Genomic DNA, 227,520 nt, shown 5'->3' on the forward strand with positions numbered 1-227,520 from the left:
TTCCTGATAGATCGAATGCGACCGGATGCGGAGTTTCTGACGGTAATCGGTGGCAACCTTGGCTTCCTTGCGGTCGTCGATAACGGCACCGTTGGAAACGCCGTTCAGGTTTGCCAGCGTGGTGTTTTCCTTGATGTTGTTCTGCAGGACCAGGCCGAGATGCTTGCGGTCTTCCGTCACATAAGCGAGGCCGGCATCAATCGCCTTCGGGATTGTCGAGACATCCACGGGCTTGCCATGCATCAGCACGTCGCCAGTGATCTTGTGGCCCCAGGACTTGCCGAAGAGGCTCATGGCGGTTTCGGTGCGACCGGCACCCATAAGACCGGCGATACCGACGACTTCACCTGCGCGCACGTTGAAGGCCACATCGTGAAGGAACTGCCGGTCGCGATGGTTCTGGTGGAAGACGTTCCAGTTCTTCACTTCCAGGAGCACGTCGCCGATCTTCGGGTCGCGGGGCGGATAGCGGTCTTCCATGTCACGGCCGACCATGCCTTTGATGATCCGGTCTTCCGTGATTTCCTGAGTATGACAGTCGAGCGTCTCAACGGTGCCGCCATCGCGCAGAATGGTGATCTGATCGGCGACCTTGCGGATTTCGTTGAGCTTGTGGGAGATGATGATCGAGGTCATCCCCTGCTTGCGGAATTCCATCAGCAGGGTGAGCAGGGCGTCGGAATCCGTCTCGTTGAGCGAAGCGGTCGGTTCGTCCAGGATCAGCAGACGAACCTTCTTCGACAGAGCCTTGGCGATTTCGACCAGCTGCTGCTTGCCGACGCCAATATCGGTGATGCGGGTCGAGGGGCTGTCCTTCAGACCAACCTTCGCCAGCAGCTCTTTCGTCCGCGCAAAGGTCTGTGGCCACTGAATGACGCCGCTATTGGCGATTTCGTTGCCGAGGAAAATGTTCTCGGCGATCGACAGGAGTGGCACGAGGGCCAATTCCTGGTGGATGATGATAATGCCGAGCTCTTCGCTGTTCGAAATGGTGCTGAAGCGGCGGACTTCGCCATCATAGAAGATGTCGCCGTCATAGGTTCCGGCAGGATAGACGCCGCTGAGCACCTTCATCAGGGTCGACTTGCCGGCGCCGTTCTCGCCGACGAGCGCGTGGATTTCGCCCTCGCGCACCTTGAAGCTGACATTGTCCAGCGCTTTCACGCCCGGAAATGTCTTTGTGATGCCGCGCATCTCGAGAATGATGTTGTCCATGGGCAGAATTCCGGCAATCTTCGGCGACACAGTCAAGCCAAAGACGCGAGCTCCTTCAATGCGTATAGAAAATGGGTCCGCGATGACTCGCGGACCCGAGAGCGATCCTGAGGATCAGTTGTCGATCTGGTCGGCCGTGTAGTAGCCGGCGCCAACGAGAACGTCCTTGGCATTGGCCTTGTCGACAGCAACCGGCTTCAGCAGGAACGACGGAACGACCTTCACACCGTTGTTGTAGGTCTTTTCGTCGTTGATCTCGGGGGTCTTGCCACCCATGATCGCGTCAACCATCGAAACGGCAACCTTCGCCAGTTCGCGGGTGTCCTTGAAGACAGTCGAGTACTGTTCGTCAGCCAGGATCGACTTGACGGACGGCAGTTCAGCGTCCTGACCGGTGACAACCGGCATGGTCATGTCGCCAGAACCGTAACCAACGCCCTTCAGAGCCGACAGGATGCCGATGGACAGGCCGTCATACGGGGACAGAGCGCCGTGCAGCTTGTCTTCGGTGTAGGTCGAGGAGAGCAGGTTTTCCATGCGAGCCTGGGCAACAGTGCCGTCCCAACGCAGCGTACCGACCTGGTCCATGCCCATCTGGCCGGACTTGATGACGATGTCGCCGCTGTCGATCAGGGGCTGCAGGACCGACATTGCGCCGTCATAGAAGAAGAAGGCGTTGTTGTCGTCCGGCGAACCGCCGAAGAGTTCGACGTTCCACGGCTTAGTGTCCGGGAACTTGGCCTTGAGGCCGTCTACGAGGCTGGTTGCCTGGAGCACGCCAACCTGGAAGTTGTCGAAGGTGGCGTAGTAGTCGACATTGCCCGAATCGCGGATCAGGCGGTCGTATGCGATGACCTTGACGCCAGCATCGGCGGCCTTCTGCAGGATGTCGGAGAGGGTCGTGCCGTCGATGGCGCCGATGACGAGAACCTTGGCACCCTTGGTGACCATGTTTTCGATCTGGGCGAGCTGGTTCGGAATATCGTCGTCAGCGAACTGAAGGTCCGGCGTATAGCCAGCTTCCTTGAACAGCTTTTCCATGGTCTCGCCGTCGGAGATCCAGCGGGTCGAGGTCTTGGTCGGCATGGAAATGCCAACGACGCCCTTGTCCTGTGCGTAGGCGAAGGGTGTAAAGGATGCGATACCGATTGCAAAAGATGCAATCAGGGCTCCAAGTTTCTTCATGGTAACCTCCCTGGTCATACCGTGCGAGGCCAAGCTCCTCCTGGCACTCGCTGAAAAACAAGAACGAGCGGCTGACACAGCAGCCCCAGCTCCGTTGGGACTCTTATCGCGCCCCATATACCGATCAAATGATTATTTTGACTTTCTGCATACCGTAGTTGATATATCGTTGATGGCAGAGAACCACATTTACAGACTGCAGCCCAAACATTTCAGCCTCGTCAACTCGATTGCCGAGCTTGGCCAATTAAGTCTTGCCGCTCAATCACTTGCACTCACACAGCCTGCAGCTTCCCGCATGTTGGGCGAGATAGAGCGCTATGTCGGCTCTCCGATCTTCGTGCGGACACCGAAGGGCATGGAGCCGACGGCGGTGGGCAGCGCCTTGATCCGGCGGGCTCAAAACGTGCTGGAGGAAATCCGCGAAGCGGCACGCGAGGTCGATGCGATTCGCCGAGGCCTGACGGGCAAAGTGCGCGTTGGGGCCGTGACCGGCGGTGCGGTCGGATATGTGGTGCCAGCCATCAAGGCCCTGAAGGCGGAAGCAGCCACGGTCGACATTCACGTCGATGTCGCCTCAAGCAGCGAAATGATCCGCGACCTCTTGTCTGGCCAATACGATTTCGTCTTGGGGCGTGTCCCGCCGGGCATCGATGCGCGACAGTTCCATGTGGAGGGCGCGACGATGGAGGAGGTCGAGATCGTCGTCCACCGCACGCATCCTCTTGCCAATGTCGATCGTCTCAATGTCTCCGACATGGCCCATTTCCCCTGGGTCATGCAGGCGCCGGGAACGCCACTGCGTCACGCGGTGGAGAGCGTCTTCATTGAGGAAGGCGCGCCGATCCCGCGCAACATCGTCAATACGACCTCTTTGCTGGTGATGATCGCCATGCTCGCGTCTTCCAACGCGATTGCGCCGATGTCGCGTGAGGTGTCGGATCTTCTCTGTCGACAAACGCCGGTCGGTGACCTGTGTACGTTGAAGCTCGACACGCCCATCGTCGTCACGCCCTACCACCTCATCACCGTCAACGGCAAAAGGCTGTCGCCGATTGCCGCCCGGTTGCGAGATCTTCTGCTGAGCCGCTTCCTCAACCGCGCTCGCTGACCAAAAGACGATGTTCGTGCGCGGCTCGTAAGCTTGCTATTTCGGCCATGTCAGGCACACTGTCATGTGTCCGTCATGAATGAATGTTCGAGGAGCATTGATGACCGAGCAGACTGAAGGGCAGCGCCATGAAGCTGATGGTGCCGACAAGAGCTCAACAAGCGTGGTCGACCTGGGTATCTATCGGCAGTCTCTCGATCCCCTCCCGGTCACCTTCCATCGTCGTGAACTCGATGCCATCCTCTGGGTGTATGGTCGCATGGTTGGTGAAGGCGATTGGCGGGACTACGCGATCGACCACCTCAAGGACAAAGCGGTTTTCTCCGTCTTCAAGCGTGCGGGCGACTATCCGCTCTATCGCATCGAAAAGAACCCCAAGCTCGCAGCAAAGCAGGGGGCTTTTTCGGTTGTGGCGACCGACGGTCGAACCCTCAAGCGTGGCCATGATCTGAAGCAGGTTTTGAAGGTCTTCGACAAGGCCCTCAAGGCGATCGAATGAGTCAGCCAAGCGTTCCGGGATAGTTCGACAGGTCGGGCTTGGTGGTCTGTGCTTCGCCCAGCGGCCGCTGCATAAAGATCGTGTCGAGCCAGATGCCATGCTTGAAGCCCGTTCCGTCGAGTCGGCCTGCGAGTGAGAAGCCGCAGGAACGGTGGACCGCGACCGAGGCTTCGCTTGCGCCACCAACCACGGCGACCATCTGACGAAAGCCAAGCGCCTCGCAGCGTGAGACAAGCGCAGCCAGCAGGCTCTTGCCGACCCCCAGGCCACGCGCGGTCTTGGCAACGTAGATCGAGTCCTCCACCAACCACCGGTAAGCTGGCCTGGTGCGGAACGCGGAGGCATAGGCGTAACCGAGGAGCGAACCGGTCTCGTCGATCGCCGCGATATAGGGATAACCCTTGCCCGTTATCGCCGTGTAACGGGCCGTCATCTCATCGAGACCGGGTGGATCGAGTTCGTAGCTTGCCGTCCCTGTCAAAACGGCGTCTGCATAGATTGCGGTGGCCGCTGGCAGATCATCGGTGGTGAGGTCGCGAATGGCAGGCGGCATGCAGAACTCCGGTGAAGACCGCGTCTTGTTCCACGGGTGCGTTGCCTCGGCAAGCCTGGAACATGTCATTGCGACACATCCGGGGCGGCAATTGGCCACTGGCCGATGCACTGTCGGCGCGTTTTCGTCTTTCCCGCCATGGGCGCGGCTTGACTCGCGCACAAAACCTTGTAATCCCTCGCCGCGAAGAGGAATTCGGTTCATGCACGCTTTCGGGCAGTCCTTCGAGGTCTCAAACCACCTGCAGCAGCCTGCTGCCGGTGGCGCATGCATTTCTCTCGTATCCACGACCACGGCCAAAACGACGACGAAAACCGTCTGACGTCTTCGGCCACCGCTCTCTCCCCGGCACGGCCGGGGACAAGGAAGATTGCGCACCCGTCGCAGGCTTCCTCCTCACCATCCGCGGAGAGACAGAAAGAGAGCATTGACATGGGTTTCAAGATTGCAGTCGTAGGCGCTACCGGCAATGTCGGCCGCGAAATGCTGAACATCCTCTCCGAACGCGGCTTTCCGGCTTCGGAAGTTGTCGCACTGGCGTCCGCCCGTTCGCAGGGCACCGAAGTCTCCTTCGGCGACAAGGTTCTCAAGGTTCAGAACCTGGAGCACTATGATTTCTCGACGACCGACATTTGCCTGATGTCCGCCGGCGGCACTATCTCGCAGAAGTGGTCGCCGAAGATCGGCGCCCAGGGTTGCGTCGTGATCGACAATTCGTCGGCCTGGCGCTACGACGCCGACGTGCCGCTGATCGTTCCGGAAGTCAATCCGGACGCCGTGGTCGACTTCAAGAAGCGTAACATCATCGCGAACCCGAATTGCTCGACCGCTCAGCTCGTTGTGGCGCTGAAGCCCCTGCATGACTTTGCCAAGATCAAGCGTGTCGTCGTCTCGACCTACCAGTCGGTGTCCGGTGCCGGCAAGGAAGGCATGGACGAACTCTTCACCCAGACGCGCGCCGTCTTCGTCGCCGATCCGGTGGAAGCCAAGAAGTTCACCAAGCGCATCGCTTTCAACGTCATTCCGCACATCGATAGCTTCATGGAAGACGGCTATACGAAGGAAGAGTGGAAGGTTCTCGCCGAGACCAAGAAGATGCTCGATCCGAAGATCAAGGTGACCTGCACCGCTGTGCGCGTTCCGGTCTTCATCGGCCATTCGGAATCGGTCAACATCGAGTTCGAGAACGAAATCACGGCCGATCAGGCCCGCGACATCCTGCGCGATGCACCGGGCTGCCTCGTCATCGACAAGCAGGAAAACGGCGGCTACATCACCCCGGTCGAATGCGCCGGTGAAGATGCGACTTACATCTCGCGCATCCGCGAAGACGCCACGGTCGAGAACGGTCTCAACATGTGGGTCGTCTCGGACAACCTGCGCAAGGGTGCCGCTCTCAATGCCATCCAGATTGCGGAATTGCTTCTGAACCGCGGGCTGATTACACCGCGCAACGCCGCCAACTGATCACATCCGCTTGCCGCCCGGCGATCAGCCGGGCGGGAGTTCCCTGTCTCATAGGAATGTGATCCATTTTGAAGCTCGGGTGCGGCTTCATTAGGGGTTGATTGATGACAGGATCATGTTTCGCTGCCATGGTGCGCCCCAAAGAAACAGTCAATGACGAGGCCTGAATGCGTCTGAACTTTACATTGTCCGCAGCACTGATTTCAGTGGTGTCCGTATTCGCCGGAACGGGTTCGGCGTTGGCTGCCGCCTGCAGCAACACATCCGCCGGGTTCGAGCAGTGGGCCGCAGCTTTCAAGGAGCAGGCTGTAGGTTCCGGGCTCAGCCCCAGGACGTTGGACAAGGTGTTCAGCTCCATCAATTACAGCCGCAGCACCATCAGTGCCGACCGTGGTCAGAAGAGCTTCAAGCTGTCTTTCGACCAGTTCATGCAGAAGCGTGGCGGACAGACGATCATCAATCGCGGCAAGGGCATGAAGAAGAGCAATGCCGCGCTATTCGCCAAGATCGAGCGTCAGTATGGGGTCCCCGCCGGCCCGCTGATCGCGATCTGGGGCATGGAAACCGGCTTCGGTTCCTTCCTCGGCAAAGAGCACACGCTTTCGGCCGTTGCGACGCTGGCTTTCGATTGCCGCCGCAGCGAGTTCTTCACCGACCAGTTCTATGCCGCTCTTGAACTCGTGCAGGCTGGCAATCTCGACATCAACGCCAAGGGCGCCGCTCACGGTGAAATCGGCCAGACGCAATTCCTGCCGCGCAACGTCGTGCGTTATGGCGTCGATGGTGACGGTGATGGTCATATCGATCTGGTTCGTTCGAGAGCCGATGCTCTGGCCTCGACGGCCAATTTCCTCAAGGGCCATGGCTGGCAGGCGGGTGCAGGCTATCAGCAGGGCGAACCGAATTTCGCGGCGATTCAGGGTTGGAACGCTGCGACCGTCTATCAGCAGGCTATCGCCTATATCGGTGCGCGCATCGACGCGGAATGACTTGACGCTGGCGCGGCAAACATCTGTCGCGCCGGCCTTTTTCCGAGTTATCTTCCGAGCGTGTTTGCAAAGGCTGGCGGACCGGAGCCGGTTGGTACTTCAGGCCGTTTCTTGCCCGTCCAGACGAATGAAGTCCCGGGTCTGCGGATCCATCAGCCAGAGTTCGCCGTTGCTGATGTCGAACCAGGCGCCGTGAATGCGCAGCTTGCCGCGTTCTTCAAGGATCTTCACGCAGGGGAAGGTCCGCAAGTTGCTGATCGAATTGCGGATCGATATCCGCTCCAGCGCTGTCTGACGCTCAACGGCCGTCATGACCGAATTACCCTGAATTTGCTCGGCGGCCGGGGCGACGAGGTTCATCCATTTGCCGATGAAGTCACCCGGCGAAAGCGGTTCGGCGTTCGGATCCAGCGCCGCGCTGATACCCCCGCAACGCCCGTGCCCCATGACAATGATGTCTTTCACACGAAGCGCCTGCACGGCAAACTCCAGGGCAGCCGACGTGGAATGATACTGACCATCCGGCTCATAGGGCGGCACCATGTTGGCCACGTTGCGTACGACGAACAGTTCACCCGGGTCGGCGTCGAAGATCATCTCGGGTGCCGCGCGTGAATCGCAACAGGCAACGACCAGCGTGTGCGGCTTCTGCCCCTGCTCCGCAAGCACGCGGTAGCGCTCGCGCTGATCGACATAGCGACCGCTCATGAAGTTGCGGTAACCGTTGAGGAGGGGAGTAGGAAAGCTGCTCATATCTATCCGCTTACAGCGCCGACAGCCTCAAGGCAACCGGTGCAGCGGCGAAGCTTTCCCTCAGCTTTCAACCCGGTTTGCGCGGACGCTGGGCCGGATGCATGAGGCGGCGCATCTGCACCATGGCCATGGGGGTCGACAGACTGCCGGAATCGCTCTCCAGTGTCAGTTCGTCACCGCCCCGTTTGGTGGTTCTCGCCAGAACCTCGAAAACACTTGCCGTGGCCAGTTGCAGGGCCCTCTCCTCGTCGAGACCCTGCAGAATACGCGCGAGAAACACTGCGGCCAAAAGGTCACCCAGGCCGTTGGGCGGATTGTCGATCAAGCGGTGTTCGGCAAGGATCGCGCTGCGACCCGAGAGAAGAAGATTGCCGGTGCCACCTGCCATCATCGGCACGGCCGAAGTCACGAGCATTCGCGGCGGACCGAGCGACAATGCGGCTTCCATGATCGCCTGATTGCTCTCCAAGGCGCTTCCGACCATCCACTGCAACTCGTATCGGTTCGGCGTTGCGATATCGGCCAGGGGAATGAGTTCGTCGCGGATGCCAGCGGCCGTTTCCGGCGGGATGTAGAGGCCTCCGAGATCACCCATCACCGGATCGCAGATGTAAGTCACGTTCGGATTGGCGGCTTTGGCGGCCGAGACGAGCTTTGCCGCTGCAGCCGGTTGGGCGGGGCTTCCGAAATAGCCGGTGAGGATGGCTGAGACCTCTCCCAGCCATGGCGCCCTTGCCAGGTCATCAATTGCGGATTCGAAGGCCAGATCGTCGAAGCGTAGCCGGGTCGACGGTCCCTTGCCGGGATGCCAGGGCATCACGATCGTCGGCAACGCCCAGACGGGATGACCAAGGGTTTCGAGCGCGAATACAGCCGCGCGGTTTCCAACAGAACCGCGCACGACATGGCTCGAAATCACGATGACGGCATTCGCAGGTACTTTTTCCATTTCTGGCACTTTCGGCTGGAAAATCGACGATTTGGAACGTGTTTACGCATTTTCTCTCGAAAAAAATCGCATTTTCTCGGAATTCGGAGGCATTTTCGCCGAAATTGCCCTCAATTTCGATTCATACATACTTTCGCAAAACATTTGCAGAATCATGACGGCTCACAGCCGCTGCCGAAGGAGAGGCACATGACCAGGACGGGCAACCCCAAGCGCGATCAACTGCTCGGATCCGCTGACGAAAGCGCCGCGGCGCTGGGAGTGGCATCCATCGCTCCTTCCACCATTTTCGGCCGTGCCAGCAACGACGACCTCGACCGCTATTCCGCAGATATGCTCGCTCATGGGGCGGCCCGGGCCGCGGCAGACCTCGCCGCATGGGACCGACAAAAACCATATGTCCGAATCGAAAGCCTTGCTCCCGTGCGGCCCAATGGCGTTCCGGTCAGCGTGCTCTCGATCGTCGATCACAACAAGTCGTTTCTCTATGACTCCCTGATGGGAGAGGTGACCAGCCTCTACCGCGACATCTATATGGCTGTTCATCCCATTCTGGCGGTGACGCCGAAGGGTGAGATATCGTTGTCGAACCCGGATTCTGATCCGGAGGGGGCGATCAAGGTCAGCTATATACAGCTGCATCTCGCGCCGTTGAACGAGGAGCAGTCCGCGGATCTGGTCCGCCGTCTCGATCACGTGCTTGCGCAGGTGAAGATGGCTGCAACAGACTGGAAGCCTATGCTTGGCCTTCTGGAGGAAGCGCTTTTCGAATTGCGGGCGCTTTCGGCAGGTCGGAACGAGGCCGAACGGGACGAGGCCGTGGCCTTCCTGGAATGGCTGCGCAACAACAACTTCACGTTCCTTGGTATGCGGGAATACACCTATTCCGGCGAAGGCGAGAACGCCACCGTCGAGCGTGATCAGGGCAGCGGTCTCGGCATTCTGTCCGATCCGGATGTGCTGGTCCTGCGACAGGGGCAGAATCAGGTTACGACCACCCCGGAAATCCTCGCCTTCCTGCAGGGACCCGACTTCCTGATCGTGACCAAGGCGAACGTCAAATCGGTCGTCCATCGGCGTGCCTACATGGATTATGTCGGCGTCAAGCGGTTTGGACCGAACGGCAAGGTCGTCGGGGAACTGCGCATCGTCGGCTTGTTTACGGCGACCGCCTATACTCGCTCGGTGAATCAGATCCCCTTGCTGCGTGCGAAGGTCGAGAAAGTCGTTTCGCACTTCGACTTCGACCCACGCAGCCATTCCGGTCGCATGTTGCAGAACACGCTCGAGAGCTATCCGCGTGACGATCTGTTTCAGATCACGCCGGAACTGCTGGCGAAGTTTTGCGAGCAGATCAACGACCTGTCCGAGCGGCCGCGCGTGCGCGTCCTGCCGCGGATCGATCATTTCGACCGTTTCGTATCCCTGATCGTGTACGTGCCACGCGAAGACTACAATTCGCTGGTACGTGAAAAGATCGGGGACTATTTCCGCTCGGTCTACAAGGGCCACGTGTCCGCTTATTACCCGGCCTTCCCTGAAGGTGGGGTGGCTCGCGTCCACATCATCATCGGTCGACGAGAGGGGGCGACGCCTCAAATCGAGCAGGCCGCTCTTGAAGATGCAGTCCGGCGGATCACAGCCCGTTGGAGCGATCGGTTCTTGTCGCTGGCCGGAGCGGATGCGATCAGCCTGGATGTAACCGAAGCGTTCCAGGAGGCCTTCACGCCCGAACAGGCCGTCGATGATTTGCGGCACATCAAAGCCTGCATCGCAGGTGCACCGTTGTCGCTGGAATTCCATCAGGTGGAGGGTGAGCACGGGCCATCGCTTTATCTGAAGATCTTCCATGCCGGTGATCATCTGCCTTTGTCCCGGCGTGTTCCATTGCTGGAAAACCTCGGCTTCGGTGTGATCAGCGAGCGGACGTTCGATATCGGCATCGTGGCGAACGGCGGTGAACGGCAGTCGGTGGTGCTGCATGATATGGAACTCGCCGCACCGTCGTCCGTCCATTTCGACATCCACCAGCATGGCAAGCTGCTCGAAGACACCTTCCTCGCGGCCTTCACCGGCATGGTGGACAATGACGGCTTCAACCGACTGGTCCTGGCAGCCGGGCTTTCCGCCCGCGAAGCCTCGGTCCTGCGTGCCTATGCAGCGTATCTGCGCCAGGCCGGCTCTGTGTATCCGCTGAACTACATCGCCGAGACCTTGGCCAAGCATCCTGCCATCGCCACCGACCTCGTTTCTCTCTTCCGGAACCGCCTCGACCCGGCGGTCGCGGAGAAGGCGCGCAGCAAACGCAATTCGGAACTCTTGGCTTCACTCGAAACGGGACTCGGGGCCGTTCGGAGCCTGGACGAGGACCGCATCCTTCGGCGCTATATCAATGTGATCGAAGCGACATTGCGAACAAATTTCTTTCAGCATGGTTACCAGCAGAGCGTGCGGCCGATGCTGGCCTTCAAATTCGATCCGCATCAGGTGGAGGGCTTGCCTGAACCCAGACCGTTCCGCGAAATCTTCGTTTATGGCGTCGAGGTCGAGGGGGTTCATCTCCGTTTCGGGAAGGTGGCCCGTGGTGGTCTGCGGTGGTCCGATCGTGCTCAGGATTACCGCACAGAAGTGCTCGGTCTCGTGAAGGCGCAACAGGTCAAGAATGCCGTCATCGTGCCTGTTGGCGCGAAAGGCGGGTTCTTCCCCAAGCTCCTGCCGCCACAGAGTGATCGCGAAGCTTGGCTTACAGCCGGGACGGAAGCCTACAAGACCTATATCCGCACACTCCTGTCGATCACCGACAACATCGTGTCCGGCAAGATTGTCCCGCCGGCAGACACACTGCGGCCGGATGGCGACGATCCGTATTTCGTCGTCGCGGCCGACAAGGGAACTGCCACTTTCTCCGATACCGCCAACGGCCTTGCTCAGGCGGCAGGTTTCTGGCTCGATGACGCCTTCGCGTCTGGTGGCTCGGCCGGTTATGACCACAAGAAGATGGGTATCACCGCGCGTGGCGCCTGGGAGACCGTCAAGCGGCATTTCCGCGAGATGGACATCGACATCCAGACAACGCCATTCACCGTGGCCGGTGTCGGAGATATGTCCGGCGACGTGTTCGGCAACGGCATGTTGCTCTCGGAGCAGATCAAGCTGATCGCAGCCTTCGACCACCGGGACATCATCATCGACCCGCAGCCTGACCCGGCGACTTCATTTGCCGAGCGACGCCGCATGTTCTCCCTGCCGCGTTCGAGTTGGCAGGACTACGATCGTGCTGCGCTGTCGAAAGGCGCGATGATCATTTCGCGGTCGGAAAAGTCCGTCACGTTGACCCCTGAGGCGGCCGCTGCCATCGGCATCGAAGGCTTGACCGTCACGCCGTTCGACATCATGACGGCGATCCTGCAGGCGCCTGTGGACCTGCTCTGGTTCGGCGGTATCGGGACGTATATCAAGGGACCGACAGAGACGGATGCAGAGGTGGGAGACCGGGCAAATGATGCAATCCGCATCGATGCCGGTGAGGTTCGCGCCAAGGTCATCGGCGAAGGCGCCAATCTCGGCGTCACTCAAAAGGGCCGCATCGCCTACGCGCTGAATGGCGGTCGGTGCAACTCGGATGCCATCGACAATTCGGCCGGGGTCAATTCTTCCGACGTCGAGGTCAATATCAAGATCGCGCTCAGCCCGGCCATGCAGGACGGCCGCCTGCCGCGCGAAAAGCGTAACGTGTTGCTTTCAACGATGACCGATGAGGTCGGTCGACTCGTCCTGCGCAACAACTATCTGCAGTCGCTTGCGATTTCTCTGACAGAAGCGAAGGAAGCCGGAAACCGGGAAGAGCTTAGCCGGCTTATGGATTACCTGGAGGGTCAGGGGCGATTGAACAGGAAGGTGGAGACGCTTCCTGATGGCGCTGCCGTTGCCGAACGTTATGTCTCGGGGAAGGCTCTCACTCGGCCCGAAATTGGTGTCCTGCTCTCCTATGCAAAGATCGCGCTCTTCGACCAACTGGTGGAGTCGGATCTGCCGGACGATCCCTATTGCGAAGGGACGTTGTTCAATTACTTCCCCGCTGCCATGCGCGAGACCTTCGCTGGCGACATCGCCGGACACCGCCTGAGGCGGGAAATCATTGCAACAGCGTTGGCGAACCATGCCATCAATCGCGGTGGCCCGGCTTTCATCGTCTCGGTGGTCGATGCCACGGGCGGCTCGCCGGACGATGTCGTGAAAGCGGCTTTGGTCACACGCGATGCGCTGGACCTCAGCCGCATCTGGGACGGTCTCGACGCGCTGGATGCCAAGATGCCCGGCCAAACGCAGAACCGGCTCTATGCGATCGTCTCCGAGGTCTATGTCGCCATGACGCGGCTTCTGATCGATACCGGCCTTTCCAAGGGTACGGTTGGTGAAGCGGTGGCACAGCTCACCGCTGCCGTGCAGACGGCTAAGCCCGTGTTTGCCGAAGCATTGCCGCCGCTGCTGCGCCAGCATTTCGACGATCAGATCGCCGAACTGGTCGAAGCAGGCGCTCCTGAAGAGATCGCGGCCGAGGTGGTCGATCTGCAGACCCTCCAGCTCTTGCCGGAAGTCCTGCAGATCGCCGAGCGGACCGGGGCAGATTTCGCTGCCGCCATGCAGGGCTTCTTCGCAGTTTCGGAGGCTTTCCGGATCGGACGCATCATCGAGAATGCGCGGCGGCTGCAGCCGTCTGATCACTACGACAATCTCGCTTTGACACGCAGCCTTGACCGGATCGGTCAGGCGCGGCGACAGATCGTTTGCAAGGCGCTTGCCGAGCATTCTGAAAACGCAAATCCGGTCGAGGCCTGGCTGGCGGCCGATAAGGTGCATGTCGAGCGAATCGGCAAGGAGATATCGGCGATCGTCGATAGCGGCGAACCGAGCATTTCCAAGCTCGCGGTTGCGGCCGGACTGCTCGGTGATCTTGCGCAGGATCATGCGAGGTGACACTGTCCGGGGCAGACCAAGCTCCGGGGGTTCAAGTGACAACGCGTGCAGATGACAGATCCAGCGCCGCAACCATCGACAAGGGCGTTGCGGGCTGGATGTTTTTCGATTGGGCGGCTCAGCCCTTCTTCACCGTCATCACAACCTTCATTTTCGGTCCGTATTTCGTTTCGCGGATGACTGCCGATCCTGTGAGTGCGCAGACGGCATGGAGCAATGCGGCGACGATTTCCGGTATTGCCATCGCTATTCTTGCACCCGTTCTTGGCTCCATCGCCGACCAGTCTGGAGCCCGCAAGCCGTGGATTGCCTTCTTCGCGGTGATCAAAATCGCCTGCCTGCTGCTGATCTGGACGGCAGCGCCGGGATCGCCCGTCGGTTTCGTGATGTTGCTGATGATCCTTGCGAGCGTGGCGGCGGAGTTCTCGATCGTCTTCAACGACTCGATGATGCCACGGCTTGTCAGCCAGAAGGACGTGGGAAGGGTGTCCAATATTGCCTGGGGACTTGGTTATCTCGGCGGTATGATCGTTCTGATCTTCGTCGTCCTGTTCCTCGCCGCCAATCCTTCGACGGGGGTAACCTTACTGGGCGCTCCCCCTCTGTTCGGCCTCGATCCCGCGCTGGGCGAAGATGCTCGCATCACGGGGCCAATTTCTGCCGTCTGGTACTTTCTTTTCATTTTGCCAATGTTCCTGTTCACGCCGGATGCTCCCAAGGGCAAGGCCCTGGGCAATGCCGTTCGGTCGGGGCTGATTGAGATCCGGCATACTCTTGCTGAGCTTTGCCACCGCAAGCCGGTCCTTCGCTTCCTCGTCGGGCGGATGATCTATCAGGACGGGGTCAACGGCCTCCTGATCCTGGGCGGCGTGTTCGCGGCCGCCATGTTCGGCTGGTCGACCATGGAGATCGGCATCTATGGCATCATCCTGAACGTTGTTGCCATCTTCGGCTGCATGCTGGCGGGGCGAATTGACCGTCTGTTTGGCTCCAAGATCGTCGTGATCACCAGCCTCAGCCTGCTCATCCTCGCGACCCTCGGGATCGTTTCGACCGGGGCCGACTTCACCCTATTCGGTTTCGTCAACCTTCCGATCGGGACGACCGAGGGACTGTTCGCCACGCCGGCGGAGAAGGCGTACATCCTGTATGGCTTGTTGATCGGCGTGTCTTTCGGGCCGGTGCAGGCCTCGTCGCGCTCTTACCTCGCCCGCAGCGTCGATCCGGATGAAGCGGGACGCTATTTCGGCATCTATGCCCTGTCAGGGCGCGCCACCAGTTTCATGGCCACCTTGTCGTTCTCGCTTCTGACAGCCTGGACTGGCTCAGCCCGGGTTGGCATGGCCACCATGCTGGTTTTCCTGGTGGTCGGTCTCGTCATCCTGTGGAAGACGCCCTATCCCGCCAGAAGCGGTGCCGGGGCGCCTTGAGACAGAAAGGGCCGGAAGAGTGATCTTCCTTCCGGCCTTGTTCGTTTCGCGGAATGCCCGTCTGTCTTTCAGTGACGGAAATGGCGCACGCCGGTGAAGACCATGGCAACGCCGTGTTCGTCGGCTGCAGCAATGACTTCCTCGTCGCGCATCGAGCCGCCGGGCTGGATGACTGCGGTGGCACCGGCTGCGATCGCCGCCAGAAGGCCGTCCGCGAAGGGGTAGAAGGCTTCCGACGCAACGGCCGAGCCCTTCGTAAGCGGTGCCGAGAGACCCAGCGCCTTGGCCGCATCTTCGGCCTTCAAAGCCGCGATGCGAGCAGAGTCGACACGGCTCATCTGGCCGGCACCGATACCTGCCGTCTGCCCGTCCTTCGCATAAATGACTGCGTTCGACTTCACGTGTTTGGCGATCTTGAACGCGAACTTCATGTCTTCGAGTTCGGCGGCCGTGGGTGCGCGCTTGGTCACGACCTTGAGGTCGAGATCTTCAACCATGATGTTGTCACGGGTCTGCACGAGCAAACCGCCGGAGACGGTCTTGGCCATCAGCCCACGGGCTCGCGGGTCCGGCAGGGCTCCGGTCGTCAGCAGCCGCAGATTTGGCTTGGCCGCGATGATCGCCTTGGCTTCGTCCGTAACGTCAGGTGCGATGATGACTTCGGTGAAGAGCTTGACGATTTCGGTCGCGGTCGCCGCGTCGAGGATCTGGTTCAGTGCTATGATGCCGCCGAAGGCCGACACGGAATCGCAGGCGAGTGCGCGCTTGTAGGCTTCGACCAAGCTCGATCCGGTCGCCACCCCGCACGGATTGGCGTGCTTGATGATGGCGCAGGCCGGGCCGTTCTCGGCCGGGAACTCCGCGACCAGTTCGAAGGCGGCATCCGTGTCATTGATGTTGTTGTAGGACAGTTGCTTGCCTTGCAGCAGGGTCGCGGTCGCCACGCCCGGACGGTTGTCGCCGGTGACGTAGAAGCCGGCCGCCTGGTGGGGATTTTCGCCATAACGCATGGCTTCCTTCAAGGCCCCGCCGACCACGCGATAAGCCGGCATTTCGATTTCGAGGGCTTCTGCGAACCAGTTCGAGATCGCCGCATCATAGGCGGCTGTGCGGGCATAGGCCTTGGCCGCCAGCTTCTGGCGCAGGGCGTAGGTCGTCTGGCCGTCGTTTTCAGAAAGAGCGGCGATCACGGCGGGATAGTCTGCCGCATCCGTGACCACCGTTACATAGGCATGGTTCTTGGCCGAGGCGCGGATCATCGCGGGGCCGCCGATATCGATGTTCTCGACCGTCGTGGGATAGTCGCCACCAGCCTGGCGAACCTGCTCGAACGGATAGAGGTTGATGACCGCGAGGTCGATCGCCTCGATACCATGCGCCGTCATGGCCTCCACATGTTCTGCATCGTCACGGATCGACAACAGGCCGCCGTGAACCTTCGGGTGAAGCGTCTTCACGCGACCGTCCATGATCTCGGGGAAGCCGGTGATTTCGGATACGTCGATGACCGGAAGACCTTCAGCCGCGAGTGCCTTGTGGGTGCCGCCGGTCGACAGCAGGCGAACTCCCCGCTCGTGAAGGCCGCGCGCGAATTCCACGATGCCGGTCTTGTCGGAGACAGAGAGGAGGGCCGTGCGGATGCGCACGAGGTCTGGGGCTGGGATCTTCTTTGAAACGACGGCCATGGTTATCTCCGAGCTTGCAGGGCGCGCCCGGCGTGAGATGGGCACGATGCGGGCGCCCTAGCACAGCTTCCCGAAAGAGGAAACCTTACGGCTGCGCCTCTCAGGCGTGATGGGCCAGAAACCACCGTATCTCGGGCCCTGCAAAGCGAATTTCGATCTGCCGGGACGGGCGGATGCCAGAAACGTCGGCAAAAAACACATCTTCTTCGATCGTCAGTTCGCCGACGGGGATGGAGAAATCCCAACTCTCGCCATCGGGGGCGACGAGTTTGACCTTGCGCGGGTCAAGCCGTTCCAACTCGATTGACGGATGCAGGTGAAAACGGGCGATGGCTTCGGCGGCTGGCTGGTCCGCGATCGGTTGCCCGTCGGTGTGAAGCAGACGGTCGCGGCCAGCGATTTTCGTTCCTGGCTGGTTGATGCGGATCTCACGTTCGTGCAGCAGGCCAAAGCGCTCTGCGTAGCCGTCGTGGCGTGCGGACAATCGATCGCTGCCGTCCGGGCCGGATTGCCGATCGACGTCGATAACAGAGGGACCCGTGGTCAGGATGGGACCCAGATAGTCTGATTGGATCATTCTTGCCGAGGAAACATCTCCGATCGATACGGTGCTGTGAGCGGCGGTGGTGCGTGCCAGTTGCCGCAACTTTTCGCCAGCGAAGCGCGGCAGGCCGGAATTGATGATGAAACGGTTGCGGCCCGACGAAAGTTCGAAAGAGAGGCATCCGGCATGGGCCGTGTTCGACAGCCGCAGCGAATGCGGCTTTCCGGTGTCGACCAGCAGCACGGTCTCTCCCCCGGACAGTCGGTGATAGCCACCATGGGGAAGCGCCTTGAAAGGCTGGCCTGCGGTTTCGTCATATCGCAGCACGCTCATCAAATCGGTCGCCAGCGTGGAGCTTGCACCGTTGAAGAGCGCCAGATCGCCGGCGGTGTGACGGAAGAAGCGGACGGCCGGATACATTCTGTCGATCACGGAAATCAGCCTCTGCGGCAGGTCGTGGCCGAGATTGATGTAAGTCTGGCGCAGCGGCAACAGATCGAAGAGGAGATCGACGCAGGCTTGAGGATTGCGCGATATATGGGTCCCATCGGGCAGGATCTGTCGTTCGAGTTCCCGATCGAGCTGCCGTCCCATACGGCGCACGACGGACTGCCTCGCTTCCGTCGAGACTGACGCCATGGCAAGGGCAATACGCGCCAAGAGGCGCGGCAGTCCCTCAGGCAGGTGATCGACGCGGCGCTGCAGGTAGCGCACCTGCTGGCTCAGCGAGCCGATGAACCGGCGGTAAAAACCGGCTTCCGCCTCTTGCAGGACGACCGGTGAATGCGACAGCCAACTGATGATGCGGCGAGAGACCACTTCCGGATCCCAGGCGATGCCGGTCGCCCGGCTGCCATGCAGGCCGATCCACTGGTCGACGATCCATCGGGCGTTGTCGCAGGCGGCTGGCGTCTTGTCGGCCCTGATGTGGCGCAGCCAACCGAAGCCATGCAGCCGAATGGCAAACTGTCGGCTGGGGAGCTCCAGCGAAAAAGGGGACTCGCGACCCGCGTCCAGAACTCGGCCGGCCAGAGGGTATCGCCCATCGAGAATTTCCTCGGCGACGAACGTGTCGACGGCACGCAGATCAGTCGGGGCAACAACGACCCGCGTGATGCGCAGGCCTCGGACGCCCATGGACGGAACGGTCAACGCCACCGCCTGTCGGGCTCGACGCCATGTTTCGTCGAGATACAGGCCAATGAGTTTCCGACGGTCGTTTATCCGCATTCTCGTTCCTGTTACCGCAATCTTCCTGATCGGGCACTCCGCTGACCAGACTGGTGCGGACGCCAGGACTTTAATGGGAGGCGCCACGACGATGCGCATCGTCGCTTACGCAATCGCGACAGACCTGCCACGAAGCACGTGCCGTGAGCGCTGAAAATGTCCGACGGTACATTCCAACAGGTTTATTCAAAGATTCGTTAAGTTTTAGCAATCACGCAGGCGTAAAAGCCGTCGAGGCCGCCCTGGTCCGCCAACATGGCCGGCGTGGTCCGGAATTCGCCCCGGGCCGTGATCGCCTCCTCCAAACCTTGCCAGTCATCGGGTTCAATTGGCACGATCTTCAGGTCACTGTGATCGGCGAGCACCTTGTCGACGACCATCTCTCCCTCGATCGGATCAATGGAGCAGTTCGAAAACACAATCCGACCGCCGGGCTTGAGCAAGGTTACCGCATGGCGCAGCAGGCGCTCCTGAAGGGTCGCAAGCTTGGCGATATCCGTGGTGTCCTTGGTCCAGAGAACATCCGGGTGGCGGCGTGTGGTACCCGTGGAGGAGCATGGCGCGTCAAGCAGGATCGCGTCGAAACCATCTGCGTCTTCGATCTCCAGCAGATTGATGCAACGAGCCTCTGCCTGAAACTGCAGCCGGTCCAAATTTGCGGACAGGCGGCGAAGCCGGCTCTGCGACTGTTCGATCGCCGTCACATTTGCGCCAGCGAGCACGAGCTGGGCGGTCTTGCCGCCCGGTGCAGCGCAAAGATCTGCAACCCGCTTGCCAGCCAGATCGCCGAACAGCTGTGCGGGTATCGACGCGGCTGCATCCTGAACCCACCATTCGCCCTGCTCGAAGCCTTCCAGCGCGGTGATCGCACCCTTGAAGGGGTCCAGCCGTACGGTGCCGGTGGGCAGAACGCGGCCACCGAGCGATTTTGCCCATTTTTCAGGATCCGACTTTACGGTCAGGTCGATCGTCACAGGCTCGAGTTGGGCTGCGGCGATCGCGAGAGCATGGTCTTCCCCATAAATCTCCGTCAGGCGATCGAGGAACCAATCCGGCATGCAGGGCACGTCGGAGACGTAATCGAGGAGTGCCTGCTTCTCCCGGCCAATACGGCGCAGGATTGCGTTCACCAGTTTGGCGAAACGCCGGTTGCGCGGATCCCTGTTTGCCTGCTCCACGGCAAGGTCGACCGCTGAGTGATCGGGAATATCGAGATAAAGCATCTGGGCAGCGGCAACGATCAGCAGGTGATGCAAGGCACGCGCACCGTCTGGCAACGGACTGTCGAGCAGTTCCTTGAGGATCAGCTCAATGCGAGGAAGGTGCCGCAGGGCCGTCTGCAGGATTGCACGAACGAGGCTGCGATCCGCCTCGCTGAGCGCCGTGAAGGCAGGGTTGCCGTGTTCGGCATCGAGCATGCCATCGAGCGAGGTCTTGCGATCGATTACAGCTGCAAGAAGCCGGCTTGCGGCCACTCGTGCGTCAAGGCCGGGCTTTGCCTCAAGCTCAGGCCGCTGACGTTGTCCGCCGTTGTTTGCTCCGTCGCGTCTGGAAGTCGCCTTGCCTGCTTTTTTGTCGTTCAAGACCACGGTCCCCTGGATGAATCGCTCGGCCCGCGTCCCCATCCCGTCGTGGGAACGGACCGTGCCTTCCGCGTTGCCTTAACAGCGGGTTCGGTCTGCGTCGATCCCCTCGGTTCGATATCCGTCATGGCGAGAAGCGCCTCGATACGGTTCCGGGTGTCGGGATGGGTGGAAAAGAGGTTGTCCATCCGCTGACCGCTCAGGGGATTGATGATGAACATATGAGCCGTAGCGGGATTTCGTTCCGCTTCTATGTTTTCGATATGCGACGCATCTCCGGCGATCTTCTGCAGAGCAGAGGCCAGCCAGCGAGGGTTGCCACAGATTTCCGCGCCTCGGCGGTCCGCCGCATATTCACGGGTACGGCTGATGGCCATCTGCACCAGCATCGCCGCAAGCGGAGCCACGATCATGGCCAGGAGGACGCCGATAAAGCCCAATGGGTTGCGGTTGTCCCGCCCACCCGAAAAGAGGAAGGCGAAATTCGACAGCATGGAGATTGCGCCGGCGAGTGTCGCCGTGATTGTCATGGTGAGGGTGTCGCGGTTCTCGATATGGGCGAGTTCGTGGGCCATGACGCCTGCAACTTCCTCGGGGGTCAGGCGCTGCAACAGCCCGGTGGAGGCCGCTACGGCAGCATTTTCCGGATTGCGGCCTGTGGCAAAGGCATTCGGCTGGGGGTTGTCGAAGACATAGACCTTTGGCATTGGCAGGCCCGCCTTGGTCACGAGCTCGCGGACGAGCAGGTAGAACTCCGGTGCGTTGCGTTCATCGACCTCCTGGGCACGATAGGCGCGAAGGACCATGCTGTCGGAGTTCCAATAGGAAAAGAAGTTCATTGCAGCGGCGACGAAGAACGCCACCATCATGCCGCCTTTCCCGCCAATCAGGAAACCAACGCCCATGAAGAGGGCGGTCATGAAAGCGAGCAACATCGCAGTGCGCATGGTGTTCATGTCGTTGTCCTCCGGTGGGTGGTGCAGCAAGGCGCGGCCGTTGCCGTTTTCGTCTGTTGATTTAAAAAGCGGGCCACCCAATTTCAATGTATGGGTAAAAATAGCGCATTCGAGGTTGCCACCATGCAAGACGAGCAAGAGACAGACCCTGCAGCAGAAATGCCCGCGCGCGAACTGAGTCCGGCTGCGCGACGCGCGCTTGCCGAAGCGGAGGAGCGTCGCCGGCAGTCTGCGCAACCGGAGCCCGCTCCCGAAATCGGCGGTCGCGGCGGTGCAGATCCAGCGCGGTTCGGCGACTGGGAGATCAAAGGTCGTGCCATCGATTTTTGATAAGAAGATATCCCTATTGCTTGGCCCTGAATTACGGAATATATTCCTTTCATGGGCAAGATGATGACGGTCGCGATTTCTTTTCTGCTGTCCGGCGTGGCTCCGAGCGCTGCGGCGTCTCGTTCCATTGCGGGACCGGTGCAGGCAGATGTTGTGCGGGTCATTGATGGGGATACGGTCCTTGTTGAGGCCATGCCCTGGCCGGACCACAGGATCAGTACCTATGTTCGATTGCGGGGCATCGATGCCCCGGAGATGAAATCCCGTTGCGCGGCCTTTCGTGGGGCCGCCAGACTGGCGCGGGAGCATTTGGCGACGCTGATGGCGGGTGAGACGCGCGTGACCCTGACCGCCATCTCGGGGGACAAATATTTCGGGCGGGTGGTAGCCGATCTTACCCTTGAGGACGGCCGGCGACCGGCGGTTCTTCTCCTGGAAGGTGGGCTGGTCGAGCCATATGAGGGCAGAACCAAGTCCAGAAAAGTATGCCCTGATTGACCGAACATCTTGACGGTCAGTGACCTGTGGCGCGGTGCTAGCTTGTCATGGCTTCGAGTGCGTTCCGCCGTCGCTCAGGAAATGGCGACCGAGGTGCCCGATCCCATCCTGGATATCGGCGGCGATGGCAGCCTTCAGGGCTTCTGCATCACGGGATATGATTGCGTCCATGGCTTCGGCGTGACGATCGATCCGGTAGCTCTCCTCCAGGTTGGCGGTGGCGAGACGCATGAAAGGACCGAGGCGCAGCCACACGGATTCCATCAGATCGAGCAGCACCGTACCCGCCTTCGGTTCGTAGAGCGTCCGGTGAAAGGAAAAGTTCAGTTCGGTCGAACGCAAGAGGTCGTTGGCCGTATAGGCCTCGCCGATATCAGCGTCGATCTTGCGGAGTTGCTGCAGTCTGTCCCCGTCGATGTGCGGCAGGGCGCGCTCGGCAGCGAGCGGTTCCAGAGCCAGACGTGCTGCAATGATCTCCTCGAACTTGGCCGGTGTCATGCGCGGGACGCGAACGCGGCGATTGTCCAGGTGTTCCAGTGCTCCTTCAGCCACCAAACGATGCAGGGCCTCGCGCACCGGCATGGTGCTGACGCCAAGATCTGCAGCCACTCCCTGGATCGTTATGGGAAGTCCCGGTGCCACCGCGCCACACATGACACGCGCACGCAAAGTGCGGTAGACCCTCTGCTTGACCGATTCTTCCGCCCTGCGCTCGCCTGTTGCCATTTCGTAACCAGATTCATGTTGAATGAACTGTCTATAAAGGACGCACGCAGTCGCGATACAAGCATATTTTAGCCTAGCGATCTCGTATCTCTTGAAATTTGATCAAATTGGAATTTGGTATATAGATGACATGCAGAGCGTCAGTGGCGCACGCGGCAAAAGCCCCTGTCGGGGTTAAGGGTTGGATATGACAAAAAAGACCATCGGCATTCTCGTCACCGGCCATTCTCCGGCCGAGCTCACGCCCGAATACGGCAATTATGCCGACATGTTCGCGGCGCTGCTTGGTGATTTCGACTTCTCGTTCAAGCGCTATTTCGTCGTTGATGGCGAGTTTCCGCAAAGCCCCACCGAAGTGGACGGATGGTTACTGACCGGCTCGAAGTTCGGTGTCTATGAAGATCACGGCTGGATCCGCAAGCTCGAGGATTTCATCCGACAGGTGCATGCAGCCAAGGTGCCGATGGTCGGCATCTGCTTCGGGCATCAGGTCATGGCGAAAGCGCTCGGCGGTCATGTCGAGAAGTTCAAGGGCGGCTGGTCTGCCGGTCCCGTCACCTATAAGCGCTCCGATACGGGCGAAGAACAGGTGCTGCTTGCCTGGCATCAGGATCAGGTGATCAAGGTGCCTGAAGGGGCTGAAGTCGTGGGCAAGACCGATGCCTGCGAGAATGCCGTCATCCGCTATGGAGACTGGGGGCTTTCCTACCAGCCGCATCCGGAGTTTTCGCCGCGTTTCTTCGAAGGGCTGGCCGAGGCGCGCAAGGCTGCCATTCCGGAACCGCTTTTCGAGCAGGTGAAGAAGGTCGACGTGCCGATTGCGACCGACAAGATCGCCCAGGAGATCGGCGAATTTTTCACGCGCGACCGCTGAAACCGGTCAGGACGCGGGGCCCGCGTCCCAGCTTTCCTTGATGAAGGCCTCGAAGAAATCCGAAAAGGTCGCCACCCTTAGCGGCAGTTGTTCGTAGGGCGGGTAGTAGAGCGTCAGCCAGATTTCCGGCGTCGACCATCCCGGCAGGACTTCGACCAGGGCCCTTTTCTGCAGATCCTCCTGCACGATGAAGCGGGGGAGCAGCGCAATGCCCTCCCCCTCGACGGCCAGTTTGCAGAGAAAATCCCCGTTGTTGATGGTGAATCGTCCCTGCGCTTCCACGGTCCTCGTCTGCCCTGACCGAGTCAATTCCCATGTCTCGGTCTTCGATTGGTCGTGGTAGCTCAGGCATTCCAGCGTCGTCAGATCCTCCGGCACCTTCGGCGTGCCGTGGCGCGCCAGGAAGGACGGCGCGGCGACGAGAAGGCGGGGCACAGGGCGGATCTTGCGCCAGATGGTCGACTTGTCCGTCGGAGGTCCGGAAATGCGGATCGCGAGGTCATAGTTTTCCTGGACGATATCGACAAAGCGGTCGGAGAGTTCGATCGCCACGCTGGTGCGCGGATGGATGATGGCAAATTGCGACAGGACGGTCGGCAGGACTTTCATGCCAAGCGACATGGGCGCCGAGACACGAAGCGAGCCGGCAGTCACCTTCTGCAGATCGCGGGTTTCTTCCGTCGCGCGGGCGAGGCCTTCTGCCAATGGCGCGACGCGGGCTGCGTAGGCCGCGCCGGCCGAGGTCAGCGACACCTTGCGCGTGGTTCGTAGAAGCAGCTGGACGCCGAGCTGTTCCTCAAGGCTGGAAACCGTGCGGGTGACCGACGCGGGTGTCATGCCGAGCAAGCGGGCGGCGGCGCTGAAGCTGCTTTGATCCGCGACCGTCAGGAAGGTTCTGATCGCTTCGAGCTCGCCCATCGGATTATTGCTCCCAATGAAATAATATCCTCAACATTACAACGGTTCACATCAGAAAAGCCATGGCCCATATTCGCTTCAACAGAACGAGACCGGCGCGAGTGCCGGGAAAGGATCAGAGCCATGCTTACCCAGATCAAAGGCCTGCATCACGTTACCTCGATGGCCGCGGATGCCCAGGAAAACAACGACTTCTTCACCAAGACCCTCGGCCTTCGCCGCGTCAAGAAGACCGTCAATTTCGACGCGCCCGACGTCTATCACCTCTACTACGGCGACGAAGTCGGCAATGCCGGTTCGGTCATGACTTATTTCCCCTTTGCCAATATGGGCAAGGGTGGCCGCGGCGCCGGCGAGGTTTCGGAGACCGTTTTCTCCGTGCCGAAGGGCACGCTCGGTTTCTGGCAGGAGCGCCTGTCGAAGGAAGGCGTGGAGGAGCTCGGCTCCTATTCGCTCTTCGGTGAAGACCGCCTGCGGTTTGCCGGTCCCGATGGTGACGGCTTTGCCCTGGCGGAAGTCGACGGCGACAGCCGCGTGCCGTTTGCCGGTGGTCCGGTCGGTGTTTCCGAAGGCATTCATGGCTTCCGGGGTGTGACCATGCGGCTGCGCGATGAAGGTGCCACAGGTGAACTCCTGAAGTTCATGGGCTACCAGCCGGTCGACAAGCAGGGTGACTTCGTGCGCTACGCAGTTCCCGGCGGCAATGGCGCCGATTATATCGACCTCGAAGTCCTGCCCGGTGCATCGCGTGCGATGCAGGGTGCAGGGTCGGTCCACCACGTGGCCTTTGCCGTTGAAGACCGGGCTGCCCAGCTCGAAGTGCGCAAGGCGCTGCTCGATACGGGTTACCAGGTGACGCCGGTTATCGACCGCGATTACTTCTGGGCGATCTATTTCCGCACGCCGGGTGGCGTGCTGTTCGAGATCGCCACGAACGAACCGGGCTTCAACCGCGACGAAGACACCGCGCATCTCGGCGAGGCGCTGAAGCTGCCGACCCGTTACCAGCAGTATCGTTCGCAGATCGAAGCCCATCTGCCCCCGATCCAGGACTGAACGCACAGCGAGGGCGATGCCTGTCACTCAGGCGTCGCCCCTGTTGCGGAGGAAAACATCATGGCAATCGACAGCTATATCCATCATCATCAGGCACCCCAGGGTGCCGCGCCGCTGGTCTTCACATTCCATGGGACTGGCGGAGACGAACATCAGTTTCCGGGGCTCATCCACCGGATCCTGCCCGAGGCGGGCATCGTGTCACCGCGCGGGGACGTGTCGGAATATGGTGCCGCCCGCTTCTTCAAGCGCACCGGCGAAGGCGTCTACGACATGACCGATCTCGCCGAGAGAACGGCGAAAATGGCGGGGTTCATCCGCGCTCATAAAGAGAAGAACCCGGATCGCCTGATCTACGGGCTCGGCTATTCGAACGGCGCCAATATCCTGGCTTCCGTCCTCTTCCAAGCGCCCGATCTCTTCGACCGCGTTGTGCTGATGCATCCGCTGATCCCCTTCGATCCGCCGGCACAGCCGGGGCTTGGGTCGCTCTCAGCCCTGGTCACGGCCGGCCAGCGAGACCCGATCTGCCCGCTGCCGCTCACCGAGCGACTGATCGCCTATTTCGAGGCGCAGGGGGCATCGGTCGAGACCTTCCTGCATCAGGGTGGGCATGAGGTCTCGCAAGGTGAGGTCGATGCGATCGCTACCTTCCTGCGGAAGGCCTGAGTTCCGGAACATCAAGTTGAAAAGGCCCGAGGCAGAGCTTCGGGCCTTTCGCATATCCGGGTTTTCAGCCGATACGGATGAGGGCCTTGATCAGGCCGGATTTTTCGCGCGCCCAGCGCGGCAGATCTTCCGCGATGTCACCAAGCGTCGTGCGATGGGTGATCAGCTGGTCGATCGGCACCAGGCCTTCCGCGATCGACTTGCGCACGTGCTCGAAATCGACGCGCGTCGCGTTGCGGCTGCCGATCAGCATCATCTCGCGCTTGTGGAATTCCGGATCGGAGAAGGTGATGTCCTCCTTCACGACGCTGACGAGGACGAGCGCGCCACCATGGGCGACGAAGCGGAAGGCGCGTTCCATCGAGGCACGATAGCCCGTGGCGTCGAAGACGACATCGAAGCCGTCGCCCCCGGTCAGGTCCGCGACCGTAGACTCAAGACTGTCATCGGCGAGAAGCCCCGATGTGAAGCCGAGGCGGTTCGCTGCCATCGACAGGCGCTCGCTGCTGGTGTCGAGCAAGGTGACCTCGTGGCCGGCGATGCGGGCGAAGATCGCTGTGCCGAGGCCGATGGGGCCGGCGCCGATTACCAGAGCCCTTGAACCCGCAGGTGACAGGGAGCGACGGACTGCATGCGCCCCGATTGCCAGAAATTCGACTGTGGCTGCCGCTTCAGGTGAAAGATCGTCTGCCGGATAGAGATTGCCAGCGGGAACGGTGATTTCCTCGCACATGGCGCCATCGGTATGCACGCCGAGCACGCGGATATTGGTGCAGCAGTTCGGCTTGTCCTTGCGGCAGGCGATGCAGCTTCCGCAGGCGATATAGGGATTGACGATGACCTTTGTGCCGACGGCGAGATCGACACCTTCGCCGGCTTCGCGGACGACTGCCGAGATCTCGTGGCCCATGACGCGTGGATATTCGAGGAAGGGGTGTTTGCCTTCGAAGATATGGTAGTCGGTCCCGCAGATCCCGACATGGCTGATGGCGATGCGGGCTTCGCCCGGCTTCGGGCGGGGTGCGGGATCGCGCTCGACGATGTCCAACCGGCCCGGTTCAACACACAATGCGGCCTTCATGCTGGTTCCTTTCGGTGGCCCGGCAAGGTTTTAAAAAAAGGGGATGCCATTCGCGGCATCCCCACCCTGGGAAAAATCAGCGGCTGCCGCGGCGGCGAAGCTGGTCGAAATAGACGATCAGGATGATCAGGGCACCGGTGATGATGCGCTGCCAGAAGGAGTTGACGTTCATCAGGTTGGCGCCGTTGTTGATCGTCGCCAGGATGAAGGCGCCGAGCAGCGGGCCTTGCACTGACCCGACGGCGCCGAAGAGGCTGGTGCCGCCGATGACCGAGGAGGCAATCGCCTGCAGTTCCCAGCCTTCAGCCTGAGTGGCATTGCCGATCCCAATGCGCGAGGCGAGCAGGATGCCGACGAAGGCGGCGCAGGTGGAGGACAGGATATAGGCCAGGTAGATCGTGCGGTTAACGTTGACGCCGGAGAGACGTGCCGCTTCGCTGTTGGAACCGACCGCGAAGAGATAGCGGCCCCAGCGGCTCAGGTGCAGGAACACATAGGCCGGCACGGCGACCACGATGACCATCCAGAAGAGGCTCGGGATTCCGAGGAAGTCGGCACGGGCGAAATTGGTGAAGGCCTCGTCGGTGATCGAGATGGTCGAGCCATTGGTGATCAGGAGGCCGATACCGCGCAAGGAGGTGAGCGTCGCCAGGGTGATGATGAAGGGCGGCAGGCCCATGCGGACGATGCCGAAGGCGTGGAACATGCCGATTGCGACACCCATCAGCAGCGTCAGGATGATGGCGATCCAGACGGGAACACCAGCAGCCAGCAGCCAGGCGATGATGACGCTGGCGAAACCGACCACGGCGCCGACCGAAAGATCGATGCCGGCGGTGATGATGACGAAGGTCTGGCCGACGGCGAGGATCGCCGTCATTGCGCCCTGACGCAGCAGGTTGCTGATGTTGTTGGGCGTCCAGAAGCTGTTGGTGGCAAAGCCGAGCAGCAGCCAGAGGAAGAGCAGGAGGCCGAGCAGTGTGAGGCTGAAGAGGATGCTCATGCCCCTCTTCGGCGCGACCTTGGTCTCGGTGGTGTCGGTGCTCATTGGTGTCCTCCCAGTCGTCTTTTCATGTCGTTTGTTCTCAAGCGCATCCGCATCACACGCCGATCGCCTCGGTCAGCACGTCCTCGTGCGAGGCGCTCCGGTAATCGTGGCTTGCCACCAACTGGCCCTGTCGGAACACATGCAGCCGGTCCGCCAGTTCGTAGACCTCGGGCAGGTAGGACGAGATCAGGATGATGCCGGCGCCCTGTTTCAGTAGTTCGGCAAAGAGGCGGTAGATTTCCGCCTTGGTGCCGACATCGACGCCGACGGTCGGTTCGTCGAAGATGAAGAGGCGTGCGCCGTGGCTCAGCCACTTGCCGATGACGATCTTTTGTTGGTTGCCGCCGGACATGGCGGAGGCCAGCACGGCACGGGTCGGCGTCTTGATCTTCAGATCGTTGATCTGCTTGTCGGCGTTTCCGGCTTCGAGCTTCGGGCTGATGGTGAGGCCTCGGCTCAGGCGACCGAAGACCGGCAGGTTGATGTTGAGGCCGATCGGCAGGTTGAGGCACAGGCCTTGGTCGCGGCGGCTTTCGGGGGCGAGCGCAATGCCGAGATCCATGGCCTTGCGTTCGGTGTCGATGACCACCTTCTTGCCGTCCCAGAAAATCTCGCCCGCGCTGCATTTCTGGCGACCGTAAAGGCCGAGGGCAAACTCGCTGCGGCCCGCGCCGATCAGGCCATAGAGGCCGACGATCTCGCCGGAGCGGACGGTGATCGAGACATCCGAGAAGCCCGGGCCAGACAGGCCTTTCGTCTCCAGGATGGTCGCGCCGATCGGCAGTTTTTCCTTGTGGTAGATCTGCTCGATCGAGCGGTTGATCATCAGCGAGATCAGTTCGGCGTCATTGGTCTCGCCGATCAGGCGGGTGCCGACATGGGTGCCGTCGCGCAGGACCGAGACGCGGTCGGCGAGCTCGAAAACTTCTTCCATGCGGTGGCTGATATAGACAATGGTCACGCCTTCCGACTGCAGGCGGCGGATGAGGCGGAAGAGCTGGGCGGATTCCTGGCGCGTGAGATAGGCGGTTGGCTCGTCGAAGATCAGGAAGCGGATGCCGCGCATCGCGGCGCGGGCAGTGGCCACCAGCTGCTGCTGGCCGATCGTCAGATTGCCGAGGATTTCGCCGGCCGGCAGGTTGAAGCCGAGGTCATCGAGAACGTTCTGCGCGGCCGTGGTCATGGCGCGCTGGCGCATGATGCCGCCGGACGACATCTCGTCGCCGAGGAACATGTTGGCGGCGACGGAGAGGTGCGGGCAGAGAACGACTTCCTGGTGCACCGCATTGATGCCGCGCTGGATCGCTTCGTTCGGCGTGGCGAGCGCAACCGGCTTGCCGCACCAGCGGATCTCGCCCGATGTGCGCGGAATGACGCCTGTCAGAAGCTTGATGAGAGTGGATTTACCGGCGCCGTTTTCGCCGACGATGGCGTGGATTTCACCGGCGAGGAAGGTCACGGTCGCAGGCTTCAGGGCCTCGACGGTGCCATACTTCTTCTGCAGGCCGACGAGCTCGAGGATCGGCGTTCCCGGCGGGATGCGGTCGGTCTCCAGCAGTTCCGGCTGGTCGTCATGCCGGTGGCTCACATCGTGCAGCGAAGTCATGTCATTCCTCCCAGATTACAGCGAAAGCGGCCGACGCCTCCCGCGTCCGCCGTTTCCGATCCGGCACGCGCGACGGATGCCGCGCGTGCCGAACTCTCGATCAGTTGACCTTCGGGTTCAGAAGGGCATCGATCTTCGGGTCAGCCATGTTGGCCTTGGTCACGAGGTTGGCGCCGGTGTCGACGAAGGTCTCGACCTTCTCGCCCTTGGAGACGGCGAGTGCTGTCTTCACGCCGTCATAACCCATGCGATACGGATCCTGGACGACGAGGCCGGCGAGAACGCCTTCCTTGAGGAAGCCGACGGTCTTTTCGTCCGAGTCGAAGCCGATGACCTTGATCTTGTCACCGAGCTTGTTTTCGGCGATCGCCTGGCCAACGCCCTGCGCCATGATCAGGTTGGAGGCGAAGACGCCGACGAGGTTCGGGTTGGCGGTGATCAAGTCGGTCATCATGTTGAGACCGGTCGTTGCCTGGCCATCCGCATATTTGTCGGCGACTACCGTCAGGCCCGGATATTTGGCCTTGATCTGCTCCATGAAGCCTTCATGGCGCTGATCGAGCGAGCCCACGCCCGGCAGGCTGGTGATGATGGCGATTTCGCCCTCTTCCTTGCCTGTCGCCTCCTTGATGGCCGCGGCAAGGCCGTCAGCGGCGATGCGACCGCCCTGGACGTTGTCGGTGGTCAAGAACGAGGTGAAGGCCTTGGAATCGGCGCTGGAGTCGATGCCGATGATCGGAACGGACTTTGCAGCTTCATCGATCGGCTTGCCGAGTGCCTTGAACTCGGTCGGCGAGATGACGACGGCGGCCGGCTTGCCGGCGACGGCGTTCTCGAGGATGCTGATCTGGCCGTTGATGTCGGACTCAGACTGAGCGCCCAGTTCCGGCACGTTCACACCGAGGTCCTTGCCTGCGGCGCGAGCGCCGGCGAGCACGATCTGCCAGTAGAAGGACGTGGTGTCCTTGACGATGATCGGGATCGTCACGTCCTGGGCGAAGGACGCTGCCGGCATCATCGACGTCATCATTGCAGCGCCGGCGATCCCCATGAGGGCGCGGCGAGTCATGCTCTTCAGAATGGTCATTGTGGGTTCTCCTCTCAACGCGTCCTGTTCCTCCGGTGAGATCGGCCCGCAGAACGCAACCAGGTCGATCTTTATCGATAAAAAACATTTTATCGAGGCACGCTACTCCAGCAATCTGGAGAATGCAAGCGGGCAAAAGCGGTCTCCTCCAAACCCCTTTCGCCCTTGTTTTCAGGGCATTCCGGACCCTTTCAGACCCGGTGAACCTCTTCCGGATAAACGACGCCCTTCTTCAGGATGACGTTGCCGTAAATCCGCAATTCCGTGGTCGCGACGATGTAGGCCGCTGTCTGCGCCCGCTCGTAAAAGGCAAAACGCTCGAGGCTTTCGAGCTGGAAATCACCTGCCAGCCTGGTGATCACAGACTGGAACTCGGCACAAATTTCCGGGACCGCATGCGGGTCGCCGACGACCTGCATGCGCCAGGCCGCATCGTCTACGAACTGGTCGAGCGGCATATGCGCCAGCATCGCCTCCAGGATCTCGACGGCGCCGACGCCATCGGCGCGGATGACCGGCGGACCCATGGTCGAGGCCGGAAAATTGCCATCGGCAATCACGATCTCATCGCCGTGGCCCATGGTGGCGATGGCATGCAACAGGTCGGGTCCGAGCAGGGGATGGATGCCTTTCAGCATGGTGCGCTCCTATTCCCGGACCGCGTCATCGCCGAGCGGCGGTGCGACCAGCGTATGGGCCTCGAACGGGGCGAAGGCAGAGGCCGGCAGTTCCTCCGCCGTCAACGCCATGTTGCGGTCGAGGCTTTCCGGCTTTGCCGTGCCGATGATGACGGAAGCAACCGCCGGATGATGCAGCGGGAACTGCAGGGCAAACTGAGCGAGCGGCTTGCCGGCCTGCTTCGCCAGATCTTCCATCGCGCGCACCTTGCCAAGCACTTCGTCGGTTGCCGGCGTGTAGTCGAAATGCGCACCCGGAACGGCGCCCGTTGCCAGGATGCCGGAGTTGAACACGCCGCCGGCTGTGATCGAGGTGCCGCGCTTTTCGCAGAGCGGCAGCAGTTCCTCGACGGCGGAACGATCCAGCAGCGAATAACGGCCGGCCATCAGGATGACGTCGATGTCGATGTCGGCCATCATCTCCAGGCAGGCCGGGACTTCGTTGACGCCAAGGCCAAAGGCCTTGATCGCGCCGGAGGATTTCAGCTGGTCAAGGGCCTTGTAACCGCCGTCGCGGAGCTGCTTGACGTAGTGGTCGTTGACGGCGCGGCCATGGGTGTAGACGCCGATATCGTGAGCATAGAGGATGTCGATGCGATTGAGGCCGAGGCGGGCATAGCTGAAATCGACGGACCGCATGATGCCGTCATAGCTGTAGTCGTAGACCAGCTTGAAGGGCAGCGGATCGACGAAGCCGACATTCGGGATCTGGTCCTTCGGCACGGGCGCCAGTAGGCGGCCGACCTTGGTCGAAAGCACATAGCTGTCCTCCGGCTTGTCGCGCAGGAAGTCGCCGACATAGCGCTCGGCCTGGCCGAAGCCGTAATGCGGGGCCGTGTCGAAATAGCGGATGCCGTGGTCCCAGGCGGCCTGCAGCGTGGCAATCCCGACATCGCGGGGGCAGGGGCGGTAGAGGCCGCCGAGTGGGGCGGTGCCGAAGGAGTATTCGGTCACTTCGAGGGCGGTCTTGCCGATGCGTCTCGTCTTCATGCTGATATCCGGATCCCTGTTGTCGAGGTCAGAGCGTGGCACCGAGGTGCCACGGCACGAATTCGTTGTCGCCGTAGCCGAAGAGCTCGCTCTTGGTCTTCTTGCCCGAGGCGGTCTCGATGATCAGATCGAAGATGTCGCGGCCAAGCCCGGAGACGCTGGCATCCCCCGTGGCGACCACGCCGCAATCGATGTCCATGTCCTCTTCCATCGACTTGTAGAGCGCAGTGTTGCTCGTCAGCTTGATGGAAGGCACCGGTCGAGAGCCGAAGCAGGAACCGCGGCCTGTCGTGAAGGCAATGACGTTTGCGCCGCCTGCCACCTGGCCGGTCGCGGAGACTGGGTCGTAACCGGGCGTGTCCATGAAGACGAGGCCGTGCTCGGTGACGCGTTCGGCGTAGTTGTAGACGGCCGTCAGCGGTGAGCGTCCGCCCTTGGCGACGGCACCCAGCGACTTTTCGAGAATGGTGGTGAGACCGCCCTTCTTGTTGCCGGGCGAGGGATTGTTGTCGAGGGAGGCGCCATGCTGGGCGACATAGGCCTCCCACCAGGAGATCAACCCGTCGAGCTTGACGGCGACGTCTTCGTTGACGGCACGGCTGCGCAGGAGATGTTCGGCACCGTAGATTTCCGAGGTCTCGGAGAGGATCGCCGTGCCGCCGGCGCCGGCCAGAATATCGACGGCAACGCCGAGCGCCGGATTGGCGGTGATGCCGGAGAGGCCGTCAGAACCGCCGCATTGCAGGCCGACGATGATCTCGCTGACGGAGATCGGTTCACGACGGAGCGTGCCGACTTCGGCTGCGATCTCCTTGAGGATCGCAAGGGCGTTTTCCACGGCGCGGCGTGAGCCGCCGGCATCCTGGATGTTGAAGTGACGCTTGGAGGCGCCGGCGCCGCTCTGGCCGTAAAGCGTCAGCTGGTTCACTTCGCAGCCGAGGCCGACCATCAGCACGCCGCCGAAGTTCACATGCCTTGTGTAGCCGGCTATCGTTCGGTGAAGCGTGCGCATGCCGTCACCGGTCGAGCTCATGCCGCAGCCCTGGTCGTGGACGATCGGCACGAAGCCGTCGATGCCCTCGTAATGCGGCAGGATGGTGCGGTTGGCGGCATCCGCAATGGCGCGACAGACCGTGGTGGAACAGTTCACACTGGCGATGATGCCGATATAGTTGCGGGTGGCTGCACGCCCATCGGCGCGGCGATAACCCATGAAAGTGCGCCCCTTGTCGGTGGCTGTTGCGGCTTCGGGCTGGGCAAGTCCGCTGACCGAGAGGCGGTCTTCATCGAAAGCGAGATTGTGGGAATGGACATGGTCGCCAGCGGCAATGTCCGTGGTCGCGCGGCCGATCGCCTGGGCATATTTGACGACCGGTTCGCCCTTGCGGATCGCGCGGACAGCGACCTTGTGGCCGGGATCGATCTTGGTCGCCGCAGACGCACCGCCGGGCAGGAGATGCCCCGGCTCAATTGCAACAGTGGTCACGGCAACATTGTCGTCCTGCGAAAGCAGGATGCAGGCTGGTTTCGACACCCGATGTTTCTCCCATGCGTCCGGTGGCACCGGATCCTGTGTTTTGTCTTTTATCGGCAATAGACAGTTGCTCGTCAATGGGTATTATATCGATAAAGAACAAATTGCTCCAGTAGTGAGCAGGGAGGAGAGCTACCCGGATCAGAAGAAGGCAGACCGCCGCAATCGGTGGTTTCCGTTGCGCGAACTCGTGTCTTGCGCCATGAGGCGAAAGATCGACCCGCCCGCATCATTTTAACCCAGGCAGAGCCATGGCTAAGCAGAACACCGTCTTCAAGGACGCCTACAACCGCACGCTGAAGCTGATCGAGGAAACGGACACGCTTCCCTCGGAGCCGGAGCTTGGCGGTCTCTTGAGCGTCAGCCGGACGACGGTGCGAGCGGTTCTGACGCGGCTCGGCGAGGTCGGGCTGGTGGCCTGGGACAAGCGCTCCAAGACGGTGTTGCGCAGACCGACCGGATCGGACTACTTCCCCGACGAGGAAACGAGCTCTCTGTCGGAGATCATCGAGCGCAGCTTCATGCGCCGCATCCTTGCTGGCGGTGCCCAACCGGGCATGCAGATCAACGAGCTGGAGCTCGCCCGCGAGATAGGCATCGGCACGACCAGCGTGCGGGAATTCCTCATCCGTTTCAGCCGGTTCGGCCTGATCGAGAAGCGTCCGAACAGCCATTGGGTGCTGAAGGGCTTTACTCGCGAATTTGCGCTCGAGCTGACCGAAGTGCGCGAAATGTTCGAATTGCGATCTGCAGCGGCCTTCGTGCATCTGGCCGAAGATCATCCTGCATGGTCAGAGCTCAAGGCGGTCGAGGCGCAGCATTACGCGTTGCTCGCCGATATCGACAATCGATACATGGAGTTTTCGGAGCTCGATGAGCGCTTTCACCTGCTCGTTCAGAAGGCATCGAGCAACCGTTTCATCATCGATTTCTACGACATCATTTCCATCGTCTTCCACTACCACTACCAGTGGAACAAGACGAATGCGCGGGCGCGCAACCAGCGGGCGCTCGAGGAACACATCGACTATATCAAGGCTCTCTTCTCGCGCGATCCATCGGCAATCGAAAAGGCCTGCCGCCAGCATCTGAAATCGGCGCGCGAGACGCTGCTGCAATCGATCCAGGAGACCGTCTGATCCATGAACACGCCCATCCTGCAATTCGGCACGAGCCGGTTTCTCCAGGCGCATGCCGATCTTTTCGTCAGCGAAGCCATGGAGGTCGGCAAGGCTTTGGGCGCCATCACCGTGGTGCAGACGAGCGGCGATCCGCAGCGCGCGGGGCGGATCGGGGCCTTGTCCGCGCCGGAAGGCTTTCCGGTCATCATTCGCGGGCTGGAAAACGGGGTGCCGGTGGAGCACACCGTCAGGGTCCGTTCGGTTGCTCGATCGCTGTCGACGGCGACGGATTGGGCCGAGGTTACCAGGATCTTTGTCGACGAGGCGCGTGTCGTTCTCTCCAACACCGGCGACAAGGGCTATGCGCTGGTCGATGGCGACAGTCTGGACGGCGTACCGCAGTCCTTCCCGATGAAGCTTCTGGCGCTGCTCAAGGCACGCCACGAGGCTGGCGGCGGTCCGCTGACAATCCTTCCTTGCGAGCTGATCTCGCGCAACGGCGATGTGCTGAAGCGGTTGATTGCCGATCTGGCCGCGCATCATGTGTCAGATCCTGACTTCGATGCCTGGCTTTCCGAGCGGGTGATCTGGGGCAATACGCTGGTCGATCGCATCGTCTCCGAGCCGATCGAGCCGGCAGGGGCAATCGCCGAACCCTATGCGATCTGGGCGATCGAGCGGCAGCCGGGTCTCACCGTCCCTTGCGAGCATGCCTCGATCAAGGTGGTCGATGATCTGACGCCCTATGAGCGGCTGAAACTGCATATCCTCAATCTCGGCCATACAGTGCTGGCCAATCGCTGGCTGAAAGACAAACGAGCGGAGGCGGAATGCGTCAAGGACATCCTGGCTGATGCCGCGATCCGGGTGGAGCTTGAGGCGATCTACGCGCAAGAGGTCGTGCCGGGTTTTCGTCAGCATGGTCTGGGCGACGAGGCGGAGGCCTATGTCGCGACCACGCTGGAGCGCTTCCTCAACCCCACTCTGGACCATCGACTGCGGGACATTGCAGGTAATCATGCTGAAAAGATCGTCCGCCGCATCATCGGTTTCCAGGACTGGTGTCCCGGGGTCGCCATGCCGAAGCTCTCGGTGATTGCCGGTCGCTGAAGCCGGCCATCAGGCCGGTGGCTGACCTTTCGAGCGCATGCGCCGCCGGAAGGCGGTGGGTTTTTCGACGAAACGTTCGCTGAAGGCCTCGTAGAAACGCGAGACCGATCCAAAGCCGCTTTCGAAGGCGACGTCGGTGATCGACAGATCGGTCGAGATCAGGAGGGACTGGGCCGTGTCGAGACGGTGGCGCACGATCGCCTGGTTGATGGTGTGGCCAACGGCGCGCTTGAAGATCGACATGGCGTAGTTGGGATGCAGCGCCACAGCGCGTCCGACATCCTCGGCCGAGATATTTTCCAGCGCGTGCTCGGCGATGAAGCGCAGCATGCGTTCGATGTGCTCGACGCGCTCGCTGTCGTTGGCGCTGAAGCTGGCAATCGCCGAGCCCTCCTCGCGCAGATCGCGCCAGCCGTCGCGTTCGATCCTGAGAACCCGCGCCGTCAACTCGTTGCGTACGATCTCGGTCAGGTTCTCGTCACCGGCGAGCAATTCCTCCCGCCAGCGCTGGAAGATGTCCCGGTCCCAGGAACGGATTTCCAGCGCCTCGATCATGGCGCCGCGAAAGACGGCATCGCGGAAACGGCTCAAGTTTGCGAGGCCAAGGAAGACCGACATCGGGACATAGAGGCAGACGAAGCGCGTGCCCTCGCGCCGGTCGATCACCTGATGCGGGATCATGCCCCAAAACAGACAGAGGCGCCCCTCGTCGACGGTCAGTTCACGACCGTCAAACCAATAGGTCATGTGGCCTGAAAGGACAAAATTGAGTTCGATCTGGCTGTGCATGTGCGGCCCCGCCATGCGGTTCACCGTCAGGCTTTCACCGGCACAAAAGCGGTGATCGCCGAAGATCACCAGAGGATGTCGCGGATCATGGTCCGGGTGCACCGGAACGGATTCGTCATCCAGAAGGGGTTTCAGATGTTCCAAATCTTAGGATCCCGGAAAACTTCCGCCAAAACTCGGTAGATTATTACGGGTTTGAATCCGATGATCAAGGTGAGCTGACATTTTGCTCCGGCGGGATCCGGAGCCTGGCTCCATGCATGATATGCATAACGGTCATAGGGAGGAAAACATGACCTTTTTCAAAAGCCTGAGCAGCCTTGCTCTGGGCGCTGCCCTTCTGTCGTCTACCGCATTCGCCGGTGAAATCGTCATCAACTCCGACCACTCCGATCCGGCGCCGAAGAAGGCGATGGAAGAGCTGATCGCCGACTTCCAGAAGGCCAATCCCGATATCACGGTAAAGTGGAACAACTTCGACCACGAAGGCTACAAGTCCGCCATCCGCAACTTCCTGACCGCCGACGCGCCCGATGTCGCCGCATGGTACGCCGGCAACCGCATGGAGCCCTTCGTCAAGGCCGGCCTGTTCGAAGACGTCTCCGATGTGTGGGAAGCCAATGGTCTGAACGATCAGCTGAAGTCGGCTTCCGCCTCGATGACCATTGACGGCAAGAAGTGGGGCGTTCCCTACACCTACTATCAGTGGGGCATCTACTATCGTAAGGACATCTTCGCCGAACAGGGCATTACCCCGCCGAAGAACTGGGCAGAATTCCTGGCTGCCTGCGAAAAGCTGAAGACGGCCGGCATCACGCCGATCACGATCGGCACCAAGGCATTGTGGCCGACGGGCGGCTGGTTCGATTACCTCGACCTGCGCGTCAATGGCTACGAGTTCCACATGGAGTTGACCTCCGGCAAGGTTCCCTACACCGATCCGCGCGTGAAGGCCGTATTCGAAAAGTGGGGCGAGCTGGTCAAGGCTGGCTACTTCAACGAGAACCACGCCGCGATCGACTGGCAGGACGCCATCCCGCAGATGGTCCAGGGCAAGGCCGCTATGTATCTGATGGGCAACTTCGCGGTTGCCACGATGAAGGACGGCGGCCTGAAGGAAGAGCAGATCGGCTTCATGCAGTTCCCGGAAATCACGGCCGGCATTCCGATGTCGGAAGAAGCTCCGACCGACACGTTCCACATCCCGTCGGGTGCGAAGAACAAGGAAGACGCGAAGAAGTTCCTCGCCTACCTCGCTTCGCCTGAAGCCCAGACGAAGATGAACGCGACGCTCGGCCAGCTGCCGGTCAACAACAAGGCCGAAAAGCCGGCGGATCCGTTCCTCAGCGCCGGTTTCGAAATGCTGTCGAACGCCCATGCGCTCGCTCAGTTCTATGACCGCGACGCCAACGCCGAAATGGCGAAGGCCGGCATGGAAGGCTTCCAGGAATTCATGGTGAAGCCTGACAACCTGGACAAGATCCTGGAGCGGTTGGAGAAGATCCGCGCACGTGTCTACAAGTAAGCCATAAGGCTCCCTGCGCCGGGTGCCGTGGACCTTCGGGCCCATGGCATCCGGTTGCCGTTTTCCTTTTCCTCAGAGGTGCCGCCATGAGCAACACCGTCCCGTCTTCGTCCGGCTTCTGGAAACGCAACCAGCAAACGCTGGCGCCATTCCTGTTCCTGGCGCCCGGCATGCTGATGTTCCTGATCTATGTGCTCGTCCCGATCTTCGAATCGATCTGGATCAGCTTCCATGACTGGGATGGTCTCGGTGCGATGACCTGGATCGGTCTCGGCAACTACGTCGAACTGGTCGATGACGACACCTTCTACACCTCGCTTTACAACAACCTGATCTGGCTGGTGCTCTACCTGCTGTCGATCCCGGCCGGTCTTGCGGTTGCGCTCTTCCTCAACCAGACGGTCGCCGGGATCCGGGTCTACAAGTCGCTGTTCTTTTTCCCCTTCGTGATCAGCCAGGTTGTGGTCGGCCTGATGTTCACCTGGTTCTACGCCCCGGATTTTGGTCTTTTCTCGAAGCTCACAGAAATGCTGTTCGGCGAACAGATCGCCGTCCTCGCAGACGAGCGCTACGTGACCTACGGGATCATCGTCGCCGGTCTCTGGCCGCAGACGGCCTATTGCATGATCCTCTATCTGACCGGTCTCAACAACATCAATCCCGAGCAGGTCGAGGCCGCCCGCATGGACGGTGCCAAGGGTCTCAAGCTTCTGTGGTACGTGATCCTGCCGCAGCTTGCGCCGGCAACCTTCATCGCCATGGTCGTCACCGTGATCGGCTCGCTGCGCTCCTTCGACCTCGTGTCGATCATGACCGCCGGTGGCCCCTACGGCTCGAGCTCCGTCCTGTCCTACTTCATGTATGAGCAGGCGCTCTCCGAATATGGCTTCCGCATGGGTTACGGCGCATCGATCGCGGTCGTGCTGTTCCTCATCATGATGGTCTTCATCTCGCTCTTCATCGTCCGCATGCTCGCCCAGGAAAGGAACGCCTGATGTTCCCCACGCCGATCCAGAAGGCCTCGCCCTTTGCGCAGATGGCCTACAAGATCCTGCTGCCGGTTGCGCTCTTTCTCTGGCTGTTGCCGCTGATCGGCGTTGCGATCACGTCGGTTCGCCCGGCCGGTGATCTGGCCGCCGGCAACTATTTCGGCATCCCTTCCGGCTTTGCCGGTTTCGAGAATTATTCGGCGGTCTTCAACAACTCGCCGATCGGCTATTACATCCTGAATTCCTTCAAGGTGACCATCCCAACGGTGATTGGCGCCGTAGCGCTCTCCTGCCTCACCGGCTTTGCGCTGGCGGTCTACAAGTTCAAGGGCAATCTCGTCCTGTTCTTCATGTTCGTCGCCGGCAACTTCATCCCGTTCCAGATCCTGATGGTTCCGGTTCGCGACATGACGCTGCGCGCGGGCCTCTACGACACGACCATGGGCCTCGTTCTCTTCCACGTCGCCTTTCAGACCGGTTTCTGCACGCTGTTCATGCGCAATTTCATCAAGGGCCTGCCCTTTGCGCTGATTGAATCGGCGCGCGTCGAGGGGGTCTCCGAATGGCGGATCTTCCGCTACATCGTGCTTCCGCTGATGCGTCCGGCAATCGCTGCCTTGTCCGTGCTGATCTTCACCTTCGTCTGGAACGACTACTTCTGGGCAACCGTTCTGGTGCAAGGCCAGCATGCCATGCCGGTAACGGCGGGTCTCTATTCGCTGAACGGCCAGTGGGTCGCCGCCTGGCATCTCGTATCCGCCGGTTCGATCGTTGCGGCTCTGCCGCCGGTCGCGATGTTCTTCCTCATGCAGCGCCACTTCATTGCCGGCCTTACACTCGGAGCGACCAAGGGATGAGCGAAATCGTCATCATCGATTCGGGCCAGCTGGCGCTGAGCCTGCGCTTGCCGGAACTCGGCATGCCGGAGATCCTGTCCTTCGGCGCGGAACCGGTCGAAGCCGATCCCCTGTTCGAGATCGAGCGCTCCAGCCGGGTCAACGGCATGGATATCGCCGTGCCCTCGAACGTGCTCCTGCCGACGGGCGGCATGGGCTTCTTTGGCTGGCCGGCGATTGCAGGTCATCGCGGGGGCCGCGATTTCGTGGCGCAGTTCGGCGGCTGGACCGTCCACCGTGACGGCAATCAGACGGTGCTCAAAGCTGTCGATTCGGTCGCCCGGCTCGGCATTGCCATTACGCTCACGGCGCATGACTCCGGCCTCATCTCGATGGCGACGGAGTTAAGCAATCTGGGCGAGGCGGATTATCAGCTTGATCGCTGCATGGCGGCGACCTTCCTTGCACCTGCCGGCGATGTGCAGGTGATGAGCTTCACCGGCATCTGGGGGCGCGAGTTCCAGACGCGGCGCGAGCTTCTCGGCAATGGTACCTGGATCCAGGAAAACCGTCGCGGGCGCACCTCGCATGATCGCTTTCCGATGCTGTTCATCGAAAGCGAGACCCAGATCTTTGGCGTGACGCTTGGCTTCAGCGGCAACCATCAGATGGTGATCGACCGCACCGATGATGGCCAGCGGCTGGTGCATCTCGGAGAGCTGTTCGAGCCGGGCGAGATGATCCTCGCACCGGGCGAAAGCTATGAAAGCCCGACAGCCTACGCCGGTGCCGATACCGAAGACTTCCACGCCTTCGTCCGCGAAGAACTGACCACCTGGCCCGGCGGCAAGATGAGCACGCGCCCGGTGACATTGAACACCTGGGAAGGCAATTATTTCGACCACCAGATGGACTCGCTGAAGGCCCAGGCGACAGCCGCTGCCGAACTCGGCATCGAGCGCTTCGTGCTCGACGACGGCTGGTTCGGCAAGCGTGACAACGACACCACGAGCCTCGGCGACTGGGATATCGATGCGCGTAAATACCCTGATGGTCTGAAGCCGCTGGTCGATCACGTGACCGGGCTTGGCATGCAGTTCGGCATCTGGTTCGAGCCCGAGATGGTGAACCCGGTGTCCGAGCTCTACAAGGCGCATCCCGACTGGGCGCTGACCATGGAGGGTCGCCCTATCCTGGAATCACGCACCCAGCTGGTGCTGGATCTGACCCGTCCCGAGGTCTCCGACTATCTCTTCGGCAAGATCGATGCGGTGCTGTCCAACCATGCCGTCTCCTACATCAAGTGGGACATGAACCGTGATCTGACGCATGCGGCCGGTCGCGACGGCAAGGCGAAGACTGCCGCCCAGACGCGTGCAGTCTATGCGTTGATGGACCGCATTCGTGCGGCTCATCCCAATGTCGAAATCGAAAGCTGCGCCTCCGGTGGCGGCCGTATCGACTACGGCGCCTTGAAGCGCACCCATCGCGTCTGGACGTCCGATTGCACGGATGCGCTGGAGCGGCTGGAAATCCAGCGCGGCGCTTCGGTCTTCGTGCCTCCGGAAATTCTCGGCAGCCATATCTCGGCCTCGCCGAACCATCAGACCGGTCGCCGCCATACGCTTGCCTTCCGGGCATTGGTGGCCATTGCCTATCATCTCGGTGTGGAGCTCAACCCGCTCGAACTCACCGATGAGGAGCGCGACGAACTCAAGGTCTATATCGAGACCTACAAGCGGCTGCGCGATCTCTTGCATGCGCCAGGCGCCAATTTCCGCATGGAGCCGATCGACGGCCGTTATGTCTGGGGTGCGGCTTCGGACGAGAAGATCGTGGTGATCGTCGCTCAGGGGCCGCAGATGGTGGGCGAACAGCCAGCACCGCTGCGTCTGCCCGAGCACGTGACCCAGTTTGGCGGCCAGTGGCGGATCAAAACCGTGCTGCCGGCAGAACCACCATTCATCCGTATCTCCGAGGGGCAGAAAGCGCTGCTTTCCGGCGGTGTCAGTTTCGCGCTTTCCAGTGCCGGACTTGCCGGCCTGCCGCTGCCGATGCTGACGCCCGAAAGCGCTCTTCTCCTCGAACTCGAACCGATCAAGGGAGGCAAGACCCATGGCTGATGTAAGCCTGCGTGGCGTCAAGAAACAGTTCGGCGCGCTCAGCGTCATCAAGGGTGTGGATCTCGACGTGAAGGACGGCGAGTTCTGCGTCTTCGTCGGCCCCTCCGGCTGCGGCAAGTCCACGCTTCTGCGCATGATTGCGGGCCTCGAGGAGATCACCTCCGGTTCGCTTGCGATCGGTGGCCAGGACATGACCAGCATCGGCCCGTCCGAGCGCGGCGTTGCCATGGTCTTCCAGTCCTATGCGCTTTATCCGCATATGACCGTCGAGGAAAACATCGGCTTCGGTCTGAAGATGACCGGCCATTCCAAGGCTCTGATTGCAGAGCGCACCGCCGTTGCCGCAAAGATGCTGCAGCTCGAGCCGCTTTTGCAGCGCAAGCCCGGCCAGCTTTCCGGCGGCCAGCGCCAGCGCGTCGCCATCGGCCGTGCCATCGTGCGCAATCCGGAAGTCTTCCTGTTCGACGAACCGCTGTCGAACCTTGATGCAGCACTTCGCGTCCAGATGCGCACGGAGCTTTCCAAGCTGCATCAGGATCTCAAGGCGACGATGATCTACGTGACGCATGACCAGGTCGAAGCCATGACCATGGCCGACAAGATCGTCGTGCTGTCGGCAGGCCAGATCGAGCAGGTCGGCTCGCCGCTCGAACTCTACCACCGCCCGAACAATCTCTTCGTTGCCGGATTCATCGGCTCGCCGAAGATGAATTTCCTCAAGGTTCAGGCTTCGGCTGCCGACGGTGTTGCCGTGGTGCGTCTGCCCGGGGCAGAGATCTCGATCCCGACGCATGGGGCGAGCGTTCCGGCTGGTGAGATGACCTTCGGCCTGCGTCCCGAGCATATCGACGCGACCGGCAAGGGCGATGTCGTCATCGAGGCGACCGTCAAGCTCGCCGAATATCTGGGGTCTGAGACGCTGTTCTTCGTCACGCTTGCCGATGGCTCGGAGCTTGCCGTGAAGGCCGATGGTCTGGCCAGCGAGAAGCCCGGCCAGACGCTGCGCCTCGGCATCAATGCCAAGGCCTGCCATCTGTTCGACAAGGACGGCAAGGCCGTCATCAATGGGGATCTGACACGATAATGCTGGGCGTCTGCTACTATCCGGAACACTGGGACGAAAGCCGGTGGAAAACCGACGCGCGCCGGATGCGCGAACTCGGCATTTCCTTCGTGCGTATCGGTGAGTTTGCCTGGTCTCGTCTGGAGCCCTCGCGCGGCAATTTCACCTTCGATTGGCTCGATCGGGCGATTGACGTGCTGCATGACGCGGGCCTGAAGGTCGTGCTCGGTACGCCGACCGCAACCCCGCCCAAATGGCTGGTGGACGAATGCCCCGACATCATCCCCTATGACGAGCAGGGCCGCCCGCGGGGCTTCGGTTCGCGTCGTCACTACACCTTTTCATCGGAGACCTGGTGGAAGGAAAGTGCGCGGATCGTCGAGATCGTCGCCAAGCGCTATGGCGAGCACCCCGGCATTGGCGGCTGGCAGACGGACAATGAATATGGCTGTCACGATACGACAGTCTCCTGGGGTCCTGAAGATCTGAAGAGCTTCAAGCGCTGGCTGCGGCTGCGCTACCAGTCGACGGATCAGCTGAACGAGGCCTGGGGTTCGGTCTTCTGGTCGATGGAACTCAACAGCTTCGACGACGTCGCTCTTCCGAACCTCACTGTAACCGAGCCGAACCCGGCGACGCGTCTCGACTTCTGGCGCTTCCATTCGGACCAGGTCGCGGCCTATGACAAGATGCAGTGCGAGATCATCCGCAAGCATTCGCCGGGGCGCTGGATCACTCATAACTTCATGGGTTTCGTGTCCGACTTCGACCACTTCAAGGTCGGCGACAATCTCGATCTGGCCTCCTGGGACAGCTATCCGATCGGCTTCGTCGAGAAGTTCCCCTTTACTGAGGAAGAGCGCAATCGCTGGGCCGAGACCTCGCATCCCGATATCGCACCCTATCACCATGATCTCTACCGTGCCGTCGGCAAGGGTCGCTTCTGGGTGATGGAGCAGCAGCCGGGTCCGGTGAACTGGGCGCCGTGGAACCCTGTGCCGAAGCCCGGCATGGTGCGTCTGTGGACCTGGGAGGCGCTCGCGCATGGCGCTGATGTCGTCAGTTACTTCCGCTGGCGCCAGGCGCCCTTTGCCCAGGAACAGATGCATGCCGGTCTGAACCTGCCGGGTCTCGACGAGTGGTCGCCGGGCGGCAAGGAAGCCATGCAGGTGTCGGACGAATTGGCCGCCCTCGGCACGCTTCCCGAGACGAGCCAAGCCCCTGTCGCACTGGTCTTCGACTACCAGAGCTACTGGTCGACGATGATCCAGCCGCAGGGCAAGGATTTCCGCTACGAAGAGCTCTGCTTCCGCTGGTACGAGGCCCTGCGCCATCTTGGCCTCAATGTCGATTTCGTCCGCCCGGGCGCATCGCTCGAGGGTTACCCGCTCGTTGTCGTTCCCTGCATGACGGAGGTGACCGAAGCGGCACGCGCCGAGCTCGAGAAGGCCAAGGGCGTTGTGGTTATTGGCGCGCGAACGGGTTCCCGCGACCGCAATTTCCGTATTCCAGAAAACCTGCCGCCCGGTGCGCTCGGCGCACTCACGGGCAATCGCGTCGTACAGGTCTCCTCCCTGCGTCCGGGTCTCTCGGATGGCGTCTCCGGTGTAGTTTCGGGTCATGCGATCCGCTGGCGCGAATATCTGGAGACCTCGGCTTCGGTGCTCGCGACCTTCGACAATGGCGATCCGGCGCTGACCGAAAAGGGCAATGTGCTCTACCTCGCCTGCTGGGCGGACGCCGATCTGCTGGCCGAGGTGTTGGAGCTGGCCACCAAGAAGGCCGGTGTTGCGACGCTGCGCGTACCCGACTCCATCCGCATCCGTCGCCGCGGCGATCTCGTCTTCGCCTTCAACTATGGAAGCGAGGACTGGGCACTGCCTGCCGGTGCCGAGCCGGTGTTGGGCGAGCGCGTGCTGAAACCGCAGGCGGTCGCCGCCTGGCGGGCCTGAAATTGGAAGTTCACTCGGGGCCGGCGTCATGCCGGCCCTTTCCGTTCCGGCCGGATCTGTTCGGAACTCATCGATGGCTCACCGGTTTGACCCTCGAACCCCACACGAGGAGACGAACACATGGCCGATTATCCGACACCGCCGTTCTCGCAGGAGAAGGTCCCCATGCCGGGCCGGACTGCCGACATGAATCCGCGGCCTGATCACGGCGAAGAAAGCTACAAGGGCTCCGGAAAGCTCGAGGGTCTGAAGGCGATCATCACCGGTGGCGACAGCGGGATCGGGCGCGCCGTGGCGATTGCCTATGCGCGGGAAGGTGCCGATGTCCTGATTTCTTATATCGAAGAGGATGAGGACGCGAAGGATACCGCCCAGTGGGTGGAAAAGGCCGGTCGCAAGGCGGTGCTGGTTCGGGGCGACATCCAGAATGCCGATCATTGCCGCGAGATCGTGGACACGGCGGTCCGCGAACTCGGTGGCGTCGATATTCTGGTCAACAATGCCGCCCACCAGGCGTCGTTCGAAGACATCACCGAGATCCCGGATGAAGAGTGGGAACTCACCTTCCGGGTCAACATCCATGCGATGTTCTATCTGACCAAGGCTGCCGTGCCGCATATGAAGAATGGCGGTTCGATCATCAACACGGCGTCGATCAATTCGGATAGCCCGAGCCCCAATCTCCTCGCTTATGCGACCACCAAGGGCGCGATCCAGAACTTCACCGCCGGGCTGGCGCAGATGCTGGCGGAAAAGAAGATCCGGGCCAATGCCGTGGCTCCCGGTCCGATCTGGACGCCGCTCATTCCGTCGACCATGCCGGAGGAAAAGGTGAAGAACTTCGGCAAGCAGGTGCCGATGCAGCGCCCCGGCCAGCCGGCGGAGTTGCAGACGGCTTATGTGATGCTGGCCGATCCGCTCTCAAGCTACGTTTCCGGAGCGACGATCGCGGTGACCGGCGGCAAGCCGATCATCTGAGGCGCTGTCGCTTGCCTTTCATGCATGGCGTGGCATGGTGCGCGCCATGAACAAAGTGATCCTGATCATTCTCGACGGGCTGCGTTACGACGCGGCCCGTACCTGTCTCGGCTATCTGGAAGGGCTTGTCGCAGCCGGCCGCGCCGATGTGCGCAAGCTCACCTGCGAACTGCCGGCCATGTCGCGGCCGCTGTATGAGACCTTGCTGACCGGGCGAAAGCCCGTAGACCACGGCGTGGTCAGCAATGGCGTGGTGCGCCGTTCGTTGGGGGATAATCTCTTCGCGCGGGTTCGGGCGCAGGGTGGCGTGACGGCTGCGGCCGCCTACCATTGGGTGTCGGAGCTTTATGTGTCCTGCCCGTTCGACCGCTATCGCGACCGCATTCTCGTCGATGGGACCGGCGATATCACCCATGGCGTCTTCTACTGGGATGACGCCTATCCCGACGGCCATCTCTTCGCCGATGCCGAATGGCTTGTCCGCTGCAAGGCACCCGACTTTCTCCTGCTCCACCCGATGAATGTCGACGACGCGGGCCACAAGCATGGCGGCGACAGTGTCGGCTATCGCAACGCGGCCCGGACACAGGGAGATCTGCTTGCGCGGCATGTGCCTGGCTGGGTCGAGGCCGGTTACAGCGTAATCGTGACTGCCGATCACGGCATGGGTGATGACGGCAATCATGCCGGGCCGACGCCTCAGGAGACCGTGGTTCCGTTCTACACGATCGGCTTCCGGCTGGAGCGAGATCAGCCTTTTGCGCAAACAGAAATCGCCGGTCTGGTTTGCCGACTGATGGACGTCGATCCCGGCTCGATGCCTACCTTCGACGGAGCCATCGAGCGCGTCTGACAATCTGCGCCTGATCCGGTCTTGCTGTCGTCCGTATTGGATGACACAGACCTGCAGGAGTTTCTAATGTCCGACTTTTCCGGAATGACGTCCCTGAACCCCGGCTACCGTGCCCTCGTGCTGGGAGCCAGCGGTGGTATCGGCGGTGCCTTTGCCGCAGCCATCAAGGCCGATCCCGCCTGCGGCAGCGTGACGGAGTTGTCGCGAAGCCGCGACGGGTTCGATATCACGGATGATGCCGCTGTCGGTGCGGCGGCAGCCCGGTTTTCGGAAGCAGGCCAGAAATTAGATCTCATTCTCTGCGCGACGGGTGCGCTTGTCATCAATGGCAATGGCCCAGAAAAGACGATCAAGGCGATCCAGGGCGACGTAATGGCGGCGCAGTTTGCATTGAACGCGATTGGTCCGGCGCTGGCGCTGAAGCATTTCGCACCGCTGCTCTCCAACGAGGGCAAGAGCGTGTTTGCCACGCTGTCGGCGCGGGTCGGCTCGATCGGTGACAACAAGCTCGGCGGCTGGATCTCCTATCGCTCGGCAAAATCGGCTCTGAACCAGATCACCCGTACTTCAGCGATCGAGATAGCCCGGCTTCGACCGAAAAGCGTGGTGGTTGCGCTGCATCCCGGTTCCGTCGACACCGGTTTTTCCGGCGGCTTCTCCAAGACGCATGACAAGATCCAGCCGGCAGACAGTGTCGCCATGATGCTCTCGGTTCTGAATGGCCTGGAGCCGGCACAGACCGGTGGCTTCTTCGCTTATGACGGTCAGCCGATCGAATGGTGAAGGCGTCGCGTATCCATCTCGTTCTCGGCGACCAACTCACGCATTCGCTGTCTGGCCTTGCCGATGCCAATCCGGCAACCTCGCTGGTGCTGATGGCGGAAGTCATGAGCGAGGCGACCTATGTGAAGCATCATAAGAAGAAGATCGCCTTTCTCTTTTCCGCCATGCGGCACTTTGCCGAAGAGTTGCGGGAGAAGGGTTTAAAGGTCCGCTATGTGACGCTTGATGACCCCGAGAACACCCAGAGCCTCAAGGGTGAGCTTGCCCGCGCACTTACCGACAGCAACGCTTCTGCTGTGGTTGCGACAGAGTGCGGGGAATGGCGTCTGGCCGAGGAGATGCGGGGCTGGGAAACGGACCTCGGCGTGCCCGTCGAGATCCGCGAAGACGATCGCTTCCTCTGTTCGATCGAGGACTTCGGCGCCTGGCGCAAGGGTCGCAAACAGCTGCGCATGGAGTATTTCTATCGCGACATGCGCCGGCGTCACCGGGTGCTGCTGGACGGCGAGGAGCCTGTTGGTGGCAAGTGGAATTTCGACGCCGAGAACCGCAAGCCGCCCGCTGCGGGTCTGAAAGGTCCAAAGCGCATCAGCCATGCCAAGGATGCCATCACGAAATCCGTGCTGGCACTCGTCGAAGAGCGCTTCGCCGGCCATATGGGCTCCCTCGACAGTTTCCATTTTGCCGTGACCGCTACCCAGGCGGAAATGGAACTGCAGCAGTTCATCGACGAGATCCTGGCTGACTTCGGCGACTATCAGGACGCGATGGTCAAGGGCGAGCCCTACCTCTACCATTCCCTGATCTCCTCCTACATCAACGCCGGACTGCTTCTGCCGATCGATGTCATTCGCCGGGCAGAGGCCGCGTGGTTCGAGGGGCGGGCGCCGCTGAATGCCGTCGAAGGGTTCATTCGCCAGATCCTCGGCTGGCGCGAATATGTCCGCGGCATCTACTGGACGGAAATGCCGGATTATGTGGGCTTGAACCATCTCTCCGCTTCGCGACCGCTGCCGCAGATGTACTGGACGGCAAAGACCGACATGGCCTGCATGCGGGGCGCGATCGGCGACACGATCGAGCATGCCTATTCGCATCATATCCAGCGGCTGATGGTGACCGGCAATTTCGCCATGCTGGCCGGGATCGATCCGGCAGAGGTCTGCGAGTGGTATCTGGCCGTTTATTCGGATGCCTATGAATGGGTGGAACTGCCGAACACGCTCGGCATGGCGCTTTATGGTGATGGCGGGCTGATGGCGAGCAAGCCCTATGCCGCGAGCGGCAAATATATCGACCGGATGAGCAATTTCTGCGGTGGCTGTCGCTATGATCCCAAGATCACGACGGGGCCTCGCGCCTGTCCGTTCAACGCGCTTTACTGGGATTTTCTCGATCGCAACACGGAAAAGCTGGCGCGCAATCCACGCCTGTCCAACATGTATGCGACCTGGCGCCGAATGGATCCGTTCAAGCAGGAGGCGATCCGCAAACATGCGGCGCACGTGCTGGAAACGCTCGACAGCCTGTGAGGCACCACGCTAGTTTTAGATCGCCGGACTCGGTTCTTCCTTCAGGAGTCCACTGGTCCGCAGCAGCGAACTGAAGCGGCCGCCGAGCGCGCTCAACTGGTCGTAATTGCCCATCTCGATAATCCGGCCGTGGTCGAGGAAAACGACGAGGTCGGCTTCGCGGATCGTCGAGAGCCGGTGGGCGATGATGAACGTCGTGCGGTTCTTGCGCAGCCGGTCGATCGCCTCCTTCACCCGCGCCTCGGTTTCGACATCGAGCGCGCTTGTCGCCTCGTCGAGGACGAGGATCGGGGCGTTCTTCAGGATTGCCCGGGCAATCGCGATCCGCTGGCGCTCGCCGCCGGAGAGGCGATTGCCGCGTTCGCCGACATGGGTGTCGTAGCCGATCATGCGGCTTTCGATGAAGTCGGTGGCCGCCGCTGCCTCTGCTGCCTGGATGATCTCTTCTTCGGTCGCATCCTCGCGGCCGAGCCGTATGTTGTCCTTGATCGAGCGGTTCAACAAGCCCGCGTCCTGGAAGACAGTTGCTATTGCGTGGCGCAGCGACTTGCGGGTTACTTTGGAGATGTCCTGTCCATCGACCAGGATTTGCCCCGACTGCGGCTCGTGGACCCGCTGCAGGAGGTTGATCAGCGTGGTCTTGCCGGCGCCCGTCGGCCCGACGATGGCGACCGTCTGGCCCGCCCTGACCGCGAAGGACACGTCGCGAACGCCCTGGGTCGTCGATGCAAAATCGAAGCAGACATCGCGGAACTCGACGTCGCCGCGTACATTCTTGAGCTCGGTGGCACCGGCGCGCTCCTCCCGCTCCTGGACCGCATCTTCCAGGAGATAGAAGTCTTCCAGCTTGGAACGTGCTTCGAAAATCTGGTTGGCGAAGGTGATCATCTGATCGAGGCGCGCGATCAACAGCCCGGCAAAGCCGGTGAAAGCGATGATGTCGCCGACTTTCAGTTCGCCACGCTGAACGAGCAAGGTCCCGATCACTAGGATCACCAGCATGGAAAGCGTCGAGGCAATGCGGTTGAGTGCGCCTGCTAGCGCCCACCAGTCGAGTACAGGATACTGGGCCGACAGCAGCTTCGTCGTATATTCCTTCAATGCCCGGGTCTCGGCCTCGATCCGGTTATAGCTGTGCAGCACGGAAACATTGCTGATCGAGTCGCTCACATGGGAGAAGACCGTGTGATAGTGCCCCTCAACCGAAGCCTGTCCTTCCTTGGTCTTCACCATCACCGTGCGCCCGATGATGACGTAGAGGATTGCGAGGACGACCAGAACCGAGGTCAGGCGCACATCCATCGAAAAGGCGGTGGGAAGCAGAAGTGTCAGTGCCACGGCGGTTGCGAGATGCGTGCGCATGAATTCGAGCCAGAGGCCGAAGAGGGTTTCGCCCGCGCGAAGCAGCGTGTGCAGCGCGTTTGACGTCCCTCGCTTGTGGTGCCAGCTGAGCGGCATCGAAATGATCTTTGCGAAGGACTCCGTCAACAGGTCCGCGCGCCGCCCGTGGGCGAGCCGGTCGGCCTGTCGCGCAACCAGCACGTAGGCCACGGTATTGAAGACGCCGAAACAGCCCCAAAGGATGAGAATCTGGGTCGCGTCGCGCTTCTCCGATATCGCATCAATGATGCGCCCGAACAGCACCGGTTCGATGATGGTGATGGCGGCCAGGACGATATTTGCGATCACGACGAGGGAAACCCGCAACCTGTAAGTCGCAAGATACTTTAGGGCCTTGAAGTAAACCTGGAGAAGGGACACGCGTTGACCTCCGGCTGGCGCAGCTCGCGCCGATGCTGGCATTTACCATGGCGCTACCGGATCAGGTAGCCACGCCTCGACTGCCTAACCTCGAGGCAGTCCATGCGCAAGATACTGTCTGACAAACAGAAAATTGACACACTAACGGTTGCAAGATTCCAGCGCTCAGTTCTAAACTTAGGACGGCGGATTTTTGGCAATGAGCGCTCATATTTTGCATCGGGCCTTCGACAAACCGTTCGCTCATGGCTTTTTAATGTTTTTTCAGTGCGTGTCTTTTGGGGGGATTGGTGAATATAAACCAGTTGCTGCATTTTTTGGTCGTTATCGACGAATGCCGTTCTGCGTCCGATGTCATCTCGGAACTTGAGAAGCTCGTTCGATCGTATGGCTTCGAATACTACGGGCTTGTTCGGCAGCCCAAACCGGATGAAAACCCGATGCAATTGGTTTTGACGGGTCATTGGCCGGAAGGCTGGCCGCAACTCTATATTGCCAAGAAATATGTCCTGATCGACCCCACTATTCGATATCTCGGGCAGGCGAGGGGGGGCTTTCGCTGGCGCGACGCGTTGCACGCATTTCGTTCGGATCCCCATCGCAAGCGCATGGAGCGCATGCTGTCCGACAGCGTGCGTTACGGCCTGACCGACGGCTACATCTTCCCGGTTCATGGACGGGGCGGATTGATGGGCAACATGACGGTCGGCGGTAAGCCGGTCGATCTGTCGCCTATCGAGATCAGCTTGTTTGAAGCGGTTGCGAAAAAAGCTTTCTGGCGTCTGGTGGAATACAAGCACGGGGATGTGTCGAGTATCATCAAGCCCGTCGATACGCGCATGACACGACGGGAGATGGAGGTTTTGAACTATCTTGCGGATGGTTTGACGTCGAACGAGATCAGCCGGATTCTGAAAATCTCAAATCATACCGTCGACTGGTACATGAACGGCATCCAGGATAAGTTGAACGCGAAGAACCGGCAGCACGTGGTTGCACTCTCTTTCCGCCTTGGGCTGGTGACCTGAGCGGCCCGGATTTTTTTTGGCTTCGATCAAGGCAAATTGAACTTCCTAAAACAACGCGCTATGACTTTTGTTCGCAGGTGCACAATGCCCTGGCATGTCGTTTGGGGAGATCGAATTGCCAATATCCAAGATCCTTGTCGCCAACCGTTCGGAAATCGCGATCCGCGTCTTTCGCGCCGCCAACGAGCTCGGTCTGAAAACGGTCGCCATCTGGGCCGAGGAAGACAAACTCGCGCTGCACCGCTTCAAAGCGGACGAAAGCTACCAGGTTGGTCGTGGTCCGCACCTGACACGGGATCTGGGGCCGATCGAAAGTTACCTGTCGATCGACGAAATCATTCGGGTTGCGAAACTCTCCGGAGCGGATGCCATTCATCCGGGCTATGGTCTTCTGTCGGAAAGTCCCGAATTTGTAGAGGCCTGCAACGATGCAGGTATTATTTTCATCGGCCCTCGGGCGGAAACCATGCGGCAGCTCGGCAACAAGGTTGCCGCGCGCAATCTGGCAATCAGCGTCGGCGTTCCCGTCGTGCCCGCGACCGATCCGCTCCCTGATGACGAAGCGGAAATCCATCGACTGGCGGAGGAGATCGGCTATCCGGTCATGCTAAAGGCCTCCTGGGGTGGCGGCGGTCGCGGCATGCGCGCGATCCGCGACCCGAAGGACCTGATCCGGGAAGTCACGGAAGCCAAGCGCGAGGCCAAGGCCGCCTTCGGCAAGGACGAAGTCTATCTCGAAAAGCTCGTCGAGCGTGCCCGCCACGTCGAGAGCCAGATCCTTGGTGACACCCACGGCAATGCGGTGCATCTGTTCGAGCGCGACTGCTCGATCCAGCGCCGTAACCAGAAGGTGGTCGAGCGTGCGCCAGCCCCTTATCTTTCGGAAGCACAGCGCCAGGAGTTGGCCGACTACTCGCTGAGGATTGCCAAGGCGACCAACTATGTCGGCGCCGGCACCGTCGAATACCTGATGGACGCGGATAGCGGCAAATTCTACTTCATCGAGGTCAACCCGCGTATCCAGGTCGAGCACACCGTCACTGAAGTCGTGACAGGCATCGATATCGTCAAGGCGCAGATCCACATCCTTGATGGTTTTGCGATCGGTACGCCTGAATCGGGTGTACCTAAGCAGGCGGACATCCGCCTCAACGGGCATGCACTTCAGTGCCGTATCACGACGGAAGATCCCGAGCAGAACTTCATCCCGGATTACGGTCGCATCACCGCCTATCGTTCCGCCGCCGGCTTTGGCATCCGTCTCGATGGCGGCACAGCCTATTCGGGCGCGATCATCACCCGTTATTACGACCCGCTGCTGGTCAAGGTGACGGCATCCGGCAGCACGCCGCAGGAAGCGATCAGCCGCATGGACCGCGCGTTGCGCGAGTTCCGTATTCGTGGCGTTGCGACTAACCTCACCTTCCTCGAAGCGATCATCGGACATCCGAAGTTCCGGGACAATTCTTATACCACGCGGTTCATCGATACGACGCCGGAGCTCTTCCAGCAGGTGAAGCGCCAGGACCGGGCGACGAAGCTTCTCACCTATCTCGCAGACGTCACCGTCAACGGCCATCCGGAAGTAAAGGGCCGGCCGAAGCCGCCCGAGGATGCGGCAAAGCCACTCGTACCTTTCATCGATGCGCAGATCCCCTCTGGCACCAAGCAGTTGCTCGACGAGCTCGGCCCGAAGAAATTCGGCGAGTGGATGCGCAGTCAGACGCGCGTCTTGATGACCGATACGACGATGCGCGATGGCCACCAGTCGCTGCTGGCGACCCGCATGCGTACGCACGATATTGCTCAGATCGCGGGCACGTATGCCCGGGCTCTGCCGGAATTGTTGTCGCTCGAATGCTGGGGTGGGGCGACCTTCGACGTCTCCATGCGCTTCCTGACGGAAGATCCATGGGAACGCCTGGCTCTGGTGCGCGAGAGTGCGCCGAACCTGCTTCTGCAGATGCTGCTGCGCGGTGCCAACGGCGTCGGCTACAAGAACTATCCCGACAATGTGGTGAAGTATTTCGTCCGGCAGGCAGCGAAGGGCGGGATCGATCTCTTCCGCGTCTTCGACTGCCTGAACTGGGTCGACAACATGCGCGTGTCGATGGATGCCGTTGCCGAAGAGAACAAGCTTTGTGAGGCGGCAATCTGCTACACGGGCGACCTCTTGAATTCGGCGCGCCCGAAATACGATCTGAAGTACTACACCGCGCTTGCCGCCGACCTCGAAAAGGCCGGTGCCCATATCATCGCCGTCAAGGACATGGCCGGTCTGTTGAAGCCGGCTGCCGCCAAGGTGCTGTTCAAGGCATTGCGCGAGGCGACCAGCCTGCCGATCCACTTCCATACGCATGATACCTCGGGCATCGCGGCTGCCACCGTTCTGGCTGCTGTGGATGCCGGCGTAGACGCCGTGGATGCAGCCATGGACGCTTTCTCCGGGAACACGTCGCAGCCCTGCTTGGGTTCGATCGTGGAAGCGTTGCGCGGCTCCGAGCGCGATCCGGGTCTCGACCCGCACTGGATCCGCCGCCTGTCCTTCTACTGGGAAGCCGTGCGCACCCAGTATGCTGCTTTCGAGAGCGATCTGAAGGGCCCGGCTTCGGAAGTCTATCTACATGAAATGCCGGGCGGCCAGTTCACCAACCTCAAGGAACAGGCCCGCTCACTCGGGCTTGAAACCCGCTGGCATGAGGTGGCACAGGCCTACGCCGACGCCAACCAGATGTTCGGCGATATCGTCAAAGTGACGCCGTCCTCCAAGGTTGTCGGTGATATGGCGCTGATGATGGTCAGCCAGGATCTGTCCGTTGCCGATGTCGTAAACCCGGCCAAGGACATCGCCTTCCCCGATTCCGTCGTGTCGATGCTGAAGGGCGATCTCGGGCAGCCTCCGGGTGGCTGGCCGGAGGCATTGCAGAAGAAAGCTCTGAAGGGTGACGCGCCTTACACTGCGGTCCCGGGCTCACTGCTGCCAGACGCCGATCTCGATGCCGAGCGCAAGGCGATCGAGGAGAAACTCGGTCGCGAGGTCTCAGACTTCGAGTTCGCCTCATATCTGATGTATCCGAAGGTCTTCACGGACTATGCGTTGGCGGCCGATACCTATGGTCCGGTTTCGGTGATCCCGACCCCTCAGTACTTCTACGGTCTGCCGGCCGGCGAAGAACTGTTCCTCGACCTGGAGAAGGGAAAGACCCTCGTCATCGTCAACCAGGCGATCGGCCATACCGACGACAAGGGCATGGTCACCGTGTTCTTCGAGTTGAATGGTCAACCGCGCCGCATCAAGGTGCCGGATCGCGTTCACGGCGCCTCGGGCAGTGCGGTTCGCCGGAAGGCGGACCTCGGCAATGCTGCCCATCTGGGAGCACCGATGCCAGGCGTTATCTCGACTGTGGCTGTTGCTGCGGGCCAGACTGTCAAGTCGGGTGACGTTCTGCTGTCGATCGAGGCCATGAAGATGGAAACGGCCCTGCATGCGGACCGTGACGGCACCATCTCGGAAGTTCTGGTGCGGATTGGCGACCAGATCGATGCCAAGGATCTTCTGATCGTCTATTCGGCCTGAGTTGGCCCACGGGACCGCGGAGTCAACAAGTCATACGAAAAGGCCTCGCCGGTTGATCCCGGCGAGGCCATTTCATTTTCGTCTTATTCCTCGGCTTTACGTTGCCTTGGGTCGACGCGTCGTCTTCTTGGGTTTTGCGGGCGTTGCGGCAACCGGTTCCGTCGGCTGCGGCTCGCCATCAATGGTGATGTCGTAGCCACTCGCAGTCCGCTTGACGTCGATGTCCACCTGACGGCCATCGAAGGCGACTTTCGTCCGGTATCCCGGCCAGTGTTCTGGCAATGCGGGCTCGACATGGATGGCACCGGCCTTGCGGGTGATGCCGAGAATGCCTTCGACCGCGAAGCGGTAAAGCCAGCCGGCAGATCCCGTATACCAGGTCCAACCTCCACGCCCGGCATAGCCCTCGCCGCCATAGATGTCTGCGGCCACGACATAGGGCTCGACCCTGTAGCGTTCGGCGGCATCTGCATCCAGAGCGTGGTTGATCGGGTTGAGCATCGTGAAGACGCGCCACGCGTCGGCAATGCGCCCTGCCTTCAACAGGGACAGGCCGAGCCAGATGGCAGCATGGGTATACTGTCCACCATTCTCGCGTACCGCCGGCGGGTAGGCTCCAATGTAACCGGGATCGAGGGTCGACTTCTCGAAAGGCGGCGTGAAGAGGCGGACGATGTCATGCTCCTCGTCCACAAGGCGTTTGACAGCCTCATTCAGGGCCTTTTCCGAGTGCTCCTGATCGCCGAGGCCCGAGAGCACGCTCCAGGACTGGGCTAGAGAATCGATCTGGCACTGGAGCGACTCGTTCGATCCGAGCGGGGCTCCATTGTCGAAATAGCCGCGAAGATAATGCGTGCCGTCCCAGCCCGAGGTTTCAAGCGCCGCTTTCAGTGTCTCAACATGGGCTGCCCAGCGCTGACGGCGATCTTTGTCGCGACGCTTGTCGGCGTAAGGCAGGAAGTTCTGCAGCGTGCTGGCGAGGAACCATCCGAGCCACACGCTTTCGCCCTTCCCTTCGATTCCCACGCGGTTCATGCCGTCATTCCAGTCGCCACCGAGAATGAGCGGAAGATCATGCTGGCCGGTGCGGGCGATGGCGAGATCCAGTGCCCGGGCTGCATGTTCGTAGAGGCTTGCCCTCGTTTCCGAGGAACTCGGCTGGAAGAAGGAATCATGTTGTCCAGCTTCCAGGGCCGCCCCTTCGATGAAGGCGAGTTCCTCGTCGAGAATGGTCTCGTCGCCGGTCGCCACCATATACTGGTCGATGGCATAAGCCAGCCAAACAACGTCATCCGAGATCATCGTGCGCACGCCGGCACCGGTCCGCGGCAACCACCAATGCTGGACATCGCCTTCCGGGAACTGGCGTGCGGCGGCGTTGAGGATCTGCCGGCGGGCAAGCTTCGGGTCCGTCAGCAGGAAGGCGAGCGTATCCTGCAGTTGGTCGCGGAAGCCGTAGGCGCCGCTGGCCTGGTAGAAGCCGGCACGGGCGAAGATGCGGCAAGCCAGCGCCTGATAGGGCAGCCAGCCGTTGACCATGTGGTCAAAGGCCTTGTCGCCGGTCTGAACGGAGACCTGGCTTGCGACACCGTTCCAGAAGGTGCGGGTTTCGTCGAAGACGGTCTTGAACCCGGTCGTGCGGATCGACTTGATCAGTTCGATCGCCCCTTCCGGCGTGTCGGTTTCGCCGAGGAAGAAGGTCAGTTCGCGCGACTGGCCCGGTGCCAGTTCCATGTCGAAGGCGAGCGCGGCGCACGGGTCGCTCTCACTGTCGATCGAGTCCGACAGTTTCGACAAACGGGCGACCGCCTGCGGCAGTTTGATCGAGCCGTTGCGACCGATGAACTCCCGGCGGCTTGCCGAGTAGCCTACAGGCTGATCGGGACCGGCGAGGAAGGCGAAACGGCCCGGATAGTTGATCTCATACGGGTTCGACGCCAGCAGTGCCCCGGTCTCTTCATCATAGGAGGACAGCACAAAAGGCGCTGTCCGGGCTGCGTTGTTGCCCAGCACCCATTCGGCGTAGCCATAGATCCGCAGGGTTCTCGCCGCGTCGCTGCCGTTCGTCACCCGAATCTTGGCGAGCTTGACCGGCCGGTTGCGATCAACCGTCTGGGTCATCTCGATTTCAAGATCGTGGTGACGGCTGGCAAATGTCGAATAGCCGAGACCGTGGCGCGTCTCAAATTGAGCGGCTGGATCGGTGTTCAGCGCGCTCACGGTCGCATAGGAGCGGCCGCTTGTGAGATCCGTAACGTAGAAGGCCTCGCCGGGACGATTGATGACGGGGTCATTGGTCCACGGTGTCAGCTGGTAGTCGCGCGAGTTCTGGCTCCAGGTGAAGCCCGCACCTTCGGCCGAAACGTGGAAACCGAACTGCTCGTTGGTGATCACATTGATCCAAGGCTGGGGTGTCGTCGCTGTGCCGGAGAGGCGCACGACATATTCGCCACCATCCTTGGAGAATCCGCCGGTGCCGTTCCAGAAGTCGAGATCACTTCCGTCGATCGCTGTCGGCGCTACTGACGGCGCAGGCAGGGCAGGGGGCAGCCCGGCCCAGTCACCCTCGCTGTCGGCAGCACGCGGTGCGGCGAAGAGTGAGACGGCGCGGTTGATCTGGTCGACGATCTTGCCGTTTCGGGTGTGCAAAACCACGCGCGCCGCTGCGAGCAAGGCAAGCGTTGCCCCTTCGTCCATCAGGTCGTCGCGCACGGTAAAGACATGCGGACGGCCCGGCGGCAGGCGATGCTTCAGATTTTCGGCGAGATGATCGAGGGCGTGCTGCATGTCCTGCGCGTAAGAGGTCGCACGTTCATTGATGATCGCAAGATCCGCTATCACGCCACGACGGCGCAGATATTCCAGCGCACTCATCGCTTCGCGGGCGATGTCCATGTCCATGTCGTCGTTGATGCGAAGCGCGAAGATCGGATTGTCGCCCGAGATCGCCATGGGCCACAGCGCTGACTGTGACTTCAGACCCTTGCGGACCGTTTCCGGATCGGCGCGCAGGTGGGTATCCGGATAGACCAGATAACGCCCGAGATGCTGGAAGGCGGCAGCCTGCTGAGACGTGATGCCGATGTGGCGCAGTTCGACCTGGGTGCGCGTCCAGGCATGGATGAGTTCGTGGCTGAAGGCGTCAGGATGGCGGTAACGCTCGATTGCCTTATCGATTTCCTCGCGGTTCGGGGCCGCCATCGTCCAGAAGATGACGGAGACCTTCTTGCCCGCCGGCACGCGCACGACGCGACGCAGGCTGAGGATCGGATCGAGAGTGAAGCCTTCGGTGCCGGACAGCGTGGCGCCGGGATCGAAGGCTGCAGCCTCGCCGAGCGTGCGGCCAGGGCCGAGAAAGCGGCGGCGGTCGGTCTCGAATTCGGTCGGTCGGCCCTGACCTGCACTGTCGACGACCAGATGTGCAACGCACATGTCCGGATCGCCCGGGCTGCGCTTGTTGCGCTCGGCGCGGATCACATCCCTGCGGCGGCCGAATTCGGTCTTGACGAACATGCGCGAGAACAGCGGATGCGCGCTGTCGGTGTCGTCATAGGCCAGTACCGGCTCAAGATACGAGGTCACTTCGATGAAGCGGTCCTCGGTGCCGGTGTTGAGGATGGTGAGACGACGCCCTTCAGCATCGTGCTCGGTTCCGACGATGCATTCGAGCGTGGTTGCGATGTCGCCGACCGTCTTGAAGAATTCTGCCTTATCGTCACCGAAGATGACCTTGCTCTTCTCGTCTTCGGCACGGCGCGGGGCAGCCGTTGCCGACCACCACTGATTGCTCGCCATGTCGCGGAGGAAGAGGAAGGTCCCCCAGCGATCTTCCGTTGGGTCAGGTTTCCAACGGGAAACCGACTGGCCGTTCCAGCGTGAGAAGCCGGAGCCGGTCGCCGTCAGCATGACCGAGTAGTGGCCGTTCGACAGGAAAACGAGTTCGCGATCCTTGGTGGCCGGATCATTGATCGTCCGGATTTCCGCGCGCAGCAGGTCCGCCTGACCCTTGCCCGGCGTCTGCGGTTCGTATTTCGCGCTCATCACCGGGATTTCGCGCGGCGCCTTTTCCTGAAGCAGCAGTTCAGCCGCTTCGATCACGGGATCGGCATGGAAGAGAGTGCGCAGGCGGCCGTTGAAGGCGACGTTGGCGATCGCTGCGATCGACATACCATGGTGGTGGGCATAGTAGTTGTAGACGACCGCGCATTTCTTGCCGTCGGGCAAGCGTGTCGGGGTAAAGTCGACAGCATCGTGGAAGCCATAGGCGCCGAGCGCGCCCAGCTTGCGCAGCCGCTGCAGATTTTCGAGCGAGGCTTCCGGATAATACTGGCTGGCCAGGATCGAGGCATAGGGCGCGATGACGGCGTTCTGGCCCAGACCACGCTTGAGACCTAGGGTCGGTACACCGAAGTTGGTGTACTGGTAGTTCATGTCATGGTCGCGGGCATTGAACGCCGCTTCCGAAATGCCCCAGGGGATGTTCAGGCGTCGACCGTGGTTCATCTGCTCCACGACCACCAGGTTGTTCGTCTGGTTCAGAACGCCACCCTGACGCTCCTGCATGACAAGCGGCGGCATCAGATATTCGAACATCGAGCCCGACCACGAGATCAGGGCCGCGCGCGCACCGATCGGCACGACCTGACGGCCGAGGCGATACCAGTGTTCGGTCGGGAGATCGCCCTTGGCGATAGCGAACAGACTGGTCAGGCGGCATTCGGAGGCCAGAAGGTCGTAGCAGGCTTCATCCAGTTCGCGCCCGTCCACCCGGTAACCGATCGACAGCAGACGCCGTTCGGGGCGGAAGAGGAAGGTGAAGTCCATCGAGAAAGCAATGCCGCGCGCCTTTTCCGAGAGCTGGCTGAGGCGCTGGCGCAGCGGGTCGATGTTCGACAGGTCGAAGGTGGTATCGGCGATATGGGCTTCACAGACCGAGACCAGCGATTCCGTCCAGCGCACGACTTCGGCGCTCTGATCCGAGCGCAGTTCGTGGTGCAGGTTGGCTGCCAGTTTCTGGACGTCGCGTGCGAGAACCGCAAGATTGATGATGCGGATCGACGCAAATTCGTGTTCGCGTTTGACGGCGGCCAGTGCCGTATTGAAGCCGATGATACGCTCTTCCAGGCGGCGACGCAGCGGGCGCACGGTCTTGCGGTCGTCGGGCAGGTTTTCCAGCACCTCAAACAGAATGCCGCCGACATCGCCGATGCCATCGATATTGCCTTGGAGATGGGCGGAGGGCGCTTCGGCCCATTCGCGGCAGGCGGATGCGATCGCGATCAGATGACCGGCGAGATTACCGCTGTCGACCGCCGAGATGTAGCGCGGACCGAGCGGCTTCAGGGTGTCCGTATAGTACCAATTGTACAGATGGCCGCGATATTTCTCCATCCGGTCGATGGTCGAGATTGTCTGCTCCATCCGCTCGATGGTCTGCTCGAAGCTCAGCCAGCCGAAATGGCGGGCGGAAACGACGGAGAGCAGGTAGACGCCGATATTGGTCGGCGAGGTGCGATGGGCGACGAGAGGTTCTGGCGTTTCCTGAAAGTTGTCGGGCGGCAGATAGTTGTCGCCGGCCGTGGTGAAGGTTTCGAAGTAGCGCCAGGTGCGCCGGGCAATCTTGCGCAGTTCTGATGACACGTGGTCTGGAACTTCGAGACTGTCTTCGGTTTCCGCCGACTGGCTGACATACCATGCGACCAGCGGAGAGAGGACCCAGAGAAGCGCGAAGGGAAGACCGATCAGATAGCCGTATCCACCCGGCAGGGCGGCAACTCCAACGGAGAGAATGGCCAGAATCGGAGCGTGGCGCATGTTCTGATAATAGGACGTGATCGAGCCCTGAGCTGCGGACTGGACGCTGGCGGCAGTGCGCCATTCCAGCAGGAGCTTGCGGCTGACCAGCATACGGTACAGGGAGCGCGCGATCGCATCGGCCATCATGCAGGCATTGTCGGCGATGAAGACGATGCGCAGCGCGACCTGGGCATTGATCGATCGGACTTCCGACCAGAGGGTCTGGAAGTGGGCTGCCGGCACGATGTCGGTCTGGCGCGGCACGATGCCGGAGAGAAGCGACAATGTCGGCGCAACAAAGAGGCTGAAAATCAGGAGCAATTGCCAGATCGTGGCACCGACCGGTTCCATGGTCGCCCAGCCGAGCACTGAGGCCATGAACCATGCGATCGGGGTCAGCGAACGGCGCAGATTGTCGATCATCTTCCAGCGGCCGAGCGCCGTGATGCCCCGGTTCGGGTCGCCGATATAGGGTAGCAATTGCCAGTCGCCGCGGGCCCAGCGATGCTGGCGCGAACTTTCGACCTCATAGCGGGTGGGGAAGTCTTCGACCAGTTCGACGTCGGTTACCAGAGCGCAGCGCGCGAAGGAGCCTTCCAGAAGGTCGTGGCTGAGCACCGAATTTTCGTCGATCCGGCCTTTGATGGCCGTCTCGAAGGCGTCGATGTCGTACAGGCCCTTACCGGTGAACGTACCTTCGTCGGTGATGTCCTGGTAGACGTCGGAGACGGTGAAGACGTAAGGGTCGAGGCCCCGGTTCATCGAAAAGATGCGCTGGAAGACCGAAGCGTCCTTGCCTGTCGTCAGCGACGGCGTGACACGTGGCTGCAATACACCATAGCCGCTCACGACGCGTCCGCTCTTCGGATCGATGACCGGGCGGTTGATCGGGTGGTGCATCTTGCCAACCAGCTTGGTTACCGCATCGCGCATCAGGCGCGTGTCGGCATCCAGCGTCATGACGTAGCGCACGTTTTCCGGGACCATGTTGGCACCGGGCAGATAGGATGTATCGCGATCGCCACGCAGCAACAGGTTCAGCTCATGCAGCTTGCCCCGCTTGCGCTCCCAGCCCATCCAGCAGCCTTCGGCGGGATTGTAGAGCCGCCGGCGATGCAGAAGGTAGAAATGGGTCTTCCCATTCTGGTCGTAGCGACTGTTTAATTGCGCGACTTCCCGTTTCGCGTAATCGAGAACTTCAAGATCGGCAGCGGTCTCTTCGACCTGGCTGTCCTTCCAGTCGCTGAGCAGAGCGAAATAGATTTCGCCATGCGGGTTCGTCAGGTGGTGCACCTCCACATTGCGGATCAGTTCGTCGACATCGTCACGCTTGGAGATCATGCAGGGGACGACAACCAGCGTGCGGGCGTCCTCTGGTATGCCTTGCTTGAACTCGTAGCCCGTGAGGCGGGTCGGCTTCATGAAGAAGGTGATCAGGGTATTGAACAGACCAGTCGCGCCCTCGGAAACAGGAAGCGAAACCATGACCAGCAGCACGAAGATCAGCGGTGTAGAGACGCCGGCCTGACCGAGGAAATGTCCAATGACGGCAAGGGCGGCGATCGTCAGGCCGATGACCGGGGCGGCAATAGACAACCAGTTCAGTTTCTTGATGGCGCTCGTCAGAATGCGCGACAGCGGTTCCCTATAGCCGATGGCGGCCTCGAGTTCGTTGCGGCGCGACCCGACAAGATAGCTTCCGACATCGAGTCTGGCTTCCGGTTCTGCACTGGCGGTTGCCAGATCGATCGCCGTCTGAGCGATTTCAATTTCGCTCAGATCCGAGCGGCGTGCCAGCTTCTCAATCGTGTTGCGATAGGCATTGCGGGAACCGAAATCCAGCTCGCGGTAGTCGGTGTGTTGACCGAGAATATGGTCGACCCGGCTGACTTCTTCGACCCAGACCGACCACTCCTTGTCATCGATCTCGCGCAGGCCGCGAACGATGTTGCCCATCGTGACATTGCCCGAGGACAGCCGGTTGTGCTCCGCGTCCATCGCTTCCTGGGCGGTGCGTCCGGCGGCTTCGAGGCGGCCTTCGAGCCATTCGACCGCAAAACTCGTGTTCTGCGAACCGTTGCGCAGTCGGTAAAGGAACTGGGTGGCGAAGGTGTTGTCATCAGCAAGCGGCTCGATCTGCCGCAAATAGGCCGCAGCTGCCAACGGATCGTTCAGCCGGATGATTTCGTCGGCAACCTCATTCGCCTTGCCGCGCATACGGCGTGAACGATCGACGCGGGTGGCAATGCGGCGCAGGTTCTCGACGAGTACGAAGCGGACGATAGAGGGCAGCGCCCAAAGCTCACCGATCTCCAGCGTCTGGTGACGCTGATAGCCGTTGACCAGTGCCGTCATGCTTTCCTGGCTGACGGTCGAGTGGGTATGGGCAACATACAGCCAAGCCATGGCCATGGTGCGCGGGATCTCGCGCGAACCGACTTTCATGGTGGGCAGTTGCCGGTAGAATTTCTTCGGAAAGTCGCGGCGAACTTCCTGGATCGCCTCTTCGATGACGTAGTGATTGTCCAGCAACCATTCCGCTGCCGGTGTGATCGTGGCACCTGCTTCGACATCGGCCGCCGTCGCGCGATAGACGCGCAGGATTTCGCGCTCGTTTTCCTTGTGGCGGGCGAAAAAGTCGAAGTCTATCAACCCCGGCAGTTCATCAGCACCGTTCAGCGCGAGAGAGGCCGCGCTTTCTTGCAGTTCCTCGATGGTGAAATAGGCAGATCGGATCGAGTCATTGTGGTCGATCTGCTTGGTTTCGAGGTCGCGCGATGGGACATGCAGCGTCATGAAGGATTGAATCTCGGTTCACAGGTGTTGATAGATCGCTCGGGCAGACCGCAGTCGTCGGAACAGTTCACGAAGCCGGGCTTTTGGATGACAATCGAGGCAGAAAAACGCCGCAATGCGCCTGAAACCTTTGGCGGTTGAACTCTGTTGACTGGCTTCGGGTTCCCGGACGTTGAATTGGCGTTTTTATGCCTTATTTCAAGCGGGTGGCCAAGCCCCCCGCCTCAGGCGGCGTCGCAACGCAAACAGGATGGCCTCCCCCCATCCCATCCTCCGTCGACAGCTCAGCCGGCCAGTCTTTCCGTCAAGCATAGCATTCTTCGCGCTGCCTCCTCCAGGCTTGTTTCCGGAACGGTCAACGAGATGCGAACGAGGTCGCGCGCGCCTTCACCGAAAGACGAGCCGGGCATGACCGAGACATTCTCCTCCTCCAGGAGGCGGGTGGCAAAATCATTGCCGTTTAACCCAGTGCCTGAGACGTCGAGCACAATGAACATGCCACCTTCGGGTCTATAGGGCTTCAGCGCCGGATGGGCGGAGAGACGGTCTAAGAGCAGATCGGCACGAGCGCGATAGTTCGCGCGCATGATACTCGATGTTTCGATCGGCTGGGTGAGAGCCATTGCGGTCATGTCGGCAATGAACGGCTGGACTCCGAAAAGCATGGTTTCGGAGACGGGCAGAAGGTGATCGAAGAATTCGCTTGGTCCTGCTGCCCAGCCGCTGCGAAAACCGGGAGCCGCATGGGACTTGGAGATCGAGGAAACCACGATCGTGCGATCGGCCAGATCGGGATTATCGAAGGGCGAGGCAAAGCGGTTGTCGAAGGTCAGTTCTTCGTAGACCTCGTCACAGACGATCCAGAGATCGTATCGGCGGCAGATTTCGCCAAGTGCGGCGATTTCGGATGCCGATAGAACGGCCCCGGTCGGATTATGTGGGGTGTTGAGGAGAAGGACGCGACTGTTCGGAGTGATCGCGGCCTCCAGATCGGTGGCTTGCATATGGAAACCGTTCTCTGCCCGCAGCGGGACCGAAAGGAGGCGGGCGCCGGTTGCGGCGGCGACGCCTTCATATGTTGCGTAGGAGGGGTCGCCTGCCAGCACCTCATCGCCTGCATCGAGCAGCCCCATCATGACCGCGAACAGGGCGGTTTGCGTCCCGGGAAAGCAGAGAATGTTGCGGCTCGTCACGCCGTCCCGTCGCTTTGCATATTTGCGCACGAGCGCGTCAACGACTGCAGGTTCGCCTCTTCCGTTTGAATAGCGTGTGCGACCGGCCTGCATGGCTCTTGCACATTCTGCGAGAAGCATAGGGTCCGGCGGAAGATCGGGTTCACCGATCGTTAGTTCGATCACCGGAATGCCCGCAGCAGCCTTGCGACGTCCTTCAATGTGCAAGGCCCATTTGCCCGAGCCCAATCCGGCCAGACGCTTCGTGATTGCTGCATATTTCATGAAAATCTCATTTCAGTGCGGGTTCGCGGCCGATCTCAGTGAGATGCCGCCCAGAAGGGCCTCGACCGCGTCGAGCGCGATCTGGGGCAGGCGGCCCTCGTCGAAAAGATCGCTGGCAAGGGAGTTTTCCAGCCAAAGGCCATCGATCAGGCCGTTGATGGCAATTGCCAGATGACGGCATTCATCCTGCGCTGGGTCCCGTCCATGGCTCACGAGCAGAGAGGTCACCAGACCTTGCAGAATCTCGAGGAACAGAATGTAGTTTTCTCGATGGATGCGGGCCAGCTCTTCGTCCGATCTCACGCGCCCGATAAAAGCCGCCCACAGCGACAGAGCCTTGGGATCAGCGATCGGCGGGCTGACATTGGCGACGATGAAACGGTGAAGGCGGTCGTGTGCGTCGCCGCCGGCATCCGCCATCGCGTCGATCGCCGTCTTCGTCATGGTCGCGAGCATCTCCCGATAGGCGGCCTGGACCATCTGATCCTTGCCCGTGAAATAGTGGCGGATCAGCCCACCGGTCACGCCGGCTCTTGCGGCGATGTCGCGGACCGTCGCTCCTTCCAGCCCATGTTCCGAAATGCTGTCGAGCGTTGCGGAAATGAGGTCCTGGCGGCGTTCTGCTTCGCCCGCGCGCTGGAATGTGCGTCTTGTCATCGGCATCTCCCAACGGTCTCAAGTGAAGGCAGGCAGGTCAGTCTCTGCTTTCGGCTTTTTATACGGTTGAACAACAAGGTCGCAAGTGCGAAAGTCGCTTCCGTTCATTCATGGCAGTCGCCGTCCGTTCGAGGGAGTATTCATGTCGATCCAATTTCCCAACGTCATGGCGGATGTGCTGGCCACGCGGCGCCATTTGCATCAGTTTCCCGAGATCGGTCTGTCGGAGTTCAAAACTTCGGATTATGTCGCCGAACGGCTTCAAGCACTCGGTTACGAGGTCACGAGGGGGCTGGCGAAGACGGGGGTTGTCGCCACATTGCGCAATGGCGACAGTGCGCGAAGCATCGGTATTCGCGCCGATTTCGACGCGCTTCCGATCCTGGAGGAAACGGGGCTGGACTATGCCAGCAAAGTTCCGGGTGTCATGCATGCCTGCGGCCATGACGGACATACGGCGATGCTTCTCGGGGCAGCCCGGATTCTGGCGGAACGGCGAAACTTTGACGGCACCATTCACCTGATCTTCCAGCCTGCCGAAGAAAATTTCGGTGGCGCACGCCTGATGATCGAAGACGGTTTGTTCGAGAAATTTCCGTGCGACGCTGTCTTTGCCCTCCACAATGATCCCGATATCGCCTTCGGCCATATCGCGGTGAGGGAAGGGCCGATCATGGCAGCCGTCGATGAATGCAAGATCACCGTCAACGGACGCGGCGGGCATGGTGCCGAGCCACAGTCGACCGCCGACCCGATCGTGTGCGGCGCCTCGATCATCATGGCCCTGCAGACCATCGTCTCGCGCAATATTCATCCTCTCGATCCGACGGTGATTACCGTCGGAGGCTTCCATGCCGGGGCAGCCAGCAACGTCATTCCGGAGCGGGCCGAGATGGTGCTCTCGATCCGGTCCTTCGATTCTCAGGTGCGCGACCAACTCGAACAACGGATTCGCGCCGTGGCCGAGGGACAGGCGGCGAGCTACGGCATGGGTGTCACGATCGAATACGAGCGCGGCTACAATGCGACGATCAACCATAAGGTCGAGACGGATTTTGTGCGTGATCTCGCCGTGGATTTCGCCGGTGCGGACAAGGTGTTCGATTTGCCGCGCCCGATGATGGGCAGCGAGGACTTTGCCTATATGCTTATCGAGCGCCCCGGAAGTTATTTCTTTCTGGGTACCAAACGGACGGAAAACGACCCGCCGCTGCATCATCCGCGCTACGATTTCAACGACGACGTCCTGCCTATCGGCACCACCTTCTGGGTCGAACTCGCCGAGCGCTATCTACGTCCGGCCTGATGACGCCGGCCTTATAATGAGGCTCGGCGCTTTTCGGCAACGAGGATGATGACACCGGCACTGGCGATCAGGACGGCGCCGGCAATGACGTTCTGGCCCGGAATATCGCCCCAGATGGCGTAACCCAGGGCAAAGGCCCAGATGAGTGCGGTGTATTCGAAGGGTGCAATGACGGAGATCGGCGCGCGGCGCATGCTCTCGAAATAGGCCAGTTGTCCCAAACCTCCGATCAAGCCGACGGCGATCAGAAGGATCTGTGCCGCGCCCGTCGGCATGGACCAGGTGCTGAGTGCGACCGGTGCCGTGAGCGCGAGGAAGAAGACATTGGTCATGGCCATCTGAACCATGCTGCTCGCATCCTGAGAGGTTCGGCGCAGAAGGATCGTGGCCACCGCCCAGCAACCGGCTGCGAGAATGGCGAGGTAGACCGGCCAGCCGTCCGCCATGCCGGTCGGATCGCTTGCAATGATCACCCCGGCGAACCCGGTGATCACCGCTACCCAGCTGGCAAGCGGCACGTGTTCTCCCAGCATCGGCATCGACAGGACGACGGCCACGATCGGCGCGGCGAAATAGAGCGTCGTGAGATCCGCCAATGGCAGGAATTTCGCCGCATGAAAATAGCAGAGCCATGCCGCCAGCAGGAACAAGCTTCGGATCATCATCGGACGCCTGACAGGGGAGGCTATGGTCTCGTGCAGGAGGCTGCGGCCGCCGATCAGAAAACATCCCGCAAGAATGGCGATGCTGCGGCAAAACAGGATCTGCCACACGGTCGTGTTCTCAACGAGCAGCTTGATCATGGCATCGTGCATGGCAAAGAGGAAATAGGCCAGGCTGGAGAGGAGAATGCCAGCGCCAATGGTGGTCTTCACGATGGAGGAACTTTCGATGGATGCAGAGAGCCATGCCGGACAACCGACACGGGGTGCGCCATCTCTCACGGCAATCTCCGGCTCTGTCAATCCAATGTGGAGCATCAGCAATCATCATCGGCGGAAACAAAATGTTATGTTCGAGCCCGCACTCCATGATTGTTGTTTAAATCGATTTAAGTAGAGTTCCGCCGCTTGCATGGAGGAAGAGATGAACGAGACTGTATCGATCCCGGTGTCCCCCGGACCTGCTCCCATCGTCACGCGCGAGAGGGCGGCGGTTGCCCTGCTGTTTTTCCTCAATGGCATGGTTATGGGTGCCTGGGCTCCCAAAATCCCCTTTTTCTCTCAGGCGTTGGGTCTAACGGAATCCATGCTGGGCGTCATGCTGTTCGTCTTTGGCGTCGGTTCGCTGGTGATGATGCCGATTGCGGGTCTGCAGATTGCCCGCTTCGGGTCCAATCGCGTCGTGCAGATTTCCACCCTCCTCTATATTCCAACCATCGTGCTGTTGACCTTGGTGGACAATGTCTGGACGGGTGCCATCGCGATCTTCCTGTTCGGCGGGTTGACCGGCGCGATGGATGTCGCCATGAACGCCAATGCGGTCGAAGTCGAGCGGCAGATGCGTCGCTCGATCATGTCCTCCTGTCATGCATTCTGGAGCCTGGGTGGCTTGTTCGGTGCTGCAACGGGCGGCGCGTTGATCGCCTCGCTCGGTGTCATGGGGCACGTGCTTTTGCTGGCCGCCATCTGCATCGTGCTGTTTCTCGTGGCGCGTCCGATGATCCTCGCCGATGCGCCGCATCCGAGCGAAGAGCCGACGCGCGCGAAGCTGCCGTTGACGCCGCTTCCCTGGCTGATCGGATTGATCGCCCTCTTCTGCATGGTTCCGGAAGGGACGGTTCTTGACTGGAGCGCACTCTATCTTCGCAACGAACTCGGTGCTTCTACCGAGATGTCGGGGTTTGCCTTTGCCGCCTTCTCGCTCACAATGGCGACGTGTCGCTTTGCCGGCGACTTTGTGCGGGATCGGTTCGGCGGTGTTAGGACCCTTCGGGTCTGCGGGGTTTTGGCAACGCTCGGGCTGCTGATCGCCGGGCGCTCCGACAGCGTCACGCTTGCTCTCGTCGGATTTGCGATTGCCGGCATCGGCATCTCCAACATGGTGCCGATCGCCTTCTCGGCGGCGGGCAATCTGCCGGGGCTCGCGCCGGGCGTCGGGCTCTCCGTTGTCACGACCATGGGCTATTCGGGCATTCTTTTTGCGCCGTCGCTGATCGGATTCGTTGCTGAGCGCACCACCTTGTCGACGGTCTACACGGCCATTCCCGCCCTTTTGCTCGTCGTGCTCGTCCTGTCGCATCTTGCCCGCTATGCGGACAGGGTGACGGAAGTCCATCCGGGACGGGTCTCAACCTGAGTTGGGACCCAATGCCTCTCTGTGGCTCGAAAAGATGCCAAAGGGAAAAGTGTCGTTGACGCAGTGACGAAAATCGTCAAAGTGTCAGTTATGGCAGATGTCAGTGTAGGCGAGCGACGGGCGCTCATACTTCAGGCGGCTTACGAGACCTTCGTCAGCTATGGATTCAGGCGGACGACTATGGATGACATCGCGCAGGTTGTCGGCCTGTCGCGTCCGGCGCTCTACCTTCATTTTCGCAACAAGCCCGATATCTTTCGCGGTCTCATGCGGTCCATGATGGAGGATACGCTGATTACCGTGCGTTCCTGCCTCGGACGGGATCTGCCACTCAGCGAACGGCTTTTCCTGGCTCTCGAGGAGGGCATCGTCGCGCCACAACGCAAGATCCTGGCAACAGCGCATGGGGCAGAGCTGTTCGATACCAGCCACGAGTTCGGCGCGGACCTCTTTCTCGACTGGATGGAAGCGGTCGAAACGGAGATCGCGCTCACCCTCGACCGCGCCGCCTCAGACAAGATCATCACAATTCCGTCAGGTTTGTCGGCCGACATCGTTGCATCGCTGTTGATCGATGCGGTTGAGGGCATGAAATGCCGGCGCCAAGACATGGAAGAGGTGGATGAAACCGTTCGCAACATGCTCACGCTCGTCCTCGGGACGCTGCTGATCCATTGAGCTGCCACGTCGCGCTACGGGGGGATCGGTTGACAAGCGGGAAGCTTTGATCCACCTCCAGAGTATCACTCGAAGCCGTGCAGAGATTGAGCCATGTTCCCAGGAAACATACCATCCGCCGATGCCTACGACCCCAAGCCGCGCCGCGCTTCGGTGGCCGTCGATGTGGGCGGGGTGATCATCGGGGGTGGTGCCCCTGTCGTCGTGCAGTCAATGACCAATACGGACACCGCCGACGTCGATTCCACCGTGGCTCAAGTTGCCGCGCTCTATAAGGCCGGCTCGGAAGTCGTCCGTATCACCGTCGACCGGGACGAGAGCGCCGCCGCCGTGCCGAAGATCCGTGAACGCCTGCTGCGGCTGGGTATGGACGTGCCCTTGATCGGTGATTTTCACTACATCGGCCATCGACTGCTCGCTGATCACCCGGCCTGTGCCGAGGCGCTTGCCAAGTATCGCATCAATCCGGGCAATGTCGGCTTCAAGGACAAGAAGGACAAGCAGTTCGCCGAGATCGTTGAAATGGCGATCCGCTATGACAAACCGGTGCGTATCGGCGTCAACTGGGGATCTCTCGACCAGGAACTTCTCACCCGTCTGATGGACTCCAATGCCGAAAACGGCTCGCCTCTGTCGGCCCGCCAGGTGACTCGTGAAGCGATCGTCCAGTCGGCGCTGTTGTCGGCAGAACTCGCCGAAGAGATCGGATTGCCGCGCAATCGTATCATCCTCTCGGCAAAGGTCAGTCAGGTGCAGGATTTGATCGCGGTCTACCAGATGCTGGCGGACCGCTCGAACCATGCGCTTCATCTTGGCTTGACCGAGGCCGGCATGGGGACAAAGGGCATCGTCGCGTCCTCTGCTGCCATGGGGTATGTCCTCCAGCACGGGATTGGCGACACAGTTCGCGTGTCACTCACGCCGGAGCCGAATGGTGACAGAACCCGCGAGGTCCAGGTTGCGCAGGAACTGCTGCAGGTCATGGGCTTCCGGCAGTTCGTGCCGGTCGTCGCGGCATGTCCCGGTTGCGGGCGCACAACGTCGACTGTTTTCCAGGAGCTCGCCCAGAAGATCCAGGACGACCTGCGCAAGAACATGCCGGTCTGGCGAGACAAGTATCCGGGTGTCGAGGGCCTCAATGTTGCAGTTATGGGCTGCATCGTGAACGGTCCGGGCGAAAGCAAACACGCCGATATCGGGATCTCGCTGCCTGGAACCGGAGAAAATCCCGCAGCACCCGTGTTTATCGACGGAGAGAAGGCGATGACGCTGCGCGGCCCCAACATTGCGGGTGATTTCGAGGCGCTGGTCGCCGATTATATCGAGAAACGCTACGGTCGCCGCTCGGCAGCAGAATGAGGCTGTGCGGCAACTTTTTGTTGCCGTAATTTCCCTGTTCAGGAATCATCAGCCTGTTCTTGGAGGGACATCGAGCATGATCAAGAAGATCGCCATCGTCGCGCTGTGCGCGACCTATCTGAGTGCCTGCACGACGACGGACCCCTATACGGGCCAGCAGAAAGTTTCGAACACCGCAGGCGGTGCGGCGATTGGTGCAGCCGTGGGTGCGCTGGGCGGCCTGGCCGTGGGTGGATCGGCCACGGGCCGGCGCAACGCGGCGCTGATTGGTGCGGGTATCGGTGCGCTCGCTGGCGGTGCCATCGGCAACTACATGGACCAGCAGGAAGCAGAACTGCGCGCCCAGTTGCAGGGTACGGGCATCTCCGTGACCCGCGTCGGGGACCGCATCATCCTGAACATGCCGTCCAACATCACCTTCGCCACCGATCAGGATGCGGTGATGCCGCAGTTCTACCCGACCCTGAACTCCGTGGCGATCGTTCTGCGCAAGTTCGAAAAGACGCTCATCGATATCAACGGTCATACCGATTCGACCGGCAGCCTCGCTCACAATCAGGCCCTGTCAGAGCGTCGCGCCATGTCTGTTGCGAGCTATCTCAACAGCCAGGGTGTCGATCCCCGTCGTGTATCCTCGCTCGGCTTCGGTCCGAGCCAGCCGATTGCGTCCAATGCAACCCCGGATGGCCGCGCACAAAATCGCCGTGTTGAGATCCAGATTTCCCCGCTCACGCAGGGCTGATACGGCCGCATTGCCGGCTGACTTCATCAAGGGCGCTGCGTCTTGCGGCGCCCTTCTTCGTTTTCAGCGCTGAAGAAGCAGTTTGGTGCCGGCTGCCGTGAACAGGATCGCCAGTGTCCCGTCGATATAGCGACGCGCGGATCGATAGGCTCTGACTGCACCGGGCAAGGAAAACAGCCAAGCATAGCCGGAAAAGACGCAAAAGCCCGTCATCAGGCATCCCGCCACGATCACGGCGACCGTCATGGCGGTCGCACCAGGGGGCAGGCCGAGTGACAGGATCGCGAGCCACGCGAAGATTGCCTTCGGATTGGTCAGGTGGATGGCGTAGCCACGCAGAAATGTCCGGCTGAACTTCTCCGGGGCGGCACTCCCTGCCATCGGGTCTACTGCGCTTGCGGCGGAACGGAACGCGCGCCAGGCGAGGTAAAGCAGATAAAGGCCCCCAACAATCCGCATGATCGTCACTGCATGGGCATAGTGGGTCAGAACGGTCGCGAGGCCCGCCGATGCAGCCAAGGCCCAGGTCGCCGAGCCACAGAAGATACCCATCGCCATTGTCAATCCGTGACGGCGCCCTTGACCGAGAGAAGCTGAGGCGATCGCCATTGTTGCCGGGCCGGGACTGAGCACGGCTACCAGATAGACAAGATAGGCGCTGAAGACCTGGGGTAGGTTTTCGAGGATGATGTGCAAGGGTCGCTCCGACGGACGAAAAGGCGTGGAGCCTAACCCGTCCGCGTCGTCGGCACACGTCAGATGATTTGATCGATCGCGGTCAAAAACTGATGACATTCTTCCGCTGTGCCGATGGTCACCCGGAGATAGTCCGAAATCCGGGGCTTGGCGAAGTGGCGCACCAGCACGGCGCGCTCGCGCAGGCCGCGTGCCAGATCTGCCCCCTGATGCGCGGGATGGCGGGTGAAGACGAAGTTGGCGGATGACGGCAGGACTTCGAAACCGCGTTCTTGAAGCGCCTTCGTCACCATCTCCCGGTTCGCCATGATCTGTGTGCGGGTCTGTTCGAACCAGGCGCGATCGTCGACCGCAGCGGTGGCGGCAGCCTGGGCCAGAGTGTCGAGCGGGTAGGAATTGAAGCTGTCCTTCATTCGTTCGAGCGCATCGATCAGCGGGCGCTGGCCGAGCGCAAATCCGACGCGGAGGCCCGCGAGCGACCGCGATTTGGAGAAGGTGTGGACCACCAGCAGGTTGTCGTAACGCGGAATGAGGCTTGCTGCCGTCTCGGCGCCGAAATCGACATAGGCCTCGTCCACCACCACAACTTGATCCGGATGGGATGCAACGAGCGCCTCGATGTCGGAAAGCGGCAGGGCAATTCCGGTCGGGGCGTTGGGATTGGCGAGAATGATTGCTCCGCAAGGACGATCGTAGTCGCTGATCCGGATGCGCATGGCGTCGTCCAGCGGCACTTCTTCGACAGTGATTTCGAAGAGCCGGGCATAGGTCTTGTAGAAGCTGTAGGTGATATCGGGATAAAGGAGCGGCTTGTCGTGCTTCAACAAGGCTGCAAAGGTGAAGGCAAGAACCTCGTCCGACCCGTTGCCGACGAAGACCTGTTCAGCTTCAAGTCCGAAGTTTTCGGCCAAGGTTTCGCGTAGGCGAGATGAGGACGGGTCCGGATAAAGACGCAGACGATCACCCGAGGCGGCGGCAATCGCCTCCAGAACCTTCGGCGACGGGCCGAAGGGGTTCTCATTGGTGTTCAACTTCACCAGTCCCGGGATCTTCGGCTGTTCACCGGCCACGTAGGGCTCCAGATCGTGGACGGCGGCGGACCAGAAACGGCTCATGTCAGTTCTTCCTGTATGCGATGAAACGGGCGGTTTCGATCAGTGTCGTTGCTGCCGCGCCATAGGCGGCGAGTTCCTGAGCGGCAGCAGTCACGAGTCGTTCAAGTTCGGCTTCAGCCCAGGCCTGCCCTTTGAGGGCAACCAGCGTGCCCTTGCCTTTCGCAGCGTCCTTGCCGGTTGCCTTTCCCATGGTTGCCGCGTCCGCTGTCACATCCAGCAGATCGTCCGCTAGCTGGAAGGCGCGGCCGATGATTTCGCCGAAACGGCGCAATCTCGCCCGATCCTCGTGGCCGCGACCGGCGATGATGGCCCCCGCCTCGCAGGCAAAACGAAGCAGCGCTCCGGTCTTCATCGATTGCAGAAGAACGATTCCGGCTTCGTCGGGAGCTTCCCGCTCGGCCGCGAGATCCAGCGCCTGGCCGCCCGCCATGCCACCAATGCCGGCAGCACGGGCCAGTTCGAGCACAAGCGCCGCCCGGGCTTCGTCCGGCAGTGAAGTGTCAGGAGAGGCGATGATGTCGAAGGCATAGGTCAGCAGGCCGTCGCCGGCGAGTATGGCGGTGGCATAGTCGTAGGCGATGTGGACGGTCGGCTTGCCGCGACGCAGGTCGTCGTCGTCCATAGCCGGAAGGTCGTCATGGACGAGAGAATAGCTGTGCAGACATTCGAGCGCGCAGCCGACCTGCAGAGCCGCATCTTCATCGCCGCCAAAGAGACGGGCGGCCTCCAGCACCAGATAGGGCCGCAGACGCTTTCCGCCGTTCAAGGCGCCGTAATGCATCGCCTCGATCAGTCTGGTGGGTCGGGCGATTTCGCCGGTGCGGGGTCGCGCATCGAGAAGCATGTCCAGACGGGCCTCCACCAAGGCCGCATGGCGTGCAAGATTTTGTTCAAACAGGGTCGAAGACGCGCTCATGCGGGCTATTTCGCACGGCACCCCGGGAGTGGCAACGGGAAATTCCGTCACAGGTGGGGGAGTTTGGCGCTCCTCTACTGGTCAATCGTCAAGAGGATGCGTATGAAAAGCGAGCCCCCGAGATGAGTGGATCGATCTTCTTTGACAGCGGACGTGCAGGTTTTGGAGCAGCAGACGGAGGAAGCCCCGGTTGAACAAGGCCAGGAGCGATCGAGGCTATGGCGTCGCATCGCCATTGGTGTCGTCGCCTTCCTGTGTGCTCCCTATCTGCTGATCCTCGTCTATAGGCTGGATTTCATCCATCCTGTTTCCACTTTGATGCTGGCAGATCTGGTGACCTTCCAGGGCTATGACCGTCGTTGGGTGGATTTCGAGGATATCTCACCCAATGTTGTGCGGGCTGTGATGATGTCGGAAGACGGTCAGTTCTGCAGCCATGATGGCGTGGACTGGGGACAGTTGAAGGGCGTGGTCGACGATGCGCTCGCCGGAGAGGCGACACGCGGCGCCAGCACGATCCCGATGCAGACCGCGAAGAACCTCTTCCTCTGGAACAGCCGCTCCTTCATCCGCAAGGGGCTGGAGTTGCCGTTGGCGCTTGTGGCCGATTTCATCTGGTCCAAGGAGCGGACGATGGAGATCTATCTCAACATCGCTGAGTGGGGTCCCGGCATTTACGGCATCGAGGCGGCAGCGCGCTATCATTTCAAGACGTCTGCGGCCAAGCTCAGCGCACGTCAGGCGGCACTGCTCGCGGTCGCATTGCCCAATCCCATCGATCGTGTGGCGAGCAAGCCGGGCAAGGGCATGCAGCGGCTGGCCAATGTCGTCGACCGCCGGGCGAAGCGATCTGGCGAATACATCACCTGCCTCTATGACTGACATCAGAAAGTCTCGTTGGTCACATTCCGGCGATCCGATTAGCGTCATCCTCGCTTGAACCAGAGGTGTCCATGTCCGAGCTTGTCCTCTACATCGCCAACAAGAACTATTCGTCCTGGTCCTTCCGGCCCTGGATCGCGCTGACGGCTGCGGGCATCCCCTTCCGCGAAGTGCTGATCCCTTTCGGTCCGGGGGCCGCGAACCCTCAGTTTCGCGAGCTCTCGCCGACCGGCAAGGTGCCGATCCTGCACCATGGAGCCAACAGGGTCTGGGAATCGCTCGCTATCATCGAATATGTCGCCGAACTTTTCCCCGACGCCGGGCTTTGGCCGGAAAATTCTGCGTGGCGCAGCATGGCTCGATCGATTTCTATGGAGATGCTTTCCGGCTTCCGTGCATTGCGCAGTGCATGCCCAATGAACCTGCGCCGGCCGGTCAGGCCCATCGACCTGCCAGATGGGGTCAAACCCGATGTGCAACGGATCGAGGCGATCTGGCGCGACATGCGGCAGATGTCGCGCGGTCCTTTCCTGTTTGGTGCCTTCTGCGCGGCTGATGCCATGTTCGCCCCGGTGGTCAACCGATTTGCCGCCTACGACCTCGTCCGCGATGCGGATACGCTGGAATACATGGCCGCCATGAAGGCGCACCCGGCCTGGCAGGCCTGGGAGGCCGCGGCACTTGCCGAGACCTGGATTGTGCCCGAAGACGAAGCCTGAGGGGCAGTCTAGACGGGTTCGAAAAAATCCGGCCGGGGACTGGTCAAACCCCTTCTGGACATGTATAAGCCCGCCAAATTCCGAGTTCGCGACAGGTTCTGTCCGGCCTCATCGAGGCCGATAGACCTGTTTTGCACCGTCACGTGGAGTAACGAAAATGGCTGTACCGAAGAGAAAAACAAGCCCGTCGAAGCGCGGTATGCGCCGTTCTGCGGACGCCCTCAAGGCTTCGACCTATGTCGAGGACAAGAATTCCGGCGAACTGCGCCGTCCGCACCATATCGATCTGAAGACCGGTATGTATCGCGGCCGTCAGGTTCTGACGCCGAAGGAAAGCGCATAATTTCTGCGCAACATCCTGATTGTTGAAGGCCGGCCTTAGCGCCGGCCTTTACTTTTTTATTCAAGGCATTGTTAACTCACCACGGGAGTGGGCCGTCAGCTTGGCGGGAGGAGCTCCAGGTGAGGAAGGATGTCTGATGTTTGTTGCCATACCCCTGATGATCGTGCCGTTTGTTTTCTACAACGCCGTCATGCTAGGAAGTGGTTTGCCATCTTTTGCCAGCACGCTAATGTCCGTGCCGATGCTTTCGGGCGCGGTCTGGACCATAACCCTGGGTGACATCGTGGTGTTGACGGCGCTCATTGCGCTGTTCTTGGAAGTGTTGAAGGCGACCATGAGCACGCGCGGCTCGCTCATAAACCACATGTTGTCCATGTTGGTCTTTGTCGCGTTTCTTGTCGAGTTCCTGCTGGTCCGGGATGCAGCTACCCAGCTGTTCTTCACGCTGATGGTGATTGCCTTCATCGATGTCGTGGCTGGTTTTACCATTTCCAATCGTGCCGCCGGCCGGGACGTTTCGATCGGCCTCTGACCTCCGACAAGAAAAAGGCCCCTTCCGGGGCCCTGTCTCGCATCACAGATTGTCGAGCTTGCTCTGAAGCGACCGCAACTGTTCTTTCAACTCGTCGATATCCTTGGCTTCGGCCTTACGGGTTTCCTTGGCGGGCTGCTGGCCGCCCAGGAAAGGCGAGAACATCTGCATCGCCTGCTGGAACATCTCGGTGTTGCGCTTGACCTGTTCTTCCATCAGTTGCATCGGCATCTGCAGGTTCTTCGACAGCGGATGATCCCCGAAGGCCTTGGTCATCTGCTCGCGCATCTGCGTCTGCTGCTCGGTGAAGGCCTTCATCGAGTGTTCGAGAAAGCTCGGCACCACCATCTGCATCTGATCGCCGTAATAGCTGATGAGCTGGCGCAGGAAGGAGATCGGGAGCAGCGTGTTGCCGGTCTTGGACTCCTGTTCGAAGATGATCTGGGTCAGGACGGAATGCGTGATGTCCTCGCCGGACTTGGCGTCCTGGACGATGAAGTCCTCGCCCTTCTTGACCATCTTGGCCAAGTCCTCAAGCGTCACGTAGGTGCTCGTGCCGGTATTGTAGAGGCGTCGATTGGCGTATTTCTTGATCACGATTTCGCCATCGGCTTTGGCCATTGCTGTCTCCTAACCCGTCGTTTTTCAGTTATTTTTGCTCTTCCCAGGCAAGAATGTAAGCGCAAATGAAGGCTGGTGACAATCTCTTTGTGCAACGCACGAAAGCGATTTGACGAAAGACAGGATTCTGCAACCAAAGAACGGTCGGACAAGGTTTATCCTGTTTGACACCGGCGGCAGTCTTTGACAGTTTCTTTCGAAACACAAACATTTCGGAGGAGACGTCCATGACCAGTCCGTCCATCGTTATCGCCAGCGCTGCCAGAACGCCGGTCGGTTCGTTCAACGGCGCCCTTTCCTCGGTTGCCGCACATGATCTGGGTGCTGTCGCCATCAAGGCGGTTCTGGAACGCGCTGGCGTGGAGGCTGCCGAAGTCGACGAGGTCATCCTTGGCCAGATCCTCACCGCCGGCCAGGGTCAGAACCCGGCGCGTCAGGCTGCGATGAAGGCTGGCATCCCGCAGGAAGCGACCGCCTGGGGCCTCAACCAGCTCTGCGGTTCAGGCCTGCGTGCGGTTGCCATCGGCATGCAGCAGATCGCAACGGGTGACGCGAAGATCATCATCGCCGGCGGGCAGGAATCCATGTCCATGGCGCCGCATTGTGCCCATCTGCGCAACGGCACCAAGATGGGCGACCTGAAGATGGTCGACACCATGATCAAGGACGGTCTGACGGACGCCTTCTACGGCTATCACATGGGGACGACCGCGGAGAATGTCGCCCGCCAGTGGCAGCTGACCCGCGACGAACAGGATGCCTTTGCCGTTTCCTCGCAGAACAAGGCGGAAGCCGCCCAGCTTGCCGGTCGCTTCAAGGATGAAATCGTTCCGGTCATGGTGCCGGGTCGCAAGGGCGATGTGACCGTTGATCAGGACGAATATATTCGCCACGGCGCAACGCTGGACAGCATGCAGAAGCTAAAGCCCGCCTTCGACAAGGAAGGCACTGTCACTGCCGGCAATGCCTCCGGCATCAATGACGGTGCGGCTGCGGCACTGCTGATGACCGAGGCCGAGGCTTCGCGTCGCGGCATTGCTCCGCTCGCCCGTATCGTGTCCTGGGCAACGGCCGGCGTCGATCCGAAGATCATGGGCACGGGCCCGATCCCGGCATCGCGCAAGGCGCTCGAAAAAGCCGGCTGGAAGATCACGGATCTCGATCTCGTGGAAGCCAACGAGGCCTTCGCGGCGCAGGCCTGTGCGGTCAACAAGGACCTCGGCTGGGATACCTCGATCGTCAACGTCAACGGCGGTGCAATCGCCATCGGCCACCCGGTCGGTGCATCCGGTGCGCGCATTCTCAACACGCTGCTGTTCGAGATGCAGCGTCGCGGCGCGAAGAAGGGTCTTGCCACCCTCTGCATCGGTGGCGGCATGGGCGTTGCCATGTGCCTCGAGGCATTCTGATCCGGAAAGCCAAACATGGCGCCGGCTCATCACTGACATCATGAAGCTCTGTCCCGGCCTCAGGCCGGGATGGTGAAGTCATGCCGTTGCGACGGGAACAGCAGCGGTCGATCCAGACGGGAACCCAGATAGAAAAAACGGGGAGGACAGTATGAGCAGAGTGGCTTTGGTGACCGGCGGCACACGCGGCATCGGTGCGGCGATTTCCGTAGCGCTGAAAAATGCCGGCTATAAGGTGGCGGCAAACTTCGCCGGCAACGAGGAAAAGGCAAAGGCTTTCGAAGCGGAAACCGGTATTCCGGTCTTCAAATGGGATGTGTCGAATTATCAGGCCTGCGTCGATGGCATCGCAGCCGTCGAGGCAGCCCTCGGTCCGGTCGAAGTTCTGGTCAACAATGCGGGCATCACGCGCGACGCCATGTTCCACAAGATGACGCCGGAGCAGTGGGGCGAGGTGATCAACACCAACCTCACCGGCCTCTTCAACATGACGCATCCGGTCTGGACCGGCATGCGCGATCGCAGCTTTGGCCGCGTCATCAACATCTCCTCGATCAATGGCCAGAAGGGCCAGATGGGACAGGCGAACTATTCCGCAGCTAAGGCCGGCGATCTCGGCTTTACCAAGGCGCTCGCGCAAGAGGGTGCTGCCAAGGGCATCACCGTGAATGCCATCTGCCCCGGTTACATCGGGACGGAGATGGTTCGCGCCATTCCGGAAAAAGTGCTGAACGAGCGCATCATCCCACAGATCCCCGTGGGCCGTCTGGGGGAGCCGGACGAGATCGCACGCTGCGTCGTCTTCCTCGCTTCCGACGATGCCGGCTTCATCACGGGGTCGACCATCTCCGCCAATGGCGGACAGTTTTTCGTCTAGGCTCAGTGTCTGACTGAGGATCAAAAGGCTGGCCCAGTGCCGGCCTTTTGCATGTTCAGCGCTCTGCCTGTCTCGGTCCCGGACAGTCTTTCCAAATCCACAGCAAGTCAGCGGGTTGATTAACGAATAGCGGACCAGTTGGGGTGCATACTCGTTAATATCCACGGCGCCCTATGGTTAACCAATTGTTATTCAACAATATCTAGCGGTGAACAAACCGGGAAGACCGATAAGTCCGCGATTCGTCGTCGATTCGTTCCGGCTTTGGTCGAAAGGTTAAAGCAGACAACAAAAAGCCGCCGAACCTTGCGGTCCGACGGCTTTTTGGGAAGCTCTGGCCTTAGCGGCAGCGCGCTTCGTAGGTCCGGCCGTAGCGATCACGGTATACGCAGTAGCCGGCACGCTCCTGGGAGTTGCCGATCAGGGCACCTGCGACGCCACCGACGGCTGCACCAACGGCTGCACCGCGGACATTGCCGGTTGCCACGCCACCGATAATGGCGCCGGAGGCGGCACCAATGCCGGCGCCGCGTTCAGTCTGCGTGCAAGACGCCAGCGGCGCGATCAACGCAATTGCAAGAATGACCTTCTTCATCGTCCTATCCCTTTTCACTCGAGTTAAATTCGACCCATCAACATCAGGATGATGAGAATGAGCAGCACCAGTCCAAGACCGCCAGACGGGCCGTAACCCCAGCTGCGGCTATGCCCCCAGGTCGGCAGTGCGCCGATCAACAGCAGAATCAGAATGACGATGAGAATTGTGCTCATATGAGGCCTCTCCTAAGCCGATGTGGAACCTTGCGTTCTGTGGTGACTGAACGCGAGTGACGACGGTTTGTTCCCTCGGTTTCGTCGCGGCCATAAGCAGCCCCAGGGCGTCAGCCATTGCCGTTCGTGTGCGCGGGTTTGCCAGCGGTTCTGCTGGCTTCAAGCCCAGGGCCTCAATGGTATCGATAAAGGAGCCAATAATGCCTTCTGTTCGCTCTTGCTGCTCGACCATCGGCAAGTGCCCGCAGTTCTTCAGGATCACGGTCTGAACACGCGTCAGCAATCGGGATACACGCAGTTGATGGGCGGGCGGAACGATTGCGTCGTTGTCGCCGACGATATTGAGAACGGGTGCTGCTATACCGTGAAGCTCGCCAAGGAGGCTCGTTGCGGACATGAAGCGGATGCAGGCCGCGATATCCTCCGGTCGCGCCCTTGCCAGTTGACGCCGTACCTCTTCCATCGCATCGGTCGCCTTGTCGTTCTGCCAAGGGCAATCCTTGTCGTAAACGCATTCAATCGAGCCCCAGCGGAATTGTTCGGGTGTCGCGATCCACCGATTGAAGAATTGTCGAAAGAGGAACGGCCCGATGCGAGGCACACGCAAGAGACGCGCTGCCAAGCGCTCTTGTCCCTCGAAACGTCCACAGGCGAATGCGCCGATCAAGACGACGGAGCGAACCAGTTCGGGGAAACTGCGTGCGATCAGCAGAGCCACGAAGCCGCCCGTGGAATGGCCGATCAAATGAACGGGCCGCCCCCCGAAATCGCGTCTAATTGCCTGAGCATAGGCCCTCGCCACGTCTCGTGCCTGCGGCGGCTGGCCTGGCTGATCGAGCTTCCAAGGATGGTGGCCGGGCAAGGGATAGGCGAGCGAATGGCCGTCGCGCACAGTAGCCGGCGCATAGACCTCCCAGAAGGCGGGGGCCATGACCATGCCGTGGATCAGAACGAATTTCTGCTCCGACGTTTCATTCGATCCGATCCAGTGGGCAGGCGGGGGCGTCAACGTCATCATATCACCTCGACCCCGAAAACGTGATCATCGACGAGGAGGTTCCATCGGGTGGAACCGTTGTTTGCCGTCGGCGGAAGCGTTGGTGGCGGATTCATAAGATTCAGCATCTGGTGCCAACCCGGCAGAGTCGCTTCGATATCTAGCCGTGAACAAAGCCGGACTCGGAGGAGTCAACGATTCGTCTCCGATTCGTTCCCGCAGTGTTCCCCAGCGAAAAAACTGATTCGGATCATGGGCTTGTGAGGTTTTTCCTGCCCTGGTCCACAAGCGGCTTGCCTTTGCCGGTGTTCGTCGCCATGTGTTGGCCAAGGCTGCCCGACATCGAGGAGAGGGGCGTCCGACAAGTGGAGCGGTCATTGAATACCCACCCCATGATTTTGAGCGGTCGCGGTGTCTCTGCTGTGCTGGGGCCGACGAATACCGGAAAGACCCATTTCGCCATTGAACGTATGGTTGCGCACGGCTCGGGTCTGATCGGCCTGCCGCTGCGTCTCCTGGCCCGCGAGGTCTATACGCGTGTGGTCGAGCGGGTAGGGGTGGCCAATGTCGCGCTGGTGACGGGCGAAGAGAAGATCAGTCCGCCCAATGCCCGTTTCTCGGTCTGCACCGTCGAAGCGCTGCCGCGCGAGACCAAAGCCGCGTTCGTCGCAATCGACGAAATACAGTTGGCGGGAGATCTCGAGCGGGGCCACATCTTCACCGATCGCCTTCTGCATCTCAGAGGTCGTGAAGAGACGCTGTTGCTTGGCTCCGCCACGATGAAGTCGATCCTCATCCAGCTTCTGCCTGGGATCACGATCGTTGAGCGGCCGCGCCTGTCGCAGCTCTTCTACGCCGGCCAGAAGAAGATTACCCGTTTGCCGCAACGGACGGCGATCGTCGCTTTTTCGGCTGATGAAGTCTATGCGATCGCCGAACTGATCCGCCGGCAACGGGGCGGAGCGGCCGTGGTGCTTGGTGCGCTCAGTCCACGTACACGCAACGCCCAGGTCGGCCTCTATCAGGAGGGAGACGTCGAATATCTCGTTGCGACCGATGCGATCGGTATGGGACTCAACCTTGATGTCGATCACGTCGCTTTCGCCCAGGACCGCAAGTTCGACGGCTATCAGTTCCGCAATCTGAATTCCGGGGAGCTGGGACAAATCGCCGGTCGTGCGGGCCGTCATGTGAAGGATGGAACCTTCGGCGTGACTGGGCGCGTGGATCCCTTCGATGATGAGCTCGTCGAGCGGCTTGAGACCCATGTGTTCGATCCGGTCAAGGTTCTTCAGTGGCGCACGGCACATTTCGACTTTTCCTCCGTTGCGGCGCTACAACGCAGCCTCGATGCGGTCCCGAGGGTTGAGGGACTGACCCGGGCGCTCCCTGCGACAGACCAGCAGGCGCTGGAGTACCTGTCCCGCTATCCGGAAATCGCGGATATCGCGGACCGGCCGGAGCGCGTGGAAAAACTGTGGGAAGCCTGCGCACTGCCCGACTATCGGCGCATTACGCCGGCACAGCATGCCGACCTGATCCAGAGCCTTTACTTCGATCTGGTTCGGCGCGGGACGGTCAACGAAGATTTTCTTGCCGATCAGGTGCGCCGGGCAGATCGCACCGACGGTGAAATTGATACGTTATCAGCGCGAATCGCGCAGATAAGAACTTGGACTTACGTGTCGAATCGGCCTGGCTGGCTTGCTGATCCGACACACTGGCAAGAAAAGACGCGGGAAATCGAAGACCGATTGTCCGATGCGTTACATGAACGGTTGACGAAACGCTTTGTTGATCGCAGGACATCTGTGCTCATGAAGCGCTTGAGAGAGAATGCAATGTTGGAAGCTGAAATCAGTGTGAACGGCGATGTCTTCGTGGAAGGCCATGCCATGGGACAACTCTCCGGTTTCCGGTTCACGCCGATCTCCGGCATGGAAGGTCCGGATGCCAAGGCCGTGGAGGCTGCGGCCCATCGTGCGTTGGCGCTGGAATTCGAAGCCCGGGCCGCGCGGTTGCACGCTTCCGGTAATGGCGATCTCGCGATCGGCTCCGATGGCCTCGTCCGCTGGGTTGGGGATCCGGTTGCCCGTCTGGTCGGGACAGATCATATCCTGCATCCGCGCGTCATCGTGCTTGCCGACGAACAGCTCACGGGTGCCGCTCGAGATCACGTGGCCGCCCGCATCGAGCGTTTCGTCAATCATCACATCTCAACGGTCCTGAAGCCGCTCGACGACCTGTCGCGCGCGGAAGATCTGCAGGGTCTCGCCAAGGGGCTGGCCTTCCAGCTGGTCGAGAACCTGGGCGTGCTGTTCCGTCGTGACGTGGCTGACGATGTCAAGTCGCTCGATCAGGACGGCCGCGCATCGATGCGTCGCTATGGCGTGCGCTTCGGCGCCTATCACATCTTCATGCCGGCCCTTCTAAAGCCGGCACCGGCCGAACTCATCACGCTGCTTTGGGCATTGAAGCATGATGGCCTCGACAAGGCTGGCTACGGTGATCTCATTCCGGTCCTCGCCGCCGGCCGCACGTCTGTCGTCACCGATGCCAGCTATGAGCGCATGTTCTACAAGCTCGCCGGCTTCCGTTTCCTCGGAAAGCGTGCCGTGCGCATCGACATCCTGGAACGGCTTGCAGATCTCATTCGGCCGCTGTTGCAGTGGAAGCCCGGCTCACCGGCTCGTCCGGATGGTGCCTATGACGGCCGACGCTTCACCACGACGACAGCGATGCTTTCTATCCTCGGTGCGACGCCCGACGATATGGAGGAGATCCTGAAGGGGCTCGGCTATCGGGCAGACAGCGTCTCTGCGGAAGAGGCTGCCGCTTTCCTTGCTGCCCAGGCCGGTTCGGCCCCGACCGAATCCGCAGTCATCGAAAAAGGCGATGACGATGGCGTAGACGATGCCGATCAGTCTGGCGAAGCAGGTCATGAGGGCGAGGCGCCCGCCGCATCCGAAGAGGCTGCCGCTACGGAGGCTGCGCCGTCTGCAGAAGCCTCTGAAGTCACAGAACAGGCCACCGAACAGGCAGAACCGAAGCCGGTTCTGCTCTGGCGTCCAGGCGGTCGTGGCGACAACCAGCGTGGCACGGGTCGCCCGGCTGGCGATCGCCGCCCGCAGGGTCAACGCCATCAGGCCCCGCGTGAGGGTGGCGAAGGTCGTGGCGACAATCGTCCCGAAGGACGTGGCGAAGGCCGGCGTGACGACCGGCGCTCCGACAACCGTGGGGATCGTCGGGATGACAACCGCGGCAAGTTTGCGGCCAAGGGCGATCGCCAGGATCGGGGTGATCGCAAGGATCGCGGCCCACGTCCGGACCGTGATAACAACAAATCGCAGCCTGCCCGCTTCGAGGCGAAGCCGCCACGCAAGGAGAAGCCGGTTGATCCGGATTCGCCATTCGCCAAGCTGGCAGCGCTGAAGGAACAGATGAAGAAGTGACATGGACGAGCAACAGCCACACAGCGGTTCGCGCCAGCGCATCGACAAGTGGCTGTTTTTCGCACGTGTGGCAAAATCACGCAGCCTGGCTCAGGAGCGCGTCTCTGCTGGTCATGTGAAGGTCAACGGTGCAACCGTTCGCCAGCCCAGCCACGGGGTGAAGATCGGCGACAGGCTGGAGATCGCAATGCCGGAGCGCGATCTGATCCTGGTCGTGAAGCTTCCTGGAGAGCGACGAGGACCTTATGAAGAAGCGCGGCTGCTTTATGAGGATCTGAGCCCGCCCCGAGACAAGAAACCCTTTACTGCTCTGGAGCAGGCCGTCCGGACACCTGGATCTGGTCGACCCACCAAAAAAGAGGGCCGGGCCCTGCGGGATCTGCGTTCAGCGCAGGATTGGTCCGCGGATTAGAAAATTTGTCCGTCTGCGGCAGAATAGCGGATTGTTTATCCTTGCCTTGCTTCCGATAACACAGTAGCTCACAACGCTGTCCGACAGACATCCCGGTGGGGCGCCAGCTCCCGTTTCCGGCCATCGAGCCACAACGGAACACCGAGGTCGTTCTCTTTCCTGTCGTTTGCGAACGTCATTCTGGAGTGCCGCATGACCTATATCGTCACTGACAACTGCATCCGCTGCAAATATACCGATTGTGTCGAGGTCTGCCCGGTCGATTGCTTTTACGAGGGTGAGAACTTCCTCGTCATCCATCCGGACGAATGCATCGATTGCGGCGTCTGCGAACCCGAATGTCCTGCCGAAGCGATCAAGCCGGATACGGAACCGGGTCTCGACAAGTGGCTGAAGATCAATGCCGATTACGCGAAGATCTGGCCCAATATCACGGTGAAGAAGGATCCGATGCCGGAAGCCAAGGAAATGGATGGCGTCACGGGGAAATTCGAACAGTTCTTTTCGGAAAAGCCAGGCTCGGGCGACTGAGCCTTCGCGGATGGGCGGTTTCGGATCGAATCCTGCCCAAATTTCCATCGTTTGCACGGCGATCTGCTGCCAAGTGCGCCAGCTTTATGGCGCGCTGCACTAAAATATTGATTTCCTCGTCTTTTTGTGATAGCGTCTTGGAACTGTTCCACTTTGCGGCATATCTGTGCCCTAAGCCATCACGAAAGCAACTTCACCACCGACGCGGTCTACGTGACATAGACGACACTTTCGTGTCGTGTCGCCGTCGCGACGAGGGTGATGTTTTTCTGTGACGGACAGGATCAGGATGGCAGAGCTTGCGGCTTCTCCATCTCATCCGGGCCTGACCGACCCGGCGCCGGCATCACGCCGGGAGCGAAACAGGGAGTGTTTGAATAGAATGACGACCCAGCAGAAGAAAAATTCCTCGGCGCGCCACGGATTCAAAACCGGTGAGTCGATCGTATACCCTGCGCACGGCGTGGGTACCATCACCGCAATCGAAGAGCAAGAAGTGGCGGGCATGAAGCTCGAGCTTTTCGTGATCGATTTCGAAAAGGACAAGATGCGCTTGAAGGTTCCGGTCGCGAAGGCCGTGAGCATCGGGATGCGCAAACTTTCGGAAACCGACTTTGTCGACCGCGCGCTGAAAGTCGTGCAGGGCAAGGCTCGCGTCAAGCGCACCATGTGGTCGCGTCGCGCTCAAGAATATGATGCCAAGATCAATTCCGGTGACCTGATTTCGATCGCGGAAGTCGTTCGCGACCTCTACCGCGCCGAGAACCAGCCCGAGCAGTCTTATTCCGAACGCCAGCTCTATGAGGCTGCGCTCGATCGGATGGCACGCGAGATTGCAGCCGTGAACAAGATGTCCGAGACGGAGGCCGTGCGCCTCGTTGAGGTCAATCTTGCCAAGGGCCCGAAGCGCGGCAAGACGATTGAAGAAGACGACGCGCAGGAAGAAGCCGCTTAAAGCTTCTTTTCGTTCGACGGCATTGCTGAAAAACCTCCGGTGCGAACCGGAGGTTTTTTTGTGGTCTGATCAGACAAACAAAAACCCCGCCGAAGCGGGGTTCCTGTTTGAAGGCTTTCTTCTGATCAGTTCCGGTTGCCCAGGAAACGAAGCAGGAAGAGGAACAGGTTGATGAAATCGAGATAGAGCCGCAGCGCGCCCATAATGGCCAGACGGCCGCTGGCTTCGCTCGAATGAGCTTCGTGGTAAGATTCCTTGATCGACTGGGTATCGTAGGCGGTGAGGCCTGCGAAAATCAGCACACCGATCACCGAGATGGCGAAGTCGAGGGCCGAGGAGGCCAAGAAGAGGTTGACCAGCGACGCAATGATCAGGCCGAACAGACCCATCATCAGGAACGAACCCATGGCCGACAGACTGCGCTTGGTGGTGTAGCCATAAAGCGACAGAGCACCGAAGGAGGCTGCCGTCACGAAGAAGGTTTGGACGATGCTAGCGCCTGTATAGATCAGGAAGATCGACGAGAGCGACAGGCCCATGAGCGCCGCATAGACCCAGAATGTCGTCTGGGCGGCCGAAACACTCATCTTTTCGATGCGGAAGCTCAGGAAGAAGACCAGTGCGACCGGCGCCAGGATCACAACCCAGCGAAGCGGCGAACCATAGATCGCCTGAGCAAAGGCCGGGCTGCTGACGGCCATCTGGAAGGTGGCGAAGGCTGCGATACCGGTGATGGCAAGGCCAAGCGCCATCAGGTTGTACACCTTCAGCATATAGGCGCGCAGACCTTCGTCGATCATCGTGGCCGACTGGGTCTGACCCGCACGGCTCTGATAGTTGCGAAGTTCGGACATGGTTTCCTCTCTCAAAGCTTCGATGTTTGACGATGAGGTCCGAATGACCCCCGCGCCGCTGCGAAGCCCAGCATGCGTGACCTCAATATGAGATGGAAAGGCCCGGGGAACAAGAGCCGTTGCCTTAAATCGCGGTAATGATACGGAGATCCTACGGGCCTAGAGTTCCCGCAAGACAGGCGCAGCCTTCTGGCCGAGAATGCGCCAGGTGCCGGCAAGACCAATCCCTATGGTGATGACCAGTGAAATCGCGATCGTCATGATCGCGACGTCGGGCAGGAAATTCGACGGTAGTTTCATGATCTGGCTGAGCACATACCAGGCGATGCCGCCGCCGGATACCAGCGCAAAGACGGCCGTCGCTGCGCCGAGAAGCATATACTCGTAGGTGAAGGCGCGGATCAGCATCGCGCGCGTGGCGCCGAGCGTCTTCAGGATGACGGCGTCGTGTGTGCGAGCGCGATTGCCGGCGGCCAGCGCGCCAGAGAGGACCAGGACCGAGGCGATGAGCGCGACGGCGGCGGCCGCCCGAATGGCTGTCGCCAGCTGACCGACCAGCTTGTCGACCATATCCAGCGCATCCTTCACGCGCACGGTCGTGATGGTGGGGAAGCTTTGCGTTACGGCGCGAAGCACCGCGGCTTCGTCGGTCGCCGTCGCATTCGGTTCGATCAGTGTCGCCAGCCAGGCATGGGGGGCGCCGGCAAAGGTGTTGGGCGAGAAGACCATGACGAAGTTCATCGACAGGCTTTCCCATTGCACGGCCCGGAAGTTCGAGATCCTGGCGGTGATGTTGCGACCGAGCACGTTGACGGTCACGGTGTCGCCGATCTTCAGACCCAATTCCTTGGCCTCACGTTCCGAGAACGACACGAGAGGTTCCCCGGTGTAGTCCCTCGGCCACCATTCGCCTTCAGTGACGCTGCTGTTTTCGGGGATATTGACGGCGTAAGTCAGACCACGGTCGCCACGTAGCACCCAGCGGCCGCCGGGCGGCACATCCATTTTGGCGACGTCTGTGCCATTAAGTTCGAGAATCCGGCCGCGCAGCATGGGAACTTCGATCAGTTTACCCTCCGGGGCCAAGCCTTCGACGAGCGAACGAAAACCGTCAACCTCACTGCCCTGGATATCGACGAAGAAGAAGTTCGGTGCACGTTCCGGAAGGCTGCCGGTCAGTTCACGTCGCAGGTTGCCATCGATCAGGGCCAGCGCCACGAGCAGGCTCAGGCCGAGCCCTAGCGACAATGTCACGGACGCCGTAAGCGAACCGGGACGGTGAATGTTGCCGACGGCAAGCCTCAGGGCTGCCGAGCGGCTGTGGGGACTGTGGCGCGCCAGCCAGGAAATGAGATAGGCAACGAGGCGCAAGAGCATGAAACCGCCCGCCATTGCCGCTAGGAAGATCGCGGCGATGCGGCGCTGATCCGAGGTGAAGATCGCCAGCGCCGCCAGCGCGCCGAGCGCGAGCGTCACGGCCAGAAGGTAGGGCCAGGACGGAAGGCCGGAGGCTTCGAAGCCCTGTTCGCGGAAGAGAGCCGTTGCCGGCACCTTGCGGGCATGGCCCAAGGGCAGGATGGCGAAGGCAAACGTCACCAGGATCCCGAAGATGGCCGCCAGGGCGAGCGCCCGCGGATAAAGCCTTGCCTCTGCCGAGATGGGCAGAATGCCGGCGAGGTAGCTTGCCGTGATCGGCGGAGCGATGGCGCCGAGGACTAGGCCAGCCAGGATGCCCATCAGAGCCACTAGCGTGATCTGAATGAGATAGACAAAGACGACGATCGAAGCCGAAGCGCCCAGGCACTTGAGCGTGGCGATGACGGTGCGTTTGGAATCCAGAAAGGCTCTCACCGCATTGGCAACGCCGACGCCGCCCACAACCAGAGCCGTCAGGCCGACAAGTGTGAGGAATTGAGAGAAGCGCTCGACATTTTCGGTCAATGCGGGAGCGGCCCGTTCGCTGCTGCGGATCGACCAACCGGCTGCCGGAAAATCAGCCTGAGCCCTCTGGCGGAGCGTCTCCGGGCTGGTGTTGGGATCACTGTAACGGATCTTGTAAGCATGCTCGACAAGGCTTCCGGTCGCGACGAGCCCACTGGCGAATAAAGCCTTGCGGCTGGTCAGGAAACGCGGGGCGAAACCGAACCCGTCTGAGACCGCATCCGGCTCCGTAACGATCGTGCCCGTGATGCGGAAGCGGGCATTGCCCAGAAGCAGTTCGTCGCCGACCTTGCTGTTCATCCGCTCGAGGAGAAGTGGCGCCACAACTGCGCCGTAGACGTTGCCCTCAACAGCCAGGAGATCGGCAAGCGGGCGATCCGGCTCCGCGACAAGCTTCCCGTAGAGCGGATAGGTTTCATCGACTGCCTTGACTTCGACGAGCGACTGGTCCGAACCGTCTGCGAGCCGCGCCATGGAGCGAAGGCCTGTTGAGACGGAGACTGTGCCGAACCCTTGCATAAAAGCCAGTTCGGCCTCCGTTGCTTCCCGGTTGTCCAGTTCAAGCCTGACATCGCCCGCAAGCAGAGAACGGCCTTCAGAGGAAATTGCGTCCGTAATCGCCGTCGACACGGAATTGACGGCCGCGATCGCGCCCGTCCCAAGCGCGATGCAGGCGAGGAAGATATAGAAGCCCTTCAGTCCACCCCGCAGTTCCCGCAGCGCGATGCGGAAGGCCACGGACAGTCGGGTCGCAAAACTCGTCATGCGGACACCGTTGCCAGACGGGTCTGCTCTGCGTGACTGTCACCCGCGATCTGTCCGGATGCAACGCGGATCTGTCGGGAGCAACGGGCTGCGAGCGTCGTGTCATGGGTGACCAACACCAGCGTCATGCCGCGTTCCTGCTGCTTGGCAAAGAGAAGATCGGCAATCTGACGGCCTGTCTCGGTATCCAGATTGCCCGTCGGTTCGTCCGCGATCAGCACGGCCGGTGAGGGCGCGAGCGCGCGGGCGATCGCGACGCGCTGCTGTTCGCCACCCGAAAGCTGGCCCGGGTAGTGGTTCAAACGCTCACCCAGGCCAACAGCCTGCAGTTCCTTGCGGGCGATGTCGAAGGCGTTCCTTACGTTGGCGAGCTCCAGCGGGATCGCAACGTTCTCCAGCGCCGTCATATTGGCGATCAGGTGGAAGGACTGGAACACGATGCCGATGTTGCGGCCGCGGAAATCGGCAAGGCGATCCTCGCTCAGTGTGTGGATAGGCGTGTCGCGGACGATGATCTCGCCGCTGTCCAGCCGTTCAAGACCTGCCAACACCATCAAAAGCGTCGACTTGCCCGAGCCGGACGGACCGACGATACCGACCGCTTCGCCTTCAGCGATCTTCAGATCGATGCTCCGCAAAACGTGAACGGAGGCGGCGGCATTGCCAAGGGTGAGATCAGCGCTTTTCAGTTCGATGATGGTGTTTCTCACACTCGGCCATCCTATATCATTGAGATCAAAGGTCGCCGGCGATCGGCACTCCGGGCAATCTAGGAAGGACAGCATGACATTTAAAGCTGCGCTGCTTCATTTCACCGTGATCCTCACGGTTACCCTGGGAGGAGCGACAGCCTCTCTAGCGGAGCCCCTGAAGCTGGTCGGCTTTGGCGACAGTCTGATGGCCGGCTATCAGCTGCCCCAGGAGGATGCACTGCCGGCCCAGTTGCAGCGTAATCTCGTTGCCAATGGCCATGACGTCGTCATCACCAATGCAGGCGTTTCTGGCGACACAACATCGGGCGGATTGGCCCGTGTGGACTGGTCTGTGCCCGACGGAACCGATGGGGTGATCCTTGAACTTGGCGCCAACGATGCCCTTCGTGGCATTGCGCCTGAAGAGACAGCGCGCAATCTCGACCAGATCATCACGCGGCTCAAGGCGCGCGGCATTCCCGTCCTGCTGATCGGCATGCTCGCACCGCCGAACATGGGTGGAGATTACGGTGCGCGGTTCAACGCGATTTATCCCGATCTTGCCAAGAAATATGATCTTCCGCTCTACCCCTTCGTTCTTGACGGCGTCATCACGGAGCGCAGCCTATTGCTGGAAGACGGCATGCATCCCAATACCAAAGGGCTTGCCGTCATGGCGGAGCGCATGTTGCCCCTCGCCCAATCTTGGGTGTCCAGCATTAAGGGTAAGTCGAATTAATCGCTTGCGCCTCATGCCATTGCGTGATTCGCTGTGAGCACCTGCAAAAGATTCGGGGAGCGCTCCATGCCGAGATTGTTCACTGCCCTCGAAATTCCGCGCAACGCCGCCATGAGCCTTTCATTGCTGCGCGGTGGCCTCCCCGGCGCTCGCTGGATCGACGTCGAAAACTATCACATCACCCTGCGCTTCATCGGCGATGTCGACGGTCGCACGGCGGACGAAATCGTCCACCGTCTAGACCGGATCGATCGCCCCGAGTTTTTGTTGACCCTCAACGGTATTGGCTCTTTCGGCTCTAAGAAGCCCCATTCTATCTGGGCTGGCGTATCGGCGGCTCCGGAACTTTACGCCCTGCAAGGCGAGATCGAGCGCATCTGCCAGCGGCTGGGCCTTGCCCCCGATCCGCGCAAGTTTACGCCGCATGTGACACTTGCCCGGCTGAAGGCGTCGCGTGTCGACGACGTGGTCCACTACCTCGGCGGGCGGGGCGACTTCCACACCCTGCCGTTCAAGGTGTCCCGCTTCGTCCTACTTTCTTCCAAGGAATCGGTCGGCGGCGGGCCTTACCTGACGGAAGAAATCTTCCCCCTGCGCGAGCCGGTTGGCGCCTCCAGTTTTGCTGGCCGAAGCCTGCAGCCGGAAAAAGGTCTGCTGTAAGACCTCGCTTTCGCAGCGCGCCCAACGCATCTTGATTTTGCCATGCTCGACCCGAGATGGCAGGCAGTTGGTGCACCTGGTCATCCAGGCATGCCGGCAAAGATGAGTTTGGAGGAGTCAGATCCATGATCAGACAGAAGCTTGATGACGCTGCAGTGTCAGGCAGACTTTCTGAATTGCAGGGTTGGACCTTGGCAAAGGATGGCCGCGCGATCGAGAAGCACTTCGTCTTCAAGGACTTCCGCGAGGCCTTCGGCTTCATGACACAGTGTGCACTTGCCGCGGAGAAGCTCGACCATCACCCGGAGTGGTCGAATGTCTATCGGAAGGTGCATGTGCTGCTGACGACGCATTCCGCGAACGGACTAACGGAACTGGATTTCCAGCTGGCCGTTCTGATGGACATGGCGGCTCGGGACGCTGCTTGAGCATTTTGGCGGCGGATTGAATTTTCCCGAGGCGGATCACATATGATTGATAGGGTCCGCACGAAAGGATCGTTGGCTCATGGATGACGTGAAGATCGGGGAAATCCTGCTGCCGGGTGACGAAGAAACCCAGCAGAAGCAGGAGGAGAAGGTGCGGCGCCGGTTTTGGCCGACGTTCCGAAAAGCTGCGCGTCAGATCCCATTTTCCCGCGATCTGGCAGCGGCTTATTACTGCGCCATCGATCGCGAGACACCCCTGCGCGTCCGGGGCATTCTGCTCGCAGCGCTGGGTTATTTCGTGCTGCCGATTGATGCTGTGCCGGATGTGCTGGCCGTCATCGGCTTCACCGACGACATCGCGGTACTGACAACCGCTTTCGCTTTGATCAACCGGCATATCAAGGAACGACACTACGATGCGGCCGATCGGGTGCTGGCCGATGACGAAAAGCCGGACTGACCGGTGAGCGAGAGTTGAGAAAACAGTTTCCAGCCCAACTCTTGCCCGATTCTTTCCCTCTACATCCGAACGAGGAGGGCGCGGCGCAAGGCCGCGTCTCGCCGTATCTTGCGACGGCTGACCGGGACGGCGATGCAGATTGTGACAAGAAACTGCGCCCCGTTCATGGTTTGGTAAGGTAAATTAAGTCAAACTGAACACAGGTTTTGACGATGAGCGCCCGGCTGTTCGGCTGGGCGATGGATGGAAACAACCGGCAGGAAGACATGTTCGTAAGAAGTAGCGTAGCCGCACTGGCAATCATCCTGGCGAGCAGCGGACTCGCCTCTGCTCAGTCGCCGACACGGATTGAGCAATTCAAGGCCTGGGGCGCCTATTCCTACAAGTCGAATGGCGGCACCGTGTGCTACGTGCTGTCCGTACCGACCACCAAGGAGCCGGCCAGCGTCAATCACGGCGACATATTCTTCGTGATCTCGCAGCGTCCTGGCCAGAACATTTCCTATGAGCCGCAGGCGATGATGGGTTACCCGATGAAGGGCGACTCCAAGGTCAACGTGACGATCGACAGCAAGAACTTCGTTATGTTCGTCAAGGACAGCTCTGCCTGGGTTGAAAATGCTGCCGAAGAGCCGGCTCTTGTAGCCGCGATGAAGGGCGGTTCGACCATGACGGTCAAGGCGACATCGGCCCGTGGTACCCCGACGAGCTATACTTATTCGCTCTCCGGTATCTCGGCCGCGCTGCAGAAGATCCAGGGCTGCAAGTAACAGCCGCGGATGACGGTTTTTTGAGGGGCTCGCAGGTGGCTGCGGGCCCCTCTCACTTTGTGTGTGAACTGCCACTTGGGGTGTCGGGGTGACGGATTGCAAAAAAGCTGCTATGGCCCGCTGCAAATTGGGCATCGGGCATGTCCCCGTCCCCACGATCCATGAATTCTTACCTGCCAGCCGGCAAGCGCTCGATCGGAGCATGATTGCCGCTATGGTCCAGAGGTTCAGACGATGACTGTCACCGTAACGCTGCCCGAGCGTAGCCAGACTGCAGCCCCGCTTCGCCCGATGGGAATTGCCGAGAAGCCGAGCCTGATCGGTCTCGACCGCGAAGCGCTGGGCAATGCCCTGCGCGAAAAGGGGGTGCCGGAGAAGCAGATCAAGATGCGCGTCGCGCAGATCTGGAACTGGCTTTATGTCCGCGGCGTCTCGGATTTCGACCACATGGCCAATGTCTCCAAGGACATGCGCGAAATGCTGAAGACGCATTTCACCATCGCACGGCCCGAGATCGTCGAGGAGCAGGTGTCGAATGACGGCACCCGCAAATGGCTCCTGCGCTTTCCGCCGCGCGGTGCTGGCCGCCCGGTCGAAGTGGAGGCCGTTTATATCCCGGAAGAGGGCCGCGGTACGCTCTGCATCTCCAGCCAGGTCGGCTGCACGCTCACCTGTTCCTTCTGTCACACCGGCACACAGAAGCTGGTGCGCAATCTGACGGCGGAAGAGATCCTGTCTCAGCTGCTTTTGGCGCGTGACCGGCTCGGCGATTTCCCGGACCGGGAAACGCCCGTCGGCACGATGATGCCGTCGAGCGATCGCAAGGTCACCAACATCGTCATGATGGGCATGGGCGAGCCGCTCTACAATTTCGAGGAAGTGAAGAAGGCACTGCTGATCGCGACCGATGGCGATGGCCTGTCGCTGTCCAAGCGCCGCGTCACCCTGTCGACCTCGGGCGTTGTGCCGGAGATCTACCGGACCGGCGAGGAGATCGGCGTGATGCTGGCCATCTCGCTGCATGCGGTGCGCGACGAGCTGCGCGACATGCTCGTGCCGATCAACAAGAAGTATCCGTTGAACGAGCTGATCGAAGCCTGTCGCAACTATCCGGGCCTTTCGAATGCCCGTCGCATCACCTTCGAATATGTGATGCTGAAGGACGTGAACGACAGCCTCGAGGATGCCAAGGGCCTGATCCAGTTGCTCAAGGGCGTTCCGGCGAAGATCAACCTGATCCCGTTCAATCCGTGGCCGGGCACAAACTACCAGTGCTCCGACTGGGCGCAGATCGAGAAATTCGCCGACTTCATCAATCAGGCCGGCTATGCCTCGCCGATCCGCACGCCGCGCGGCCGCGACATCCTCGCCGCCTGCGGCCAGCTGAAGTCGGAATCGGAGCGCATGCGCAAAACCGAGCGTCTGGCGTTCGAAGCGATGATGATCGCCAATCACGGCGAAGACGACGATTGAGATTGCTGCGGGATGTCCGGCCCGCCAGCGCTTACCTCGCCTGCGTCATGAAGATTTTCACCGCGAAGATCGAGAAGACGCCGGCGAAGGTGTAGTCGATGCCGCGCAGGACCTTCCGGTTCGCCTGCAGCCAGTTCGACATGAAATCCGCCCCATAAACGATGCCGATGCCGATTGGTAGCGACAGGATGATCGACCAGAGGCCGAGGAAGATCAGCTTGCCGGTCACATTCGGGTCGGTGGCGGTGACGAATTGCGGCAGGAAGGTCATGAAGAAGATGATGACCTTGGGGTTCAAGAGATTGACCCAGAGCCCGTTCAGGAAGGCGCCCTTTTTCGAAACCACGGCATCACCATCTGCCTTGATGACGAAGTTCGAGCCGTGCCGGATTGCCTGCAGCGCAAGCCACAGGAGATAGGCGGCGCCGCCGGTCTTCAACAGCAGGAAGGCCGTCGGCGAGGCGACGATGAGCGCCGAGATACCGAAGGCGACGAGCATGGTGTGAATCGAGATGCCGAAGCTGGTACCGGCCAGCGTCATCAGACCAATGGCCTTTCCGTCGCGCAACGAGCGACTGATCCAGAGCGTCATGTCCGGGCCAGGCGTAATCGCCAAGAGCAACAGCGCCAGGCTAAAGGCGAGAAAGACGGGAAGGCTCGGGATGAAGTCCATTGGTGTCACCGCATGATGAAGCACCCGCGAGGTGCGGGGGTTTCATCCTTAGCGGCGATCGATGGCCTTGCCAATCAGCCTTTGGGGATCGACAGATAGGTCTTGAAGGCGTCGGCATAGTCCGGATGCCAGCGCGACAGCGGTGGGCGGTTTTCGATTATGTCGCCGGCGGCCCAGGCGATGCGCTTCTCGTCCAGGGCGCGGGGCACCTCGTTGTCCGGGCAAAGAATGTAGAAGTCGCCTCTGACAAGGCTTTCCAGCATGAACTCGACGGTTTCCTCCGGTGTCCAGGCGCCAGAAGGCTTCTCCGTGCGGCCGTTTGCGGTCAGTCCGGTGAACACGAAGCCGGGGATCAGCAGGTGTGCAGAGACGTTACACTCCGGCGTGTTGCGCAGCTCGTGCTGAAGCGCCTCGGTGAAGGCCTTCACGCCCGCTTTCGAGACATTGTAGGCCGGGTCGCCCGGCGGGGTGGTAATGCCCTGCTTGGAGCCGGTGTTGATGATCAGCGCTGCATCCTTATGGGCGACCATGCCGGGGCCGAAGGTGCGGGTGCCGTTGATGACCGCCATGAGGTTGACGCCGAGCACGTTGTCCCAGTTCGCCTGCGGCCCGAAGAGTGCGCTACCCGGCTGGATCCCGGCATTGTTCATCAGCACATGCACGCGCCCGAACCGCTGGATCACCGCGCGCTCCAAGGCTTCCAGTTCATCGAGTTTTGATACATCCGTGCCGATCGCGACGACATCGGCTTCACCGCCGGCCGCGAGCGCGGTGACTTCGGCGGCTGCGTTCGCCAGGCGATCTCCGTCAAGATCGACCAGAACGACGCAAAGCCCCATCCGGGCGAAGGCTTTTGCTGCCGCAAGGCCGATGCCGGAGGCAGCACCGGTGATGACGGCAACATGACCTTTCACGAGCGCGGGATGCTGGGGCGTCATGGGCGAACTCCTTAAACCGGTGGTGTTATGAATGACGACGATATGGTACCCTCGCGTCACATCGTCAACGTGACAGCCCGTGACGGAGGATTGCCTGCCGATGAACAAGATGACGACGGTTACCGTCTCGCAGGAACTGGCAGATTTCATCGAGGCCAGAATTACAGCCGGCGACTATGCTTCTGAAGCAGAGGTTATCGAGGCTGCACTCGCACTGCTGCGCGATGAGGTGGACGGCCTGGCCGCCATCAAGGCCGCGATTGAGGAAGGTGAAGCCTCCGGTGAGCCGCAGCCGTTTGACTTTGACGAGTTCCTCGAAGTTATGCACCGGCGCTCTCTGCTCAAGTAAGCCGGTACAATCATTGCCAGTCGTATCCTTCACCAGCGTATAAATATCCGCGGCCATCTCTGACACAGACATGTTCCCCGCCCTTGCACACCAGCGGAATCTCGCTAAAAGTGCCGCCATTCTTGATCCAGGCAGGCTTTGAGCCTCGCTCCTTCCAGACGGAACATCGATATGGCACTCCCCAAAGACGTGAAGAAAGTCGTCCTCGCCTATTCCGGCGGCCTCGACACCTCGATCATCCTGAAATGGCTGCAGACCGAACTCGGTGCTGAGGTCGTGACCTTCACCGCCGATCTCGGTCAGGGCGAAGAGCTCGAGCCGGCCCGCAAGAAGGCCGAAATGCTCGGTATCAAGGAGATCTTCATCGAGGATGTGCGCGAAGAATTCGTCCGCGACTTCGTCTTCCCGATGTTCCGCGCGAATGCCGTCTATGAAGGTGTTTACCTGCTCGGCACCTCGATCGCCCGTCCGCTGATCTCCAAGCACCTGATCGACATCGCCAAGAAGACCGGTGCAGATGCGATCGCCCATGGCGCGACCGGCAAGGGTAATGACCAGGTGCGTTTCGAGCTGTCCGCCTATGCGCTGAACCCCGACATCAAGATCATCGCGCCGTGGCGCGACTGGGCCTTCAAGAGCCGCACGGATCTCCTGAACTTCGCCGAACAGCACCAGATCCCGGTTGCCAAGGACAAGAAGGGCGAAGCGCCGTTCTCCGTCGACGCCAACCTGCTGCACTCCTCTTCCGAGGGCAAGGTTCTCGAAGATCCCGCCCTGGAAGCACCGGAATATGTGCATATGCGCACGATCTCGCCGGAAGCGGCTCCCGACAAGGCGACCATCATCAAGGTCGGCTTCGAGAAGGGCGATGCCGTCTCGATCAACGGCGTTCGCATGAGCCCGGCGACGCTGCTTGCAGAACTCAACAATTACGGCCGCGACAATGGCATCGGCCGTCTCGACCTCGTCGAAAACCGCTTCGTCGGCATGAAGTCCCGCGGCGTCTACGAGACCCCCGGCGGCACCATCCTGCTCGCTGCCCATCGTGCGATCGAGAGCATCACGCTCGACCGTGGCGCAGCCCACCTCAAGGATGAGCTGATGCCGCGTTATGCGGAACTCATCTATTACGGCTTCTGGTTCTCGCCGGAACGCGAAATGCTGCAGGCCCTCATTGATAAGAGCCAGGAGCATGTCGAGGGCGAAGTGACGCTGAAGCTCTACAAGGGCAATGTCATGGTCATCGGCCGCGAGTCCTCGAAGTCGCTATATTCCGACCAGCTCGTCACCTTCGAAGACGACCAGGGCGCCTACGACCAGAAGGACGCCGCCGGCTTCATCAAGCTCAACGCGCTGCGCCTGCGCACGCTCGCCAAGCGCAATCTCGGCAAGTAAGCCCTCCTCGGCTCAGACAACAGATCGCCCGTCTCCCCTCCGGGAGGCGGGCTTTTTCATGCCCGTCGTTCGAGGTGGCGCAACCAGAGAAAGCCCGCTACGGCGCTCAATTCCATGAAGGGGATGATGATGCCGAAGGCGGTCAAGGGGTCGCCGATCGAGGCGGCCGCAACGCCGCCGGCAAAACCCGCGGTCATCTGCAGGAAGCCGGTCAAGGCAGACGCGGATCCGGCGATGTGCGGGAAAGGCGCCATGCTCGTCGTCACGACATGGGGGCTGAGGAAGGCGAGGCCGAAGGTGCAGATCGCCACAGGCCCCATTATCGACAGGAAGAAGGGCGGCACGAAGGCAACCGACAGCGCCATGATGACAGCGCCCGTGCCGCAGAGCGTGATGCCTATCCTCGACGCCGTCAGACCCGAGATCCGGCGGGAGACGAGCTTCAGGGTGAGTGATCCCGTCAGATAGGCGCCGGATTGCATCAGCATGCCCAGCCCGAACTGGGTCGGGGTCAGGCCCACTTCGTTGATCAGCACGAAAGGCAGCATGGTCGATTGGGCGTAGAGTGCGCCGATCGTGCCGCTCAGGACAAGGGAGGATGCGAGGAAGCGTGCGTTGCCTGCGACTTCCAGATAGTTGCGCAGCAATTTTCCGGGCCGCAGACGACCGAGATCCGGGACAATCGTTTCCTTGAGCAAGGTCAGCGTGAATGTCATGGCCAGCAGGCCGAACGCGACCATCAGGAGAAATACCGCATTCCAGCCGAAAGCGGCGAGTGTCAGCCCTCCGAGAGTGGGACCCATGGCCGGCCCGACAGCGAGAAAGATGCCGATGGTGTTGAGGATACGGCTTGCCTCCGCACCTGTGTACAGGTCTCGAACGATGGCGCGGCCGACGACCACGCCGACAGACGCGCCGATGCCCTGCACGAGACGGGCGGCGAGAATGAATTCCACGCTCGGCGCTATCGTTGCGAGACAAGAGCCGGCCAGATAGATCGCGAGGAAAATCAGCGTCGCCTTCTTGCGACCCAGGGCATCGGCGAGGGGACCTGCGACCAGCTGGGCAAGCGCGAAGCCGGCGAAGAAGAGAGACAGGCTGAGCTTGATCGCCGCGTCGGTGGTTCCGAAAGCCCGGACCAGTTCGGGCATGGCCGGCGTATAGATCGCCATGGAGATCGGGCCGAGCGTGGTCAGGAAGGCACCAAGGAAGGTGGTGCGACGCTCGCTCATGCGCATTGCTGTCATCAGAACTCGTCCGGCATCAAGAAGAAAGGCGCCGTCGCGGCGCCTCGTGCTGATGACTTAGTGTGATTGGCGCTCTCGATCGAGTGCCAATTTTCGCCCCGGTCGTGATCAGGTCGATTTCGAGAAGAAGTCGAGCACCTTGGCGTAGGAGCCCGCCATATCCATGTCGCCGATCATCTCCGCGAGCGATTGCTGCGTGCGGTAATATTCCGCGTAATCGAAATGGGAATCCTCGGTCAGCGTCGATAGATCCATGATGTTGCCGTTGCGGTCGACGATCTGAAGCGGCAGTTCCGTCGACAGTTCACGATAGGTGTCGGCGTCGATCTCCTCCCGCTGGAAGCTTTCGGAGGCAATTTCGCGCAGGCGCCGCGGCGTCATGCTGGCAAAGACCGACAGTGCTTCTTCGAAAACCTCCGTTTCCTTGGAGGCCGCAATCTTGGGCGAAAGTTCTGACAGCCGGACATCCGACTGCGGGGTGCTTTCTTTGACGCGAAGGGATGAAACGCCTACCGGTTGGATTGGAAAGATTTCCATGGCCGTGACCGTCCTTTCATAGGATGAATCGATCTATGGGCCTATTCGAATGTTCGTCAATGAGGGTGCGGACTCGCTGTGGAAAAATCTCGCCTTGTTCACTGATTTTTGCGTGCTTGCCCTCGCTTTGCCGGGATAACATGGTGGAAAATCAGTGCTTCGCCGGCAGTTGCGCGGAGCTTCAGGAGGTTAACGCATGGCTGAGTCGTCCGTCTTCAATCCCGCTGTCATCAACTGGCAGGGGCCGCATGGCCTGCCGCAATTCGAACAGGTCGGCGATGACGACTATGCGCCTGCCTTCGAGGCGGCTCTAAGGGAGCACGAGGCGGAAATCGATGCGATTGCCGACAATTCGGAGCCGCCGACATTCGCCAACACGATCCTGGCGCTCGAGATCGCCGGTGATGCCCTCTCCCGTGTTTCGGCACTGTTCTGGAACCGGGCGGGCGCCCATACCAATCCGGGCATCCAAGCTCTGGAACGCGAGATCGCGCCGAAGATGTCGCGCCACTATTCGAAGATCGGCATGAATGCAGCGCTGTTTGCCCGGATCGACGATCTCTGGACCCGCCGCGATGCGCTTAATCTGACGCTCGAGGAGACCCGTGTGCTGGAGCGCCACTGGAAGGGCTTCGTGAAGTCGGGTGCCAAGCTTCCGAAGGCGGAGCAGGAGCGGCTGGCGGCGATCAACGAGCGGCTGGCAAGCCTCGGCGCCAATTTTGGCCAGAATGTTCTGGCGGATGAATCTTCCTGGATCCTGCCTCTTTCCGGAGAGGAGGACCTCGCGGGCATTCCCGCATTTCTCCGCGATGCCATGGCCTCTGCCGCGACCGCACACGGCGGCGGACATAGCCATGTGGTGACGCTGTCGCGCTCAATCATCGAGCCGTTCCTCACCTTCTCCGAACGCCGCGATTTGCGCGAGACGGCCTTCAAGGCCTGGACGTCGCGTGGTATCAATGGTGGCGAAACCGACAATCGCGGCATCGTCAAGGAGACGCTGGCGCTTCGGGCCGAGAAGGCGAGCCTGCTCGGCTACAAGGACTATGCCTCCCTCAAGCTCGACAACACCATGGCGAAAACGCCGGAAGCGGTGAACGGGCTTCTGATGCAGGTCTGGGAAAAAGCCGTTTCGCAGGCACGGGCAGAGGAGGTGGAACTCGCTGCCCTGATCGCCGACGAGGGCAAGAACCACGAGGTGGCGCCCTGGGATTGGCGTCACTATGCGGAGAAGCTTCGCGCGCAGAAGTTCAACTTCTCGGAAGCCGAGCTGAAGCCCTACCTGCAGCTCGAAAAGATCATCGAAGCCTGCTTCGACGTTGCCGGCCGCATCTTCGGCATCCGCGCCGTGCCACTCGCCAATGTCGTCGGTTATCATCCTGACGTGCGCGTCTTCGAAATCCGCGACCGCAACGACGAGCTGGTCGCACTGTTCCTCGGGGACTATTTCGCACGGCCCTCCAAGCGTTCCGGCGCCTGGATGAGCAGCTTCCAGTCGCAGCACCGCCTGCCCTTGAAAAACGGCCGTCAGGGCGAGCTGCCGATCATCTACAATGTCTGCAACTTCGCCAAACCCGAGCTGGGCAAGCCAGCGCTGCTGTCGCTCGACGATGCTCGCACGCTCTTCCATGAATTCGGCCATGCCGCTCATGGCATGTTGTCCAATGTCACCTATCCCTCCGTGTCCGGGACTGGCGTCTCGCGCGATTTCGTCGAACTTCCCTCGCAGCTTTACGAGCATTGGCTGACGGTGCCCGAAATCCTCAAGACCTATGCGGTGCATTACCAGACGGGCGAGCCGATGCCGCAGGCGCTGCTCGACAAGGTGCTCGCGGCCCGGACATTCAATGCCGGCTTCAATACGGTCGAGTTCACGTCGTCTGCGCTGGTCGATATGGCCTTCCATACGCGCGGGGCGGTCGAGGATCCGATGGCGGTCCAGGCCGAAGTTCTGGGAAAGATCGGCATGCCGTCGTCGATCGTCATGCGCCATGCCACGCCGCACTTCCAGCATGTCTTCTCCGGCGACGGTTATTCTGCCGGGTACTATTCCTACATGTGGTCGGAAGTGCTCGATGCGGATGCCTTCGCCGCTTTCGAGGAAACGGGTAATCCCTTCGATCCGGAGATGGCATCGAAGCTGAAAACGCATATCTATGCGTCCGGCGGATCGGTCGACCCCGAAGATGCCTACAAGGCCTTTCGCGGCAAGATGCCGAGCCCTGAGGCGATGTTGAAGAAAAAGGGGCTCGCGGCCTAAGCCTGCCGTGACCGCTCAGATTTACCGCCGGCGGTAACCATCGCCGGCGCGTTTGGGCGTTTCCCCCTTTCGCAAATGCAAAAAACAAGGTATGAGCGCGCCAAAGTAAATCGGCGCCACTCTTCCGTATTGCGCCCCAGCACTCAGAGATCTTGGATATGAACCTCCGCAATATCGCGATCATTGCGCACGTCGACCATGGGAAAACGACCCTCGTCGACGAGCTCCTCAAGCAGTCCGGCTCGTTCCGCGAGAACCAGCGCGTGATGGAACGCGTGATGGACTCGAACGACATCGAAAAGGAGCGCGGGATCACCATTCTCGCCAAGGCGACGTCGATCGAGTGGAAGGACACCCGCATCAACATCGTCGACACCCCCGGCCACGCCGACTTCGGGGGTGAAGTCGAGCGCATTCTCTCGATGGTGGACGGCGCAATCGTTCTCGTCGATGCTGCCGAAGGCCCGATGCCGCAGACCAAGTTCGTTGTCGGCAAGGCGCTGAAGGTCGGTCTTCGTCCGATCGTTGCGATCAACAAGGTCGACCGTCCGGACGCCCGTATCGACGAAGTCGTCAACGAAGTGTTCGACCTTTTCGCCGCGCTCGACGCGACCGACGAACAGCTCGACTTCCCGATCCTCTACGGTTCGGGCCGCTCCGGCTGGATGAACACCGATCCGAACGGTTCGCAGGAAGAAGGCCTGACGCCGCTGCTCGACCTCGTGGTCAAGCATGTCCCGGCTCCGACGGTCGAAGAAGGCCCGTTCAAGATGATCGGCACGATCCTGGAAGCCAACAACTTCCTCGGCCGCATCATCACCGGCCGTATCGCTGCCGGCTCGATCAAGCCGAACCAGGCCGTCAAGGTTCTCGGTCAGGACGGCAAGCTCATCGAGCAGGGCCGCATCTCGAAGATCCTCGCCTTCCGCGGCATTGAGCGCACGGCCATCGAAGAAGCCCATGCCGGTGACATCGTTGCCATTGCAGGCCTCTCCAAGGGCACCGTTGCCGACACCTTCTGCGATCCGGCTGTTTCCGAAGCGATGAAGGCGCAGCCGATCGACCCGCCGACCGTCACGATGTCCTTCATCGTCAATGACAGCCCGCTTGCCGGCACCGAAGGCGACAAGGTCACGAGCCGTGTCATCCGGGACCGTCTGTTCAAGGAAGCCGAAGGTAACGTTGCGCTGAAGATCGAAGAGTCTGCCGACAAGGACTCGTTCTTCGTTTCCGGCCGCGGTGAACTTCAGCTTGCCGTTCTCATCGAAAACATGCGCCGCGAAGGTTTCGAGCTTGCCGTGTCGCGTCCGCGCGTCGTCATGCACAAGGACGAAGCGACCGGCCAGATGATGGAGCCGATCGAAGAAGTCGTCATCGACGTCGACGAAGAGCATTCCGGCGTCGTCGTGCAGAAGATGTCCGAGCGCAAGGCCGAGATGGTCGAGCTGCGCCCCTCGGGCGGCAACCGCGTTCGCCTCGTTTTCTTCGCGCCGACCCGTGGTCTGATCGGCTATCAGTCGGAACTCCTGACCGATACGCGCGGCACGGCCGTGATGAACCGTCTGTTCCACGACTACCAGCCCTACAAGGGTGAGATCGGTGGCCGCGTGAACGGCGTTCTGCTCGCCAACGAAGCCGGCGAAGCCGTGGCCTATGCTCTGTTCAACCTGGAAGACCGCGGCCCGATGATCATCGATGCCGGCGAGAAGGTCTATATGGGCATGATCATCGGCATCCACTCGCGCGACAATGATTTGGAAGTGAACGTCCTCAAGGGCAAGAAGCTCACCAACATCCGTGCTGCCGGCAAGGATGAAGCGGTCAAGCTCACACCGCCGATCAAGTTCACGCTCGAGCGCGCGCTGTCCTGGATCCAGGACGACGAGCTCGTCGAAGTGACGCCGAAGTCGATCCGTCTGCGCAAGATGTTCCTTGATGCGAACGACCGGAAGCGCATGGAAAAGGCCAAGGCTTCCGCTGCCGGCTGAAGTCTTTGAAAATATGTCCCATTTTGAAACCCCGGTCTAAAAGGCCGGGGTTTTGTTTGTGCATGTGCTTCGTCTTGCCTTGCGAGCAGGATTAAAAAAGCGTTAACTTTGCCCAGGCCGATGAAGGCTTGAGTTCGTGTTCGACGTGTCGGACATGCACAGGGTGAGTTACGTTATGAAGACGTTGTCGATCGACATGCGCCTGGCAGGGCCGACTGATGCAGCCGCTATTGCGGACGTGCATCGCAATGCCTGGCAGCACGCCTATTCCGGTATCATTCCGCATCGGGCGCTGACACGCATGATCGAGCGTCGGGGAGAGGCCTGGTGGCGCAAGGCCACACGGGGCCCAGCGACCATTCTGGTGGTCGAGGTTGCCGGGACGGTTGCCGGCTATGCCTCGCTCGGTCTGAACCGGGCGCGTGCGCTCCCTCATGAAGGCGAGATTTACGAACTTTACCTGCGCCCCGAATATCAGGGCATCGGCCTCGGCTATCAGCTCTTCCACGAAGCGCGCCGACTGCTGAAATCGCTGGGCTGCGAAGGCATGGTCGTCTGGTGCCTGGAAGACAGCGAGATCGCCGCCAATTTCTTCCGTTCGAACGGCGGCGTGGATGCCGTCGAGGGCATGGAAGATTTCGACGACGTGCATCTGAAGAAACTGGGCTTCATCTGGAACTGACGCTGCGATTGCGCCTCATTCCACCACGTAGCCCTCGGGCCAGCTGAAGGTTCGGTCGCTCACGAGATCGCCCCGCTTGCCGACCCACTCGGGTTCCTGCATGCCGCAGGCAAAATCGGACGCCGTGTCATCGGCCATCTGGCGTGCCAATGCATTGGCATCGGGATTGGCCTTGGCATCCACGAGCGCGACCATGCAGGACCCGCCATAGTCTGCCGTGCCGACGCGGGAGACGACGAGGATTTCGCCACGGGATTCCCGGGTCGAGCCACCATCTGGCCCCGGATTGTCGATGAACCAGCGCAGGATTGCGGCAAAGGGCTTGCCATCGCCACCGAGGCGCCACTCGACTTTCGTGTTAACGTGATTGAATGCTGCGAAGCTCTCGAACCCACCATCGATGAGTTCCTGATCCACGCGTCCGTAAAACACGCTCTGGCGCAGGTCGCCCTCCTTGAAATAGACGGGTTCGCCACGATAGCCCTTGCATTTGAGCGATACGCCCATCGGGTCTTCCGCCAAGGTCTGGCAGTTGTCGAGATCAAAGTCGGTGTAGACGCTGTCGTTGGCCAGAATGGCTTTCGGCAGGGCGGCGATTGCGAGTGCCATGATTGCGACCCGCAGGATCCTTATGGGCATTTTCCTCTCCTCAGATGGTGAAAGGGGCGGCGTTGTCACCCAAGCTTCACCGAAAGCCGTGTTGCATTGCGCAATATTTCGCATTAGGTAGCGCCAGAATTCAACACTCTACGGGGTCCAGACATGCGTATCGATGCAATTGCCATTGGCAAGAACCCGCCGGAAGACATCAACGTCATCGTTGAAGTTCCGGTTGGTGGCCAACCGATCAAGTACGAGATGGACAAGGATGCCGGCACGCTCGTCGTCGATCGCTTTCTCTATACCCCGATGACCTATCCGGGCAATTACGGTTTCGTGCCGCATACGCTCTGCAAGGATGGCGATCCGCTCGACGTTCTGATCTGCAACACCCGCCCACTGGTGCCTGGCTGCGTCATCAACGTTCGCCCGATCGGCGTGATGATGATGGAAGACGACGGTGGCATGGATGAGAAGATCCTTGCCGTTCCGGTGCCGAAGCTGACTCGCCGTTACGACAAGATTGCCAATTACACCGATCTTCCGGAAATCACGCTCAAGCAGATCCAGCACTTCTTCGAGCACTACAAGGATCTGGAACCCGGCAAGTGGGTGAAGATCGGCGACTGGATGGATGTCGACGCCGCCAAGAAGATCATCTTGGAATCGATCCAGCGCGCCAAAGACGAGAAGTAAGCGCCGTTTCTGACCGTTGGTCATTCAATAACAAAGTCCTCCGGGTCGGTTTGATCCGGAGGACTTTTTTGTTTGGAAAGATCCCAGGCGATCGGGTTATGCCACCAGCGGGAAGATGCTGTTCCAGAGGAAGGAACGCAGGAAGAAAATGATCAGCAGCACGATGATCGGCGAGATGTCGATGCCGCCGAGATCGGGCAGTACGCGGCGGATCGGGCGCAGTACGGGCTCTGTCACATTGTAGAAGAACTGACCGAGCGAGGCGACGAAGCGATTGCTGGAATTGATCACGTTGAACGCGTACAGCCACGAGAAGATCGCGCTCCCGATCAGGATCCAGGTAAAGATGCTCAGGGCGAGGTCGATCGTCTGAAAGAGGGCAACCATTCAAGTCTCCATTTCTTGGTTGACAGAGATGTAGACATTGGCGACTTAACGGACAAGTGGATGGGGCCCACGCAATCCGAATCATGTTTAACGCAGGGGCGTTCGCCCGCATTCCAAGGTTTTTTTGACCATGCACCCGTCCTCGGCCGACGACCGTTTCGCGGCGTTTAGGCATTCTTCCTACGCTCGCTTCTTTTTCGCGCGTTTCCTTGGTGCCTTTGCCACCCAGATCCTCAGTGTCTCTGTCGGCTGGCAGATGTATGACCAGACCGGAAGTGCCTTCTATCTCGGCCTGATCGGTCTTGTGCAGTTCCTGCCGTCGCTTCTTCTGATCCTGGTTACCGGTTCCGTGGCCGACCGCTACAATCGGCGCGCCATCGTGGCGGCGTGCATGGTGCTGAGTGCGCTGTGTGGCGGCGTTCTTCTGGCGCTGACCATCGCGGATGCCTTTGAGCCAACGATTGTCTTTGCGATTCTCGTGATCTTCGGCATCGAACGCGCCTTTGCAGCCCCCGCTGTCCAGTCGCTCAGCCCCAATCTGGTGCCGCCCAAGGACCTGTCGAATGCGGTCGCCTGGAACTCGTCCTCCTGGCAGACGGCCTCTATCGTCGGCCCCGTCGCGGGTGGCCTACTCTATGGGGCGAGCCCGACGGTTGCCTATTCGGTCTGCTTCCTGTTCTTCGTTGCGGCAGCCGTTCTGGTCTTCACCATCCCGCGTCCACCGCAACGTGTCTCCAATAAAGCGGTCACTCGCGACAGCCTGCTTGCCGGCTTCCGTTTCATCTTCGGTGAAAAGGTCGTGCTCGGTGCGATTTCGCTCGATCTCTTCGCCGTGCTTCTTGGCGGCGCCATTGCGTTGATGCCGGTTTTTGCGCGCGACATCCTGACCCTCGGACCCTGGGGTCTCGGCCTCCTCCGCGCGGCACCTGGCGTCGGGGCCATCGTTGTCGCCATCGCTCTTGCAAGTTTCCCGATCCGCCACAATGCCGGCACCTTCATGTTCGTTGGCGTCGCCCTCTTTGGCGCCGGCACGATCCTGTTCGGTCTCTCCGAAACCGCGTGGCTCTCGATTGCCGCCTTGATGCTGATGGGTGCGGCCGACATGGCCTCGGTCTATGTGCGCGAGACGCTCATTGCGCTGTGGACGCCCGACGAAGTGCGCGGTCGCGTGAATGCCGTCAACATGGTTTTCGTCGGGGCCTCGAACGAGCTTGGCGAATTCCGCGCCGGTACCATGGCCCATTTTATCGGCCCTGTGCCTGCTGTGGTCGTCGGCGGGATCGGAACGCTGGCTGTCGCCGTGATCTGGGCGCTCGGCTTCCCGCAACTGCGCAAGATCGACGGGCTTGAGGCACCTGAGCGCCAACAGGCGCTCTAGGCTCGTCCAAAGACCAAATCGAGGAAGGCCGACAGCCAGGCCTTCAGCGGCGCGTCGAAAATCATTCGGCCTTCGAGATGTTCGCGGCCCTGCTGTGCGTTCGGCAGGACGAAACGGTGGGCGCCATGCACCACCCACCGATGCATCATGGCGCGTGTCAGTTCGGCATGAAACTGCACCCCCCAGGCGTTTTCACCGTAACGGAAGGCCTGGTTGGGATAGATATCGCCGGTCGCCAGAAGCTTGGCGCCATGAGGCAGGGAAAAGCCCTCGCGATGGAAGTGATAGACCATCTTCGGCCATGGCATCAGCAGGCGCCCATGCTCCGTCGGGCGGATCGGGTACCAGCCGATTTCCGTGCGCTCTTCACGGTCCGCTTCCACTTTCCCGCCGAGATGGCGCACCAGCATCTGGGCGCCGAGGCAGATGCCGAGAAAGGGCTTGTTCTCCCGCAGGGGCACGTTGAGCCAGTCGATCTCCCGGCGGACGAAATCATCGGGATCGTTTGCGCTCATCGGGCCACCGAAGACGACCGCGCCGGCGTGGTTCTCCAGGGTTTCCGGCAGGAGCTGGCCAAGAACTGGGCGCCGTATATCGAGCGAAAAGCCCTTTTCCTCCAGCATCTGCCCCACCCGACCCGGACTTGAGCGCTCCTGGTGCAGCACGATCAGGACAGACGGCTTGCTGTCGTGCCTGCTTCGCCGCCTGTCAGAGGGCATCGTCAGCGGCTCCAAGACCGGCTCGCTCGGCGGCTTCCTGCCGCTGGACGATTCGTTCCCGGCCGGAGACGCCCAGAAGATCAGCCACACGCCAAATCGCGTGATCTTCCATCTCGCTGCGTGTGCCGTCTGCGTACACGATATCCCAGAGGATCCCGACCAGCTGCTGTCTCTCGGTTTCGTTGAGGTGTCGCTTCAAGTCGTTGGTGAAGCGGTAGTAATCGACCGCTTCGTTTTCGGCTTCCTGACCGGCCGCGAGCACGGCATCCAGCTGTTCGCCTTCCAGACCATACTGCTCCTTGAGGATGCCGCGCAGCTTGTTCCGCTCCGCATCCGATACCACGCCGTCAGCTTCCATCACCTGAAAACAGAGCGCCGCCATGGCGACTCTCGGGTCGTCATGGGCAAACATAGCCCTCGGATGATCCTGCATGACTGACTGGAAAAAGGTCTGAAGGCGATCGAGAAGCATCGGATTCCTGTCTGTCAGAACAGTTTGAGGCGGGTCTTGGGTTCGGCGGTGGCCGTCAGTGGATCCTTGACGCCGGGATCATCCGGTGGACGACCGAAAAATGGTTCCGCAGGAGCGTTCTGCGGCATAGGCTTTCTGGCCTCTTCGGCCACCGATCCGGCCGCGCTGGTCTGACGATCGGCTTTTTCCGGCATTGAGGCCTTTGATTTTTCGACCACGACGACTTCCGCTTCGGCGGTCTCTGCTGAAGGAGGATAGGCATTGCCGTTGTCACGGACCGGCGGCAGTGACGCGAGCGCCCGCTCCCCGTCCGACACACTTCCTTCTTCAATCGGACCGCTGAGCTGGTCGAAGGGCGTTTTCCATTCGAATGCATCCAGACGGCCGGTGACGGGTGAGATCGGCATCCAGCGTTCCGACACATGGCCATCCGCAACCCAGGCCGGATCGCGAGGGGCCTTCAGCGCCTGCCCCATCCAATGGCGAATCCGGCCTTGATCACCGGTTTCGGCCTCTTCGATGTCAGCGAGCAGCAGATAAACACGTTCCCGCGAGCCCATCCGGGCTGCGGCTTCCGCCTTGGAGCGCGCGCGTTTGAAATCCTGCGCCTCGAGTGCAGCTTCGGCAACGGCAAGCAGGGATTCATAGTTGTTCGGTTTGAGCGCTTCCAGTCTTTCCGCTTTCTTCAGACGGTCCGCAGCACTGTCTCCGCTTCGCGCACGGACATAGGCTGCCGCGACTTCGGGATGCGGTTCGAGCTTCCACGACTGTTCGAGCGTGCTCGCCGCCTTGCGCAGATTGTCCTCCCGGACATAGGCCTTTGCCGCGACGATCGCTGCCGGAACCAGATCCTTTGCCAGCTTCAGAGCCTTGAGCGCACTGTCCCGTGCCGCGGCAGGTTCCGCCTCAAGCTGGTCCTGGGCGCGTGCTGTCAGCAGTACTGCCTTCAGGCGGTCCGCCTCATGGCGATCAAGAACATTGGCGATGCGCTGCTGATCGAGCAGGCGGATTGCGTCATCCCAATGGCCTGCACGGCATCGGTATTCCAGCGTCGCTTTGGCCGCCCAAGGGAGGTAAGGGGCATGTTCTGCTGCTGTCTCGGCATATTGGCGCGCGGCTTCGTGGGCGCCGAGCCGGTTTGCTTCGACATAGAGGCCGCGCAAACCCAATTCTCGTGTTTCCGGGTCCTCCGACATTTCCTGATAGAGGCGCCGCGCTTCGTCATGACGCCCCTCGATCAAGGCCGCCTGCGCGTCCAGGACGCGGATCAGCGGCTCCTGGTCGGCGCGGATCAGGCCGCGGGCCCGGGCGCTCATTCGCCGGGCAAGAAGGGCGTTGCCCGCGCCTGCTGCAATCAGTCCGGTGGACAGCGCCTGATAGCCCCGGTCGCGCTTGCGCGCCCGAAAATAGCGACGCACCGAATGCGGCGAAGTCCAGAGCGTGCGGATTACCCACCAGATCATCATCACGAAAGCCACCAGAGCCACCAGGGCAGTGATCGCAACGAGCAGGGTCGTCTGGTAGCTCTGCCCCTGCCAGACGAGCGAGATGTCGCCAGGGCGATCGGCAATCCAGGAGAAGCCGAAGCCGGCGGCGAGGATCAGGGCGAGGAAAAACAAAACCTTCACGATCGTCGTCATGCCATCAGCCCCCATTTCCGGCGACGGTCTTGGACAAGGCGCCCGCGACCAGTTCCTCCGCCTCAATGCGGTTCTTCAAAGACTGGGCGAAATCGGCCGATGCCGCCTTGCCGGCTTCTGGCAGGGTCTCCCATTCGAGAGACGCTCCCTTTAGGTCGCCGTTCTGCAACTTGTTTTCCACCCGGGCGACGATGGCCTCGGGCGTTTCACCCTCGACATTACCGACGGGCCGTACCTTCACGAGAGACCTGGCGCTGGCGAGCAGACGGTCCGTCCAACCTTCGCCCACATCCTGCTGGTTGACGGCGGCGAGAATGTCGTTGGAAACCTGGCTGAAATCGCGCAACAGATCCGAGCGGGATGAGAGGCCGGCAGAGGCCATGCGTGAGAGCGGTGCAATGGCCGGGTCTTCGGGGGAAACGCTTTTCAGCGCGTCCAACTCGGACAGGAAGGGGCCACCGCGATCGATTGCGGTCTTCAGGCCGGCGAGCGCGATGGCGCGGGCCATCTCGACATCGCTGCGTGGTTCGTCGATCTTGCGCTCAGCTTCGGCGAGACGCGCCTGGCTCTGGTCAAGGGCTTCCGCGTTGCTGGCGATCTGGTTACGGAGAGCGGCTATCGATTGCTCCGCCGCCGCAAGCTGGGTCCGCAGTTGCTCAAGGATAGCCGGATCGGCGCCTGGGGTCGACTGGGCGACGCTGGCCTTTGCCTCCAACGCGGCGATGCGTTCGGCCAGGGCAGGATCTGTCTCCTGTGCAGCTGGCGCCGATTTCAGGCTGTCTACCTCAGCTTTCAGCGCTTCCAACTCTGCCGTGTCAATTGCAGGAGCGACACTCTCTTTCTGCGGGCCGATGCCGGGAATGACGCCGGCATATTGCATGCTGCCGGCGAGCGCCAAGGCGACAAGGCCGCCGAAGATGCCGGAGGCGATCAGGGCGGAGGTCCCGGGCGAGACTGTCGGAGGGGTAGGTGTCGCCGAGGCTCCCCGATCCCGCGAAGGTTCGGTTCCTGCGTCGCTGTCGGAAGCGGCCGTCGCGGCTTCCGGTGCGGCTGCTGTCGCTTCACTCTCTGTGGTCTCGGTGGGGGCTTGCGTTGATCGGTCCGGATCCACAGCGTCTTCGGCAGGGGCCGCGTTGTCGCTCGTTGCCGTGGTCGATACGGGCTCGGTTGCCCGTGTCGTTTCCTCGGCCGTCAGTTCGATCGTGACCGGATCGTCCGGGGACTTCGATCGACGGGGTGGCTTTCCGGAAACCATGGCAACCTCTTCATTTCCCTAGATGGCTTTAAACGTAGTCAGTCCGTGCGGCGATGGGAAGGGTGAAGAACCATTTCCTTGTTCCCCGCCCTAGATCAGATCAAGCAGCAAGTCCTCCCGAGGTTCCCTGGGCCAGCTCGCATGAGTGCGAAAATCTTCGTCAAGCGCAGAGGCAATCTTGTGGCTGAGGCAGAGGAAACGCAGACTTCCTCTCAGGTCTCCCAAGAGACCGGCCGATGCCACGGCGCGCGCGAAGAGCCGTGCGGTCTCAGAGGAGTAGAGAAGGATGCAGTCCGGCTGTGGAGTCAGGGTTTGGCTGATGTCTGTTGCTTCGCGCTCGATCGGGATCATGCGATAGCATTCGATCACCTCGACCGGGTGTGCGGCATCCTTCAGGGTCTGTTCGAATTCCGGAGATCTGGGGCTGCCTGCGAGGTAGAGGATCGGTCTTGCCCGGTCGATCGCGGGTGACGCCAGGAGATGTCGAGCGAGGGATGCGCCATCTCCCGCAGCCGTCTCGATCCTGCCGAAGCCGAGCGCGCGGGCCCGCATCGCTGTCGCGTCACCGACGGCAAACACTGGGAGCTTCAGATAGGGCTCTATGTCCGGTCGCGACAGTTCCGCCAGTGCACGCAGGGCTTCGGCGCTGGTGAGGGCCAGGCCCGATGTGCCTGGCGCAGGGCCGTCCCGCAATCCTTCAAGCCGGTGTTCGGCCCGCATCAGCGGCAGCAGGACCGGTTGGTGGCCCCGTCTCACCAGCTCAGCGGCAGTCCGTTCGGCTGCCGGCATCGGGCGCGTCACCAGAACGCGCATGGCTTAGCCCCAACTGTCGAAGAAATCGGTGCCCGCCTTCGTGCGTATGGTTCCGCCGGCCGTTGCGCCGAGCACTGCGGCGCCTGTCCGGCTTCCTTCGATTTCCACATCATGCCAGCGGCTGCCATCGGGCGTAAGAATCATGCCGGCAAAACGGACCGTGTCGCCGTCCACCGTCGCATGGCCGGCAATCGGGGTGCGACAGGAGCCATCCAGAGCGCCTAGAAATGCGCGCTCACAACTGACCGCGTCGAAGGTGTCGCGATCATTGATGGCATCGAGCAACTCGTTCACCCTCGAATCACCGATGCGGCTTTCGATGCAGATCGCGCCTTGCGCCGGTGCTGGCGGGAAATCGGCGGGATCGAGCAGCTGCGTCGGGACATCCGGCTTACCGAGCCGCTTCAGTCCGGCGAAAGCAAGCAGGGTCGCATCCACCTCGCCGTCTGCGAGTTTGCGCAGTCTTGTATCGACAAGGCCCCGGAAGGTGATGACATTGATATCAGGACGAAGCCGGCGAATGAGGGCCTGACGGCGTAGCGAAGAGGATCCTACGGTCGCACCATGCGGAAGTTCCGCCAGCGTCGGGGCGGTACGGCCGACGACGGCATCGCGTACATCTTCGCGCGGCAGGAAAGCGGACAGAAAGAGCCCGTCCGGCAGCTTTGTCGGCATGTCCTTGGACGAATGCACAGCAAAATCAAGGTCGCCGGTCAGAAGCTGTTCTTCGAGCTCCTCGGTAAACAGGCCTTTGCCGCCGATTTCGGAAAGCGCACGGTCGGTAATCCTGTCACCTTTGGTCGACAGGACGACGATCTCGAACATTTCTTCCGGGAGGCTGTGGGCCACCATCAGGCGCGCGCGTGTTTCAGAAGCCTGGGCGAGCGCCAGCGGGCTGCCGCGCGTGCCGATACGGAAAGGTTTTGTTTGCATCCGAACTTGTCCGTTGTTACCGACAGGTTTCGTAGACCGGTTTCTCGGCAACCGCAATCAATGACAGGCTCCATGGCATCCAAACTGCGCATTCTCGGCATCGAAACCAGCTGTGACGAGACCGCCGCAGCGGTCGTCACCCGCATGGAAGACGGGTCTGCGTCGACGGAGGCCGATGTCGTGCTCAGCCAGCTCGACGAGCACAGCGCCTATGGCGGCGTGGTGCCCGAAATTGCCGCGCGCGCGCATGTCGATGCGTTGGATACATTGATAGAGGAAGCCCTGCAGCGCGCCGGGATCACGCTTTCCGAGGTCGATGCGATTGCCGCTACCTCCGGTCCCGGATTGATCGGCGGGCTGCTGGTGGGACTGATGACGGGCAAGGCGCTCGCCATGGCGACGGGCAAGCCGCTCTATGCCATCAACCATCTCGAAGGTCATGCCCTGACTGCGCGGCTCACGGATGGCGTTGCCTTCCCCTATCTGATGCTGCTCGTTTCCGGCGGTCACACCCAGCTCGTTCTGGTCAAAGGCGTCGGGGACTATGAACGCTGGGGCACGACGATCGACGATGCGCTTGGTGAGGCCTTCGACAAGACGGCCAAGCTGCTCGGGCTGCCTTATCCCGGTGGACCGGCCGTCGAGCGCGCAGCTGCATCGGGCGATCCCAAGCGGTTCGTCTTTCCCCGTCCGCTGGTCGGCGAGGCCCGACTTGATTTCTCGTTCTCGGGGTTGAAGACGGCCGTGCGGCAAGCAGCAGAGAGCATTGCGCCCGTGACCGATCAGGACATCGCCGACATCTGCGCCTCGTTCCAACATGCGATTTCCCGGACGCTCAAGGACCGCATCGGTCGTGGCTTGCAGCGGTTTTCCGAAACCTTTCCGGGCGTCGATCAGCCGGCGCTCGTCGTTGCCGGTGGGGTCGCCGCCAACAAAGCGGTTCGGCAGACGCTCGACGAACTGTGTGCGACACACGGTTTCCGTTTCGTCGCGCCGCCGCATCACCTGTGCACGGACAATGCCGTCATGATTGCCTGGGCGGGCCTGGAGCGCATGGCGCTCGATATGCCTGCAGACGAACTTGCGGTCGCGCCCCGGTCCCGCTGGCCGCTCGATGCGGATGCCAAAGCGCTTCTCGCCTACGGCAAGCGCGGTGCGAAAGCATGAGCGGGGTACACCAAATTGCGGTCGTTGGCGCGGGTGCTTTCGGTACCGCACTTGCCGCTGTCATTTCCCAGACTGGAAAAGCCGAGGTGCTGCTGGTTGGGCGCGATGCTTCGGCAATGGCAGATCTTGCTGCCAGTCGAATGCATGAGGCAGCCCTCCCCGGTATCCGCTTGCCCGATAACCTCGTCTTTTCAGCCTTGCCGAAGGATCTCGCTGGCGCCGATATCGTCCTCTTTGCCATGCCATCCCAGGCACAGATTGCGGCGGCCGAAACCTACGGGCCGCATCTGAAGCCGGGTGCACCCATCGTCATCTGCGCCAAGGGCATCGAGAAGCAGACCTCGCGTCTTTTGACCGATGTCCTCGAAAGCGCTCTGCCGGGCCATCCGATCGCCATGCTTTCGGGTCCGGGCTTTGCGGCGGATATCGCCAAGGGCCTGCCGACCGCAATGGCCATTGCGGCTGAAGATCTGCCTCTCGCCGAGCACTTGGCCAGGGCGATTTCAGGTCAGACCTTCCGACTTTATGCGTCGGACGACCGGATCGGCGTGCAGCTTGGCGGTGCCTTGAAGAACGTGCTCGCCATTGCCTGCGGGATCGTCGAGGGCATGGGCCTCGGCGATTCGGCGCGGGCGGCGCTGATCGCGCGCGGGCTTGCCGAGATGTCGCGGCTCGTCGATGCGATGGGTGGACGCGGGGATACGGTGCGGGGCTTGTCTGGTCTCGGCGATCTCGTGCTGACCGCGACCAGCCATCAGTCCCGCAACCTGCGTTTCGGTATCGCGCTTGGCAGGGGCGAGCCGATCGGCACGCAGCAGGGATCGCTCGTCGAGGGTGCTTTTGCGGCTGAGGTTGCGGCAAGGCTGGCCGAAGGCTACGAGATCGAAATGCCGATCACGCAAGCCGTTGCCGCGATCATCGATGGCAGGCTGGACATCCCGACCGCCATCACCCAACTGATGTCACGACCGATCACCACCGAATAAGAGATCCCCTAGGAGACAAGAGATGCTGTTTGCCGTCATCTGCGCCGACAAGCCCGGACACCTGAACCTTCGGATGGAAACGCGTCCGCCGCATGTCGAGTGGCTGAACGGACTGAATGCTGCGGGCCAGCTGAAGATCGCGGGTCCTTTCCTGGATGCAGACGGCAAGCCCTGTGGGTCGATGCTGCTCATCGCGGCTGACGATATCGATGCCGCCAAGACGCTCGCGGCGCAGGACCCCTATGCCAAGGCCGGCCTTTTCGAGACGGTCGAGATCAAGCCCTATAACTGGGTCTTCAACAATCCCGAGGCGTAAAGACGATGGCATTCTGGCTCTACAAGTCCGAACCCTTCAAGTGGTCCTGGGAAATGCAGAAGGCCAAGGGAGACGTTGGTGAAGAATGGACTGGCGTGCGCAACTATCTCGCCCGCAACAACATGCGGGCGATGAAGATCGGCGACAAGGGCTTCTTTTATCACTCGAACGAGGGGCTGGAAGTGGTCGGGATCGTCGAGGTCTGCGCGCTGTCCCATCCGGATTCCACCGCCGAGGGCGATGCCCGCTGGGACTGCGTCGACATCCGTGCGGTCTGTGACATGCCGAAGCCGGTGAGCCTGAAGGACATCAAGGCAAACGAAAAGCTCGCGAAAATGTCGCTGGTGACCTCAATGCGGTTGTCTGTCCAGCCCGTCACCGAGGACGAGTACTTTGAAGTCTGCCGCATGGGCGGCCTCGACAATCCGCCCGTTTGAGCGGGGCTATCGTGAAGACCGATCCGGAACAGTTTATCCTCGGCAATACCAGCCCGATCGCGCCGCCGCATGTGCCGGAAATCCAGTTGCACCTCGCGAGCGAGGTTCATGACCTCTGGCTGAAGACCGAGGAGGACCTGGAAGCGATCGGGTTGCCGCCGCCGTTCTGGGCCTTTGCCTGGGCGGGAGGGCAGGGGCTTGCGCGTCATGTTCTTGATCATCCGGATCTCGTCCGGGGCAAACGCGTGCTGGATTTTGCCAGCGGTTCCGGACTGGTCGCAATAGCCGCAGCGATGGCTGGCGCCAGCGAGGTGCTGGCGGCTGACATCGATCCCTGGGCGCGGACAGCCGTGCGGCTCAATGCCGCGCTCAACGGCGTGGCGCTCTCCTTCACCGATGACGATCTGATTGGGCTGTCGGTGGATTTCGATGTCGTCCTGGCGGGCGACGTTTTTTATGACAGCGGGTTTGCTCAGGCGCTGACATCGTGGTTCGAGACCTTGGCCAAGGCCGGTTGTCAGGTGCTGGTCGGGGATCCGGGACGCAGCTACCGGCCGACCGAGCGTTTGGAGCCGCTGGCCACGTATATGGTGCCGGTAACGCGGGTGCTTGAGGACGCCGAGATCAAGAAGACCACGGTCTGGCGTTTCGTCTAGCGGCCGGGCCTAATCACGCAGACGCCTGCTTCGAAGGAGCAGGCTGCGTCCTCATTTTCCGCTGAAATCTCGATAATCTGCACATTGACCTCTGGTGTCCGAACGATCGGCGCGTTGCGAGGTGCGCTGCGGTCGAAGGCCAGAAAGACGCCGTTGTGCTTGATGCGCACTGCCGAGACGTTTCCGACAAAGGTGCCGACGCCGGGGACCACCGATGGCAGGCCATTTCCTCCGATGACGCTCTGTTGGTGGTGACCGTAATGCCCGTATCCTCGTGACATCTCAGCGTCAGCCGAAGCGACGGACGCTGCGAGAAGGATCGACAGTGCGGAGGTCAGGGCTAGACGAAACAGGTACATCGGGTCACGCTCCGGATCATGGTTAACCAGCGGTTAACGCACCATGCCGGATAAAGTGGCTAAAGTCATCCAATGACTTGGTTTTTTCGTAGTGAAAGGAACGTCGATGCGTGATGCTAAAGTTCTATTCACGCGAATCGATTAAATTGAAATCGTCAAGCGAATGTGCTTGTCGTCTGGGGTTTCGAGGATTAAACGTCCCCCTGATGCGATGCACCACAAACGTTATGACGCATTGCAAACAATACGTCCGTATTCTCGGACCGCATCGAGACGCCGCGAGGTTTAGATGGCGAATGTGACAAAAAACCGGCCCCTGTCGCCGCACCTGCAAATCTACAAACCTATTCCCACCATGGTCATGTCGATCCTGCACCGCATCACCGGCGGCGCTCTTTATTTCGGCACCATCCTCGTCGCATGGTGGTTGATCGCCGCTTCGACCGGTGCTGACTATTTTGAGTGGGTGAACTGGTTCATGGGCACCATCCTCGGTCGCCTGATCCTGTTCGGCTTCACCTGGGCGCTCATCCACCACATGCTCGGCGGTCTGCGCCATTTGATGTGGGATGTCGGCTATGGTTTTGACAAGCACTTCTCCACAAAGCTCGCGAAGGCGAACATCATCGCGTCTGTCGTCCTGACCCTTCTTGTCTGGGTCGTCGCCTACATCATCCGCACCTGAGGCAATTTTCCATGGATATGCGCACACCGCTCGGTAAGGTTCGTGGCCTTGGCTCTGCCAAGGACGGGACGGAACATTTCTGGCGTCAACGAATGACCGCCGTTGCCAACATCCCGCTGATCCTTTTCTTCGTCGGCTTCCTGGTGATGTACAATGGCGCCCCATACGCCGAGGTGGTCGGCGCATTGTCGCACCCGCTGGTCGCGGTGGTTATGGGACTGGTCGTGCTATCGGCGCTCATCCATATGAAGCTCGGTATGCAGGTGATCATCGAGGACTATATCCACGCGGAGATCCCCAAGCTCCTGCTTCTGATGCTCAACACATTCTTTGCGATCCTGATCGGTGGTCTCTGTCTTTTCGCCATCTTGAAGATCGCTTTCGTAGGGTAATTCAACATGGCAACCATTCATAACTTCGCCCAGACCGGCAAGGCCTACACCTATGTTGATCATTCCTATGACGTCGTGGTCGTCGGCGCCGGCGGCGCTGGTCTGCGTGCGACGCTCGGCATGGCCGAACAAGGCTTCAAGACGGCTTGCATTACCAAGGTCTTCCCGACCCGTTCGCACACGGTTGCGGCGCAGGGCGGTATCGCCGCTTCTCTGAACAACATGACGCCCGACTGCTGGCAGTGGCACCTTTATGACACCGTCAAGGGTTCCGACTGGCTCGGCGACGTCGATGCCATGCAGTATCTCGCCATGGAAGCGCCGAAGGCGGTCTACGAACTTGAGCATTACGGCGTTCCCTTCTCGCGTAACGAAGAAGGCAAGATCTACCAGCGCCCGTTCGGCGGTCACATGCAGAACTATGGCGAAGGCCCGCCGGTTCAGCGCACCTGCGCTGCTGCCGACCGTACCGGCCACGCGATCCTGCACACGCTTTATGGCCAGTCGCTACGAAACAATGCGGAATTCTTCATCGAGTATTTCGCGCTCGACCTGATCATGTCCGACGATGGCAGCCGTTGCACCGGCGTCGTCGCCTGGAACCTGGATGACGGCACGATCCATCGCTTTGCCGCGAAGATGGTGGTCCTCGCCACTGGCGGCTACGGTCGCGCCTACTTCTCGGCAACGTCCGCTCATACCTGCACCGGTGACGGCGGCGGCATGATCGCCCGCGCGGGTCTTCCGCTGCAGGATATGGAATTCGTCCAGTTCCACCCGACCGGCATCTACGGCGCCGGCTGCCTGATCACCGAAGGTGCGCGCGGCGAAGGCGGTTATCTCGTGAATTCCGAAGGCGAGCGCTTCATGGAGCGTTATGCTCCTTCGGCCAAGGACCTTGCCTCGCGTGACGTCGTCTCGCGCTGCATGACGATGGAAATCCGTGAAGGTCGTGGCGTCGGCAAGAACAAGGACCACATCTTCCTGCATCTCGACCACCTCGATCCGGCCGTCCTGCACGAGCGCCTGCCCGGGATTTCGGAATCGGCGAAGATCTTTGCCGGTGTCGACGTCACCCGCGAGCCGATCCCGGTTCTGCCGACGGTTCACTACAACATGGGCGGCATCCCGACCAACTACTGGGGCGAAGTCCTGAACGCCGATAGCAGCAATCCGGAACGCATCATCCCGGGTCTGATGGCCGTCGGCGAAGCCGGTTGCGCATCGGTTCACGGTGCCAACCGTCTCGGCTCCAACTCGCTGATCGACCTTGTGGTCTTCGGTCGCGCCGCTGCGATCCGGGCTGCCGAGGTCATCAACAAGGCCGAGCCGATCCCGCATCTGAATGTTGCCGCCTGCGACAAGATCATGGACCGCTTCGACAAGACGCGTCACGCTTCGGGCCAGACCCCGACCGCCGTGCTGCGCGACAAGATGCAGCGCGCCATGCAGGAAGACGCGGCCGTCTTCCGCACGCAGGAATCGCTGGAAAGCGGCTGCAAGCGTCTGTCGGCCATCTGGAAGGAACTGCCCGACATCAAGGTCACCGACCGCTCGATGATCTGGAATTCCGATCTGGTCGAGACGCTCGAACTGCACAACCTGATGGCCAACGCGATCACCACCGTCTACGGCGCCGAGGCCCGCAAGGAAAGCCGTGGCTCGCATGCCCGCGAAGACTACACGTCCGGCCCCTTTGCCGGACGCGACGACGAGAACTGGCGCAAGCATACGCTGGCCTGGGTTTCTGAAGCGGGTGACGTCAAGCTCGACTACCGTCCTGTTCATACCGAGCTCATCGCCGAAGGTATCGATCCCTACAAGATCGCGCCGAAGGCTCGCGTGTACTGATTTGAGGAACTCATCATGGTAGAACTTGCTCTCCCCAAGAATTCCCAGATCACCGAAGGCAAGGTCTGGCCGAAGCCGGCCGGCGCCAAGAATGTCCGTGAGTACCGGATCTATCGCTGGAATCCGGATGACGGCGCCAATCCGCGCATCGACACCTATTACATCGATGTCGACGACTGCGGCCCGATGGTTCTCGATGGCCTTCTCTACATCAAGAACAACATCGATCCTACGCTGACGCTGCGCCGCTCCTGCCGTGAAGGTATTTGCGGCTCCTGCGCGATGAATATCGATGGGACCAACACGCTGGCCTGCACGAAGGGCATGGACGATATCACCGGGACGGTGAAGGTCTATCCGCTGCCGCATATGCCTGTCGTGAAGGATCTCGTGCCCGATCTCAGCAACTTCTATGCTCAGCACCGGTCGATCGAGCCATGGCTCAAGACGGTTTCGCCGACGCCGGCGAAGGAGTGGAAACAGAGCCATGAAGACCGTCAGAAGCTCGACGGTCTCTATGAGTGCATTCTCTGTGCCTGCTGCTCGACCTCCTGTCCGAGCTATTGGTGGAACGGCGACCGTTATCTCGGTCCGGCCGTCCTCCTGCAGGCGTATCGCTGGCTAATCGACAGCCGCGATGAAGCAACCGGCGAACGCCTGGACAACCTCGAGGATCCGTTCCGGCTCTATCGCTGCCACACGATCATGAACTGCGCACAGGCTTGCCCGAAGGGACTGAACCCGGCCAAGGCAATCGCCGAGATCAAGAAGATGATGGTCGAGCGTCGCAGCTGATCGTCAATCACGACATTGCGAGGCCGCTCGAGACCTGTTTCGGGCGGCCTTACTTTGTCCGTATAGTGCCGGCTATAGATCGCGCGCGATATGGAACTTGATTAACCATCTTCGCGTATCATATTTCTAACCCAGTTGTACGGCAGGTTGCGGCGCAGGTCGCAAAAGCGGGAGCATAATGATGAAATTGAGCCATGCGGTCACCGGCGCAGCCATTCTTCTGGCGCTGGCAGGTTGTCAGAGAACCTCCTATAGCGACATGAATTCGGCCAACAGCGCCTTGCCGCCGCTTCAGGCGCAGCCGGTCCCCTCCGTTCAGTCCGGTCAGCTTCCTCCCCCCGGTACCACCGATCCCTCGCAGTTCCCGGCGGCGCCTGCCAATACCGCAGCGGCGGTTGGAACGGGTGCTGCTCCCGGGACGGCTCTCGACGTCACCAAGGAATCCATGGTCGGCAACTGGCGGGTCCAGAGCGCCGGCGCGAGCTGCGACATGTTCCTCACGCTCACCAATCTCGGCAGCGGCTCACGCGGCGGTACCCGCGGCTGCGCCGGCGAACTGACCGCGATGGGATCCTGGGAAGTGGCTGGCAAACAGGTCGTGCTTAAAGACCGCAACGGCAATGTCATCGGCAGCCTCTACAAGACGGCTGATGCTCGATTCGACGGTACCACCAGCTCCGGTCAGCCGGTCAGCCTGAGCCGCTAAACCCATCCTTCATCCTGCGGCGGCCACGCGGCCGTCGCTGAGGCGTATCCCATGCGGCCCATTCCCGATTATGCGCTCAGCGTCGTCGAACAGTTGCGTTCGATGACGGAGGCAGGCACCCTGCAACCGGATGCTGCCCAGATGCAGGTTGCGGCCAAACTCGACCGCATTCTGACGGAACTCAAGGCGCGCAAGCCTGCGGCCAAAACCAGTGCCCTGGGCTGGATGTTTGCCCAGCGCCGCAAGCCGCAGACGCCGATCATGGGTCTTTATGTCCATGGTAGTGTCGGCCGCGGTAAAACCATGCTGATGGACCTGTTCTTCAGGCTCGCCCCGATCGAAAAGAAACGCCGGGCACATTTCCACGAGTTCATGGCGGACGTTCATGGTCGAATTCATGCCCATCGGCAGAAGCTGAAGGCCGGGGAGACGAAGCAGGCGGATCCTGTCCCCCCCGTCGCGGCTGCATTGCGCGAAGAGGCGCAGCTTCTGTGTTTCGACGAGTTCACCGTGACAGACATCGCCGACGCGATGATCCTGGCGCGGCTGTTCACCGAGCTTTTCGCACGCGGCTGCATTCTGGTCGCAACCTCCAATGTGGAGCCGGTCAATCTCTATCGCGATGGTCTCAACCGGGGGCTCTTTCTGCCCTTCATCGATCTCCTGCAGCGATATGTGGAGGTTTCTTCGTTGGATTCGCCGACAGACTACAGACTTGAAAAGATGGAAAGTCTGCCAGTCTATGTCGCGCCGCTCTCTCCTCAGTCTGCGTCGATGATGGATCGGGCCTGGACCCGCCTGACTGGAGGGCAGCCAGAGGTCCCCGTGACGATCGAGATGAAGGGGCGGGAGGTCGAGATCCCGAGAGCATGCGGCCGGCAAGCTCGCTTCACCTTTGAGGAGCTCTGCGCGAAGCCGCTTGGGGCATCGGATTATCTCGCCATCGCGCAGCGTTTCGACGTCGTCTTCGTCGAAAACATACCCCCTCTTGGGCCGGAGAAGCGAAACGAGACCAAGCGTTTCATCATTCTGATCGACGCGCTCTACGATGCGCGGGTGCGCCTGTTTGCCTCGGCCGTTGCGATGCCGGAGGCCTTGCTGACCGAAAAGAAAGGTACGGAAGGGTTCGAGTTCGATCGCACTGTGTCCCGTCTGTTCGAGATGCGCAGCGCCGATTATCTCGCCGACCATGAGCGGCTACGGAACAAATCATGACGATCGCATGACGGAAATTCTTACGTTTACGTAAGATTTTTATGTTCTAACCGATTGAAATCCATACACCGAAAATTATCGATTGCGATTCTATCAGGTTGGGTCTATGCGGTCTGTCCACAAGGGCAGGCTAACACTCCGTCTCGACCTTGGTTTTGGATCTAAAAGGAAGCTCTGCAATGGCGCGCAAAAAGATCGCTCTTATCGGTTCTGGTATGATTGGTGGAACGCTGGCGCATCTCGCCAGTCTGAAGGAACTCGGCGATATCGTCCTGTTCGACATTGCTGATGGCATCCCGCAGGGCAAGGGTCTGGATATCGCCCAGTCCGGTCCAGTTGAAGGCTTCAACGCCAAGCTGTCTGGCGCGAGCGACTACGCCGCCATCGAAGGTGCTGACGTCTGCATCGTCACCGCCGGGGTTGCCCGCAAGCCGGGTATGAGCCGCGACGACCTGCTCGGCATCAACCTCAAGGTCATGGAACAGGTCGGCGCCGGCATCAAGAAGTATGCCCCGAACGCTTTCGTCATCTGCATCACCAACCCGCTCGACGCGATGGTCTGGGCTCTGCAGAAGTTCTCCGGCCTCCCGGCCAACAAGGTCGTCGGCATGGCCGGCGTTCTCGACTCGGCCCGCTTCCGCCACTTCCTGTCGGCTGAGTTCAACGTGTCGGTCGAAGACGTCACCGCCTTCGTTCTCGGCGGCCACGGTGACACCATGGTGCCGCTCGCCCGTTACTCCACCGTTGCCGGCATTCCGCTGACCGACCTCGTCAAGATGGGCTGGGTCACCAAGGAGCGCCTGGAAGAAATCATTCAGCGCACCCGTGACGGCGGCGCCGAGATTGTCGGCCTGCTCAAGACCGGCTCGGCTTACTATGCTCCGGCTGCCTCTGCCATCGAGATGGCTGAATCCTACCTCAAGGATAAGAAGCGTGTTCTGCCCTGCGCTGCCTACCTCACCGGCCAGTATGGCGTGAAGGACATGTATGTCGGCGTACCCGTCGTCATCGGTGAAGGCGGCGTCGAGCGCATCATCGAGATCGACCTGAACAAGGCCGAGGAAGAAGCCTTCCAGAAGTCTGTCGGCGCGGTTGCCGGCCTCTGCGAAGCCTGCATCAACATCGCCCCGGCTCTCAAGTAATCGCCCTTCGGCCCAGAACAGGGACACGACTATGAACATTCATGAATATCAGGCCAAGGCCCTCCTGAAGGAGTTCGGCGCGCCGGTCGCCAAGGGTGTGGCGATCCTCAAGGTCGAAGAAGCCGAAGCTGCTGCCAAGCAGCTTCCCGGCCCGCTCTACGTGGTCAAGAGCCAGATCCATGCGGGCGGTCGCGGGAAGGGCAAGTTCAAGGAACTCGGCCCGGACGCAAAGGGCGGGGTTCGCCTGGCGAAGTCGATCGAGGAAGTCGTGGCACATGCCAAGGACATGCTCGGCAACACGCTGGTGACGGCCCAGACCGGTGAGGCTGGCAAGCAGGTCAACCGCCTCTACATCGAAGACGGCGCCGACATCGCCCGCGAACTCTACTGCTCGCTGCTCGTCGACCGCTCGGTTGGCCAGGTTGCCTTCGTCGTTTCGACCGAAGGCGGCATGGACATCGAAGCCGTTGCTCACGACACGCCCGAGAAGATCCATACGATCGCCATCGACCCGCAGGCTGGCGTCACCGCCGCTGACGTCGCAAAGATCTCGGCCGCACTGGAACTGACCGGTGCTGCCGCGGAAGACGCCAAGTCGCTCTTCCCGATCCTCTACAAGGCCTTCTCCGAAAAGGACATGGCCCTGCTCGAGATCAACCCGCTGATCGTCATGCAGGACGGTCACCTGCGCGTTCTCGACGCCAAGGTCTCGTTCGACGGCAACGCTCTGTTCCGCCACGACGACGTTCGTGCGCTCCGCGACGAGACGGAAGAAGACTCGAAGGAAATCGAAGCTTCGAAGTGGGACCTCGCCTACGTTGCCCTCGACGGCAATATCGGCTGCATGGTCAATGGTGCCGGTCTCGCCATGGCGACGATGGACATCATCAAGCTCTACGGCAAGGAGCCGGCAAACTTCTGCGACGTCGGCGGTGGCGCCGGCAAGGAGAAGGTCGCGGCTGCCTTCAAGATCATCACGGCTGACCCGAAGGTCGAGGGCATCCTCGTCAACATCTTCGGCGGCATCATGAAGTGCGACGTCATTGCCGAAGGCGTTGTCGCCGCCGTGCAGGAAGTCGGCCTCAAGGTTCCGCTCGTCGTGCGCCTCGAAGGCACCAATGTCGAACTTGGCAAGAAGATCCTGAACGAATCGGGCCTCGCGATCACCGCAGCCGACGATCTGGACGACGCTGCCAAGAAGATCGTCGCGGCGATCAACGGCTGACATGAATACGAGAGCCGTCGTCGCAGTTGCGGTGCTGGCTCTCATTGCCTGCTGGTTTTGGTGGCAGGAAGAGGAAAAGTGGTGTGATGGGTTCTATGAGGATGCATCACCGGCAGCGTTCACATTGTGTGTGCCGCTTTCCCCCTTCGCCGCTGTCGGCATCGTCATAATTTGCTGCGTCGCCATTCTATGGATGAAACGACGCAAGAGCTCACGGTAGAGATCGGGATCAACGCATGTCCATTCTCGTGAATAAAAACACCAAGGTCCTCGTTCAGGGCCTGACCGGCAAGACCGGCACCTTCCACACCGAACAGGCGCTTGCCTACTACGGCACGCAGATGGTCGGCGGCATCCATCCGAAGAAGGGCGGCGAAAACTGGACCGGCTCCAAGGGTGAAACCCTGCCGATCTTCGCCACCGTTGCCGAAGCCAAGGAAAAGACCGGTGCGGACGCATCCGTGATCTACGTTCCGCCGGCCGGTGCAGCTGACGCCATCATCGAGGCGATCGACGCCGAGATCCCGTTCATCACCTGCATCACCGAGGGTATCCCGGTCATGGACATGGTGCGGGTCAAGGCCAAGCTCGACAAGTCGAAGTCGCGTCTGCTCGGTCCGAACTGCCCGGGCATCCTAACGCCGGAAGAGTGCAAGATCGGCATCATGCCGGGCTCGATCTTCCGCAAGGGTTCGGTCGGTATTGTCTCGCGCTCGGGAACTCTTACCTATGAAGCGGTGTTCCAGACCTCGAACGAAGGTCTCGGGCAGACGACCGCCGTGGGTATCGGTGGCGACCCGGTCAAGGGTACCGAATTCATCGACGTGCTCGAGATGTTCCTGGCCGACCCGGCTACAACCTCGATCATCATGATCGGCGAAATCGGCGGCTCGGCTGAAGAAGATGCAGCCCAGTTCCTGATCGACGAAGCCAAGAAGGGCCGCAAGAAGCCGATGGCCGGCTTCATCGCCGGTCGTACCGCTCCGAAGGGCCGCACCATGGGCCATGCCGGCGCTGTCGTCTCCGGCGGCAAGGGCGATGCGGAATCGAAGATCGCTGCCATGGAAGCCGCCGGCATCAAGGTTTCGCCTTCGCCGGCACGTCTGGGCAAGACCCTGGTCGAAGTCCTCAAGGGCTGAGACCTGACCAAAATCAAGCCAGGCGAAGGGTTGATGGATCAATCCTACGCCTGGATTTCGCATCTATAAGGCGATTCGCATTCGACGCGATCGTGAGCGGCAGGCCGGGCATCCGGCCATCAATTCTAGTCGGGAGGCGGGCCGAAGCGCTCGCGAAACACCATGGGTAGGCAAGAAGCCAACGAGCAGTTCCTGGTCACGTCGTTCCTCGACGGACAGAATGCTGCCTATATCGAACAGCTTTACGCACGTTACGAAGAAGATCCCTCTTCGGTCTCCGACGAGTGGCGCGCCTTCTTCAAGGCACTGGCCGACAATCCGACCGACGTGAAGAAGGCCGCAAAGGGCGCTTCCTGGCAGCGGAAAAACTGGCCGATTGCCGAAGGCGGCGATCTCGTTTCTGCGCTGGACGGCAACTGGGGTGTCGTCGAAAAGGTCATTGAAAAGAAGGTTCAGGCCAAGGCCGAAGCCACGGCTGCCGCCAGCGGCAAGCCGGTTTCGGAAGCCGAGGTGCTTCAGGCAACGCGCGACAGCGTGCGCGCCATCATGATGATCCGTGCCTACCGCATGCGTGGTCACCTGCATGCCAAGCTCGATCCACTGGGTCTCGCCGCTCCGGTCGAAGACTATAACGAGCTTTCGCCAAGCAATTACGGCTTCACTGAAGCGGATTACAGCCGCAAGATCTTCATCGACAACGTGCTGGGTCTGGAATACGCCACGATCCCGCAGATGCTCGACATCCTGCAGCGGACCTATTGCTCGACGCTCGGCGTCGAGTTCATGCATATCTCCAATCCGGAAGAAAAGGCCTGGATCCAGGAACGTATCGAAGGTCCTGGCAAGGGCGTCGAATTCACGCCGAACGGCAAGAAGGCGATCCTGCAAAAGCTGATTGAAGCCGAAGGCTTCGAGCAGTTCATCGACGTCAAATACAAGGGGACCAAGCGCTTCGGTCTCGACGGCGGCGAATCGCTGATCCCCGCGCTCGAGCAGATCATCAAGCGCGGCGGCCAGGACGGTCTGGAAGAAGTCGTGCTCGGCATGGCCCATCGCGGTCGTCTGAATGTTCTGACCAATGTGATGCACAAGCCGCATCGCGCGGTCTTCCACGAGTTCAAGGGCGGTTCGTTCAAGCCTGATGAAGTCGAAGGCTCCGGCGACGTGAAGTATCACCTCGGTGCCTCCTCGGACCGCGAGTTCGACGGCAACAAGGTGCACCTGTCGCTGACGGCCAACCCGTCGCACCTTGAAATCGTCAACCCTGTGGTCATGGGCAAGGCCCGCGCCAAGCAGGACCAACTCGCCAAGGTCTGGGACGGTGATGTGATCCCGCTCAAGGAGCGCGCTAAGGTTCTGCCGCTGCTTCTGCATGGTGACGCGGCCTTTGCCGGCCAGGGCGTTACGGCCGAAATCCTCGGCCTGTCCGGTCTGCGCGGTCACCGCGTTGCCGGCACGCTGCACGTGATCATCAACAACCAGATCGGCTTCACCACCAATCCGGCGTTCTCGCGCTCGTCACCTTATCCGTCCGACGTTGCGAAGATGATCGAGGCACCGATCTTCCACGTGAACGGCGATGACCCGGAAGCGGTCGTCTATGCGGCCAAGGTCGCGACCGAATTCCGCATGAAGTTCCACAAGCCTGTCGTCGTCGACATGTTCTGCTATCGCCGCTTCGGTCACAACGAAGGCGACGAGCCCAGCTTCACGCAGCCGAAGATGTACAAGGAGATCCGCGCCCACAAGACGGTCGTGCAGATCTACGGCGAACGTCTGATCGCGGAAGGCCTGATCACCGAAGGCGAACTCGAGAAGATGAAGGCCGACTGGCGCGCCCATCTCGAACAGGAATTCGAAGCCGGCCAGAGCTACAAGCCTAACAAGGCCGACTGGCTCGACGGTGCCTGGTCGGGTCTCCGGACCGCCGACAATGCCGATGAGCAGCGTCGCGGCAAGACCGCCATGCCGATGAAGCAGCTGAAGGAAATCGGCCGCAAGCTGTCGACCATTCCTGAAGGCTTCAAGGCCCATCGCACGATCCAGCGCTTCATGGAGAACCGGGCGCAGATGATCGAGACCGGCGAAGGCATCGACTGGGCCATGGGCGAAGCGCTCGCCTTCGGCTCGCTGTGTGTCGAAGGCCACAAGATCCGCCTGTCGGGTCAGGATTGCGAACGCGGCACCTTCTCGCAACGTCACTCGGTTCTCTACGATCAGGAAACCGAAGACCGTTACATCCCGCTGGCCAATCTCGCGCCGAACCAGGCCCGCTACGAAGTCATCAACTCGATGCTGTCGGAAGAGGCCGTCCTCGGCTTCGAGTACGGCTATTCGCTGGCCCGTCCGAACGCGCTGACCCTCTGGGAAGCCCAGTTCGGCGACTTCGCCAACGGAGCACAGGTCGTCTTCGACCAGTTCATCTCGTCGGGTGAGCGCAAGTGGCTGCGTATGTCGGGTCTCGTCTGCCTTCTGCCGCATGGCTATGAAGGCCAGGGTCCGGAACACTCGTCGGCACGCCTTGAGCGCTTCCTGCAACTTTGCGCCGAAGACAACATGCAGGTCGCCAACGTCACGACGCCGGCGAACTACTTCCACATCCTGCGCCGTCAGGTGAAGCGCGATTTCCGCAAGCCGCTGATCCTGATGACGCCGAAGTCGCTGCTGCGTCACAAGCGTGCAACGTCGAGCCTTGCCGAAATGGCTGGCGAAAGCTCGTTCCACCGCCTGTTGTGGGACGACGCCGAAGTCATCAAGGATGGTCCGATCAAGCTGCAGAAGGACGCCAAGATCCGTCGCGTGATCATGTGCACCGGCAAGGTCTATTACGATCTGCTGGAAGAGCGCGAAAAGCGCGGCATCGACGACATCTACCTGCTGCGTATCGAACAGCTCTATCCGTTCCCGGCCAAGGCGCTCATCAACGAGCTCTCCCGCTTCCGCAATGCGGAGATGGTCTGGTGCCAGGAGGAGCCGAAGAACATGGGCGCCTGGTCGTTCATCGATCCGTATCTGGAATGGGTGCTTGCCCATATCGACGCCAAGTACCAGCGCGTGCGCTACACTGGTCGTCCGGCTGCCGCCTCGCCGGCAACGGGCCTGATGTCCAAGCACCTCGCCCAGCTCGAAGCCTTCCTCGAGGACGCACTGGGCGGTTGATCCGCCCAGTCTTTCCCTCGCAGACCGTAACGTTCTCTGATCAACGGAATTGAGATCATGGCCACTGAAATCCGCGTACCCACCCTCGGCGAATCCGTCAGCGAAGCCACTGTCGGCACCTGGTTCAAGAAGGTCGGCGACACCGTCAAGGCCGACGAACCGCTCGTCGAACTGGAAACCGACAAGGTGACCGTCGAAGTCCCGGCCCCGGCCTCGGGCGTCCTGACCGAAATCGTCGCCCAGAACGGCGAGACCGTCGGTCTCGGCGCACTGCTCGGCCAGATCGCCGAAGGTGCTGCCGGTTCTGCCGGCGCCGCAGCCCCGGCTCCGGCCGCAGCACCCGCGCCCGCTGCTGCGCCTGCTCCGGCAGCCGCCGCTCCGGCCGCACCTGCTGCCGCTTCGTCCATGCCGGCTGCCCCGGCTGCTGCCAAGCTCGCCGCCGACAACAACATTTCCACGTCTGACGTCGACGGCTCAGGCAAGCGTGGTCAGGTGCTGAAGGGTGACGTCCTCGCCGCCATCGCCAAGGGCGTTTCCGCGCCGGCACCGGCTGCTGCACCGGCCGCTCCGCGCCCTGCATCTTCTGCCGACGATGCCTCGCGCGAAGAGCGCGTGAAGATGACCCGTCTGCGCCAGACGATCGCCAAGCGCCTGAAGGACGCCCAGAACACGGCCGCCATGCTGACCACCTACAACGAGGTGGACATGAAGGCCGTCATGGACCTGCGCAACCGCTACAAGGACATCTTCGAGAAGAAGCACGGCGTGAAGCTCGGCTTCATGGGCTTCTTCACCAAGGCTGTCACGCATGCGCTGAAGGAACTGCCGGCCGTCAACGCCGAAATCGACGGCACCGACATCATCTACAAGAACTACTGCCATGTCGGCGTTGCCGTCGGCACGGACAAGGGTCTTGTCGTTCCGGTCGTGCGCGATGCTGACCAGATGTCGATCGCCGAAATCGAGAAGGAAATCGGTCGCCTCGGCAAGGCAGCCCGTGACGGTCAGCTGTCTATGGCCGACATGCAGGGCGGCACCTTCACCATCTCGAACGGTGGCGTCTACGGCTCGCTGATGTCCTCGCCGATCCTGAATGCCCCGCAGTCGGGTATCCTCGGCATGCACAAGATCCAGGACCGTCCGGTCGTCGTCGGCGGCCAGATCGTCATCCGTCCGATGATGTATCTCGCGCTCTCCTACGATCACCGCATCGTCGACGGCAAGGAAGCTGTCACCTTCCTCGTTCGCGTCAAGGAAAGCCTTGAGGATCCGGAACGTCTGGTTCTCGATCTCTAAGGAGACCTCACGATGGAGCCGGTATCCGCTTCCGCCTCTCCGCTCGTCCTGCTCCTTGGCTGGAGCGTGGTCCTGCTGGTGGTGCATGTCCTGATGCAGGGCATGCTCGCCACCAAGGAACTGGGGTCGGCGTGGAATGCCGGACCTCGTGATGACAACAAGCAGCCGGCGGGAAAGCTCGCCGGTCGTGCCGCCCGGGCTTCGTCGAATTTCCGCGAGACCTATCCGGCCTTCGTCGCGCTGGCTGCCGGGCTGCTCTTTATCGGCGAGACGTCGGGTCTCGGCTTGATCGGTGCCGTCGTCTGGTTCGTCGGGCGCATCGTCTACTATCCTCTGTATCTGGCCGGGATCCCCTATATTCGTTCGCTCGTCTGGCTCGGCTCGATGATCGGACTCGGTTTGATGTTCCTCGCACTGGTGTTTTGAGGTGGATCATGGGCGCGTCATCAGGGGCAACCGTTCTTCTTGCCGCGCTTGCGTTCTCCCACGCGGCGTTTGCCACTGATTGCCTTATTGAAAAGGCCACCTATCGCGAGGCTGAAACCGGAGTCGAGTTGCACTTTGTTGCCGCCAGCGGCGAGAACACGCCCGTGACTCATGGCTTCCACAGCGAGATCCGCAAGTTCAAGCTCAATGGCCATGTGCTCTATGATCCCGAGATCGAGCGACCGGTCGGCATGCTGATGAACAATTGCCCCGAGGGTGATGTGACGGGGGCGGATCTCGCCGCCTGCACCGTCTGGAAGGGCATCGTCTACGGCATCGACGAAAAGACGGGCCATGTAGACCTTCTGCCGCCGGAAGGTGCCGATGCTCCGGACGCCATTCTCCTGCCCGGCTTCGGACCGGCGGTCCTGTCGTCCGTGGTCGGCAAGGGCATGGAGGCCGCGCCCTGGGATGTCTTCGAGTTCAAGGGATGTGCAGCATGAGCCAACGTCCCCTCGTTCTCGTCACCGGCGGCAGCCGCGGAATCGGTGCCGCCGTCTGCCGCAAGGCCGCCGCGCAGGGTTATGACCTGATCGTCAACTATCGCTCGGACCAGTCGGCTGCCGAAGCCGTCGCCGCCGATTGCCGGGCACAGGGAGTAAGGGCCGAGATCGTCCAGGGCGATACGGGCACGGAAGAGGGTGTTGCCGGCATCTTTGCCGCTGTCGATCGTCTCGGACCGCTTCATGGTCTCGTCAACAATGCCGGTGTGGTGGATGTCACGGCGCGGGTCGACGAATTCGACCGCGCGCGGCTCGACCGCATCTTTGCCATCAACGTGATCGGCAAGATCCGCTGCGCCACGGAGGCGGTGCAGCGGATGTCGACGAAGCATGGCGGGCAGGGCGGTGTCATCGTCAACCTGTCGTCCATCGCAGCCGTGCTCGGAGCGCCGGGGCAATATGTCGACTATGCCGCTGCCAAGGCTGCTGTCGACACGTTTACCCTCGGGCTCGCGCGTGAAGTCGCAACGGAGGGGGTTCGGGTCAATGCTATCAGGCCCGGCATCATCGATACCGAAATCCACGCATCGGGCGGCCTGCCGAACCGGGCTCGCGACCTCGCACCCATCGTTCCGATGCAGCGCCCGGGCACGGCGGACGAAGTGGCCGACAGCGTTCTTTATCTCCTCTCGCCTCAGGCATCCTATGTGACGGGTGCCATCTTGAATGTCAGCGGCGGTCGGTAACCGTCGAAAACGAAGGAAGCTTCCCATGTCTTATGATGTCATCGTTATCGGCTCCGGCCCCGGCGGCTATGTCTGCGCCATCAAGGCGGCCCAGCTCGGTCTCAAGGTCGCTGTCGTCGAGAAGCGCGCGACTTATGGCGGCACCTGCCTCAACATCGGCTGCATCCCGTCCAAGGCCCTGCTGCATGCATCGGAAGTCTTCCACCATGCGGCCCATGGCATGGCCGATCTCGGCGTGGATGTCGGTGCACCGACGCTGAACCTGCCGAAGATGATGGCGCACAAGGACGCGACCGTGAAGTCGAACGTCGAAGGCGTCTCCTTTCTGTTCAAGAAGAACAAGATCGACGGCATTCAGGGCACCGGCAAGATCCTCGGCGCTGGCAAGGTCGAGGTGACCAATGACGCCGGTGAAGTCCAGGTTCTCGAAACCAAGAACATCGTGATTGCCACCGGCTCCGACGTCGCCGGCATCCCAGGCGTTGCCGTCGAGATCGACGAGAAGGTCATCGTGTCCTCGACCGGCGGTATCGCCCTCGACAAGGTCCCGGCCAAGATGATCGTCGTTGGCGGCGGTGTCATCGGCCTCGAGCTCGGCTCGGTCTGGTCGCGTCTCGGCGCCAAGGTGACCGTCGTCGAATATCTCGACACGATCCTCGGCGGCATGGACGGCGAAGTCTCCAAGCAGTTCCAGCGCATCCTTGCCAAGCAGGGCATCGAGTTCAATCTCGGCGCCAAGGTCACGGGTGTCGAGAAGTCGGGCGCGGGCGCCAAGGTTACGTTCGAGCCGGTCAAGGGCGGTGAGGCCCAGACGCTCGAAGCCGATGTCGTGCTCGTCGCCACCGGCCGCAAGCCCTACACGGCTGGCCTCGGCCTCGAAGAATCCGGCGTTGCGCTCGACAATCGTGGTCGCGTCGAAATCGACGGCCACTACCGCACCAATGTCGCCGGCATCTATGCCATCGGCGACGTGGTCAAGGGCCCGATGCTCGCCCACAAGGCGGAAGACGAGGGCGTGGCGCTTGCCGAAATCCTCGCCGGCCAGCATGGCCACGTGAACTATGACGTCATCCCGGGTGTCGTCTACACCCAGCCGGAAGTTGCTTCCGTCGGCAAGACCGAGGAAGAGCTGAAGGCCGCAGGCGTTGCCTACAAGGTCGGCAAGTTCCCGTTCACGGCGAATGGCCGCGCCCGCGCCATGCTCGCCTCCGATGGCTTCGTCAAGGTTCTGGCGGACAAGGACACCGATCGCGTTCTCGGCGTGCATATCATCGGCCTCGGTGCCGGCGAGATGATCCACGAAGCCGCCGTGTTGATGGAGTTCGGCGGTTCGTCGGAAGATCTCGGCCGCACCTGCCACGCGCATCCGACCATGTCGGAAGCCGTGAAGGAAGCAGCACTCGCAACCTTCTTCAAGCCGCTGCACATGTGATGCTGCTGACCTGACATTGGTCAAATATTATATTTCGGTAAGATTGAAGGCCGTCGCTTGCTCCCCAAGCGGCGGCCTTTATCATGTCTGGGCAATGCCTCTTTCCCAATTGACGAAAGGCAAACCATGCCCGCGCCCGCTCCCACGTCTTATTCCATCCTCCAGAAAGCCCTGCACTGGACGATGGCCCTTCTCATCCTCTTCAACCTGATCTTTTCTGACGCCATGGAAGAGGCAACGGAAGCCTATGAGCGGGGCGAAGTGCCGTCGCCCGAGGATCTCTCGTCTGCCAATATCCATGCCTATGTCGGCATCGCGGTGCTCTGTCTTGGCTTGATCCGTCTCGTGGTCCGCCTGATGCGAGGCGCTCCGGAGGCCCCTGCCGAGGAGCCCCCAATCCTTCGGCTTGCGTCGAAGATTGCGCACGGCGCGTTCTATGCCCTCTTTTTTCTCCTGCCCCTCAGTGGCATCGGCAAATACTACTTTGGCAACGAGACAGCCGGCTTCGTTCATGGCGGCCCGCTCAAGCTCCTGATGTGGATCTTGATCGTGGTTCACATTGCCGCAGTGCTGGTGCACCAGTTCTACTGGAAGACGAACGTCGCCCAGCGTATGACCAAAGGCTGAGACGCGGCGCCCCTGTGGTCGCCGGATCCTGGGGGCGTTGCATGCCGAACGTATCCATAGAACCGCTGACGCTGCCGCATCGGGCGCTACCCTCGGCCGATTGGGCTGATCGTTATGCTATGATCACGCGCGACGAAGATGCCACGGCGCTTGATCTCGCGCGGAAGATGTTCGGGCATGCGCCGCGATGGATGCGCCTGCTGCTTGCCTTGCGAAACCGCATCGTCGCGCTGTTCGGGTTGAAGTCGGCTGAACTCGGGATCGATGAAGGAGCGACCATCGGGGCCTTCCCCGTGGTCAGTGCTCGCGACGATCAGGTCGTTCTCGGTTTCGACGACAGCCACCTCAATTTTCGGATCGTGCTGGATGTATCCGCCGCCGGTTCCCAGGCACGCAAACTGGCCGTCACCACATTGGTAGACAGGCACAATCTGTTCGGACGGATCTATATCTTCGTGATCACGCCGTTCCACAAACTCATTGTGCGGAGCATGTTGGCGCGGATGCGCTGAGGCTTGAGACGTCAGTTTGTGGCGCGCGTGACCGTAAAACCCTGCTTGCGGAAAAGTTCGACGAGGCCCTCTTCGCCTGGGAGGTGGAGAGCGCCGACGGCGATGAAGGCATTGCCCTTTTCCAGGAGCGGCAGGCTGCCTTTGGCCATGACCAGATTGCGGTCGCGAACGATGCGGTCCTCGAAGGCGGCATAGGCGCTTTCGTCGCCATCTTTCGGCATCGGCGCGACGGCCTTCAGCATCGGCATGGTCATGCCGATCTCGCCGCTCAGATAGAGCTCGGTCATGGTTTCCGTGACGTCTTCCATCTTGTCACCCAGCGCGATGGTTTCGATCAGCGCCTGGAAGTGAAAATCGACAGGCAGGTCCGCCATGGCTTGCAATTGCTCGACCATGGTCTCCAGGCCGACCAGTGACTTGCCTGCTTTGACGGCATTTTCTGCAATCTGCTTGTCGAGGAAGGAGGCGCCACCCGCCTTGCGGGACATTTCGCAGGCGGGCAAGGCGACGAAGCTCGCAAGGATCCAGGGCTTCATCTTCGATACCGCGCCCAGAGCCAAGCCGCGCTCCTTCAAGCCCTTTTCCAGCGCCGTCAGGTCTTCGGCGTCAAGGTGATCCTTGATGCTGGTCCCGTCGGTAAACATGGTGAGCTCAGGATGCATCAACAGCGTTGCGCTGGCCTTCTGCTCATCGAGGATCTCGTCCGATTCAATCACCACGGTATCGGCGGCATCAGCCGCCTCGCGCGCGCCGGGCGGCATGGTGAGAACGCGGGGATCGGTGACATGCATCGTCCCGAGCAACCAGGAGGGGGCTAGACCTTGCTTTTCGATTTTCCAGAAGATGCCGGTCCCGTTCGGCACCTTCGCCGCCTCGTCCCGGATTTTCTTCAGTTCGGCCGGATTGTCCTTCTCCATGACGGTCAGAAGGTTTCGGCCGTTGCAGGTGATTTCGCTGGCGGCCCGGGCCGGCGACATCGATACGAGAGTGGTCACGAGCACGACCAGCAGCAAAAGGGGCAGCGCGCTGGCCAGCCAGAACAGGACGTCGACCGCAGCCGGGCGCGGAAGAGCGGATCGCAGCGAGAAGAGGCGGTGCGTGTTCATGACGTCTCCTGTGTAAACCGGGACATTAGAGGTGCCGGTCCTCACTTTTGTTTAACGATCGTGGTTAACGCCGGTCAGGCGCGGGGATGAGCGCGGTCGTAGATGTCGAGAAGTCGCGCGCTGTCGACGCCGGTATAGATCTGGGTCGTCGAGAGGCTGGCGTGACCGAGCAGTTCCTGAATCGTACGCAGATCGCCACCGCTTCCGAGCAAATGGGTGGCGAAGGAATGGCGCAGCGCGTGGGGTGTTGCCGAATCGGGCAGGCCGAGTGCTGAGCGCAGCCGCTGCATCTCGCGCTGGATGATTGCCGGCTGCAGCTTGCTTCCGCGCGCACCGCGAAACAGAGGCTCCGACTCCTGCAGATGATAGGGGCAGAGCTTGCTGTAGGTTTCGACCGCTGCGGCGACCACGGGCAGAAGCGGAACCAGCCGAGTCTTGCCGCCCTTGCCGGTGACACGGAGGCTCGTCGCACCGGCTTTGAAGGCGGTGGGGGTGAGATCGAGCGCTTCGGAAATGCGAAGGCCGCAGCCATAAAGGAGAGAGAGGACGGCGGCATCGCGGGCAGCGATCCAGGGTTCCTCGTTCATCTGTGTGTTCCGGTCGACCACTGTGACGGCCTGACTGCCCGTCAGCGGCTTGGGCAGGGACTTCGGCTGTTTGGGAGACCGCACTGCCGTCGCGCCGGCAGCGTTGACCAGACCCTCTCGTTCGAGAAAGCGCAGGAAGGACCTCAGACCCGCAAGATGGCGTCCGAGTGAGCGGGCGCCAGCCCCTTCCTTTCGGCGAGAGGCGAGAAAGGCACGCAGATCCGCCGGTCGCAGGTCCTTGACGTCGTCGAGACGAACCGTGCCGCCGATGTAGCCGGAGAGAAATTGCAAGAATTGGCGAGTATCGCGCTCATAGGCTTCCAGCGTGTTGCCGGACAGGCGGCGTTCCGCGCCCAGCCTTTCGAGCCAGGCAGCGCGCTCGCCGAGAAGTCTTTCGTCAGCCGGGATCAATTCTTGCGCCTTCAAAGGTTGTGCCACTCGGCCACGATGGCGTGCGATTGCTTACCGAAGCACTAACAGCAGTGCTCTGCATGAAGTTGGCGCTTTATCATGCTCCTTCTTTCTGCTTGTTATCTCGTGGCAAGAGCTTCTGATGACAGAACGGGGCGACGATGGATCCAAAACATGAATTTCACTTCGAAGAATACAGGTGTCTCAGAGCCGAGATCAACAACTCGATCGAAAAGATATTCATGATGGTCCAGTTCGTGCCGGTGGCTTCCGCGGCCATGGTGGCGTGGCTTGCGACCAATTCCACGAAGACCGTTGGGGAACGGATTTGTCTGAATATCCCGACCGAAGCACTCTCCATGCTCTGGAAAGTGCCGATCATCCTCGGGGTCATGGGGCTGCTGTTTTCCATCCTGCAGATGCGGCATGTGTTCAAGATCGGCGATTATCTGCGCTTCCTGGAAGAGTACTACGGTTCTTCCGATGAGCGCTTCGGATGGGAGCGAAGGCTCAAACGCCGCAGTGCGGGCGGCATGGCGGGCGTCATCGCCGTCTGGATCATCTTCATCGCCGGCTGCCTCTATTACGCCTACAGCCTTGAGCAGATATTCCACCTGATCCCGCAATGTCTGCCCGCTTAGAAACTGCGTCGCGATAGCGCTCGAAGGCGGGCTGTTCAATCACAAGAGTGTTTCCTTTCCCGGCCGGCGGGGGCAAGTTGCGGGCCGATGAAGGACGATTCGAATACCCTTTTCGGCGAACTCTTCGACAGTCCGCGCCGCAAGGTCGTGCCGGTGCTGGTGCCCATGCCGGCGCCCACCGCCTATAGCTATGCCGTGCCCGATGGTGTCACCGTCGAGCCCGGCGCGATCGTCCAGGTGCCGCTCGGGCCGCGCCAGGTGGTCGGCATCGTCTGGGATGGTGAGGACGGTTCGACCGTTGATCCGAAGAAGCTGCGCGAGATCACCAAGGTCTTCGACTGCCCGCCGCTCGATCAGGACATGCGCGCTTTCCTTGATTGGGTGGCAAGCTACACGCTTTCGCCTCCCGGCTACGTCGCCCGCATGGCGTTGCGCGCGCCGGCGGCCCTTGATCCGGAGCCGATGATCGAGGGCCTTCGCTACAGCGGATACCAGCCGGAGAAGATGACGCCGGCGCGGCAGAAGGTGCTGACGCTCGCCAGCGATGGCCTGGCCTGGACGAAAAGTGGTCTCGTCCACGCAACCGGGGTTTCCACCAGCGTCATCGACGGTCTCTCCAGGCAGGGCGTTTTTGAACAGGTCTTCCTGCCGCCCCCGCCGATCGTCGCGATGCCTGATCCCGACTACGCGGAACATCGGCTCGCCGGACCGCAGTTGGAGGCGGCCGATGAGTTGCGCGGGCAGATCCGCAATGGTGGTTTTTCCGTCTCGCTGATTGATGGCGTCACCGGGTCTGGCAAGACGGAGGTCTATTTCGAGGCGATCGCGGAAACGCTGAAACAGGGCAAGCAGGTGCTCATCCTGCTGCCTGAAATCGCGCTTACCGCCAATTTCCTCGAGCGCTTCCAGGACCGTTTCGGCGCAAAACCCGGCGAGTGGCATTCGGATCTTGCAACACGGACGCGCGAAAAGGTCTGGCGGCAGGCGGCGACGGGCGAAATCCGGGTTGTGGCCGGTGCCCGCTCGGCCCTGTTCCTGCCCTTCGAAAATCTGGGGCTGATCATCGTTGATGAAGAGCACGACCCTGCCTTCAAGCAGGAAGACCGCGTCTTCTACAATGCGCGCGACATGGCGGTGGTCCGTGCCCGGATTGCCAAGTTTCCAGTGGTTCTCGTGTCCGCCACACCCTCGGTCGAGAGCCAGGTCAACTGCATCGCCGGACGCTATCATCGCATCCACCTGCCGACCCGCTTTGCCGATGCGGCGATGCCGGATCTGCATCTCATCGACATGCGCCGGCACCCGCCGGAGCGTGGCGGCTTCCTGTCCCCGGTGCTCCTGCGATCCGTTGGCAAGGCGGTCGAGCGGGGCGAGCAGGCCTTGCTCTTTCTCAATCGTCGCGGCTATGCGCCACTGACGCTCTGCCGCGTCTGCGGCCATCGCTTCCAGTGCCCACAATGTTCGAGCTGGTTGGTGGAGCACAGGTTCCGGGGCCAGATCCAGTGCCACCAATGCGGCTATCACGAGCCGACGCCGAATGCCTGCCCCGAATGCGGCACCCTTGATCATCTCGTCGCCTGCGGCCCCGGCGTCGAACGCATCGCCGAGGAAGTTGAGAAACATTTTCCGGACGCGCGCACCCTGGTGCTGTCGTCCGATCTCGGCGGGGTCAAGCGGCTGCGTCTCGAACTCGAAGCGATCGCCAATGGCGAAGCCGACATCGTCATCGGCACACAGCTCGTCGCCAAGGGGCATAACTTTCCGCTGATGACGCTGGTTGGCATTATCGATGCCGATATCGGTCTCTCCAACGGTGATCCCCGGGCTGCCGAGCGCACCTTCCAGCTTCTCTCTCAGGTCACGGGGCGCGCCGGGCGTACCGGTCGCAAGAGCCTGGGTCTGATGCAGACCTTCCAGCCGCAGCATCCGGTGATGCAGGCGCTGGTGTCAGGCGATGCCACGGCCTTTTACGAACGGGAGATCATCGAGCGGGAGAGGGCGCAACTGCCGCCTTATGGCCGTCTGGTGTCGATCATTGTCTCCGCCGATACCCGCGCCGAAGCCGAGGGCCACGCCCGTGCACTTCGACAGACCGCGCCGGTCGAGTCGGGCATTACCATCCTCGGACCCGCCGAAGCGCCGCTTGCGCTGATCCGGGGCCGGCACCGTTTCCGCCTGCTCGTCCACGGGCGCCGCAGCAGCGACATGCAGAGCTTCGTGCGCAGTCTGCTGGAGAGAGGCCCGAAAGAGCGCCGCTCGATCCAGGTGCAGGTGGATGTCGATCCGCAGAGCTTCCTCTGACCGTCCTGCCGGTTGCGGGCAAGAAAAGTCCTCAATGCCGATACCGCGCTTGAACGATCTGTGCCATAAGCCGCGCGGCTTTCTTCATCTCAGGATCATCCATGGAGTTCTATTTTCCAACCGAAACCGGCGAGCAACTGGCCTTCGTCGCTGCCGCTGCTACAGCTCTGATCGGCTGTTTCGTCCTGTTCGCACCCGGTCTGACGCTCAGATTGCTCGGTCTCGCGATCAGCGGAGATCGGCCGGAAGGCCTCGGGGCAACGCGGTCTGCCGGCGGGTTGATGGTCGGCTTTTCCGGAACGGCCCTGCTGCTCGCACAGCCGACCGTCTATCTCGCCTTCGGCGCCGCCATGGCACTCGCCGCCTTCGCCCGCATCCTGTCCATCATGTCGGATCATGGGGGCACCTGGCGCAATGTGCTGCTTCTGGTTGTGCAGCTTGTCGCGGCTGCCCTGCCGCTCGCCTATGTCTTTGGTCTGACCTGAAGATCGGATTTGTCGTCCCGGCGAAGGGGATTTCGCCAATTTGACGCAGATCCGGACAAAAATCGGCCGGAGGCCTTGCTCTCAAGGAGCAAACCGTTAATACGCGTGTTGCGAGTCTGGATACGCTATGCTAGACGAACCGCGAAATTCGGAAAACGCAAGCGTAATTCGCTTGAGTTTTTGAGGAAAACAAAACGATTTCAGGGTCTTGCTGAGCCTTCTTCGAGGAGCTGGGCGTCCTGGGTCAAGATCAGGGAATTTTTTGCCCGTGGCAGACACATCCCAAGTGATTTCCGGCGTGGCCGAGCGTTACGCATCGTCGCTTTTCGAGCTCGCGCTCGAAGCCGGTGCGCTGGACGTCGTTGCTGCCGATCTCAATCGTTTCCAGGCGATGATCGACGAAAGCGCCGATTTGCAGCGCCTGGTTCTGTCGCCTGTTTTCACGGCCGAGGATCAAGTGAATGCGATCAGCGCGATCGGTCAGAAGGCCGGTTTCAGCGCGCTGGTCCTGAACTTCCTCAAGGTCGTCGCCGGCAATCGCCGCCTGTTCGCCGTTTCTGGCATGGTGGCTGGTTATCGTCAGGCCGTTGCTCGCCACAAGGGCGAGGTCACGGCTGATGTCACCTCCGCTCACGCCCTTTCGGCTGAGCAGGAAACCGAACTGAAGGCGGCGCTGAAGAGCGTTACCGGCAAGGAAGTCTCGATCTCCGTCACGGTCGATCCCTCCCTGCTCGGCGGCCTGATCGTCAAGGTCGGCTCCCGCCAGATCGACACGTCTCTTCGCACCAAACTTTCCACCCTTAAGCTTGCACTGAAAGAGGTTGGCTGATGGATATCCGCGCCGCGGAAATTTCCGCAATTCTGAAAGATCAAATCAAGAACTTCGGCAAAGAGGCGGAAGTCTCCGAAGTCGGCCAGGTTCTGTCCGTCGGTGACGGTATCGCCCGCGTCTACGGCCTCGACAACGTTCAGGCCGGCGAAATGGTCGAGTTCCCGGGCGGCATCCGCGGCATGGCGCTCAACCTCGAAGCCGACAACGTCGGTGTGGTTCTGTTCGGTGCCGACCGCGAAATCAAGGAAGGCGACATCGTCAAGCGGACCGGCGCCATCGTCGACGTCCCGGTCGGTCCGGAACTGCTCGGCCGCGTCGTCGACGCGCTCGGTAACCCGATCGACGGCAAGGGCCCGATCAATGCCGCGAAGCGTTCGCGCGTCGACGTGAAGGCTCCGGGCATCATTCCGCGCAAGTCGGTTCACGAGCCGATGTCGACCGGCCTCAAGGCCATCGACGCCCTGATCCCGGTTGGCCGCGGCCAGCGCGAACTGGTCATCGGTGACCGCCAGACCGGCAAGACCGCGATCATCCTCGACGCCTTCCTCAACCAGAAGGCCGTCCACGACAACGGCGCTGAAAACGACAAGCTGTACTGCGTGTATGTTGCTATCGGCCAGAAGCGCTCGACCGTTGCTCAGTTCGTCAAGGTGCTCGAAGAGCGCGGCGCGCTGCAGTACTCGATCGTCATTGCTGCGACCGCGTCCGACCCGGCTCCGATGCAGTACCTCGCACCGTTCGCCGGTTGCGCGATGGGCGAATACTTCCGCGACAACGGCAAGCATGCCCTGATCGCTTACGACGACCTTTCCAAGCAGGCCGTTGCTTACCGTCAGATGTCGCTCCTTCTGCGCCGTCCGCCGGGCCGCGAAGCTTATCCGGGCGACGTCTTCTATCTGCACTCGCGTCTGCTCGAGCGCGCCGCCAAGATGGGCGACGCTGCCGGCGCTGGCTCGCTGACGGCTCTGCCGGTCATCGAAACCCAGGGCAACGACGTTTCGGCCTTCATTCCGACCAACGTGATCTCGATCACCGACGGCCAGATCTTCCTTGAAACCGACCTGTTCTACCAGGGCATTCGTCCGGCCGTTAACGTCGGTCTGTCGGTTTCGCGCGTCGGTTCGGCCGCTCAGGTCAAGGCGATGAAGCAGGTTGCCGGCTCGATCAAGGGTGAACTCGCCCAGTATCGCGAAATGGCCGCCTTCGCCCAGTTCGGTTCCGACCTCGACGCCGCCACGCAGCGCCTGCTGAACCGTGGTGCCCGTCTGACGGAACTCCTGAAGCAGCCGCAGTTCTCGCCGCTCAAGACGGAAGAACAGGTTGCTGTGATCTTCGCGGGCGTGAACGGCTATCTCGACAAGATCGCCGTGAACCAGGTCGGCAAGTTCGAACAGGGCCTGCTCTCCTACCTCCATTCGGAAGGCAAGGCGATCCTCGATGCCATCCGCACCGAAAAGGCGATCAGCGACGATACCAAGGGCAAGCTCAAGGCCGCTCTCGATACCTTCGCCAAGAACTTCGCCTAATTCAGGCTCAAGCCAAGGACGGATAACGGATGCCTTCACTTAAGGATCTGAAAAACCGGATCGCCTCCGTCAAGGCGACGCAGAAGATCACCAAGGCGATGAAGATGGTCGCCGCGGCGAAGCTGCGTCGCGCTCAGGAAGCGGCCGAGGCTGCCCGCCCGTATTCGCAGCGCATGGGCGTCGTCCTGGCCAATATCGCACAGGCGGTCGGCACGGACGACAGCGCACCGCGCCTGATGACGGGCACCGGCAAGGACGACGTGCATCTGCTCGTCGTCTGCACCGCGGAACGTGGTCTTTGCGGCGGTTTCAACTCGTCGATCTCGCGTTTTGCCCGTGACCATGCGCGCAAGCTCCTGGCCGCCGGCAAGACGGTCAAGTTCTTCTGCGTCGGCAAGAAGGGCTACGACAGCCTGCGTCGCGAATTCGGCGGTATGATCGTCGAGCGCGTGGATTTGCGTGACGTCAAGCGCGTTGGCTTTGCCGATGCAGATGCCATCGGCCGCAAGGTCATCGGCATGTTCGACCGCGGCGAGTTCGATGTCTGCACGCTGTTCTATGCCGAGTTCAAGTCGGTGATCAGCCAAGTTCCGACCGCTCTCCAGCTCGTTCCGGCGGCACCGCCGGCTGCTGCCTCGGAGACGGGTGCGACCGCGCTTTATGAATACGAGCCGGATGCGTCGGCGATCCTCACGGATCTGATCCCGCGCAATATCTCGGTTCAGATCTTCCGGGCCCTGCTCGAAAACGTTGCTGGTGAAATGGGCGCCAAGATGAGCGCCATGGACAATGCGACGCGCAATGCTGGTGAAATGATCAACAAGCTGACCTTGTCCTACAACCGTCAGCGCCAGGCCCAGATCACCAAGGAACTCATTGAAATCATTTCGGGCGCGGAAGCGCTCTGAGGTTAAGGAAAGAGGGTAAGACAAATGGCTAAGGCAGCTACCCCCAAGTCTCAGGCGGTGACCTCCGCAGCCGGTGCTCGCGGTAAGGTCACTCAGGTCATCGGCGCCGTCGTCGACGTCGCGTTCGACGGCGAACTGCCGCCGATCCTGAACGCGCTGGAAACCGACAACGGCGGCAACCGCCTCGTTCTCGAAGTGGCGCAGCACCTCGGTGAAAACCAGGTTCGCACGATCGCCATGGACTCCACCGAAGGTCTCGTCCGCGGCCAGCCGGTCACCGACACCGGTGCTCCGATCTCGGTTCCGGTCGGTCCCGAAACGCTCGGCCGTATCATGAACGTCATCGGCGAGCCGGTTGACGAAGCTGGCCCGCTGGTCACGGAAGGCCGTCGCGCCATCCACCAGGAAGCCCCTGCTTACGTCGAGCAGTCGACTGAAGCCCAGATCCTCGTCACCGGCATCAAGGTCGTCGACCTGCTGGCTCCTTACGCCAAGGGCGGTAAGATCGGCCTGTTCGGCGGCGCCGGCGTCGGCAAGACCGTTCTCATCATGGAACTGATCAACAACGTCGCCAAGGCGCACGGTGGTTACTCGGTCTTTGCTGGCGTGGGCGAACGTACCCGCGAAGGCAACGACCTCTACCACGAAATGATCGAATCGGGCGTCAACAAGCACGGCGGTGGCGAAGGCTCCAAGGCTGCTCTCGTTTACGGCCAGATGAACGAACCGCCGGGTGCACGCGCACGCGTTGCTCTGACCGGTCTCACGATCGCTGAAGACTTCCGCGACAAGGGCCAGGACGTTCTGTTCTTCGTCGACAACATCTTCCGCTTCACCCAGGCAGGTTCTGAAGTGTCCGCTCTGCTCGGCCGTATCCCGTCGGCCGTTGGTTACCAGCCGACGCTTGCTACCGACATGGGCGCGATGCAGGAACGCATCACCACCACGACCAAGGGTTCGATCACCTCGGTTCAGGCCATCTACGTTCCGGCCGACGACTTGACCGACCCGGCTCCGGCCACCTCGTTCGCCCACCTGGACGCCACGACCGTTCTGTCGCGCTCAATCGCCGAAAAGGGTATCTACCCGGCGGTTGACCCGCTCGACTCGACCTCGCGTATGCTCGACCCGATGATCATCGGCGAAGAGCACTACGAAGTCGCTCGTAAGGTTCAGTCGACGCTGCAGCGCTACAAGGCCCTGCAGGACATCATCGCGATCCTGGGCATGGACGAACTGTCGGAAGACGACAAGCAGACCGTTGCCCGCGCTCGTAAGATCGAGCGCTTCCTGTCGCAGCCGTTCTTCGTTGCCGAAGTCTTCACCGGTTCGCCGGGCAAGCTCGTTGCTCTCGAAGACACGATCAAGGGCTTCAAGGGCCTGGTCAACGGCGACTACGACCACCTGCCGGAAGCTGCCTTCTACATGGTCGGCTCCATCGAGGAAGCCATCGAGAAGGCTAAGCGCCTGGCTGCCGAAGCCGCCTAAGAATGGAACGTCGGCACGCGGAACCCGCTTCCGCGTGCCGCTCCTCCCTTCATGAGAGAGTGAACGATCATGGCCGACAATTTCAACTTTGAGCTCGTTTCGCCCGAGCGTCTGCTGCTCTCCGCCCAGGTGAGCGAGGTCGTGATTCCGGCGACCGACGGCGAAATGACCGTCATGGCCAATCATGCGCCGACGATGACCACCATCAAGCCGGGCATCATCAGCGTGAAGCTCGCTTCCGGCCAGGTGAGCAAGTATGTCGTCTTTGGCGGCTTCGCCGACGTCCTGCCGACCGGCTGCACCCTGCTTGCCGAATCGGCCGTTCCGCTCGCTGAAATTGCTCCCGACACGCTCACCAAGCGCATCGACGAAGCCCGCAAGGAACTCGAAGGTGTCGAGCATCACGAGCACCGTACCCGCCTTGAGCAGTACCTGGCCGAACTGACCAACCTGAATGGTGTTCTGGTCGCTGCCTGAGCGCGCTCCGCATAAAGCAATCGATGAAGCCGGGTCGCAGATCCGGCTTTTTTCGTTCATGGCCTTAGCGGTTGTCTTCCAGAATCATATCGGCGGCCTTTTCTGCGACCATCATGGTGGGGGCATTGATGTTACCCGCCGTGATGTTGGGAAAAATCGAGGCGTCGACGATGCGCAGGCCGGAAAGGCCGTGTACGCGCAGCCGGTGATCGACGACGGATTGCGCCGGATCGCTGCCCATGCGGCAAGTGCCGCACAGATGGTAGATCGATCCACTGTTCAGGCGGAAGTATTCCAGAAGCTTGTCATCGCTGTCGGCGCTTCTTGAAGGGGACACTTCCTCTTCGATCCACGCCTGCAGTGCCGACGCGCCGGCGATGGACCGCATCAGCCGGCTGCCCTGCAGCACCTCGTCGATATCGTGTTCCGTCGACAGATAGTTCGGGCGGATCAGCGGCGCGGCCAGGGGATCGGCAGAGGCAATGCCGACAGAGCCGCGACTGGTGGGTCGGCAGGGATTGAAGGCCATCAGAAACCCAGGATAAGGCTCTGGCGTCAGGCCCGCGCGAGGATTGTCGGGAATCCGGTACGACAGCGGATTGAAATAGAGCTGGATGTTCGGGCGCTCTTCTTCAGGCCTCCCCCGGAAGAAGCCTCCTGCCTGGTTGACGCTCATGGCGAAGGGACCATTACGTCGGAGAATATAGGTGAGACCAAATCGAGCCTGCCCAAGGAGGCTTGCGAAGTCACCATTCAGGGTCGGCCGCGTGGATCGATAATAGAAACTGGCGCAGAGATGGTCCTGCAGGTTTTGTCCCACCGCCGGCAGGTGATGCTGCATCGGAACGCCATGGGCGAAGAGCAGCGCACCGTCGCCGATCCCTGAGAGCTGCAACAGCTTTGGCGTATCCACGGCGCCGGCGCTGAGGATGAGTTCGCGGCGCGCGCGGAAGGTCCGGGTGCGGCCGTTCTGCAGGACTTCAACGCCTTGGGCGGTGCCGTCTCGCGCCAAGAGGATTCGCCTGGCCAGCGCGTTGCGCTCTATCTGTACAGCCCCACGGCGCAAGGCAGGACGCAGATATTCGGCGCTGGAATGGGAGCGCCGGCCGCGCCTGGTGTTGATGTCGTACACACCTGCGCCTTCGATGTCGGCGCCATTGAAGTCGGGGTTTGCCGGAAGTCCCCGCTCGCTGCAAGCCTCGAGAAAGGCGTCGCTCACAGGGTGGGTGGCACCGCGCATGGGGGTGATACTAATTGGACCCTTTCCGCCATGCCATTCGGTCTCGCCCTGTGGATGCGTTTCGAGCCGGCGGAAATACGGCAACACGTCTTCGTACGCCCAGCCAGGATTGCCCGCGTTCCGCCAGTCGTCGAAATCCTTGCTGTCGCCCCGAACGAAGACCATGGCATTGATCGAACCCGAGCCGCCCTGCACCTTGCCGCGCGGAGCATAGATCCTGCGGCCGCCGAGATTGGGCTCGGGCTCGGTGCGGTACATCCAGTTGACCCTGGGGTTGTAATAGCTCTTGGCGTAGCCCACCGGGATCTTGAACCAGAAGGACTTGTCCTCTCCGCCCGCCTCGATCAGTAGCACTGTGTAGCGCCCGTTTTCGCTCAGCCGGCTTGCCACGATGCAACCGGCCGATCCGGCACCGACGATGACGAAGTCAAATTCCATCGCGGCCATCAACCTTTGGCCGGTGCGAAGGCTTTTACGTCGGCGTGCTCCGCCGCCATCTGCAGATGCAGTCGCTGGCCGGTATAGGGCGTGTGCTTTGCGATGACCTCGTGGTTCAGTTCGATGCCGAGGCCCGGCTCGCGCGAGGGAATGAGATAGCCGTCGTCGAAGCCGAGCTTCGTCTTCAGCACCTCGGCATGGAAGCCGCCGAAATCCATGATCGCCTCGTGGATCAGGAAGTTCGGGCAGGTGGCCGCGAGCTGGATCGAGGCGGCTGCCCCAACCGGGCCGTTGTAGAGGTGCGGCGCGATCTGCGCATAAAAGGACTCGGCCATCCCGGCGATCTTCTTCGCCTCCAGCAAGCCGCCGACGCGAGCGACATTCATCTGCAGGATGGAGGCAGAGCCAAGCTGCAATACTCTCTGGAATTCGTATTTCGTGGTCAGCCGCTCGCCCGTCGAGACGGGGATCGAGGTGGCGCGGGCGACTTCCGCCATCGCGGCTTCCTGGCCGGGCGGAACGGGCTCCTCGAACCAGAGCGGATCGTATTTCTCCAGCCGCTTGGCAAGACGGATGGCCGATGACGGCACCATCTGGCCATGGGTGCCGAACAGGATGTCGGCGCGGTTGCCGATGGCATCACGGATCTTGCTGCAAAACTCCTCGCAACGGTCCATGACAGCCAGCGACAGTTGGTGGCCGGAATAGTTGGTATAGGGGCCGGCCGGATCGAATTTCAGCCCGGTGAAACCCGCCTCGACCATGCGGATCGCCTCTTCGGCGGCGAGATCCGGATCGTTGTAGTCATATTCGCCCGCTGCATTCTTCGGATAGAGATAGGTGTAAGCGCGCAGCTTGTCGTGGACCGGGCCGCCGAGCAGATCGGCGACCGGTCGTCCCGCAGCCTTTCCGATGATGTCCCAGCAGGCGATTTCGAGGCCGGAGATGATCCCGACCATGGTCGGGTCGGGTCGCTGGGTGAAGCCGCTGGAATAGGCCGCACGCCAGAAGCGCTCGATCTGGTGCGGATCGTGACCTTCGAGATAACGGGTGAAGACGTCTTCGACGAGGACGGCGATGCCCGAGGGGTGGAAGGCGGTCGAATAGATCTCGCCGACGCCCTTGATGCCGCAGGCGGTCTCCAGCTCGACGAAGATCCAGTACATCCCGCCGATATGCGGTGCGGGCGTTGCGACGACGTGTGTCTTGAGCGAAGCGACTTTCATGGATACCCCCGATGAAGGATTCTTGAGCCGGCTAATCGGCAATCAGTGCTTGAGGATGACGAGGCGGGTCTGGGTGAATTCCAGCATGCCGTGCTTGCCGTCGTCGCCGCCGAGGCCGGAGCGCTTCCAGCCGGCGTGATAGCCCTGGTAGGGATCGGCTGGGAAGCGGTTGATGTAGAGCTCACCCGCCTCGATCTCGTTCGCGGACTTCATCACCTTTCGGTAATTCTCGGTGAAGACGACGGAGGCGAGGCCGAACTGGTGGTCGCTTGCCATGTCCAATGCTTCGTCGAAATCGGTATAGGGAATGACTGCGAGAACGGGGCCGAAGACTTCTTCCTGGACGATCTCCATGTCCTGGCGGCAATCGGAGAGCAGGGTCGGCGGATAGAAATAGCCGTCGCCTGCGGGCAGGAAGCCGCCCGTTTCGATGACGGCGCCGTCTGCCTTGGCCCGTTCCACCATGTGATGAACCCTGAGACGGGCGGCGGCATTCGCCAGCGGTCCCATGCGGGTCGGATCCTCGGCGCGATCGCCATAGTGACGGCGTTCGAAGGCATCCTTGAGCTTGCCGAGAAGCGTGCCATGCACGGAGGCATGCACGTAAAGACGCTCGACGGAGGTGCAGACCTGGCCGCAATGGGCCGTCTTGGCCGCGAGCACGCTTTTCGTCACCACGTCGAGATCGGCATCCGGTTCGACGATGACGGGTGTCTTGCCGCCGAGTTCCAGCGAGGGTTTGGCGATATTGACCTTGCAGTAGTCCAGGACCGTCTGGCCGGCGGCGACGCTGCCGGTCAGGGTGATCATCCCGACCTCGCGTCGGGTCGACATCACCTGGGCCACCTCGTGGCTCATGGCCATGATGCTGACGAGACCCGCAGGGAGATCCGCTTCCTTGATCGCTTCGGCAAAGACGAAGGCCGAGGTCGGAGTGTTGTTGCTGGGGCGCACGACCACGGCATTGCCGGTGATCAGGGCCGGGGCGATCTTGCGGACGAGCGTGTAGATCGGGAAGTTGAAGGGGATCAGGCAGGCGACGACCCCGATCGGTGCCCGCTTCAGCATCAAGGTTTCGTCCGGCGTGTCGCTCTCGATCACCTCGCCTTCCACACGGCGCGCCCATTCGGCGTGGTAGCGCATCAGTTCGACGCCATAACCGGTTTCGGCCACGGCATCGTCATGGCTCTTGCCGGACTCCTGCGCCAATGCGGCGCCGATCTTCTGCTGATAGCGCTCCACGGCGTCGGCGAGCCTGCGCAGCGCATTGCCGCGCTCGATGGCCGGCAGGCGACCCCAAGGCTTCTGGGCAACAGCGGCCGCCTCCACCGCCTCAATGACATCGGCTTCCGTCGCCGCCGTAACCGATGCAAAAACCTTACCCGTGGCGGGGTTTTTCACCTCGATCGTCTGACGGGCACCGGTCTCGCGGAAAGACCCGGTAATGAAGTTCTGGAAGGTGGTCATGGCAGGCGCTCCGACAACGGACAGTCGCGCCAAGTAGGAAGTCGCGCTTGCCTCTTCGCAAGCGACTTATTGTCGGGTTGAGCATTCCAAAAAGGAATGTTTCAGGCGCGCGCCTGCTGGAGCGAAGGCATCGAGCTTTCAGCGATTTCATGGCTCAGCCAACGTCGTAGCGCCTCGACATGCGGCGACAGCGCCCGGTCGGTGCGTGTCACCAGCCAGTAGGATTCGTGTCCCTCCACTTCCACATCCAGGACCTGGGTGAGTGCGCCCGTCTGCATCAGCGGTGCAACCATAGACCGATCGGCGACGGCGACACCCAGACCGTTGCAGGCGGCTTCGATGACGAGATCCAAGAGGTCGAATTCCAGTCCGCCCTGCGTGTCGGTCTCGGTGAGCCCCGCCGCATCCAGCCAGCGCTGCCAGGTGAGATAGCGCTGGTCGGCAGAGGCGAGCACATGCAGGAAGGTGAAGCGGGAGAGATCGATCGCCTTGCCATCCCGCAGGCCTTCCATCAGGTGTGGGGCGCAGACAGCGATATGGCGTTCGGTAAACAGCCGTTCCGACTTGAGGCTCGCCCATTCGCCGTCTCCGAAGCGGATGGCGCAGTCGAGCATCCCGCGTTCGGAGAGATTATCCTCGAGATCGGTCGTGATGCTCAGATCGACGTCCGGCAGGAAGGCTCTGAGGCTCATCAGCCGTGGCATCAGCCAGCGCTTGGCAAAGGTCGGGGGAACGTTGATCCGAAGGCGGCGCAGATTGCTCTTCTCGCGGATGTTGCGAACCGTCATCTCCACCGTGTGGAACGCCTGCTGCAGCGAAGCGAGCAGTTCGGCGCCGGAGGGCGTCAGCTCCAGGTGATGATGCCGGCGGATGACCAGCGTCTCGCCGAGCTGTTCTTCGAGATTGCGCACCTGGCGGCTGACGGCGCTCTGGGTGAGGTTCAGCAATTCGGCAGCACGGGTGAAGCTGCGGGTCTGGCCGACCACCTCGAACACCTTCATCGCAGACAGGGCGGGCAGCCGTCTCATGATCCCTCGAACATCCCCTTTAGAGCCTTGTCGCATTAAATCAGAGGCGGACATCATTCGCCATGCACATCTGACGCGAATGTGTCACGCTTTCCGCCATAGCAGGTTGATGGCATCGGGTGAGCGATGACATAAGGCTCAAGGGTTTTGTGCTTCCGGGGAGATCGGCATGAAAGTCGGCATTGTGGGTGCGGGAATGGTCGGCAGTTCGGCGGGCTATGCGCTGGCGCTGATGGGGCTTGCGAGCGAGATTGTGCTCATTGATCGCAATGATGCGCTGGCGGTCGCGCAGGCCGAGGACATCGCCCATGCGGTGCCCTTCATGTCGTCGACTGTGGTGAATGCCGGTCAGTACCGGGATCTCGAGGGGGCTGGCGTCGTCATCCTCGCGGCCGGGGTCAGCCAGAAGCCGGGCGAAACGCGTCTGGAGCTTCTGGAGCGCAACGCAGCCGTCTTTCGTGCCGTGCTGGCAGAAGTGCTCCCCGTTGTACCCGATGCCATCCTATTGATCGCCTCCAACCCCGTCGACGTGATGACCCAGATCACCACGCGTCTCTCCGGCATCGATCCGCGCCGGGTGATCGGCTCGGGCACCATCCTCGACACCGCGCGTTTCCGCAGTCTTGTCGGACGTCATCTGGGGATCTCGCCGCAATCGGTGCATGCCTATGTGATCGGCGAACACGGGGACAGCGAGGTTCTCGCCTGGACCAGCGCGCGCGCCGGCTCCGTGCCGCTGTCCTCCTTTGCCGCTCAGGTCGGATCGCCATTGACGGCGGAGGTGCGCGCCCAGATCGACGATGGCGTGCGCAATGCGGCCTACAAGATCATCAACGGCAAGGGCTCGACCTATTACGGGATCGGTGCGGGTCTTGCCCGCATCGTCAAGGCAATCGCACGTGACCAGCGGGATGTCCTGTCTGTTTCCATTTCGACGCCCGAGGTCGCTGGTGTTCGTGATGTCGCCCTGTCCATACCGCGTGTGGTCGGTGCGGGCGGTGTGCTCGCAGATCTGTTCCCGGATCTTGATGACGGGGAATATTCTGCCCTGAACCGCAGCGCGTCGCTTTTGAAAGAACGAGCCGACGCCATTCCTTTGTAGGTTGCACAGCCTATATGCTAAAAGACTGCACAACAGGGCACGTCTTGCGCCGGCAAGTCACGGCCCTTCATTTCTGGACCTCGTCATGAACGAAATGCCGCCACTCACGCCAGAGGCTCTCGAAGACTTCCTCTCGAAAGCCCGCGCCGCAAGCGGATTGCTGAAGGCCCTGTCGCACGAGACCCGCCTTCTGATGCTCTGCATGCTGTGTCAGGGCGAAAAATCCGTGACCGAGATCGAGCAGTTTCTCGGCATCCAGCAGGCCGTCGTCTCGCAGCAGCTTGCGCGGCTGAGAAGCGACAAAGTCGTGCAGACCCGCCGTGAAGGCAGGCAGATCTACTACCGGATCGCCGATCCGCAACTCGCCGAACTGATTTCCGTGCTCTACAAGATGTATTGCGGAGCGACGCCCGTGGCGCGCGACGCAGAGGATACGCTTGCCGACGCTTGAGTTCGTCGGTAGGAGCGTGGGGCGGGGAGCATGATCGACAAGCTGGAATTCTTCATCGCGCTCGCCCGCCAGCAGCATTTCGGCCGTGCAGCGGAGGAATGCGGCGTGACGCAACCGACACTGTCGGCCGGTATCCGCCAGCTCGAAGAGCAGCTCGGCGTGATGCTCGTGCAGCGCGGCTCGCGCTTTCTCGGCCTCACCCCGGAAGGCCAGCGGGTGCTCGAATGGGCACGGCGCATTGTTGGCGACACCCGCACCATGCGCGAAGAAATGCGGGCGGCGCGGCGGGGTCTGGCCGGCCATATCCGGCTCGCGGTCATTCCCACCGCGCTTGCCATGGTGCAGAAGCTGACCGAACCCTTCCAGACCCGGCATCCGGATGTGACATTTTCCGTCCTGTCGCGCACCTCGCTGCAGGTCTTGAGCCTGCTTGAAAACCTCGAGATCGACGCCGGCATCACCTATCTCGACAACGAGCCCTTGGGCCGCGTCACCAGCGTGCCGCTCTATTCCGAGCGCTACCACCTGATCACCGGTGTCGGCACCCCGCTTGCCGACCGCGACAGCGTTACCTGGAGCGAGGTGGCCGATCTCAGGCTCTGTCTCTTGACCGCCGACATGCAGAACCGCCGGATCATCAACCAGCACATGGCGGAGGCCGGTGTGACGCCGAAGCCGACACTCGAATCCAATTCGATGATCGTGCTCTTTTCCCATATCCGGACTGGCAAATGGGCGTCGATCATGCCGAAGAATGTCGCGGAATCCTTCGGCTTTGGCGAGGAGATCCGGATGATCCCGATCACGGCACCCGAGGCCGAACATCTGGTGGGACTGGTCGCCACCCATCGCGAGCCCTTCACCCCGCTCGTCTCCGGCCTGTTGCATGAGGCGCGCTTGCTGGCGACCTCGCATGCCTTCGATAGAAATCTTCTATCGAGCGACGGAAGCGCCGTATTGACCTCTTGAGGTCAGACCCATCATCATCTTCCGATGAACGAACCCGCCAGAGCTCGGTGGGTGAGGAGGATTTCGATGAATATTCGTGTGGCTGCGGACGACGTCTCCGCCCGCATATCGGCTGTGATCGCCGAACTGCAGCATCTGGAAGGCCCGATGCTGCCAATCCTGCATCGCTTGCAGGAGGAATTCGGCTACATCCCTGAGATCGCGAAGCAGATCATCGCCAGCGCGCTGAACCTGTCGCGCGCCGAGGTGCATGGCGTCATCACCTTCTACCATAATTTCAAGTCCCACCCCTCCGGACGACACGTGCTAAAGCTCTGTCGCGCCGAGGCTTGCCAGTCGATGGGCTGCGAGCCTCTTGCGGACAAGATCAAGTCGAAGCTCGGTATCGACTGGCATGAGACGACGCCTGATGGTGCCGTCACACTCGAACCCGTCTTCTGTCTCGGCCTCTGCGCCCAGGCGCCGGCTGCGATGCTCGACGGCGAGCTGCATGCGCGGCTCGACGAACACTGTCTTAGCGACATTCTGGCGGAGGTGCGCTCATGAGCGTTACCGTCTTCGTCCCCCGCGATGCGGCAGCGCTTGCCGTTGGTGCAGACAAGGTGGCGGCTGCCATCGAACGTGAAGCCAAAGCTCGCGGCCAGGACGTCACCATCGTCCGCAATGGCTCACGCGGCATGCTGTGGCTGGAAGTGCTGGTCGAGGTCCGCACCGAGAAGGGCCGCGTCGCCTATGGTCCGGTCAAGGCCTCGGATGTGCCGTCGCTCTTCGATGCCGGCTTCCTTGATGGTGGCGAACATCCGCTCGGCCATGGCCTCACTAAGGAGATCCCATTCCTGAAAGGTCAGACGCGCCTAACCTTTGCGCGGTGCGGTGTCACCGATCCTCTGTCACTCGACGATTACCGTCACTACCGGGGCCTCAGAGGCCTTGCGAATGCCATCGCCATGGCGCCGGCCGAGATCGTCAAACAGGTTACCGACAGTGGCTTGCGCGGTCGTGGTGGTGCCGGCTTCCCGACCGGCATCAAGTGGAAGACGGTCGCGGACGCGAAGGCCGACCAGAAATACATCGTCTGCAATGCTGATGAAGGCGACAGCGGCACCTTCGCAGACCGGATGATCATGGAGGGTGATCCCTTCGTGCTGATCGAAGGCATGGCGATCGCCGGCATCGCAGTCGGCGCCACCAAGGGCTATGTCTATACCCGCTCCGAATATCCGCATGCGATTGCCGTCATGGAAGAGGCGATCCAGATCGCGCGGCGCGAAGGCATCCTCGGCGCCTCGGTCATGGGCTCGCCTTATGCCTTCGACATGGAAGTGCGCATGGGCGCCGGCGCCTATGTCTGCGGCGAAGAAACCTCTCTGCTCAACTCGCTGGAAGGCAAACGCGGCGTGGTGCGCGCCAAGCCGCCGCTTCCGGCACTTCAGGGCCTGTTCGGCAAGCCGACTGTCGTCAACAATGTCATGTCGCTCGCCTCGATCCCGATCATCATGGACCGGGGTGCCGCGTTCTACCGCGACTTCGGCGTCGGTCGTTCTCATGGCACGATCCCGATCCAACTCGCCGGCAATTTGAAGCATGGCGGCCTCTACGAGACCGCCTTCGGCCTGCCGCTCGGCCAGTTGATCAATGAGATTGGCGGCGGCACGATTTCGGGTCGCCCGGTCAAGGCCGTGCAGGTCGGCGGGCCGCTCGGCGCCTATTTCCCGCCGTCGCTGTTCGATACGATCTTCGACTATGAGTCCTTCACCGCCGCCGGTGGCCTGATCGGCCATGCCGGTGTCGTGGTCTTCGACGATACGGCCGACATGCTGAAGCAGGCGCGCTTTGCCATGGAGTTCTGTGCGGTCGAAAGCTGCGGCAAGTGCACGCCCTGTCGTATCGGTTCGACACGCGGCGTGGAGACGGTCGACAAGATCGCCCGCGGCATCGAGCCGGAGAAAAACAAGGTGCTGCTGGAAGACCTTTGCAACACCATGAAATTCGGTTCGCTCTGTGCGCTCGGCGGTTTCACGCCTTATCCGGTCATGAGCGCCATGACACATTTCCCGGAAGATTTCGCGCCGGTACCGGTTCGGGAGGCTGCGGAATGAGCGTGTTTTCTTCGACGTCATCCTCGGGCTTGTCCCGAGGATCTACCGACTTTGCCATGCGGGCAACGTTCATAACTGAACCGGCTCCCAAAATTCAGACGCAGCAGATCCTCGGGACAAGCCCGAGGATGACGGCGGAAAGGTAAGCGCCATGCCCCTCGTTCCTGAAATCGACTACGGCACGCCCGCCTCGCGCTCGGAAAAACTGGTGACGCTCACCATCGATGGTCGCGAAATCACGGTGCCCGAGGGCACGTCAATCATGCGCGCCTCGATGGAGGCCGGCATTCAGGTGCCGAAACTCTGCGCCACCGACATGGTCGATGCCTTCGGCTCCTGCCGCCTCTGTCTGATCGAGGTGGAGGGCCGTAACGGCACGCCCGCCTCGTGCACCACGCCGGTCGCACCCGGCATCGTCGTTCATACGCAGACGGAGCGGCTGAAGGCCATCCGCAAGGGTGTGATGGAGCTCTATATCTCCGACCACCCGCTCGACTGTCTCACCTGTGCTGCCAATGGCGACTGCGAGCTGCAGGACATGGCCGGTGCCGTGGGCTTGCGCGATGTGCGTTACGGCTACGAAGGCGAGAACCACGTCAAGGCGCGCTCCACAGCGGGCGGTATCAACGCCCAGTGGATGCCGAAGGACGAGAGCAATCCCTATTTCACCTATGACCCCTCGAAATGCATCGTCTGTTCGCGCTGCGTGCGCGCCTGCGAAGAGGTACAGGGCACCTTTGCGCTCACCATCGAGGGCCGTGGCTTCGACAGCCGCGTGTCACCCGGCGCGCACGAAGCGTTTCTCTCGTCGGAATGTGTTTCCTGCGGCGCCTGCGTGCAGGCCTGCCCGACCGCGACGCTGACGGAAAAGTCTGTCATCGCCATCGGCCAGCCGGAGCATTCGGCCGTTACCACCTGCGCCTATTGCGGCGTCGGCTGTTCCTTCAAGGCTGAGATGCGCGGCGAGGAACTCGTGCGCATGGTGCCATGGAAGGATGGCCAGGCCAATCGTGGTCATTCCTGCGTCAAGGGTCGGTTCGCCTATGGTTACGCAAGCCACAAGGACCGCATCCTCAATCCGATGGTGCGTGAGAAGATCACCGATCCCTGGCGCGAAGTGACCTGGGAAGAGGCCTACGCCCATGTCGCCTCCGAGTTCAAGCGCATCCAGTATCAGTATGGCCGGGAAGCGATCGGCGGCATTACCTCGTCGCGCTGCACCAATGAAGAAACCTATCTGGTCCAGAAGCTGATCCGCGCCGGCTTCGGCAACAACAATGTCGATACTTGCGCCCGCGTCTGCCACTCGCCGACCGGTTACGGCCTCGGCCAGGCCTTCGGCACCTCTGCCGGCACGCAGAATTTCGACAGCGTCGAACATTCCGATGTCGTTCTCGTCATCGGCGCCAATCCCACCGATGGCCACCCGGTCTTCGGCTCGCGGCTGAAGAAGCGGCTGCGGCAGGGTGCCAAGCTGATCGTCATCGACCCGCGCCGCATCGATCTGGTGCGCACGCCGCATGTGGAGGCGTCTTACCACCTGCCGCTGAAACCCGGCACCAATGTCGCCGTACTGACAGCACTCGCTCATGTCATCGTCACCGAAGGCCTGTTCGACGAGCGCTTCATCCGCGAGCGCTGCGACTGGTCGGAATTCGAGGACTGGGCGTCCTTCGTCTCCGAGCCAGCACATTCGCCGGAGGAAACCGAAAAGTTCACCGGCGTGCCGGCTGCCGAGCTGCGTGATGCCGCTCGCCTGTTTGCCACCGGCGGCAATGGCGCGATCTATTACGGCCTCGGCGTCACAGAACACAGCCAGGGCTCGACGACCGTCATGGCGATTGCCAACCTTGCCATGGTCACCGGCAATATCGGCCGTCCCGGCGTCGGCGTGAACCCGCTGCGTGGTCAGAACAATGTCCAAGGCTCCTGCGACATGGGCTCCTTCCCGCATGAACTTCCGGGCTATCGCCATGTCTCCGACGATGCCACCCGCGAGACCTTCGAAAAGCTCTGGGGCGTCGAGCTCAGCAACGAGCCGGGCCTGCGCATCCCGAACATGCTGGATGCTGCCGTCGACGGCACGTTCAAGGGGATCTACATCCAGGGCGAAGACATCCTGCAGTCCGACCCCGATACCAAGCATGTCTCGGCTGGCCTTGCCGCCATGGAATGCGTCGTCGTGCACGACCTCTTCCTCAACGAGACTGCCAACTACGCGCATGTCTTCCTGCCGGGCTCGACCTTCCTCGAAAAGGACGGGACCTTCACCAATGCCGAGCGCCGCATCAATCGGGTACGCCGCGTGATGACCCCGAAGAACGGCTATGCCGACTGGGAAGTGACGCAGAAGCTCGCCCAGGCCATGGGGCTTCCCTGGACCTACACCCATCCATCGCAGATCATGGACGAGATCGCAGCGACCACGCCGAGCTTTGCCGGCGTCTCCTACGACTATCTGGAAAAGATGGGCTCGGTGCAGTGGCCCTGCAACGAAAAGTTCCCGGTGGGCTCGCCGATCATGCATACCGACGGTTTCGTGCGCGGCAAGGGCAAGTTCATCCGCACCGAATATGTCGCGACAGACGAGCGCACCGGCCCGCGCTTCCCGCTGCTCTTGACTACCGGCCGCATTCTCTCCCAGTACAATGTTGGAGCCCAGACGCGGCGCACCGAGAATGTCGTCTGGCATGAGGAGGACCGGCTGGAGATCCATCCGCATGATGCCGAACAGCGCGGCATCAAGGATGGCGACTGGATCAAGCTTGCCAGCCGCGCCGGCGATACGACGCTGCGCGCGCTGATCACCGATCGCGTGGCTCCGGGCGTGGTCTATACGACCTTCCATCACCCCAATACGCAGGCCAATGTCATCACCACCGACTTCTCCGACTGGGCGACCAATTGTCCGGAATACAAGGTGACGGCGGTGCAGGTCTCGCCGTCCAACGGCCCGACCGAGTGGCAGGAGGAGTATGAGGAGCTGAGCCGGCGTTCGCGGCGCATTGCCGGCAAGCTGGAAGCGGCGGAATGAGCGATGTAATCGGCTCCACGGCACGTATGGTCGGCGGCCTGAAGGCGAGCCAAGGGCGCGTCTCCAGCAGCAGCCGGCTCGTGCCGGAGGAGGTGCCGATCGCCTTTTCCTATGCCGGCTCCACCCATGCGGTGATGATGGCGACGCCCGACGATCTCGAGGATTTCGCCGTCGGCTTTTCGCTCGCCGAGGGCATCATTGAGCGAGCCGAGGACGTGGTGTCGATCGAGATCGTCGAAGCCGGCGAGGGGATCGACGTTCAGGTGACACTGAAGGAGATGACGGCGGAAGCGCTGAGCGCTCGACGTCGTCGCATGGCCGGGCCTGTCGGTTGCGGGCTCTGCGGGATTGAGTCGATCGAACAGGCGAGCCGACCTGTCCGGGCCGTTGTGTCGGATGAGGTTCGGCTCACCGCGCGCGAGATCGCCGATGCGACGTCGATGCTGGCCGCGGCTCAGGATCTCAACCGCCAGACGCGTGCGGTGCATGCCGCCGGCTTCTATTGCCCGCATGAAGGGCTGGTCGCGATCCGGGAAGATGTCGGGCGTCACAATGCGCTCGACAAACTCGCCGGTGCCGTGCTGCTCGGAGGCTGGGCGTCCTACCTCGGCGCAGTCGTGGTCACGAGCCGTCTGTCGGTCGAGATGGTGCAGAAGACGGCAGCGCTCGGCGCGCCCGTGCTGATTGCCATTTCCGCGCCGACAGCGCTTGCCATTCGCACGGCTGCGCAGGCCGGGATCACCTTGATCGGCATTGCGCGCGACGAGGATTTCGAGATTTTCACCCGGCCCGACCGGGTGGCCGAGGGAGTACCGATGCATGTCTGAAACCGGCACCGACGCCAAGCTGATCCGCATGGCCAATCAGATCGCCACCTTCTTCCTGTCTCAACCGGAGGAAGTGCGTGTCGAGGGCGTCGCCACGCATATCAACAAGTTCTGGGAAACACGGATGCGCCGTCGCTTCTTCGAACTGATGGCTATCCCCGATGCCGGTTTCCTGCCTCTGGTCGTTGAGGCCGCCAGCCAGGTCAAGCGCCCCGGAGAAACCGACGCCACCGCGGTCGGCGTTGGTTATGACGCCGCCGATGGTGCGCCTGGCGGCAAGGGTGTGGCCGCAGGCGAATCGCTGTCTGAGCCGAGCATTCCCGAGACGGCTCCCTGATCGAGGCACCGCCCGCCGGATGTCGTTCCTCGATCAGACGAGGCGTCCGGCACGCTTCTCCTAGTTCAGCCACAGATGGATGAGAGCGGCTTCCGGTGTCTGCGCGCCGCCATTTTCGATACCCGTGCTCCACAGTCCGGCGCCGGCCGCATAGGCGCCGGGTGACAGGCCTCCGGACTCACACTGGCTCACCGCCCGCAGCCGCTTTCCACTCTGTACTGCTTCGGCAAGAACCGTCAGCAGCGCCGTATCGTTCATTGCCGTCCCGGCACCGAAGATCCGCAGCACTGCGCCGTCGAGCTTTGCCAGCATGGCCTCCACCGCCTCTGCCGGAACACCCGGCGATAGTGTCAGGATTGCCAGCCTGCGATCCTCGAAGGTCCGGCGCTGGGGTACGTCCGATGTCGCTTGCGCTTGGGAGCGGAAGGCATCTGTCTCGTGGCTGTGATGTTTGACCAAGCCGTCGGCGGCGAGACGCTTGCCCGCAAAGGCCAGCCACACGCCGGGTTTGTTCTCCGTCGCAGCAGAGATTGCCAGCTCGAGATTGCCCTCGGCATCGCCTTCCTGTCCTAGCGGCAGCATCGAGCCGCAGAGGATGACGCTGCGGTTTTCGCCGGCCAGCGCCTGGCTGAGCGCTGCGCCGGTGAAGGCCATGGTGTCGGTGCCGTGCGTGATGATCACGGCTGCCTGCGGATGGCTGCGGATCGTGTCCAGCATCCGGTTCCAGTGACGAGGGCCGACATCGGCGCTGTCGAGCAAGGGATCGAAGACGTCCGTTGTCAAAACCGTTCCCGCCGGCAGTCGTGCGGCAATGGCGTCTTCCACGAGCCCCTTCAAAGGTGCCAACCCTTCCGGCGTCTCGGCCATCCCGATCGTTCCACCCGTGTGGATCAGCAGCAGTTTCATCGTCTCGCCTCCCGGATTTGTTGCCGTCTGGTAGGGCAGTGCCAAGCGGATATCAACCGGGTTCGTCAACGCAAAAGGGCAGTGCGGTGAAGCACTGCCCTTTCAAAACGGATGGTTGGTCGCCCTGTCAGGCGGCCAGGTCTTCCAGGTCGCTGCCCTTGAACATCTTGGCGAGGTTCAGGAAGCAGATCATGCCGTTTTCGTTGGCGATGATGCCTTCGGAGAAGGTTTTGTCGAAGGAGGCCGAGACTTCCGGAACCGGCTGAACCTGGCTCGACGGGATGGTCAGGATGTCCGAAACGCGGTCGACCAGCATGCCGATGACCATATTGTGGACTTCGGCAACGACGATGGCCGAGCGCTCGTTGGCAACCGTGCTCTTCATGCCGAGCTTGTAGGCGAGGTCGATGATCGGGATGACCGAGCCACGCAGGTTCATCACGCCGATCACATCGGCCGGAGCATGCGGGATCGGCGTCGAGGGCGCCCAGCCGCGGATTTCGCGGATGGTCGTGGTCTTGACGCAAAATTCCTGATCATGAAGCCGGAAAGCAATGATCTCGAGTGTTTCGCCGCCGAAGCTGGTGGAACTGATAGTGGCCATTAGAAATCTTCCCAACCTTCCTGTACCTTGGCGGTTGCTGCTCCACCTGCGGCGCGAGCGACAGTCGCCATGAGTTTGCGGGCCGGCGATGCTACAGCTGCAGTATCGGACCGCGTTGGTGACACTGTAGTCGAAGAGTGTTGCCCAATTCTAAACTGTCCGACGAGTTCGCGCAGTTCGGCTGCCTGTTGCGCCAGACTGTGGCTGGCCGCCGTCGATTCCTCGACCATGGCTGCATTCTGCTGCGTGTTCTGGTCCATGCCATTGACGGCCTTGTTGATTTCCTGAAGGCCCGTTGCCTGCTCACGCGATCCTTCGACGATGGCGATGACATTGCGGTTGATGTCCTTGACCTCGCTGACGATCTGCTCCAGAGCCTTCCCCGTCTCGCCAACCAGCTGGACGCCGGTCTTCACCTGATCGCCGGACTTGCCGATGAGCGTCTTGATCTCCTTGGCAGCGCTTGCCGACCGTTGTGCAAGTTCGCGTACTTCCTGTGCCACGACCGCAAATCCCTTGCCCGCTTCCCCGGCTCGCGCGGCCTCCACGCCCGCGTTCAAGGCCAGAAGATTGGTCTGGAACGCGATCTCGTCGATCACGCCGATAATGCTCGAGATTTCCTTGGAGGAGTTCTCGATCTCATCCATGGCGCGGATTGCGCTCTTCACGATCTCTCCCGATCGTTCGGCTCCGTCCTTCGTGCGGGCGACCATCTGACCTGCTTCGGTCGCTCGCTTGGAACTGTCGGCAACGGTCTGCGTGATCTGCTCGAGTGCGGCTGCCGTCTCCTCGACGGCTGCCGCCTGTTGTTCCGTGCGCTTTGCAAGGTGGTCAGAAGCAATGCGGATCTGTTCGGAGCCGGATGCGATGGCAACCGTATTGCCGTTGACATTTTGCATGGCCGACCGCATCCGGTCGATCGCGGCGTTGAAGTCGACGCGGATCTGCTCCAGCGCAGGAATGAAAGGGTCGTCGATCCGCGCAGTCAGGTCACCATGGGCCAGCGCCGTGAGCCCCCTGGCAATCTCGTCCACGGCGCGCACTCGCCCCGTGATGTCGGTCGCGTATTTGACGACCTTGAAGACACGGCCATTGGAATCGAAGATCGGATTGTAGGACGCCTGAATCCAGACAGGCTTTCCGCCCTTGCCGATGCGCTTGAACTCCTGGGCGACGAACTGGCCAGCGGCGAGCGTTCTCCAGAACTCGCGATAGGCTTCGGAGCGAACGTAATCGGGCTCGCAGAACATCTGATGATGCTTGCCGACGATTTCATCCAGACTGTAACCGAGTGTCGCCAGAAAATTCTCATTGGCGGTGAGGATGTCACCCGTGGGGGTAAACTCGATCGTGGCCTGGACTCGCGAAATGGCGTCGAGTTTGCCGGCGTCCTCCGCGGCTTTCTGCTTGGCGGCCGTGATGTCGGTGGCGAATTTCACGATCTTCCAGAGTTTGCCGTTCTTGAAGACCGGGTTGTACGACGCTTGGATCCAGACTTCGCGTCCGTCTTTCCGAATGCGCTTGTATTCGCGGCTTTCGAACTGGCCGCGATTGAGCATTGCCCAGAAATCGCGGTAGTCCTGCGTTTGGGTATAGGCCGGGTCACAGAAAATCCGGTGATGTTTGCCGCGGATCTCGGCCGGCTCATAACCGAGCGCCCGGCAGAAGTTCTCGTTGGCGTCGATGATGGTGCCATCGAGATTGAATTCGATGATGGCCTGAGAGCGCCCCAATGCATCCAGGACGGCCTTTGATGCGTATCCGGGAAGAGGAATGAGTGTCATCTGACGTTTCCGTGTTTCGCGGTCGCCTGTCAGACGACCTTCTGACACTCATGGTAGAGTACGGGCGATTAATAACCTCTCAAAAAAGGGGGTTCAATGTGTTGAATTTTGTCAATTTCAGACCATCATCGCCATGTAATAAATATATTATCTTTTTATTCTAAAATTCTTGTGTACAGCAGCTCACGCGCGTATTCAGTGCCCCCTTGTCGGCCTGTCGAGAATGCGTTTTCCAAAAAGACTTGCGGCGAGATCCACCATGACGCGTGCGCTGCGGCCCCGGTCGTCAAGAAACGGATTGAGTTCCACCAGATCCAGTGAGGACACGAGACCGCTGTCGTGAAGAAGCTCCATGATCAGATGCGCCTCCCGGAATGTCGCGCCCCCCGGCACGGTCGTGCCGACGCCAGGCGCCACGTCCGGATCGAGGAAATCGACGTCGAGGCTCACATGCAGAAGGGCATCTGCAGCCCGGACATCCGATAGAATTCGCTTCATGATGCTGCCCATGCCCTCCTCGTCGATGGCGCGCATGTCGAACACATTGACGGCGTTCTCGGAGATCAGTCTGCGCTCCTCCTCGTCGACCGAGCGGATGCCGACCTGGTAGACGTTTCGGGGATCGACGAAGGGACGGTCTGCCGGAAGGATCGGGGCGAACTCGGCCTTGCCGCAGAAGAAGGCCACGGGCATGCCGTGAATGTTGCCGGACGGGGAGGTGTCCGGCGCGTTGAAATCGGAATGGGCGTCGAGCCAGAGCACGAAGAGCGGTCGACCGGCGTCCCGTGCATGGCGGGCCATGCCGGAGACGCTGCCCATGGACAGGCTGTGATCGCCGCCCAGCATCACCGGCACGGATCCTCGTGACGCCGCTGCGTAGGTTTCGGCTTCGATGACCCGGGTAAAGGCACCAACAACATCGAGCTTGCGGGCGCGCTCCATCTGCGGAAGGTCATCAGCCGGTGCAGGCCGCAGGTCGCCCCGGTCCTCGACGGTGTAACCCAAGTCGAGCAGGGTCTGGGCGATGCCTGCAATGCGAAGGGCGGCGGGACCCATGGCGCAGCCGCCCCGGCCGGAGCCTTCCTCCAAGGGAATACCGATCAGGCTCACCGTCTTGGTCACATCGCTCATGGTCGTCCTCGTTTTCGTTTTCCCGGATCATCGGGTATTCCGCTGTTGTCAAAAAGATGGAACATCGTCACAAAGCGCTATAGTTTGAGCAAATCGCAACCATCATGTGACGATCTGTAAAATGGACGATCTCGATCGCAATATCCTCGCCGCGCTTCGGCAAAACGCTCGACTGCCGGTGGCTTCCCTTGCCGCGATGACCGGTGCGTCGCGGGCGACCGTCACGGCGCGCATCGACCGGCTCGTGTCAAACGGCACGATCGCGGCCTTCACCATTCTCACGGGTCAGGAAATCCAGGCGAGCGGCGTGCGCGCCATCGTCATGATCGAGGTGGTGGGCAAGTTTGCAGACCGGGTTGCCCATCAGCTGCGGGGTTTGCCGCAGGTGAAGAGCTTGCACAGCACAAACGGTCGCTGGGACTTCATCGCCGAGCTGGAAGAGCGCGATCTCGCCGGTTTCGACGAGACGCTGCGCCGCATTCGCCTGATCGAGGGCATCAACCTGACTGAATCCAGCATTCTGCTCAAGACCAGCAAGGTCGGTTGATCCCGGCCTGGAACGTATCCGGCGAGTGGATTTCGCCGGAACGCTCTATCTCATTGTTTCCACGCAATTCCGGAAACGCAAAACCGCTTCGCCCATTTTGCTGGAATTGCTCTAGTATTCCTTTTCGTAGAAAATGCCTCCGCCGGCCCCTTCGCCGCCCGCTTCGCCCTTCAGCTTCACGCCGCGCCCGATGTCGAGGTTGATCACCGCCTTGGCACCGCCGCTGCCACTCTGCTGCAGTTCGAGGTAGGTCCGGTCATTCAGGTATTTGCCGGCGCTGATGCTGGTCTGGCCGGTCTCGTCGGTGGAGACATCGAGATCGTCGATGCCGAGCGAGGTTCGCAGCGACTGGAAGAGCGAGGTGCCGCGGCCGCCTGCCAGTTGCGCCGCCGCATCGGCGAGCTGGGCGATCTGCAGCGCCGAGAGCCGGGCCATCGATTGGCCGAAGATCAGCTGCGCCAGGATTTCGTCCTGAGGCAAAGCGGGCGACGAGCTGAAGGTGACGGATGGATTGCTCGCAAAGCCGGTCAGCTTGATGGTGATGGTCGCACCACCCGATGTGGTCGTTGCCGTGAGGTCGATCAGCGGCACCAGATCGCCCCCGAAGGTGATCGTCGCCTGGGTGATCGTCAGCCGCTTCGTCAGGATCTGCATGCGCCCGCGGCGCAGTTCGAAGGCGCCGGAGACGCTCGGTGCGGCGGCGGTGCCGGTCAGCTTGATCGTTCCGCCCAGCTCGGCGTCAATGCCGCGACCCCGGACGAAGGTCTGGGTCGGCGAGGCGATGGTGAGATCGAGCACGATCGGCGCGTTGGACGAGCGACCTTCCGCGGGGTCTTGCTCCCGCTGCTGCCGAAGAACGTCGGCCGGTGCGTTGCGGTGCCGGATGTCCAGTTCCCGAAGGGTCGCCGGCTTGCTTTGCGATAGCGTAATGGAGGTACGCGAGAGGTTGACCGTGCCTGCCAGCGTCGGGCCGGCCAGCAAAGGTCCTTTGAGCGTCAGGCGGGCATCGGCGGTACTGGTGACCGTGTTGCCGTCGACATACACCGCCTTGTCGAGATTGATGCTGAGATCGGCGGGCAGACCGGCCGCGCGGATATCGATCGATCCGCTCGCGGTCACCCGGCCACCTGTGGCGAAACTGCCGGTGAGACTTCCGATCTCGGCGCGATTGCCCGTCAGGTTCACGGTTGTCGCGATCTGTTCGATGGCGAGGTTGCGGCGCACGTCGACGACGCGGGCGCCGCTCGTTGACAGGGTTCCGGTTATGCTCGGTTCTGCGGAACTGCCGCCAATGGTGAGGTTGACGCGTGCCGTGCCCTCCGCCACCAGCCCCTGGTCTGCGAGCTTGGCATTGGCCGCAGAGAGGGGAACGTCGCCTTGGATTTTCAGCTCCAGGCCAACGCCATTCGCCAACGAGACCGAACCCGCGCCGCTCAATCCGATACCGGCCCCATTGATCCGGCTGTCGAGGGTCAGGCGGCTGTTTTCAAACCGCCCATTGGCGGTGAGGCCGAGCGGTGCCAGGCCCGCAGCCCGGCTCTGTGCGATGGCGGCCCCCTGCCAGTCGAGACGGTAATCGGCGGTCGGAGCAGCTGCCGTGCCGCTCACATCGATACGGCCGGAAATCGACCCTTCCGGTGCGATCTGAGGGGCGAAAGCATTGGCAAGCGAGGCTGGAATGTCTGCAATATCGGCACGCAGGTTGATGCGCTCTCCGACGTCACCGGAAACGGTGACCCGTCCCGATCCGGCCGTGACCGTCGTCGGTGGTATCACCACGTTGCCGTCGTTGAGGCTGAGTTCCGTCGGCTTCGAGAGCGACAGAGCAATGCCGCGCGGGGCTGCTTGCAGCGCATCCAGAACGACAGCCATGCCCGTCGGTGTCTGCACCAGATTGCCGCGCACGGTCACCGGGGCCTTGTCGTAGCGCGCAGCGAGATCGAATTGCGTTGTGTCTGCCGCCCTGTCGATCTTCAGATTGACAGCCTCGATGCGGTTCGCGCCTGAGGTCACCACATCTGCCGTCACGCTGCCCTCGGCGGCAAGAGCCGCGATATCGGTCGCATTCAAGTCGACGGTCGGGCGCTCGATCTGCACGCCGTCGCGCGTGAGGTTCGTCCCCGTTGCTGTCATGACGGCAGAAGTCTTGCCGGCGTTCGACGCCAGCGCGACGCTGCCCTTCAGATCGCCGCCGATCTCTTGGCCCGCCAGTGCTGCGAGCAGGCTGATGTCGGGAAAATCGAAGTCGATCTTGCCGCTGGGCGCAAAGCCAGGGCCCAGGGTCAGGGCTCCATTCAGCCTGTTGGGACCAATCTCCAGCGCCAGTCCTTCAACCTGCGTCGCGCCTTCGCCGCTGACGACCTTGCCGCTCGCACGCACCGGCTTTCCATCGATCTGGCCGGTCAGCGTGACATCGCCCTGCGGCGCGGTCGGGCTCGCCAAGCCTTCCGCCGTCAGGGTGAGACCGGATACGGCATAGCCAGCCGCGATGCCTCGCTCCACCGCCAGATTGACGGTCGCCTCAATGGCGTCGAGCGGCCCGGAGGCGGAGAGGTCGAAACTCGCGGCCCCCTCGATGCGGTCGACGAAGTTGCCGAGGTCGTTCAGTTGGCCGGTCAGGTCGGTGGCCAGTGCCCCTTGCGGATCAAGCGAGAGACTGCCCTGCACCTGGCCAAGATTGGTCTGCAAATCGATATTGCGCAGGCTGATGGCTTTGGGGGCTGCATAGTCGAGGCGTGTCGACACGATCACCGGGCGGTCGAGCTTGGAGGCAATCGCTGGCGGCAGGAGGCTGGGTTCGGCGGTCAGTTGCACGTCGCCGGCAAAACTTTGATCCGCCAGGGAGTAGCGACCGCTCACGGTGCCGTCCAAACCATTGCTGTCGAGCGTCAGACCTTCCGTCGAGACTGCATCCGCCTCGATCGTCAACGGTGCCTTCAGATGAAGCGGTGCCCGGACATAAGGGGCAATCCGAGGATCGGTTACGTCCGCCGATCCAACCGAGAGATCGACCAGGACAGGGCCTTCTTGAGTCGCAAGGTTGAAGGCGCCACTGGTTGCTGTGAGGTTCACATCCGAAAGTTTGGCTTCGGGCAGGCTGAGGCTTGCCAACTCAAGTGTGGTGGCAAGGTTTGCCGCGTTCGCCGGCCCGCGCAGGCTAACCGTCGCCGCACGCAGGCGCATTTCGCCGGGAATGTCGCGGGACGGTGCGCTCAGCAACACCGGCTCACCGGTGGCGCGGGCTTCGAGCCGCAGGTCGTTGTCGCCTTCGGGGGTGTAGCGGCCGGCACCTGTGACGATGGCCGAAGCCGTCGTTAGCGTCCCGGTGTTGACGGTCACGGCACCACCGGTGTCGAAGGTGAAATCAGCGTCGATTGCCGTTTGTCCGGCGAAGATGTCACGCAGTTCCGGCGGCATAAGGCTTGCGAAATTGCCGCCGCCCTTGGCGCTGATCGTTCGCGTCCCGTCTTCGGCCAGCCGATGCCGGGCATCGACCGAAATCGTCTGTTCGCCGGAGAGTTCTGCCGTGATCTTCCCCGCCCAGTCACTGAGAGCACCGTCGCCGTCGATATTGATCGCGAGCGGCGGTTCGCCCGGCAATTGCAGGATCTTGCCGAGCATGCCTGCGGCAGGCTCCTGATAGTCAAGCCGGATGCGCAGCTGGTTTTCGTTGGGAGAGTAGAGCAGGGCGGCCACGACATTGTTGCCCGGATCGTCGCTCCGGGTCGCGGTGACGCGGCTCGCTATGGTGTCACCGTCAATCTGCACCGCCCCTTGTGCGCTCACCGCGAGGTCACGCTTGACCAGCGCCGCACCCAGCTGAACGGAGGGCAGGTTCACATTCTTGATGTCGATATCGATCGGAAGCTGGAAGGGCTCGTCGTTTGCAGGCTCTTGCTCCGCCGTCGGCTCGGGTGCACGGGTGATGGCCACGGTCTGCGCTGAGATCATCTCTGCAGAAAAGCGCTTGCGGATCAGGTCGGAGGGCGTCCAGTCCAGGGAGATGCCGTCGATCGTCGCATAGGTTCCCCGGGAATCGGCAACCGTGACCTGATCGATGGTGAGCGGACTGCTCAAGAGCGGCGAGGCACCTGTGATCTGGACCTGTCGATTGTCGGTGGAGACAAGCTTGGCGATCGTTGAGAACAGATAACCACTGCCGCTTCGCGAGAAACCTGCGACCAGCACCACCACGATGACGAGGGTCAGCACGGCTGCCGTCAGGGCGCCAAGCAGTTTGATCGTCCACGTCAGGATGCGCTTCAGCCAGTTCATACCGTGTCTATCGTCCTTCTGCGTCGGTCAGAAGCTCTGGCCGATGCCCGCATAGATGCCATAACGGCTGCCACCGTCATAACGTTTCAGTGGCATGGCGACATCAAGGCGCAAGGGACCAAACGGCGTCATGTAGCGCAGACCGACGCCGGCTCCCATGCGCAGATCGGAGAAGTCAGGCACCGTGTCGTCCGCCACCGTGCCGACGTCGAGGAAGGGCACAATCCCGATCGTATCCGTAATGCCGATGCGCGCCTCAAGCGAGGCGGTTGTGTAGGAGCGTCCGCCCGTGCCGTCGCCGGCGACGTTGTAGGGGGTGATTTCCTGGAAGGAATAGCCGCGCACCGAACCGCCGCCGCCGGCAAAGAAGCGCCGGGTCGCCGGGATGTCCGAGAGGTCGCCGCTTCCGAACAGGGCACCCGCCGACAGCTTGCCGGCGAGGACGATACGGTCTTCCGCGCCCAGCCCCAGATAGGCCGAGATCGAGCCTTCCACCGAGGCGAAGGCCGTCTGGCCGAAGAAATCGTAGCTCGGTGTCACGGTCACCGTGCCGTAATGTCCCTCGGTCGGGTTCAGGCGGTTGTCACGCGTATCTCTGACATAGCCAAGCGGCACGCCGAAGGTCAGGTAGGTGTTGTCGTCACCGAAGGCGTCATCAATGCTGTCATAGGCCAGCGAGACGCCCGCACTCACGGTGTCGGCGTCCGTCAGTTCATAGGAGAGCGCGATCTTTCCGGTCACGGTTGCCGCATCGTAGAAATCGGTTTTCAGCGTGCTGCCCTTGACGCTCGCTTCCAGCGTGGCCGAGGGGAAGAAGGCGCCCGGCTTGATGAAGGTAATGCCTGCTGTGTAGTCGAGCGAAGACAGATCGGTCACGTCGCGGCTCTCGCCGAGGCCCCGGACTGCCCCCTCGATGCGCAAAGATTCGGCATTGCCGAAGAGATTGCGGTGACCCCAATAGCCTTCGATGCCTGCGCCATCGAGGGAGGAATAGCTGGCCCCGAAGCCGAAATAGCGATGTTTGCCCTCTGACACGACGATGCCGACCGGCAGGCTTCCGTCGTCTGCCAGCGCTTCCTCTTCCTTCAACGTGACCGAAGAAAACACGCCGAGAGCGCGCAACCGCTCTGCCGCCTTGCGCAACTGCTCGGGGTCGTACTTCTGCCCCGGACGCAGGCGCGAATAGCGCTCGATGAAGTCGGCGTTCACGTCCCTTGCGCCCTTGACCGTCACCGTCCCGAGGGGTGCGACCGGTCCGGCTTCGATCCCGATGGTCACGTCCACCGTCTTCTTGTCATGGTCTGCAACCACGTCCCGGCGACTGATCTGCGTGAGCGGACGGCTCTCGGCCTTGAGCGCGTCGGCCATCTTCTCGGCCGCCTTCAGGATCACCAGAGACCCTGCGGGTTCGCCTGGCACCAGATCGAAATCTGCAGGATCCAGACGGTTCGCATCGCCTTCGAGTGAAATTCTCCCCAGAGCGAATTCGGTTCCGGGCTCCACGGCAATGACGACCGGCACAGGTCGCGATCGGTCGAAGGTGGGATTGGGTGGCAACTGGTCGATGTCGCGGCCGTCAATGGTAATCTTGACGACGCCGCCATACAGCGCGCGCTCGTAGAGTGTGGCGATCAACCTGTCTCGGTCGTCACGGGCCTTGATGACCAGTCCGAGATCGCCGGACACTGGATCGTCTTCGTCCGCCAGCAACAGGGAGGTGCGTTCCAGCGATTTGCGCAAATCGCGTTCATCGGTGCCTGCATCGAAGGTGATCGTGTAGTCGACCGGGTCGATGATGTCGCGATCCGGCTCCTTGTCGCCCCAGAGATGGATGCCGAACAGTTCGAAGGCGCCGACCGGCGTTGCCAGAAGGGCGCTCAGCGGAAGAGGGCTTGCAACGGTCAGAGCCAGTCCGAGCCGGAACGCATGACTAAACTTCGGCAATCTCGATCCACTCGGTCTTCGCATTTCGCTACATCGCGATCTGTCTGGCACTCCCCTGCCTTAAGGACAACTTAGGCGGAAACGGCCAGAAAGGGATACCCTCTTTTTCAGCAAGTGACGAAAAAGGCGGGGAGTGTTGCCTCCCCGCCCTTGGATCTCATCGGTCGTCGGCGGTCGCCTCAGTAGCCGCGCGGGCAGGCGTCGATGTAGCGGCGGCCATAGCGGTCGCGATAGTAGCACTGTCCGGGCTGCTCCGAAACATTGCCGATCACGGCGCCCGCAACACCGCCGATGGCGGCGCCGACGGCGGCACCCCGGACGTTGCCGGTGGCAATGCCACCAATGATCGCGCCGGAGGCAGCGCCGATACCGGCACCGCGTTCTGTCTGGGTGCAGCCTGCGACCGTGAGGCCGACCAGCATCAGCACAAGAGCTTTCTTCATCTTCATCTCTCCAAGTTCCACGCGCCCGGTCGAGCCGGTCTTGTTTTAACACTCCGCCCCGCCGCTCGAGCTCTCCCCACGCGGCTTGGGGCCTCCATAAGCATAGCCTTGACCTTGTGAAAGTCCATGGTCGCAGCTCACACCCTCGCAGGTGGTTCCCCTGCATGAGACATCGAAGATGAACCCAGGATTTACAGGCGGTTTGATGCTGCAATGCGGCACACAAAATTTTCGTTTGCGACCTTCTGGACAGTTGCACATGTCACACAAAACTCACACCATGGGCTCCGTGTCCGGGAGAGACACGAGGAGGAACAACATGGCTAAAGTGACACTGACGGTGAATGGCCGGACAGTGAGCGGAGAGTGCGAGGATCGCACCCTGCTCGTGCATTTCATTCGCGAGAAACTTGGTCTGACGGGAACGCATGTCGGGTGCGACACCACCCAGTGCGGCACCTGCGTCGTTCACATGGACGGCAAGTCGATCAAGAGCTGTTCGATCCTGGCCGTCCAGGCCTCTGGTTCGTCGATCACGACGATCGAGGGTCTCTCGTCCGGCGGCGACCTGCATCCCGTGCAGGCGGCGTTCAAGGAACATCACGGCCTGCAATGCGGCTTCTGCACGCCCGGCATGGTGATGACCGCGCTTGACATGATCTGTCGTCACAACGGTGCGCTCGACGAGGCCACCGTCCGCCACGAGCTCGAAGGCAATATCTGTCGCTGCACGGGCTACCACAACATCGTCAAGGCCGTACTCTCGGCCAACGAAGCGATGACCGCCGGCCGCCAGGCCGCCGAATAAGGACTTGGGCAGTTCCGGTCGCCGCGACCGAGACCTGACCAAGGCCTCTGTGATGCCGACTGCAATTGCCTCTGTCCGTCTGCCTGAAGTCCTGTTTCTCTGGAGGAGAAGACAATGGGTGTTGAAGGAATCGGCGCGCGTGTGGCGCGCAAGGAAGACAAGCGTTTTCTGACCGGCAAGGGCCGGTATACCGACGACATGGTCGTCCCCGGCATGAAATATGCCTATTTCGTCCGTTCGCCCTATGCGCATGCGAAGATTAAGTCGATCGACGTCGCGGCCGCCAAGGCCATGCCGGGCGTCATCGATGTGCTCGACGGCAAGCAGCTTCTGGCCGATGGCATCGGCAACCTGATCTGCGGCTGGATGATTCATTCCAAGGACGGCACGCCGATGAAGATGGGCGCCTGGCGTCCGCTGGCGCATGAAACCGTGCGCTATGTCGGGGATGCGGTCGCGATCGTGATTGCCGACAGCCTCGGCGAGGCGCGCGATGCCTCTGAAGCCGTTTCGGTCGAATACGAAGAGCTTCCGGTCGTGACCGGTGCCGTCGATGCGCTAAAGCCCGGCGCGCCGCAGCTTCATCCGGAGGCTCCCGGCAACCTGATCTTCGATTGGGAGATCGGCGACAGCGCTGCAGCAGACGCTGCCATTGCCAGCGCCGCGCATGTCACCGAGATCGAGATCTTCAACAATCGTCTCTCGCCGAACCCGATGGAACCGCGCGCGACGCTCGGCATCTACGACACGGCGGAGGACCACTTCACCTGCTATACGACTTCGCAGAACCCGCATGTGGCGCGCCTCGTGATGAGCGCCTTCTACAATGTGGCGCCGGAGCACAAGCTCCGCGTCATCGCGCCCGATGTCGGCGGCGGTTTCGGCTCGAAGATTTACATCTATCCGGAGGAAGTCGTCTGTCTCTGGGCCTCGAAGAAGACTGGTGTTCCTGTCAAGTGGACGTCCGACCGGACTGAGGCTTTCCTCACCGATGCCCATGGCCGCGACCATGTGTCGAAGGTGAAGATGGCCTTCGACAAGGACCACAGGATCATCGGATTGAAGGTCGACACCATCGCCAATCTGGGCGCTTATATGTCGCTCTTCTCCTCCTCGGTCCCGACCTATCTCTATGCAACGCTGCTGTCGGGCCAGTATGCCATTCCGGCGATCCACGCCAATGTGCGGACCGTCTATACCAATACCGTACCGGTCGACGCCTATCGCGGTGCCGGCCGTCCGGAGGCGACCTATCTTCTGGAACGCACCGTGGAAACCGCGGCCCGCGAGCTCGGCATTTCGCCGGCGGAACTGCGCCGGAAGAACTTCGTCCGCAGCTTCCCGTACCAGACGCCCGTGATCATGTGCTACGACGCCGGCGATTACGACGCCTCGCTCGAAGCGGCGATGAAGGCAGCGGACTGGAACGGTTTTGAGGGCCGAAAGGCGGAAGCCGCACGTCGCGGCAAGCTGCGCGGCATCGGCATGAGCTGCTATATCGAGGCCTGCGGCATCGCGCCGTCGGCGGCGGTCGGCTCGCTTGGTGCAGGTGTGGGCCTCTGGGAATCGGCCGAAGTCCGCGTCAATGCGGTCGGCACGGTCGAAGTGCTCACCGGCTCGCACAGCCATGGCCAGGGACACGAGACCACCTTCGCCCAACTTGTCTCGGAGCGTTTCGGCCTGCCGATCGACAATGTCTCCATCGTGCATGGCGACACCGACAAGGTGCAGATGGGTATGGGTACCTATGGCTCGCGATCCGGTGCCGTGGGCATGTCGGCCATCGTCAAGGCGCTCGACAAGGTCGAGGCGAAAGCCAAGAAGATCGCCGCGCACCTGATGGAAGCCGACGAGAGCGATGTGGTCATCGAGAATGGCGAACTGAAGGTCGCCGGGACCGACAAGTCGGTTCCGTGGTTCCAGGTGGCGCTGGCCGCCTATACCGCCCATAACCTGCCGTCCGGCATGGAGCCCGGTCTGAAGGAAGGCGCGTTCTACGATCCCTCCAACTTCACTTTCCCGGCCGGCTGCTACATCGCGGAGGTCGAGGTCGATCCGGATACCGGCAAGACCGATATCATCCAGTTCGTGGCTGCTGACGACTTCGGCAACATCATCAATCCGATGATCGTCGAGGGTCAGGTGCATGGCGGTATTGCGCAGGGTATCGGCCAGGCGTTGCTCGAAGGCGTGCATTACGATCCGCAGACCGGCCAGCTTCTGACCGCGAGCTACATGGACTACGCCATGCCGCGCGCCGACGATCTGCCGTCCTTCAATGTCTCGCACCAGAACACGCCTTGCCCCGGCAATCCGCTCGGGATCAAGGGCTGCGGCGAGGCGGGCGCCATCGGGTCTCCGCCGGCGCTGATCAATGCGATTACGGACGCGATCGGCAACAACAACCTCAACATGCCGGCGACGCCGCTTGCCGTCTGGAGCGCGCTCCAGGCCAATGCGACCCGCCAGGCCGCCGAGTAAGGGAGAGGACCATGCAGCTTTATCCAACCAGCTACCACCGCGCCTCTTCCCTTGAGGATGCCGGGAAACTCCTCTCCGGCGCCGAGGACGGCAAGTTCGTCGCCGGTGGGCAGACGCTGATCGCAGCGCTGAAACAGCGCCTCGCCCAGCCGTCAGACCTCGTCGACCTCCGGCATATCGATGCCCTCAAGGGCATCAAGGTTGAAGGACGCCGCGTCACCATTGGTGCCGCCGTCACCCATGCGGAGGTTGCCTCGTCCTCGGCCATCCGCGCGGTCTGTCCGGCGATCTCGAACCTTGCTTCGATGATCGGCGATCCGCATGTGCGCCACATGGGCACGATCGGCGGCTCCGTCGCCAATGACGATCCGGCCGCCGACTATCCGTCCGCCGTGCTCGGCCTTGGTGCCACCGTCGTCACCAATCGCCGAGAAATCGCGGCCGACGATTTCTTTGTCGGCCTGTTCGAGACGGCCCTCACCGAGGACGAGATCATCACGGCCATTCGCTTCGATGCGCCGGAACGGGCGGGTTATGCCAAGTTCGCCAACCCCGCGTCACGCTACGCCATGACCGGCGTGTTTGTGTCGAAGGGGGCGGGGGGCGTGCGTGTCGCCGTCACCGGTGCCGGCTCATCGGGCGTCTTCCGCCATTCCGGGCTGGAAGCAGCCCTTTCGGCGAACTGGTCGCCCGACGCCGTCAATGGTGTCGAGATTGATTCGTCGGAGCTGATGTCGGATCTGCATTGCACGTCCGAATACAGGGCCAACCTGATCCGCGTCATGACGAAGCGGGCCGTTGCCGCTTCGTGATTCCAGGCCCATATCTGAGTGAGCGTGAAAGGACGGCCGCGTGCCGTCCTTTTTCTCTGAAGTTGACGCAGATCAAGTTCGATGCGCCAGAAAGCGTTAGGATTTATGTGTGAAGCTTCTAAAATTCGCGCCTTTTGTCGCAGTTTAGAATGAATATACACAAGCGGGGTTGACCCCGGCGACGGAGATACCCCAAAAGGGTCTGAAAGACTGGAGCTACAGGCATGGATTTCGAGGCGTTTTTCACGGAGCAACTGGCGGGACTTCACGAGGAAGGCCGCTACCGCGTCTTCGCCGATCTCGAACGCCAACGCGGCAATTTTCCACGCGCCACACGCTACACTGAAAAAGGCACCCAAGACGTCACCGTCTGGTGCTCCAACGACTATCTCGGCATGGGCCAGAACCCGCTCGTCATCGAGGCCATGAAGCAGGCGATCGACGACTGTGGCGCGGGTGCTGGAGGCACCCGGAATATCTCTGGTACCAACCACTACCACGTTCTGCTTGAGCGCGAACTTGCCGATCTGCACGGCAAGGAATCGGCGCTGATCTTCACCTCGGGCTATGTGTCGAACTGGGCGGCGCTTGGCACGCTTGGCGCCAAGATCCCGGGCCTCATCATCTTCTCTGACGCTCTCAACCACGCCTCGATGATCGAAGGCATCCGCCATTCCAAGGCCGAGCGCGTCATCTGGAAGCACAACGACGTCAAGGATCTGGAAGCCAAGCTCGCCGCCGCCGATCCGAAGGCGCCGAAGATGATCGCGTTCGAAAGCGTCTATTCGATGGATGGCGACATCGCTCCGATCAAGGAGATCTGCGATCTGGCCGACAAGTACGGCGCGATGACCTATCTCGATGAGGTCCACGCCGTTGGCATGTACGGCGCGCATGGTGGCGGTATCGCCGAGCGCGAAGGCCTGATGCATCGCCTGACGGTCATCGAAGGTACGCTTGGCAAGGCGTTCGGCGTGATGGGTGGCTATATCGCCGCCTCCGCCGCTCTCTGCGATTTCGTCCGCTCGTTTGCCTCCGGCTTCATCTTCACGACGGCGCTTCCGCCGGCGCTCGCTGCCGGTGCCGTTGCCTCTATCCGTCATCTGAAGACCAGCCAGGTCGAGCGTTTCGCCCATCAGGAGCGCGTGCGTCGCCTGCGCTCGATGCTCGACAAGGCCGGTATTCCGCATATGCCGAATCCGAGCCATATCGTGCCGGTCATGGTCGGCGATGCTGCCAAGTGCAAGTGGATCTCCGACCTGTTGCTCGACAACTGTTCCATCTATGTGCAGCCGATCAACTATCCGACGGTCCCGAAAAAGACCGAGCGGCTGCGCATCACCCCGACACCCCTGCATTCCGACGCCGATCTCGAACATCTCGTCGGCTCGCTGCACCAGCTCTGGTCGCGCTGCGCGCTGGCCCGCGCGGTGGCTTGATCACGTCACAGCAGACCTTCATAAAGATGCGGGTTCCGGAAACGGAGCCCGCATTTTTCATTGGGAGGTTTTGGGAACGTGAGCATTGCCGATCGTGTCAATGCCCTGGTCGACAGGGTGATCGAGGAAGAGCGCATCACGGGTGCCGTGGTGCTGGTTTACCAAGACGGTCGACCGATCCTCGAGAAGGCTGCCGGTCTTGCCGATCGCGAAGCGGGTTTGCCTGCCCGTCTCGACACGATCTTCCGCTACGCCTCCGTCACAAAGCCCGTTGTCGCCGTGACGGCGCTGGTCATGATCGAGAAGGGGCTGATCGGGCTCGACGATCGCGTTTCGGATTATCTGCCCTGGTTCCGGCCGAAGACGCCTGATGGGCGCGAAGGCGCGATCACGATCCGGCATCTGCTCACGCACACGTCCGGCTTGCTCTATGATCCCGCGCTCGAATTGTTGCCGGAAGGACAGCGGATGACGCTTGGCCTCGGCAATACGGATCTGAGCCTCGAAGACAATTTCAGCCGCCACAATGCCATCCCGCTCGCCTTCGAGCCTGGTTCGCGCTGGGCCTATTCCTTTGCGACAGACATTCTCGGCGGTGTCCTCGCCGCTGTCCATGGCGGGCCCCTTGAAGAGGCCGTCATTCACCATGTGGCCGGCCCGCTCGGCATGGCCGATGCCCGCTTTCACGTGACCGATCCTGCCCGGCTTGCCGTCGCCTATGCGGATGCTCCCGGTCGGCCCGAGCGCATGCCGGACCCCTGGGTCAGCGGCGACGAGGAGAATTGGCGGACCGTGTTCTCGCCGGCTCGCATCTTCAACCCCAAAGCTTTCCAGTCCGGCGGTGCCGGCATGGCCGGCACTGCGCATGACGTCATGCAGCTCCTGGAGATGCTCCGGACCGGCGGTGGCAATTTCCTTTCGCCCGAGATGGCACGCGCGGCCCTCGCAAACCAGATCGGCGAGATCGGGGGCGAGGCGGGCTATCGCTTCACCTTTGTCGGTGGCCTGGTCACGGATCCCGCCGCGGCGATGACCGCCTTGCCAAAGGGGGCGATCCAGTGGGGTGGCGTCTACGGGAACACCTGGTTCATCGATCCCGCGCAGCGGCTCACCGTTGTCAGCCTCACCAACAATGCGCTGGAAGGCTGCAACGGCGCCTATCCGGAGATGCTGCGCGCGGCGGTGTATGGTCGGTAGGCGGATGCTTACCGCGCCGCAATGACCTCGGCCGCCTTGCGCCTCGCCTCTCGGTCCGCCGCATAGACGTCCGCAATCGTGTCCGCCGGCACACCCTCGACCATCGCATCCATTACCGTCTCGACCACTTCGGCCATGTCGAGGAAGCGGATCCTGTCCTCGACAAAGGCATTAAAGGCGGTCTCTTCTGCGGCGTTGAGGATGGCGCCCTGCAGTCCGCCGCGCTCCAGCGCCGTGCGGGCTAGGCGCAGCGCCGGGAACCGCGTTTCGTCGGGGGCCTCGAAATCGAGCCGTGCGAGCTTGGCAAAGTCGAGCCGGTCGACGTTGAGCGCCGGACGCTTGGGATAGGTCAGAGCATAACCGATTGCTGTGCGCATGTCCGGCACGCCGAGCTGGGCGATGATGGAGCCGTCGGTGTAGCCGACCATGGAATGGATGATCGACTGCGGATGCACGACGACCTCGATCTGGTCGGGGCGGACATCGAAAAGGTGCTTCGCCTCAATCATCTCCAGCGCCTTGTTGAACATCGAGGCGCTGCCGACCGAGATCTTCAGGCCCATCGACCAGTTCGGATGGGTACGGGCCGTTTGCACCGTCACGTTTGCCATCTGCTCGCGCGTGTGGGTGCGGAAGGGGCCGCCGGAGGCGGTCAGGACGATGCGCTCCAGCGCGTGGCGCTGGTCGGCTTCGAGACATTGGAAGATTGCGGAGTGTTCGCTGTCGACCGGGATCAGCCGTCCGCCACCCTTCTTCACCGCATCGACAAACAGGCTGCCTGCAGAAACCAGGCATTCCTTGTTGGCAAGCGCGATGTCGGCACCGCGGGCGGCGGCCTTCAATGTCGGCGCCAGCCCTGCCGTGCCGACGATGGCCGCCATTACCCAGCCGGCATCCATGTCAGCGGCTTCCTCGAGGCCGCTTGCACCTGCTGCCACTTCTGTGCTGGAGCCGGTCAAAAGATCCTTCAGCGCGACATACTGGCTTTCGTCGGCGGTGACGGCGAGCTTTGCGCCCGTGCGGCGGGCCTGTTCGGCCAGCAGATCGAGATTGCCGTTGCCGGTCAGCGCCATGACCTCGAAGCTGTCGCGGCCGCCGAGCTGCTCAATGACATCGAGCGTGTTCACGCCGATCGAACCAGTCGAACCGAGGACTGAAAGGCGGCGGGGCCGGGCACTGTCGATCATGCTGCTTAGGTCCGATTGCTTCATGCTCAGAAGGCTCTACAAGGGAAAGGAAAGACCAGCAAGAGAGAGCCTTTTCAGCCGCGCGCCGAAACGCGGGAGGTGAGATGCCGAAGGGGGCGCCAATGCGATGGTTGCGCGACAGAGCGTCCTGGCTGCTGGCCTGCCTTGCGCTGGTCTGCCTTTTGGTCGGCGGTCTTCTCTATCTCTCCGACGCCCTCGTGCCGGCGCGCTACGCCTGGTCTGTCGGTGCGCTCACGGTTCTCACCGTCCTGTTGGTCGATATGGCGCGCGCGCTTCTCGCCGGGCGGATCGGGGTTGATGCGATTGCCGCGCTCGCCATCGGTGCTGCGCTTCTGCTCGACGAAAACCTTGCTGCGGCCATCGTGGCCGTGATGTATGCCGGTGGCCAATTGCTCGAAAGCTTTGCCGAGGGGCGTGCTCGCCGCGACATGACCGCTTTGCTCGGGCGTGTTTCCCGGACGGCTGTCGTTCATCGGGCGGACACGCTCGAGACGGTGCCGATCGAGACGTTGACCCCCGGCGACGTCGTGCTCCTGCGCCGGGGCGAGGTGGTGCCGGTGGACGGTCGGCTGATGGGGGCGAGTGCCGTTCTCGACCTCTCGGCGCTCACCGGCGAGCCAATGCCCGTCGCATTTGAGCGGGGTCGGGAGATCCCCAGCGGAGCAACTGTCGTCGGCGACGCTTTCGACCTTCTCGTGTTGCGCGGCGCGGCCGCCAGCACCTATGCCGGCATCGTGCGGCTGGTCGAGCAGGCTCAGCAGAGCCGGTCTCCCATGGCGCGGCTGGCAGATCGATATGCTGTCTATTTTCTGGGCTTCACGCTCTGTCTTGCCGGTCTCGCCTATGGCTGGAGTGGTGATCCTGCACGCGCGCTTGCCGTCCTGGTTGTCGCTACCCCCTGTCCATTGATTCTCGCGGTTCCGGTCGCAGTGATCTCGGGAATGTCCCGGGCCGCCTCCCAGGGTGTTCTGGTCAAAACGGCAGGAGCTCTGGAAGCGCTCGCTGCCGTGACGACCGTGGTCCTCGACAAGACCGGGACCGTCACCTCCGCGCGACCGGAGGTTGGGCGTGTATTTCCCACCGATGGATTTTCCCATGACGAGGTGCTGCGGCTGGCGGCCTCGCTTGATCAGGCCTCCGCGCATGTCGCTGCCGAAGCTCTGGTTCGCGCCGCGCTGGATGCAGGCCTTTCACTGTCTCTGCCGCAGGATGTCGTCGAACAGCCGGGTGCGGGCCTGTCGGGAAGGGTCGACGGTCATCAGGTTCTGCTGGGTGGGAGCGGCTTCGTGCGCAGCCGGCTCGAAAAGGGCGAGTTTTCGCGGAGCGGTCTGCCGCCCGCCGCTGCCGTGGTGGCTGTCGGGATCGACGGCCGTGCGGCCGGTCTGATCGTGCTCACCGACCCGGTGCGAGAGGATGCGGCCGACGCCATTGCGGCCTTCCGTGCCGCCGGGGTTTCCCGGATCGTCATGGCCTCCGGCGACCGTGCCGATGTCGCCAGAGCTGCTGCGGACCGGCTGCATCTCGATGCGGTTGCGGGAGATCTTACTGCGCCGGACAAGGTTGCGCTGGTGCTGGCTGAAAAGCAGACCGGCGTCGTGATGATGGTGGGGGACGGTGTCAACGATGCGCCGGCGCTGGCCACGGCGGATGTCGGTGTCGCCATTTCCGTTCGCGGATCGGCCGCCTCTTCCGAAGCGGCCGATGCCGTGCTTCTGGCCGATGATCTGCGCCGCCTTCCGGTTGCCTGCGGGATCGCGCGGAGATCGCGGCGGATTGCTCGCCAGAGTGCGGGGGCCGGAATCTTGCTGTCCGGGGCCGCCATGATCTTTGCCGCCCTCGGCCATCTTTCACCCGTTCAGGGTGCCTTGCTGCAAGAGGTGATCGACATTGTCGTCGTTCTCAACGCCTTACGCGCCCTTCGAGCCTGACCTTCCGGCAGCCACCTCCCGCAACCCGGTTCACGCCTGTGTCATGACGCTGCCTTCTCCGGAGATCCGGATCCGCAGGTTGTTCTGGACATGGCCGACCCCAGACACCTGGTCGGCGCAGTCTTCTGCACGGCGTTTTTCCCAGCGATCTGTGACCTGACCGGTCAGCGTGACCTCGCCATTGTCAACCGTGACCTCGATATCCGAAGCGTCAAGAGACGGGTCATCGCTGAGGCGATCATTCACTTCTTCAAGGATCCGCGCGTCGGAGCGGCGATAGCCGCGTGGTCCCTTGCCGCGATGGCTGTCGACCGCACGACGGCGTGCCGCTTCCTCGTCACCAAACCAGGAGGCCACTTCGTCGCTCGCCTTGTCCATGAAGCCGCGATCGTCGCGGGCCCGTCCGCGCTCGTAACCGCCGCGATACGACGGATTGTCGGACGGAAAATAACCATTGCCTGCGCCACGGGCGTAGCGACGGCTTTCGTCGCCGTAGCCCTGGTCGTTCAGATCGCCCGCGTAACCGAGATCATCCGTAGACCAGTCGGCGCGACCCATGCGGGGGTAACGGGAACCCGAAGGGCCATAGCCGCCATCGCTGCCGAAGTCGCGTTGCCGGTCGGGGCCGTAACGATCCGCGTCCGGCCGTCCTTCTCCGTAGCCCCGCACGAAGCCGCTGTCGCCGGGACCGTAGTCCCCGGTCGGGCGGTTTCTTTCGCCTGAATATCTGCCATATCCACGGTTTTCGGTGTCATATCGATTGACCATCGTTTCCTCCTGTCGGTTCGATGCAGCGCTGAGACGCCAGGCAAGTTCAACTTCTCCCCATCCGGATCGTTCCGGGCAAGACCACAAATATCCCCAGGAACAAAGGGGACTTCAGGCTGGTTCTGCTTTTGCAAATTCTCAACCGAGGAGATTCCCAATGGCTAGCAAGACACTCGACGATCTGTTTCATGAGACCCTGAAGGACATCTACTACGCCGAACGCAAGATCCTGAAGGCGCTGCCGAAGATGGCGCGTGCCGCTCAGGACGAAAAGCTCAAGGCCGCATTCCAGCAGCACAAGGACGAGACCGAAGGCCAGATCGAGCGCCTGCAGCAGGTGTTCGAGCTCATCGGCAAGCGCCCGCGCGGCAAGACCTGTGCGGCCATCGAGGGTATCCTCGAAGAGGGCGAAGAGATCATGGAAGAATTCAAGGATGCGCCCGCTCTCGATGCCGGCCTGCTGGCAGCCGCTCAGGCGGTCGAACACTACGAGATCAGCCGTTACGGCACGCTGCGCGCCTGGGCCCAGCAGCTCGGCCTCGCTGAGGCGGTAACGCTTCTCGATGCGACGCTGTCAGAAGAATCCAAGACCGACGAGGCATTGACCAAGCTTGCCGAAAAGGCGGTCAATTCCGCAGCCCAGAAGAAGGCCGCCTAATCAGGGCTCTCTCCCCTGCAAAAGGCCCGGCTTGTCCGGGCCTTTCTGCGTCAGGCATCGAGCGGTGTGGCTGGGCCGCTTTCGAGAAATGCCATCAGTCGATTTTCGTCTGCCCGCAGAAGGGCATGGCCCGTTGCAGCGCTCACTGCGGCCCTTACTGCCGAAAGGTCGGTCTCCTTGTCACTCAGTGCCAGAACTGCCGGATGCACATAACTCGACCGGCAAATGCTCGGCGTGTTGTGCAGCCGGTCAGACGCGACCTGACACATCTGGCGGATCGTCGGCCGCTCCTCCGCCTGGATCATCTTCCACGCCTCGCCGAAGGCTGCGACGCTGCCACCCCAGGTTCGAAAAGTCTTGGCCGACAGGCTGTGGCCGGTAATCTGGACAAGATAGGCATTCAGCCGGCCAGAATCGATCCGGTGCAGTGCCCCCTCCCGGTCGCGCCAAGAAAAGAGGTCGCGGCCCGGCAGGTCGGCGATCCCCTCCAGGATCTTTTGCAGCCTTGGATGGCGGAGCTTGCGCCGTACCCGCTTGCCGCCCTTTGCAATGAAGCTCAGGCGGATTCCATCCTGCTCAAAGGTCAGGTGGCGCTTCTGCAAGTTCGTCGCACCATAGGTCTTGTTTTCCTCGACATAGGTCCGGTTGCCGACGCGCATGTAGGTGACGTCGAGCAGGCTGACGAGCGCAGAGAGAAGGAAGGGGGTTTCCTGGGTCCGATCTTCGAGATCGCGCAGGACGCGCCGCCGAATTGCCGGGAGGGCGTGACCGAAGGTCAGGAGGTCATCGAACTTGCGATTGCTCCGCCACGTCGCCCAATCGGCGTGATAGCGATACTGTTTGCGGCCCCTGGCGTCGAAACCCGTCGCTTGCAGGTGCCCTCTCGGATCAAGCGAGATCCATACCCGTTCATAGGCAGGCGGCAATGCCAGCCGGCGAATGCGCTGCAGGATGGTTTCGTCGGTGACCCGCATGCCGTCTGGGAGGTGATAGGAGAATCCCGTTCCACGCCGACGTCGGGATATGCCCGCGGTGGCATCGGTTGTGTAAACGAGGCCGATTTCTTCAAGTTCGGCCCGATCTTCGGGGACGGTGCCGTCGGGATGTGCGGCGTTGCTGAGTGTCATTATCCGACCGGGCTGTCCGTGCCGATCTCGCCCAGCTCTCGACGAAGCTGCTGGCGGGCGCGGCTCAGGCGGCTTTTCACCGTGCCGACCGCGCAGCCACAAATCTCGGCAGCATCCTCGTAGCGCTCGCCCAGCATGACGATCAGCACAAGCATTTCCCGATGATGTTCCGGCAAACGCTCAAGTGCGCGTCGGACTTCGTCCGCCTGCACCGTCCATTCCTGGGAGGCTTCCGTAGTCAGTTTCGCCGATACGCCATCCGGCAGCCCTACTGTTTCGCGACTGCTCTTCTTGAACCGTGTGCAAAAGGTGTTGCGCATGATCGTGAACAGCCAGGACTTCAACCGTGTCCCCGGCTCGAACTTGTCGAGATTGGCCAGCGCCTTTGTGAGCGTCTCCTGAACGAGGTCGTCGGCCTCTTCGGGTTTCGGGCAAAAGGTTCGTGCGAAGGCCCGCAAGGCCGGAATGAGTTCGACGACTTCGGACTGGGCGGCAAGCTCGGCTCTGCGTGTGCGAGTGGTCAAATCACGCTCCTCCAATGGAATGGATACGGCAAATGCAAGAAGACCCTCGCGAAACGGGAACTCTCCCGGATTTGCCGAGGGTTGAGCATCTGCAGCATGCAATCAGCTTCGGCTGACGAATTTATTGAACCGGCTGAGTTTGCCGTCGGCAGTCCGATCCTGGTGCAGGAAGGCGAGGTCGCTCTTTTCGAAGACGGAAAAGAAATCCTCCCATTCGATCGGCTCCAGGTTCTCCTCCTGTTCGCCAAAATCAATCCGCAAAAGACCTCCTTCGCGGCTGTCCTTGACGCGTGACGGCGTGCCTTTCCGCTCCTCGACCCAGCGGCGGATCTCCTTGTGATCCGTAGTCTGGCTAGCGCTGCTCATGATTGCCTCGTTGGCTGCTGCTGAAAATGCTCCTGATTTTTCCCCACATCAACGTGTGGTCGTGGCTTGGGTTCCTTCGATGGTGTGGTTTTTCGGAGGGAACTTCTGCCGCAAGGCCGGGTTTTCTTGTTCGCTTCCCAAATGTAAAAGGGCCGAACAATGACGCACCTAGAGAATGCTGACGGGCAGGGTCAGCTGCTGATCGGCGAACGTCTTTCGCCCGTTTCCTATCGTGTGGCTGCGCGCAGCGCGACAGGGGATATCGATGTGACAGTCGATCTGCAGGCCCCCCGGGACTGGTTGATCAAGCAGGGTTTCAAGAGGCGCGCGACGCTGGTTCTCGCATCCGGTGATCGGGTCGAGGTGCTTCACGAGGACGAAGTGGATGTGTCCGACAGCCTCAGCATCGTTCTGAAATCGCAGAGTTTGTTCTATAGCGGAAAGGAGGCCCTGTTTGCGGCCTTTCCGGAGCTTCGAGCTCAGGACCCGCGTGATCCATCGCGGAATAATGCGTCCGATGATCCAAAGCCAACCCCTTGACGTAACGCAAGTATGGGGTTGAAGTTTAAATTCGAAGCGGTCCAGACTGCACGCAGAGCGGAGAACCGAATGTCAGAAAAAACCGCAAGCTCAATCCCCGGCAGACGTGACCGCACCGGTGGGATCGTGCGGGACAAACTCGATCTGCTGATGGCTGAGCTGGAACGCGAGCAGGTCCCGCAGCGTCTTATCGATCTTGCTCAGGATGTTCAAAAGGCCTTGGACGAAAAGTTCTCCAAGGACGGCTAAGCGCCCGGAACCTTTCATACGCTCCGTCGGTTGCGATCAGGAACCCTATTCCAATCCGGGAGGTTTTCTGATGACCAGCAATCTGTTCTGGCTTTTTGCCGTCATGATCGGCCCCGTCCTGCTCGGAGCAACCATATTTTACGCGCTGTTGCGACAAAGGCGGCTTACATCGGACGAGCAAGCGCGCAGCAACGCGGCTGCGAGAGAACTCTATCGTGACGATGAAAATGCCGATACCCGCCACCTGGGTGGCCGGCGTTGAGACAGGTGTCATCGGCGTCAGGTAAAGCTGCCGTCGGCCGGGTTGTAGCGCTTGCCCTCGGCGAGAATGGCGAGTTCAACGAGATCGTCTTCGTCGCGAACCCCGTTTTCCACCAGATAGAGCAGCAGCGCCGTGGCGTTCTCTTCACCGGTGCCTTCAAGGAAGGCGGATGCTTCGTCGGTTATCCGGGTCACGGCCCGTTCTACAATTTCCGCATGATCCGTGTTTAAATCGCGGGATGTTGAAGCCATGGCATTCCCTCCCGTAATCCGCTGGCACACTACAACACGCAATGCCTTGCCAACACCAAGTGTTTGCGCGGTCACCTGTCATGCTCGGCGTATTCAGGGCGGATTGCAACCCCAGATTCGCAGGGGGCACTTCTGCTAACGCAATGGTGATCCCGCCGCGATTCGAACGCGGGACCCCCAGATTAGGAATCTGGTGCTCTATCCTGCTGAGCTACGGGACCACTCCCTCCTCCATACAAAAGCCAGGCGGGCAAGCCAAGCGGTTTTCCACTCGGCCCTGCGCTTGTTTCCCGTCAGCGCGGAAGGCGCTGCTCCGCGAGGCGGACCCAATAGGAGATGCCGGCGGGAAGAATCTCGTCGTTGAAGTCATAAGCCGGGTTGTGAAGCCCTGCCGTGTCGCCGTTGCCGATCATGATATAGGCGCCGGGCCGCGATTGCAGCATGAAAGCGAAGTCTTCGCCCGCCATGCTTGGATCGACTTCGGTGTCGACATGGTCCGGTCCGACCACGTCGATGGCGGCCCGCGCTGCATGTTCGGTTTCCCGCGGGTGATTGACGGTTACCGGGCAGGCGCGCTCGAAGTCGTATTCGACACTCGCGCCGTGAGCTGCGGCAATCCCGGCCGCGAGTTCGCCGATGCGCCGTTCGGCGAGATTGCGGACCTCTTCGTCCAGCGACCGGACCGTTCCGGAAATGAAGGCTTCCTCCGGAATGATGTTGTGTGTTGTGCCCGCATGGAACTGCGTGACCGAGACCACGACCGAGCGCAGGGGATTGGCGTTGCGGGCGGCGATGGTCTGCAGGGCTGAGACGATCTGCGCGCCAATCACGATGGTGTCGGCCGTGTTGTGCGGCTCGGCCGCATGGCCGCCGCGGCCGGTGATCTTCAGCGAAAACTTGTCGGGGGCTGCCATGATGCCGCCCTTGCGGATGGCGAAGCTGCCGGCCTTCTTGCCCGGCATGTTGTGCATGCCATAGACCTCGGCGATGTCGAAGCGGTCCATGAGACCGTCCTCGACCATTGCGAGCGCGCCGCGGCCCCCTTCTTCGGCCGGCTGGAAGATGACGGCGACACGGCCGGCGAAGTTGCGGGTCTCGGCCAGATGCTTGGCGGCACCCAGGAGCATGGCCATGTGTCCGTCATGGCCGCAGGCATGCATGCGACCTGGGGTCGCGGAAGCCCAGGGTTTTCCGGTGATTTCGTCCAGCGGCAACGCGTCCATATCGGCACGCAGGCCGATGGTTCGGCCGTTCTCGGTGCCGTTGATAAGGCCGACGACGCCGGTGCGGCCAATGCCGGTCACGATCTCGTCAACGCCGAATTCCTGCAGTTTTTCCGCGACGAAGGCCGCAGTATTCTCGACATCATAGAGAATTTCGGGATTGGCATGGAGATGGCGACGCCACGCGGTGGCCACCGACTGGAGTTCGGAGGCACGGTTCAGTATCGGCATTGTATGGTCCTGGACGCTTTCGATCACATGATTGTCGGCGCCGAATGTGCGCCTTTCAATTGACGTATTCAATGGGCTTTGCCATTGCTTGCACTCCCAAGGCCTGGCAATGCCAGCACTCCTCACCCATCGAAGAAGAGGTTCCAACCGTGTCAACGAAGTGCCCGGGCAGGTTTTCCGCCAGAGCAGCCCTCGGTCGACTGGCCGTCGTCGCCGCCCTTGTCGCCACTGCCGTTCCGAGTGTCGCTGCCGCCAATCCGGTCGTGGTGGTGGATGTCGGAAGCGGTCGCGTCATCGCCCATCAGGATGCCTTCCGCAAATGGTATCCGGCCTCGCTCACCAAGTTGATGACGGCCTATGTCACCTTCGACGCGATCCGCAGCGGGAAAGTCTCGCTCGATACCGTCGTCGTCATGAGCAAACATGCGGCCGACCAACCCGCCAGCAAGATGTATTTCAAGCCCGGCTCCAAGCTCACCCTCGACAGCGCGTTGAAGCTGCTCCTGGTCAAGTCCGCCAATGACGTCGCCGTTGCCATTGCCGAGACTGTGGGCGGCACGGAAGGCGCCTTTGTCGCGCGGATGAATGCGGAAGCCAAGAAGCTCGGCATGACGTCCAGCCGCTTCGTCAATCCGAATGGCTTGCCTGGCAAAGGCCAGTATACGACGGCGCGCGATCTGGCGTTGCTGGCGGCCGCCATTCGCCGCGAGTTTCCCGAACATGCCGGCTATTTCTCGCTCGAAGGGGTGACGACCGGCAAGAAGGACTATCCGAACTACAATCTCTTGATCGGTCGTTTTCCTGGGGCCGACGGCATGAAGACGGGCTTCATCTGCGCCTCCGGCTTCAACCAGGTCTCGTCCGCGACCCGCAATGGCCGCACTGTCATCTCCGTCGTGCTCGGCGCCGACAGCCTCGGGGCGCGGGCGGATATGTCCGCTGATCTCCTGCAGAAGGCGCTGACCACCAATGTCGCCGGTAACCGGCTGGAAGCGCTGGCGCCCTATGGCGAAGGACAGGATCAGGTGGCCGATATCAGCGCCGAGATCTGCAATCCCAAGGCTGCCGCCGTGCGCAGCGAAGGTCGAGACGAAGGCGGTCGCATGAAGCTCCTGTCGGCCTATATTCGCGAAATGGACCATCCCCCGGTCATGAGCTTTGCCGGGCTCATCCCGGGCAGCGAGCCGGTGACCAACAAGAAGGGGGCCGCCGGCGAAATCGCCAATGTGCCGATCCCCAAGCCTCGTCCGACTTTCTGAGCGATATCATGACACTCGACCGCATCCCCGTCTCGATCCTCACCGGCTTCCTCGGCGCCGGCAAGTCGACCCTGTTGAACCGGCTCCTGAAGGACCCGGCGATGAAGGACGCCGCCGTCATCATCAACGAGTTCGGCGAGGTCGGCATCGATCACCTGCTGGTCGAAGCGTCGAACGATGCGGTGGTGGAGCTCGCCGATGGCTGCCTGTGCTGCACAGTGCGCGGCGAACTGGTCGATACCTTGGCCGAACTGATCGACGGCATGCAGACGGGGCGGCTGAAGCCCTTGTCGCGCATCGTGATCGAAACCACCGGCCTCGCCGATCCGGCGCCGGTCATGCAGTCCGTCATGGGCCATCCGGCGATCGCCCAGCATTTCGATCTCGACGGCGTCGTCACTGTCGTTGATGCCGTGAACGGTCTGTCGACGATCGAAGGCTTTCCGGAAGCCTATCGCCAGGTGGCGGTCGCGGACCGGCTGATCCTGACGAAGAAGACATTGGCCGATGCCGACACGATCGAGCGGGTCATGTCCCGGCTCCGTGCGCTCAATCCGCGCGCGCCCATCACAGATGGCGATGAGGATGGTGCTGCCCAGGCTTCCATCCTGGTCAACGGCCTCTACGATCCCGGCAGCAAGATCCCCGACGTTGATCGGTGGCTGCGGGACGAGATGGCGGCTGCCGGCGGTCATCACGATCATGGTCACCACCATGACCATCATGGCCATGGCGACCACGGGCATCATCATCATGACCATGGTCACGCGCACCACCATCATCACCCCCACGACGTGAACCGGCACGGCGATCAGATCCGTTCTTACGCCATCGTGCATGACCAGCCGATCGATCCGATGGCGATCAACATGTTCATCGATCTGTTGCGGTCCACCCATGGCGAGAAACTGCTCCGGATGAAGGCGATCGTGGCGCTGACCGACCGACCGGACCGACCGCTCGTCCTGCATGGCGTGCAGTCGATCTTCCACCCGCCGGTGCGCCTGCCAGCCTGGCCCGAGGGCTCCGACCGCAGGACGCGGCTGGTGCTGATCACCAAGGATCTGTCGGAGGATTATGTGCGGGATCTGTTCGGCGCCTTTACCGGCAAGGTCGCCATCGATCGTCCGGATCGCGCGGCGATGACCGACAATCCGCTGTCGGTGCCAGGTTTCAAGTTCTAGGCTGCGACAGACCCGCCCTTGCGGATGCGGAAGCGGTGGCCGGTCTCGATCTTCTCCTGAACGAGAAGTTCATGGCCGTCCTCGTTGCAGAAATGCGGGATGTCGATGCCGGCCAGGGGGTCGCTGGTTTCGATTAGCAGTTCCTCGCCCGGCGTCATGTCCGCAAGCCTCCGCCGCGTCTTCAGAACGGGCAGGGGGCATTTCAGCCCCTTGAGGTCATAGAAGACGGCGTCGGTCATTCCGACTGCCAGAGCATCCAGAAGGGTTTCTTCTTGGCCGGGGCTTCCGCAGCCGCTGCGGTCTGCGGCGGCGGTGCCAGCGGGTTCGGCTGCGGCACGGGGATGTTGCTTGCCGTCTGGGTTTGCGCAGCCTGTGGGGCGGTCGCGGCGGGAGCTGCCTGTGCCGTTGCGGGCTGGCCTGCCACGGGACCGGCATTGCCGGGTGTCGACATCGGGGCTGCCGTCAACGTCGCCTTGTTGCTGGCCATGCGGTTCACGGCCGCAGCGCCGTCAGGGGCGTTCAGCGCCGCCGGATCCACATCGTCGATATCGAGCAGCTTGCCGGCCTTCAGCGCGGAGCCGGTCGGGGCAAAGGCAAGGTCTTGAGCGCGCGAGCGGCGCAGATCAGCGACCAGCGCCTTGCGCTCGGCTTCCGTCGGGTCGTACCAGATCTTGCCGTCGAACTTCTTCATGGCCTTGTCATAGGCCTTGTCATAGGCGGCATTGTAGCCCGCCATGGCCATTTCGAGCGCCGGCGGCGTCGACATCGGCGGGCAGGCGGCCTGGGCGCTGAAGCTCTTGCCGTCGGCGGCGACCTGGTTGAAGACGTATTTCTTCTCGCAGACATTCACGTCCGGCGGACGCTTGGTCACCTCGAACTGGTCATAGCCGACCTTCAGCATCTTCCAGAACTCGATGTGCTGGCTGTGACGGTGGCGTGCCATGTTTTCCGCCGTCATGCGGAAGGGGAAGGCCTGCAGCTGGATCGAGGTCTGGCCGCCCTTGAAGGCGTCGCGGGCAAAGGCGTAGATCTCGAGGATCTGCGCATCCGTCATCGAATAGCAGCCGGAGGACGAGCAGGCGCCGTGGATCATCAGGTTCGTGCCGCTGCGGCCATTGGCCTGGTCATAACGGTTCGGGAAACCCGTATTGATGGCGAGGAAATATTTCGAATTCGGGTTCAGGTGATAGGGCGTCAGCGGATAGAAGCCCTCGGGCGCCTGACGGTCGCCTTCCTTGATCTTCGGACCGAGACGGCCGGACCAGGCGCAGATGTCGTAGGAGGCGATCATGTCGAAGCGATTGTTGGTCTTCGCCTTCCAGACCTCCAGCTTGCCCTCTTCCTTGAAGATGCGCAGCATGATCGGCGAATTGCGCTCCATGCCCTTCTTCTGGATCTCGGCCAGGATGCGGCCGGGCAGGGGCTGCTCAACCTTGTTGGCGACCTTCGGGGTGTCATAGGTCGCGCTTTCCAGCGTGTCATTGCAGCCCGCCAGGGCAGCAGCAAAAACCAGGAGCAGGGCCGTCGATGTCAAGCGCATGCGCAAACGCTCTTTCCAGAACTGATAGTCAGGCTCGTCCGAGCCCGGGATCAATAGTTTATAATGTCTTTCTTCACAAATTATAAACCACCGGAAACCGGTAGGCCTGACCCGCCTTCTGCCGCTATGACGGCAAAGCGGCGGAGTGATGGCAAAACCCCTGTGACCTCAGAGATTTCGGCCGATATCGAGGAATTTCTGGCGACGGTCGGTGCGCAGCTTCTCGCCCGTTTGTGCGGACAGCTCGTTCAGTGCCGTGAAGATGACGTCGCCAGTGGCGTTGATCACCTTTTCGGGGGCGCGATGGGCGCCGCCGACCGGCTCGGGAATGATGCCGTCGATGATGCCGAAGCCCTTGAGGTCCTCCGCCGTGATCTTCATGTTGGTCGCCGCTTCCTTGGCGCGGGTCGAGTCGCGCCAGAGAATGGAGGCTGCCCCTTCCGGAGAGATGACCGAGTAGATCGCATGTTCCAGCATGTAGACGCGGTTGCCGGTGGCAATCGCGATCGCACCGCCGGAGCCGCCTTCGCCGATGACGACGGAGATCATCGGAACCTTCAGACCTAAGCACATTTCGGTCGAGCGGGCGATGGCTTCTGCCTGGCCACGTTCCTCGGCGCCGACACCGGGATAAGCGCCTGCCGTGTCGATCAGCGAAATTACCGGCAGGCCGAAGCGGTCGGCCATTTCCATGACGCGGATCGCCTTGCGATAGCCTTCGGGACGCGGGCTGCCGAAATTGTGCTTGATGCGCGACTTGGTGTCGTTGCCCTTTTCCTGGCCGATCACGGCGACCGGCTGGCCGCGGAAACGGGCGAGGCCGGCCTGGATCGCGGCGTCCTCGGCAAACTTGCGGTCACCGGCCAGCGGTGTGAATTCGGTGAAGAGGGCTTCGGCGTAATCGACGAAATGCGGACGCTGCGGATGGCGCGCGACCTGCGTCTTCTGCCAGGCATTCAGCTTCGAATAGATCTCCGCCATCGCCTCGTCGACGCGGCTTTCCAGCCGGCTGATTTCTTCCGAGGTGTCGATGCTCTCGTCCTCTTCCGCGATCTTCTTCAGTTCGCGGATCTTGGCCTCGAGGTCGGAGATGGGCTTTTCGAAGTCGAGATAATTGTGCATGAACTCCGTTCCGATCGTTCGTCCCTTAGCGCGCGCTGCCCGCAGGAACCGGCTTTGCCGGTCCTAATCGGGGTTTTTGGCCTGTTTTGCAAGGGGGTGATGTGTTTGCACCAGTTGCTGCAGCCGCTCGTCCAGCACATGCGTATAGATTTGTGTCGTGGAAATGTCGCTGTGGCCAAGCAGTTCCTGCACCACACGGAGGTCTGCGCCATTGCCGAGAAGATGGCTGGCAAAGGCGTGGCGCAGCACATGCGGGGACACTGCATCCGCGGACAATCCGGCCCGGATCGCGAGATCCTTCAACTCGCGGGCAAAGACCTGGCGCGGCAGGTGACCTTCTTTCGAGGCGGCCGGAAAGAGGAAGGGGCTTGCGGCATGATCCGGGTTTTCCGCACGGATCGCGCCGTATCGCGCCAGCGCCTCAATGGCCGTTCTGGAGAGCGGAACCAGCCGTTCCTTGTTGCCCTTACCCTTCACCACCAAGAAACGCCCCTCCTGGGTCAACACCTTGGCCGGTAGCGACACCAGCTCGCTCACCCGCATGCCCGTCGCATAAAGCAGCTCCAGAAGCGCCAGCCGGCGAATGCGCTGCGGCTGATCGGTGCCTTCCAGCCGGCTTTCCTCCTCGGCCAGCGTCAGCATCCCGCTCACGTCCTCGACGGTCAGGACTTTCGGCAGGGGGCGCGCCTTTTTGGGCGCGTCGAGGATCGCCGTCGGGTCGTCGCCGCGCAACCCTTCCGCATAGAGAAACTTGTAGAACTGCCGCATGGCCGAGAGCCGTCTTGCCTGCGAGGTCGGCTGGAAGCCGCGGCGGGAAAGGTCGGCAAGATAGGCAACGAGGTCATCCCGGGTGGCATTGCCGATCGATACCTTGCGGCCCGACAGGAAGGAGGCGAGGTCTTCGAGATCCCGTTCATAGGACGACAGCGTGTTGGTGGCGGCGCCCCGTTCGGCACTCAGCATTTCGAGAAAGGCGTCCACACGGGCCTGGCTCAGATCCGACACGCCTTTTTCCTTTCTGGCTATTCGACGGGGTTGATCCGTTCGGAGGGAATGCGCACCGTGATGTCCCGTTCCCTCGGCTCGACGAATACGGCAAAGGACCACATCGTTGCATAGGCGATGCCGACGATCGTGGCGCAGAAAAAGAGGAACCGGAAGAGGGTGGGCATCGGCAGTCCTTGAGGTTCGGTTCGCTTAGATAGGGAGAAGCGCTGCTAAGATGCAAGGCAAGATCGAAGGAGAGACGCAAGGGCGGGACAGCGTGGTCCGTTTGCGGCCGACGGCTTGACGCTTGCCCCCTATTTGTCAATAGGTCATGAAACAGTTGCGAACAGGCCGATGACCGATACGATCCTCCACCTTGCTCCCACGCCCGGTGAGCGCGCCAAGGCAGCGCTCGGTCGCCGCAATCTGGTTCTCGTCGGGTTGATGGGGGCTGGCAAGTCGGCGATCGGACGCCTGGTTGCCCAGCAGCTCGGGCTGCCCTTCATCGACACCGACACGGAAATCGAGCGTGTCTCGCGCATGACGATCAGCGAACTTTTCGCCGCCTATGGCGAAGAGGAATTCCGGGCGCTCGAAACCCGCGTGATCAAACGCCTCATGCGCTCCGGCCCGCGTGTCGTTTCGACCGGCGGCGGCGCCTTCATCAACGAGAAGACCCGCAAGCAGATCGAGCGTGGCGGCCTTTCGGTCTGGCTGAACGCCGATCTGGACGTTCTCTGGGAGCGTGTCAACAAGCGTGACCATCGGCCTCTCTTGAAGACGGAAAATCCGAAGCAGACACTCAAGGACCTGATGGACAAGCGCTATCCCATCTACGCACTCGCGGATATCACCGTGCAGTCGAGGGACGAGCGCAAGGAGGTGATCGCCAGTGAGGTGCTCACCGCCGTCATCGATCATACCGGCAAGGACGGACGCCAATGACCAAGCTCGAAACGACGGAACGCCTGGTGCATGTGCCGCTGGGCGAGCGCTCCTATGACATCCTGATCGGCCCCGGCCTGATGGCGCGTGCCGGCGGCGAGATCACGAGCCGCATCAAGGGTCGTCGCGCCGCGATCGTGACCGACGAGAATGTCGGTGCGCGTTATCTCGACGGTCTGATGGACAGCCTGCAGACCGACGGCATTGAGGCCGTCTCCGTGACGCTGCCGGCCGGCGAGAAGACCAAGAGCTTCGACAGCCTCACCAATGTCTGCGACATGCTCCTGGAAGCGCGCATTGAGCGCAACGACACCGTGATCGCGCTGGGTGGCGGCGTCATCGGCGACCTCACCGGCTTTGCCGCCGGCATCGTGCGGCGCGGTGTACGTTTCGTGCAGATCCCGACCTCGCTGCTCTCACAGGTCGACAGCTCGGTTGGCGGCAAGACCGGCATCAATGCCCGGCAGGGCAAGAACCTGATCGGCATCTTCAACCAGCCCGATCTCGTGCTCGCCGATACCGATGTGCTCGACACGCTGTCCGAGCGCGAATTCCGCGCCGGTTACGCCGAGGTCGCGAAATACGGTTTGATCGACAAACCCGATTTCTTCGAGTGGCTGGAGACAAATTGGCGCGAGGTCTTTGCCGGCGGTGCCGCCCGCATCGAGGCGATTGCCGTCTCCTGCCAGGCCAAGGCCGATGTGGTGGCCGCCGACGAACGCGAAAACGGTCGCCGGGCGCTGCTCAATCTCGGCCATACCTTCGGCCATGCGCTGGAAGCGGCGACGAAGTATGACAGCAGCCGCCTCGTGCATGGCGAAGGGGTGTCGATCGGCATGGTGCTCGCCCATCGCTTCTCCGCCCGCATGAATCTCGCCAGCCCGGATCTCGCCGATCGCGTTGAGGCGCATCTGCGCGCCGTCGGGCTGCCGACCCGCATGTCCGAGATCCCCGGCGAGCTGCCGCCGACCGAGGTGCTGATGGATGCCATCGCCCAGGACAAGAAGGTCAAGAGCGGCAAACTGACCTTCATCCTCACTCGCGGTCTCGGTCAGTCCTTCGTCGCCGACGACGTGCCGGCCTCGGAGGTCGAGCGCTTTATCGAGGAGATGCGGACGTCATGATGGAGATCCAGACCTTTCTCTCGAACCTGTCTGACTACTGGCTGACCCTGCTCGCAATTCTTGGGCTCATCTGTGCCTCGGCCTTCTTCTCCGGTTCGGAGACGGCGCTCACCGCCACCTCGCGGGCGCGCATGCACAGCCTCGAGGTCAACGGGGACGACAGGGCCGGCGTGGTCAACAGGCTCATCGAGCGGCGCGACCGGTTGATCGGGGCGCTGCTGATCGGCAACAACCTGGTCAATATCCTGGCTTCCTCGCTCACCACCAGTCTTTTCCTGGGGCTGCTGGGGGATTCCGGCGTGGCCATTGCCACGCTCTTGATGACCGTGCTTCTGGTGATCTTCTCGGAAGTTCTTCCCAAAAGCTGGGCCATTTCCGCGCCCGAGCGCTTCGCACTCTTCGTCGGCCCGTTCGTGCGCCCGTTCGTCGCCGTGGTCGGTCCGCTGTCGAGCCTGGTCAACTGGATCGTCCGCAAGCTGCTCGGTCTTTTCGGTGTGTCGATTTCCGGCGAAGCATCCATGCTCTCGGCCCATGAAGAGTTGCGCGGCGCAGTCGCCCTGCTGCATCGTGAGGGCGCCGTGATCAAGGCTGACCGCGATCGGCTGGGCGGGGTGCTCGATCTCGGCGAGCTCGAAGTCTCCGACATCATGATCCACCGCACCGCGATGCGGGCCGTCAATGCCGACGAGCCGCCCGAGGTCGCGATCCGTAACATCCTCGAAAGCCCCTATACACGTATGCCGGTCTGGCGTGGAACGACCGACAACATTATCGGCGTCATCCATGCCAAGGATCTGATCCGGGCGCTGGCCGAACCCAATGTCGAGCCGCAGGATCTCGACATCGTCAAGATCGCCCAGAAGCCGTGGTTCGTCCCCGACACGACCAATCTCAAGGACCAGCTGAACGCCTTCCTGCGGCGCAAGACCCATTTTGCCGTCGTTGTCGACGAATACGGCGAAGTGCAGGGTGTGGTCACGCTGGAAGACATTCTGGAGGAGATCGTCGGCGATATCTCCGACGAACACGATCTCGAGATCCAGGGCGTGCGGCAGGACAGCGACGGCTCGATCGTGGTCGATGGCGGCGTGCCGATCCGCGATCTCAACCGGGCCATGGACTGGCAGTTGCCGGACGAAGAGGCAACGACCATCGCCGGCCTCGTCATCCACGAATCGAAGACGATCCCGGAAGAGCGCCAGGCGTTTACCTTCTACGGCAAGCGTTTCATTGTGCTGAAGCGCGAAAAGAACCGGATCACCCGGCTGCGTATCCGGCCGATCGAGACGACCGATACAGCCGCAGCGACGGCCTGACGCGAGGCTAGAGCCGTTACCAGCGCGTCGCTTCGCCCGGTGCCGCGGGCTCGATGGCCAGCGCGTGCAGGCCCGCGTCGATTTCCGGCTTCAGCAGATCGTTGACCGCGCGGTGACGCGCGAGCCGCGTCATGCCGGCAAAGGCATTCGCCACGATCCTGACGCGCATATGGGTTTCGCCGGTGCCGGTGATGTCGGGCTGATGGCCGGCATGGTGGGCGCTTTCGTCGATGACGACGAGCCGTTCCGGCGCAAAGGTCTCGGTGAGTTTCGCCTCGATCCGCTCGCGCAACGACATCGCCCATACTCCCTGGCACTGCTTCGGATAAAGCCCCACAAAGCGCCCAACATTCCCGTTTGTCAATTCTTGTCGCGCCCCCGGCCGCGCCCCATAATTAGCGCATGAAACTCGACTCGAAATATTTCGATCCGATCCGCACCAAACGTCGGCGCGCGGCGGAGCCGGAACAATCCAATCCAACCTGCCAATGGGACGGCTGCAACAAACCGGGTGCCCATCGCGCGCCCGTGGGTCGGCATGCGGAGGGGCAGTTCTTCATGTTCTGCTTCGAACATGTGAAGGAGTACAACAAGGGCTACAACTATTTCTCCGGCCTGTCCGACAGCGAGATCGCGCGCTACCAGAAGGAGGCGATCACCGGCCATCGCCCGACCTGGACGGTCGGCGTGAACAAGTCCGCAAAGTCGAGCCCGATCCATTCCACCATGCGCTCCGGTTCGGCTGCGTCACAGGCGCGCATCAAGGATCCCTTCGGCTTCGTGCAGCAGGGTCGAGGCGGCACCTCGCGCTATCAGGCGGCGGATCGAAAACTCAAGACACTCGAAGCAAAAGCACTGGATACGCTTGGCCTTACCGTCAGCGCCACACCGACCGATATCAAGACCCGCTACAAGGAGCTTGTAAAAAAACACCATCCCGACGCAAATGGCGGAGACAGGGCTTCTGAAGAGCGTTTTCGCGCTGTCATTGAAGCCTACAAATTGTTAAAGCAGGCCGGTTTCTGTTAATCCGAACACACAAGCAGCGATGACATGCGGCCGGTCGGTGGCGCCCGGCATGGAGAGACGATGAGCAAAATGGATCTTGATATTACCAATCTCCCCGACACCACCGTGTCGGTGCGTGAGGTCTTTGGTATCGACAGCGATATTCGGGTGCCCGCTTATTCCAAGGGCGATGCCTATGTGCCGGACCTCGATCCGGACTATCTTTTCGATCGCGAAACCACGCTCGCCATCCTCGCCGGCTTTGCCCACAATCGTCGCGTCATGGTCTCCGGCTTCCACGGAACCGGCAAATCGACCCATATCGAGCAGGTCGCAGCCCGCCTCAACTGGCCTTGCGTGCGCGTCAACCTCGACAGCCATGTCAGTCGTATCGATCTCGTCGGCAAGGACGCCATCGTCCTGAAGGACGGCAAGCAGATCACCGAATTCAAGGACGGCATCCTGCCCTGGGCCTACCAGCACAATGTCGCGCTCGTCTTCGATGAATACGATGCCGGCCGTCCGGACGTCATGTTCGTCATCCAGCGCGTGCTGGAATCGTCGGGCCGCCTGACGCTTCTCGACCAGAGCCGCGTCATCCGTCCTCACCCCGCCTTCCGCTTGTTCGCCACCGCCAACACGGTCGGCCTCGGCGACACCACGGGCCTCTATCACGGCACCCAGCAGATCAACCAGGCGCAGATGGACCGCTGGTCGATCGTCACCACGCTGAACTACCTGCCGCACGACAAGGAAGTCGACATCGTCTCGGCCAAGGTGAAGAGCTTCGGCGCCACGGCTGAGGGTCGCGACACGGTCTCGCGCATGGTCCGCCTCGCGGATCTAACCCGCGCGGCCTTCATCAACGGCGATCTGTCGACCGTCATGAGCCCGCGTACCGTCATCACCTGGGCGGAAAACGCCGAGATCTTCGGTGATGTCGCCTTCGCTTTCCGCGTCACCTTCCTCAACAAGTGCGACGAACTCGAGCGTACGCTGGTCGCCGAGCAGTATCAGCGCGCCTTCGGCGTGGAACTCAAGGAAAGTGCCGCCAATATCGTGCTGGGCGCATAAGGACTGAAGCATGGCAGTGCGGGGCGATAATTCGAAGGCCAAGGCTGGCGGCGTGGTGGACATGGAGCCGATGCGCCGTGCCATCACCGGCTGCGTGCGCTCGATCGCGGGCGATCCGCAGGTCGAGGTCGCCTTCGCCAACGAGCGTCCCGGCCTTGCCGGCGAGCGCATCCGCCTGCCGGAACTCTCCAAGCGGCCGACCGCGCATGAACTCGCCGTGACCCGTGGTCTCGGCGATTCGATGGCGCTCCGGCTCGCCTGTCACGACCAGAAGGTCCACGCAACCATGGCGCCGCAGGGTGCCGATGCGCGTGCGATCTTCGATGCTGTTGAACAGGCACGCGTCGAATCGCTCGGTTCCCTGCGGATGCCGGGCGTGGCCTCCAACATCCAGTCGATGAACAGCGAGAAATATGCGAAAGCCAATTTCTCGACCATCAGCCGTCAGGAAGATGCCCCGATCGGCGAAGCCGTCGCCATGCTGGTGCGCGAAAAGCTCACCGGCCAGAAGGCACCGGAAACCGCCGGAAAGGTGCTCGATCTCTGGCGCCCCTTCATCGAGGACAAGGCCGGTGCTGACCTCGACAATCTTGCCTCGGTCATCGAGGACCAGCAGGCCTTTTCCCGCGTGATCCGCCACATGCTCTCGTCCATGGAGATGGCCGAGGACATGGGCGACGAGGAAGAACAGGGCGAAGACGACCAGTCGACGGACGAGGAGCAGCCGCGCAGCGGCGAACAGGATCAGGAAACCTCGGAAGAGGAAGCCGGTCAGGAATCCGCTCCCGCCGAAGAAAGCGAAGCGTCGCAGGAACAGCTCGACGACGGCGAGATGGATGGAGCCGAGATCTCCGAGGAGGAGATGTCGGACGAGGGCGACGACGACAGTGAGACGCCCGGTGAAATGCGCCGTCCGGCCACGCCCTTCGACGATTTCAACGAGAAGGTCGACTACAAGATCTTCACCCAGGAATTCGACGAGGAAATCACCGCGGAAGAGCTTTGCGACGAGGCTGAGCTCGACCGGCTGCGTGCATTCCTCGACAAGCAGCTCGCCCATCTGCAGGGGGCCGTCGGCCGCCTTGCAAACCGTCTGCAGCGCCGCCTGATGGCCCAGCAGAACCGCTCCTGGGACTTCGACCTGGAAGAGGGCTATCTCGATCCGGCCCGTCTGACCCGCCTGATCATCGATCCTATGCAGCCGCTCTCCTTCAAGAAGGAGAAGGACACCAAGTTCCGCGATACGGTCGTGACACTGGTCATCGACAATTCCGGCTCGATGCGCGGTCGCCCGATCACGGTCGCCGCCTCCTGCGCCGATATTCTCGCGCGCACGCTGGAACGCTGCGGCGTCAAGGTCGAAATCCTCGGCTTCACCACAAAGGCCTGGAAGGGCGGGCAGTCCAGAGAGAAGTGGCTCGCGGGTGGAAAGGCGCCGACACCCGGTCGTCTCAACGATCTGCGCCACATCATCTACAAATCCGCCGATGCGCCGTGGCGCCGTGCGCGCCGCAATCTCGGCCTGATGATGCGCGAGGGCCTGCTCAAGGAAAACATCGACGGCGAAGCGCTGATGTGGGCGCATAACCGCCTGATCGGTCGCCGCGAACAGCGCAAGATCCTGATGATGATCTCGGATGGTGCACCGGTCGACGATTCGACGCTGTCGGTGAACCCCGGCAATTATCTCGAACGGCATCTGCGCGCCGTTATCGAGCAGATCGAGACGAAGTCGCCGGTCGAACTTCTCGCCATCGGTATCGGCCACGACGTCACACGCTACTATCGCCGCGCCGTTACCATCGTCGACGCCGACGAACTGGCGGGCGCGATGACCGAGCAGCTTGCCTCGCTGTTTGAGGACAAGGCGACGGGCGGTTCGGGGCGGGCGCGTCTGCGTGCCTGAGCGCGGCTGGTTTCGTTACTTCGGGACTCGAGTGACGGTCGGCGCTTGTCTGGCTCTGTTGTCCGCCTGCACGGCGCCGGCGGATATACCCGCTGGCGAGACCCTTGGAATTTCGGTTGAAAGCAGCCTCATTTCCTCCATAGACGGCATGTCGGCGACGCTGGGTGGTGCGCCGCAGTTCGCCCCTGGGCTCACCTTCCTCGGCGGCATCGAACTGTCCTCGCCGGAGCCGTTGTTCGGTGCCTTTTCCTCGATCCGCTTTCGTGACCGCGAACATTTTGTCGGCGTCTTCGACACGGGCTATTTCATCGAGGGCCGCATCACCCGCGACACGTCGGGCCACCTTTCTGGCGTCGACGAGGTCAGGCTCGCTCCGTTGCTTGACGAGCAAGGGCAAATCAGCCCTTTCAAATACATGGTGGATGCCGAAAGCCTCGCGCTCGACGGTGACCGCGCCTATGTCGGCTTCGAGCAACGCCATCGCGTCGTCGCCTATGCGCCCTTGTCCGATCTCGGCCATGCAAGGGCCTCGGCCCCTCTGGCGCTGCCCTTCGATATCGGTCGGCTCAGCAGCAATGGTGGTATAGAGGCACTGGTTCTCTCCCCGGAGCAAAGCCCGCTTGGCGGGGCACTTCTGGCGCTTTCGGAAAAAAGCGTCGATGAGAACGGCAACAATTACGCCGGCATACTCTCGGGCCCGCTCCAGGGCGAGTTCCGGGTGAAGCCGCATGACGGCTTTGAGATCACCGACGGCGCCTTCTTGCCCAATGGCGACCTGCTGCTGCTGGAGCGGCGGTTCTCAATCGCATCCGGCGTCGGCATGCGCCTGAGGCGCATCGATGGCGCCGCCATCCGTCCGGGTGCCGTGGTCGACGGCCAAATCCTCTTCGAGGCCGACAACCGCTCGCAGATCGACAACATGGAAGGCATGGATGCGATCGTGGCCGAGGATGGATCTGTGCACCTGATCGTCGTTTCCGACGACAACCACTCGATCCTGCAGCGCACGCTGATGCTGGAATTCCGCCTCGCTCTTTAATTCCAGATGTCGATGACCGGTACCCATAGGTGCCTGCCGCCGGCACTTTCGGCGGGTTGCTGCGGAAAGGGCGTGTTAACGTCGTCCTGTGGCAGTGGGGGCTGTCCCCTTGTTTCGAGGGGCGAACTTCAGAATACTTGTCTCCGTCGCCTCCAGCAGCGAGACAGTCTTGCGAGACAAGGATATCGTCGTCAGCCAGTCGATCCCTGCTTTGCTCAGGGTGGTCTTTGCTGTCTTGGCTGTCGGGTTTGCCACTCTGCTTCTCGTCGAGCTTGGGCCGGCGCTCTGGCCGATTTCCATCGTCACCCCGTTCTTTGCCGTCATCGCTTTCGGCGGGCTTTTTGTCCTCGGTTCGCTGCTGTTTGCTGCTGTGATCGGCGCTGCGGAGATCTGGCGCATCCGTCCCGGTGAGGTCGAAATCGAGTACCGGCTTCTTGCCACCCGACAGACCTTTACCCTTCAACCCGCGCGCAGCGACTGTACCATTGTCGAGCTCACATGGACGGAGTCCGAGCCGAGCTATCATATTCGCATCCGGGCGAGGCCGCCGGCTCTGCGGTCTCAAGGTGGCGCTCTCGCGGCGCTCGGCGGCTGGTTTCTGTCGCGCGGTCGGGAGAAGCAGGGCGACAACCTGCAGTCTCCAGGTTTCTCCTCGCAACGCGTCGCGGAGCACGCCTTGTCTGTCCTTTGTGGCGGGCCCGGATCTCCAGCGGGTCCATGAAAAAAGGCGGGTTCAAGCCCGACTTTTTCCTTCAGTCTCTGATTGTTCTGAATAGGCCATTATCAGGCCGGGCGCTGTGCGGTCGGCATGGGCCGCAGCACGCTCATCAGCGCGCCATAGGGCAGCAGCATGACCACGCCAATCAGCATCTTCACGCTGAAATCGGCGATCGCCCAGGAGATCCAGCGCGGCGCTTCCGCGCTCATCACACCGAGGATGGGGGCAGCCGCAATGGCGAAGTCGTCATTTGGGCCGATGAAGCCGAAAATCGGTGCAAAGGACAGCGAGAAGAAGATCACGGTGTCGAGAACCGAGCCGAGGACCGAACCCATGAGCGGTGCCTTCCACCAGGCCAAACGGCGCAGGCGGTTGAAGACCGAGATGTCGAGCAACTGACCGACCAGGAAGGCCGAACCGGAAGCAACCGCAATGCGCGGGGTCGCCAGCAGGATGGAGAGAACCACGCCGGCGATGAAGCCGACAAACACCACCTTGCGGGCAGCCGTCGGGCCGAACTGACGGTTGGTCAGATCCGTGACGAGAAAGGCAACCGGATAGGTGAAGGCGCCGAAGGTCAGAAGATCGGCGAGATTGATGCCGGCGAGCGTTCCCTGCAGGGGAAATTGCACGAGAAAGTTCGAGGCGACGACGACGGCCGTCATGAGCAGGCTGTAGGCAAGGAAATAGCGTGCGTTCAGCATTTTTTTATCCTGGGTGATGCCACCAGTTGGAGGGACAATACTGTTTGGTCGTGAGGCGCATGCGGCCGGTCGTTTAGCCGGTGCGCGCTCCCAAACGAAAAGGCTTGCCCGGATGCCCGGCCAAGCCTTGCTCGTTCATTTCCGATAAGCTGCTATTACGCGGCTTCGGCGGTCTTCTTGGCGATCTGGCGACGCAGCAGACGGGCGCGCATGCTCAGTTCGTTTTCCGAAGCCTTGAGAAGGAAGGCGTCGAGGCCACCGCGATGCTCGACCGAGCGCAGGGCTGCAGCCGAAACGCGCAGACGGAAACGCTGGTTCAGAGCGTCCGAGATCAGCGTGACGTCGCACAGGTTCGGCAGGAACCGGCGCTTGGTCTTGTTGTTCGCGTGGCTTACATTGTTGCCCGACTGGACGCCCTTGCCGGTCAATTCGCAACTGCGGGACATGGTACACCTATTGTTTTTCTAGGCCGTCGCATCGCCACCGGGCACATGCCGGTGAGGCAATCCAACAGCGTCTGATTGGAAAGTTGCGGTTCTATAGTCAGTGAGAACCGGCCCGTCAAGCCAAACCTTGGATTTTCCGGACTGTCGGGCCGTCTTACGTTATTTTGTTGCCATAGTCCAACGGCATGAACGAAGTCTGATCAATGCCGGGTCCTCCGGCCTTTCCCCGACATGGAGATGATGCCCTTGCGCCGAACCGGTCTCGTCCTCGCCTCGCTTCTTCTCCTGTCGCTCCCCGTAAAAGCGGCGGATTATCGCTACGACACGGCCTATAGCGTTTCGCTCGGCATTCTCCCGATCGCAAGGCTCACCTTTCACACGGAGGTAACCAGCGGCCGCTACCAGATCTCGGGGCGGTTCCGCTCTTCGGGCCTGGTCGACATCGTCCGCGAGATCTCCGCCGACAGCAGCGTCTCCGGCGTCTTTACCGGTGACAGGCTGCAGCCCGAGCTCTACCGGCTCGATTATACGAGCGGCAAGAAAAAGAGCCGGTACACCATCACCTATGACAAGGGCAGCGCTGTAGACACCAAGGTGGAGCCGCCGCCGAAGTCGCGGCCCAAGTCCTGGGTGCCCGTGACCGGTGCCGATCTGAAATCCGTGCTCGATCCGATCGGAGCACTGCTGATCCCTGACAATACCGATGTCTGCTCACACAGGCTGCCGATCTATGACGGCGAGAGCCGCATGGATCTCGTGCTTTCGCCGAGCGGCAAGGCTCCGTTCACCGCCGGCAAGGCGCGCGGTGAGGCGGTCGTCTGTTCCGTGCGCTATGTGCCGGTGTCGGGTTACAAGAAGGGGCGAAAGGACATCGAATACCTGAAGTCGGTCGAAGGTATGGAGATCTGGTTTGCCAAGACGGCGACGCTGAAGCTATATGCTCCCGTCTACGCCAAGATCCCGACCCGTTACGGAACGGTGCATGTCTCGGCCGAGGCGTTCGACGGATAAAGAGGGGGCAAACCCCCGCATTGGGGGATGCTGATGAAGACCAGGGCGACACTGATCGGTTTTACCGCGATCCTGATGTGGTCTTTCCTGGCGCTGATGACCGCGGCCTCCGGCACCATGCCGCCTTTCCAGCTTTCGGCCATAACCTTCGCCATCGGCAGCCTGCCCGGTATCGCCCTTTTCATCGCGCGGCCTGAGCGCCTGAAAGAGTTGCGCCAGCCGCCAAAGGTCTGGCTGGCCGGTGTTGGTGGGCTGTTCGGCTATCATTTCCTTTATTTCACGGCGCTCAGAAACGCGCCGGCCGTCGAGGCGGGCCTCATCGCCTATCTCTGGCCGCTGCTGATCGTCGTCGGGTCGGCGCTTTTGCCGGGTGAAAAGCTCGGCTGGCACCATATCGTCGGTGCCTTTTCCGGTCTGGCGGGCACGGTGCTGATTGTCGCCAAGAACGGTCTCGCCTTTGACCCAGCCTACAGTCTCGGTTATGCCGCCGCCTTCCTGTGCGCCTTCACCTGGGCAGCCTATTCTCTCATCAGCCGCAAGTTCGAGGCCGTCTCGACCGATGTGGTCACCGGGTTTTGCCTGGCGACGTCGATCCTCTCGCTCATCTGCCATCTGGGCCTGGAGACTACCGTCTGGCCCGACACCGTTCAGCAATGGGTGGCAGTGGTCGGGCTCGGTCTCCTGCCGGTCGGGCTTGCCTTTTACGTCTGGGACTATGGTGTCAAGAATGGTGACATCCAGATCCTCGGCGCGTCGAGCTATGCCGCGCCGCTGCTCTCCACGCTGATCCTGATTATTTTTGGGTTTGGTGATATTAGCGCCAGAATTGGCCTGGCCTGCGTGCTGATCACAGGTGGCGCCGTGCTCGCGGCCAAGGATATGGTGCTCCGCAAGAAGGACGTGGTCAGCTAAGCGGAGGCGCGATGGACAGTGCGGCCGGCATTCTTGCGCTTTCGGTCGCACTCGGCACCAGCTATCTCTGGATCCTGCCGCGTGAGAAGACGATCGCGCGCGCCGTCTGGAAGACACTGCCGGTTCTCCTGCTGTCGGTGTATGCGTTTGTCGACGGTGCCCACCCGCTGCTTGTCCTTGCTCTCTTCTTCGGCGCGCTCGGCGACCTCTCGCTGGCTTTCGAAGGTGACCCGGCCTTCATCGGGGGCGTCGCCGGCTTCCTTGCCTCGCATCTCGCCTATCTCGGGCTGCTTGTGGGTGTCACGGATCTCACTCTGCCGTTCTCCCAGCCATGGCGCCTGGGTTGCGGTCTGATCGTTGCCGGGATCACCGTCGGCGTGCTCGTGCGGATCTGGCGACCGGCCGGCATCATGGCCTGGCCAATCGCGCTTTACGTGCTGGTTTTCATGGTGCTGGTCTGGTTGACGCTCGGGCTTCACAATCCCCTCGTCTTCGTCGGGGCAGCACTCTTCATCTTTTCAGATATCATTCTGACCATCCGCAAATATTGGACGGGTCCTGGCCATCCGATTGATGGGGCTGCCGCTTACGTCGTCTGGGTGAGCTATTACAGCGCCCAACTGATCCTGACGCTCACCCTGATACGCGTCTGACGCGGGGTCAGCGGCCGGGTGTCCAGCCGGGTGGGGCCATCTCGAAGACGGCGAAATCGAAGCCGGGCGCCACCGTGCACCCGACCAGCGTGTAGTCGCCGAGGCTCTCGGCCGATTGCCATTCATCCGCCTCGATGATCGCCTGAGGCCGTTCGCCGGAGAGGACGTCGGGACCGAGCCGGACGGTCTGCTGCGTCACGCCGTCCTTCGAGCGGTGCAGCGCCAGCGGTGCTCCTGCGTAATGGTGCCAGGCTTCGGACGCGTCTTTCACCCTGTGCCAGTGAGAGCGCTCGCCGGCTTCCAGCAGGTAGTAGATCGCCGTCGAATGACCGCGCTCCCCTCCGTTGGCATCCCGAAAGGTCTCGACATACCAGCCTCCTTCGGGATGACGCTGCATGCCGAGGGTTTCGATGATGTCCTTGGCCTGCATCAGAAATTGTCCTTGCGCTTGCGGATTTCGGCAAAGACCTCGTCATTGGCGGCCGTCTCCATGCCAAGCGTCTTGCGGATGTCGGGGTCGCCGGCGCGCAGGAAGGGGTTGGTTTCCTTCTCCAGGCCGATCGTCGTCGGGATGGTGAAATCGCCGCGCTTTCGCTGTGCTTCGATCACCTCGACGCGCGTCTTCAGCCGCGTGTTCTGCGGGTCGATGGTCAGGGCGAAGCGCGCGTTGGAGAGGGTGTATTCATGGCCAAAATAGACGATCGTCTCGTCGGGAAGCTCGGCGAGCTTCTGCAGCGAATGCCACATGTCCATGGCGGAGCGTTCGAAGAGCCGGCCGCAGCCCAGCGCAAACAGCGTGTCGGCGGCAAAGAGCAGCATGTCTTCCGGCATGTAGTAGCAGACATGGCCCGCCGTGTGCCCCGGCGTCTCGATGACGCGCACGGGATGGGTCCCGAACATGAACTCGTCACCGTCGGCAACGGTGCGATCGATGCCCGGTATCGCCACTGCCTCGTTTACCGGGCCGATGATCTCGCAGCCATAGGCTTCCTTCAGCGCGAGGTTCGCTTCCACATGGTCGCCATGATGGTGGGTGGTGAAGATATGGGTGATGGTCCAGCCGCGCCTTTCAGCCGCTGCCTGGATCGGCGCGAGTTCTGGCGCATCGATGCAGGCCGTCAGCCCGGATTCTGGGCAATGGAGGAGTACGCCGAAGTTGTCACTTCGGCATAGAAAGACCTCGATCTGTAGCGATTTCATTGTCGACCCACTTTTTATGTCCCACCTCGTTATGGCGAATGTAGCTTCTCGCGGCTTGAAGTCCAAGGATGGGCTGCTAACAATAAGTTCATGCATGTCGATATCGTCGATCTGAGGCAGTTCTATTACACCATGCTCGGTCGTGTGGCGGAGCAATCGATCGCGATGGCGCTGTCGTCCGTCTGGGCGCGTCTGCCGCAGGAGCGCCTCGTCGGTCTGGGCTACTGCATTCCCTTTCTCGAGCGCTTCCGCGCCGAGACGGAACGCACGATGGCCTTCATGCCGGCGGGGCAGGGCGCGGTGAACTGGCCTGTGGGCGAGCCCTCCGCCACCGCGCTCGTCTTTGAAGAAGAGCTTCCCCTGCCGGACAGTTCCGTCGATCGGGTGCTGATGGTGCATTCGTTGGAGTTCGCCGAGAACCCGCGCGAGAGCTTGAAGGAAATCTGGCGGGTGCTGGCGCCCGGCGGCCGACTCGTGATCGTCGTGCCGAACCGGCGCGGGGTGTGGGCGCGCATGGAGCATACGCCCTTCGGGTCCGGTCGCCCCTATTCGCGCGGCCAGCTGACGGCGCTGCTGCGAGAAACCAATTTCACGCCCGGCGCATCCGCCGAGGCGCTGTTCTTTCCACCTTCGAAGATCCGCGCGATCCTGAGGCTCCGGCGCGGCTTCGAGCGCGTCGGCCGAATCCTGTGGCCCGCCTTTTCGGGCGTGATCGTTGTCGAGGCGCAGAAGCGTCTCTATCAGGGCCTGCCGGTCGCTTCCCGCGCCTCCCGTCGCGTCTTTGCGCCGGTGCTCGCGCCTCAGGGCATTCCCACCACGCGAAGCCTGCCGCGCCAGCCCTGAGGGGTCGCCGCCTGGCCAAGGCGCGGCGCGAGCCCGCCTCGACAAACGGGTATTTCCACTTTATTCCCAAGGCTATGAAGGGCCTGGAGCTTCCCCGTCCTCAATCGTAGCTACTATGGATACCGCAGATGTCTGAAATCCTGTTCGACCGCATTGCCCTGATCGGCATCGGCCTGATCGGCTCGTCAATCGCCCGCGACATCAAGAAGCTCGGGCTGGCGCGTCAGGTCGTCATCTCCACGCGCAGCGCCGAGACGCTGAAGCGTGCGGAAGAACTGGAACTCGGCACGGCCTACACGACCTCGGCGGCAGAGGCGGTGGAGAACGCGGATCTCGTCATCGTCTCCGTCCCGGTCGGTGCGTCGGAAGCCGTGGCGCGGCAGATCGCGCCGCATTTGAAGGCGGGCGCCATCGTCACCGATGTCGGTTCCACCAAGGCCTCCGTCATCGCGCAGATGGCGCCGCATATGCCGGAAAATGTGCATTTCATTCCGGGCCATCCGCTGGCGGGAACCGAAAAGTCGGGTCCGGACGCGGGCTTCTCCGGCCTCTTCAAGGGGCGTTGGTGCATCTTCACGCCGCTGCCGGACACGGACCGTGCCGCGCTTGACCGGCTCAGCGCCTTCTGGAAGGCGCTCGGCTCGATGATCGACGAGATGGACCCGCAGCATCATGACAAGGTTCTGGCCATCGTCTCGCATCTGCCGCACATCATCGCCTACAACATCGTCGGCACGGCGGACGATCTGGAAACGGTGACGGAATCGGAAGTGATCAAGTATTCGGCCTCGGGTTTCCGCGACTTTACCCGTCTTGCCGCCTCCGACCCCACCATGTGGCGGGATGTCTGCCTGCACAACAAGGACGCGATCCTGGAGATGCTGGCCCGGTTCTCGGAGGATCTCGCCTATCTGCAGCGGGCGATCCGCTGGGGTGAGGGCGACAAGCTGTTCGAGCTGTTTTCCCGCACCCGCACCATCCGCCGCTCCATCGTCCAGGCCGGACAGGATGTCGACGTCCCCGATTTCGGCCGCCACGCCCTCGACAAGTAAGGCTCCCGGCGCCGCCGTTCAGAGCGGCGGGAGCTGGCCAAGCGGGATGAAGCCGAGCGAGGCGACGCCGTTCTGGATGGTGATATCGGCCGAGCCGTCGTCGCGGCCAAGCGTCAGGACCCTTAGCACCTTGGCGATATCGTCGAAGGTTTCGCGCTTGTCCGGATAGGCTGTCTTGAGCGTATCCCGCCAGGCGCGGATCTTCTCGATCTCCACGCGGATCGACCCGGAAATCAGGCCGTCGTCACCGATGGAAAACGGCCCGCTCAACGTCAGAACGCGTCCTTCTCCGGCATCGACCACCATGCGGCGCAGCTCTCCCTTGGTGCCATAGAGCTGCTGGCGATGCGCCAGGCGCGGATCGAGCAATCCGCCACGATCGGTAAAGGTTGCATCGAGGCTTGCAGAGACCGGCGGCAGCGCAATCGCCGCGCCATCGACTTTAACCACCGTATCGTTGATCAGCGCGGCATAGTCGAGATTGCCTTCGTTCTGGCGCACATGCGTTTCGAGATGCGGTGTCGCCACCTCGACCTGCAGGCCCGTCACCGTCGAGGTGATCTGGGTCTTCAGATCGGTCCATTCCATCGAACTGCGCTGCAAGCCCGAAAAGCCTGCGCGGAAGCTCGCGCGTAGGTCGGCCCACTCCATCGTCGAATTGAAGCCGAGAGCAGAGCGGACCTCCGCCGGCCCGTCCATTTCCCAGACCACATGGCCCGGATTGTAGACCTGGGCTGCCGCCCGGACCGGACCTGACGATGCCGAAATGCCCTGGAAATTATCGTCGAACGACAGGCGGTCGCAATTCAGCCGGAAGCGGAAGGGGTAGCCGCCGATCGTGGCATTCTCGCAGTTGGCCGAAATACCGGCCGGATTTCCGCCCGAAAAGAAGCCTGTGATGCGGTTTCGCAGAAATTCGGCGGCAAAATGCCAGGCCACGCTATAGACAGCGATGAAGAGGACGATCAAAAGGCCGAGCAGGAGCACTTTGCGACTGGTCGGGCTTTGTGGCGCTGTCGACGGCACGGCCATGGAAGTTTCCTCGCTGCGATTTTCTCATTCTTGGATTGGCCTGCGATATGGACGAATTTTGGGTCTTTGGCTACGGCTCGCTCATGTGGAATCCCGGCTTTCCCTATGAGGAGAGACTGACGGCCCGGCTCGGCGGGTATCGCCGTTCGCTGTGTGTGCGCTCCTATGTGCATCGGGGAACCGAAGAGCGTCCGGGCCTGGTGCTCGGTCTTGATCGTGGCGGTTCCTGCAAGGGGGTCGCCTTCCGCGTTGCAGCGCAAAGCTGGCCGGATACCCTTGCCTATCTCAGGGAGCGGGAACTGGTGACCAGCGTCTATCTCGAACGCTTCGTGCGGTTGACGCTCTCGGACGGGCGACAGGTGCGGGGGCTGACCTATGTGATCGACAGGGCCCATGCGCAGTATGCCGGCGCGGTCACGATCGACGAAGCCGCCCGGATCGTCCACAGCGCCGTCGGCCGTTCGGGGGGCAATCCGGATTATGTGGCCAATACAGTCGCGCATCTGCGTGAGCTGGGTATCCGCGACCATTGGCTCGAAAGCGTGGTCAGCGCCATGGCGGTCCTCGAAGGGGGCGATTGACCGTGCCTTTCGCCGCAGGGCGCCGTCTTAGGCCGCCCCAAGTTGCTTCAGCCGCTCAACTGCCGTCGGCGGCAACGGCAGCTCCGGATTGTCCCGTGCCGTCTTGATCAGAAGTTCGTCGCTCGCCTGCTCGAGGTCGTGCAACAGCTTGTCGTGAAAGGCATCCGGATCCATCCCTGGCTGGATCGGCGGCAGGATGCGCACGACGAAATGGCCTGGGAAGCGCAGGAACTTGCGGCGCGGCCAGAACAGACCGGGATGCATGGCAACGGGAACCACGGGAACGTTCAGGTCACGGTAGAGCCGTGCGATGCCGTATTTGTATTCGGGGGCAGCGCCCGGCGGCCGTCGCGTGCCTTCCGGATAGATGATCAGTTGTCGACCGGTCGCCATTTCCATCTTTGTTCGCTCGATCACCTGGGCCATGACCTTGCCCTTGGCGCCGCGGTTGACGGGGATCATGCGTTGCTTGGCGATGTACCAGCCGAAGATCGGGATCCAGGTGAGTTCGCGCTTCAGGATATAGACCGGATCATCCAGCCAGGGCAGCAGCGCATAGGTGTCCCAGAAGGACTGGTGTTTCGGCGCCAGGATGTAGCCGCCCTTCGGGATATTCTCCAAACCTTCGACCGTAAAGGTCGTACCAACGATCGTCTTCATCAGCCAGTGGCAGGATTTCGCCCAGTTTTTCGGCACGAAATAGGCGCGCTTGCGCGGCAGAAGAAAATAGATCGGCGACAGGAAGATCATCCGCAGGATGAGGTTTGCGTAGAAGGCGGTGTTGAACAGGATGGAACGCAGGGCAATCATGAAGGGGCTCTCTCGACGTGCAGGTCGTGCTTAGACGAAAAGCGTCGCCAGCAAAAGCGCCAGGGCGTGAAGAGATGTCAGGAGCTGCGGCCAGATTCGGTGATTTCGCCGTCCGGACGCAGGCCCTGGTTGCGGCTCCAGCCGGTCATGCCCCTGACATAGGCGATGATCGTCTTGCCATATTCGAACAGCATAGTGCGCATGGCATCAGGTTCGCTGTACCAGGCGCGGGTTTTCAGGTCTGAGGCAACAACCGGATAGCCGACGAATTCCGTGCCCGGATCGCTGCGCCGCAGCTCCATCAAGCTGCGGGAAAGGTGATAATTGCTGGTGACGACCAGCACGGAGCGATAGCCCTTGTCCCTTATCCAGGACGCCGTTTCATTGGCATTGCCGATGGTGTCGATGGCCGAATAGCCGATGTCGACGCAGCATTCGAAAACCTCCGGGGAGGTTCGGGTCGCCCGGCGGATCTGCCCTGCCGTGGTTCGCGGATTGACCCCCGAAATTAGCAGGCGTTTGCCATAGCCGCGTTTCAACAGGTCGATCGCCTGCTCGATGCGCTGATAACCGCCGGTCAGCACGACGATTGCATCGGCCTTGGCCACCTCTGGCGGGCGCATATTGGTCACCTGATCGGCAAAGACCAGGAAGCCGGCGACAATCATGGCGATCATCAAAAGAATCAGGATGCCGCCATAACGGAGAACCCGGCGGATGATGCCACTGCGCGCGAAGATGCCGGCGTTCGGCCCGGGGGCCGCGCCGTTGCGCAATGGCTCGTTCTGCGTCATCCGGTCCATGGTCCTCATCCGAGAATCGTCGGCATTTCCCACACGGAACAGGCGGCTTTAAGGCGAGTCAACACGTGAGATGTCATCAGTCATCCAGCAAGCCGTCGGTGCGGGCCGGGTCCGAACGGATGAGATCGATCTCGTAGATCGTGCGCATCACGGTGATCCGCGCGGTAATCGTCGTCAACAGAGCAATCACGATCATCGTGGCGAAGATGCCCAGGTAACCCGTCCAGCCGATGGTGAAAGTGCCGAAGAGGGCCGTCGCCTGGTCACTTTCCGGGGTTGCCAGCGACCGGCTCTGCCAGAAGCTCGCCAGAGCGAACAGGCTCGCTGCCAAGACGCCGCCGGCTGCGGCGCCCTTCAGGCTGATCTTGAGGAAATGTTTCTGGAATTCCTGTGCCACGAAGCTGCCCTCGGCGCCGACGAAATGCAGCACTTCGATGATGTGGCGATTGCCCGACAACGCGCCGCGCGTGGCAAAGACGACGGTGAGGATCATGGCGGTGAAGACGAGGATCAGGACTCCGGCCCCGATCAGCACCGTTGTGCGCGCCATCTGCACCAGACGGTCGACCCAGGTGCGGTGGTCGTCGAGGAATGCCTGGGGGACTTCTTCCTTCAGAAGCGCCCGCATGGCTTCGAAATCCGGCGGGTTGGTCTCGTCGATCGTGACCACGATCAGACGGGGTACCGGCAGGTCCTCAAGGTTCAGCCCCGTGCCCAGCCAGGGTTCCAGCAGGCGCGCCGTGGCGCTGTCATCCATGATCTGGCCGTCGCGGGTGCCAACGAAAGTCAGTGCGAGATCGCGCGCCTTGACCAGAGCCGCGCCCATGTCCAGTCCGTCCTCCGGTTTGATCTGGATGGTGATCTCGCGGGAGATCTGGCTTTGCCAGCTGGTCGCGGTGGCGCGGACCATGGAGACGGCACCCAGTGTCAGGCAGGCGAGAAAGGCCATGATGGCGATCACCACCATCAGCGCATTGCCCTGGATGTTCGAGGGCGGCAGGATCGGCGCGGTCGGCCTGACCGTCATCTCGACACGGCGTTTGGGCTGCTTGGGCTCGGGCTTCGTCCGGTCATTCATAGATGTCGAGCCGCCCGTCGGTGAGGATCATGCGCCGCGCATCGACCTGGTCCATCAGGGCCAGGTCATGGGTCGCGATGATGACGGCGGTTCCCAGCCGATTGAGTTCGAGGAACAAGCTGAGCAGGCGTCTGGCCATCGGCGGATCGACATTGCCCGTCGGCTCGTCGGCGAGCAGGATTTCCGGCCGGTCGATCAGGGCACGGGCAATCGCCACGCGCTGCTTTTCCCCACCCGACAGGACGGGCGGCAGCACATTGATGCGCTCGCCGAGGCCAACCCATTTCAGCAGTTCGATCACATCCTGCCTGTAGCTCAGTTCCTCCTTGCCGCGCACGCGAAGCGGCAGCGCCACGTTCTCGTAGGTGGTCAAGTGGTCCAGCAGGCGAAAATCCTGAAAGACGATACCGACGCGGCGACGCAGCATCGGAAGCTCGGTGCGCGGGATGCGGGTGATGTCGCGGCCGAAGCTGCGGATGAGGCCTCGTGTCGGCTGCAGCGACATGAAGAGCAGACGCAGCAGCGTCGTCTTTCCAGCGCCCGACGGTCCGGTGAGGAACTGAAACGAGCCTTTCGGCACGTCGAAGGTGAGGTCGCGGAGGATCTCCGGTCCCATCCCATAGCGAAGGCCGACATTTTCGAAATGGATCAACGGCTGGGCCCAGTCTGACGTGTCCGAGGTCTGGGGCTCGTAAACGGGGATCGTCAACGGCCGGTAAACGCATGCGGGGAAAGCGGTGCTTTGAGGCCATCTTTCCGAAGCATTAACCATTTGAATTTACGTCTGGTGTGGATTCGTTTCAACCGCCGAGTTTCGGAGTGCCCGAATTTGGCTGTGCGAAAGGTCCGATCCATGCGTGCATTCCGCAATCCGTCGCAGGCTGCCATTCCCGAGGCGGACCTCCTGCCGCCGGATCGCGCGCGTCGCAAGCTTGACCGCAGCACGACCCGTCTCTCCAATACCGATGTCATCGACGCGCAATTCGTTGTGTTGCGCGACATGCCGAAGGATGCGCCCGGTCTCCGGGTGAGCGAATTCGTCTCTCCGGTCGCCGAACTGCAGACCCGCATCCGAACCGCCTTCGCCTCCGCCGAGAGCCGGCTGCAACGTCTGTCGGACATGTCCTTCGCTGTCATCGTCGCGCTCGCTTTCGTGTCTGTCTTTTCGCTCGCCGGTCAGTTTCTCCTCCAAAGCGCAGCGCATCCGGAACTTGAGGCCCGCCCGCTGGATCTCACCCATGTGAACCTGACGCCGCAGGACAAAGACGGCATGCGTGTGCTGCTGATCAGCGCCATCGTCGAGAACCGGACGGACCGCGAGGTCGCGTTGCCGCGCGTGCGGGCGGATCTGCTCGTCGGCGGACAGGTCGTCGCCAGCACCTATGTCGAACCGCCCGTAGCCGCGCTTCAAGGCGGGCAGAGCCGTGGATTGGCCGCCCGCCTCCAGCATCCTGGGGGAAAAACGCCGGAACTCCGGCTTTCCTTCGAAGATGCGGGTGCCTGACGCATTCGACTGTGCTAATGGCAGTGCCTTTCCGGCGGTGCTTGCCGGGTGAGGCCAGTTCCGGCCCGCATCAAGGAGACCGCCATGCCCGTCGTTCGCGGAAAGAACATCGAACCGCTTTTCACACCTGAGCAGATTGATACGCGCAATCGTGAACTGGCGTCAGAGATCATGAAGGGGCCCTGCGAGGACCTGCTGGTCATTTCCGTGCTCAAGGGCTCCTTCATCTTCGCTGCCGATCTCATTCGGGCGTTGCATCACGTGGGGCTCGCGCCTGAAGTCGAGTTCATCACGCTGTCCAGCTATGGCACAGGCACGGTGTCGCAGGGCGTCAAGATCATCAAGGACATCGACAGTGACGTGAAGGGCCGCAATGTGCTCCTGATCGACGATATCCTCGAGTCCGGTCGCACGCTGCTGTTCGCCAAGGAACTGATGTATGAGCGCGGCGCCGCAAACGTCACGATTGCCGTGCTTCTCGACAAGAAAGTGAAGCGAAAAGAACAGTTTGAGGCTGATTATGTCGGCTTCGAATGCCCCGATTATTTCGTTGTCGGTTATGGCATGGACGTGGCCTATGCCTTCCGCGAACTGCCCTTCGTCGGCGTCGTCACCGGCGACGCCTGATCTGTCCTAAAAAGGCAAAAAATCAGCCTCCAGCGAAGAGGCTTGTTAACCATGGCGCCGGACAAGGGGTCCGGCGTTTACCACTCGACAAGGAAAGTCTGGTGATTTGCCTGCCTGGACAGTGAATCCATGACGGAGGCAATTTCAACCATGGCGCGCATTCTCATCACCGAAGACGAAGACTCGCTTCGCTCCTTCGTCGCCCGTGCGCTCCGCCTCGACGGTCACGAGACCCATGAGGCCGCCGATGGTGCCGAAGGCCTGGAGAAGTTGGCCGAGGCGGATTACGACCTGCTGCTGTCGGATATCCGCATGCCCGTGATGGACGGCATCGAACTCGCCCACCGCGCCTCGTCCGATTTCCCCGATCTCAAGATCCTGCTGATGACTGGCTATGCCGAACAGCGCGAACGCGCCGATGACCTCGCCACGAAGATCGTCGATGTCGTATCGAAACCCTTTGCACTGCCGGATATCCGCAGCGCGGTCGCCCGGGCGCTGGCGGGGTGAGCTTCGTCTAAACCACCGACAACCTGAGCATTGCCTGTTACATTGGGAGGCGGGCGGCACTCTTTCGATGGAAACGGGGTAAGACGCCCCGCACGTCACTCTCACTGAATATCCAGCAGTCGCTCCAGATAACGCCGCTCGATCTCGGGGCTTGCATTCTGGCCGAGTTTTTCGCGGATCGCTTCCAGGATTTCGCGGGCGCGCTGCACGTCGATTTCGTCGGGCACCTTTACGCGTTCGCCAAAATCCGGGCCATTGGTGGCGCGGGGGCGTCCCAGCGGGTCGCGGCCGTTCTGGTTGCCCTGGCCCTGGCCCATCTGCTGGCCCTGACCCTGCTGGCCCTGCATGGCCTGCATCATCTGGTTCATCATGTCGCGCGCGCCCTGGCGCAGGGCTTCCATGGCGCGGCCCTGGCCCTGCACGGCGCGGTCGCCCTGGCTCTTGCCCAAGGCTTCACCGGCGCCTTCCATTTCCTTCTGCGCCTCGCCAAAGCCCTTGCCTGGCTGCATGTCGAGGCCCTTGAGGCCCTCCTGCAATTTGCCGAGTTCCTTGCCGAGCCCTTCCTGCTGCTGGCGCAGCTGGCGCAATGCCTCGCGCAACTGCTCGGCCGTCATGCCGTCTAGCCCCTGTTGACCCTGCTGGCCTTGCTGCCCCTGTTGACCTTGTTGGCCAGGATCCTGCTGCTGGTCTTCAGCGCCCTCTTCCCCCTGTTGCGGATCTCCGCGCTGCATGCGGTCGCGCAAGGCCTGGTCAAGGCGGAACGTCTCGTCCATCAGCTGCTGCTGCTGCTGCATGATCTCACCCAGCTTGTCGATCTGGCGGCGGGCTTCGCTGTTTTCCTGCTGCTGGCCTTGCTGCGGGCGGCCGGCCTGCAGGTTGTTCATCATGCGCTGCAGCTCGGAGAGCAGCTGCTGCGCCTGCTCGCGATTGCCGGAACGCGCCAAGTTTTCCAGCTGATCGAGCAGATTGTCGAGGTCCTTCTGACGCAGGGTGTTTTCTGCTGTCTGTTGCTGCTGGCCCTGCTGGTTCGGCATGCGCTCCGCCAGCGCCGTCATGAAGTCCTGCATGGCAGCGCGCAGCTCGTCCATCAGCTTCTTGATCTCCGCGTCGGTCGCGCCGTTTTCCAGGGCCTCCGCCAGCGCCTGCTGGGCGTCGCGCAGACGTCGCTCGGCCAGCGACAGGTCGCCGTCCTCGATGCCGAGCGCGATTTCCCAGAGATAATCCGCCGTGTCCTTCAGCGCCTCCTCGCCCTTGGCGAGTGCCATGCGGGCGCGAGCGCTTTCGATCAGAATGAAATGGCCGAGATTGGGGATCGTCTCATCGGCGCGGATCACCAGCGCCTCGTTCAGCGCGATCGCCCGCGCCATCTCGCGGGTGTCGAGCGCAAAGGTCTGACGTTGTTCGGCAACCGCTGCCGCCAGAGGCTCTGCGAAGTTGCGCGTGGGCAGCACCATTTCGACCGGCTCGCTCCGGCCGATCTGGCCGGCACCGTCGGTCGCGACCAGGGTGATTTTCACCTTGCTGCCGGCAAGCGGATGTTCGGTGATGTTGCGGCTCGCCACACTTTTCATGTCGCGGGCATTGTGGCGCGGCAGGTCGAGCTTGTAGTCCGGGAGCGGATAGAGCGGCGTGGCACCCGGTTTCTCATCGACAGGCGAGATTTCCGCATGGGCCTTTTGCAGGCCGTAATCGTCCTTGGCGGTAAAGGCGATCTCGAGCGCGCCATTCAGCGCGCGGCGCGGGGTGCCGTCAAAGGCGATTTCAGGGGCGGTGTCCGGCGTCACCCCAATCGTCCATTGCCGGTCCGCCACGCGCAGCTGGCCGGCTTCGGCAAGCTCCAGCTCGTGGGTTCGCGCGGTCTGGGGGGCAGGGGCCGCGTCCGCAGGGGCGGCAGCTGCCTGCGGGGCTGCCGCTGCAGGCGGGGTCGTGCCATTGCTCGCAGCCTTCGGGTCGTTCGGAGCGATCTCGACCACCGCGCCGTCGCTCTGCTTGACGAACAACACCTTCTCGTCGCTCGCGCCGCCGCTGATGCGCACGGTCATCTTCGAATTCTGTGGCACGACGAGACCTGATGTCTGGGTGCCCAGTCCCGACAGAAAAACCGGTGGCTGGCCGGTATAGGCGGGCGGGGTGATCCAGGCATCGATGCGGATCGCCGCCTGCTCGCTTTCCGGCACGTGGCGCCGGAAAGCATCGGCGATCGAGCCTGCCCCGTTCGATGCGGTATAGGCAAGCGCTGTGACGAAGAGCAGGGCGGGCACGGCGCGCAGCGCATGGCGGTCGTAGCGGGCGATATCGGGCTGCGGCAGGCCCGTATCGAGACCGGCAATCCGCTCGGCCATGCGGCGCTGATGTTCCTGCCACAGTGCCCGAGCAAAGGGCGTGTCGGCCGCCAGGGCATCGTCCTGGACGGCCACCGGCTGGTGCCGCAAGCCATTGCGCTCTTCCAGAAGTCTGTCAGCCTCGCGGGCGGTCGGCCAGGAGAGCCGGAAGAAGGGCAGGAAGGAGGCGACGAAGGCGAAAACCAGCAGGAAGACGAGGCCGAGCCGCAGGATCTCCGGCAAGTCGCGGAAGACGCCCAACCAGGCGAGAGAGACGAAGAGGGCCGCAATGCCAAGGATCGGCACAAAGAGCGGCAAGATCCGTTCGGCGAGTAGCACGCTGCGGGCGAGAACGCGCTTCACCCCGACGCGCCGCGCCAGGGTCGGGTCGTCCTTCAAAGCGCCTTTCCTTTGGCCGGCCGGGCGGGAAAAGATCATCCGTCTGGTCTCCGAGAGCGCCGCCGATATGCCGGGGCTCGTGACAGCAGAAGATAGCAGTCTTTGTGGCGAAGACGAGGGGAGCCGCCCCTTGAGGAGGCTTTTTCCCGTCTCATCGCTCGATTGTGAAGGATCAGGCCAGCCAGTCGGGCACGGAATCGAGCGCGATCAGGTCCTCGTAGCTCGGCCGCTTGCGAATCACATGGAATTCGTCGCCCTTCACCAGCACCTCGGGAATGAGCCGTCGGGTGTTGTAGGTGCCGGCCTGAACCGCGCCATATGCGCCGGCAGACCCGACTGCGATCAGGTCGCCCGGCTTCGGCTTCGACATTTCCCGATCGAGCGCCAGGTAGTCGCCGGTCTCGCAGACGGGGCCGACGACATCGGCCTTGATGCGCGGTGCGTTTGCCGCCTGCAGCACCACGGGCTTGATTTCGTGATAGGCCTCATACAGCGTCGGGCGAATGAGATCGTTCATGGCGGCGTCGACGATGATGAAGGTCTTGTCGCCGCCATCCTTCACATAGATCACCTCGGTCACCAGAATACCGGCATTGCCGACGATCAGGCGGCCGGGTTCGGTGACGATCCGGCAATTGAGGCTCGCCAGCTGATCCTTGACGATCCGGGCATAGGCATCCGGCTCCGGCGGCGGGTTGTTGTCGTCCTTGTAGGGAATGCCAAGTCCGCCACCGACATCGACATGGTCGATCGAATGGCCGTCGGCGCGCAGGTTCTCGACCAGCTCGCGCAGCAGGCGGAAGGCGTCCTCGAAGGGCTGCAGATCGGTGATCTGGCTGCCGATATGCATATCGATGCCGGACACCTGGATGCCTTCGAGCGTCGCGGCGCGGGCATAAACGGCACGGGCGCGCTCGTAGGAAATGCCGAACTTGTTTTCCTTCTTGCCGGTCGAAATCTTGGCATGGGTCTTCGCATCGACATCCGGATTGATGCGGAAGGAGACATGCGCCTTTTTACCGGCCTTGATGGCGCGCTGGTTCAGGACTTCCAGCTCCGGCTCGCTCTCGACGTTGAAGCAGTAGATGCCGACTTCAAGGGCCAAATCCATCTCGCTCGGGGTCTTGCCGACGCCGGAGAACATGATGCGGTTTGCCGGGATGCCGGCGGCCAGCGCCCGGCGCAACTCGCCTTCCGAGACCACGTCGACGCCAGCGCCCAGTTGTCCAAGCGTCTTCAGCACCGCCTGGTTGGAATTGGCCTTCATCGCATAGCAGACGAGGGCATCAACGCCGTCAAAAGCCCTGGCGAAGACCTTGTAGTGGCGCTCCAGCGTTGCGGTCGAGTAGCAGTAGAAGGGCGTACCGACGGTGCGGGCAATCTCGGGAATGGCCACGTCTTCGGCGTAGAGTACGCCGTCGCGAAAGTCGAAATGGTTCACGGGTAAAGCCCTGTCACAGAAGCGGGTCGAGGAGGAAAGGCTTGTCAGCCACAGGTGCTGCCTTGCTGTCGCGCTTGTTCTGCTGGTCGACAGGCGTGCTCGGCGGATCGAGATCGCCCTTGCGGCCGCAGGCGGACAGAGCCAGCGAGGCGGCGAGTACCAGAGAGAGCGTGAGCGTCGTGCGTTTCAGCGAATTCACCATGACCCGGTCCAAAGAAATATCGTTGTGCTAGCGTGTACAGAAAAAAGGGGCGCTTGTGCACCCCTGATCTCGTGATGTGTCCTGCATGTGCGCGTGATCGATCGCGCAATCCGAGGCCTTGTCAGTTGCGCGCACGCCACCAGGCGATCTGCTTGCGGACTTCGGATGGCGCCGTGCCGCCAAAGCTCTTGCGGCTGGCGACCGAGGCTTCGACCGTCAGAACGTTGAAGACGTCTGCGGTGATCGCGGAATTGATGCTCTGCAGTTCTTCGAGCGAAAGCTCTGCGAGATCGCATCCCTTCTTCTCGGCCATGGCAACGGCATTGCCGGTCACATGGTGCGCATCGCGGAAAGGGAGACCGGCTTCGCGCACCAGCCAGTCGGCGAGATCGGTCGCGGTCGAGTAACCGGAGCCCGCTGCCGCCTTCATCTTGTCGGTGCGGATGGTCATGTCGGTGACCATGCCGGTCATGGCGGCAATCGCCAGTTCCAGGCTTTCGGCGGCGTCGAAGACCTGTTCCTTGTCTTCCTGCATGTCCTTGGAATAGGCGAGCGGAAGCCCCTTCATCACGGTCAAAAGAGCAATCAGCGAACCGTTGATGCGGCCGGTCTTGGCGCGCACCAGTTCGGCTGCGTCCGGGTTCTTCTTCTGCGGCATGATCGAGGAGCCGGTGGAGAAGGCGTCCGAGAGGCGGATGAAGCCGAATTGCGGGGTCGACCAGATGACGATCTCTTCCGCCAAGCGCGACAGATGGGTTGCCGCGATCGAGGCGATCGAAAGGAATTCGAGCGCGAAGTCGCGGTCGGAGACGGTGTCGATCGAGTTGCGGGTCGGTTCGCGGAAGCCGAGGGCCGTCGCCGTCATGTGGCGGTCGATGTTGTAGCCGGTACCGGCGAGGGCGGCTGCGCCGATCGGACTTTCGTCCAGGTGTTCGATGGCATGACGCACGCGCTGGCGGTCACGGCCGAACATCTCGACATAGGCCATGCAGTGATGACCGAAGGTCACCGGCTGGGCCGTCTGGAGATGGGTGAAGCCGGGCATCACGGAGTCGGCATGCTCTTCGGCGCGGTCGAGGAAGGCCGCGATCAGACCGGAGAGGGCCGCTTCCGTCTTCTGCAGTTCTTCTTTCACCCAGAGGCGGAAATCGAGCGCCACCTGATCGTTGCGCGAGCGGGCGGTGTGCAGGCGGCCGGCGGCCGAGCCGATCAGGTCGGCGAGGCGCGCCTCGACATTCATGTGGATGTCTTCGAGCTTGCGCGAGAAGACGAACTGGCCGCTTTCGATCTCTGACAGGATCGTGTCCAGGCCGTGAAGGATCTTGTCTTTATCTTCGGCCGAGATGATGCCTTGGTGCGCCAGCATGGTCGCATGCGCCTTTGAGCCGCGGATATCCTGGGCGTAAAGCTTCTTGTCGAAACCGATGGAGGCATTTATCTCCTCCATGATGGCCGACGGCCCCGAGGCGAAGCGACCGCCCCACATCTGGTTGGAGGATTTCGTGTCCTTGATGTCCTCGGCCATGGAATGCCCGTCCTGGAGAATGACATGACAGAAAAGAAACCTGCGGGTCTCTTCCCCACCAAGCTGGTTGCGATCGCGGCGGTTGCCGGCATTCTCGCCGGCGCGGCTGCGGTATACGTGAGAGAGACCATGTCTGGCAATGCCGAGACCGCTGAGAATGCCGCGCCATGCGCTTCGTCTCTCGGCCGGGCACGCGCGCTCGAACCCTTCTTCAAGGGTGATGTCGCAGCCATGGTGCCCGTCGATGCGCCGCAGGCTGTCGAAGGTCTGACCTTTGCCGACGCTTCGGGCAAATCCATGAGCACCGCCGACTTCGCCGGAAAGACCACGCTCGTCAATCTCTGGGCCACCTGGTGCGTGCCCTGCCGCGAAGAAATGCCGGCCCTCAATGGTCTCCAAAAGGCGCTCGGCAGCGACCGTTTCCAGGTCGTTGCGATCAATATCGACACAGGTGATGCCGAAAAGCCGAAAGCCTTCCTCGAGGAGACCGGTGTCGATGCCCTCGGTCTCTACCGCGACGCCTCGATGGGCGTGTTCAACACCCTGAAAAAACAGGGCCTAGCCTTCGGCCTGCCCGTCACGCTGCTGGTCGACGGCAAGGGCTGCCTGCTCGGCCACATGAACGGCCCGGCCGCTTGGGACGGCCCAGATGCACGGGCGCTCATTACGGCTGCGAGCGGCGCCTGAGCGCACGCCTCTGAACGAAAGTCCAGGTTGCGATATTTTCTCTCCGGTTGTGCGGTGAAAGCAGACGCGTTCTGCCAGACGCATCGGAGAGGACGGGCCGCTCCGACCAGGGCGATGGCCTCGCCACACAACTGGAGTGTGAGCGATGTGGCGAAAACCATTGAGCATCACGTTTACGATACGGAAAACCCGCACGGGCTGGCAGGCTAGCGTGCGGGTCACATTCCGTCAGTAAACCAGAGGGGCGGGCGGAAGCTCGCCCTTCACTCCACCACTATAATCGCCAATGCCCGCGTCAGCAAGGCTATGGCCTTAGCGTGTCGGGACCGGCACATCGCCACGATAGTCGTAGAAGCCGCGGCCCGACTTGCGGCCGAGCCAGCCGGCTTCGACATATTTCACCAGCAGCGGGCAAGGGCGGTACTTCGAATCCGCCAAACCGTCATGCAGCACCTGCATGATCGAGAGACACGTGTCGAGGCCGATGAAATCGGCGAGCTGCAGCGGCCCCATCGGGTGGTTGGCGCCGAGCTTCATCGCCGTGTCGATCGCCTCGACCGAACCGACACCTTCGTAAAGCGTGTAGATCGCCTCGTTGATCATCGGCAGCAGGATGCGGTTGACGATGAAGGCCGGAAAATCTTCGGCCACCGTGATCGTCTTGTCGAGCGAGGCGACGAAGTCCTTGGCGGTGGTGAAGGTCGTCTCGTCCGTTGCGATGCCGCGCACGAGTTCGACGAGCTTCATGACCGGCACCGGGTTCATGAAGTGGATGCCCATGAAGCGCTCCGGCCGGTCCGTCGCAGACGCGAGCCGGGTGATGGAGAGCGACGAGGTGTTGGTGGCGATCAGTGCTTCCGGCTTCAGCACCGGGCAGAGGGTGGCAAAAATCTTGCGCTTGACGCTCTCGTCCTCGGTCGCGGCCTCGATCACGAGATCGGCAGCGGCGAGGTCATGCACATCGGCGGAGCCGGAAATCAAAGCCAGCGCCTGTTTGCGCTGCTCGTCGGTGATCTTGCCATTGGTCACCTGGCGGGCGAGATTGCCGTTAATGGTGGCAAGGCCCGCTTCGATCCTCTCCTTGGAGAGATCGTAGATCGTGACCTTGTAGCCGGCGGCGGCGGAGACCTGTGCAATGCCGCAGCCCATCTGGCCGGCACCCACGACACCCACATTGCTGATCTTGTCCGTCATCGTC

210 protein-coding genes and 1 tRNA gene (1 of these 211 cut by a window edge) are annotated in these 227,520 nt (G+C 61.5%); 122 read left to right on the forward strand and 89 right to left on the reverse strand.

From position 1 onward, the window contains the following. Both mmsA and chvE read right to left on the reverse strand, forming a co-directional pair. Positions 1-1,215, reverse strand: the 5' portion of a protein-coding gene (gene mmsA / locus ACT53S_RS18745) for a multiple monosaccharide ABC transporter ATP-binding protein (protein WP_113377975.1). Its footprint begins 321 nt before the window's first position; only the first 1,215 of its 1,536 coding nucleotides appear in the window; the start codon lies at positions 1,213-1,215; its stop codon lies beyond the left edge, outside the window. Between the two features lie 114 nt (positions 1,216-1,329). Further along, positions 1,330-2,400, reverse strand: coding sequence for a multiple monosaccharide ABC transporter substrate-binding protein (gene chvE / locus ACT53S_RS18750; RefSeq protein ID WP_113377867.1), 1,071 nt, complete (start codon positions 2,398-2,400; stop codon positions 1,330-1,332). Positions 2,401-2,572: 172 nt separating this feature from the next. Between chvE and ACT53S_RS18755 the strand changes: the two genes are divergently transcribed. Beyond that, positions 2,573-3,511 carry a LysR family transcriptional regulator gene (locus ACT53S_RS18755; protein WP_113377868.1) on the forward strand — a complete coding sequence of 313 codons (939 nt, stop codon included), beginning with the start codon at positions 2,573-2,575 and terminating at the stop codon, positions 3,509-3,511. A 100-nt stretch (positions 3,512-3,611) separates the two neighbouring features. Further along, the gene (locus ACT53S_RS18760) at positions 3,612-4,010 is read left to right on the forward strand and encodes a DUF2794 domain-containing protein (protein ID WP_476068089.1); all 399 of its coding nucleotides are present in this window, start codon (positions 3,612-3,614) and stop codon (positions 4,008-4,010) included. Position 4,011: 1 nt separating this feature from the next. Here the strand turns inward: ACT53S_RS18760 and ACT53S_RS18765 are convergent, their stop codons facing one another. Then, the gene (locus ACT53S_RS18765; RefSeq protein ID WP_113377870.1) at positions 4,012-4,563 is read right to left on the reverse strand and encodes a GNAT family N-acetyltransferase; all 552 of its coding nucleotides are present in this window, start codon (positions 4,561-4,563) and stop codon (positions 4,012-4,014) included. 432 nt (positions 4,564-4,995) lie between these two features. Here ACT53S_RS18765 and ACT53S_RS18770 point away from each other — a divergent pair, with 432 nt between their 5' ends. After that, positions 4,996-6,030, forward strand: a complete 1,035-nt coding sequence (locus ACT53S_RS18770; protein ID WP_142072949.1) for an aspartate-semialdehyde dehydrogenase — start codon at positions 4,996-4,998, stop codon at positions 6,028-6,030. Here ACT53S_RS18770 and ACT53S_RS18775 read toward each other — a convergent pair. Then, complete coding sequence (locus tag ACT53S_RS18775; RefSeq protein WP_476068290.1) at positions 6,005-6,388, reverse strand: hypothetical protein; 384 nt, start codon at positions 6,386-6,388, stop codon at positions 6,005-6,007. The two genes, ACT53S_RS18770 and ACT53S_RS18775, sit on opposite strands and share 26 nt — an antisense overlap. On the opposite strand from ACT53S_RS18775, the gene ACT53S_RS18780 reads away from it, so the two are divergent. Continuing rightward, a complete protein-coding gene (locus ACT53S_RS18780) occupies positions 6,270-7,019 on the forward strand; it encodes a lytic murein transglycosylase (RefSeq protein ID WP_476068282.1) in 750 nt (249 codons plus the stop codon). The genes ACT53S_RS18775 and ACT53S_RS18780 overlap by 119 nt on opposite strands. 99 nt (positions 7,020-7,118) lie before the next feature. Here ACT53S_RS18780 and ACT53S_RS18785 read toward each other — a convergent pair whose 3' ends face one another. Together ACT53S_RS18785 and pdxY are read right to left on the reverse strand one after the other, a co-directional pair. Beyond that, a complete protein-coding gene (locus tag ACT53S_RS18785) occupies positions 7,119-7,772 on the reverse strand; it encodes a carbonic anhydrase (RefSeq protein ID WP_113377873.1) in 654 nt (217 codons plus the stop codon). Positions 7,773-7,839: 67 nt separating this feature from the next. Next, positions 7,840-8,721, reverse strand: a complete 882-nt coding sequence (pdxY, locus tag ACT53S_RS18790; protein ID WP_476068090.1) for a pyridoxal kinase PdxY — start codon at positions 8,719-8,721, stop codon at positions 7,840-7,842. 189 nt (positions 8,722-8,910) lie between these two features. Between pdxY and ACT53S_RS18795 the strand changes: the two genes are divergently transcribed. Both ACT53S_RS18795 and ACT53S_RS18800 read left to right on the forward strand, forming a co-directional pair. Next, positions 8,911-13,698, forward strand: a complete 4,788-nt coding sequence (locus ACT53S_RS18795) for an NAD-glutamate dehydrogenase (protein WP_476068091.1) — start codon at positions 8,911-8,913, stop codon at positions 13,696-13,698. A gap of 98 nt (positions 13,699-13,796) precedes the next feature. Then, positions 13,797-15,128, forward strand: a complete 1,332-nt coding sequence (locus ACT53S_RS18800) for an MFS transporter (RefSeq protein ID WP_476068283.1) — start codon at positions 13,797-13,799, stop codon at positions 15,126-15,128. 68 nt (positions 15,129-15,196) lie between these two features. On the opposite strand, the gene purH is transcribed toward ACT53S_RS18800, so the two are convergent. The 4 genes from purH to htpX all read right to left on the reverse strand — a co-directional run bounded on the left by purH (position 15,197) and on the right by htpX (position 21,126). Beyond that, complete coding sequence (purH, locus tag ACT53S_RS18805; RefSeq protein ID WP_476068092.1) at positions 15,197-16,813, reverse strand: bifunctional phosphoribosylaminoimidazolecarboxamide formyltransferase/IMP cyclohydrolase; 1,617 nt, start codon at positions 16,811-16,813, stop codon at positions 15,197-15,199. A 100-nt stretch (positions 16,814-16,913) separates the two neighbouring features. Then, positions 16,914-18,587, reverse strand: a complete 1,674-nt coding sequence (locus tag ACT53S_RS18810) for a heparinase II/III family protein (RefSeq protein WP_476068093.1) — start codon at positions 18,585-18,587, stop codon at positions 16,914-16,916. Positions 18,588-18,784: 197 nt separating this feature from the next. Then, a complete protein-coding gene (locus ACT53S_RS18815) occupies positions 18,785-20,176 on the reverse strand; it encodes an RsmB/NOP family class I SAM-dependent RNA methyltransferase (protein ID WP_476068094.1) in 1,392 nt (463 codons plus the stop codon). Further along, positions 20,167-21,126 carry a zinc metalloprotease HtpX gene (gene htpX, locus ACT53S_RS18820; RefSeq protein ID WP_476068095.1) on the reverse strand — a complete coding sequence of 320 codons (960 nt, stop codon included), beginning with the start codon at positions 21,124-21,126 and terminating at the stop codon, positions 20,167-20,169. The genes ACT53S_RS18815 and htpX overlap by 10 nt, the downstream gene beginning before the upstream one ends. A gap of 123 nt (positions 21,127-21,249) precedes the next feature. Between htpX and ACT53S_RS18825 the strand changes: the two genes are divergently transcribed. Next, positions 21,250-21,456 carry a DUF1674 domain-containing protein gene (locus ACT53S_RS18825; RefSeq protein WP_113377880.1) on the forward strand — a complete coding sequence of 69 codons (207 nt, stop codon included), beginning with the start codon at positions 21,250-21,252 and terminating at the stop codon, positions 21,454-21,456. Positions 21,457-21,507: 51 nt separating this feature from the next. After that, complete coding sequence (locus tag ACT53S_RS18830) at positions 21,508-21,954, forward strand: thermonuclease family protein (RefSeq protein WP_476068096.1); 447 nt, start codon at positions 21,508-21,510, stop codon at positions 21,952-21,954. Between the two features lie 45 nt (positions 21,955-21,999). Here ACT53S_RS18830 and ACT53S_RS18835 read toward each other — a convergent pair whose 3' ends face one another. Continuing rightward, positions 22,000-22,680, reverse strand: a complete 681-nt coding sequence (locus ACT53S_RS18835) for a GntR family transcriptional regulator (RefSeq protein ID WP_142072963.1) — start codon at positions 22,678-22,680, stop codon at positions 22,000-22,002. Between the two features lie 187 nt (positions 22,681-22,867). Between ACT53S_RS18835 and ACT53S_RS18840 the strand changes: the two genes are divergently transcribed. Beyond that, the gene (locus tag ACT53S_RS18840; RefSeq protein ID WP_476068097.1) at positions 22,868-23,554 is read left to right on the forward strand and encodes a type 1 glutamine amidotransferase; all 687 of its coding nucleotides are present in this window, start codon (positions 22,868-22,870) and stop codon (positions 23,552-23,554) included. 6 nt (positions 23,555-23,560) lie between these two features. On the opposite strand, the gene ACT53S_RS18845 is transcribed toward ACT53S_RS18840, so the two are convergent. Continuing rightward, positions 23,561-24,472 (reverse strand): LysR family transcriptional regulator, encoded by a 912-nt coding sequence (locus ACT53S_RS18845; protein ID WP_476068098.1) that lies wholly within the window; start codon positions 24,470-24,472, stop codon positions 23,561-23,563. Positions 24,473-24,595: 123 nt separating this feature from the next. Here ACT53S_RS18845 and ACT53S_RS18850 point away from each other — a divergent pair, with 123 nt between their 5' ends. Together ACT53S_RS18850 and ACT53S_RS18855 are read left to right on the forward strand one after the other, a co-directional pair. Beyond that, positions 24,596-25,528 carry a ring-cleaving dioxygenase gene (locus ACT53S_RS18850; protein WP_476068099.1) on the forward strand — a complete coding sequence of 311 codons (933 nt, stop codon included), beginning with the start codon at positions 24,596-24,598 and terminating at the stop codon, positions 25,526-25,528. A gap of 60 nt (positions 25,529-25,588) precedes the next feature. Further along, positions 25,589-26,197 carry an alpha/beta hydrolase gene (locus ACT53S_RS18855; RefSeq protein ID WP_476068100.1) on the forward strand — a complete coding sequence of 203 codons (609 nt, stop codon included), beginning with the start codon at positions 25,589-25,591 and terminating at the stop codon, positions 26,195-26,197. A gap of 64 nt (positions 26,198-26,261) precedes the next feature. Here the strand turns inward: ACT53S_RS18855 and ACT53S_RS18860 are convergent, their stop codons facing one another. The 7 genes from ACT53S_RS18860 to ACT53S_RS18890 form a co-directional block, all read right to left on the reverse strand. Next, on the reverse strand, positions 26,262-27,278 hold the full coding sequence (locus ACT53S_RS18860) for a zinc-binding alcohol dehydrogenase family protein (RefSeq protein ID WP_476068101.1): 1,017 nt from the start codon (positions 27,276-27,278) through the stop codon (positions 26,262-26,264). Positions 27,279-27,354: 76 nt separating this feature from the next. Continuing rightward, entirely contained in the window at positions 27,355-28,326 is a 972-nt protein-coding gene (locus ACT53S_RS18865) for an ABC transporter permease (RefSeq protein ID WP_113377887.1), read from the reverse strand. 52 nt (positions 28,327-28,378) lie between these two features. Then, positions 28,379-29,932 carry a sugar ABC transporter ATP-binding protein gene (locus tag ACT53S_RS18870; RefSeq protein ID WP_476068102.1) on the reverse strand — a complete coding sequence of 518 codons (1,554 nt, stop codon included), beginning with the start codon at positions 29,930-29,932 and terminating at the stop codon, positions 28,379-28,381. A gap of 100 nt (positions 29,933-30,032) precedes the next feature. Further along, positions 30,033-31,019 carry an ABC transporter substrate-binding protein gene (locus ACT53S_RS18875; protein ID WP_142072975.1) on the reverse strand — a complete coding sequence of 329 codons (987 nt, stop codon included), beginning with the start codon at positions 31,017-31,019 and terminating at the stop codon, positions 30,033-30,035. A 191-nt stretch (positions 31,020-31,210) separates the two neighbouring features. After that, positions 31,211-31,657 (reverse strand): RbsD/FucU domain-containing protein, encoded by a 447-nt coding sequence (locus ACT53S_RS18880; RefSeq protein ID WP_142072978.1) that lies wholly within the window; start codon positions 31,655-31,657, stop codon positions 31,211-31,213. Positions 31,658-31,666: 9 nt separating this feature from the next. Continuing rightward, a complete protein-coding gene (locus ACT53S_RS18885) occupies positions 31,667-32,686 on the reverse strand; it encodes an aldo/keto reductase (RefSeq protein ID WP_476068103.1) in 1,020 nt (339 codons plus the stop codon). 28 nt (positions 32,687-32,714) lie between these two features. After that, positions 32,715-34,220, reverse strand: coding sequence for a UxaA family hydrolase (locus tag ACT53S_RS18890; protein ID WP_476068104.1), 1,506 nt, complete (start codon positions 34,218-34,220; stop codon positions 32,715-32,717). 251 nt (positions 34,221-34,471) lie between these two features. On the opposite strand from ACT53S_RS18890, the gene ACT53S_RS18895 reads away from it, so the two are divergent. Beyond that, on the forward strand, positions 34,472-35,359 hold the full coding sequence (locus ACT53S_RS18895) for an FCD domain-containing protein (RefSeq protein ID WP_476068105.1): 888 nt from the start codon (positions 34,472-34,474) through the stop codon (positions 35,357-35,359). 3 nt (positions 35,360-35,362) lie between these two features. After that, positions 35,363-36,451 carry a mannitol dehydrogenase family protein gene (locus tag ACT53S_RS18900; protein ID WP_476068106.1) on the forward strand — a complete coding sequence of 363 codons (1,089 nt, stop codon included), beginning with the start codon at positions 35,363-35,365 and terminating at the stop codon, positions 36,449-36,451. Between the two features lie 9 nt (positions 36,452-36,460). On the opposite strand, the gene ACT53S_RS18905 is transcribed toward ACT53S_RS18900, so the two are convergent. Next, positions 36,461-37,384, reverse strand: a complete 924-nt coding sequence (locus ACT53S_RS18905; protein ID WP_113377895.1) for a helix-turn-helix domain-containing protein — start codon at positions 37,382-37,384, stop codon at positions 36,461-36,463. A gap of 148 nt (positions 37,385-37,532) precedes the next feature. Between ACT53S_RS18905 and ACT53S_RS18910 the strand changes: the two genes are divergently transcribed. From ACT53S_RS18910 to ACT53S_RS18955, 10 genes are all read left to right on the forward strand, one after another. Then, a complete protein-coding gene (locus tag ACT53S_RS18910; protein WP_476068107.1) occupies positions 37,533-38,765 on the forward strand; it encodes an ABC transporter substrate-binding protein in 1,233 nt (410 codons plus the stop codon). 86 nt (positions 38,766-38,851) lie between these two features. Beyond that, complete coding sequence (locus ACT53S_RS18915) at positions 38,852-39,760, forward strand: carbohydrate ABC transporter permease (protein WP_476068108.1); 909 nt, start codon at positions 38,852-38,854, stop codon at positions 39,758-39,760. Beyond that, positions 39,760-40,611, forward strand: a complete 852-nt coding sequence (locus ACT53S_RS18920) for a carbohydrate ABC transporter permease (RefSeq protein WP_476068109.1) — start codon at positions 39,760-39,762, stop codon at positions 40,609-40,611. The genes ACT53S_RS18915 and ACT53S_RS18920 overlap by 1 nt, the downstream gene beginning before the upstream one ends. After that, positions 40,608-42,713: an alpha-galactosidase gene (locus ACT53S_RS18925; RefSeq protein ID WP_476068110.1), complete on the forward strand. Its 2,106-nt coding sequence runs from the start codon at positions 40,608-40,610 to the stop codon at positions 42,711-42,713. The genes ACT53S_RS18920 and ACT53S_RS18925 overlap by 4 nt, the downstream gene beginning before the upstream one ends. Continuing rightward, positions 42,706-43,797, forward strand: a complete 1,092-nt coding sequence (locus ACT53S_RS18930; RefSeq protein ID WP_476068111.1) for an ABC transporter ATP-binding protein — start codon at positions 42,706-42,708, stop codon at positions 43,795-43,797. Before ACT53S_RS18925 ends, ACT53S_RS18930 begins: the two co-directional genes overlap by 8 nt. Further along, positions 43,797-45,728, forward strand: a complete 1,932-nt coding sequence (locus tag ACT53S_RS18935) for a beta-galactosidase (protein ID WP_476068112.1) — start codon at positions 43,797-43,799, stop codon at positions 45,726-45,728. The genes ACT53S_RS18930 and ACT53S_RS18935 overlap by 1 nt, the downstream gene beginning before the upstream one ends. A gap of 120 nt (positions 45,729-45,848) precedes the next feature. After that, entirely contained in the window at positions 45,849-46,706 is an 858-nt protein-coding gene (locus tag ACT53S_RS18940) for an SDR family oxidoreductase (RefSeq protein WP_476068113.1), read from the forward strand. A 46-nt stretch (positions 46,707-46,752) separates the two neighbouring features. Then, on the forward strand, positions 46,753-47,559 hold the full coding sequence (locus ACT53S_RS18945; RefSeq protein ID WP_476068114.1) for an alkaline phosphatase family protein: 807 nt from the start codon (positions 46,753-46,755) through the stop codon (positions 47,557-47,559). Between the two features lie 66 nt (positions 47,560-47,625). Continuing rightward, the gene (locus ACT53S_RS18950) at positions 47,626-48,342 is read left to right on the forward strand and encodes an SDR family oxidoreductase (protein WP_476068115.1); all 717 of its coding nucleotides are present in this window, start codon (positions 47,626-47,628) and stop codon (positions 48,340-48,342) included. Then, positions 48,336-49,874: a cryptochrome/photolyase family protein gene (locus ACT53S_RS18955; RefSeq protein ID WP_476068116.1), complete on the forward strand. Its 1,539-nt coding sequence runs from the start codon at positions 48,336-48,338 to the stop codon at positions 49,872-49,874. The genes ACT53S_RS18950 and ACT53S_RS18955 overlap by 7 nt, the downstream gene beginning before the upstream one ends. 15 nt (positions 49,875-49,889) lie before the next feature. On the opposite strand, the gene ACT53S_RS18960 is transcribed toward ACT53S_RS18955, so the two are convergent. Further along, positions 49,890-51,635, reverse strand: a complete 1,746-nt coding sequence (locus ACT53S_RS18960) for a glucan ABC transporter ATP-binding protein/ permease (RefSeq protein ID WP_476068117.1) — start codon at positions 51,633-51,635, stop codon at positions 49,890-49,892. 290 nt (positions 51,636-51,925) lie between these two features. Between ACT53S_RS18960 and ACT53S_RS18965 the strand changes: the two genes are divergently transcribed. Further along, the gene (locus ACT53S_RS18965; protein ID WP_113377906.1) at positions 51,926-52,663 is read left to right on the forward strand and encodes a LuxR family transcriptional regulator; all 738 of its coding nucleotides are present in this window, start codon (positions 51,926-51,928) and stop codon (positions 52,661-52,663) included. A gap of 115 nt (positions 52,664-52,778) precedes the next feature. Then, positions 52,779-56,240 (forward strand): pyruvate carboxylase, encoded by a 3,462-nt coding sequence (gene pyc / locus ACT53S_RS18970; protein WP_476068118.1) that lies wholly within the window; start codon positions 52,779-52,781, stop codon positions 56,238-56,240. A 96-nt stretch (positions 56,241-56,336) separates the two neighbouring features. Here pyc and ACT53S_RS18975 read toward each other — a convergent pair whose 3' ends face one another. The 3 genes from ACT53S_RS18975 to ACT53S_RS18985 form a co-directional block, all read right to left on the reverse strand. Beyond that, positions 56,337-64,832, reverse strand: a complete 8,496-nt coding sequence (locus ACT53S_RS18975) for a glycoside hydrolase family 94 protein (protein WP_476068119.1) — start codon at positions 64,830-64,832, stop codon at positions 56,337-56,339. Positions 64,833-65,116: 284 nt separating this feature from the next. Then, the gene (locus ACT53S_RS18980) at positions 65,117-66,289 is read right to left on the reverse strand and encodes a pyridoxal phosphate-dependent aminotransferase (RefSeq protein ID WP_476068120.1); all 1,173 of its coding nucleotides are present in this window, start codon (positions 66,287-66,289) and stop codon (positions 65,117-65,119) included. Between the two features lie 12 nt (positions 66,290-66,301). Beyond that, positions 66,302-66,946, reverse strand: a complete 645-nt coding sequence (locus ACT53S_RS18985; protein WP_113377909.1) for a TetR family transcriptional regulator C-terminal domain-containing protein — start codon at positions 66,944-66,946, stop codon at positions 66,302-66,304. Positions 66,947-67,088: 142 nt separating this feature from the next. Between ACT53S_RS18985 and ACT53S_RS18990 the strand changes: the two genes are divergently transcribed. Next, on the forward strand, positions 67,089-68,252 hold the full coding sequence (locus ACT53S_RS18990) for a M20 aminoacylase family protein (protein ID WP_476068121.1): 1,164 nt from the start codon (positions 67,089-67,091) through the stop codon (positions 68,250-68,252). A gap of 11 nt (positions 68,253-68,263) precedes the next feature. Here the strand turns inward: ACT53S_RS18990 and ACT53S_RS18995 are convergent, their stop codons facing one another. Further along, complete coding sequence (locus tag ACT53S_RS18995) at positions 68,264-69,127, reverse strand: DMT family transporter (protein ID WP_476068122.1); 864 nt, start codon at positions 69,125-69,127, stop codon at positions 68,264-68,266. Between the two features lie 211 nt (positions 69,128-69,338). Between ACT53S_RS18995 and ACT53S_RS19000 the strand changes: the two genes are divergently transcribed. From ACT53S_RS19000 to ACT53S_RS19015, 4 genes are all read left to right on the forward strand, one after another. After that, complete coding sequence (locus ACT53S_RS19000) at positions 69,339-70,550, forward strand: MFS transporter (protein WP_476068123.1); 1,212 nt, start codon at positions 69,339-69,341, stop codon at positions 70,548-70,550. Between the two features lie 90 nt (positions 70,551-70,640). Continuing rightward, the gene (locus tag ACT53S_RS19005; protein WP_476068124.1) at positions 70,641-71,228 is read left to right on the forward strand and encodes a TetR/AcrR family transcriptional regulator; all 588 of its coding nucleotides are present in this window, start codon (positions 70,641-70,643) and stop codon (positions 71,226-71,228) included. Between the two features lie 93 nt (positions 71,229-71,321). Continuing rightward, positions 71,322-72,587, forward strand: a complete 1,266-nt coding sequence (ispG, locus tag ACT53S_RS19010; protein WP_476068125.1) for a flavodoxin-dependent (E)-4-hydroxy-3-methylbut-2-enyl-diphosphate synthase — start codon at positions 71,322-71,324, stop codon at positions 72,585-72,587. Positions 72,588-72,663: 76 nt separating this feature from the next. After that, complete coding sequence (locus ACT53S_RS19015) at positions 72,664-73,329, forward strand: YiaD family glycine zipper/OmpA-like lipoprotein (protein ID WP_113377913.1); 666 nt, start codon at positions 72,664-72,666, stop codon at positions 73,327-73,329. 63 nt (positions 73,330-73,392) lie between these two features. On the opposite strand, the gene ACT53S_RS19020 is transcribed toward ACT53S_RS19015, so the two are convergent. From ACT53S_RS19020 to ACT53S_RS19030, 3 genes are read right to left on the reverse strand one after another with little or no spacing between them, the layout of a single operon-like run. Beyond that, a complete protein-coding gene (locus ACT53S_RS19020; RefSeq protein WP_476068126.1) occupies positions 73,393-74,025 on the reverse strand; it encodes a LysE family translocator in 633 nt (210 codons plus the stop codon). A 59-nt stretch (positions 74,026-74,084) separates the two neighbouring features. Next, entirely contained in the window at positions 74,085-75,140 is a 1,056-nt protein-coding gene (hisC, locus tag ACT53S_RS19025; protein WP_476068127.1) for a histidinol-phosphate transaminase, read from the reverse strand. Position 75,141: 1 nt separating this feature from the next. Next, entirely contained in the window at positions 75,142-76,056 is a 915-nt protein-coding gene (locus ACT53S_RS19030) for a polyprenyl synthetase family protein (RefSeq protein ID WP_142073022.1), read from the reverse strand. Between the two features lie 141 nt (positions 76,057-76,197). On the opposite strand from ACT53S_RS19030, the gene mtgA reads away from it, so the two are divergent. The 4 genes from mtgA to ACT53S_RS19050 all read left to right on the forward strand — a co-directional run bounded on the left by mtgA (position 76,198) and on the right by ACT53S_RS19050 (position 78,532). Further along, on the forward strand, positions 76,198-76,938 hold the full coding sequence (gene mtgA / locus ACT53S_RS19035) for a monofunctional biosynthetic peptidoglycan transglycosylase (RefSeq protein WP_476068128.1): 741 nt from the start codon (positions 76,198-76,200) through the stop codon (positions 76,936-76,938). A 71-nt stretch (positions 76,939-77,009) separates the two neighbouring features. Continuing rightward, positions 77,010-77,657, forward strand: coding sequence for a glutathione S-transferase family protein (locus ACT53S_RS19040; protein ID WP_476068129.1), 648 nt, complete (start codon positions 77,010-77,012; stop codon positions 77,655-77,657). Between the two features lie 157 nt (positions 77,658-77,814). After that, the gene (gene rpmF / locus ACT53S_RS19045) at positions 77,815-78,000 is read left to right on the forward strand and encodes a 50S ribosomal protein L32 (protein WP_006724402.1); all 186 of its coding nucleotides are present in this window, start codon (positions 77,815-77,817) and stop codon (positions 77,998-78,000) included. Between the two features lie 136 nt (positions 78,001-78,136). Next, positions 78,137-78,532 carry a hypothetical protein gene (locus tag ACT53S_RS19050; protein ID WP_142073026.1) on the forward strand — a complete coding sequence of 132 codons (396 nt, stop codon included), beginning with the start codon at positions 78,137-78,139 and terminating at the stop codon, positions 78,530-78,532. A 42-nt stretch (positions 78,533-78,574) separates the two neighbouring features. Here ACT53S_RS19050 and phaR read toward each other — a convergent pair whose 3' ends face one another. Beyond that, positions 78,575-79,153 carry a polyhydroxyalkanoate synthesis repressor PhaR gene (phaR, locus tag ACT53S_RS19055; protein ID WP_113377920.1) on the reverse strand — a complete coding sequence of 193 codons (579 nt, stop codon included), beginning with the start codon at positions 79,151-79,153 and terminating at the stop codon, positions 78,575-78,577. Between the two features lie 227 nt (positions 79,154-79,380). On the opposite strand from phaR, the gene ACT53S_RS19060 reads away from it, so the two are divergent. Further along, entirely contained in the window at positions 79,381-80,562 is a 1,182-nt protein-coding gene (locus tag ACT53S_RS19060; protein ID WP_476068130.1) for an acetyl-CoA C-acetyltransferase, read from the forward strand. Positions 80,563-80,713: 151 nt separating this feature from the next. After that, entirely contained in the window at positions 80,714-81,439 is a 726-nt protein-coding gene (gene phbB, locus ACT53S_RS19065) for a beta-ketoacyl-ACP reductase (RefSeq protein ID WP_113377923.1), read from the forward strand. A 340-nt stretch (positions 81,440-81,779) separates the two neighbouring features. Here phbB and ACT53S_RS19070 read toward each other — a convergent pair whose 3' ends face one another. The 3 genes from ACT53S_RS19070 to ACT53S_RS19080 are packed head-to-tail and all read right to left on the reverse strand — an operon-like array spanning position 81,780 to position 83,228. Then, positions 81,780-82,034, reverse strand: a complete 255-nt coding sequence (locus ACT53S_RS19070) for a YMGG-like glycine zipper-containing protein (protein WP_113377924.1) — start codon at positions 82,032-82,034, stop codon at positions 81,780-81,782. Positions 82,035-82,057: 23 nt separating this feature from the next. Continuing rightward, positions 82,058-82,210, reverse strand: coding sequence for a DUF3309 domain-containing protein (locus ACT53S_RS19075; RefSeq protein WP_113377925.1), 153 nt, complete (start codon positions 82,208-82,210; stop codon positions 82,058-82,060). After that, positions 82,143-83,228, reverse strand: coding sequence for an alpha/beta fold hydrolase (locus tag ACT53S_RS19080; RefSeq protein WP_476068131.1), 1,086 nt, complete (start codon positions 83,226-83,228; stop codon positions 82,143-82,145). Before ACT53S_RS19080 ends, ACT53S_RS19075 begins: the two co-directional genes overlap by 68 nt. 371 nt (positions 83,229-83,599) lie before the next feature. Here ACT53S_RS19080 and ACT53S_RS19085 point away from each other — a divergent pair, with 371 nt between their 5' ends. The 4 genes from ACT53S_RS19085 to ACT53S_RS19100 all read left to right on the forward strand — a co-directional run bounded on the left by ACT53S_RS19085 (position 83,600) and on the right by ACT53S_RS19100 (position 88,557). Next, a complete protein-coding gene (locus tag ACT53S_RS19085; protein WP_476068284.1) occupies positions 83,600-86,659 on the forward strand; it encodes a helicase-related protein in 3,060 nt (1,019 codons plus the stop codon). A 1-nt stretch (position 86,660) separates the two neighbouring features. Then, complete coding sequence (locus tag ACT53S_RS19090) at positions 86,661-87,071, forward strand: RNA-binding S4 domain-containing protein (protein WP_476068132.1); 411 nt, start codon at positions 86,661-86,663, stop codon at positions 87,069-87,071. A 192-nt stretch (positions 87,072-87,263) separates the two neighbouring features. Then, positions 87,264-87,602 carry a ferredoxin FdxA gene (gene fdxA / locus ACT53S_RS19095; protein WP_113377928.1) on the forward strand — a complete coding sequence of 113 codons (339 nt, stop codon included), beginning with the start codon at positions 87,264-87,266 and terminating at the stop codon, positions 87,600-87,602. 382 nt (positions 87,603-87,984) lie between these two features. Further along, positions 87,985-88,557: a CarD family transcriptional regulator gene (locus ACT53S_RS19100; RefSeq protein ID WP_113377929.1), complete on the forward strand. Its 573-nt coding sequence runs from the start codon at positions 87,985-87,987 to the stop codon at positions 88,555-88,557. Between the two features lie 125 nt (positions 88,558-88,682). On the opposite strand, the gene ACT53S_RS19105 is transcribed toward ACT53S_RS19100, so the two are convergent. From ACT53S_RS19105 to ACT53S_RS19115, 3 genes are all read right to left on the reverse strand, one after another. Then, positions 88,683-89,411, reverse strand: a complete 729-nt coding sequence (locus ACT53S_RS19105) for a Bax inhibitor-1/YccA family protein (protein WP_113377930.1) — start codon at positions 89,409-89,411, stop codon at positions 88,683-88,685. A gap of 159 nt (positions 89,412-89,570) precedes the next feature. Continuing rightward, a complete protein-coding gene (locus ACT53S_RS19110) occupies positions 89,571-92,117 on the reverse strand; it encodes an ABC transporter permease (protein WP_476068133.1) in 2,547 nt (848 codons plus the stop codon). Then, positions 92,114-92,827, reverse strand: a complete 714-nt coding sequence (locus ACT53S_RS19115; RefSeq protein WP_113377932.1) for an ABC transporter ATP-binding protein — start codon at positions 92,825-92,827, stop codon at positions 92,114-92,116. Before ACT53S_RS19115 ends, ACT53S_RS19110 begins: the two co-directional genes overlap by 4 nt. A gap of 73 nt (positions 92,828-92,900) precedes the next feature. On the opposite strand from ACT53S_RS19115, the gene ACT53S_RS19120 reads away from it, so the two are divergent. The 6 genes from ACT53S_RS19120 (at position 92,901) to rlmN (ending at position 97,339) form a co-directional block, all read left to right on the forward strand. Then, positions 92,901-93,548: an arylesterase gene (locus ACT53S_RS19120; RefSeq protein ID WP_476068134.1), complete on the forward strand. Its 648-nt coding sequence runs from the start codon at positions 92,901-92,903 to the stop codon at positions 93,546-93,548. Between the two features lie 66 nt (positions 93,549-93,614). Then, a complete protein-coding gene (thpR, locus tag ACT53S_RS19125; RefSeq protein WP_476068135.1) occupies positions 93,615-94,208 on the forward strand; it encodes an RNA 2',3'-cyclic phosphodiesterase in 594 nt (197 codons plus the stop codon). Positions 94,209-94,333: 125 nt separating this feature from the next. Continuing rightward, positions 94,334-94,636, forward strand: coding sequence for a 4a-hydroxytetrahydrobiopterin dehydratase (locus tag ACT53S_RS19130; RefSeq protein WP_476068136.1), 303 nt, complete (start codon positions 94,334-94,336; stop codon positions 94,634-94,636). A 79-nt stretch (positions 94,637-94,715) separates the two neighbouring features. Next, positions 94,716-95,096, forward strand: a complete 381-nt coding sequence (locus ACT53S_RS19135; protein WP_113377936.1) for a YkvA family protein — start codon at positions 94,716-94,718, stop codon at positions 95,094-95,096. Positions 95,097-95,362: 266 nt separating this feature from the next. Continuing rightward, complete coding sequence (locus tag ACT53S_RS19140; RefSeq protein WP_113377983.1) at positions 95,363-95,866, forward strand: invasion associated locus B family protein; 504 nt, start codon at positions 95,363-95,365, stop codon at positions 95,864-95,866. Positions 95,867-96,157: 291 nt separating this feature from the next. Continuing rightward, positions 96,158-97,339: a dual-specificity RNA methyltransferase RlmN gene (gene rlmN / locus ACT53S_RS19145; RefSeq protein ID WP_476068285.1), complete on the forward strand. Its 1,182-nt coding sequence runs from the start codon at positions 96,158-96,160 to the stop codon at positions 97,337-97,339. 31 nt (positions 97,340-97,370) lie between these two features. Here rlmN and ACT53S_RS19150 read toward each other — a convergent pair whose 3' ends face one another. Continuing rightward, positions 97,371-98,012 (reverse strand): LysE family translocator, encoded by a 642-nt coding sequence (locus tag ACT53S_RS19150; protein ID WP_113377938.1) that lies wholly within the window; start codon positions 98,010-98,012, stop codon positions 97,371-97,373. 74 nt (positions 98,013-98,086) lie between these two features. After that, positions 98,087-98,950, reverse strand: a complete 864-nt coding sequence (locus ACT53S_RS19155; protein ID WP_476068137.1) for an SDR family NAD(P)-dependent oxidoreductase — start codon at positions 98,948-98,950, stop codon at positions 98,087-98,089. Between the two features lie 100 nt (positions 98,951-99,050). Between ACT53S_RS19155 and ACT53S_RS19160 the strand changes: the two genes are divergently transcribed. After that, a complete protein-coding gene (locus ACT53S_RS19160; RefSeq protein ID WP_476068138.1) occupies positions 99,051-99,299 on the forward strand; it encodes a type II toxin-antitoxin system ParD family antitoxin in 249 nt (82 codons plus the stop codon). 171 nt (positions 99,300-99,470) lie between these two features. After that, on the forward strand, positions 99,471-100,694 hold the full coding sequence (locus ACT53S_RS19165; protein WP_476068139.1) for an argininosuccinate synthase: 1,224 nt from the start codon (positions 99,471-99,473) through the stop codon (positions 100,692-100,694). A gap of 56 nt (positions 100,695-100,750) precedes the next feature. On the opposite strand, the gene ACT53S_RS19170 is transcribed toward ACT53S_RS19165, so the two are convergent. Together ACT53S_RS19170 and ACT53S_RS19175 are read right to left on the reverse strand one after the other, a co-directional pair. Beyond that, positions 100,751-101,941 carry a multidrug effflux MFS transporter gene (locus ACT53S_RS19170; protein ID WP_476068140.1) on the reverse strand — a complete coding sequence of 397 codons (1,191 nt, stop codon included), beginning with the start codon at positions 101,939-101,941 and terminating at the stop codon, positions 100,751-100,753. A 108-nt stretch (positions 101,942-102,049) separates the two neighbouring features. Next, positions 102,050-102,478 carry a hypothetical protein gene (locus tag ACT53S_RS19175; protein ID WP_476068141.1) on the reverse strand — a complete coding sequence of 143 codons (429 nt, stop codon included), beginning with the start codon at positions 102,476-102,478 and terminating at the stop codon, positions 102,050-102,052. Positions 102,479-102,674: 196 nt separating this feature from the next. Between ACT53S_RS19175 and ACT53S_RS19180 the strand changes: the two genes are divergently transcribed. The 3 genes from ACT53S_RS19180 (at position 102,675) to ACT53S_RS19190 (ending at position 107,408) form a co-directional block, all read left to right on the forward strand. After that, the gene (locus ACT53S_RS19180) at positions 102,675-104,738 is read left to right on the forward strand and encodes a M3 family metallopeptidase (protein WP_476068142.1); all 2,064 of its coding nucleotides are present in this window, start codon (positions 102,675-102,677) and stop codon (positions 104,736-104,738) included. A 158-nt stretch (positions 104,739-104,896) separates the two neighbouring features. Then, on the forward strand, positions 104,897-106,726 hold the full coding sequence (gene typA / locus ACT53S_RS19185) for a translational GTPase TypA (RefSeq protein WP_476068143.1): 1,830 nt from the start codon (positions 104,897-104,899) through the stop codon (positions 106,724-106,726). Between the two features lie 175 nt (positions 106,727-106,901). Next, positions 106,902-107,408 (forward strand): GNAT family N-acetyltransferase, encoded by a 507-nt coding sequence (locus tag ACT53S_RS19190; protein ID WP_113377945.1) that lies wholly within the window; start codon positions 106,902-106,904, stop codon positions 107,406-107,408. A gap of 15 nt (positions 107,409-107,423) precedes the next feature. Here ACT53S_RS19190 and ACT53S_RS19195 read toward each other — a convergent pair whose 3' ends face one another. Beyond that, positions 107,424-108,047: a hypothetical protein gene (locus tag ACT53S_RS19195; RefSeq protein WP_476068144.1), complete on the reverse strand. Its 624-nt coding sequence runs from the start codon at positions 108,045-108,047 to the stop codon at positions 107,424-107,426. A gap of 123 nt (positions 108,048-108,170) precedes the next feature. Here ACT53S_RS19195 and ppa point away from each other — a divergent pair, with 123 nt between their 5' ends. Beyond that, the gene (gene ppa / locus ACT53S_RS19200; protein ID WP_110791183.1) at positions 108,171-108,704 is read left to right on the forward strand and encodes an inorganic diphosphatase; all 534 of its coding nucleotides are present in this window, start codon (positions 108,171-108,173) and stop codon (positions 108,702-108,704) included. 96 nt (positions 108,705-108,800) lie between these two features. Here ppa and ACT53S_RS19205 read toward each other — a convergent pair whose 3' ends face one another. Then, positions 108,801-109,091, reverse strand: coding sequence for a YggT family protein (locus tag ACT53S_RS19205; RefSeq protein WP_110791182.1), 291 nt, complete (start codon positions 109,089-109,091; stop codon positions 108,801-108,803). Between the two features lie 130 nt (positions 109,092-109,221). On the opposite strand from ACT53S_RS19205, the gene ACT53S_RS19210 reads away from it, so the two are divergent. Beyond that, positions 109,222-110,469, forward strand: a complete 1,248-nt coding sequence (locus tag ACT53S_RS19210; protein ID WP_476068145.1) for an MFS transporter — start codon at positions 109,222-109,224, stop codon at positions 110,467-110,469. On the opposite strand, the gene ACT53S_RS19215 is transcribed toward ACT53S_RS19210, so the two are convergent. From ACT53S_RS19215 to hemC, 6 genes are all read right to left on the reverse strand, one after another. Then, positions 110,466-111,188 carry a glutamine amidotransferase gene (locus ACT53S_RS19215; RefSeq protein ID WP_476068146.1) on the reverse strand — a complete coding sequence of 241 codons (723 nt, stop codon included), beginning with the start codon at positions 111,186-111,188 and terminating at the stop codon, positions 110,466-110,468. The two genes, ACT53S_RS19210 and ACT53S_RS19215, sit on opposite strands and share 4 nt — an antisense overlap. Beyond that, the gene (locus tag ACT53S_RS19220) at positions 111,178-111,621 is read right to left on the reverse strand and encodes a tellurite resistance TerB family protein (protein WP_476068286.1); all 444 of its coding nucleotides are present in this window, start codon (positions 111,619-111,621) and stop codon (positions 111,178-111,180) included. Before ACT53S_RS19220 ends, ACT53S_RS19215 begins: the two co-directional genes overlap by 11 nt. A 53-nt stretch (positions 111,622-111,674) precedes the next feature. Further along, the gene (locus ACT53S_RS19225) at positions 111,675-113,300 is read right to left on the reverse strand and encodes a heme biosynthesis HemY N-terminal domain-containing protein (protein WP_476068147.1); all 1,626 of its coding nucleotides are present in this window, start codon (positions 113,298-113,300) and stop codon (positions 111,675-111,677) included. Positions 113,301-113,304: 4 nt separating this feature from the next. Continuing rightward, positions 113,305-114,555 carry a COG4223 family protein gene (locus ACT53S_RS19230; RefSeq protein WP_476068148.1) on the reverse strand — a complete coding sequence of 417 codons (1,251 nt, stop codon included), beginning with the start codon at positions 114,553-114,555 and terminating at the stop codon, positions 113,305-113,307. A 90-nt stretch (positions 114,556-114,645) separates the two neighbouring features. Then, on the reverse strand, positions 114,646-115,368 hold the full coding sequence (locus ACT53S_RS19235; protein WP_476068149.1) for a uroporphyrinogen-III synthase: 723 nt from the start codon (positions 115,366-115,368) through the stop codon (positions 114,646-114,648). 3 nt (positions 115,369-115,371) lie between these two features. Then, on the reverse strand, positions 115,372-116,301 hold the full coding sequence (hemC, locus tag ACT53S_RS19240) for a hydroxymethylbilane synthase (RefSeq protein WP_476068150.1): 930 nt from the start codon (positions 116,299-116,301) through the stop codon (positions 115,372-115,374). A gap of 72 nt (positions 116,302-116,373) precedes the next feature. Between hemC and tsaD the strand changes: the two genes are divergently transcribed. The 5 genes from tsaD to ACT53S_RS19265 are packed head-to-tail and all read left to right on the forward strand — an operon-like array spanning position 116,374 to position 119,863. Further along, positions 116,374-117,468, forward strand: a complete 1,095-nt coding sequence (tsaD, locus tag ACT53S_RS19245) for a tRNA (adenosine(37)-N6)-threonylcarbamoyltransferase complex transferase subunit TsaD (RefSeq protein WP_476068151.1) — start codon at positions 116,374-116,376, stop codon at positions 117,466-117,468. Further along, on the forward strand, positions 117,465-118,454 hold the full coding sequence (locus ACT53S_RS19250) for an NAD(P)H-dependent glycerol-3-phosphate dehydrogenase (protein ID WP_476068152.1): 990 nt from the start codon (positions 117,465-117,467) through the stop codon (positions 118,452-118,454). The genes tsaD and ACT53S_RS19250 overlap by 4 nt, the downstream gene beginning before the upstream one ends. Before the next feature lie 22 nt (positions 118,455-118,476). Further along, the gene (locus ACT53S_RS19255; RefSeq protein WP_476068153.1) at positions 118,477-118,770 is read left to right on the forward strand and encodes a YciI-like protein; all 294 of its coding nucleotides are present in this window, start codon (positions 118,477-118,479) and stop codon (positions 118,768-118,770) included. Positions 118,771-118,775: 5 nt separating this feature from the next. Beyond that, positions 118,776-119,207, forward strand: coding sequence for an EVE domain-containing protein (locus ACT53S_RS19260; RefSeq protein WP_162548971.1), 432 nt, complete (start codon positions 118,776-118,778; stop codon positions 119,205-119,207). Between the two features lie 11 nt (positions 119,208-119,218). After that, complete coding sequence (locus ACT53S_RS19265; RefSeq protein WP_476068154.1) at positions 119,219-119,863, forward strand: class I SAM-dependent methyltransferase; 645 nt, start codon at positions 119,219-119,221, stop codon at positions 119,861-119,863. Here ACT53S_RS19265 and ACT53S_RS19270 read toward each other — a convergent pair. Next, positions 119,860-120,222: a hypothetical protein gene (locus ACT53S_RS19270; protein WP_113379190.1), complete on the reverse strand. Its 363-nt coding sequence runs from the start codon at positions 120,220-120,222 to the stop codon at positions 119,860-119,862. The genes ACT53S_RS19265 and ACT53S_RS19270 overlap by 4 nt on opposite strands. A 289-nt stretch (positions 120,223-120,511) precedes the next feature. Between ACT53S_RS19270 and sdhC the strand changes: the two genes are divergently transcribed. The 17 genes from sdhC to ACT53S_RS19355 all read left to right on the forward strand — a co-directional run bounded on the left by sdhC (position 120,512) and on the right by ACT53S_RS19355 (position 138,073). Beyond that, positions 120,512-120,907, forward strand: coding sequence for a succinate dehydrogenase, cytochrome b556 subunit (gene sdhC / locus ACT53S_RS19275; RefSeq protein WP_142073083.1), 396 nt, complete (start codon positions 120,512-120,514; stop codon positions 120,905-120,907). Positions 120,908-120,918: 11 nt separating this feature from the next. Next, the gene (gene sdhD / locus ACT53S_RS19280) at positions 120,919-121,299 is read left to right on the forward strand and encodes a succinate dehydrogenase, hydrophobic membrane anchor protein (RefSeq protein ID WP_113379192.1); all 381 of its coding nucleotides are present in this window, start codon (positions 120,919-120,921) and stop codon (positions 121,297-121,299) included. A 6-nt stretch (positions 121,300-121,305) separates the two neighbouring features. Beyond that, positions 121,306-123,150 carry a succinate dehydrogenase flavoprotein subunit gene (gene sdhA / locus ACT53S_RS19285; RefSeq protein WP_476068155.1) on the forward strand — a complete coding sequence of 615 codons (1,845 nt, stop codon included), beginning with the start codon at positions 121,306-121,308 and terminating at the stop codon, positions 123,148-123,150. A gap of 15 nt (positions 123,151-123,165) precedes the next feature. Continuing rightward, positions 123,166-123,945 (forward strand): succinate dehydrogenase iron-sulfur subunit, encoded by a 780-nt coding sequence (locus ACT53S_RS19290; RefSeq protein ID WP_113379194.1) that lies wholly within the window; start codon positions 123,166-123,168, stop codon positions 123,943-123,945. A gap of 181 nt (positions 123,946-124,126) precedes the next feature. Beyond that, a complete protein-coding gene (locus ACT53S_RS19295; RefSeq protein WP_113379195.1) occupies positions 124,127-124,651 on the forward strand; it encodes a protease inhibitor Inh/omp19 family protein in 525 nt (174 codons plus the stop codon). A 51-nt stretch (positions 124,652-124,702) separates the two neighbouring features. Further along, positions 124,703-125,866 carry a cell division protein ZapE gene (gene zapE / locus ACT53S_RS19300; protein WP_476068156.1) on the forward strand — a complete coding sequence of 388 codons (1,164 nt, stop codon included), beginning with the start codon at positions 124,703-124,705 and terminating at the stop codon, positions 125,864-125,866. 179 nt (positions 125,867-126,045) lie between these two features. Beyond that, the gene (gene mdh / locus ACT53S_RS19305) at positions 126,046-127,008 is read left to right on the forward strand and encodes a malate dehydrogenase (RefSeq protein WP_113379197.1); all 963 of its coding nucleotides are present in this window, start codon (positions 126,046-126,048) and stop codon (positions 127,006-127,008) included. A gap of 31 nt (positions 127,009-127,039) precedes the next feature. Then, on the forward strand, positions 127,040-128,233 hold the full coding sequence (gene sucC / locus ACT53S_RS19310; RefSeq protein WP_476068157.1) for an ADP-forming succinate--CoA ligase subunit beta: 1,194 nt from the start codon (positions 127,040-127,042) through the stop codon (positions 128,231-128,233). Positions 128,234-128,469: 236 nt separating this feature from the next. Beyond that, complete coding sequence (gene sucD / locus ACT53S_RS19315) at positions 128,470-129,372, forward strand: succinate--CoA ligase subunit alpha (RefSeq protein ID WP_113379200.1); 903 nt, start codon at positions 128,470-128,472, stop codon at positions 129,370-129,372. Between the two features lie 162 nt (positions 129,373-129,534). Continuing rightward, a complete protein-coding gene (locus ACT53S_RS19320; protein ID WP_476068158.1) occupies positions 129,535-132,531 on the forward strand; it encodes a 2-oxoglutarate dehydrogenase E1 component in 2,997 nt (998 codons plus the stop codon). 57 nt (positions 132,532-132,588) lie between these two features. Then, a complete protein-coding gene (gene odhB, locus ACT53S_RS19325) occupies positions 132,589-133,827 on the forward strand; it encodes a 2-oxoglutarate dehydrogenase complex dihydrolipoyllysine-residue succinyltransferase (RefSeq protein WP_476068159.1) in 1,239 nt (412 codons plus the stop codon). A gap of 12 nt (positions 133,828-133,839) precedes the next feature. Further along, positions 133,840-134,253: an MAPEG family protein gene (locus ACT53S_RS19330; RefSeq protein WP_142073097.1), complete on the forward strand. Its 414-nt coding sequence runs from the start codon at positions 133,840-133,842 to the stop codon at positions 134,251-134,253. Positions 134,254-134,261: 8 nt separating this feature from the next. Further along, positions 134,262-134,756 (forward strand): hypothetical protein, encoded by a 495-nt coding sequence (locus ACT53S_RS19335; protein WP_476068160.1) that lies wholly within the window; start codon positions 134,262-134,264, stop codon positions 134,754-134,756. Continuing rightward, positions 134,753-135,502 (forward strand): SDR family oxidoreductase, encoded by a 750-nt coding sequence (locus ACT53S_RS19340; RefSeq protein ID WP_476068161.1) that lies wholly within the window; start codon positions 134,753-134,755, stop codon positions 135,500-135,502. Before ACT53S_RS19335 ends, ACT53S_RS19340 begins: the two co-directional genes overlap by 4 nt. Positions 135,503-135,527: 25 nt before the next feature. Then, positions 135,528-136,934, forward strand: coding sequence for a dihydrolipoyl dehydrogenase (lpdA, locus tag ACT53S_RS19345; protein ID WP_476068162.1), 1,407 nt, complete (start codon positions 135,528-135,530; stop codon positions 136,932-136,934). A 126-nt stretch (positions 136,935-137,060) separates the two neighbouring features. After that, the gene (locus tag ACT53S_RS19350) at positions 137,061-137,561 is read left to right on the forward strand and encodes a cytochrome b (protein ID WP_476068163.1); all 501 of its coding nucleotides are present in this window, start codon (positions 137,061-137,063) and stop codon (positions 137,559-137,561) included. Between the two features lie 41 nt (positions 137,562-137,602). Beyond that, entirely contained in the window at positions 137,603-138,073 is a 471-nt protein-coding gene (locus ACT53S_RS19355) for a DUF2867 domain-containing protein (RefSeq protein ID WP_476068164.1), read from the forward strand. Positions 138,074-138,084: 11 nt separating this feature from the next. On the opposite strand, the gene ACT53S_RS19360 is transcribed toward ACT53S_RS19355, so the two are convergent. Both ACT53S_RS19360 and ACT53S_RS19365 read right to left on the reverse strand, forming a co-directional pair. Then, positions 138,085-139,179: a TraB/GumN family protein gene (locus ACT53S_RS19360; protein ID WP_476068165.1), complete on the reverse strand. Its 1,095-nt coding sequence runs from the start codon at positions 139,177-139,179 to the stop codon at positions 138,085-138,087. Positions 139,180-139,253: 74 nt separating this feature from the next. Next, the gene (locus ACT53S_RS19365; protein WP_476068166.1) at positions 139,254-140,177 is read right to left on the reverse strand and encodes a tyrosine recombinase XerC; all 924 of its coding nucleotides are present in this window, start codon (positions 140,175-140,177) and stop codon (positions 139,254-139,256) included. Positions 140,178-140,419: 242 nt separating this feature from the next. Here ACT53S_RS19365 and ACT53S_RS19370 point away from each other — a divergent pair, with 242 nt between their 5' ends. From ACT53S_RS19370 to ACT53S_RS19405, 8 genes are all read left to right on the forward strand, one after another. Beyond that, positions 140,420-140,818 (forward strand): hypothetical protein, encoded by a 399-nt coding sequence (locus ACT53S_RS19370; protein WP_476068167.1) that lies wholly within the window; start codon positions 140,420-140,422, stop codon positions 140,816-140,818. An 87-nt stretch (positions 140,819-140,905) separates the two neighbouring features. After that, entirely contained in the window at positions 140,906-143,119 is a 2,214-nt protein-coding gene (locus ACT53S_RS19375) for a primosomal protein N' (protein WP_476068168.1), read from the forward strand. 101 nt (positions 143,120-143,220) lie between these two features. Continuing rightward, on the forward strand, positions 143,221-143,604 hold the full coding sequence (locus ACT53S_RS19380; RefSeq protein WP_476068169.1) for an AGROH133_08824 family phage infection protein: 384 nt from the start codon (positions 143,221-143,223) through the stop codon (positions 143,602-143,604). Between the two features lie 262 nt (positions 143,605-143,866). Further along, positions 143,867-144,433: a F0F1 ATP synthase subunit delta gene (locus tag ACT53S_RS19385; RefSeq protein WP_113379213.1), complete on the forward strand. Its 567-nt coding sequence runs from the start codon at positions 143,867-143,869 to the stop codon at positions 144,431-144,433. Next, positions 144,433-145,962, forward strand: a complete 1,530-nt coding sequence (atpA, locus tag ACT53S_RS19390; RefSeq protein WP_113379214.1) for a F0F1 ATP synthase subunit alpha — start codon at positions 144,433-144,435, stop codon at positions 145,960-145,962. Before ACT53S_RS19385 ends, atpA begins: the two co-directional genes overlap by 1 nt. A 29-nt stretch (positions 145,963-145,991) precedes the next feature. Next, on the forward strand, positions 145,992-146,870 hold the full coding sequence (locus ACT53S_RS19395; protein WP_113379215.1) for a F0F1 ATP synthase subunit gamma: 879 nt from the start codon (positions 145,992-145,994) through the stop codon (positions 146,868-146,870). Positions 146,871-146,894: 24 nt separating this feature from the next. Continuing rightward, the gene (gene atpD / locus ACT53S_RS19400; RefSeq protein ID WP_113379216.1) at positions 146,895-148,358 is read left to right on the forward strand and encodes a F0F1 ATP synthase subunit beta; all 1,464 of its coding nucleotides are present in this window, start codon (positions 146,895-146,897) and stop codon (positions 148,356-148,358) included. Between the two features lie 69 nt (positions 148,359-148,427). Continuing rightward, positions 148,428-148,835 carry a F0F1 ATP synthase subunit epsilon gene (locus ACT53S_RS19405; protein ID WP_113379217.1) on the forward strand — a complete coding sequence of 136 codons (408 nt, stop codon included), beginning with the start codon at positions 148,428-148,430 and terminating at the stop codon, positions 148,833-148,835. A 64-nt stretch (positions 148,836-148,899) separates the two neighbouring features. Here ACT53S_RS19405 and ACT53S_RS19410 read toward each other — a convergent pair whose 3' ends face one another. The 4 genes from ACT53S_RS19410 to ACT53S_RS19425 all read right to left on the reverse strand — a co-directional run bounded on the left by ACT53S_RS19410 (position 148,900) and on the right by ACT53S_RS19425 (position 154,234). After that, on the reverse strand, positions 148,900-150,513 hold the full coding sequence (locus tag ACT53S_RS19410) for a GMC family oxidoreductase (RefSeq protein WP_476068170.1): 1,614 nt from the start codon (positions 150,511-150,513) through the stop codon (positions 148,900-148,902). Between the two features lie 8 nt (positions 150,514-150,521). Then, on the reverse strand, positions 150,522-151,739 hold the full coding sequence (locus ACT53S_RS19415; RefSeq protein ID WP_476068171.1) for a mandelate racemase/muconate lactonizing enzyme family protein: 1,218 nt from the start codon (positions 151,737-151,739) through the stop codon (positions 150,522-150,524). 42 nt (positions 151,740-151,781) lie between these two features. Then, a complete protein-coding gene (gene aldA, locus ACT53S_RS19420; RefSeq protein ID WP_476068172.1) occupies positions 151,782-153,206 on the reverse strand; it encodes an aldehyde dehydrogenase in 1,425 nt (474 codons plus the stop codon). Positions 153,207-153,307: 101 nt separating this feature from the next. Further along, complete coding sequence (locus ACT53S_RS19425) at positions 153,308-154,234, reverse strand: LysR substrate-binding domain-containing protein (protein ID WP_476068173.1); 927 nt, start codon at positions 154,232-154,234, stop codon at positions 153,308-153,310. A 169-nt stretch (positions 154,235-154,403) separates the two neighbouring features. Here ACT53S_RS19425 and ACT53S_RS19430 point away from each other — a divergent pair, with 169 nt between their 5' ends. From ACT53S_RS19430 to ACT53S_RS19465, 8 genes are all read left to right on the forward strand, one after another. Next, entirely contained in the window at positions 154,404-155,336 is a 933-nt protein-coding gene (locus tag ACT53S_RS19430; RefSeq protein ID WP_476068174.1) for an L-lactate dehydrogenase, read from the forward strand. A gap of 85 nt (positions 155,337-155,421) precedes the next feature. Beyond that, positions 155,422-155,787 carry an ArsR/SmtB family transcription factor gene (locus tag ACT53S_RS19435; RefSeq protein WP_476068175.1) on the forward strand — a complete coding sequence of 122 codons (366 nt, stop codon included), beginning with the start codon at positions 155,422-155,424 and terminating at the stop codon, positions 155,785-155,787. 30 nt (positions 155,788-155,817) lie between these two features. Next, the gene (locus tag ACT53S_RS19440) at positions 155,818-156,756 is read left to right on the forward strand and encodes a LysR family transcriptional regulator (RefSeq protein WP_476068176.1); all 939 of its coding nucleotides are present in this window, start codon (positions 155,818-155,820) and stop codon (positions 156,754-156,756) included. A gap of 66 nt (positions 156,757-156,822) precedes the next feature. Further along, complete coding sequence (locus tag ACT53S_RS19445) at positions 156,823-157,302, forward strand: formate dehydrogenase subunit gamma (RefSeq protein WP_476068177.1); 480 nt, start codon at positions 156,823-156,825, stop codon at positions 157,300-157,302. After that, complete coding sequence (locus tag ACT53S_RS19450; protein WP_476068178.1) at positions 157,299-158,855, forward strand: formate dehydrogenase beta subunit; 1,557 nt, start codon at positions 157,299-157,301, stop codon at positions 158,853-158,855. The genes ACT53S_RS19445 and ACT53S_RS19450 overlap by 4 nt, the downstream gene beginning before the upstream one ends. A 151-nt stretch (positions 158,856-159,006) precedes the next feature. Continuing rightward, positions 159,007-161,889 carry a formate dehydrogenase subunit alpha gene (fdhF, locus tag ACT53S_RS19455; RefSeq protein ID WP_476068179.1) on the forward strand — a complete coding sequence of 961 codons (2,883 nt, stop codon included), beginning with the start codon at positions 159,007-159,009 and terminating at the stop codon, positions 161,887-161,889. Next, on the forward strand, positions 161,886-162,716 hold the full coding sequence (gene fdhD, locus ACT53S_RS19460; RefSeq protein ID WP_476068180.1) for a formate dehydrogenase accessory sulfurtransferase FdhD: 831 nt from the start codon (positions 161,886-161,888) through the stop codon (positions 162,714-162,716). The genes fdhF and fdhD overlap by 4 nt, the downstream gene beginning before the upstream one ends. Beyond that, positions 162,709-163,053: a formate dehydrogenase subunit delta gene (locus ACT53S_RS19465; protein ID WP_476068181.1), complete on the forward strand. Its 345-nt coding sequence runs from the start codon at positions 162,709-162,711 to the stop codon at positions 163,051-163,053. Before fdhD ends, ACT53S_RS19465 begins: the two co-directional genes overlap by 8 nt. A 60-nt stretch (positions 163,054-163,113) precedes the next feature. Here ACT53S_RS19465 and ACT53S_RS19470 read toward each other — a convergent pair whose 3' ends face one another. From ACT53S_RS19470 to rocF, 4 genes are all read right to left on the reverse strand, one after another. Then, entirely contained in the window at positions 163,114-163,959 is an 846-nt protein-coding gene (locus tag ACT53S_RS19470) for an asparaginase domain-containing protein (protein WP_476068182.1), read from the reverse strand. 127 nt (positions 163,960-164,086) lie between these two features. Further along, a complete protein-coding gene (locus ACT53S_RS19475; RefSeq protein ID WP_062282390.1) occupies positions 164,087-164,563 on the reverse strand; it encodes a chemotaxis protein CheW in 477 nt (158 codons plus the stop codon). Continuing rightward, positions 164,563-166,347 (reverse strand): methyl-accepting chemotaxis protein, encoded by a 1,785-nt coding sequence (locus tag ACT53S_RS19480; RefSeq protein ID WP_476068183.1) that lies wholly within the window; start codon positions 166,345-166,347, stop codon positions 164,563-164,565. The genes ACT53S_RS19475 and ACT53S_RS19480 overlap by 1 nt, the downstream gene beginning before the upstream one ends. Positions 166,348-166,542: 195 nt before the next feature. Continuing rightward, the gene (rocF, locus tag ACT53S_RS19485) at positions 166,543-167,478 is read right to left on the reverse strand and encodes an arginase (protein WP_142071570.1); all 936 of its coding nucleotides are present in this window, start codon (positions 167,476-167,478) and stop codon (positions 166,543-166,545) included. Between the two features lie 121 nt (positions 167,479-167,599). Between rocF and ACT53S_RS19490 the strand changes: the two genes are divergently transcribed. Next, positions 167,600-168,025 carry an Lrp/AsnC family transcriptional regulator gene (locus ACT53S_RS19490; RefSeq protein ID WP_113379232.1) on the forward strand — a complete coding sequence of 142 codons (426 nt, stop codon included), beginning with the start codon at positions 167,600-167,602 and terminating at the stop codon, positions 168,023-168,025. A 111-nt stretch (positions 168,026-168,136) separates the two neighbouring features. Here the strand turns inward: ACT53S_RS19490 and ACT53S_RS19495 are convergent, their stop codons facing one another. The 3 genes from ACT53S_RS19495 to ACT53S_RS19505 all read right to left on the reverse strand — a co-directional run bounded on the left by ACT53S_RS19495 (position 168,137) and on the right by ACT53S_RS19505 (position 174,687). After that, positions 168,137-172,300 (reverse strand): translocation/assembly module TamB domain-containing protein, encoded by a 4,164-nt coding sequence (locus ACT53S_RS19495; protein WP_476068184.1) that lies wholly within the window; start codon positions 172,298-172,300, stop codon positions 168,137-168,139. Positions 172,301-172,327: 27 nt separating this feature from the next. Continuing rightward, entirely contained in the window at positions 172,328-174,268 is a 1,941-nt protein-coding gene (locus ACT53S_RS19500; RefSeq protein WP_476068185.1) for an autotransporter assembly complex protein TamA, read from the reverse strand. Between the two features lie 155 nt (positions 174,269-174,423). Next, positions 174,424-174,687, reverse strand: coding sequence for a glycine zipper domain-containing protein (locus ACT53S_RS19505; protein ID WP_113379287.1), 264 nt, complete (start codon positions 174,685-174,687; stop codon positions 174,424-174,426). Positions 174,688-175,006: 319 nt separating this feature from the next. On the opposite strand from ACT53S_RS19505, the gene ACT53S_RS19510 reads away from it, so the two are divergent. From ACT53S_RS19510 to ACT53S_RS19530, 5 genes are all read left to right on the forward strand, one after another. Further along, positions 175,007-175,495, forward strand: coding sequence for a (2Fe-2S)-binding protein (locus ACT53S_RS19510; protein WP_062282407.1), 489 nt, complete (start codon positions 175,007-175,009; stop codon positions 175,493-175,495). 114 nt (positions 175,496-175,609) lie between these two features. Further along, complete coding sequence (locus ACT53S_RS19515; RefSeq protein ID WP_476068186.1) at positions 175,610-177,976, forward strand: xanthine dehydrogenase family protein molybdopterin-binding subunit; 2,367 nt, start codon at positions 175,610-175,612, stop codon at positions 177,974-177,976. 11 nt (positions 177,977-177,987) lie between these two features. Further along, the gene (locus tag ACT53S_RS19520; RefSeq protein ID WP_476068187.1) at positions 177,988-178,788 is read left to right on the forward strand and encodes an FAD binding domain-containing protein; all 801 of its coding nucleotides are present in this window, start codon (positions 177,988-177,990) and stop codon (positions 178,786-178,788) included. 224 nt (positions 178,789-179,012) lie between these two features. Continuing rightward, entirely contained in the window at positions 179,013-180,227 is a 1,215-nt protein-coding gene (gene hemA / locus ACT53S_RS19525; RefSeq protein WP_476068188.1) for a 5-aminolevulinate synthase, read from the forward strand. Between the two features lie 78 nt (positions 180,228-180,305). Then, positions 180,306-181,424 (forward strand): serine hydrolase domain-containing protein, encoded by a 1,119-nt coding sequence (locus tag ACT53S_RS19530; RefSeq protein ID WP_476068189.1) that lies wholly within the window; start codon positions 180,306-180,308, stop codon positions 181,422-181,424. 8 nt (positions 181,425-181,432) lie between these two features. Here the strand turns inward: ACT53S_RS19530 and dxr are convergent, their stop codons facing one another. After that, positions 181,433-182,611: a 1-deoxy-D-xylulose-5-phosphate reductoisomerase gene (gene dxr / locus ACT53S_RS19535; protein WP_476068190.1), complete on the reverse strand. Its 1,179-nt coding sequence runs from the start codon at positions 182,609-182,611 to the stop codon at positions 181,433-181,435. Between the two features lie 122 nt (positions 182,612-182,733). Between dxr and ACT53S_RS19540 the strand changes: the two genes are divergently transcribed. Then, a complete protein-coding gene (locus ACT53S_RS19540) occupies positions 182,734-184,560 on the forward strand; it encodes a heavy metal translocating P-type ATPase (RefSeq protein WP_476068191.1) in 1,827 nt (608 codons plus the stop codon). A 30-nt stretch (positions 184,561-184,590) separates the two neighbouring features. On the opposite strand, the gene ACT53S_RS19545 is transcribed toward ACT53S_RS19540, so the two are convergent. Then, positions 184,591-185,328, reverse strand: a complete 738-nt coding sequence (locus ACT53S_RS19545; protein WP_476068192.1) for a BON domain-containing protein — start codon at positions 185,326-185,328, stop codon at positions 184,591-184,593. Between the two features lie 157 nt (positions 185,329-185,485). Here ACT53S_RS19545 and ACT53S_RS19550 point away from each other — a divergent pair, with 157 nt between their 5' ends. Further along, on the forward strand, positions 185,486-185,986 hold the full coding sequence (locus tag ACT53S_RS19550; RefSeq protein ID WP_113379241.1) for a YciE/YciF ferroxidase family protein: 501 nt from the start codon (positions 185,486-185,488) through the stop codon (positions 185,984-185,986). A 50-nt stretch (positions 185,987-186,036) separates the two neighbouring features. Here the strand turns inward: ACT53S_RS19550 and ACT53S_RS19555 are convergent, their stop codons facing one another. The 3 genes from ACT53S_RS19555 to ACT53S_RS19565 all read right to left on the reverse strand — a co-directional run bounded on the left by ACT53S_RS19555 (position 186,037) and on the right by ACT53S_RS19565 (position 188,003). After that, positions 186,037-187,113, reverse strand: a complete 1,077-nt coding sequence (locus tag ACT53S_RS19555; RefSeq protein ID WP_476068193.1) for a DNA topoisomerase IB — start codon at positions 187,111-187,113, stop codon at positions 186,037-186,039. Continuing rightward, positions 187,113-187,637: a sigma-70 family RNA polymerase sigma factor gene (locus ACT53S_RS19560; protein WP_476068194.1), complete on the reverse strand. Its 525-nt coding sequence runs from the start codon at positions 187,635-187,637 to the stop codon at positions 187,113-187,115. Before ACT53S_RS19560 ends, ACT53S_RS19555 begins: the two co-directional genes overlap by 1 nt. 102 nt (positions 187,638-187,739) lie before the next feature. Then, positions 187,740-188,003 carry a hypothetical protein gene (locus tag ACT53S_RS19565; RefSeq protein WP_476068195.1) on the reverse strand — a complete coding sequence of 88 codons (264 nt, stop codon included), beginning with the start codon at positions 188,001-188,003 and terminating at the stop codon, positions 187,740-187,742. A gap of 159 nt (positions 188,004-188,162) precedes the next feature. Between ACT53S_RS19565 and ACT53S_RS19570 the strand changes: the two genes are divergently transcribed. The 3 genes from ACT53S_RS19570 (at position 188,163) to ACT53S_RS19580 (ending at position 189,054) form a co-directional block, all read left to right on the forward strand. Next, positions 188,163-188,543, forward strand: coding sequence for a hypothetical protein (locus tag ACT53S_RS19570; protein ID WP_476068196.1), 381 nt, complete (start codon positions 188,163-188,165; stop codon positions 188,541-188,543). 69 nt (positions 188,544-188,612) lie between these two features. Next, on the forward strand, positions 188,613-188,792 hold the full coding sequence (locus ACT53S_RS19575; RefSeq protein ID WP_476068197.1) for a hypothetical protein: 180 nt from the start codon (positions 188,613-188,615) through the stop codon (positions 188,790-188,792). A 70-nt stretch (positions 188,793-188,862) separates the two neighbouring features. Continuing rightward, on the forward strand, positions 188,863-189,054 hold the full coding sequence (locus tag ACT53S_RS19580; protein ID WP_476068198.1) for a hypothetical protein: 192 nt from the start codon (positions 188,863-188,865) through the stop codon (positions 189,052-189,054). Between the two features lie 17 nt (positions 189,055-189,071). On the opposite strand, the gene ACT53S_RS19585 is transcribed toward ACT53S_RS19580, so the two are convergent. The 3 genes from ACT53S_RS19585 to ACT53S_RS19595 all read right to left on the reverse strand — a co-directional run bounded on the left by ACT53S_RS19585 (position 189,072) and on the right by ACT53S_RS19595 (position 190,759). Then, positions 189,072-189,305, reverse strand: coding sequence for a hypothetical protein (locus ACT53S_RS19585; protein WP_476068199.1), 234 nt, complete (start codon positions 189,303-189,305; stop codon positions 189,072-189,074). Between the two features lie 144 nt (positions 189,306-189,449). Beyond that, positions 189,450-189,526, reverse strand: a tRNA-Arg gene (locus tag ACT53S_RS19590). Positions 189,527-189,598: 72 nt separating this feature from the next. Beyond that, the gene (locus ACT53S_RS19595; protein ID WP_476068200.1) at positions 189,599-190,759 is read right to left on the reverse strand and encodes a M20 aminoacylase family protein; all 1,161 of its coding nucleotides are present in this window, start codon (positions 190,757-190,759) and stop codon (positions 189,599-189,601) included. 149 nt (positions 190,760-190,908) lie between these two features. Between ACT53S_RS19595 and ACT53S_RS19600 the strand changes: the two genes are divergently transcribed. Next, complete coding sequence (locus ACT53S_RS19600) at positions 190,909-192,018, forward strand: D-alanyl-D-alanine carboxypeptidase family protein (RefSeq protein ID WP_476068201.1); 1,110 nt, start codon at positions 190,909-190,911, stop codon at positions 192,016-192,018. An 8-nt stretch (positions 192,019-192,026) separates the two neighbouring features. Then, the gene (locus ACT53S_RS19605; RefSeq protein WP_476068202.1) at positions 192,027-193,202 is read left to right on the forward strand and encodes a CobW family GTP-binding protein; all 1,176 of its coding nucleotides are present in this window, start codon (positions 192,027-192,029) and stop codon (positions 193,200-193,202) included. Here ACT53S_RS19605 and ACT53S_RS19610 read toward each other — a convergent pair. The 5 genes from ACT53S_RS19610 to ACT53S_RS19630 all read right to left on the reverse strand — a co-directional run bounded on the left by ACT53S_RS19610 (position 193,199) and on the right by ACT53S_RS19630 (position 197,036). Then, positions 193,199-193,441: a sulfurtransferase TusA family protein gene (locus tag ACT53S_RS19610; protein ID WP_476068203.1), complete on the reverse strand. Its 243-nt coding sequence runs from the start codon at positions 193,439-193,441 to the stop codon at positions 193,199-193,201. The two genes, ACT53S_RS19605 and ACT53S_RS19610, sit on opposite strands and share 4 nt — an antisense overlap. Next, positions 193,438-194,742, reverse strand: a complete 1,305-nt coding sequence (locus ACT53S_RS19615; protein WP_476068204.1) for a L,D-transpeptidase family protein — start codon at positions 194,740-194,742, stop codon at positions 193,438-193,440. The genes ACT53S_RS19610 and ACT53S_RS19615 overlap by 4 nt, the downstream gene beginning before the upstream one ends. Before the next feature lie 168 nt (positions 194,743-194,910). Further along, the gene (locus ACT53S_RS19620; protein ID WP_142071538.1) at positions 194,911-195,864 is read right to left on the reverse strand and encodes an acetyl-CoA carboxylase carboxyltransferase subunit alpha; all 954 of its coding nucleotides are present in this window, start codon (positions 195,862-195,864) and stop codon (positions 194,911-194,913) included. 63 nt (positions 195,865-195,927) lie between these two features. After that, positions 195,928-196,869 carry a site-specific tyrosine recombinase XerD gene (gene xerD, locus ACT53S_RS19625; RefSeq protein WP_476068205.1) on the reverse strand — a complete coding sequence of 314 codons (942 nt, stop codon included), beginning with the start codon at positions 196,867-196,869 and terminating at the stop codon, positions 195,928-195,930. Positions 196,870-196,886: 17 nt separating this feature from the next. Beyond that, positions 196,887-197,036, reverse strand: coding sequence for a hypothetical protein (locus tag ACT53S_RS19630; protein ID WP_174238532.1), 150 nt, complete (start codon positions 197,034-197,036; stop codon positions 196,887-196,889). Positions 197,037-197,205: 169 nt separating this feature from the next. Here ACT53S_RS19630 and ACT53S_RS19635 point away from each other — a divergent pair, with 169 nt between their 5' ends. From ACT53S_RS19635 to ACT53S_RS19645, 3 genes are read left to right on the forward strand one after another with little or no spacing between them, the layout of a single operon-like run. Next, positions 197,206-197,796: a shikimate kinase gene (locus tag ACT53S_RS19635; protein ID WP_113379253.1), complete on the forward strand. Its 591-nt coding sequence runs from the start codon at positions 197,206-197,208 to the stop codon at positions 197,794-197,796. Further along, positions 197,793-198,920, forward strand: a complete 1,128-nt coding sequence (aroB, locus tag ACT53S_RS19640) for a 3-dehydroquinate synthase (protein ID WP_476068206.1) — start codon at positions 197,793-197,795, stop codon at positions 198,918-198,920. The genes ACT53S_RS19635 and aroB overlap by 4 nt, the downstream gene beginning before the upstream one ends. After that, positions 198,917-200,236 carry an HlyC/CorC family transporter gene (locus ACT53S_RS19645; protein ID WP_476068207.1) on the forward strand — a complete coding sequence of 440 codons (1,320 nt, stop codon included), beginning with the start codon at positions 198,917-198,919 and terminating at the stop codon, positions 200,234-200,236. The genes aroB and ACT53S_RS19645 overlap by 4 nt, the downstream gene beginning before the upstream one ends. 16 nt (positions 200,237-200,252) lie before the next feature. Here ACT53S_RS19645 and ACT53S_RS19650 read toward each other — a convergent pair whose 3' ends face one another. Continuing rightward, complete coding sequence (locus tag ACT53S_RS19650) at positions 200,253-200,534, reverse strand: BolA family protein (RefSeq protein ID WP_113379255.1); 282 nt, start codon at positions 200,532-200,534, stop codon at positions 200,253-200,255. Positions 200,535-200,638: 104 nt separating this feature from the next. Between ACT53S_RS19650 and ACT53S_RS19655 the strand changes: the two genes are divergently transcribed. From ACT53S_RS19655 to ACT53S_RS19675, 5 genes are all read left to right on the forward strand, one after another. After that, entirely contained in the window at positions 200,639-201,265 is a 627-nt protein-coding gene (locus ACT53S_RS19655; protein ID WP_113379256.1) for a DnaJ domain-containing protein, read from the forward strand. Between the two features lie 60 nt (positions 201,266-201,325). Beyond that, entirely contained in the window at positions 201,326-202,318 is a 993-nt protein-coding gene (gene cobS / locus ACT53S_RS19660; protein ID WP_113379257.1) for a cobaltochelatase subunit CobS, read from the forward strand. A 10-nt stretch (positions 202,319-202,328) separates the two neighbouring features. Further along, a complete protein-coding gene (cobT, locus tag ACT53S_RS19665) occupies positions 202,329-204,224 on the forward strand; it encodes a cobaltochelatase subunit CobT (protein ID WP_476068208.1) in 1,896 nt (631 codons plus the stop codon). 31 nt (positions 204,225-204,255) lie between these two features. After that, entirely contained in the window at positions 204,256-205,263 is a 1,008-nt protein-coding gene (locus tag ACT53S_RS19670) for an esterase-like activity of phytase family protein (RefSeq protein ID WP_476068209.1), read from the forward strand. A gap of 169 nt (positions 205,264-205,432) precedes the next feature. Next, a complete protein-coding gene (locus ACT53S_RS19675; RefSeq protein WP_476068210.1) occupies positions 205,433-205,984 on the forward strand; it encodes a hypothetical protein in 552 nt (183 codons plus the stop codon). A gap of 62 nt (positions 205,985-206,046) precedes the next feature. Here ACT53S_RS19675 and ACT53S_RS19680 read toward each other — a convergent pair whose 3' ends face one another. Both ACT53S_RS19680 and rpmB read right to left on the reverse strand, forming a co-directional pair. Further along, positions 206,047-206,685, reverse strand: coding sequence for a queuosine precursor transporter (locus tag ACT53S_RS19680; protein ID WP_113379260.1), 639 nt, complete (start codon positions 206,683-206,685; stop codon positions 206,047-206,049). 155 nt (positions 206,686-206,840) lie between these two features. Further along, a complete protein-coding gene (gene rpmB, locus ACT53S_RS19685) occupies positions 206,841-207,131 on the reverse strand; it encodes a 50S ribosomal protein L28 (protein ID WP_113379261.1) in 291 nt (96 codons plus the stop codon). Between the two features lie 240 nt (positions 207,132-207,371). On the opposite strand from rpmB, the gene ACT53S_RS19690 reads away from it, so the two are divergent. From ACT53S_RS19690 to ACT53S_RS19700, 3 genes are read left to right on the forward strand one after another with little or no spacing between them, the layout of a single operon-like run. Then, positions 207,372-208,142: a DUF3108 domain-containing protein gene (locus ACT53S_RS19690; RefSeq protein WP_476068211.1), complete on the forward strand. Its 771-nt coding sequence runs from the start codon at positions 207,372-207,374 to the stop codon at positions 208,140-208,142. 33 nt (positions 208,143-208,175) lie between these two features. After that, positions 208,176-209,054 carry an aromatic amino acid exporter YddG gene (gene yddG, locus ACT53S_RS19695; protein WP_476068212.1) on the forward strand — a complete coding sequence of 293 codons (879 nt, stop codon included), beginning with the start codon at positions 208,176-208,178 and terminating at the stop codon, positions 209,052-209,054. Between the two features lie 11 nt (positions 209,055-209,065). Then, positions 209,066-209,707 carry a lysoplasmalogenase gene (locus ACT53S_RS19700; RefSeq protein WP_476068213.1) on the forward strand — a complete coding sequence of 214 codons (642 nt, stop codon included), beginning with the start codon at positions 209,066-209,068 and terminating at the stop codon, positions 209,705-209,707. A gap of 7 nt (positions 209,708-209,714) precedes the next feature. On the opposite strand, the gene ACT53S_RS19705 is transcribed toward ACT53S_RS19700, so the two are convergent. After that, positions 209,715-210,137: a cupin domain-containing protein gene (locus tag ACT53S_RS19705; protein WP_476068214.1), complete on the reverse strand. Its 423-nt coding sequence runs from the start codon at positions 210,135-210,137 to the stop codon at positions 209,715-209,717. Beyond that, positions 210,137-210,907: a hydroxyacylglutathione hydrolase gene (gene gloB, locus ACT53S_RS19710; RefSeq protein WP_113379265.1), complete on the reverse strand. Its 771-nt coding sequence runs from the start codon at positions 210,905-210,907 to the stop codon at positions 210,137-210,139. Before gloB ends, ACT53S_RS19705 begins: the two co-directional genes overlap by 1 nt. Before the next feature lie 90 nt (positions 210,908-210,997). Here gloB and ACT53S_RS19715 point away from each other — a divergent pair, with 90 nt between their 5' ends. Both ACT53S_RS19715 and ACT53S_RS19720 read left to right on the forward strand, forming a co-directional pair. Continuing rightward, positions 210,998-211,750 carry a class I SAM-dependent methyltransferase gene (locus ACT53S_RS19715; protein WP_142071518.1) on the forward strand — a complete coding sequence of 251 codons (753 nt, stop codon included), beginning with the start codon at positions 210,998-211,000 and terminating at the stop codon, positions 211,748-211,750. A 128-nt stretch (positions 211,751-211,878) separates the two neighbouring features. Continuing rightward, a complete protein-coding gene (locus ACT53S_RS19720) occupies positions 211,879-212,802 on the forward strand; it encodes a prephenate/arogenate dehydrogenase family protein (RefSeq protein WP_476068215.1) in 924 nt (307 codons plus the stop codon). An 18-nt stretch (positions 212,803-212,820) separates the two neighbouring features. Here the strand turns inward: ACT53S_RS19720 and ACT53S_RS19725 are convergent, their stop codons facing one another. Continuing rightward, positions 212,821-213,834, reverse strand: a complete 1,014-nt coding sequence (locus ACT53S_RS19725) for a DUF2125 domain-containing protein (protein WP_476068216.1) — start codon at positions 213,832-213,834, stop codon at positions 212,821-212,823. A 47-nt stretch (positions 213,835-213,881) separates the two neighbouring features. On the opposite strand from ACT53S_RS19725, the gene ACT53S_RS19730 reads away from it, so the two are divergent. After that, on the forward strand, positions 213,882-214,415 hold the full coding sequence (locus ACT53S_RS19730; RefSeq protein WP_476068217.1) for a gamma-glutamylcyclotransferase: 534 nt from the start codon (positions 213,882-213,884) through the stop codon (positions 214,413-214,415). A gap of 27 nt (positions 214,416-214,442) precedes the next feature. On the opposite strand, the gene ACT53S_RS19735 is transcribed toward ACT53S_RS19730, so the two are convergent. The 4 genes from ACT53S_RS19735 to ftsE form a co-directional block, all read right to left on the reverse strand. Then, positions 214,443-215,225, reverse strand: coding sequence for a lysophospholipid acyltransferase family protein (locus ACT53S_RS19735; protein WP_113379270.1), 783 nt, complete (start codon positions 215,223-215,225; stop codon positions 214,443-214,445). 77 nt (positions 215,226-215,302) lie between these two features. Beyond that, positions 215,303-216,028: a YdcF family protein gene (locus ACT53S_RS19740; RefSeq protein ID WP_476068218.1), complete on the reverse strand. Its 726-nt coding sequence runs from the start codon at positions 216,026-216,028 to the stop codon at positions 215,303-215,305. Between the two features lie 76 nt (positions 216,029-216,104). After that, positions 216,105-217,106, reverse strand: coding sequence for a cell division protein FtsX (locus tag ACT53S_RS19745; protein ID WP_142071510.1), 1,002 nt, complete (start codon positions 217,104-217,106; stop codon positions 216,105-216,107). Next, positions 217,099-217,758 carry a cell division ATP-binding protein FtsE gene (ftsE, locus tag ACT53S_RS19750; protein ID WP_162750627.1) on the reverse strand — a complete coding sequence of 220 codons (660 nt, stop codon included), beginning with the start codon at positions 217,756-217,758 and terminating at the stop codon, positions 217,099-217,101. Before ftsE ends, ACT53S_RS19745 begins: the two co-directional genes overlap by 8 nt. Positions 217,759-217,959: 201 nt before the next feature. Here ftsE and ACT53S_RS19755 point away from each other — a divergent pair, with 201 nt between their 5' ends. From ACT53S_RS19755 to ACT53S_RS19765, 3 genes are all read left to right on the forward strand, one after another. Next, complete coding sequence (locus tag ACT53S_RS19755) at positions 217,960-218,610, forward strand: hypothetical protein (protein WP_110791096.1); 651 nt, start codon at positions 217,960-217,962, stop codon at positions 218,608-218,610. An 84-nt stretch (positions 218,611-218,694) separates the two neighbouring features. Further along, positions 218,695-219,237, forward strand: coding sequence for a hypoxanthine phosphoribosyltransferase (gene hpt, locus ACT53S_RS19760; protein ID WP_142071506.1), 543 nt, complete (start codon positions 218,695-218,697; stop codon positions 219,235-219,237). Positions 219,238-219,387: 150 nt separating this feature from the next. Beyond that, positions 219,388-219,747 (forward strand): response regulator, encoded by a 360-nt coding sequence (locus tag ACT53S_RS19765; protein WP_476068287.1) that lies wholly within the window; start codon positions 219,388-219,390, stop codon positions 219,745-219,747. 101 nt (positions 219,748-219,848) lie between these two features. Here ACT53S_RS19765 and ACT53S_RS19770 read toward each other — a convergent pair whose 3' ends face one another. The 4 genes from ACT53S_RS19770 to argH all read right to left on the reverse strand — a co-directional run bounded on the left by ACT53S_RS19770 (position 219,849) and on the right by argH (position 225,635). Beyond that, positions 219,849-222,506 carry a TIGR02302 family protein gene (locus ACT53S_RS19770; RefSeq protein WP_476068219.1) on the reverse strand — a complete coding sequence of 886 codons (2,658 nt, stop codon included), beginning with the start codon at positions 222,504-222,506 and terminating at the stop codon, positions 219,849-219,851. 133 nt (positions 222,507-222,639) lie between these two features. Next, entirely contained in the window at positions 222,640-223,908 is a 1,269-nt protein-coding gene (gene lysA, locus ACT53S_RS19775) for a diaminopimelate decarboxylase (protein WP_476068220.1), read from the reverse strand. Positions 223,909-223,921: 13 nt separating this feature from the next. Then, a complete protein-coding gene (lptM, locus tag ACT53S_RS19780) occupies positions 223,922-224,110 on the reverse strand; it encodes an LPS translocon maturation chaperone LptM (protein ID WP_165826194.1) in 189 nt (62 codons plus the stop codon). A 121-nt stretch (positions 224,111-224,231) separates the two neighbouring features. After that, a complete protein-coding gene (argH, locus tag ACT53S_RS19785; protein ID WP_476068221.1) occupies positions 224,232-225,635 on the reverse strand; it encodes an argininosuccinate lyase in 1,404 nt (467 codons plus the stop codon). Positions 225,636-225,659: 24 nt separating this feature from the next. Between argH and tlpA the strand changes: the two genes are divergently transcribed. Next, a complete protein-coding gene (gene tlpA, locus ACT53S_RS19790) occupies positions 225,660-226,322 on the forward strand; it encodes a thiol:disulfide interchange protein TlpA (protein WP_476068222.1) in 663 nt (220 codons plus the stop codon). 312 nt (positions 226,323-226,634) lie between these two features. Here the strand turns inward: tlpA and ACT53S_RS19795 are convergent, their stop codons facing one another. Further along, positions 226,635-227,516 carry a 3-hydroxybutyryl-CoA dehydrogenase gene (locus tag ACT53S_RS19795; RefSeq protein ID WP_476068223.1) on the reverse strand — a complete coding sequence of 294 codons (882 nt, stop codon included), beginning with the start codon at positions 227,514-227,516 and terminating at the stop codon, positions 226,635-226,637. Positions 227,517-227,520 lie beyond the last annotated feature (4 nt).

The organism is Allorhizobium sp. DMC15 (assembly GCF_056314065.1).

Bases quoted from the DNA above. Each gene is read 5' to 3' on its own strand.
- ACT53S_RS19585 (WP_476068199.1), bottom strand. From the start codon at position 189,305: ATGGCTTCAACATCCCGCGATTTAAACACGGATCATGCGGAAATTGTA.
- ACT53S_RS18795 (WP_476068091.1), top strand. From the start codon at position 8,911: ATGACCAGGACGGGCAACCCCAAGCGCGATCAACTGCTCGGATCCGCT.
- ACT53S_RS19495 (WP_476068184.1), bottom strand. From the start codon at position 172,300: ATGAACTGGCTGAAGCGCATCCTGACGTGGACGATCAAACTGCTTGGC.
- ACT53S_RS19620 (WP_142071538.1), bottom strand. From the start codon at position 195,864: ATGCACAATTATCTCGACTTCGAAAAGCCCATCTCCGACCTCGAGGCC.
- rlmN (WP_476068285.1), top strand. From the start codon at position 96,158: ATGGGAATTGCCGAGAAGCCGAGCCTGATCGGTCTCGACCGCGAAGCG.
- ACT53S_RS19335 (WP_476068160.1), top strand. From the start codon at position 134,262: ATGGGCGCGTCATCAGGGGCAACCGTTCTTCTTGCCGCGCTTGCGTTC.
- ACT53S_RS18860 (WP_476068101.1), bottom strand. From the start codon at position 27,278: ATGAAGGCCGCATTGTGTGTTGAACCGGGCCGGTTGGACATCGTCGAG.
- argH (WP_476068221.1), bottom strand. From the start codon at position 225,635: ATGGCCGAGGACATCAAGGACACGAAATCCTCCAACCAGATGTGGGGC.
- ACT53S_RS19340 (WP_476068161.1), top strand. From the start codon at position 134,753: ATGAGCCAACGTCCCCTCGTTCTCGTCACCGGCGGCAGCCGCGGAATC.
- sdhC (WP_142073083.1), top strand. From the start codon at position 120,512: ATGGCGAATGTGACAAAAAACCGGCCCCTGTCGCCGCACCTGCAAATC.
- ACT53S_RS18765 (WP_113377870.1), bottom strand. From the start codon at position 4,563: ATGCCGCCTGCCATTCGCGACCTCACCACCGATGATCTGCCAGCGGCC.
- phaR (WP_113377920.1), bottom strand. From the start codon at position 79,153: ATGGCCAAAGCCGATGGCGAAATCGTGATCAAGAAATACGCCAATCGA.
- dxr (WP_476068190.1), bottom strand. From the start codon at position 182,611: ATGATCGACAGTGCCCGGCCCCGCCGCCTTTCAGTCCTCGGTTCGACT.
- rpmF (WP_006724402.1), top strand. From the start codon at position 77,815: ATGGCTGTACCGAAGAGAAAAACAAGCCCGTCGAAGCGCGGTATGCGC.
- ACT53S_RS19725 (WP_476068216.1), bottom strand. From the start codon at position 213,834: ATGGCCGTGCCGTCGACAGCGCCACAAAGCCCGACCAGTCGCAAAGTG.
- ACT53S_RS19015 (WP_113377913.1), top strand. From the start codon at position 72,664: ATGATCAAGAAGATCGCCATCGTCGCGCTGTGCGCGACCTATCTGAGT.
- ACT53S_RS19545 (WP_476068192.1), bottom strand. From the start codon at position 185,328: ATGGTCAATCGATATGACACCGAAAACCGTGGATATGGCAGATATTCA.
- fdxA (WP_113377928.1), top strand. From the start codon at position 87,264: ATGACCTATATCGTCACTGACAACTGCATCCGCTGCAAATATACCGAT.
- ACT53S_RS19795 (WP_476068223.1), bottom strand. From the start codon at position 227,516: ATGACGGACAAGATCAGCAATGTGGGTGTCGTGGGTGCCGGCCAGATG.
- ACT53S_RS18950 (WP_476068115.1), top strand. From the start codon at position 47,626: ATGTCCGACTTTTCCGGAATGACGTCCCTGAACCCCGGCTACCGTGCC.
- ACT53S_RS18900 (WP_476068106.1), top strand. From the start codon at position 35,363: ATGAACACGCCCATCCTGCAATTCGGCACGAGCCGGTTTCTCCAGGCG.
- ACT53S_RS19720 (WP_476068215.1), top strand. From the start codon at position 211,879: ATGTCTGAAATCCTGTTCGACCGCATTGCCCTGATCGGCATCGGCCTG.
- ACT53S_RS19510 (WP_062282407.1), top strand. From the start codon at position 175,007: ATGGCTAAAGTGACACTGACGGTGAATGGCCGGACAGTGAGCGGAGAG.
- ACT53S_RS19415 (WP_476068171.1), bottom strand. From the start codon at position 151,739: ATGAAAGTCGCTTCGCTCAAGACACACGTCGTCGCAACGCCCGCACCG.
- ACT53S_RS18985 (WP_113377909.1), bottom strand. From the start codon at position 66,946: ATGACAAGACGCACATTCCAGCGCGCGGGCGAAGCAGAACGCCGCCAG.
- pdxY (WP_476068090.1), bottom strand. From the start codon at position 8,721: ATGGAAAAAGTACCTGCGAATGCCGTCATCGTGATTTCGAGCCATGTC.
- ACT53S_RS18870 (WP_476068102.1), bottom strand. From the start codon at position 29,932: ATGACTTCGCTGCACGATGTGAGCCACCGGCATGACGACCAGCCGGAA.
- ACT53S_RS19130 (WP_476068136.1), top strand. From the start codon at position 94,334: ATGATCAGACAGAAGCTTGATGACGCTGCAGTGTCAGGCAGACTTTCT.
- ACT53S_RS19175 (WP_476068141.1), bottom strand. From the start codon at position 102,478: ATGGAAATCTTTCCAATCCAACCGGTAGGCGTTTCATCCCTTCGCGTC.
- ACT53S_RS19255 (WP_476068153.1), top strand. From the start codon at position 118,477: ATGCTGTTTGCCGTCATCTGCGCCGACAAGCCCGGACACCTGAACCTT.
- sdhD (WP_113379192.1), top strand. From the start codon at position 120,919: ATGGATATGCGCACACCGCTCGGTAAGGTTCGTGGCCTTGGCTCTGCC.
- ACT53S_RS18920 (WP_476068109.1), top strand. From the start codon at position 39,760: ATGTTCCCCACGCCGATCCAGAAGGCCTCGCCCTTTGCGCAGATGGCC.
- ACT53S_RS19330 (WP_142073097.1), top strand. From the start codon at position 133,840: ATGGAGCCGGTATCCGCTTCCGCCTCTCCGCTCGTCCTGCTCCTTGGC.
- ACT53S_RS19195 (WP_476068144.1), bottom strand. From the start codon at position 108,047: ATGCCCATAAGGATCCTGCGGGTCGCAATCATGGCACTCGCAATCGCC.
- ACT53S_RS19215 (WP_476068146.1), bottom strand. From the start codon at position 111,188: ATGCCCTCTGACAGGCGGCGAAGCAGGCACGACAGCAAGCCGTCTGTC.
- ACT53S_RS19745 (WP_142071510.1), bottom strand. From the start codon at position 217,106: ATGAATGACCGGACGAAGCCCGAGCCCAAGCAGCCCAAACGCCGTGTC.
- ACT53S_RS19355 (WP_476068164.1), top strand. From the start codon at position 137,603: ATGCCGAACGTATCCATAGAACCGCTGACGCTGCCGCATCGGGCGCTA.
- ACT53S_RS18880 (WP_142072978.1), bottom strand. From the start codon at position 31,657: ATGCTGAAAGGCATCCATCCCCTGCTCGGACCCGACCTGTTGCATGCC.
- lpdA (WP_476068162.1), top strand. From the start codon at position 135,528: ATGTCTTATGATGTCATCGTTATCGGCTCCGGCCCCGGCGGCTATGTC.
- chvE (WP_113377867.1), bottom strand. From the start codon at position 2,400: ATGAAGAAACTTGGAGCCCTGATTGCATCTTTTGCAATCGGTATCGCA.
- ACT53S_RS18990 (WP_476068121.1), top strand. From the start codon at position 67,089: ATGTCGATCCAATTTCCCAACGTCATGGCGGATGTGCTGGCCACGCGG.
- ACT53S_RS19040 (WP_476068129.1), top strand. From the start codon at position 77,010: ATGTCCGAGCTTGTCCTCTACATCGCCAACAAGAACTATTCGTCCTGG.
- ACT53S_RS19435 (WP_476068175.1), top strand. From the start codon at position 155,422: ATGAACGAAATGCCGCCACTCACGCCAGAGGCTCTCGAAGACTTCCTC.
- ACT53S_RS18755 (WP_113377868.1), top strand. From the start codon at position 2,573: ATGGCAGAGAACCACATTTACAGACTGCAGCCCAAACATTTCAGCCTC.
- ACT53S_RS19475 (WP_062282390.1), bottom strand. From the start codon at position 164,563: ATGGCCACTATCAGTTCCACCAGCTTCGGCGGCGAAACACTCGAGATC.
- lptM (WP_165826194.1), bottom strand. From the start codon at position 224,110: ATGGTGAATTCGCTGAAACGCACGACGCTCACGCTCTCTCTGGTACTC.
- ACT53S_RS19565 (WP_476068195.1), bottom strand. From the start codon at position 188,003: ATGAGCAGCGCTAGCCAGACTACGGATCACAAGGAGATCCGCCGCTGG.
- ACT53S_RS18930 (WP_476068111.1), top strand. From the start codon at position 42,706: ATGGCTGATGTAAGCCTGCGTGGCGTCAAGAAACAGTTCGGCGCGCTC.
- ACT53S_RS19080 (WP_476068131.1), bottom strand. From the start codon at position 83,228: ATGATGACGTTGACGCCCCCGCCTGCCCACTGGATCGGATCGAATGAA.
- ACT53S_RS19220 (WP_476068286.1), bottom strand. From the start codon at position 111,621: ATGCAGGATCATCCGAGGGCTATGTTTGCCCATGACGACCCGAGAGTC.
- fdhD (WP_476068180.1), top strand. From the start codon at position 161,886: ATGAGCGATGTAATCGGCTCCACGGCACGTATGGTCGGCGGCCTGAAG.
- ACT53S_RS19030 (WP_142073022.1), bottom strand. From the start codon at position 76,056: ATGAGCGCGTCTTCGACCCTGTTTGAACAAAATCTTGCACGCCATGCG.
- ACT53S_RS19085 (WP_476068284.1), top strand. From the start codon at position 83,600: ATGATTTTGAGCGGTCGCGGTGTCTCTGCTGTGCTGGGGCCGACGAAT.
- ACT53S_RS18935 (WP_476068112.1), top strand. From the start codon at position 43,797: ATGCTGGGCGTCTGCTACTATCCGGAACACTGGGACGAAAGCCGGTGG.
- ACT53S_RS18845 (WP_476068098.1), bottom strand. From the start codon at position 24,472: ATGGGCGAGCTCGAAGCGATCAGAACCTTCCTGACGGTCGCGGATCAA.
- aldA (WP_476068172.1), bottom strand. From the start codon at position 153,206: ATGACCACCTTCCAGAACTTCATTACCGGGTCTTTCCGCGAGACCGGT.
- ACT53S_RS19320 (WP_476068158.1), top strand. From the start codon at position 129,535: ATGGGTAGGCAAGAAGCCAACGAGCAGTTCCTGGTCACGTCGTTCCTC.
- sucD (WP_113379200.1), top strand. From the start codon at position 128,470: ATGTCCATTCTCGTGAATAAAAACACCAAGGTCCTCGTTCAGGGCCTG.
- ACT53S_RS18770 (WP_142072949.1), top strand. From the start codon at position 4,996: ATGGGTTTCAAGATTGCAGTCGTAGGCGCTACCGGCAATGTCGGCCGC.
- ACT53S_RS18840 (WP_476068097.1), top strand. From the start codon at position 22,868: ATGACAAAAAAGACCATCGGCATTCTCGTCACCGGCCATTCTCCGGCC.
- cobT (WP_476068208.1), top strand. From the start codon at position 202,329: ATGGCAGTGCGGGGCGATAATTCGAAGGCCAAGGCTGGCGGCGTGGTG.
- odhB (WP_476068159.1), top strand. From the start codon at position 132,589: ATGGCCACTGAAATCCGCGTACCCACCCTCGGCGAATCCGTCAGCGAA.
- ACT53S_RS19595 (WP_476068200.1), bottom strand. From the start codon at position 190,759: ATGCCGATACTGAACCGTGCCTCCGAACTCCAGTCGGTGGCCACCGCG.
- ACT53S_RS18855 (WP_476068100.1), top strand. From the start codon at position 25,589: ATGGCAATCGACAGCTATATCCATCATCATCAGGCACCCCAGGGTGCC.
- ACT53S_RS19500 (WP_476068185.1), bottom strand. From the start codon at position 174,268: ATGCGAAGACCGAGTGGATCGAGATTGCCGAAGTTTAGTCATGCGTTC.
- ACT53S_RS19645 (WP_476068207.1), top strand. From the start codon at position 198,917: ATGATGGAGATCCAGACCTTTCTCTCGAACCTGTCTGACTACTGGCTG.
- zapE (WP_476068156.1), top strand. From the start codon at position 124,703: ATGCGGCCCATTCCCGATTATGCGCTCAGCGTCGTCGAACAGTTGCGT.
- ACT53S_RS18975 (WP_476068119.1), bottom strand. From the start codon at position 64,832: ATGACGCTGCATGTCCCATCGCGCGACCTCGAAACCAAGCAGATCGAC.
- ACT53S_RS19635 (WP_113379253.1), top strand. From the start codon at position 197,206: ATGACCGATACGATCCTCCACCTTGCTCCCACGCCCGGTGAGCGCGCC.
- ACT53S_RS19205 (WP_110791182.1), bottom strand. From the start codon at position 109,091: ATGGTTGCCCTCTTTCAGACGATCGACCTCGCCCTGAGCATCTTTACC.
- ACT53S_RS19735 (WP_113379270.1), bottom strand. From the start codon at position 215,225: ATGATTGCCCTGCGTTCCATCCTGTTCAACACCGCCTTCTACGCAAAC.
- ACT53S_RS19550 (WP_113379241.1), top strand. From the start codon at position 185,486: ATGGCTAGCAAGACACTCGACGATCTGTTTCATGAGACCCTGAAGGAC.
- sdhA (WP_476068155.1), top strand. From the start codon at position 121,306: ATGGCAACCATTCATAACTTCGCCCAGACCGGCAAGGCCTACACCTAT.
- ACT53S_RS19570 (WP_476068196.1), top strand. From the start codon at position 188,163: ATGACGCACCTAGAGAATGCTGACGGGCAGGGTCAGCTGCTGATCGGC.
- ACT53S_RS19060 (WP_476068130.1), top strand. From the start codon at position 79,381: ATGACCAGTCCGTCCATCGTTATCGCCAGCGCTGCCAGAACGCCGGTC.
- ACT53S_RS19270 (WP_113379190.1), bottom strand. From the start codon at position 120,222: ATGTACCTGTTTCGTCTAGCCCTGACCTCCGCACTGTCGATCCTTCTC.
- yddG (WP_476068212.1), top strand. From the start codon at position 208,176: ATGAAGACCAGGGCGACACTGATCGGTTTTACCGCGATCCTGATGTGG.
- ACT53S_RS19295 (WP_113379195.1), top strand. From the start codon at position 124,127: ATGAAATTGAGCCATGCGGTCACCGGCGCAGCCATTCTTCTGGCGCTG.
- ACT53S_RS19165 (WP_476068139.1), top strand. From the start codon at position 99,471: ATGGCACTCCCCAAAGACGTGAAGAAAGTCGTCCTCGCCTATTCCGGC.
- ACT53S_RS19715 (WP_142071518.1), top strand. From the start codon at position 210,998: ATGCATGTCGATATCGTCGATCTGAGGCAGTTCTATTACACCATGCTC.
- ACT53S_RS19190 (WP_113377945.1), top strand. From the start codon at position 106,902: ATGAAGACGTTGTCGATCGACATGCGCCTGGCAGGGCCGACTGATGCA.
- gloB (WP_113379265.1), bottom strand. From the start codon at position 210,907: ATGAAATCGCTACAGATCGAGGTCTTTCTATGCCGAAGTGACAACTTC.
- ispG (WP_476068125.1), top strand. From the start codon at position 71,322: ATGTTCCCAGGAAACATACCATCCGCCGATGCCTACGACCCCAAGCCG.
- ACT53S_RS19230 (WP_476068148.1), bottom strand. From the start codon at position 114,555: ATGGTTTCCGGAAAGCCACCCCGTCGATCGAAGTCCCCGGACGATCCG.
- rocF (WP_142071570.1), bottom strand. From the start codon at position 167,478: ATGAGCGATGTGACCAAGACGGTGAGCCTGATCGGTATTCCCTTGGAG.
- ACT53S_RS18825 (WP_113377880.1), top strand. From the start codon at position 21,250: ATGCAAGACGAGCAAGAGACAGACCCTGCAGCAGAAATGCCCGCGCGC.
- atpA (WP_113379214.1), top strand. From the start codon at position 144,433: ATGGATATCCGCGCCGCGGAAATTTCCGCAATTCTGAAAGATCAAATC.
- mdh (WP_113379197.1), top strand. From the start codon at position 126,046: ATGGCGCGCAAAAAGATCGCTCTTATCGGTTCTGGTATGATTGGTGGA.
- ACT53S_RS19465 (WP_476068181.1), top strand. From the start codon at position 162,709: ATGTCTGAAACCGGCACCGACGCCAAGCTGATCCGCATGGCCAATCAG.
- ACT53S_RS19070 (WP_113377924.1), bottom strand. From the start codon at position 82,034: ATGAAGAAGGTCATTCTTGCAATTGCGTTGATCGCGCCGCTGGCGTCT.
- ACT53S_RS18925 (WP_476068110.1), top strand. From the start codon at position 40,608: ATGAGCGAAATCGTCATCATCGATTCGGGCCAGCTGGCGCTGAGCCTG.
- ACT53S_RS19430 (WP_476068174.1), top strand. From the start codon at position 154,404: ATGAAAGTCGGCATTGTGGGTGCGGGAATGGTCGGCAGTTCGGCGGGC.
- tsaD (WP_476068151.1), top strand. From the start codon at position 116,374: ATGGCATCCAAACTGCGCATTCTCGGCATCGAAACCAGCTGTGACGAG.
- ACT53S_RS18835 (WP_142072963.1), bottom strand. From the start codon at position 22,680: ATGGCAACAGGCGAGCGCAGGGCGGAAGAATCGGTCAAGCAGAGGGTC.
- ACT53S_RS19440 (WP_476068176.1), top strand. From the start codon at position 155,818: ATGATCGACAAGCTGGAATTCTTCATCGCGCTCGCCCGCCAGCAGCAT.
- ACT53S_RS18885 (WP_476068103.1), bottom strand. From the start codon at position 32,686: ATGAAGACGAGACGCATCGGCAAGACCGCCCTCGAAGTGACCGAATAC.
- ACT53S_RS19370 (WP_476068167.1), top strand. From the start codon at position 140,420: ATGATGGTCCAGTTCGTGCCGGTGGCTTCCGCGGCCATGGTGGCGTGG.
- ACT53S_RS19755 (WP_110791096.1), top strand. From the start codon at position 217,960: ATGCGTGCATTCCGCAATCCGTCGCAGGCTGCCATTCCCGAGGCGGAC.
- ACT53S_RS19090 (WP_476068132.1), top strand. From the start codon at position 86,661: ATGGACGAGCAACAGCCACACAGCGGTTCGCGCCAGCGCATCGACAAG.
- ACT53S_RS18915 (WP_476068108.1), top strand. From the start codon at position 38,852: ATGAGCAACACCGTCCCGTCTTCGTCCGGCTTCTGGAAACGCAACCAG.
- ACT53S_RS18980 (WP_476068120.1), bottom strand. From the start codon at position 66,289: ATGAAATATGCAGCAATCACGAAGCGTCTGGCCGGATTGGGCTCGGGC.
- atpD (WP_113379216.1), top strand. From the start codon at position 146,895: ATGGCTAAGGCAGCTACCCCCAAGTCTCAGGCGGTGACCTCCGCAGCC.
- ACT53S_RS19235 (WP_476068149.1), bottom strand. From the start codon at position 115,368: ATGCGCGTTCTGGTGACGCGCCCGATGCCGGCAGCCGAACGGACTGCC.
- tlpA (WP_476068222.1), top strand. From the start codon at position 225,660: ATGACAGAAAAGAAACCTGCGGGTCTCTTCCCCACCAAGCTGGTTGCG.
- ACT53S_RS18810 (WP_476068093.1), bottom strand. From the start codon at position 18,587: ATGCGGATAAACGACCGTCGGAAACTCATTGGCCTGTATCTCGACGAA.
- ACT53S_RS19180 (WP_476068142.1), top strand. From the start codon at position 102,675: ATGGCTGAGTCGTCCGTCTTCAATCCCGCTGTCATCAACTGGCAGGGG.
- ACT53S_RS19605 (WP_476068202.1), top strand. From the start codon at position 192,027: ATGACACTCGACCGCATCCCCGTCTCGATCCTCACCGGCTTCCTCGGC.
- ACT53S_RS19470 (WP_476068182.1), bottom strand. From the start codon at position 163,959: ATGAAACTGCTGCTGATCCACACGGGTGGAACGATCGGGATGGCCGAG.
- purH (WP_476068092.1), bottom strand. From the start codon at position 16,813: ATGGCCGTCGTTTCAAAGAAGATCCCAGCCCCAGACCTCGTGCGCATC.
- ACT53S_RS19140 (WP_113377983.1), top strand. From the start codon at position 95,363: ATGTTCGTAAGAAGTAGCGTAGCCGCACTGGCAATCATCCTGGCGAGC.
- ACT53S_RS19425 (WP_476068173.1), bottom strand. From the start codon at position 154,234: ATGAGACGGCTGCCCGCCCTGTCTGCGATGAAGGTGTTCGAGGTGGTC.
- ACT53S_RS19680 (WP_113379260.1), bottom strand. From the start codon at position 206,685: ATGCTGAACGCACGCTATTTCCTTGCCTACAGCCTGCTCATGACGGCC.
- ACT53S_RS19110 (WP_476068133.1), bottom strand. From the start codon at position 92,117: ATGACGAGTTTTGCGACCCGACTGTCCGTGGCCTTCCGCATCGCGCTG.
- ppa (WP_110791183.1), top strand. From the start codon at position 108,171: ATGCGTATCGATGCAATTGCCATTGGCAAGAACCCGCCGGAAGACATC.
- ACT53S_RS19120 (WP_476068134.1), top strand. From the start codon at position 92,901: ATGACATTTAAAGCTGCGCTGCTTCATTTCACCGTGATCCTCACGGTT.
- ACT53S_RS19575 (WP_476068197.1), top strand. From the start codon at position 188,613: ATGTCAGAAAAAACCGCAAGCTCAATCCCCGGCAGACGTGACCGCACC.
- ACT53S_RS19155 (WP_476068137.1), bottom strand. From the start codon at position 98,950: ATGACGCCCCAGCATCCCGCGCTCGTGAAAGGTCATGTTGCCGTCATC.
- htpX (WP_476068095.1), bottom strand. From the start codon at position 21,126: ATGAACACCATGCGCACTGCGATGTTGCTCGCTTTCATGACCGCCCTC.
- ACT53S_RS19405 (WP_113379217.1), top strand. From the start codon at position 148,428: ATGGCCGACAATTTCAACTTTGAGCTCGTTTCGCCCGAGCGTCTGCTG.
- ACT53S_RS19650 (WP_113379255.1), bottom strand. From the start codon at position 200,534: ATGTCGTTGCGCGAGCGGATCGAGGCGAAACTCACCGAGACCTTTGCG.
- ACT53S_RS19160 (WP_476068138.1), top strand. From the start codon at position 99,051: ATGAACAAGATGACGACGGTTACCGTCTCGCAGGAACTGGCAGATTTC.
- ACT53S_RS18760 (WP_476068089.1), top strand. From the start codon at position 3,612: ATGACCGAGCAGACTGAAGGGCAGCGCCATGAAGCTGATGGTGCCGAC.
- ACT53S_RS19515 (WP_476068186.1), top strand. From the start codon at position 175,610: ATGGGTGTTGAAGGAATCGGCGCGCGTGTGGCGCGCAAGGAAGACAAG.
- hemA (WP_476068188.1), top strand. From the start codon at position 179,013: ATGGATTTCGAGGCGTTTTTCACGGAGCAACTGGCGGGACTTCACGAG.
- ACT53S_RS18830 (WP_476068096.1), top strand. From the start codon at position 21,508: ATGGGCAAGATGATGACGGTCGCGATTTCTTTTCTGCTGTCCGGCGTG.
- ACT53S_RS18940 (WP_476068113.1), top strand. From the start codon at position 45,849: ATGGCCGATTATCCGACACCGCCGTTCTCGCAGGAGAAGGTCCCCATG.
- thpR (WP_476068135.1), top strand. From the start codon at position 93,615: ATGCCGAGATTGTTCACTGCCCTCGAAATTCCGCGCAACGCCGCCATG.
- ACT53S_RS18875 (WP_142072975.1), bottom strand. From the start codon at position 31,019: ATGACCATTCTGAAGAGCATGACTCGCCGCGCCCTCATGGGGATCGCC.
- ACT53S_RS18955 (WP_476068116.1), top strand. From the start codon at position 48,336: ATGGTGAAGGCGTCGCGTATCCATCTCGTTCTCGGCGACCAACTCACG.
- ACT53S_RS18945 (WP_476068114.1), top strand. From the start codon at position 46,753: ATGAACAAAGTGATCCTGATCATTCTCGACGGGCTGCGTTACGACGCG.
- ACT53S_RS19225 (WP_476068147.1), bottom strand. From the start codon at position 113,300: ATGACGACGATCGTGAAGGTTTTGTTTTTCCTCGCCCTGATCCTCGCC.
- ACT53S_RS19260 (WP_162548971.1), top strand. From the start codon at position 118,776: ATGGCATTCTGGCTCTACAAGTCCGAACCCTTCAAGTGGTCCTGGGAA.
- ACT53S_RS19740 (WP_476068218.1), bottom strand. From the start codon at position 216,028: ATGGACCGGATGACGCAGAACGAGCCATTGCGCAACGGCGCGGCCCCC.
- ACT53S_RS19210 (WP_476068145.1), top strand. From the start codon at position 109,222: ATGCACCCGTCCTCGGCCGACGACCGTTTCGCGGCGTTTAGGCATTCT.
- ACT53S_RS19250 (WP_476068152.1), top strand. From the start codon at position 117,465: ATGAGCGGGGTACACCAAATTGCGGTCGTTGGCGCGGGTGCTTTCGGT.
- ACT53S_RS19050 (WP_142073026.1), top strand. From the start codon at position 78,137: ATGTTTGTTGCCATACCCCTGATGATCGTGCCGTTTGTTTTCTACAAC.
- fdhF (WP_476068179.1), top strand. From the start codon at position 159,007: ATGCCCCTCGTTCCTGAAATCGACTACGGCACGCCCGCCTCGCGCTCG.
- phbB (WP_113377923.1), top strand. From the start codon at position 80,714: ATGAGCAGAGTGGCTTTGGTGACCGGCGGCACACGCGGCATCGGTGCG.
- ACT53S_RS19540 (WP_476068191.1), top strand. From the start codon at position 182,734: ATGCGATGGTTGCGCGACAGAGCGTCCTGGCTGCTGGCCTGCCTTGCG.
- ACT53S_RS18865 (WP_113377887.1), bottom strand. From the start codon at position 28,326: ATGAGCACCGACACCACCGAGACCAAGGTCGCGCCGAAGAGGGGCATG.
- ACT53S_RS19360 (WP_476068165.1), bottom strand. From the start codon at position 139,179: ATGAACACGCACCGCCTCTTCTCGCTGCGATCCGCTCTTCCGCGCCCG.
- ACT53S_RS19105 (WP_113377930.1), bottom strand. From the start codon at position 89,411: ATGTCCGAACTTCGCAACTATCAGAGCCGTGCGGGTCAGACCCAGTCG.
- ACT53S_RS19135 (WP_113377936.1), top strand. From the start codon at position 94,716: ATGGATGACGTGAAGATCGGGGAAATCCTGCTGCCGGGTGACGAAGAA.
- ACT53S_RS19480 (WP_476068183.1), bottom strand. From the start codon at position 166,347: ATGACACTCATTCCTCTTCCCGGATACGCATCAAAGGCCGTCCTGGAT.
- ACT53S_RS19520 (WP_476068187.1), top strand. From the start codon at position 177,988: ATGCAGCTTTATCCAACCAGCTACCACCGCGCCTCTTCCCTTGAGGAT.
- ACT53S_RS19170 (WP_476068140.1), bottom strand. From the start codon at position 101,941: ATGACAGCAATGCGCATGAGCGAGCGTCGCACCACCTTCCTTGGTGCC.
- ACT53S_RS19765 (WP_476068287.1), top strand. From the start codon at position 219,388: ATGGCGCGCATTCTCATCACCGAAGACGAAGACTCGCTTCGCTCCTTC.
- hemC (WP_476068150.1), bottom strand. From the start codon at position 116,301: ATGCAAACAAAACCTTTCCGTATCGGCACGCGCGGCAGCCCGCTGGCG.
- hpt (WP_142071506.1), top strand. From the start codon at position 218,695: ATGCCCGTCGTTCGCGGAAAGAACATCGAACCGCTTTTCACACCTGAG.
- ACT53S_RS19630 (WP_174238532.1), bottom strand. From the start codon at position 197,036: ATGCCCACCCTCTTCCGGTTCCTCTTTTTCTGCGCCACGATCGTCGGC.
- ACT53S_RS19770 (WP_476068219.1), bottom strand. From the start codon at position 222,506: ATGATCTTTTCCCGCCCGGCCGGCCAAAGGAAAGGCGCTTTGAAGGAC.
- ACT53S_RS19350 (WP_476068163.1), top strand. From the start codon at position 137,061: ATGCCCGCGCCCGCTCCCACGTCTTATTCCATCCTCCAGAAAGCCCTG.
- ACT53S_RS19075 (WP_113377925.1), bottom strand. From the start codon at position 82,210: ATGAGCACAATTCTCATCGTCATTCTGATTCTGCTGTTGATCGGCGCA.
- ACT53S_RS19100 (WP_113377929.1), top strand. From the start codon at position 87,985: ATGACGACCCAGCAGAAGAAAAATTCCTCGGCGCGCCACGGATTCAAA.
- ACT53S_RS18910 (WP_476068107.1), top strand. From the start codon at position 37,533: ATGACCTTTTTCAAAAGCCTGAGCAGCCTTGCTCTGGGCGCTGCCCTT.
- ACT53S_RS18775 (WP_476068290.1), bottom strand. From the start codon at position 6,388: ATGGAGCTGAACACCTTGTCCAACGTCCTGGGGCTGAGCCCGGAACCT.
- rpmB (WP_113379261.1), bottom strand. From the start codon at position 207,131: ATGTCCCGCAGTTGCGAATTGACCGGCAAGGGCGTCCAGTCGGGCAAC.
- ACT53S_RS19000 (WP_476068123.1), top strand. From the start codon at position 69,339: ATGAACGAGACTGTATCGATCCCGGTGTCCCCCGGACCTGCTCCCATC.
- sucC (WP_476068157.1), top strand. From the start codon at position 127,040: ATGAACATTCATGAATATCAGGCCAAGGCCCTCCTGAAGGAGTTCGGC.
- ACT53S_RS19700 (WP_476068213.1), top strand. From the start codon at position 209,066: ATGGACAGTGCGGCCGGCATTCTTGCGCTTTCGGTCGCACTCGGCACC.
- ACT53S_RS19615 (WP_476068204.1), bottom strand. From the start codon at position 194,742: ATGCGCTTGACATCGACGGCCCTGCTCCTGGTTTTTGCTGCTGCCCTG.
- ACT53S_RS19690 (WP_476068211.1), top strand. From the start codon at position 207,372: ATGCCCTTGCGCCGAACCGGTCTCGTCCTCGCCTCGCTTCTTCTCCTG.
- ACT53S_RS19705 (WP_476068214.1), bottom strand. From the start codon at position 210,137: ATGCAGGCCAAGGACATCATCGAAACCCTCGGCATGCAGCGTCATCCC.
- ACT53S_RS19395 (WP_113379215.1), top strand. From the start codon at position 145,992: ATGCCTTCACTTAAGGATCTGAAAAACCGGATCGCCTCCGTCAAGGCG.
- ACT53S_RS19005 (WP_476068124.1), top strand. From the start codon at position 70,641: ATGGCAGATGTCAGTGTAGGCGAGCGACGGGCGCTCATACTTCAGGCG.
- ACT53S_RS19610 (WP_476068203.1), bottom strand. From the start codon at position 193,441: ATGACCGACGCCGTCTTCTATGACCTCAAGGGGCTGAAATGCCCCCTG.
- ACT53S_RS19380 (WP_476068169.1), top strand. From the start codon at position 143,221: ATGGAGTTCTATTTTCCAACCGAAACCGGCGAGCAACTGGCCTTCGTC.
- ACT53S_RS19580 (WP_476068198.1), top strand. From the start codon at position 188,863: ATGACCAGCAATCTGTTCTGGCTTTTTGCCGTCATGATCGGCCCCGTC.
- ACT53S_RS19450 (WP_476068178.1), top strand. From the start codon at position 157,299: ATGAGCGTTACCGTCTTCGTCCCCCGCGATGCGGCAGCGCTTGCCGTT.
- ACT53S_RS19410 (WP_476068170.1), bottom strand. From the start codon at position 150,513: ATGGAATTTGACTTCGTCATCGTCGGTGCCGGATCGGCCGGTTGCATC.
- ACT53S_RS19730 (WP_476068217.1), top strand. From the start codon at position 213,882: ATGGACGAATTTTGGGTCTTTGGCTACGGCTCGCTCATGTGGAATCCC.
- ACT53S_RS19375 (WP_476068168.1), top strand. From the start codon at position 140,906: ATGAAGGACGATTCGAATACCCTTTTCGGCGAACTCTTCGACAGTCCG.
- ACT53S_RS18785 (WP_113377873.1), bottom strand. From the start codon at position 7,772: ATGAGCAGCTTTCCTACTCCCCTCCTCAACGGTTACCGCAACTTCATG.
- ACT53S_RS19555 (WP_476068193.1), bottom strand. From the start codon at position 187,113: ATGACACTCAGCAACGCCGCACATCCCGACGGCACCGTCCCCGAAGAT.
- hisC (WP_476068127.1), bottom strand. From the start codon at position 75,140: ATGAGCCGTTTCTGGTCCGCCGCCGTCCACGATCTGGAGCCCTACGTG.
- ACT53S_RS19490 (WP_113379232.1), top strand. From the start codon at position 167,600: ATGGACGATCTCGATCGCAATATCCTCGCCGCGCTTCGGCAAAACGCT.
- ACT53S_RS19505 (WP_113379287.1), bottom strand. From the start codon at position 174,687: ATGAAGAAAGCTCTTGTGCTGATGCTGGTCGGCCTCACGGTCGCAGGC.
- ACT53S_RS19290 (WP_113379194.1), top strand. From the start codon at position 123,166: ATGGTAGAACTTGCTCTCCCCAAGAATTCCCAGATCACCGAAGGCAAG.
- ACT53S_RS19445 (WP_476068177.1), top strand. From the start codon at position 156,823: ATGAATATTCGTGTGGCTGCGGACGACGTCTCCGCCCGCATATCGGCT.
- cobS (WP_113379257.1), top strand. From the start codon at position 201,326: ATGAGCAAAATGGATCTTGATATTACCAATCTCCCCGACACCACCGTG.
- ACT53S_RS18850 (WP_476068099.1), top strand. From the start codon at position 24,596: ATGCTTACCCAGATCAAAGGCCTGCATCACGTTACCTCGATGGCCGCG.
- ACT53S_RS19655 (WP_113379256.1), top strand. From the start codon at position 200,639: ATGAAACTCGACTCGAAATATTTCGATCCGATCCGCACCAAACGTCGG.
- ACT53S_RS18800 (WP_476068283.1), top strand. From the start codon at position 13,797: ATGTTTTTCGATTGGGCGGCTCAGCCCTTCTTCACCGTCATCACAACC.
- typA (WP_476068143.1), top strand. From the start codon at position 104,897: ATGAACCTCCGCAATATCGCGATCATTGCGCACGTCGACCATGGGAAA.
- ACT53S_RS19150 (WP_113377938.1), bottom strand. From the start codon at position 98,012: ATGGACTTCATCCCGAGCCTTCCCGTCTTTCTCGCCTTTAGCCTGGCG.
- aroB (WP_476068206.1), top strand. From the start codon at position 197,793: ATGACCAAGCTCGAAACGACGGAACGCCTGGTGCATGTGCCGCTGGGC.
- ACT53S_RS18895 (WP_476068105.1), top strand. From the start codon at position 34,472: ATGGCTAAGCAGAACACCGTCTTCAAGGACGCCTACAACCGCACGCTG.